The following is a 222,462-nucleotide window of genomic DNA, read 5'->3' as shown; positions in this document are numbered from 1 at the left end:
GCGTCATCGCCGGCACGAAACCGGCGATGACGCCCAGCACCAGCGCGCCGACCCAAGCCAGCGCGGTTTCGCGCACGCTGCGCCGGCGCGCGTTGAGCGTGAGATCGTCGCGCAGCGACGCCGGCAGCATCGGGCCGACCAGCGCCCACAACGCGCTGCCGTCGAACAGTTCCAGCCCGTCGCCTGCCTTGTGGGCGTCGGCATCGATGCGCGCGGGGGTGGCGAGCACGCCGCCCGCAGCGCCGTTGAATCGCACCGCGTCGGCGAGCTCGCGCACGCTGGCGACGCCCAGGCGGGAGCGCGCGCCGGTCAGCTTGCAGGCCAGCAGCCAGGGGCGGCCGTCGCGCTTCAGGCGGATTTCGGCCTGCGGGCCGCGTTCGAGCGTCTGTTCGACGGACTCGGCCTCGAAACCCTGCGTCTGGAGCGCTTCGACCACCAGGCGCGAGAACTCGCGCCACCGCATGCCGGCGAGCGCTTCGAGCCCGGCCATCGTTTCGCCCTGTCGACGGCGCACCAGCCACAGCCATGCCGTCGCGGCGGCGCCCAGCAATACGGTGATCGACAGCGCGATCGTCAGGGAAAAGCCGGCCAGCATGTACAACCCGGAGTCGTCGGAGGCTGGCGACTATACGACAGCGACGCGACGCGCCGCTTGGCATGCATCACGCACCGCGAGGTACCGGACAAGGAAAGCCCGCCAGTCCGAAACCGTAAGGGGAGGGGAGCATACGGAGCAGCGGACTGGCGGGCTTGTCGGGACGCCCGGCGAGCGCCGGGCGATAAAACGGTCTGCTGGGATCAGGAGGACGCGTTCGAGCGCGAGCGGGTCGTCTTGCGCGGCGACTTGCGCGCAGCCGGCGCCTGCTTGCTGGTTGCGGACTTCCGGGCGGTCGCCTTGCGCGGTGCCGGGGCGCCGCCCTGGCGACGCAGTTCGGCGGTGAGCGCATCCACGCGACGGCTCAATTCGTTCAGATCATCGCGGCCGGGCACGCCGAGCTTCACCAGCGAACGCTGCACGCGGTCCTCGAACACCTTTTCCAGGCGATCCCAGGTATCGACCGCACGCTCGCGGGCCTGGCCCACGCGCGAACCGACGACGTCGCGCACCACTTCGGCCTGTCCGCCGGCGAAGCGACGCGCGGTCTGCTCCAGCGTCATGCCTTCCTTGATCAGTGCATCGAACAGCTTCGTGCCTTCGGCCTGCGCGCGCGAGAACGCGCCCACGCCGGCCAGCCAGATCTGCTGCGCCGATTCGCTCAGGCTGCGCGAGAGCTGGTCGGCCTGCTGCTGCGAATCCGCGGTGCCTGCCTTCTTGCGCGGGCGCGCGCCGGAGGTCGTGGTCTTGCCGGCGGCCTTCTTGAACTTCGCCATGCGGGTTCCCTCGATGCGGGTGGCTGGGGTCCGGTCACCATCGCGCCCGGCTCTAGAGCTTTCACACCAAGCCCGCGTGCGAGTTCAGACCCATTCCCGCGAGGGCAGCGTGATGCGTCGCTGCGGGCGACCCACCAGATCCAGGAACCGGTTGAACACCTCGTCCGCGCGCGACTGCATGCCGGCGATGTGCTCGCGCGTGTGGCGGCGGATCGTCTCGACGTCCGCGCGTGCCGGATCGAGCCCGCGCAGTTCCGCCAGTTCCTCGCGGTAGGCGGGATTGGCCAGCCAGCGCTCGATCAGCGCCTCGTCCATTTCCAGGTGGAACTGGAATCCGTACGCGTTCTCGCCGTAGCGGAAGGCCTGCTGGTCGCAGCCGGCGGTGCTCGCCAGATGCGCCGCTTCGCGCGGCACCTCGAAGCGGTAGCGATGCCACTGGAACACCGGCGCGGTGTCGCCCAGCGGCGAGAGCACCGGATCTTCGCGCCCGGCCTGCGTGGTGTTCAGTGGGTACCAGCCGATTTCCGGCGCCTCGTGCCGCCGCACGGGCGCGCCCAGCACGTGCGCCAACAGCTGCGCGCCCAGGCAGATGCCGAGCACCGGCTTGCCCTGTTCGAGCATGGCTTCGATCGCGCGCAGTTCGGTCTTCAGGTGCGGACGCCGTGCCTGGTCCTCGACGTTCATCGGCCCGCCGAGCACGACCAGGCCGCGGTAGCGGTCGACGTTCGGTTCGAGCTCCGGCTGCCGCTCGAAATTGGCGAAGCGGATGCGATGGCCGCGCCGGCGGATGAGGCGGTCGAGCGTGCCGAGCGGCTCTGCGGCGACGTGCTGGAAGACGAGCAGGCGGGACATGGCGGAACGAACCGCGGGACAGGGCGACCGACTATGCCAAATCCGCGTGCGCTACGCGCGCGGCGCGGTCGCGATGACGGCGATGGCGACCAGCGCGAGCACGATCGCCAGCCGGTTCCAGCGGCTGGTCTTCTCGCCGAAGGCGAGCACGCCCACCAGCGTTCCCATCACGACGACGCCGATGTTCATCGCCGCGAAGACCACCGACGGACTGTCCGGCATGGCCTGGTGCGCGCGCACGTAGAAAACGATGTTGCCGAAGTTGACCACGCCCAGCAGCAGCCCGCCGCCGAGGTTGCGCCACGCCATCCGGGTGCGCCCGCGCAACTGGCGCACGAGCTGCGTGCCGAGCATCAGCACGAAGGCGATCGCGAACGCCGCCTGCAGCGCGGCCATCGACGGCGTGCCCGCCAGCGCGATGCGCTTGAGCATCACGTCCACCAGCGCGAAGCCGACCCAGACGGTGAGCAAGAGCAGCCAGCTGCGGCGTTCCTCGCGTGGCGTCGCGGTCTCCGGTCGCGCGACGATGCCGGCGACGGCAATCAGTCCGAGCACGAGTCCGAGCAGCCGTTGTCCGTCGGCGCGTTCGCCGAACAGCGTGAACGCCGCCGCCAGCGAAAGCAGCAACGACAGCCGCTGCGCCACGTCGGTTCGCACGATGCCGGCCGCACGCACCGATGCGCCGAGTACCAGGAACAACGACGGCAGCACGACCGCCAACCCGAGCAGCGCGACCCACGGCGTGTCCGGATGCGTGAGGCTGTCCAGCGGCGGCCGCAGCAGCCACGCGCACAGCGCCGCCGCGGCGAGGTAGTTCCAGGTGACCAGTTGGCCGACGTCGAGCCTTGCGCGGGGCGCGAGCTTGAGCAGCACCGAGACGAGCACGCTGCACAGGGCGCTGAGGAGGATCAGGTGCATCGGGGCTTGGCTTTCCGTGATCGACGGCGGGCGCCGATGATGCCACTGAACATGCCGTCGTCCGGGGCGAAGTGGTAACTGCCGTCATCCCGGCGGAAGCCGGGACCCAGGCCGGTTGGGTATCCGCTGCAGTCCGTCATTCCAGCGAAGGCCGGAATCCATTTCGATGCTGGCGGAGATCAACCAAGTAACGGCGCAGTTGCGTCGCCAGGAACAACAGCGCCGCTTTTCGCTGCAGTGGCGACCGACGGCCACCCCTTCGTTGCCCTCACCCAACCCCTCGCCCGACGGGAGAGGGGCTGAAACACCGCCGGCTTCAGCGTGGCTTCGGCCTGAAGCCGCCCGGCTTGCGGGGGCCGGCGCCCTGCGGACGCGGGCCGCGCGGCGGTCGCCGGTCGTCGTCGAAACTGCCGCGTTCGTGGCGACCGTGCGGACGCTGGCCGCCATGGCCGCCTTCGCCAGGTCGGCTGATGCGCAACTGCTGGCCCGCCACGCGAACGCGCTTGAGGTGGTCCATGACCTCGCGCGGCATGCCTTCGGGCAGGTCGATCAGGCTGTGGTCGTCGCGGATGTCGATGCGGCCGATGTAACGGCTCTCGAGTTCGGCCTCGTTGGCGATCGCGCCGACGATGTTGCCCGGCTTCACACCGTGCTGGTGGCCGACCTCGATGCGGAAGGTTTCCATGCCGACTTCCGGCGCCCGTGCCTCACGCGGCTCGCGCTCGCGCTGCTCATGGCGCGGCGCCGGCGCGTCGTCGTCGAACATCGATTCGGCCGCATTGAACGAACGCTCGTTCTGCGGACGCTCGGCGCGCTGCTCGAACTGCGGCCGCTCGATCGCCGGACGCTCGTAGCGCTCCGTCGGCGCCTCGCTGCGTTGCGGACGCTCGTGACGATCGGCCCGCTCCTGGCGGGGCTCGTGACGCGATTCATGGCGCGCCTCGCGCGGCGCACGCGGCCCGCTGTCGCGTTCGAATCGCGAATCGCGATCGCGCCCGGACTCGCGGTTGAAGCGCGAATCGCGCCCCTGCTCGCGCGGCCCGCGCTGTTCGAAACCGACCTGCGCATGCGGACGCAGCTTCTCGGCGGTGACGTCCAGCAGCAGCGGCATGTCGCCCTGCAGCAGCTTCGCCAGCGCGGCGGCGATCTCCACCGCCGGCACGTTCTGCTCGCGCTCGTAGCGTTCGACCAGGTCGCGGAACTGCGCCAGATCGTCGCTGTCCAGCGCGCCGGTGATGCGGCCGAGGAACCGGTTCACGCGCTGCTCGTTGACCGTTTCGATGGTCGGCAGCGCCATGGGTTCGATCGGCTGGCGCGTCGCGCGTTCGATCGCGCGCAGCATGCCGCGCTCGCGCGGCGTCACGAACAGGATCGCCTCGCCCTTGCGGCCCGCGCGGCCGGTGCGGCCGATGCGGTGCACGTAGCTTTCGGTGTCGTACGGAATGTCGAAATTCAGCACGTGGCTGATGCGTTCGACGTCGAGCCCGCGCGCGGCGACGTCGGTGGCGACCAGCACGTCGATCTTCCCGTCCTTGAGGTTCTGGATGGTCTTCTCGCGCTGCGCCTGCTGCACGTCGCCGTTGATGGCCGCAGCGGCGATCCCGCGCGCGGCCAGCTTGTCGGCCAGTTCCTCGGTCGCCTGCTTGGTGCGCGCGAAGACGATCATCGCGTCGAACGGCTCGGCTTCCAGGATGCGCGTGATCGCGTCGAGCTTGTGCACGCCGCTCACCGCCCAGTAGCGCTGGCGGATGTTGGCGGCGGTGGTGGTCTTGGCCTTGATCGAGATCTCGACCGGGTCCTTCAGGTACGTCTGCGCGATGCGCTTGATCGGCGGCGGCATCGTCGCGGAGAACAACGCGACCTGGCGCGTTTCCGGCGTCTTCTTCAGCACGGCCTCGACATCGTCGATGAAGCCCATGCGCAGCATTTCGTCCGCTTCGTCGAGCACCAGGCAGCGCAGTTCCGACAGATCGAGCGAGCCGCGCTCGAGATGGTCGATCACGCGGCCGGGCGTGCCGACGACGACCTGCACGCCGCGCTTGAGCGCCTGCAGCTGCGGGTAATAGCTCTGGCCGCCGTAGATCGGCAGCACGTGGAAGCCGGGCAGGTGGTGCGCGTACTTCTGGAACGCCTCGGCCACCTGGATGGCCAGTTCACGCGTCGGCGCGAGCACCAGCGCCTGCGGCTTGTGACGATTGGGCTCGATCTGCGCCAGGATCGGCAGCGCGAACGCGGCGGTCTTGCCGGTGCCCGTCTGCGCCTGGCCGAGCACGTCGCGGCCTGCCAGCAGCGGCGGAATCGTCGCGGCCTGGATGGGGGAAGGGGATTCGTAGCCGACGTCGGCCAGTGCCTTGAGCAGGGGCTCGGGCAGGTCGAGATCGGTGAATTTCAGGGACGGGGCATCGTTCGAGCTTTGCGACTCGGCGCTCATGGGGGAGGACTCGGCAGCGCCGGCGAACGCCGGTCGGAAGACTGAACAGTGTAACCGAGGGGCGTGGTGGGGCTGTGTAGCGATGCGCGAGTGCGGGGAAAAATGCGCCCGCGCGCGTGCAAACCGCTCTTGTAGCCCGGGTGCGCTTCGCTTACCCGGGCTACAACAGCCGGGTCACGTTGCGCGGATGCGCGATCGCGCCTGCCCGCTCAATCGGCCGCCCCGAGGCCCGAATCCTTCTCCACGCGACCGTCCTTCATCACGAATTCCACGCGCTTGAGCACCGTCACATCGCTCAGCGGATCGCCGCTCACCGCGATCAGGTCCGCGCGCTTGCCGGCCTCCAGCGAGCCCACCTGGTCGGCCAGCCCCAGCAGGTCCGCCGCGTTCACGGTCGCGGCCTGGATCGCGGTCGCCGGCGTCATGCCGTGCGCGACCATCAGTTCGAATTCGTCCGCATTGCGGCCGTGCAGGCTCACGCCCGCATCGGTGCCGAAGGCGATCTTCACGCCCGCGGGCACCGCGCGTTCCAGCGCCTTGCCGGTGATGCCGATGCGCCACTGGATCTTCTCCAGCACCTCGCCGGTGTATGCCTCGGGATTCTTCGCCAGGCGCTCCTTGTAGCCGTTCACCGTGGACAGCGTGGGGACGTAGTACGCGCCGGTCTGGCGCAGCAGCTTGATGTCCGCATCGTCCATCAGCGTGCCGTGCTCGATCGAATCGGCGCCCGCGCGCAAGGCAAGCGCGATGCCGTCGGCGCCGTGTGCGTGGACGGCCACCTTCTTGCGGTACAGGTGCGCGGTTTCGACGATCGCCTTCGCCTCGTCGTCGAACATCTGCTGGCCCAGGCCTGCGCCGATGCGGCTGTTCACGCCGCCGGTGGTGGCGATCTTGATGACGTCGGCGCCGCGTGCGACTTGGCGCCGCACGGCCTTGCGGCATTCCTCGGCGCCGTCGCAGGTGTTGCCGTGCACGTCGAGCGCGGCGTGGAGTTCGTCGCGGAAGCCGAGCGTCGGATCCATGTGGCCGGCCGTGGCGGAAATCGCCATGCCCGCATCGACGATGCGCGGCCCCGGCAATTTGCCCGCGGCCACCGCGTCGCGCAGCGCGAGCGTCACGCCGTCCTCGTCGCCGAGGTTGCGCACGGTGGTGAAGCCGGCATGCAGCGTCTTTCGCGCATTCACGGCGGCTTCGTAGGCGTGGTCGGCCACGCCCTTCGAAATGCCTTCCAGCTGGCCTTCCACGCCCGCCTTGTCGGAGGTGAGGTGCACGTGGCTGTCGATCAGGCCCGGCAGGACGAAGCGGTCGCGCAGGTCGATCACGCGGGCGCCGGCGGCATTGGCGAAGGCCGAGGCCTCGACGAAGCCGTCGCGCACCGAATCGATGCGGCCGTTGCAGACCAGCAGGGTGCTCGCGCCGCGCGCCGGATGACCGGGGCGATCCAGCAACCGGCCCGCCTGGACGACGCTGCACGACGACGCGACGGCGGGCGCCTGCGCCGCCGCGGGCAGGGCGGACGCCATCAGCATCGCGGCGGCGAGCGCCGGGCTGAACGAGCGTGCGAGGTGGTGGCGGGAGCGCTGCAAAAAGGCCTGGTTGCGGTGGCGCGACATCATCCGGTCGATTCCCCATGCGACGGTGGACCGCCAGCATACGCGGGCCGGTGGAGCCTGACTGTGCACTGGATCGATGTGCCACGCCTGTCCCTTCGCGCCGTGCGACGGGTTCACCGCTTGTAGCCGACCGACGCGGCACCATCTCCTCCGCGGTCCCCGCCGCCGCGCGCTTTCTGCCGAACGCTCCATGCTGAGTCCGCATTTCGACAACCTTTTCATCCGCGATCTCCCCGGCGATCCCGAAACCTCGCCCGGCGTGCGACAGGTGCACGGCGCCGCGTACTCGCGCGTGGAGCCCACGCCGGTGCCGCAGCCGCGCCTGCTCGCGTATTCAGCGGACATGGCACAGCGCCTGGGCTTTAGCGAGGCGGACGTCGCCTCCGACGAATTCGCCCGCGTGTTCGGCGGCAACGCGCTGCTGCCCGGCATGCAGCCGTTCGCGGCGAACTACGGGGGCCATCAGTTCGGCCAATGGGCCGGGCAGCTCGGCGACGGCCGGGCGATCACGCTGGGCGAGATGATCAACGCCGACGGGGAGCGCTGGGAGCTGCAGCTCAAGGGCGCCGGGCCGACGCCGTATTCGCGCAGCGCCGACGGTCGCGCGGTGTTGCGTTCGTCGATCCGTGAATTCCTGTGCAGCGAGGCGATGCACCACCTCGGCGTGCCGACCACGCGCGCGCTGAGCCTGGTCGGCACGGGCGAATGGATCGAACGGGACATGTTCTACGACGGCCATCCGAAGATGGAGCCCGGCGCGGTGGTGTGCCGCGTCGCGCCTTCGTTCATCCGCTTCGGCAACTTCGAACTGCCGGCCTCGCGCAACGACACCGAACTGCTGCGCCAGCTGGCGGATTTCTGCATCCGCCGCGATTTCCCCGAACTGCGCGGCCTGGGACGCGGGCAGACTGCGTATGCGGAATGGTTCGCCCAGATCTGCGAACGCACCGCGGTGCTGATGGCGCACTGGATCCGCGTCGGCTTCGTGCACGGGGTGATGAACACCGACAACATGTCGATCCTCGGGCTCACCATCGATTACGGCCCGTATGGCTGGGTTGACAATTTCGACCCGGGCTGGACGCCCAACACGACCGACCGCTACCAGCGCCGCTACCGCTTCGGCCAGCAGCCGCAGGTGGCGTACTGGAACCTCGGGCGCCTGGCCGGTTCGCTGTCGCTGCTGTTCGACGACACCGAGCCGCTGCAGGCGGGGCTGCGCCGCTTCGTGTCCACCTACCTCGACGCCGATCGCGAGAACACCGCGCGCAAGCTGGGCCTGGCCGACTGCCGCGAGGAAGACACCGCGCTGATGCAGCAGTTGCAGGACCTGCTGACCGAAGGCGAGATCGACATGACGCTGTTCTTCCGCGGGCTGGCGGACATCGACGTCGAGGCGCCGGACCTCTCGCCGATGCAGGACGCCTTCTACGACCCGATGCGGCGCGAGGCGGTCGAACCCGCGCTGCGCGAATGGCTGGGGCGTTACGTCGCGCGCCTGTCGCAACAGGACCTGCCGGCCGACCAGCGCCGCGAGCGCATGAACGCCGCCAACCCGCGCTTCGTGCTGCGCAATTACCTGGCGCAGCAGGCCATCGACCGCGCGACCGAGGGCGACATCGACGGGGTGACCGAACTGCTCGAGGTCATGCGTCGGCCGTACGACGATCAGCCGGGCCGCGAAGCCTACGCGCGCCGGCGGCCGGACTGGGCCCGCGAACGCGCGGGCTGCTCGATGCTGTCCTGCAGTTCCTGACGCCGCCTACACATCGGCCGCGCATCATTCCGCCGCGTGGACATCGCGGAGGGTGCGGCCATGGGCAAAGCAACGAGCGTCTGGATCCACCGCGCCTGGCTGGCGTGCGCTTTGCTCGGCGTACTGTCGCCGGCGCTCGCGCAGGTGCAGGGGCGCACCGTCGGCACGCTGCAGCGGCACGACCCGGCGCAGCACCGGATCGTGCTCAGTCTCGACGCGCGCACCGGCAGCGAGCTGGGGCAGGGGGCGCCGGTCAACCTCTACTACGACGAAGCCAAGGCGGCTCGTGACCGCGCCACGCGGCCGAAACTGCAGCCGGGCGATCGCGTCATGCTTGATACGGTGAAGACGGGTAACCGCGTCGAAGCGACGTCCGTCGTGCGCCTGCCCGACACCACGCCCGGGCAGGGCTGGGGACAATACCTGCACGGCACCGTCGGCGAATTCGTCCCGCGCACGAACGTGCTGATGGTCGACCAGGCCGAAACACGCATCCGCAACCGCATCGGCGTCGATGCGGGCACGCAGGTGTTCGCGCTGGACGGCACGCCCATGCGGCGGGAACAGCTCAAGCCCGGCGACGAGATCGACATGGCGTTCCACCTGAAGGGCCGCGTGCGCACGGCGTCGAAGATCGTGCTGCTGCGTCCGGCCGGCGGCTGAGCGCTAGGGCCAGCGATCGAGGATTGACGGATCGGCGCCGACGCGCCGGCACGCGCGCGGCCCGACGCCATCGTTCAAGGCCGCGCGGAAGACGGGCGACATCGCACGCAGCGTTCGTGACGCGATGGCGGCGCGGGTGCGCTCGAACCGCCCCAGGGCCAGCGTCCTCACGGCCCAGTCGGGCAGCAGCGCCGTGCCCGCGCCGAGGAAGAGATCGCGCGAAAGTCCCGCCATCGGCACGGGCAGGCGGATGCGCGACAGCACGCGCAGCACTTCGCGCGAACGCTCGTCCAGCCGCAACTCGCCCTGCACGCGGGCGAAGAACGCGGCGACTTCGGCTTCCGTCCCCGGCACGTCGCGCGCGCCCAGCGCTTCGGCCACGCGCCGCACTTCGCCGTAATACGCATCGGCCGCGCCGGTCGGCAACGTCAGTGGGGAATAACGACGGAAGCCTTCCAGGAAGCCGTAGCTTTCGGTCACGTGCACCCAGGTCAGCAACGCTGGATCGTCGGCGCGATAGTCGCGGCCGTCGGGCATCGATCCGCGCACCTGTTCGTGGATGCGCGCGACGCGGTCGATGAGTTTGTGCGCCTCGAGGCTGGATGCGTATGTCGTGCCGGCGACGAAATTCGTGGTGCGCCGCAGGCGGCCGACGAGGTCGGTGCGGAAATTCGAGTGATCCCACACCCCGGCGAGCGCCAGCGGATGCAATGTCTGCAGCATCAGCGCGCAGAGCCCGCCGGACAGCATGCCGGGAAAGTCCGAATGGACGCGCCAGGTGAGGCTGTCCGGTCCGAACAGGCCGGGATCGCCGATGGGCTGGTCGTAGTCGATGCCGCTGCGCCCGCGCGGGAAGGCGGACAGCACCCAGTGGCGGATGGCGGCGGCGAGGGAGGCGGACGTCGAGGGCATGGGGTGATGATCCCATGTCCGCTGTAGCCCCTCTCCCACCGGGAGAGGGGTTGGGGTGAGGGGCAACGGAGGGAGGGCTTCGAACAGCCGTTGCAACGAAAAGCCGCGAATTCATGCGCGCCGCGCCTTGATCCCGGCTTCGCCAGGATGTCGGGTTAGGGGGAGGCACGTGTCGGTCGGTAGAATCCCCCCATGCCCCTGATCACCCTGAACAACGTCGACTACGGCGTCGGCGGCCCCTTGCTGCTTTCCGACGTCGTCCTGTCCATCGAACCCGGCGAGCGCATCGCGCTGATCGGCCGCAACGGCGCCGGCAAATCCACGCTGATGAAGCTCATCGCCGGCGACATCCACGCTGACGACGGCGAGGTCCGCCGCGAGGGCGGTGTCCGCATCGCCCGCCTCGAACAGGAAGTCCCGCCCGGCGCCGACGGCGACGTGTGGGACGTGGTTGCCGGCGGCCTCGGCGAGCTCGGCAGCTGGCTCGCGCAGTTCCACCACCTCAGCCACGCCGAGCACGTCGATACCGATGCGCTGGCGAAGGTGCAGCAGAAGATCGAGGACGCCAACGGCTGGTCGCTCGACCAGCGCGTCACCGAGACGCTGCAGCGGCTGGAACTCGACGGCGATGCGGTGTTCGCCCGCCTGTCCGGCGGCATGAAGCGCCGCGTGCTGCTCGCCCGCGCGCTGGTGTCCTCGCCCGACGTGCTGCTGCTGGACGAGCCGACCAACCACCTGGACATCGAGGCCATCGACTGGCTCGAAGGCTTCCTGAAGGCCTGGCAGGGCGCGCTGGTGTTCGTCACCCACGATCGCCGCTTCCTGCGCGCGCTCGCCACGCGCATCGTCGAGATCGACCGCGGCCAGGTCACCAGCTGGCCCGGCGACTGGGACAACTACCTGCGCCGCCGCGAGGAGCGCCTGAACGCCGAAGCGCAGGAAAACGCGCGATTCGACAAGCTGCTGGCGCAGGAGGAAGTGTGGATCCGGCAGGGCATCAAGGCCCGCCGCACGCGCGACGAAGGCCGCGTCACGCGCCTGAAGCAGATGCGCGTGGAGCGCTCGCAGCGACGCGAGTTGCAGGGCAACGTGAAGATGGACTTCGCGCAGTCCGAGTCTTCCGGCAAGAAGGTCGTCGAGGCGAAGGACGTGAACTTCGCCTTCGGCGAGCGCGAGCTGATCCGCGACCTGTCAACGACGATCTTCCGCGGCGACCGCATCGGCCTGATCGGCCCCAACGGCAGCGGCAAGACGACGCTGCTGAAGTTGCTGCTGGGCGAACTGAAGCCGCAATCGGGCGAGGTGAAACTCGGCAGCAACCTGCAGGTCGCGTACTTCGACCAGTACCGCGCCACGCTGCGCGAGGACTGGAACGCGCTGGAGAACGTGGCCGAAGGGCGTGAGTTCGTCGAAGTCGGCGGCAAGTCCAAGCACGTGATCGGCTACCTGCAGGATTTCCTGTTCACGCCCGAACGCGCCCGCGCGCCGATCACGCGGCTCTCCGGCGGCGAACGCAACCGGTTGCTGCTTGCCAAGCTGTTCGCGCAGCCGTCCAATTTGCTGGTGATGGACGAACCGACCAATGACCTGGACGTCGAAACGCTGGAGCTGCTGGAAGAGCTGCTCGGCGACTACCCCGGCACGCTGCTGCTGGTCAGCCACGACCGCGACTTCCTCGACAACGTGGTGACCTCCACGCTGGTGATGGAAGGCGATGGCGTCGTCGGCGAATACGTCGGCGGCTACACCGACTGGCTGCGGCAGCGGCCGGTGAAGTCGGCGCAGGCCGCGCCGTCCGCGAAGGCCGCTGCGGCGGTCGCCGCGCCGGCAAGCGCCACGCCGGCAGCGCCGAAGAAGAAGCTCAGCTACAAGGACGCGCGCGAGCTGGAGCAGTTGCCGCTGCGCATCGAAGCGCTGGAAAACCGCGTCGCCGAACTCACCGCGCAGATGAACGAAGCCGCGTTCTACCAGCGCGACGCCGCGGCGATCACCGCGCACACCGACCTGATGGCGAAGACGCAGGCGGAGCTGGACGCGGCGTACGAGCGGTGGAACGAGCTGGAAGGCTGACGCACGAGTCCCTCGCTTTGAACCACTCTCCCCGCGGGAGAGGGGTTGGGGTGAGGGTCGGCGAAGCGCCAACGCACGCGCTCGCGCCGCTTTGAGCCCCTCTCCCCGCGGGAGAGGGGTTGGGGTGAGGGGCGGCGGAGTAGTAGCGGCTCCGGCGCGTCGAGCCGCTTTCTGCTATTCCGAGATCTAAAACCTGGCGCTGCAGGCGAGCTGCCTTGCAGGCGATACGGCTTCGTTACCCCTCACCCCAACCCCTCTCCCGGCGGGAGAGGGGCTTAAACCCCTCAACCCGATCCCGCTCCGGGCGGGAGAGGGGCTCAAAACCCCGCACCCCAACCCCTCTCCCGGCGGAGAGGGGCTCAAAGCGCGGGCGAAGCTCCACGAACCTATCGGCGAAGTACATCGCACACAGCCAGTCTCACCCCACGAGACGCCCACCCGCCACACTCGCGCGATGCCGCGCGCCAACGCCTCCAGCCCCGATCTCTTCGCGTCCGACCTGTTCGCCGTGCCGCAGGAAAACACCCCGCGCACGCTCGTCGAAGACGCCCAGGGCGGCATCCGCTACATCCCCGGCTTCCTTCCGGATGAGCTCGCCGCGCAATGGTTCGACGAGCTGAAAACCGCCGTCGCCTGGGAGGCCCAGCGTCGCCCGATGTACGACCGCGTCGTCGACGTCCCGCGCCTGGTCGCCTCCTACCGTTTCGAGGACGCGAACGTGCCGGAACCGCTGATCGACGGCGTCCGGCGCGTCCGAGCGCACCTCGACGAACCCTTCAACGCCGTCGGCCTGAACTTCTACCGCGACGGCAACGACAGCGTCGCGCCGCATGGCGACAAGCTGCACATGCTGAAGGAAGGCCACCCGATCGCGCTGGTCTCGCTCGGTTCGCCGCGCCGCATGACCATCCGCGACAACGCGACCCGCAAGGCGCTGAACATCGATCTGGAACCCGGCAGCCTGCTGGTGATGAGCCACGCCAGCCAGCTCACGCACGAGCACGGCGTGCCCAAGACGAAGGCGGCCGTCGGGCCGCGCATCAGCCTCGCGTATCGCGTGCGGCCGCCGCGTACCGCGCGCGGCTGACGGCTACTCCAGCCGCACGCGCAGATCGCGCCCGGCCGTGGCGACGTTGCCGCTGTAATCCCGCGCGGTGATGCGCAGCACGTAGTCGCCGGCCGGCAGTTCGTCCGGGCGCCACTGGCCGGTCGCGAGCACGCCGTCGCGCACGGTGTTGGTCACCAGATACTGGAACCGCGTGATCGCGCTTCCGTGCACGGTGATGCCGCTGGACGGACCGTAGGCGACCTTCACCGCATCCGGATCGGCCGGCATGCGGTTGAACTCGATGGTCATGCGCGGCTGCTCGTAACCCGGCAGCGGCGCGCCGGCCGCATCCAGCCACTGGTACCCCAGCGCATGCAGCCCGAGGCGCCGACGCGGCAGGTTGCGATCCACCTGGTCCCACGCGTCCACCGCGATCTGCACGCCCGGCATCGCGCGCGACAGCACGAGCCGTCCGTCGCGCCGCACCGTCAGCGGCTGGTCCTGCAGGTCGAGCAGTTCGATGCGGTCGATGCGTGGCGCGTAATGGTCGGCGTAGTTCACGAAGCCCAGCGCCACCGCGTTGCGCTCGTAACCCGTGGCGCCGACGCTCAGGTGCACGTGCGCCATGCCGTTGATGGTGCCGAGCACGTCGCCCGCGGCGAAGCGCGTGCCGCGACGCACGCGCACGCGTCCGGGCTTGCCGTCGTCGCCGGGCACGATCACGAAACGCGATGCATCCAGCGGCTCGCCGCGCGGCGTGCGGCCCACGCGCATGTGGATGTAGCTCAACGTGTCGATGCCGAGCCCTTCGCCCAGCTCGCCGAATCCCCACGCCGCGTACGGGCTGCTGACCTTGCCGTCGGCGATGGCGAGCACTTCCTGGCCGACGTCGCCGCGGATATCGAGTCCGCCGTGCAGGTGGTCGCGATTCTCGCGCTGGTAGTTGCCGCGCACTTCGCCGAGCGTGCCGACGACCTCGTGCCAGCCGTCCTGCGGGCGCAGCGGCCAGCGACCGGCGCTGGCAGGCAGCGGCGTGTCGGGCGAGGGGCCGACGATCTGCGGCACATCGCGCGCGTCATCCGCCGGGCGGATGCGATGCACGCGGTAGGCACCGGCGTCGGCCACGCGCAACGTGCCGTCTTCGGCAACCGCCAACCCCGACGCGCGCGAAAACCGCTGCGCCTGCGTCTGGCCGGTGATTTGATGCGGGCTGCCGTCGCGGGCGAACTGCACCAGCCCGCGATACATCTCGCCGACGTACAGCACGCCGTCGTGCGCGAGCGCGAGGCTGAGCGGGCGGTGCACCGGCGGGTGCTCGTCGCCCGGCATCGCGCGGGCGAAAGTCGATACCTCGCCGGTCGGCGTGATGCGGCGGATCGCGTTGTTGCGCAGGTCGGCCACGTAGACGCGGTTCATCGCATCCACCGCGACGGCGGTCGGCGTGTCGAAACGCGCGGTCGCGCCCGGGCCGTCGACGTCGCCCGGACGGTCGCCGCCGGCGAGCGTGGCGACGCTGCCGTCGGGCGCGATCACGCGGATGCGGTCGTTGTAGGTGTCGGCGACGTACACGCGCCCGTCGGTGCCCACCGCGATGCCGGTCGGTCCGTCGAACCGCGCCTGCGCGCCGGAGCCGTCGGCGAACCCCGGCGTGCCGTCGCCGGCCAGCGTCGTCACCGCGCCCTGCGGCGTGATCTTGCGGATCGCATGGTTGCCGGTGTCGGCGACGTAAAGGTTGCCATCGCGATCCAGCGCGAGGCCCGACGGCGTATCGAACGCCGCCGCTGCACCCACGCCATTGGCGAGCCCTTCAACCGAGCCGGCGAACGTCGAGACGGTGCCATCGGGCGCGATGCGACGGATGCGGTTGTTGTCGCCCGCATCGCTCACGAACACCGTCCCGTCCTTCGACACCGCCACGCCGTACGGGTCGGCGAATCGCGCCTGCATCGCCGCGCCGTCGCGCAGCCCGGACACGCCGTCGCCGGCGACGAGATCGATGTGGCCGACCCATCCGATCGCGGTGGGCGCGGGACCGAGCACGGCCCGTACCACCGGCGGCTTGCGTTCGAACATCCAGGTCGCGGCGAGCGCCGCAGCGGTTGCGATTGCCACCAGCACCAGCCATCCGTTGCGGGACATGCGTTTCCTCGTCGAACGTGGACCGCGATTATTGCCCGCCTCGCGCGCCGGGCGCACGCTTGCGTGCAGCGGTCGGCGCGCGCCTAATCGCCCTGGTTTTTCCTGTTCGAAGGAGCGTGCGATGCGTTGGATTCCGGGAGCCGGCGCGCTGGCGCTGGCGTTGATGTGCCACACGGCGGGCGCGACGGTGAAGGATGCGACCGCAAGCGGGTTCACGGTCGAGAACACGGAGGTCGTCCCCGTCGGCGCGGATGTGGCGTGGAAAGCGCTGGTGCACGACGTCGACCGCTGGTGGCCGAAGGACCACAGCTGGTGGGGCACCGAATCGACGCTGTCGATCGACGCGCGCGCCGGCGGCTGCTTCTGCGAGAACGCGGGTGCGCGCCAGGCGCAGCACATGGCGGTGGTGTTCGTCGATCCCGGCAAGACGCTGCGCATGACCGGCGGCCTGGGGCCGCTGCAGGGCATGGGCTTGAGCGGCGCGCTGGAATTCCGGCTCGCGCCTGCCGAAGGCGGCGGAACGCGCATCACGATGTTCTATCGCGCCGGCGGCTACACGCCGGACGATCTGTCGAAGTTCGCGCCGGTGGTCGACAAGGTACAGGCGCAGCAGTTGCGCGGGCTGGCGGATTTCCTCCGCAAGCCGGCGAAGTAGGGCGGACGCACGCGATGGCACAGATGGGTTTCGGATTCGACGATGCGGCGTCCGGCGAAATGCATCGTCTGTTCTTCGCGCTGTGGCCCGACGAGGCGCTGCGTCCGCGCATCGCGCAGGCCGCGGCGTCGATCGTGTCGGAACACGCGCCCGGCGGGCGCGCGCTGAAGCCGGACAAGTACCACGTGACCTTGCAGTTCCTCGGCGATTTCCGCCCGCTGCCGCCGTCGCTGGTCGACTCGGCGAAAGCCGCGGCGGCGGCCGTGCGGTCGCCGGCATTCGAGTTGTCGCTGGACCAGGTCGGAAGCTTCCGCGGCGCGAACGTGTGGTGGCTCGGGTCGCACCGGGCGCCGGATGCGCTGCGGACGCTGTTCGACACGCTTGGCCGATCGCTCGCGCAGCATCGCGTGCCGGTGAAATCGGCGGCGAGTTTCGTCCCGCACCTGACCGTGCAGCGCGACGTGCGCCGGCACATCCCGCCTACGCCGGTGCCGGCCCTGGCGTGGCCGGTGCGCGAGTTCGTGCTGATCGACAGCCAGCCCGGACGCGGCACGCCGTACGAAGTGATCGGACGCTGGCCGCTGTCGGCGGGCGATCAGTGACGCAGCGCGATGTCCGGCCAGCGGTCGATGCTGCCGTCCTCGCGCACGGCGACGAAATCGTGCGCGGTGGCGAACAGCACCGGCAGCGGATGCTCCAGCGGCGTGCGCACGAAGGCCAGCCGCCATCCGCACCGTTCGCAGGCCTGCAGCATGGTGCGCTGCGCGATCGTCAGTCCCATGCGCCGCTGCACGCGGATTCCGGTGGTCGGCGTTCGTCGTTCGACAGTCGCCATGATCGTCCCCGTTTTCGCCCTCATTCCATCCAACGTGTCGCCGCGGCGTAATCGGACGCGACGCACGCTCCAGGAGGTCCGCATGCCCACCGTCGATCCGCGTATCGATGCCTACATCGCGAAGTCGGCGGCGTTCGCGCAGCCGCTGCTCGCGTACGTGCGCGAGGTGGTGCACGGCGCGTGTCCGGAGGTCGAGGAAACCCTGAAATGGGGCATGCCCAGTTTCACCTGGCGCGGAAAGATCCTGTGCGGCATTGCGGCGTTCAAGCAGCACGTCACGCTGTGGTTCTGGGAGGGGCGGGCGGTCGTCGGCGACGAGGCCAGCCGCGAGGCGATGGGCCAGTTCGGGCGCATCACGAAGCAGTCCGAGTTGCCCGGCAAACGCGAGCTCGCCGGTTTCGTGAAGCAGGCGATGGCGCGCGTGGAGGCTGGCGCTGCGCCGCCGGCGAAGAAGAAGCCCGCGCCGAAGCCGGCCTTGGATGTTCCCGACGACCTGTCCGCCGCGCTGCGCCGGAACGCGAAGGCGCGTGCCACGTTCGACGGGTTCGCACCGGGGTATCGGCGCGATTACATCGAGTGGATCGTGGACGCCAAGCGCGAGGACACGCGGCAGCGCCGCATCGCGCAGGCCGTGGAGTGGCTCGCGGAAGGGAAGACGCGAAACTGGAAGTACATGAAGTAGGGGCGCGGTCCTACGTCGCAGGTAGCCCGGGTGCGCTTCGCTTATCCGGGCTACAAGCGCTGTGTTTAGCCCCTCTCCCCCGGGAGAGGGGTTGGGGTGAGGGTCGGGGCGTGCGATGCGTCGGCGACGGCGGTGCTGGTGACCGAGCCACGCCCGGAAGAGCCCCGGGTGCGCTTCGCTTACCCGGGCTACAAGAGCTGCGTTAGCCCCTCTCCCCGGGAGAGGGGTTGGGGTGAGGGGCGGGACGTGCGATGCGTCGACGATGGCCGTACTCGTCCGAGCCACGCCCCGAACGCCCCCGGGTGCGCTTCGCTTACCCGGGCTACACAAGCGGCGCGGGCGCTGCCTTCACACGCTCCGCAACGGCTCCACCACCGCGGCCCAAGCGAGCGCCGCGTCGTGTTCGTCGGGTTCGAACGCGCGGATGTCGGTGTTCGGGAAGAAACGCCCGGCGAACTGCGATACCTCCGCCATCCAGCGCTTGTCGGTGACGATCGCGCCGCGTGCGAAGCGGCCGTACTCGCCGAACTTGGCGACGAGGTAGCGCAGGTCCTTCGCCAGCGCTTCCGGCGTGAGGCCGGTGAAACCGGTCATGTCGCAATAGATCCCGATGCGTTCGTGCAGGCGCAGGCGCGCTTCGATGTCGGCGATGCAGCGGTCGTAATCGGCGCCATCCAGCGTGCCGCTGAAGCGGTACGCGCCGACGTGCGAGGGCGAGGGCAGGATGTCGATCATGGCGTCGTCCGCGGTGAACCTTCCGCCAGCGTGGGTCGCGCGGGGTTCAGGGCGCGTCAAGAGGCGAGGTTCCGGCTCAAGGCTTCCCGGCGAGGAAGGCCCCGCAGCCGTCGTACGTCTTCCCGCCTGCGCGCAGTTGCGCGGTGATGTCGAACGTCGTGCCGGCGTCGTCCTGGCACGCCTTGCGCTCGACGATCAGCTCCACCTGCGTGCCGTTCGCGCTCTTGCCGGTCCAGCCATCGCCCTGCGCGCGCGCCCGCACGCTGGCGATGTCCAGCTTGCGCGAGCCGAAATCGAGCTGCGCGTGCAGCGGCGGGGCGTCGCCCGAACCCACCTCCACCAGCCAGCCCGGTTCGTTGCCGACGGCGCGGAACGCGACGCCGCGCGAGCGTGCGTCGTCCCATGGCGAGGCCAGGTTCGTGCGCGTGCATTCGTGCTTCTCGCCGTCGAGCGTGAGCGTGCCGCTGTCGCCTTTCGTCCAGAACTCGTTCCCGGCGTCGTCGGCGTAGCGCGCACCGGAGCCGGACGTCGCCAGCGGCAGCACGCGGCTGCGCCCGCCGTAGGTGAGCGTCACGTTGTTCGCGACGTTGTCGAACGCCGCGCCGACGCGCAGGTCGCCGCATTGCCAGTTCGTCGGCAGCGGGGACGCGGTCGCTGCATTCCCGGCGCCGACGTGCACCATCGCGATCTCCACCGGCACGTTGGCCGACGGATCCACCGGCACGCGCGTGTCGCTGACGAACATCGGCGCGCCATCCGGCCCCGCGAGCGTCGCGTGCAGCCCGTACTGCCCGTTCGGGCGCAGCTTCGCCGGGTCGAAGGGCAGCGTGAAGGCGATGGGCGGACCGCCCACCTTCGGGATGGTGACGTCGGCGAGGATCGCTTTCGGCGTATCGGCCAACAGGTTGTCGAGCAGCTGCACGCGCAGCGTCGACCCCGGCGGCGGCAGGATCCGCTCGCGGTAGGTCGCGGTGCCGGTGATGGCGTGCGCGCCCTGGGTCATCGACGGCGCGGGCGCCGTCGCGTTGCCCTGCGGCTGGCAGGCGGCGAGCGCCGCCACCGTCATCAGGACCGACGCGATGGCGCCGGGAAGGGAAGTCCGCATCACGGTCATGGCACGTCCTCCGTCATGTGGCGGGAGCGTAGCGGGGCGATCGTTGCAAGCGCGTCAGCGCGGCGCGCGGCTCACGCGCACCACGGGATAGCGGCGGTACTGGGTGTCCCACGACGAATGCCGGCGCGCGAAGAACTCCAGTCGCTGCTGCGGGCTGTCGGCGAAAGCCTGGTCCTCCTTCAGGCGCTGCTCGAAGGCGGCCTTCACCTTCGGGTTCTTCAGCATCTCGCGCGCGACGTCCTCGGCGACGTAGTCCTCCATGTACTCCTTGCGCTCGAAGTAGTTGTTGAATTCGCCCCACGCGACCAGCGCGTCCGGCGCCTGCGGCTCCAGCAGCGCCATCACCAGGCGGGCCTTCGGCTGGGCGATCGGCACGAACAGCGCGCCGGCGCCGATGTCCTGCTTTTCGTCGTTCCACGCGCCTTCCAGCGTGGCGCGCTGGTGGCCTTCGACCGATTGCGCGGTGAGCGTCGCCGTCTCCGCGCGAAACGCCTGCACCGCCGTCTTTCCCATCGGCTTGTCGAGGACGCGATACGTCACGCCGTGCTGGTCGAGCTTCGCGCCGACCCACGCCGCGTGCGCGGCCGGGACGATGTAGCCGGCCTTCGGCGCGTCGACCACGTGCGCCGGCACCAGTTCGTCGCGCATCGGCACCTGCCAGACCTGCGGTCTGGTTTCGTCGTAGCGCGTCATCAGCGCCCCGGATACCTCCGACGGCGTGCGCGTGTATTCGTAGCCGCGGAAGTCGATCGTGCGCACCTTGTCGGTCGCCTTGTAATCCAGCGCGACCGGCTTGCCGCCCAGCAGCTGCGCGCGCACATCGGCGGCGAGCGCGTCCTGGCGCCATTGCGTGCCGTGCTCGGCGATCAGCTCCAGCAGCGAGACGATGGTGTCGTGCGTGACCTTCACCCGGTGCGGGTACTCGCGCCAGGAATGCGTTTCCACCAGCATCGCCAGGCGGTTGCGCAGCTGGAAATACCCGTGCGAGAAGCGCGGCGTGGCGACGCCGTCCTCGAAGCCGGACGAGGGATCGTCGTTCACCACGAACGAGGGATAGAACGGCAGCGGCAACGAACCCTGCTCGGCGAGGTCGGCGATCACGCCATCGCGCAGCGCGGTGCCGGCCTTGCGCAGGTTGTCGTCGCCGCTGTGCACCGGCTCGACCTGGATGGAGACATCGTGCTCGAACTTCGCGCCGTCGGTGACGTGCAGGTCGACATAGGCCAGCGGGTCCCACGCGTTGACCAGGCGCAGCATCGCCTGCATTTCCGGCGTGTCGGCCTTCACGTAGTCGCGGTTGAGGTTGTAGTTCTGCGCGGTGGTGCGCCAGCCCATTTGCTCCGGGCCGCGCTGGTTCGGGCGGTTCCATGCGGCGAAACGCTCGTGGCCGTCGACGTTGAACACCGGCACGAACAGCAGCACCTGCTTTTCCAGCGCGCCGACGGCGGCCTCGCCATCGAGCGCCTGGCGCAGCGCGAGGAAGCCGGCGTCCTTGCCGTCGATCTCGCCGGCGTGGATGCCGCCCTGGATCAGCATCACCGGCAGGCCCTTCGCGCTGGCCTCCTCGGGCGTGAACGCGCCGGCCTTGGACACGATCAGCACCTTCATCGGCCGGCCCTCGGGCGTGGTGCCGAAGTCCTGGCAGCGGACGGCGTCGGGATACCGCGCGGCGAAGGCGTCGCACAGCGCGATCACCTCGTCGTAGCGCCCGGTCTTCGTGAAGCCGCTGCGTTCGGACACGGTGGTCAGCGCGGAGTCGGACGGGGCGGCGACGGCGGGCAGGGCGGTGAGCAGTGCGGCGAGGAGCAGCGTGCGGGTCATCGGGCAGGCGTTCCGGGATCGTGGACGCAGCATGGTACCCAGCCGCGCGGCGAACCCGGGGTGCCATCGGGCAAATTGCTGCCAGCCGCTGTCAGGAGGGCGCCAATGGCCCTGGAGGATCAGGCGAAATTGGCTCCGAGCCGGTTGTGCACGTCGGTCGCCGCGATCGCCGCGTGCCCCGTCGCCACCGAGATCTGGTTGAGCGCGCTGACCACGTCGCCGATGGCGTACAGGCCGTCGACGGAGGTCATCTGGTGCGCGTCGACGATCAACGCGCCGTCCTCGTCGCATTCCGCGCCGGCGCCCACCGCGAGCGACGAGCGCGAGATCAGCCCGAGCATCGGATACACGACGTCGAACGCCCGTGGCGCGCCGTCCAGCGCGAACACGCAGCGTTCGCCATCGAAGACGAGCGAAGTCGGCACCGACGTCAGTTCGATCCCGTCGCGAGCCAGTTGCGCACGCGTGTCGTCGCCGATCTCGTCCGACGACGGCACCAGCGTCACCTTCGCCGAGTACGTGCGCAGGAAGCGCGCGTGCGAGACGTTCTTGTCGGCGGGCCCGTGCACGGCGATGGTGGTGTCGATGGCCTCGTAGGCGTCGCAGATCGGGCACATCCGCACCGCGCCGCACTCGATCGCCTTTTCCATGCCATCGAGCGACGGCGTCACGTCCTCGCAGCCGGTGGCGAGGATGACGTGGCGCGCCAGCAGTTCGGTCTCGCCGTGGCGTATGCGGAAGCCGTCCCCGATGCGGTGCAACGCGGTGACTTCCTCGGGGACGGTCTCCACGTCGAACTTCAGCGCCTGGTCGCGCATGCGCTGCAGCAGTTCCTCGCCGCCGACGCCATGCGGAAAACCCGGGCAGTTGCGGCTCTTCGGAATCCATCCCGCGCGCGTGCAGCCGGTGTCGAACACGCGCACGCTGCGCCGGTAGCGCGCCAGGTACGTGGCGGCCGTCAGCCCGCCCGGGCCGCCGCCGACGACGATGCAGTCCAGCCGTTCGGTCATGCCGTCCTCCGCTTCGGGGTGGGCGCTGCGTCGAGCATCGACTGCAGGCGCAGCGCGTCGGTGACCGCATGGCCGTGCGCGGTGTTGTCGAAGATCGCCCAGCGCGTGCCGCGATGGGTGTCGATCGCGCCGGCGAGCGTGCGCAGGGCATCGTCGTCGTACGCGCTGTAGTACACCCGTGGCCAGCCATGCCAGCGCCAGTACCGCAGGCGCTTGTCGCCACCGGGCTCGCGCGATGCGCCATCGGGAATCGGCGGGTCGGCCGCCACGCGAGCGATCCCGTGCCGCTGCCACAGCGCCTCGGCCGCGGCCGTGAACCAGGACGCATGGCGCGCCTCGCAGGCGATGCCCACGTCGAAGCGGCGCCGCAGCATCGCGAAGAACGTCGACGCGGTGCGCGCTTCGAACGGCAGGCTCGGCGGCAGCTGCACCAGCAGAAGCGCGAGCTTGCGGCCGAGTCCGTCGACCTCGCCTGCGAAACGGTCGAGTTCGCGTGCCGCGCCGCGCAGGCGTGCGTCGTGGGTGATCGTGCGCGGCAGCTTCACGCTGAAGCGGAATCCTGCCGGCACGCTCGCCGCCCAGCGCACGTAGGTATCGCGCCGGTGCGGCTTGTGGAACGAGGAGTTGATCTCCGTCGCGTTGAAGCGCGTGGCGTAGCGCGCCAGCATCGACTCACCCTCGCCGAACTGCGACCGCGTGGCCGAGGGCAGCGACCAGCCGGCGCAGCCGATGTAGACGTTCCTTCGGGGAGCCGGGCGCATGGAGTTCCGTCGCGATGCACATGGCGGGCATCGCACCATCGCGGGCGTCGAGGCGGTGTAACGGGACGGGGGCTTACGTGGCGGGACGGCGTGCGCGGGGCGCGCGGCGCGCCGGCGGGCGTTCGCGTTCGATGTCATCGAGCGCGCGGCGCAGGCGGGCGGTGGCGTCGTTGTCGCGCGGTGGCGGGGCGAGGCCGTCGAGCAGCGAGCGGCCCTCGTCGCTCACCACCTCCATGCGCAGCGCCAGACCATGCGCGCCGAGCACCGGGGCGAGCTCGTCGGCACGGCGGCGCAGGTCGGCCATCGTGTTGCGCCAGGCGATCTCGCAGATGCGCCGGCGCGCCGAGAAACTGAAGGCGTTGGTGAAGAACAGCTCGGCGTCGCCCGCGTTGGGTTCGAAGATGAGCTGGTCGATGTTCGGATACTGCTGCGCGTAGCGCGCCAGCCCGACCTGCATGCGCGATTGCAGCAGCGTGCGGAAGGTCTGCGACAGCACCGCCGGCAGGCCGGCCGCGGCGAGGCTGCGCTCGTGGCTCACCGGCCGGCCGCCATCGTCCTGCGTGAACGGCACCAGCGGATTGAGGCCGATCATCAGGTCGACGTCGCGATCGAGCAGCACCGAGGCGTGCATCGTCCTGCGCAGCGCGCCGTCGACGAAGTGCCGTCCGCCGATTTCCACCGGCGGGTAGAGGCCGGGCAGGGCGGCGCTGGCCTGCACGGCGACGGAGATCGGCACGCCGTCCCAGCCTGGCGTGCCGAACTTGACCGCCTCGCCGCTGTCGAGGTCGACCGCCACCACGCACAGGTTCGCGTCGAGATCGCGGAAGTCGTTGCTGCGGCCCCGGCGCGAGAAGACGTCCTGCAGGAAGCGCTCGACCTGCGAGTTGTCGAACAGCCCGGTCGGCACCAGCGCGCCGAAATGCATCAGCAGGTCCGACCAGCGCGCCTCGTTGCGCGAGAACAGCAGCTCCTGCCACCAGGTCGCCGCGAGCTTCGGAAGCCGCGCGGCGCTGCGCAGGTATTCGAAGATCGCCGGGCGCAGGAAGGTCTCGGGACGGAACTGCACGTCCGCGCTGTCGCCGGTGATGAAGATGCGGCACATCTCGGCGGTATCGATGCGGTTGGCGAGCCCGGCCGCGAGGAACGCGCCGCTGCTCACGCCCACGTAGCCGTCCAGGCGGGTGAGGTCCAAGCCGTCGATGGCCTCATCGAGCGCACGCAGCGCGCCGAGTTCGTACATCCCGCCGATGGGCCCGCCGCCGGCGATCGCCAGCCCGATGCGGGGCGGGCGGCCGGTGGTGCGCGCGCGTTGCCGGGCGGAGTGGAGTGACAGCATGCGGGCACGGGCGGCGAGGTTGGACCGAGTGTAGCCGCCCCGCAGCGGGCCGCGTCGTGACGGGTTGCGGCCCTGGCGCCGGGCCCGGATCATCGGCCGGGATGCCGTCGCGCCCCAACCCCGTCCGCCGCCGTTCGCACGATCGTCCTCTGCGGGAGCGGCTCGACCGGCTCCTGCGCGAGCACCAGGCGCTGCACGATCCGGCCGTCGAGCCGCGCAACCGCCTGCCGTGGCTGCCGGAACTGCGCCGCTGGCAGACGCGGCGCCTGGAGGCGAGCTTCGACCGCTTCCTGCGCGACCCCCGGCGCCGGCCCGCCGCGCAGTTCTTCCTGACCGACGTCTACAACGAACGCGACTTCGCCCAGCGCGATGCCGACATCGCCCGCGTCCTGCCGATGATGCAGCGGCTGTTGCCGGAGCACCTGCTGGCAACGGTGGCCGACGCCATCGAACTGGGTCTGCTGACGCACGCGCTGGACCTGCGCATGGCGCATGTGCTGCAGCGCATCGGCGGGTCGCGCCGGCGGCTGGACGCGGCGCTGTACGCGCGCGCCTATCGCCTTGCCGGCCTGCCGCGGCTGCGCGGCTACCAGATCGACCTGATCGCCCGCGTCGGGCTCGGGCTGGGCCATGCGCTGCGGCTGCCGGGCGTGTCGATGCTGCTGCGGCTGTCGCGCGGGCCGGCGCGCGCGGCCGGGCTGTCGCAGTTGCAGGGGTTCCTCGAGCGCGGCTTCGAGGCGTTCGGCCGGCTTGGCGACGCGCGCCACTTCATCGAGGAGATCGAGCAGGACGAACGCGACATCGCGCACCGCCTGTTCGCAGGCGATCCGGATCCGTTCGACGGACTGATCGAGTAGGACGCGGTGAGCGTCAGGTGAAGCGTTCGTCGAGCACGCGGCGGATCTCCGCCTCGATCGGCCCCTTCATCGCGCTGAGCAGGAAGCCGAGCTTGGCCGTCACCTGCAGTTCGCTCGGCGCCAGGTTGATGTGGCCGTCCACGCCGCTGCGGCTGAAGTTGAGCTTGTTGCCGCTCCAGCCGGTAATCATGCCGAAGCGATCGGCCAGCTTGTCGGCCACGTCCTGCACGGCCTGGCGCGCCTGTTCCGGCGGCAGCGAATGCGCGTGGCGGATATCGATGTGCGACATGAGCAGTCTCCCGAAGTGGCCGGTATTGTGCGCGCCGTGCACGATGCATCCAAGTGCGGCGGGCCTCTCCTAGGAGTGGAGACCTTCTGCTAGATTGCGCGAACGTGACTGTCCTCCGCCTGCGCTTCCAGAACCGCGAACATGCCGACCTGCCCCTGGGGCCGGGCGTGCATGCCATTGGCTATGCGCCGTCCGGCGCGTTGGCGCAGGTGGCGGCCGATGCGGCCGTCGCGCAGTTCTGCGTCGACCGGCGCGGCGTGTGGCTGCAGGTGCGCGAAGGCGCGCCCGGCCTGCACGTCAACGGCCGTCCGGTGAAGCGCATGGCGATGCTGCGCGTGGGCGATGCGATTTTCGTCGACGGCGTGGAGCTGGTGCTGCTGGGCGGCGATCCGTTGCCGGCCCCGGCCGATTACGGTTTCAGCGGCGGCACCGATACGCGCATGCTGCTGCGCGGCATCGGCGGCCCGCACCACGGGCGCAGCTTCACCCTCGACGTGCCGCGCGTCGTCGGCCGAGCCGGCGAAAGCGACATCCGCGTCAACGACCCCAGTTTCTCCGACCGCCACGCGCGCCTGGAGGCGCACGCCGATGGCGTGATCCTGCGCGACATGGGCTCGGTCGAAGGCAGCCTGGTCAATGGCCGTCCCGTGCGCCACGCGCTGTTGCAGGCGGGCGACCAGGTGGTGTTCGGAAGCCAGCACCGCTTCGTGGTCGAGGCGCCGATGCAGCGCACCGTGGCGCCCGACGCACCGGCGCCGAAGGCACGTGTACCGGTGGTCGAGGACACGCGCGCCGCGGCGGCGCCGATCAAGCGTTCGGCGCGCCGCATTCCGTGGCTGCTGCTCGCGGCGATCCTGCTGTCGGCGGCGCTCAGCCTGTTGCTGCTTTACGGCGCGCGCTGAGCTTTCGCTTCTTCAGCGCGTTCCACGCGCGCCAACCCAGCAGCACTGCGAGGATCGCGGCGTACAACGCCGGCTCGCGCACGTCGGACTTCACCAGCCACCAGAAGTGCAGTACCGCCAGCACGGCGATCAGGTAGACCAGCTTGTGCAGCCGCGCCCAGTTGCGCCCGAGCCAGCGGATCGCCGCCTGCGTCGAGGTCAGCGCCAGCGGCAGCAGCAGCAACCACGCGGCGAATCCGACGGTGATGTACGGCCGCTTGGCGATCTCCTCGAAGATCTGCGTCCAGTAGCCGCGCAGATCCAGCACCAGGTACGCGGTGAAGTGCAGCGTCGCGTAGGCGAACGCGTACAACCCGAGCATGCGGCGGAAGCGCATCAGCACCGGCTGCCCGGTGATCTGCCGCAGCGGCGTGATCGCCAGCGTGAGCATGAGGAAGCGCAGCGCCCACAGCCCGAGGCGATGCTCGATCTCCGCGACGGGGTCCGCGCCGAGGCCGCCGCTGCCGGTCAGGAATTCCGCGCGGATCTGCCAGGCGAGGATCGCGGCGGGCGTCAGCGCCAGCGCGTGGACGAGGGTTTTGGCGGCGATGAGCGTGCGGGGGGAAGGGGGCATGCGATCGGTGGATGGGCAGGTGTGGGAGTCGTCGTTCCCGCGGAGGCGGGAATCCAGCCTACGGACGGGTCACGCGCGCCGGAGGGCGGAATGTCGTCTGCGGGTTGGATGCCCGCCTGCGCGGGGATGACGGTGTCAGGTCGGGGAGGACGTCAGAGCCGGGGCTCAGAACCACTTCTTCAGATCCAGCCCCGAATACATCCCGGCGACCTGGTCCGCGTAGCCGTTGAACATCCGCGTGGGGATGCGCTCGGCGAACAGCTTGCTCGCCGTGCCCGCGATGCGGCGTTCGGTCTTCTGGCTCCAGCGCGGGTGGTCGACGTTCGGATTGACGTTGGAGAAGAACCCGTACTCGCTCGGCTGCGCCTGGTGCCAGGCGGTTTCCGGCATCTTCTCGACGAAATCGATCGCGACGATCGACTTGATGCTCTTGAAGCCGTACTTCCACGGCACCACCAGCCGCAGCGGCGCGCCGTTCTGCTGCAGCAGCGGCTTGCCGTACAGGCCCGTCGCCAGCAGCGTCAGCGGGTGCATGGCCTCATCGATGCGCAGGCCTTCCCGGTACGGCCAGTCCAGCGACGGCCAGACCACGCCGGGCGTCTGTTTCGGATCGGCGATGGTGGTGAACGCGACGTACTTGGCCTGCGAGGTCGGCTCGAACCGCTTGAGCACGGCCGCCAGCGGCACGCCGAGCCACGGGATCACCATCGACCAGCCTTCCACGCAGCGCAGCCGATACACCCGCTCTTCGGGCTTGAAGCCCTTGAGCAGGTCTTCCATCGACACCTTGCCGGGTTTGGCGCAATGACCGCCGACGGCCACCGTCCACGGGCTGGTGCGCAGGGTGCGTTTGGCCTTCGACGGATCGGCCTTGCCCGTGCCGAACTCGTAGAAGTTGTTGTAGGTGGTGACGTCCTCCAAGCGCGTCAGCGTCTCGGCGGTGCGGAAGCCCGAACGCGCCTGCTCCGGCGTGATCGCCGCTTTCGGCGGAGCGGGCGGCTCGGCCTGGCTGCAGCCGGCCAGTGCCATGGCCGGCGCGACCGACATGGCGGCGAGCAGCCGGCGGCGTTCGCGGTAGACCGACTCGTCCGTGATTTCGGCCGCGGGGATCTTCAGGACATCGCGCAGTGACATGTCGGTTCCGGTTTTCGCGTTGTGGGATCGCGGGGAGGGCGAATGCGTGCAGTGCGCGCCCCGTCCCACTATAGAGGGCCGACATGTGCAAAAAGTTGCCTTGGAAACCATGAATCCGCAGGCTGCTGCAGTGCGGCATACTGGGCCGCGCACGCGCGCTCACCCTTCCTTCGCCTCGCTGACCGGAGCTTTCATGTCCCGCGCCTTCAACTTTGCCGCCGGCCCCGCCACCCTTCCCGAGGCGGTGCTGCGCCAGGCGCAGGAGGAAATGCTGGAGTGGAACGGCATCGGCGCATCGATCGTGGAGATCAGCCATCGCGGCGTGGAGTTCATGGAAGTCGCGCGGCAGGCCGAAGCCGACCTGCGCACGCTGATGTCGATTCCGGACGACTACGCGGTGTTGTTCCTCGCTGGCGGTGCAACGCTGCAGCAGGCGTTGATCCCGCTGAACTTCGCCGCCCCGGGGCAGGCCGCCGACTACGTCGTGACCGGCCATTGGGGCAAGACGGCGATCAAGCAGGCGCGCACGTACGTTGATGCGCGCGTGGCCGCCGATGGCGAGCCCGGCGGTTTCCACGACCTGCCACCGCGCGGCGACTGGCGCCTCACGCCCGGTGCGGCGTACGTGCATTACACGGCGAACGAGACCATCCATGGCGTCGAGTTCCGCGGGATTCCCGACGTCGGCGATGCACCGCTGGTCGCGGACTTCAGTTCGTCCATCGCGTCCGAACCGCTGGACGTCTCGCGCTTCGGCGTGATCTACGGCGGCGCGCAGAAGAACCTCGGCCCGGTCGGCGTGACGGTGGTGGTCGTGCGCCGCGACCTGCTCGAACGCGCCGGCCAGCCGCGCGCCGACATCTTCAACTACCGCTCGCACGCCGCTGGCGATTCGATGCTCAACACGCCGCCGACCTGGAACTGGTACCTCGCCGGGCTGGTGTTCAAGTGGATGCTGGCCGAAGGCGGCGTCGAGGAGTTCGCGCGGCGCAACGCGCGCAAATCTGCGCTGCTTTACGGCGCGATCGACCAGTCCGGCGGCTTCTATCGCAACGAGGTCGCGCCCGATGCGCGTTCGCGCATGAACGTGCCGTTCTTCCTGCACGATCCGGCGCTGGATGGCGCGTTCCTGAAGGAGTCCAAGGCGGCGGGGCTGCTCGCGCTGAAGGGCCATCGCGTGCTCGGCGGCATGCGCGCGTCGATCTACAACGCGATGCCGGAAGCGGGCGTCCAGGCGCTGGTGGACTTCATGCGCGATTTCCAGACGCGATACGGATGAGGGGCTTGTTGCCCGGGTAAGGCCCAAGGCCGCCCCCGGGTCAGGCGCCAGATCCCGGGCGCACGTCGCTTGCCCGGGCTACAGAAGCAGAACACGGAACTTTCCCCCATGAAGAAGACCGGCAAGGCCGCACCGAAGAAGCAGGCCGCGAAGACCACGACGAAGAAGCCCGCCGCGGCCAAGACGCCCGATGCGGTGCCGCCCAAGACCGACGCCGCGCCGCTCGACCTCGCCACGCTGCGCGAGCGCATCGACGGCATCGATCGCCACATCCAGGAACTGATCGGCGAGCGCGCGCAGTTCGCCAACCAGGTCGGCAAGGCGAAAGGCAAGCTTGCGGCCGCGGTCGACTATTACCGTCCCGAGCGTGAGGCGCAGGTGCTGCGTCGCGTCGTGGATCGCAATGACGGCCCGCTCAACGACGAAGTGCTGGTGCGGTTGTTCCGCGAGATCATGTCGGCATGTCTCGCGCAGCAGGAGCCGCTGAAGATCGGCTACCTCGGGCCGGAAGGCACGCATTCGCAGCAGGCCGTCTACAAGCATTTCGGCCATTCCATCCACGGCCTGCCGCTGGCGAGCATCGAGGAAGTGTTCCAGGAAGTGGAAGCCGGTCATGCCGATTTCGGCGTCGTGCCGGTGGAGAACTCCACGCAGGGCACGATCCAGTCGACGCTCGACATGTTCCTGACTTCGAAGCTGAAGATCTGCGGCGAAGTCGAACTGCGCGTGCACCAGCACCTGTTGTCGCGCAACGGGCAGATCGAAGGCATCGAGCGCGTGTACTCGCATCCGCAATCGTTCGCGCAATGCAAGGCGTGGCTGCGCCAATACCTGCCGAGGGCCGAGAAGATTCCGGTGTCGAGCAACGCCGAAGCCGCGCGTCGCGCCCGCAGTGCGGACGACTCGGCGGCGATCGCCGGCATCAGCGCGGCGAACGTGTATGGCCTCAAATCCGTCGCCGGGCCGATCGAGGACCGTCCGGACAACACCACGCGTTTCCTCGTGATCGGCCGCGAGCTGTTCCCGCCGTCCGGCAACGACCGCACGTCGCTGATGATTTTCATCAAGGACCAGCCCGGCGCGCTGTACCACGTGCTGGAGCCGTTCGCGAAGCATGGCCTCAGCATGAACCGCATCGAATCGCGCCCCGGCCACACCGGCCTTTGGCAGTACGCGTTCTTCATCGACATCGGCGGCCACGTGCACGAAGAGGCGATGCGTCGCGCGCTCGACGAACTGGCCGATTACGCGCAGGAAGTGAAGGTGCTGGGTTCCTACCCGGTCGCCATCGCATGAACGCCATGCGCGAATCGGACGCCGACGCAGCGCAGGTCGCGCGCGACGAAGCGTGGTTCGCCGCGCGCGCATCGCGCGGTGTGCAGGGCCTGAAGGCCTACGACCCAGGGCACGACCTGGTGGCGTTCCGCCGGACATTCAGCGAGTCGCAACTCGTCGAGCTGGGTTCGAACGAGAATCCGTATGGTCCGTCGCCCGATGCGCGTGCCGCGATCCTGGACCAGCTGCATTCGCTGCATCGCTATCCCGATCCACTCGGCGCCGACCTCAAGCGCGCGCTCGCCGCGAAGCATGGCGTCGAGGCGAAGCAGATCCTGCTGGGCAACGGCTCGCACGAACTGCTGATGCAGCTGGCGCAGGCATTCGCGGGCGCGGACGACGACGTCGTGTTCTCGCGCTACGGCTTCGCTGTGTTCGCGCTGGCGACGCAGGCCGCGGGCGCGACGATGCGCATCGTGCCGGCGCTGCCGGACGATCATCCGACGATGCCGCTGGGTCACGACCTCGACGCGATGGCGGCGGCGATCACCGATCGCACGAAGCTCGTGTACCTCGCCAATCCGAACAATCCGACCGGCACGTGGTTCGGTCGCGACGCGTTCGCCGCGTTCATGGCGAAGGTGCCTGCGCATGTCATCGTGGTGATGGACGAGGCCTACGCCGAGCTGGCCGATGCGCAGGCCGATGCCGCCTCCGCGCTGCCGCTGCTGTCTTCCCATTCGAACCTCGCGCTGACACGTACCTTCAGCAAGGCCTACGGCCTCGCGGGCCTGCGCGTGGGGTACCTGATCGGTGCGCCGGGGCTCGTCGCGGTGATGGAGCGCCTGCGCGAGAGCTTCAACGTCAACGGTCCGGCATTGGCCGCATGCGAAGCAGCGCTGGGCGATACCGCACATCTGCAATGGGCGCGCGAACGCAATGCGGAGCAGCGCGTAGCGCTGGCGGAGGCCTTCGAACGTCGCGGCCTGCGTGTCGCGCCGTCGCAGACGAACTTCGTGCTCGTGCAGTTTGGGCCGCAGACCGCGCACATCGAAGCCGAACTGACCAGGCGCGGTGTCGTGCTGAGGCCGATGGGTGGTTACGGACTGCCGGACTATCTGCGCGTCACCGTCGGCACCGTCGACGAGAATCGCCGACTGCTTGCCGCCATCGACGACGTGCTCGGGCAGGTGCGCGCATGAGCGGCCAGGACACGAGCGCGGCGCAGCACTGGATCGCGCGCGCCGGGCAACCCCTGCGCGGCAGCATCCGCGTGCCGGGCGACAAGTCGGTGTCGCATCGCGCGGTGATGCTCGGCGCGCTCGCCGACGGCATCACGCACGTGCGCGGTTTCCTCGAGGGCGAAGACACGCGCGCAACGGCCCGCGTGTTCGAACAGCTCGGCGTGCGCATCGAAACGCCGAGCGCGAGCGAGCGCATCGTGCATGGCGTCGGCCTGCACGGACTGCGCGCCAGCCCTTCGCCGCTGGACTGCGGCAACGCCGGCACCGGCATGCGCCTGCTCGCCGGCGCGCTCGCGGGGCAGGCGTTCGACAGCACGCTCATCGGCGACGCCTCGCTGTCGAAGCGGCCGATGCGCCGCGTGATCGATCCGCTCTCGTTGATGGGCGCGCGCATCGAGGCGGAGGAGGGCGGTCTGCCGCCGTTGCGCATCCATGGCGCGCAGGCGCTGGTCGGTATCGACTACACGCTGCCGGTCGCCAGCGCGCAGGTGAAATCCGCGCTGCTGCTCGCCGGTCTCTACGCGAAGGGCGACACGGTGGTGCGCGAGCCGCATCCCACGCGCGATTACACCGAGCGCATGCTCGCCGCGTTCGGCTGGCCGATCGAGTTCTCGCCCGGTTACGCCAAGCTCGCCGGCGGCGGTCGCCTGCGCGCGACGGACGTCAACGTGCCGGCCGACTTCTCGTCGGCGGCGTTCTTCCTCGTCGCCGCGAGCATCGTGCCGGGCTCGGAGCTGCGCTTGCAGGCCGTGGGCATGAACCCGCGCCGTACCGGCCTGCTCACCGCGCTTCGCCGCATGGGCGCCGACATCCGCGAGGAGAACGCGACCGAGCAGGGCGGCGAGCCGGTCGCCGATCTGGTTGTGCGCCACGCGCCGCTGCACGGCATCGAAGTGGATGGCGAACTCGCGCCGGACATGATCGACGAGTTCCCCGCGCTGTTCGTCGCCGCCGCGTGCGCGCAGGGCACGACGACCATTCGCGATGCGGCGGAGCTGCGGGTCAAGGAGTCCGACCGCATCGCGACAATGGCGCAGGGCCTGCGGGCGTTGGGGATCGAAGTGGACGAGCATCCCGACGGCGCGACCATCGTGCCGGGGGCGTTGCGTGGCGGCGCCGTCGACAGCCATGGCGACCACCGCATCGCGATGAGTTTCGCGGTGGCCGCGCAGCGGGCGTCGGGCGAGGTGCGCATCGACGATGTCGCCAACGTCGCCACCTCGTTCCCGGGCTTCGATTCGCTGGCCCGTGATAGCGGTATCTGGCTGGCCGCGGGCGCGTGACTTAGACTCACCGCCTGCCGTTTCCCCGCGAATTCCACGAACCAGTGCATCCCGCCACCGACCCCGACGCACGCCAGACTTTCGGCGGTCGAACCCCGATCCTCGCCACCCCGGAGGAGCTGGGCGTGTCGAAGCGGCTTGCATGGATCGCGCTGGCCGGCGTCGCCTTCCAGGCGTTCTTCGCCATCAACGACCTCGGGCGGCACGTCCCGAACATGCATCCGGAGTACGGCACGTTCGTGGCGATGATCGCCATGGCGTTCGCCGGCGCGCGGCCCTGGCGCGAGCTGGCGGCGCATCCGGCGGTGCGCCTGCTCGGCGTGCTCGCGGCATTCCTGATCGTGCATGCGGCGTACATCGCCTGGCTGCTGCCGGAGGTGCGCTGGTCCAACCAGCTCACCGTGGTGGCCAAGCTGCTGCGGCTGGGGTTCCAGACCTGCGTCATCGGCTGGTGGATGTCGGTGAACCCGCGCGCGATTCCCAAGCTGCTCGGCGTGCTGGTCCTCGGCCTGCTGGCGGCCGTGCTGTACCACATGCCCTGGAGCGACATGCCGGGCATCTGGGCGGGCGAGATCCGTCCGCGCTTCGGCATCTCGCAGAACCTCAGCGGCATGATCGCCGCCGTCGGCGGATGGCTCACCCTGTGCCTGCTGATCGGCATCTGGCGCGATTACCCCACCGGGCCGCGCCGCACGTGGCTGCTGGTGCTGGCGCTGCTGGCGTTCGCGGGCTGCTTCTGCGTGCTGCTGTTCTCGCAGTCGCGCGGCGCGTGGCTGTCGTTCCTGGTCGCCGTCCCGCTGGCGATCATCGGCTATGCGCTGACGCGGGGACGGCGTCGGCGACCGCTGCCGTGGCAGCCGATCCTGCTGGCGTTGCTGGTCTGCGTGCTGCTGCTGACGGCGGCCCATCGCATCTTCGCGTTGCGCTTCGACGGGGCCGATCAGCTGGTGCCGTCGTGGGTGGAGGCGCTGGTTTCGGACAGAACGGCACCCCGTCCGCACGAGGCACCGGCGACGCTTCCGCCCGCGCCGGCCGCGGCTGACGCCCCGCCGGCCAACGCCGTTGCGCCCACGCCCGCCGCCGATCCACGGGCTCTACCCACTGAGATCGACGGCCTCGACACCGCCATTCCGGGCAACAAGGCGGTCGGCATCCGCATGCTGATCTACCGGATGGGCGTAGAGCGCTTCCAGGAACGGCCGTGGTTCGGCTGGGGGCTGGACACCATTCCGCTCCTGATCGAGCGTGCGCACCTGCCCACCGGCGGCGAGCAGTTCGTGCATCTGCACAACGCCTATCTCGACGCGCTGGTCGGCCTCGGCGTGATCGGCGCGGCGCTGCTGTTCGCCGTGTTCGCCATGCTCATGCGCGAACTCTGGCTGGCCTGGCGCACCGGCATCGTGTCGACCGCCAGCTTCTGGGGGCTCGCCGGGTGCGTGGGCATCGTGCTGATCGCCAACAACTTCGACTCGCTGCTGTGGCGTTTCGAGTACGTCCGTGCGCCGCTCGGCCTGCTGTTCGGCTGCTGCATGGCGTACGGGCTGATCCGCGAACGCCGCGCCCGCGAAGGCTGAGCCTCGTCGCGGGTAACTCGCAGCGCGCCTCAGCGCTGCGCCTGGAACTCGATGGGCACCATCACCGTTCCCGTGGTCGGCTGACCGCCCTGTGTCGCGGGGCGGAAGCGCCAGCGCTTGACCGCGTCCACTGCTGCGCGATCCAGGTAGCGCGAGCCGCTGCCGTTGGCGACCTCGACGCTGCCGGGCACGCCATCCGGGCCGATCTGCGCCCGCACCATGACCGTGCCGCTTTCGCCTCGACGCAGCGACTGGGTCGGATAGCGCGGCGCCGGGGTCTGCCCGGCGATCGGTTCGGGACGCGAAGCGGGCCCGCTCGGCGCCGGCGCGGCGGGCTGCGGCATCGACGGTGGCGGTGCGGCCGGGCGCGTTTCGACCAGCCGCGGGCGTTCTTCCTGGTCCGTCGGCGCCTGCGCCGGCGCCGCGCCCATGCCGCTGGCGTTGTCGCGCCCGGCCGGCAGCGGCGCGGGCAGCGGGTTGTAGGTCGGCGCATCGGCGGTTGGCGGCGTGCCGACGCGGAACAGCGCATCGTCGTCCTTGCGGCCGATCGACAGTACCACCGCGAACAGCACCAGACCGATCACGAAGGCGAGCAGCACCCACAGGAACGAGCGCCCCGCCGGCAGCCAGCGGGCGAAGTCGAAGGCGGGGCGATGCGGCGCGGGAGCGGGTGTCGACATGCGTGAACCGGTAGGGGATCGTTCACCGATTCTGCCCACGCCGGCCCTTCAGGAAGTGAACGTTTCGGCAATCCGTCGCGCTGAACCGCGGTTACACGCGATAATCGCGACTTCGATCACTCGTTCGCCCACGCTCCCATGCTCGATCCCAACCTGCTGCGCCAGAACCCCGCCGAACTCGCCGTCCGCCTGCGCGAGAGCCGGGGCTTCGATCTCGACGCCGCCGCGCTCGAGGCGCTGGAGTCCGAGCGCAAGCAGATCCAGGTGCGTACGCAGGAGCTGCAGAACCTGCGTAACACGCGCTCCAAGGCGATCGGCCAGGCCAAGGCGAGGGGCGAGGACGTCAGCGCGCTGATGGCCGAAGTCGCCGGCTTCGGCGACGAACTCAAGGCGAGCGAGGCGCGGCTGGAGACGATCCGCGGCGAAATCGAAGCCATCGCGCTGACGATGCCGAACCTGCCGCACGAGTCCGTGCCGCAGGGCAATGACGAGAACGACAACGTCGAGCAGCACCGCTGGGGCACGCCGCGCACGTTCGAGTTCCCGGTGAAGGATCACGTCGAACTGGGTGCGCGCAACGGCTGGCTCGACGGCGACACCGCGGCGAAGCTCAGCGGCGCGCGTTTCACCGTGCTGCGCGGACCGCTCGCACGCCTGCATCGCGCGCTTGCGCAGTTCATGCTCGACCTGCACACCGGCGAGCACGGCTACCAGGAAACCAGCGTCCCGCTGCTGGTCAACGCCGACAGCATGCGCGGCACGGGCCAGCTGCCGAAGTTCGAGGACGACCTGTTCGCCACCTCCATCGGCGACGGCGAAACGGCGCACAAGCGTTACCTGATCCCGACCTCGGAAGTGCCGCTGACCAACATCGTGCGCGACGAGATCGTCGAGGCCGACGCGATGCCGATGCGCATGACCGCGCATTCGATGTGCTTCCGCGCCGAGGCCGGCAGCCACGGTCGCGACACGCGCGGCATGATCCGCCAGCACCAGTTCGAGAAGGTCGAACTGGTGACGATCGCCCGGCCGGAAGAGAGCTACGTCGAGCACGAGCGCATGACGCGCTGTGCCGAGGTCGTGCTGGAAAAGCTCGGCCTGCCGTACCGCCGCGTGCTGCTGTGCACCGGCGACATGGGATTCGCGGCGACGAAGACCTTCGACCTGGAAGTCTGGCTGCCGTCGCAGGACACCTATCGCGAGATCTCGTCGTGCTCGAACTGCGAGAGCTTCCAGGCGCGCCGCATGCAGGCGCGCTGGCGCAACCCGGCCACCGGCAAACCGGAGCTGGTGCACACGCTCAATGGTTCGGGCACCGCGGTGGGCCGCGCGTTGATCGCGGTGATGGAGAACTACCAGAACGCCGACGGCTCGATCACGGTGCCGGAGGTGCTGCGGCCGTATATGGGCGGAGTCGAGCGGATCGCCTGACGATGGCTCTTCCCTTCTCCCTTCGGCGACCGAAGGGAGTGCAGAGCTGAGAAGGTGCCCGCAGGGCGGATGAGGGGCAACGAAGCCGTAACGGCGAACCGTCTGTGCCTCACTGCAGTGGTGGTTCGAAGCTACCCCTGCGTTACCCGTCACCCCAACCCCTCTCCCGAGGGGACAGGGGGTCAAAAAAACGGGCCCGCATTGCGGGCCCGTTCGCGTTTACCGGCTCAAGCGGGGAGGGGTGGGCCGGCGCGCGTTGCGCTGGCTGCCGGTCAGGCAGCCTTCGCAAGAGGCGAACGGATGGACGCGTGCGCGGCGGCCAACGCGTCGGCGCGATGCTGCGGCGAGTACGCCACGCCCTCGGCGCGGACGATCTCAAGGTCGGTCACGCCGATGAAACCGAACACCTGGCGCAGGTAGGCCTCCTGGAAGTCCGCCGGGCTCGCATCGCCGTACTGGCCGCCGCGACCGCTGACGATGATCACCTGCTTGCCGCCGGCCAGGCCTTCCGGACCGGCCTCGGTGTAGCGGAACGTGCGACCGGCCACGGCCACGCGGTCGATCCACGCCTTCAGGGTCGACGGGATGCTGAAGTTGTAAAACGGCGCGCCGATCACCACTACATCCGCATCCAGGAACTGCTGGAGCGTGGCTTCGTCCGCCGCGGCCTGGGCCGGATCGGCCTTCGCCAGCGATCGGCCGGTGAGGTGGGGCAGGGGTTCGGCGTCGAGATCGCGGTACTCGACGGTGAGGTCGCCCACGGCGTCCTGCCAGCGCGCCACGACGGCGGCGGTCAGTTCACGGGTGACCGAGTTGGTGCCAAGGGCACTGGTATCCAGGTGCAGGAGCTTCATGATGGGCCTCGAATGGAACAATCGGCGGGATGCCGGTTCGGGGACCAATCTAGGTCGTTGCGGTAATGGAATAAATCTGGTCAACTATCACTAACTGTTCCGGAATTGGAATTATGGCCATGCAGGACCTGAACGACCTCTACTACTTCGCGATGGTCGTGGAGCACGGCGGATTCGCCGCCGCCGAACGCGCCCTCGGCATCCCGAAGTCCCGCCTGAGCCGTCGCATCAGCCAGCTGGAGACGGACCTTGGCGTCCGCCTGCTGCAGCGATCCACGCGCCGCTTCGCCGTTACCGACGTGGGCAACAGCGTCTATCGGCATGCGCAGTCGATGCTGGCCGAGGCGCAGGCCGCGCATGAGGTGGTCGATCGCCTCAGCGCCGAGCCGCGCGGCGTGATCCGCGTCAGCGTGCCGGTCGGGATGGCGCAGCAGCAGATGCCCAAGCTGCTGCCGGAGTTCCTCGCGCGCTTCCCGCAGGTGCGCGTGCAGCTGCTGGTGAGCAACCGCCGCGTCGACATCATCAACGAAGGCATCGACGTCGCCCTGCGCGTGCGTTCCAAGCTCGACGACGACGGCAGCCTGGTGATGCGCAGCTTCGGACAGATCCAGGAGCTGCTGGTCGCCAGCCCCGATTACCTCAAGCGCATGGGCCGCCCGAAGAATCCGGACGAACTGTCCGACCACGTGACCCTCAGCATGAGCGAGGACGACGCCCGTCAGCGCTGGGAGCTTCATGGTCCCGATGGCGACGTGCGCCGCGTGGAGCTCAAGCCGCGCGTGATGGGCTTCGATTTCCCGATGCTGATGCAGCTGGCGCAGCAGGGCGTCGGCATCACGCTGCTGCCGGAAACGATCTGCGCCGAAGCCGTGCGCCGCGGCGAGCTGGAAGTCGTGCTGCCCGACTGGCGCCTGCCGCAGGGCATCTTCCATGCCGTGTTCGCCTCGCGCCGCGGCCTGCTGCCGGCGGTGCGCGTCTTCATCGACTTCATCGCCGAGAAGGCCCCGGGGCTGGTGGAATCCGCGCGCCTGCAGTGCAGCGAGATCAAGGGCAAACCGTGCCCGGAGGACGTGGCGAAGCTTTCTCCCGCCGCGCCGCCCGCACCGGCACCCCGCATCGTGACCGAGGCATGAGAGAATGCGGCCCGCACCACGCGGGCCGCATCGTTTCAGGCGGCCCGCCGATTCCCGTCACGGAATCGCGGTCGCCGCGCAAGGCGGCGTCGAACGCGACAGCCGATACGGAGAGATGGCCGAATTAAGGCATTTGAAATTACCAATTTCATTTAGCGTTCGTTAGCTTGAAGTGCGTCCGCCGATCGGAAGAGTGGCAGAGTGGTCGATTGCAACGGTCTTGAAAACCGTCAGGGAGGAAACTCCCTCGTGGGTTCGAATCCCACCTCTTCCGCCAAATGCGGCCGCGCTACAGTGGCCCGTCGATCATTGTTCGTTTGGTCCGGGCATTGTTCGTTTGGTCCGGGCATTGAGTTCCGCGACTTAAGCATGCCCTAACTGATGCGTCGACGAGGGAGACGGCGATGAGCTTCAGATTCGATTCCCAAGTGTCTGCAGAGGACATCACCGACTGGCAAAGTTAGTCCGTGCCCGGCCGAAGCGGCCGAGGGGTGGGAAAGGTGGATGGAAGCGGGCCTAAGCCGCTAAGACGGCGGCGCGAAGAGGTGCGCTTGCGGGGCGTGATGGCGCGCTTCTGGTTCACGAAGACCGCGATGCGCTCGCCTTCGTCCATGTCCGGCAGCGCCTCGGCGACGAAGGGCAGCGCGCTGGGCGTCAGGATCGCCACCGACTCCGCCAGCACCTTCCACTGGCAGCCGCAGCCGAGCCTGCGGCAGATGAAGTACTGCACACGCACGCACTTCGTGACCGGCGCGGAGGAACGGATGCGGCCCGGCGTATGGCAGGCGGGGCAGGTCATGGTGACGACGCGGGTCATGCCGCCTGCTCCCGCGCCGAGTCTTTCGGGCGTGCGATTGCTGAAAGCTTGCGAAGCGAGGGTGTCCACGATCAGCTTGTGGTGGGAGTTGCTGATCGAATGGTCGAGAACTGGATGATCGCCGATCCCGACGTGTGGCCCGGGCAAACCCTCATGCAATGTGTGGACGGTTGCAATGGCGTATCGGTCGTCAAGAAGTACATGAGAACGTATAACAAGGCAGCTGCAGGTCCTGGTCTCTTGCACAGGTCGCGAGTTAGTGAGATCTGCGCGAGGAGCCCGGCCTTTCGGGCACTCGTAGATAGTCTGGGAGAAGTCGAGTGCTTTTGGCTCACAAGGTAAGGCGTTCCGTGCTGCATCGGAGAGTGTTGCAGGCGGCCGCTTAGCGGCCGCCTGGCAGCGAAGCCCGGTTAGCCGACCTGCCGCCCATACTCGATGTACTTGTTCGCACCCGCAATCGAGGTCAGTAGGATGCGGCGATCGTTCTCCGCAATCGCCAACGCAGCGCGAATAGCGTTCCAGTACGCGACGCGGCCCTGCACCGACTTGTCGCCATTGTCGATGGGGTCCGCTCCCGCGACGCGTTCTGCCAGGTGCGGGTTATTTCTTTCGCGGGCCGTTTCCTTCTCTTCGGAATGCACGCTGTAACCTGTCACACGGTCGCCCTTCGCGGTGTGGAAGGTCGTTAGCTCGATGTCCCAGCCCCCATCTGTCTTCCAGCGCACACGCCCCTTCAAGGTGAAGCCGGCTCTGACTTTTGCGTCTGCGGCGTCCAGCAGGGCAGAGAGTCTCGCGATCTGTGCGTCTGCAACTGCCAGCTGCGCCCCAACCGAGCCCGGTTCGCTCGGATCGATTACGCGTTCGAGGTACGCGATGTAGGTGTTCATCGCCTGCGTGCGGAACGTGATGTGCTGACCCAGCCGCTCGCGGATCCAGTCCTCCATCACCATGGCGAGGCCCACGGTGTGGAAGTGCCCGAACCCGTACGTATCGCTCAGCGTGAACTGGCGGCCGCCGCGCACGAAGGTCGGCAAAATCGCTTCGTATCTGCTCCTCACTTCCTTGTCCAGTTCGGGGTGCTCTACGTCGACGGCATACGTCTCGTAGAAGCTCAGCAGGTCAGCGCTGATGCCGTCCTTCAGGAACGTCGCCAGCTCAGTGCGAACCGCCTGCTGCACGATGACGCCGAGGTTGTTGAGGATCGCCAGGACCTGGTTCAACTGGCTGATGATCTTGGCATTCTGCTTGATGAGAATGCCAAGCATCTTCTTGGTTTCTGCATTGTCGCGTCGCGAGCCGAACAGGCTCTTCAGTTTGATTGCGATATCCAGCGCGCCGTTCGTCACGGCAATAGCTGTCACCGGGTCTACCGCCAGATAGTGCTGGACGAGTTCGGTCTCTTCGATTTCCAACTGGTGCAAGGCTGTCACACATCCCCCTGTGTTCTTCCGCCGTCTGTAAGGCGCATCGCGCGCGGAAGCGGCGCGAATGGGCCGATGCCGCGGGCTTCAAGCCTTCGGCTTCATCCATGAGGTTGTCCCCCAGGGCAACGATAGATGGCCGCACTGCGGTGGGACAAGAGGCTGAGGGCCCGGTTCTCCGACCTGCTGGGAGGCTTTCGGCCAAGAACCGCGCCACGGGGCCGGTGAGCGTTGGACTGCCGCGCTGCGAGCGTGAGATCTGGCCTGCGCCTCGAACCCATGGCGTTGATTTGGTTGGCAGGGTAAGGAGCAGCGACCATGAAGCGTCTAGCGATCTTCTGTGACGGCACGTGGAACCGGGCAGATCAAACGCGTGACGGCCACGCGTGTCCAACGAACGTGCTCCAGCTCGCGATGCGGGTTGCGAAGAATGCCGGCGGGGTCCCCCAGATCACCTACTACGATGAGGGGGTTGGCACGGGAAACCAGCTCGATCGACTCACTGGCGGTGCGTTCGGGAAAGGCCTCGATATGAACCTCTACGAGGCGTATCGGTTCCTGATGTCGAACTACGAAGTAGGCGACGAGATCTTCCTGTTTGGCTTCAGCCGCGGCGCCTACACGGTTCGCAGTCTGGCCGGTCTGATTCGGAAGTGTGGCATTTTGAACCCGCGGTTCCTGAAGCTATATGCCCAGGTCGCCACGATGTACTGCGATGGCGACGGACCGAACGACGAGCGTCCCACCTCCTTCAGGTGCATCCATTCGCTCGCCAAGGCCAATCCGATCCCCGTCCGGATGATCGGCGTCTGGGACACGGTGGGCGCACTCGGCATTCCGGTCCGCGGCATTCGCTGGCTAACGGCTGACAAATACAAATTCCACGACGTCGAGCTGAGTGGAACCGTCGAGTACGCGTGCCAGGCTCTCGCGATCGATGAGCGCCGTGCACCGTTCGAGGCAGCGCGCTGGGCTCCAGTCCCCAAGGCGGGACAGAAGGTGGAACAGGTCTGGTTCGCTGGCGTGCACAGCGACATCGGTGGTGGATATCCGCCGTCCCATAAAACCAAGGGCAGCTTGTCGGACATCTCACTCGGGTGGATGCGCGACAACGCGGTCGCGAACGGACTGCAGATGGATCACGCAGTGGAAGCCGCAAACCCTCTGGAGCCGAATCCGCTGGGCGAAATGCACGATTCGAAGACAGGCCTTTATCGCGTGACTGCGGGTATCGACCGGGCTATAGGCCTTGCCGCATCGAAGACCGAGCAGCCCACCGCTTCGAGCACCACGACGGATCAAACCCAGAAGCTGCATCCATCTGTACGTGCGCGCTGGGACGCCGACCCTTCATACCGACCGCCGAATCTTCAGCGGTACTTTGCGTTGATCAAGGATCCTCGTGCGTACTCGGGCAAGGCGCCGACGGCTCCTCCGGTACGCCCTGGCGCGACCACCTGATCATCCAACGCCAACACGATTGGGATCATCTCGTCGTCGGCCCTTTCCATGTCTGTGTGCGTGGCTCATTTGCGATCCGAACGGTCGGATTTTTCCGTCGGAGGTGTGCCCGCCCCGATATGGGCGAGAAATGCCTCGGGGGATACGTCGCTTCAGGCCTAAACCAAGGTCCGGCGCCGCGAAGCCAGCAAAGAGCGACATGAGGAGGACCCAGGTGACTGCCGTTTGTTACCACCCTCCAGCGTGTCGACCATCAGCAGCCAGACGACACCACCGGCGATTGCAGCTAGTGCAATACGTCCACCGTCAGAGGGACCCATCTCGCTGCAGGCAACTGTTGAGGCTCCCTTGCAGGCAAGTTCCTGAGGTCATCCCGCGTCAACAGCCAGTCCGCCATCGCCCCGAGAACCGCGACGAGCGCGCAGAAAGCCAGCATCGCTCCATCTTGTAGCGCGAAATCGGTGTCATGTCCTTGCCGGACCCACCTCGATCCCTCGTCCCTTCAACATGGTTCGACGACCTTGAAGAACTTGAGTCTGCCGCTGAGCTACTGATTCAGGATAGATCGGCCGTCTCCGACAGTTCTTGGGCAGATCGGACGAGATGACGTGCAGCCCTCACCAGTCCAGGGTGTGGTGCATCAACGCTCCCAAGCTCTGAAGCCGCTCACTGGGATTCCAGATCCAGAGCAGTACCTAGGCCGCTGTCGCCCAGACTGTGCGATGGATGGTGACAGCGGCTGACCGCTTGTAGTCCTGCCGCCGCCGATCGACGCGAACAGCAGGTTCCCGGCCTTGATGGCGAATGCGGCGTCGTGCTGCTTCGCCAGGTGCATGAGCAGGGCGGCAGCGCTTTCGGTATGGTCCAGGTGGTCGACGGCGCACGGCGACGCTCTCGAGCGGGGCGCTCCACCTCCTCGACGTGCCGAAATTGACGTCCCACACGACGGGTTTCCCAACCAGGCTAAGAAGGCTTGACACCACCGGGCCGAGTAAACGTAATCTCGGTGGCATCGGTCAGGGGATTCGGCCGAACCTGGGTCACGCACCAGCGCAATTTTGATCGACTGCCGAAATGATGGGCGGCGTGGTGCGTTGCGATTTCTGGCGAATTCGCCAAGGAGAAGATAAGGGCAAGGACTGCGATTCAATTTCCCACACCTCCGTGAGCACCGGCAACGCCGAGTGTTCAGCACTCGTATGTAATGAGGCGCGCGTAAAACAACCGCGCCTTGGATAGCAAGTCCCGCCGTTGGTGCCGACTTACGCGCACCGCCACTGCAAATAAGGAGATTGTAGCCATGAAGAAGCTTGTCTCGATCGCGCTCCTGCTTACGCTCGGGTTCACTGCAAATGCTGGTGAGACTGGAGGGAGGGTGAATATTGTTTCGCTTCGCCCGTACGTGGGGAAGGTCTATGTGCAAGTCTCTCCAGGAGGGCTCTGTGGTACGGACGTCTTCACTATCGAGCTAGCCAATACCGGCGGAAAAGAGATGTATGCCGCGGCATTGACCGCCCTTTCCGCGGGAAAACAGGTGGAACTCGAGGTCTCCAATGCGACCGGCTGCGCCGGTTGGGGTACGAATCTTCAGTCACTGTTCGTCTACCAATAGCGTCAGCGTTCCAGCCAATCTTAGCGAGGGTACGATGAAAGGATTGATGAGTACGTTGCGCGCAATGAAGGGGCGCGCTTTTAACGCCTTGGTATTAGCTCTTCTCACCTTCTGTGTTGCAGTGCCCGTGAATCAGGCTCGTGCCCAGCTGGCACCGCCGGGATCGATCATTTGCTCATTTTCCGCAGTCCCTTCGGGCTACGTTGTAACCGAGGCGCTGGTCGGCGTGTCGCAATGCACGGGAGGCACTGGATGGAAAGTGCAGCCGCCCTCCGACGGGCTACTCATCTGCGCGAACTCGCCCATGCCATCGCAGCACGTGGTCACTGAGATCGTCGACAACACTTCTGTATGCCGCGGCGTGAAGCGCTGGAAGATTTATGCCGCTCGAACCAACATGTCGATATGCAATGCGACGATCTTTCCGGCGGGATTCGGCGTGACTTCCATCGGGCCAGGATCCGGGTGCGCTGGCATGTATCGCTGGACGATCCGATCGCTAACAGACGGAATCAAGGTCTGCGTCGGTACGCCGCTTGGCCGTGGCTACGCCGCAACTGCGTACACGTCTTCCAGTTCATGCAATGGAGCGGGCGCCTACACACTGCGCATTCCCACGGATAATCAACTGGTGTGCGCTGACACGCTGCCGCCGGAAGGCTTCGTTATCACGGAAACGGTGGGCTCTGTTCCTTGCAACGGCGCTTCCGCTCATCGGATACGGATCCCCCAAAACAACATGGTCATCTGCTCCTACTCGCCTATGCCGGCTGGATGGCAGACACTGGGGCAAGCAGCAACGACGCGATGCGGGACCGCTGCGTACGGATGGCGAATCGGGCCGTTCGGTGCGCCCACCGCAAGCTTCGTGTATGTCGCCGTGGAGCTCTGGGTGAAGTTCCAGGACTTGTCTACAGATAGCGAGGCGATAGTTGCATGGAACTGGACCTTTGGGGATGGCGGTACTTCGACTGCCCAGGATCCGGAACATACTTACGCCAAGTCGGGTTCGTACGACGTCACCTTGCGCGCAACCGATTCATCAGGTCACACGGATCAGACGACCCGCACCGTCGTCGTGACATCTCCGCCCCCTCCTGTGGATATCACTCCGGTCCTTTACCTTCTCCTGAACTAGCGGGCTGTCTAGGTGCAGCACAGAGCAAATATCACACTTCGAGGACTGTGATGAAGACGATCCTTGTGCTCGCCCCTGCTGCTCGCCTCGTTCGGTACAAATGCGACTTCATGTGAGGAAAGCTAATCAACTTGCCCTCTGGTCAAGTGATCTTCGAAACCTCGGCAGCGTGTAACTGGTGTCAGCTTGGCCCGGGATGGTCGGATGCAAAGCGCAACACATACGCAGCGCTCTGACTGATCTGACGAACAAGAAGCCGGTCACGTTCGAGTGGGGCGCCGGCAGTTTCCGGTTGCACGCCCTACAAAGGGCTGAACGAACTTTCGCGGCAGGACGTGATCCTCTAGGAGATTAGCGCAGGCTCTAGTTGCTGGGCGATAGCAATCCCCGGACAAGTGCGGACGGGCTCGGGGTCAGTTCATGTCCCCGAGCCGAGGCTTTAGCAAGATTGTCTCAGAGATTGCGGGAGTCCTTGGGCGTCATGCCAGAGATTCGAGCTCGAGTACGGTCGTGAAACCGCTACCCCGAGCTAGTGAATCACCTTTGACGCCAGCCATGCGTTGCTGCCGGCTGCAAAGCTGAAGCCAAAGAGACTAATCTGCAGTTCCGGGTGCATCGCGGCTCGCCCAAGCGCGATGCTGAGGCTCAGGGTTGCAGCGCCGCGCTGCAACCGCGCCCACTCGGCCTGCGCTGCGTGGCGCGCCTCTGTCTCCGTTGCGAAGGTTTCTGGCAGCCGCTTCGCGTTGCCGCTCTCGCCGCCGCTGCCGATCGGGGCGAACCAGGTGCCCGGCCTTGATGGTGGACACGGCGTCGTGCTGGTTCGCCAGACGCGTGAGGAGGGCGGCGTCGCTCTCGGCCTGGTCAAGGTGGTGGACGGCCGCTCGGTCAGCGCGGGTGAAATGGCTGCGTCAGGCCGTGCTCGCCCGCGAGGGTGGTGAGGATGGCGCCCAGCGTGGTGCTGTCCCAGCCGCGCTCGCGACGGTTGCGCAGCTCGGCGGTGAGGTCGGCGCTGCGCGCGCGGATGGTGATGATGTCGGTAGGGCTGCTCTGCGCGAAAGCACCATGGCATATGGCGTTCAGTTGCAATCGTCGCAGGCGTGCGACTCATTCTGATTGTTCGATGAACAGGCGCCGGCCCAGAGTGAGGTTGAAGAAGGCCTTCTTCAGCTACGAACTCTGACCAACCACAAGGAGCAATCCGATGGACGCAACAGCAAGTAGAAATGGCATGCTCTTAAGAACAGCGTTAACGCTGCTTCTTGTTATTGGAGCAAATGCGGTGCAGGCGCAGGCGCCTACGCCGGCGCCTCCGGCGCAAGTGGTGTATCGGGCGGTGATGGAAGCCCCGGACGTCGTGAAGCAGGATGGCGGGTTTATCCCGCGTGCGCAGCAGGATCTGACGCGCGTACAGGCGGCTGCTGATTACTCGTTGTACAACCACGTGCAAGGGTCTTCGTCCGGCAACAGCAGGCCAAATTCCATATTCGTCAGCACGACATCGAACCTGGGCGTTGCTCAGCGCTGGGTTACCGAGAACTATGGCGGAAACGGGTGGGTCTATGTGATATCGCCTACGCCGAATTTCATCGACGCGGCCGGCACGCTGCGACAGTTCTATAACAGAGGGTCCGAGTATGAGCTTGCTGCGATGGGAAACATCTATTGGCAGCAGATCTATGGTTGGTACCAAATCGATTTCGGTCGCATGGGGCCGCTAATCCTCAATCGCGACTTCGATCGTGCTCGCTATGGGGCCACGCACGACGGCGGCGGTCAGCCACAGCTGGCCGGCTTCCCGCCTGGATTTGCGGCGTGGCGCTTGGATCCTTGGCGTCCTTGGGGAACCTGCGCCGTGTACGATCTTAAGCGTGAGCCATGCCAAGGTCTCGAAAGCCCCGAGCAGGCGGTCCAACGGTATCTATCGGACCAGCTGCCGCGCATGTGAACCAAAGGCGCCAGAAATGGCGCCTTTCTTTTTACTCCGACTCAAGCTTGGCTTGTGAGCGCCGGAACAAGAGGCGTTCAGGAACTCTCCCCTGCTGAGAACGGCGACCCGGCATGCATGTGTCGGCGGAGTGACTCAGCCGACCGCCCTGTCAATCGTCGCTTGGTCCGGCTCGCCATGAACCGAGGACGTCCCGTTGGATGTCCCAGCGCGTGCTTCGTTTGCGTATCGGGTCCGCAGAAATTCATCCGGTGGACGGGTGGTGCGGATCGCCGCCAGTTTGTTGAGAACGTCCGGAACAAAGCGCTCCGCCCACCCGGCGATGAACGCCCAGATCATCAGTTTCGGCGCACGTGCTGGGTCGTCCAGGTTCGCGGGGAACAGCGCGCCCGAGATCACCCCCGCGTTGATCAGGAGCACGAGTACCATTCCGAACACCGCTCCGAGTACCGGGGCTACCCAAAGCGAAGGCTTTCCTTGTTCCAGGCTCATCCATGTCAACAGTGGCTCGTGCCTAGGGTCAACGCGGTACAAGCGGACAGTGGTGCTGACCGCAGCTCCCGACGCGCCTGCTGCCGCTGCCACCAGATAGATGCGCCACTCCCCGGCAAAATTGCTCAGCTGTCGTGGATCGAAGACCTCGAGCAATGCGACGGCTACACAGGCCGTGGCCACAGACAGAAAGATCTTCATTGCGATGTCCGCGCGTAGTGCCTCGACCGAAGGCACCAGGACGTACCGCCGATACATCCGGCTAGCTAATCCCTTTGCTTCGTTCAGAAGATCTGCGCGCTCGTTACTCAGTGACAGGTTCTCGCACAGCGACGTATACGCATCCTTGGTCAGAAGATGCTGGAGAAGTTCACGATAGGCGAGAATACGCAGGCGAAGTTCTTGATCGCTGAGGTATTCCAACATCGCAGCATCGAGCCGATAGAGTTCCCACGCTTCAGCAGTATCCGCGGACAAGTTCTGGAGTTCATGCAGAAGCTCGCGCGGTACACCTTGGCCGTCGACGCCTTTACACGAGCGAAGTTCCTCGAACAGCTGGCGCCAAAGCCGTGGGCATGGCTTTTCGGATGAGTGCAGCATGGATCGCCTCCTTCAAGCTGCGATCGGCTCGAGGTAGCCCGCGTGGCAATAGCCGTCTGCGTAGCCATCGAAGTTGAGGTCGACCGCGACCCATTCGCCGTCGACGCGCATGACCGACACTTGCCGGCCTAATGGCAGGACATCCACCACGTTGAAGTGGACGCCCGGTCCGGACCGTAAGCGCAACCCATGTCTCGCCGCCACGCGGGAATAGGTGCCGGAGGCCCTGTCCGAAGTCCCGTTGCCTGAGTGTGCCTCCGCTGCCTGGATTGCTGGTCGATGCGGAACCTCAGAAGGGACCGGAGGTGCGGCCTGACCGCTACGCTTCCAGCGTTGGATGGACTCTTGCAGATGCTCGGCCCAAGTGGCATCGCCTCCCGACGGATACTCACCTTTCATCAAACCCCGCCAGCTGAGGCCGGGAAATTGAACGTGCGGCGCCTCCCAGCTCAGGCATTCCAGACCCGCTTGTCCGGCTAGCTTGCGTAGGAGCTTCCAGTGAGCGTCCAGCCCCGCGTCGGACGACCATGACCAGACACCGTCGATGAGCAGCACGAAATCCGCCGCGAGGCCGTACTGATGGTATGACTGCCACGCATCAGCATTGGTAACAATTCGGCGACCATCGCCGCGACCTTGGCGGAACAGGTCGCGCTGACGTTCGGGTGAGCGGAACCCCTCGAAGAGTTGGAACGGTGTTTGACTCAGGCCGGAGGCAAGTCGCGACACACGCGCCCTGAAGTCCGGATGCAGATGGGCAATGGAAACGTCCCTGGGCATGTCGCCCTCCTGCGTGCGTGCGTCATCACACATTGAAGGCAACGCCCGTGTCGAACGAGACAGGTCGCCGTTCGTCGGAAACTATGCGCTCCAGTTTTAAGTGCGCACGTGCTGGCCCACAGCAGGCATGACTTCGCTATCTCTTGTTTGTAGCGAGCTCAGCGTTTCAGCCAAGAAACGCGGCCCACGCCTCCATGAGCTCCCGACGTTTTGCGAGCAAATCGCCGCGCCGATATGCCGCTTCCGTTTGTCCTTGATCGTGTGTGCGAGCGCCATTTCGATGACCTCGTTGGGAAAGTGGGTCTTCTCGGCTGCCCAGTCCCTGAAGGTCGAGCGAAAGCCGTGCACAGTGAAGCGATCGACCTTCATCCGGGTCAGCAACTTGTCCATGCCTCCGTTCGACAGGTGTTTGCTGCCGGCGCGGCCACCCGGGAACAGTCCAGCGTCTTCGTTGGGCGGCGCAGGTGTAAGAACGGCTAACGCCGCGTTCGAAAGCGGGACGGTGAACGCCTTTCCGTTCTTCATGCGTTCCGCAGGTACGTACCAGGTCTTGCCCTCAATCTCCCCGCGGGAGGCCTTGGTCACCATGTTTGTGCGAGCCGCGGTCAGGATCAGGAATTCCAACGCTCTCGGAGCGACGCCCACTTCGGCCCGAAGCCGCGTCATGAACGCAGGCGCCTCCACGTATGGCATCGCGGGGAAGTGCTCCACGGAGCGCACCTTCGTCGGCTTGGGCAACAGTTTCGAAAGATGGCCCCGCCAGCGCGCAGGGTTTTCGGCCGAGCGGAGCTTCTTAGCGGCCAATGCATCAAGCCCCGCTTCGATGCGCTGGCGGACGCGAGTCGCCGTTTCGGTCTTGCTGGCCCAGATCGGCCGAAGTACCTGGAGCACATGCTCCGTGTCGATCTGGTCGACAGGGAGTGTGCCGATGTGGGGCTTTGCGTATGCCTGAAGGGTGCTCGTCCACTGCGAGGCATGCTTCGGATTAGCCCAGCCGGGCTTCTGCTCGGCGATGTAGGACGTGGCTGCGTCCCAGAAGGTCGGTACAGCCGCTGTCGCTTCCTGCGCGGCGCGACGCGCCTGTTGCGGATCTCGGCCCGCCATCAGGTCCTGTCGCGCCTCCAGGGCCTTCTGGCGCGCTTGGGCGAGGCCTACGGTGTGAGTTGGACCCAAACCCATGTATCGTTCGATGCCGCCGCGCGTATAGCGGAACGTCCACGACTTGACTCCGGTCTTCGTGACCTGGAGGAACAGGCCGCCGCCGTCGGCATATTTCCCCGGTCGCGCGGCCTGAACCGCCCTCACGGTGAGCCGATTGAGCTGTCTTGCCATCCCCGTCCCGATCCCCGTTTGAGCCCCGGATTGGGGCGAACAGGGGCGGACGCTACCGAACCGCGAAAACCGCTACAAGGCTGAAAAAATAGAGGTTTTCGCTCTCGGACGAACATTGACGAACCGGCGCGGAGGGTGCCTTGACAGACACTCTCTCCGCCACCCACCCGATCTACGCGCCATCCACCAGCGCGGAATTCACGGCGACTTCCACTCGTTGTGGCACAAGTGAAACGAGCAGCGCCATCACGATCACGTCCGCCAGGAGCGACAACGCCATGCCCGACCGCGACAAGGAACTGACCCACGAGCGGATCGCCGCCGACATGGCCGCCTTCAGCAAGGCCGGAGGGCAGGTGGAGATCCTCGGGGTCACGCCATTGCGCCGCAAACCCGAAAAGGCGGTCGCCGCTGCGACGGCCAATCCGGCGAAGAAGGGCGTGCCGGGCGGCTCCAGGACCGGCTGAGCAACGCGCCCGCATCGCCCGTCGACATACTTTCCCCACAAAGCGAGACATCCCTTGGCCAAGCCCAACTACTCATTCGAAAAGCGCCAGCGCGAGATCGCGAAGAAGAAGCAGCAGGACGAAAAGGCCGCGAAGAAGGCCGCTGCACGCGAAGCCAACAAGGCCACGACCAGCGGCCACGACGAGGGCCGCACCCCGCAGGACGGCCAGCAGTAAGCGGCCGCTGCGTTTGCCCGCAGGTGCGCGGCGTCAGCCGCCGATCACATGCACCTGGGGCTTTCCGTCGGTCTGTTCGAAACGGAACCGATACACGAGCGTCACCGCCTGCGGGACGCTCTTGCCGCCATCGCAACTCGCGACGGCGCGCTCCTTGTCCTTCGTGTTGCGGAAGACACAGCGAAGCGCCGGGTCGAACTTCCATGTCCGGGCCGCCGTTTCCGATGCCGCGAGGAATTCCGGCTCGGCGCCCTTCGGGCACATCTCCGACACCGGCGCGCGCGCGACCACCGTGACCGCGCCCTTTTCATCGATACCCACGCGCAGGCACACGATGCGCGGCGGCAGGTTCTGGCCGAGCAGGTGCTGCGGATAGCTGGGATGCGCGTTCTTCGCGTCGTCCAGCGGCATCAGGAACGACTCGTTGTCGGCCAGCACCATGCGGTTGTCCTGCGAGGCGGCCGCGGGTGTCGGCGCCGATGACGCGGTCGCCACGGCCTGCGCGTGCGAGATGCCCGCGATGCCGCATGCCACGGCGGCGGTGCATCCCAGCGTCATCCATCGGGTCATCGGGTTTCTCTCCGGTCGAAAGCGGCCGCGACACGACGGCGCCGCTCCCATGGAGCCGCTACCGGCGTGGGCCGTATACAGCCCAACGCAATGGTCTGTATCCGACCGGCCAGGCAGGTCGCTCGATGGGTTCCGGCGGAGTGGGGGGGGGCACCTCCGAGGCGTAGCCCGGTGCTGAGGTCCGCTTCCGAGCGAGGCACGGCGCGCATGGAGGCGGCTCATGGGAGATCGCCTGTCGCCGTCAGCGCCATTACTCCCGCAGAGCTCGCGGTGCTGAGCCGCGCTGTCGAAGTCGGCTCCATCGTGGGGGCTGAGATTCCGGTTTGTACGACAACCAGGCCGTCACCGGCAGGAACAACGTGGTGGGCCGTTCGGGAGCGCCGCTTCCCGCGGACACCATCCTCAGCGAAGACCCGCGACTTCTCCCGCTGGGCAACAACGGCGGACCGACGCCGGCGCACATGCCGCAGTCCGGCAGCCCGCTGCTCGATCGCGGCAACAACGCGCTGGACCTGCAGTACGACCAGCGCGGACCGGGGTTCCCGCGAACCCATGGTGCATTCGCCGACATCGGCGCGGTCGATCGGCCGAGCCCGAGCCCGTAGCGCCAACCACTGCGTCCGCAGGCGAGCAAGCAACTCGCCGTTTGCGGGCTCCATGTCGCTTCGCCCATTCGTGGCGATGGTTGGCTGCGCGGCGCCACCGGCCGACTCGGTGCAGGCTCGACTCGCCGGACGAGGCGCTTCAGATCGCCGACAGCCAGAACGCTCGACGTTCACGCCACGCCGAAAAGCCTCCAAGCAGCATGCAGGCGTATCCGTTTCCAAAGTGATTCGATGAAGCAGCTTTCGATGAAGCCGGTCCTGCATGCCGCGCTGTTGCTCGCGCTCTCCGCCCCGATCTGCGCATTCGCGCAAGGCCCGCAGAACGATGCCTCGCCGCTGCTGCGCGCCAACGACGCCCAGCCCGCCGGCGATCTGAAGGACGATGCCAACGCCGCCGCGCGGCTGCGCGCACAAGTGCTGCTCGATCGCGCGCATTTCGGGCCCGGCGAGATCGACGGTCGCTGGGGCACGAACACCGAGCGCGCCATTGCGGCGTTCCAGCGCAGCCGCGATCTCGACGCGACCGGCGCCATGGACGAAGCGACGTGGCGCGCGCTGACCGTCGATACCTCGCCCGCATTGGTCGAGTACCGCCTCACCGCGCAGGACGTGGCCGGCCCGTATACCGCGATTCCGGACGACATGATGGCCAAGGCGGCGCTGCCGCAGCTTGGGTTCGCGTCGCTGGCCGAGGCGCTGGGCGAGCGCTTCCACGCCAGTCCCGCGCTGATCGCCGCGCTGAACCCTGGCGCCGACCTCACGCGCGAAGGCACCACGCTGTGGGTGCCAAACGTGCAGGCCAACGCGCTGGCGAAAGCGGCGTCGGTGGTGGTCGACAAGTCCGATTCCTCGCTCCTGCTGCGCGACGCGCAGGATCGCGTGTACGCACGTTTTCCCGCGTCGACCGGAAGCGAACACGACCCGCTGCCGATCGGCCGCTGGACCATCAAGGGCGTCGCCCGCGATCCGCACTTCCAGTACAACCCGAAGCTGTTCTGGGACGCCGATCCGGGGCACGCGAAGGCGAAGATCGCGCCGGGCCCGAACAATCCGGTCGGCGTGGTGTGGGTCGATCTGAGCAAGGATCACTACGGCATCCACGGCACGCCGGAGCCGGGGAAAGTCGGCAAGACCGAATCGCATGGTTGCATCCGCCTGACCAACTGGGATGCCGCCGCGGTGGCGGGCGCCGTCGGCCCCGGCACGCCTGCGGTGCTGCAGCAGTGAGGCGGCGATCGACCCACGCATGATCCACCCCATGCCACGGAGGCGCGCATGAGCAAGGCCGCATTGTCGTTCCTCGCCATCGTGCTGCTGGGCGCCAACGTCGCGCTGTTCCACTTCGGGCGCGAGCGTGGCGCTGCACCGCCGGCCGAAGCAGCGACCGCGTCGCTGATGCAGGTCGCGCCGAGCAGCGCTGCACGCGCTGCGGCGCCGGCGTCGTCGATCGATGCGCCATCGCGAACGGAGGTTGCGACGCCCGCATCGCCCGACGTTCCGGCTGCGCCCTCCGCAGCGCGTTCGACGCCCGCGTCTGCACCGGCAATCGACGGCGCGTTGACGATCCCCGTGCAGGGCGTTACGGCCGCGCAGCTGCACGACACCTTCAGCGATGCGCGCGCCCAGGGCCGCGTGCACGAGGCCATCGACATCATGGCGCCGCGCGGCACGCCGGTGATCGCGGTGGCGGACGGCACCGTCGAGAAGCTGTTCACCAGCGTGCCCGGCGGCCTCACCATCTACCAGTTCGAACCCAGTGGCCGCTACGCGTACTACTACGCGCACCTGGACCGCTACGCCGACGGCCTTCGCGAGAAGCAGCCGATCCGGCGCGGCGACGTGATCGGCTACGTCGGCAGCACGGGCAATGCCGATCCGTCGGCGCCGCACCTGCATTTCGCGATCTTCGAACTCGGACCGGAACGCCAGTGGTGGAAGGGCACGGCGCTCAACCCGTACCCCGTGCTCACGCGCGCGCAATAGACGCTTTGACACACGGCAGGCACGGTGCTCGCTGACGCGCACGCTCGCGCTCACGTCATGCGTCGCTCGAACGCACTGCGCTGCGCGCCGTCGATGGAGACGATGCGGTCCTGCCGGATGACGCGTCCGTCGTCCAGTTGCATGTATTCGATGCCGTCCTTCGCGTAGAGGTCGGCGATGCGCGCGTCGACGGCGCGCGGCCGTCCTTCCTCGTCGAGGTAGTGGACGGTGGCGACTTGCCTGCGGGTCGCGGTGGCTTCCAGCACGTCGTGGAATTCGCAGTCGATCGGGATGTAGTGGCGTGACATGGGCTTCTCGCGAAGCTCGCCGGCCGGGACTCGCCCGGCCTGCGAGCCGATCGCATCAACGCAGTTTCACGCCGGGGAAATCCACCGGCACCGCGAAGGCGACGTTGACGTAGTTGGTGAACAGGTTGAGCGCGACGTGCGCGAGGATCTCGACGATCTCCTCGTCGCCGAAGCCGGCGGCGCGAAGCTGCGCGAGATCGGCGTCGTCGATCTGGCCGCGGCCTTCGACCACGCGCAACGCGAAGCGCAACGCGGCGGCGGTCTTCGGATCCTGCGATTGGCCGCCCTGCGCGGCCGTCATTTCCTGACTGCTCGCGCCGGCCTTGCGGCCCAGCGCCGTGTGGGCGGCGAGGCAGTACTCGCAAGCGTTGCGGTTGGCGATGGCGACGGCGATCTGCTCGCCGAGCTTCGGGGGAATCACGCCGCCGCCCAGGGCGCCGAACGAGCCCCACATGCTCTTCAGCGCCGCGGTGGAGTTGGCGACCGCACGGAACATGTTCGGCGTGGCGCCGAAGGCGGAGTGGATCTGGCCGAGGAGGGCCTGGCGTTCGCCGGTGGCGTCCTGGGCATTGACGAGGGGTACGCGGGACATGGCTTGGTTTCCTGTTTGGACCGTCCGGAGTGGCCGGTTGGCGGTCATACTAGGAACCCGTTCGGGACGATTGGTGGCTATGTGTCGCTGAAAGATGGCATTTCGTCCGAGGTTGCAGCGCCGTCTGCCGATGCGGGCGCAGCGCCGATCGACCGCCTGACGCCGGTGCTCGAACGCTTCCGCGTGCAGGCATCGCTGTTCCACTCCGGGCCGCTGTGCGGCCACCAGGTGTTCGACGCCCGGCCGGGCCGCGGCTTCCTGCACGTGCTGCGTCGCGGCGAGATGGACATGCTGCACGGGCAGGGCCCGCGGCAGGCGCGCACGCATCTGTCCGAGCCGACGCTGCTGCTGTTCCCGCGCGCGGTGCACCACGAGTTCATCAACCCGCCGGTGGACGGTTCGGACTTCACCTGCGCGACGCTGGATTTCGACGGCGGCGCGCGCAATCCGATCGTGCAGTCGCTTCCGGACCTGATCGTGTTGCCGCTGGAAAGGATCGACGGCCTCGGCGCCGCGCTGGACCTGCTGTTCGCCGAATCCGACCAGGTGCGCTGCGGTTCGCGCCTGCTGGTCAATCGCCTGTTCGAAATCGTGCTGATCCAGGTGCTGCGTTGGATCATCGACCACCCCGACGAGGCGCACGTGTCGCAAGGCATGATCATGGGGCTGTGCGATCCGCGGCTCGCCAAGGCGCTCATCGCCGTGCACCAGACGCCCGACGCCGACTGGACGCTCGAACGCATGGCGGCCAGCGCGGGCATGTCGCGCAGCGCGTTCGCGGCCGCGTTCAAGGCGGCGACCGGAACCACGCCAGCGGCGTATTCGCTGGACTGGAAACTCAACGTCGCGGCCTCGTTGCTGCGCACGGGGCGGTCGGTGAAACAGGTCGCACTCGACCTGGGATTCGCCGATGCACCGTCGCTGTCGCGCGCGTTCCGCAGACGGACGGGCTCGTCGCCGCGCGAATGGCTCACGCTGCACCAGGGCGCGGCGGGTTGCCCGATCGAACCGTAGCTCAACCAGGGAGAGGCAGGGATGTTGCGATACCTGATTTCGTTCGACGATGGATGGATGAAGATTTCCGACGAGGAGCTGCCGGCGGTGGACGCGGCCACGCGCGCCGTCGTGCGCGAAGCGAAGGCCGCGGGCGTGTGGGTATTCGGCGGCGGTATCCTCGGCCAGCAGGCCGGCATCGTCGCGCCCGACGGCACGGTCTCGAACGGTCCGTGGCCGGAAACCAAGCCGGTGATCGGCGGCTTCTCGATCATCGAAGTCGCCTCGCGCGACGACGCGATGCAATGGGCGGCGAAATTGGCGTCGTCGTGTCGCTGCGCGCAGGAAGTGCGCGAAATCATGTTCGATCCCGAGTCCTGATCGCGGCCGTTGCGGCGGGGGCCGCAACGTCGATCGCCTGCCGGCATCAGGCCGAAAGTCCCGGCGCCTGCTGCCGATATCTCCGGCAAGTGAGGAGGCAGGGCCATGATCGATACCTTTCCCAGCCGGCGCCAGCTGATCGGGGGCGTCGTCGCGATCGCCTCGTTGGCAGTGCTCGGGTCGCTCGCGGTGCGGACGCTGGCGGTCGATGAATGCCGCTCGGCGGTCTCGCACGCGACCACGCCGTACAAGCTCGAACAGGCGCTGCGCAGCACGACGTGCCGCGAAGCGCGCGAGGACGGATTCGCCGCGCCGTGGGTTCCCAGCCGCTAGGCGTGCGCCATCACGAACACGCGCAGCGGATTGCCCGGGTCGGAGAGCAGTTTCATCGTCAGCAGCAGCGACATCGTCACCAGCAGCGGGCGGATGACGCGGCCGCCGACGCGCATCGCCAGGTGCGCGCCGAGCTGGCCGCCGGCGATGCTCGACACCGCCATCAGCAGGCCGACCGTCCACAGCACGTGGCCGCCGACGATCAGCGTGAGCAGCGCGGCAATGTTGCTGGAGAGGTTGAGGAACTTGGTGTGCGCCGTCGCCGACACCAGCCCGAGGCCGAACAGCGCAACCAGCGCGGTGGTGAGGAACGAGCCCGTGCCCGGGCCGAAGAAACCGTCGTAGAACCCGATCGCCGAGACGATCGCCAGCAGCGCGATCGGCCCCATGCGACCCTGGCGGTCTTCCTCGCTGGCCTTGGGCGCGAGCAGGAAGTACACGACCATCAGGATCAGCAGCATCGGGATCAGGCCCGCCAGGAACGCGGGGTTCAACCGCTGCAGCGTCCACGCGCCCAACGCCGAGCCGACGAACGCGCCGATGGCGGGTTTCAGGAAGCGGCGGAAATCGATGCGCCCCTTGCGCGCGAACGCGACCACCGCGCTCGCGGTGCCGAAGCTGCTTTGCAGCTTGTTGGTGGCGATCGCGTTGACCGGCGGAATGCCGGCCGCCATCAGCGCGGGAATGGTGAGCAGCCCGCCGCCGCCGGCGATCGCGTCGATGAGTCCGGCCACGAAGGCGACCGCCATCAGCAGGGCGATCGTGTCGGTGGCCAGTTCCATCGGGGTGTCCGCGCGCGGGTAGGGGCGGGCATTGTACGGGGCGGGTGGCCGTTCGTTTTGCGATCCGTGCTGCGGTCGTGGCAAGGCGGGAAGCTGGATCACTCCGCAACCGTCATTCCCGCGAAGGCGGGAATCCCGCTGTCGATGCGGAGGCTTTGCGGATTGCGTGATGCGACGGGACGCTGGATCCCCGCCTTCGCGGGGATGACGGTTTCGAAAGAGGGGATGACGGCTTCGAAAAAGAGGATGACGGCTTCGAACGAGGGGATGACGGCTTCGAAAAAGAGGATGACGGCTTCGAACGAGGGGACGACGACCTAGCGTCCGTTATAAGGCCCCTCGCCGAACGCGATGTCCCAGCAGAACACCAGCGCGGCGACCATCAGCGCGGCGTGGAAACCGAACGTCAGCAGCATGCCGAGCGTGAGCCGGCCCAGCGGCATGTCGCTGATGCGCGGGCTGCTCCGAAGGAAGAGCGCATGCCAGGCGAGCAGCGAGAGCCCCGTGCCCAGGGCGATGCGCAGCGTGCGGGTGATGCTGCGCGAGATGCGGTGATGCAGCGCTTCGGTCGGCGTTTCGGCGCGGACGTGGAGCACTTCGCAGCCGGCCTCGCCCAGTTGCGCGCGTGCGATGCGGTCGGCGAGCACGGGATCGACGAAGCGCCCGAACACGCGCGTGATCGTTCGCCCGCTCTGCGGATGCCGGTAGGTGACGAAATAACGGGGTGCTTCCACTGACAGCCTCGGCTGTGAAGGACGCTGGCGCGGTGCGCGGACCTGCATCGTCTTAGACGTGGCGAGCGGGCCCGGCCGGACATCCGGTCCGGTTCAGCGGAAATCCCGCGACGGCGACTGCAGCTCGCCCAGCAGTCCGCTCAGGTCGGTCAGATGCGCGGCGATGAGGTGCTCCACGCCGTCCACGCGTTCCCAGCGGCCGCGCACGGCCAGCAGCGTGGAATCCAGCAGCGGCTTGCGCTGGCGCGCGGCGAGGTCGGGCCAGACGATCACGTTGATCATCCCATGCTCGTCTTCCAGCGTGACGAAGATCGTGCCCTTGGCCGTGGCGGGACGCTGGCGCTGCGTGACCAGGCCGGCGACGTGCACGCCGCGCCCATGGCGCGCCTCGCGCAGGTCGCGCGATCCCTTGATGCGTTGCGCGTCCAGCTGCGGCCGCAGCAGCGCCATCGGATGCGACGACAGGCTCAGGCCGGTGGCGCGGTAGTCGGACAGGATTTCCTCCCCGATGCGCGGGGCGGGCAGGTCGAGCCGGTCCTCGTCCGGGCTGCCGGGCAACAGCGGCCGGCGACGTTCGAGCCCGGCTACCGACCAGCGCGCCTGATGACGATGGCCGACGAGGCTCTTGAGCGCATCGGCTTCGGCCAGCGCCTTGCAGGTTTTCTCGTCCAGGCCGGCGCGCTGCCGCAGATCCTGCAGGTCGGTGAATGCACGACGCGCGCGTGCGGCGACGATGGCGTTCGCCGCCGCTTCCGACAGCCCTTTGACTTCGCGCAACCCCAGCCGGATCGCCGGCTGCGTGCGCGCATCGCCGCCGACCAGTGTGCAATCCCAGTCGCTGTGCATCACGTCGACCGGCAGCACGTCCACGGCTTCGCGCATCGCGCGCGCGCGGGCTTGCTCGTCGGCGAACTCGTCGACGGCGCGCTTCGGGGCGCCGCGCCGCGCGTCCTGCACGATCTGGCTGGGCGAATAGAAGCCCATCGGTTGCGAATTCAGCAGCGCGCACGCGAACGCCGCCGGCTCGTGCCGCTTGAGCCAGCAACTCACGTAGACGAGTTTGGCGAACGACGCCGCGTGGCTCTGCGGGAAACCGTAGGAGCCGAAGCCCTTGATCTGATCGAAGATCTGGTCGATGAACTCGGGCTTGTACTGGTTGGCGAGCATGCGCTGGCGAATGAGCTGGCGATGCGGCTCCATGTCGCCGCTGATGCCCCATGCAGCCATCGAACGCCGCAACTTGTCGGCTTCGCCGGGCGAGTAATTCGCCGCGGCGATGACCAGTTCCATCACCTGTTCCTGGAACAGCGGAACGCCCAGCGTGGGCTTGAGGATTTCCTCCAGTTCCGGCGAGGGATACTCCACCGGTTCCTGCTTCATGCGACGCTTGAGGTACGGATGCACCATGCCGCCCTGGATCGGACCGGGCCGTACGATCGCCACTTCGATGACGAGGTCGTAGAACTTCTCGGGTTTCAGGCGCGGCAGCATCGTCATCTGCGCGCGCGATTCGATCTGGAACACGCCCACCGTGTCGGCGCGCTGGATCATCGCGTAGGTGGGCTTGTCGTCGGCGGGGATCGTGGCGATGTCGAGCTTGCGGCCGCGATGTTTCTCCACCAGCGCGATCGCCTTGCGGATGCAGGTCAGCATGCCCAGCGCGAGGCAATCGACCTTCAGCAACTTCATCGTCTCCAGGTCGTCCTTGTCCCACTGGATGATGGTGCGGTCGTCCATCGCCGCGTTTTCCACCGGCACCACGGTGGACAGCGGTGCCTGCGATATCACGAAACCGCCGACATGCTGCGACAGGTGGCGCGGATGGTTCTCCAGCTGCGCGGTGATGGCCAGCACGCGCAGGATCAGCGGGTTGTTGGGGTCGAAGCCGGTTTCGGTGAGGCGCTGTTCCATCTCCGTTCCCGCGTTGCCCCAACCGTAGCAACCGGCGAGCAGTGCGATCTGATCCGGCGGAAGACCGAACGCTTTTGCGACGTCGCGAACGGCGCTCTTGCCGCGATAGCGGATCACCGTCGCGGCCAGCGCCGCACGTTCGCGTCCGTACTTGTTGTAGACGTACTGGAGCACTTCCTCGCGGCGTTCGTGCTCGAAATCCACGTCGATGTCGGGCGGCTCGTCGCGTTCTTCGGAAATGAAGCGCGCCATCAGCAGGCGGCTTTCGTCGGGGTTGACCGCGGTGATCCCCAGCGCGTAACACACCGCCGAATTGGCCGACGAACCGCGACCCTGGCACAGGATCCCGCGTTCGCGCGCATGGCGCACGATGTCCTCGACGGTGAGGAAGAAGGCTTCGTACTGCTTCTTCGCGATCAGCGCCAGTTCGTTCTCGATCTGGTTCTTCACCTTTTCCGATGCGCCCTCGGGCCATCGCTTGCGCATGCCGGCCATCGTCAGCGCGCGCAGGTGCGAGGCCGGCGTTTCGCCTTCGGGGACCAGCTCTTTCGGGTATTGATAGGGCAGTTTTTCGCCGAGATCGAATGCGCAGCGAGCGGCAAGTTTCACCGCGGCGTCGAGCAATGCGTGCGGATGGATGTTGGCGATCGTGCGTCGCGCGCGCAGGTGGCGCTCGCCGTTGCGGAACAGGTGCGCGCCGCACTCGTCCAGCGGCAGGTTATGCCGGATGGCGGTCATCGTGTCCTGCAGCATGCGCTGCCGGCGCGTGGCCATGTGCACGTCGCCGGTTGCGATCGGCGTGATCTGAAGCGATTGCGAGAGCGCGAGCAGCATGCGCAGACGCGCGTCGTCGTCGTCCTCGCGGTGCAGTTCGACGGCCAGGTGAGTGCGGTCGCCGAACAGGGTACGTAGCCACCGACCGGCGTGTTCGTCCGGGTTTTTCCCGGGCGCGTGGTCGGGCAGCCACAGCGCGAACACGCCGGGGTCGCGGCATGCGAACACCGCCTCCACGTCGGCGCGCGCGAGCTTGTAGGTGCCTTTCCCCGCCGCGCGGCGGCCGCGCGTGATGAGTTCGCACAGGCGCGTGTAACCGGCGGGGTTCTCGACCAGCAGGACGAAGCGCGTGCCGTCGGTGAGGCGGAATTCACTGCCGACGATCAGCCGCACGCCGGTCGCGCGGGACGCTTCCAGTCCGCGCACGATGCCGGCGAGCGAGCATTCGTCGGTGATCGCCAATGCCTGGTAGCCGCATTGCCGTGCGCGTTCGAACAGCTGCTCCGCGCTCGCCGCGCCGCGCAGAAAGCTGAAATCGGACAGGCAATGCAGTTCGGCGTACGGCGGCGCGTCGTCGTCGATGTCGTCGTTGGCCGCATGGCGAAGCCGCAGGCCGACCTGCAACGCGCGCGGGATGTGATCGCCCGGCGTTTCGCGATCCACGCCGTCGATGGCGTCGTCCCAGCTCATGCGAACCAGCCGTGCAGCATCCATTCGCCGCGTTTTCCGGGATCGGCGAAAGCCCAGGCGCGCTGGCCCTGCGGGGTTTCCAGCACGTAGTAATCGCGGCGCGCGTCGTCGTCGTCCCACCAGCCGCTTTCCAGGCGTTCCGGGCCGGACACGATGCGCAGGCCGGATTGCCTCAGCGGTACCGGATGCTTGAGCAGCCACGTGGGGCGGGGCGGGCGCACGGGCGCGGGCGTGACGCATGCGGCGTCCTCCTCGGCGCCGGCGGTGCGCCATGCGCGTTCCGGGCGCGGATCGCCGGTGGGCGCGATGCGGTACACCGCATCGTCGCCGAGCCGCGCGCGCAGGCGTTCGCGCAACTGTGGCCACGGCATCGCCTGCGACGGCCGCGTGTCGAACAGGTCGCGCGCGGCCGGTACGAACGGCGGCAACTCGCGCGCGAGAAGGCGCAGCCCGACGACGGGCTTGTCGATCGACGCCTGCTCCAGGCGGTTGCGCGCGATGTCCATCAGCAGCGCGGCGTCGCGTTCGGCGGCAAGCAGGCCCACCTGCACGTCGGTGTGGCTTTTCTCGCGCACGCCGGCCTCGCGCCTGAGCACCTCATGTTCGAGACGGATCACGAAACGCTGCACGCCGCCGTCGCGCGCCGACAGGTACACGGCCAGGTCGTTCACCAGACGCCGCAGCGGGAACAGCAGCGCCTGGTGGCTTTCGACCTCGTAACCCAGCTCGACGCGCGCATCGAAATGATCGGGCGGCTGGTAGCAGTCCAACGGATCGTCGGCGGTGCCGTAGAGGCGATCCAGGTGCTCCAGCAGCGGCAGGCCGAAGCGCCGCCGGATGCCATCGCGGGGCAACTGGCGCAGTTCCTTCAGCGAACGGATGCCCATGCGGTACAGGCGCGTGCCGGCGTCGTCGGGCAACGCGGCGCGGCGAATCGGCACGCGGTCGAGCGTGGGCCCGAGCGCATCGCGATCGGGCAGCGCATAGCCATCGCGCAACCCCGCGAACACCTGCGCGGCGCGCGGCGTCGGCGCCAACGCGATGCGATGCTGGAAACCCAGTGCGTCCAGTTCGCGGCGCAGTTTGGCTTCCAGCTTCGGCCACGGCCCGAACAGGCGGAAGCTCGCGCTGGCTTCCAGCGCGATCGCGCCCCGCCATTGCGCGCTCACCAGCGAACTGTGGCGGTATGCCCACGCGGCGAGGAAACGGTGCGCGCGTGCATCGCGATCGGCATCGTGATCGTGCAGCGCGGCCTGCGCGCACAAGGCGTTGGCGGCGGTCAGGCGCATGCCGGGACGAAGCCCGGCTTCGGCTGCCGGCGCATTCACCGCGTGCAACGTGCGCAACTGCGCGGGACCGGTGACCAGGGCGAGCGGACGCGCGGGATCGTCGACGTCGCGAAGGACGGCGTCGAGCGCCAGATGCGGCAGGCGGATGCAGGCCCAGAGCACGGTGCGGCCTCAGCCCGGCGAAACGGCGTGCGACGGTGGCGCGAATCCTTGCGAGGGAACCTGGCCGCCGCGGCATTTGCGGATGCGCCAGTCGTTTTCGACGCGCTCGATGCGCAGCGCGGCGGGGGAGGGGTTGTCGGCGTGTTTGCTGTCGCGCACGGCGAAGCCGAGGCATTCGCCGGTGTCCGCGGCCACCTGCAGGCGGCGCAGCGCCGGACCGTCGGCATTCGAAGGCCAGCCCAGCACGGCCGAAAACGCCGCGCTGCGCAGGCATTGTTCGAACGCCCATAGCGCGCCCTTCGTGCCGGCCTGCGCGTTCGTGTCGACGATCTCCAGGTAACGCAGATCCACGCCCGCGCGCTGCCACGCCGGCGCGTAGGGACAGAACGGCGGCGCGATCAACGCGACCAGCCGCCCGGCCTGCGTCATGCGCGCGAGGGTCGGCATGAGCAGCGTCAGTTCGCCCACGCCTTCGGCCGGAATCAGCAGCTCGCTCAACGCGCCCTGCGGCCAGCCGCCGTGCGGCAGCAGCGCATCGAGCGTGGCGAAACCGGTGGATTCGCCCAGCGGCGCAGGCGCGGCCTGACGTCCCGCGCGCCAGACGGTACGCGCGGACAGCAACGATTCGAGCGGGACGACCTGGGCGGCCATCAGTCGGTACGCACCAGGCCGCAATACAGCCCTTCGATGGCGAAATCGCAACCCGGCGCGATCTCGATCGGCGGATAGTCGGGATTGCGCGGCAACAACCGGAGGCCGTGCGCGTTGCGCTCCAGCCGCTTGATGGTGATTTCCTCGTCGATGCGCGCGATGACGATCTGCCCGTCGCGCGCATCGCTCGCGCGTTTCACCGCGACCAGATCGCCATCGAAGATGCCTTCCTCGCGCATCGAATCGCCCTGCACGCGCAGCAGGTAATCCGGCACGGTGGCGAACAGCGCGCGGTCGATGCGCAGCTCGCGCTCGATCCCCGCATCGGCGCCGATCGGCGCGCCCGCGGCGACACGACCGAGTACGGCGAGGGTGAGGCGGTCGTCCTCGCGCTGCGGCGTCGACGTCCGCGAGGCGAGACGGATTCCGCGCGCCTGGTTCGGCCGCACCTGCAGATGCCCGGCCTGTTCCAGCCGCCGGACGTGCTTGTGCGCCGCGCAGGCCTGGCGGAAGCCGAATGCATCGGCGATCTGCTGCAGCGTCGGAGGCAGGCCTTCGGCGTCGGTGTGATCCTGGATGAAGGCGAGGATCTGCGCCTGGCGAGCGGTGAGGTCGGACATCGATACGGGCCTGGCTGAGGTAAAAATCTATTTACCTTCGCGGCCGCGGGCAAGCCCGGGCTTGGGCCGATCTAAGCGCGGCGGTGTATCACCGGCTGCGACACTCAGGAATCAAGAGGTTGCGCGACTTTGTTCGAACGCAATCGAGCTGCGAAGTCGGGACGATCACGCCCTTCGACACGGCGATCCTGGCCGGTTGCGTCTCATCGATCGCAGAACAGCGCGTTGACCGCCCCATACGCCATGCGCTCGCCAGGTGCGGCGCGACCGTCCTGCAGGAAGGCGCCGGCGAGGGCGCCCACGTGCGCGAACACGGCTTCGGCGAGGTCCGAGCCCGCGCTGAGGCGGCGCACGCCGAGCGCCTCCAGTTCCTCCAGCGCGGGCAGGCCGGGGCGCAGCATCACGTTGAGCGGCAGGCCGGCGCCGGATGCGATCTCGCGGATCGCACCGGCATCGGTCAGGCCCGGAACAAAGAGGCCGTCGGCGCCGGCGTCGCGGTAACGCGCGGCGCGTTCGAGCACCGCGGCGATGCGCTCGTCCGGTGGCGCGAGGCCGCGCAGGTACACGTCGGTGCGCGCGTTGACGTAGACGTCCAGCCCGCGCGCGGCGAGCGCTTCGCGGATGCGCGACAACTTGGCGCACAGCGCATCCGGCGAACCGCCGCCGTCCTCGAGGTTGATGCCGACCGCGCCGGCGTCCGCCGCGCGCACGACGTTCGTCGCGACGGCGGCCGGATCGTCCGAATAGCCGCCCTCCATGTCGACCGACAGCGGTACGCGGATGACGCGCGCGATGTCTTTCGCCGTATCGAGCAGGCGCTCGATCGGCAGCACATCGCCGTCCACGTAACCGCGTGCCCACGCCACGCCCGCGCTGGTGGTGGCGATGGCCGGCGCGCCGAGACTTTCGATCAGGCGCGCGCTTCCGGCATCCCATGCGTTGGCAAGGCGCAAGACGCCGCGCGTGTGCAGCGTGCGGAAACGTTCGGCGTGTTCGGCATTGCGGGCGTGCATGGTGGGCCTCGATGGTCGGGACGACGCGACGGATGTTCGCAGCGTTCCGGCGGCTTTACCGGCCGCTTTCGGACGTCGTGGTGGACGAAGCGGCCGACATCGCATCCCACTCGCGAAGCGCGCGTTCGACCGCGTCGACACCGCGCACCGCGGCTTGCGCGTCGATCTGGCCGAGCACGTCCTGGTCGGTGTGGATCACGCGCATCACCTTCGCAGGCGTGCGCGGCTTCTTGCCGGCGTAAGCCTCCAGCACCTGCGCGACTTCATCGGCGCCCACCAGCGAGTACGACACCGCCGGCCAGTCGGCGCGCAGGAAGGGCAGGTGATCGGTCGGCGGATACTGCTCGCCCGGCGAGAAACCCAGCCGCAGCGCCTGCGTCGCGGCGCGGCTGCTGTCGACCAGCGCCGTCTGCTTCTGCGCCGGCGCCATCATCCACAGCGTGTCGCCCCAGCCGAACACGTCGAAGTTCACGTACAGCGCCGGCCTGGTGGAACCGTCGGCGACGAACGCCTTGGAACCGAGCAGGCCTTCTTCTTCCAGATCCCAGAAGGCGATGGCGACGCGGTGGTGCTTCAGCGGCTGGCGCTGGAAGCGCTCGGCCAGCGCGAGCACGGCCGCGCTGCCGGAGGCGTTGTCGGTCGCGCCGTGGCCGACCGCGACGCGGTCCGAATGCGCGCCGATCAGCAGCAGCGGCGCATCCGTCGGGCCGGCAACGTTCGCGATGAGGTTCTCGCCGGTCTTGCCGTTGGCTTCGAACGGCGCCTTGCGCCAGTCGAGGTCGAGCGCGTCCAGGCGTGCACCGATGGCGGCGCGGCGCTGTGCGTTTTCACCCGCGTCGCTGATTGCGCGCACGTCGGACAACCATTGCGCGGAAGCGGGCTGCGCGGCTTGCGCACTGGCCGGCGTCGACGGCGCGGCGGCATCGGGCGTGGCGCAGGCAGTGAGAAAAAGGATCGGAAGGGTCGCAACTAACAGTCGGTGCATCGGTGGGGTCCCCCGTTAGAATCCGGTTCAGTGTGCCCCAGCCCCGGGGACTTGGGATGGGCCGAAAGGCCCTCGACGGGCAACGGGCACACGCCATCAAACGGGAGCAGGAATGGAAATCCGGGTTTTCATCATCGACGACCACGCGCTCGTGCGGACGGGGCTGAACCTGATCCTGTCGGGCGAGAACGACATCGACGTGGTCGGCGACGCGGAAAGCGGCGAGGAAGCGTTGCCGCTGATCCGCAAGCTCAAGCCGGACGTGGTGCTGTGCGACCTGCACCTGCCGGGGCTGAGCGGCCTGGAAGTGACCGAGCGCATCATCAAGGGCGAGCAGGGTTCCAAGGTGATCATCGTGTCGGTACTGCAGGACGGACCGATGCCCAAACGCCTGCTGGAAGCCGGTGCGTCCGGTTACGTCGGCAAGGGCGGCGACGCGGCGGAGCTGCTGCGCGCGATCCGCGAAGTCGCGCGCGGCAAGCGTTTCCTCGCCAGCGGCATCGCGCAGAACCTCGCGCTGGCCGGCATCGACGGCGGTGCATCGCCGTTCGACAGCCTGTCGCCGCGCGAGATGGAAATCGCCCTGATGCTGATCCAGGGCCTGCGGCAGGACGTCATCGCCAAGCGCCTGAGCCTGAGCGCGAAGACGGTCAACACGCACAAGGCGCGTCTGTTCGAGAAGCTCGATATCGGCGACAGCATCGCGCTGGCGCGCTTGGCGAGCCGTTACGGGATCATGGATCCGACGCGGGCGATCTGACCGGTCGCTTCGTGACGGGTTGCTGCCAGTCATGCTTCGCGCCGTCGAGCGCGCAGCATTCATCGCGTTGATCGGGCGTCCGTCGACGCCATCCGTGTGCGTTGTCTTGTGACGTCATTCCCGCGCAGGCGGGACTCCATGGTTGCGACGTCACCGCTTTCGTCCATGCGATGCCGGAACGTTGAAACCCGCTGCGCGGCGATCTCGGTTGTTCGTCTTGTTCGTTTCGCCGCCGTCATGCGCTGAGCGGAAAGCATCCCGCAGCGTGTCGACGTCGATATCGCCTTCGCCATAGGCCCAAAACAGAACCGGCCGCCCGAAGGCAGCCGGTTTCGTAGTCTCAGCGATGAAGACCGGGCATCAGACGTGCCCGGATTCCTGCTTGCGATCGCCTTCGTTCTGCGTCGCCTCGTGGACGTGCTCGGCGGCGGCTTCGGCGGGCGAAGGCTCGGTCCCTTCGATGGCGCTCGCGACGTCGTTCGGTGCAGCAGCTTCGTCCGCCTGCGCCTCACCGGCGACCGACGCGTCCACCGGCGCCCCAACCGGCGCGGTCTCGGCGACGGGCGAGCGCGTGTCGTGCGGCAGCGAATCGAACAGGCCGGCGGTACGCGGGACGTCACCGTTGGTGAGCGTCGCGGCCGAGGGCGTCGGCGCCTGCGGGCGCGAGTCGGTCACTTCCGCCTCGGCCTGCTTCGGCGGATGCGCGTCTTCGGCCGGAGCGACGGGCGCCGGATCGATCACCGCCGGTTCCTCGACCTTTTCCGGGGCCGGGACGGGTTCGGGCACCACCACCGGCTGCTCGACGACGACCGTGGGCTCGGCCGGTGCGTCCTTGGACGTGTCCGGTTCCGGGCTCGTGGCGACCGCAGCCGATGGCTCGGTCTTCGGCGCGTCGAACTTCTCGACGACGGCCGTCGTGGCGGCGGCCACCGTCGCCACCGCGGCTTGTGCCGGCGTCGCCACCGGAGCGGGCGCGGCCGGGGCCTGCGTCACGTTCGACGGCGTGGACGGCATGGACGCAGCCGGTTCGTCGTCGAAATCGAACTCCGGCTGCGAACGCTGCGCCGCCGGGGTCGGGGCGGCACCTTCGGCGGCGTGCGTTTCCGGCGCGTCGTCCTCATCGTCGAGGGACGCGTCGTCGTGCTCGTCGTGCAACTGGGCCTCGTCGCTGCCGGCAGCGGCTTCGCCACCACCACGACGACGACGACGGCCGCCGCGACGACCGCGACGACGACGGCTGCCGCCTTCGCCCGCGCCTTCGCCCTGAGCCGCCTCGGCATTGGCGACGGTTTCGCCCGTCTGCACGGAGGCCGGCGTTGCGGCTTCGCTGGCGTCCGAAACGGTAGCCGCGGCCGCGATGACGGCCGGCGCGGCGATTGCGACATCCGCGGCGGTGGTCGCCGGCGTCTCGGTCTTTACGACGTCCTGCTTCGCTTCGGCCTTGACCGGCGCCGGCTTGGGCTCGTTACGCGGCGCACGGGCCTCGGCGGCCAGCGGCTGGGCCTGGCTGCGCTCTTCGGCCTGCGCCTGCTGCTGGGCCTGCTGCTGCTTCGGTTGCTTGGGTTGCTGCTGCTTGCCCTGCTGCGGCTGTTGCTGCTTCTGCTGCTTCTGCTGGGCCTGCTGCTGCGGCTGCTTCTCGCGACGCGGCTCATCGCGACGCGGCTCGTCACGGCGCTGCTCCTCGCGACGCGGCTGCTGCTCGTCGCGACGGCCATCGCGACCCTGCTTGCCGTTGCGGCCGTCGCGGCGCTTGTCGTTGCGATCGCCGCGCTCGTTGCGTCCGCCGCGGTTTTCCTGCGGACGGGCAGCCGGCGTCGGTTCCACCGCGATCGGCGTGCTCGTGCCGCGGAAGAAACGCAGGATGCGCTCGACGACACCGATCGAATGCGTCGGCGTGGCGACCGGAGCGGGCGCGGGGGCGGGCGCCGGGGCGGCGACCTGCTGCTCGCGCGGCTCGCGCAGCGGAGCGGGCTGGGCCGGCTTGACGTTGGTCACCGCCGGGGCGGCCGGGATGTTCAGGTGGGCCTTGGTCAGCGAATGCGTCGGGAGCTTGCGCGGGGTGCCGCGCTGGTAGCTGGGCTTGTTGGATTCCTCGCCCAGTTCGTTCTCGCGGATGCGCGTGACTTCGTAATGCGGGGTGTGCAGCTGCTCGTCGGCGACGATGACGATCGGCGCGTCGTGGCGCTTTTCGATCTCGCTCAGCGCGCGGCGCTTCTCGTTCAGCAGGTAATTGGCGATTTCCGTCGGCGCCTGCACCAGCACCTGGCCGGTGTTTTCCTTCATGGCGTGTTCTTCGGCCAGGCGCAGGATCGACAGCGACAGCGACTCGACGCTGCGCATGCGGCCATGGCCTTCGCAGCGCGGGCAAACCAGCTGGCTGGATTCACCCAGGCTCGGGCGCAGGCGCTGGCGGCTCAGTTCGAGCAGGCCGAAGCGCGAGATGCGGCCGATCTGCACGCGCGCGCGGTCCTGCTTGAGCGCGTGCGCCAGGCGGTTCTCGACCTCGCGCTGGTGCTTGTTGGACGACATGTCGATGAAGTCGATCACCACCAGGCCGCCCAGGTCGCGCAGGCGCATCTGGCGCGCGACTTCCTCGGCCGCCTCCAGGTTGGTGTTGAACGCGGTTTCCTCGATGTCGCCGCCCTTGGTGGCCCGCGCCGAGTTCACGTCGATGGCCGTCAGCGCCTCGGTCTGGTCGATGACCAGCGCGCCGCCGGAGGGCAGGCGGACTTCACGCTCGTAGGCATTCTCGATCTGCGATTCGATCTGGAAGCGGTTGAACAGCGGCGTGTCGTCGGTGTAGTGCTTGAGCTTGCGCAGGTTGTGCGGCATCACCTGTTCGACGAAATCGCGCGCCTCGCCGTACATCTCGGGCGTATCGACGAGGATCTCGCCGATGTCCGGGCGCATGTAGTCGCGCAGGGCGCGGATGATCAGGCGCGATTCCTGGTAGATCAGGAACGGGCCGGGCTTGCTCAGCGCGGCCTCGGCGACGGACTTCCACACCTGCAGCAGGTAGTCGAGGTCCCACTGGAGTTCTTCGGCATCGCGGCCGACGCCGGCGGTGCGGATGATCACGCCCATGTCGTCGGGGATGTTCAGCGCGTCCATGGCGCGCTTGAGCTCGGCGCGATCCTCGCCCTCGATGCGACGCGACACGCCGCCGGCCGTGGGCGAATTGGGCATCAGCACCATGTAGCGGCCGGCGAGCGAGATGAACGTCGTCAGCGCCGCACCCTTGTTGCCGCGTTCTTCCTTGTCGACCTGGACGACGATTTCCTGGCCTTCGCGCAGAAGTTCGCGCAGGCCCGCCTTGTTGTGGTCGACGCCGGCCTGGAAGTAATCGCGGGAGATTTCCTTCAGCGGCAGGAAGCCGTGGCGCTCGGCGCCGTATTCGACGAAGGCAGCTTCCAGGGAGGGTTCGAGCCGGGTGATGCGGCCCTTGTAGATGTTGGACTTCTTCTGTTCCTTGGCCGGCTGTTCGATGTCGATGTCGTACAGGGTCTGGCCGTCGACGATGGCAACGCGCAGTTCTTCCGCCTGCGTCGCGTTGATCAGCATTCGCTTCATTGTTGCGTTCCTCGCGCGCTCCTGCGCGTGGTCGGCGCAGGACGCATGCGTCCTGCAGCCGCGGAACGCCGTGGGGCGTTTCGCCTCTGGATACCGCAAGCCGCGCGCCGGTCGCATTTGGGTGCGGGGCCTGGCGCTGCGGCCTCAAGTTTTCCAGCGCTACGACACCACGGCACGCCGCGGGAGCGCTTAATTGTTTCTTCCGGACAACTAGGGACCGGCGGCACGAGGGCCGCACGGGACGTGTTCATCACGGGCGGTTTGACCCGCTCCGGCAAGGTGGGGTTCCGCCGGGCCATCGCTGCTAACATGGCTGCCCCGGGGGCAGTGGCTAGGCGCGGACCGGAATCGCAGGAAAGGGCTTTCGGCCTCTTGGAGTGCAACTTCCTGCGAAATCAAAACCTTATCTCGCGTCGCGAGTGTAACAGATAACCCCGCAGGATGACCCATTCAGACCCCCACAACCGGCCGGGGAAGACCGGCCCGGCGCCGCGTCCGGCAAACGACGCCGCCCAGGTCCGCACCGTCCGCGTGCCCGACGATCGCGCCGGGCAGCGCCTGGACAACTTCCTGCTGGGCCAGCTGAAGGGCGCCCCGCGCTCGCTGGTCTACAAGATCGTCCGCTCCGGGCAGGTCCGGGTGAACGGCGGGCGCGCCAAGGCCGAGCGCAAGCTCGAGGGGGGCGACGAGGTGCGTATCCCGCCGGTCCGGCTGGGCGAAACCGGGGAGCGGGCGCCGCCGCCGAAGGGTCTGCTGGATGCGCTGGAAGCGGCGATCGTCTTCGAGGACGCCCGCCTGCTCGCGCTCAACAAGCCGTCAGGCCTGGCGAGCCACGGTGGCAGCGGCATCAGCCACGGCGCCATCGAATCGCTGCGTGCGCTGCGACCCGGACAGACGCTGGAGCTCGTGCATCGCCTCGATCGCGACACCTCCGGCCTGCTCGTCGTCGCCAAGAAGCGTTCGGCGCTGACCGAACTGCAGGCGCTGATGCGCGAGGAGGGCGGTATTTCGAAGCGCTACCTCGCGCTGCTGAGCGGCCGGATGCCCGACGGCGTGATGACGGTCGACGCCCCCCTGCACATCGGCCTGCGGCAGGGCGGCGAGCGGCACGTCCAGGTGAATCTGGCCGGCAAGCCCTCGCTGAGCCACTTCAAGGTGCTCGAACGCCGCGGTGGGCAGTCGTATTGCGAAGTGCGCATCGAAACCGGCCGTACTCACCAGATCCGCGTGCACGCCCAGCACATCGGCCACCCGGTGGCGGGCGACGACAAGTACGGCGAGGCCGAGGCCAACAAGCGCCTGCGTGACCAGGCCGGCCTCAAGCGCCTGTTCCTGCACGCCTCGACGCTGGAATTCGCGCTGGATGACGGCCGGACGCCGTACCTCCTCAACGCTCCGCTGGCGCCGGAGCTGATCGACGTGCTCGACCGGCTGGCGTAAGCCGTCAGAACCGCCGGCTGAGAAATGCTCCCGCTTGGCGTATGCTAACGTCAGGCGTTAGCGTTTGCCGCATGGCGATCCAGTCGTTCCGCTGCGAAGACACGCAGGCGCTCTTCGAGGGGCGTCGCGTGCCGCGCTTCGTCCGGATCGAACGGTGGCGCTGCGCAAGCTCGCCATGCTGAACGCCGCCGGCAACCTCGACGACCTCCGAGTGCCGCCCGGGAACCGCTTGGAAGTGCTGCAAGGCGACCGGATCGGTCAATGCAGCATGCGAATCAACGACCGGTTCCGACTCTGCTTCGCATGGACGCCGCGGGGCCCGGCCGATGCGGAAATCGTCGATTACCACTGACACCGCCACTGTCTCGCTCCACCAACGAGGAACGCCATGCGTACGGTTCCCTATCCCCACCCGGGCGAAATACTGAGGGAGGAATTTCTGGAGCCCCTGGAGATCACCGCCTACCGGCTCGCGCGCGATATCGGCGTGCCGCAGACGCGCATCGGCGAGATCCTGGCGGGACGGCGCGGCATTTCGGTCGATACCGCGTTGCGGCTTTCGCGTTACTTCGGGCAATCCGATGCGTTCTGGATCAACCTGCAGCGCGATTACGAGATCGCGGTCGAGCGCGACCTGCACGGTGCGGAAATCGCGAAGATCAAACCCTGGTCGAACCAGGCGGCCTGACGCTCACCCGCCGCGGCGGCGCTTCTCGTCGAGCGCGAAGCACGATTGCGGGCGCTCCACCGGCGGGTTGAAGTTCACCGGCACCTGCAGGCGTGAGGTCTGCGGCTGCCCGCCGCGGGTGGCGGGCTTGAACGTCCAGGTGCGCACGCCTTCCTTCGCGGCCTGGTCCAGTGCGGCCACGCCACTGCTGCGGAAGACGTCGACCGAGCTGGGCTTGCCGTCCACGCCGATGGTCATCGCCAGAATTACCTGGCCGCCGACGTTGTCGCAGGCGAGTTCTTCCGGGTAGCCCGGCGGCGGAGTGTCGACGGCGAGCAGGTCGGTCGTCGGGACCGGCGGAGGCGGCGGCTGCTGTGGCTGGCACGCGGCGATGGCGACCACGAAACCGGCGACAAGCGCGATGCGGATGCGGGGGAAGTCCATGCGGGCGGCCTCGTGCAGGCGTCAGGCGGCGAGGGATTGGGCCTTGGCGGCGCAGATGAAGTCGTTTTCGCTCAGGCCGCCGACGTCATGGGTCGAATACCGCACGACGCAGCGGTCGTAGTGCACGCCGAGGTCCGGGTGGTGGTCCTCGCGATGCGCCACGAACGCCAGCGCGTTAACGAAGGCCATGGTTTCGTAGTAATTGCCGAAGCGGAACGTCCGGGCGATGGCGTGCCCGTCCTCGACCACTTCCCAGCCCGGGATCTGCGGCATCAGCTCGCGCACGCGCGCTTCGCTCAGGCGGTGCTCGGTGCCGCGGCGGGGAATGCAATGGGCCTGGGCGAGGGGAATGAGGTCGTTCACGTAGTGGAGCTCCTTGCGGGAGGGCGACCGACGGACAGGCCGACTGAATGGAACGCATCGTCGGCCATCGCGGGTGACGGCCGCGCCATCTGAATGCGTGGACCCCGCTAGAATAGCGCCATGATCAATATTTCCGAATCCGCCCAGCGTCACTTCCGCAAGCTGATCGAGCGCGAGTCCCTGCCGGGACTTGGCGTCCGCCTTGCCGCGGTGCATGCCGGCACGCCGCGCGCCGACGTGCGGCTGGAGTTCGCCGAACCCGGCGACCTGCAGGGCGACGAATGGGCCGTGGATTGCGAAGGCTTCACCGTGTGGCTCGACGCGGCCAGCGTCAAATACCTCGACGGCGCGCAGATCGACTACGAAACCCAGACCACCGGCGGCCAGCTGCAGATCCGCGCGCCGAAGATCAAGGGCGAGGCGCCGGCCGATTCGGCCTCGCTGGTCGAACGGGTGCACTGGATCGTCGAGCAGGAGATCAACCCGCAGCTCGCCTCGCACCGCGGCCATGTGTCGGTGCAGGAAGTGACCGCCGAAGGCGTGGTCGTGTTGCGCTTCGGTGGCGGTTGCCACGGTTGCGGCATGGCCGACGTGACGCTGAAGCAGGGCATCGAGAAGACCCTGCTGAGCAAGGTGCCCGGCGTGACGGCGGTACGCGATGCCACCGACCACGACACCGGCGACGCACCTTACATCCGCCGCGACTCCGCGGCCTGATCCGGTCGCGGCGACGTAGATGTTCTCCGCCGCCGATCTCATCCACGCACTGCAACGAAGGTTGCAGCTCGTCGCGCCGCACCTGCGTCGCAAGCCGGGTGAGTTCCCGCCCGGCTGGCAGGCGTGGTTCGACGGAATGGCGCAACGCGCCGGCGCGGTGCGTGGCGCGACCGTCGACGCGATCATCGCCGTCTTCCTGCAGCGCCCACTGACCGAGCGCCCGTGCCGATTGCGCGACCTGACGCGCTGGCAGGCGTTCACCACGTTGATGCGCCAGGACTGGTCGCGCGATGCCGACCGCTGGGACAAGTACGACCGCCGTACGCACTGGTTCGCGGCAAGCTTCACGATCTTCTGGCACGTCTTCTTCGGCGCGCTGCTGCTGTACCTGATGTACCTGCGCTTCATGGCCGTCAGCAACGCGCCGCCGCAGGGCGAAGACGTGACGATGATCGAGTACATCGGCACGGGCACGCCGAAGGAACCCGGCGGCGGTGCGGCCGAACCGACACAGCAGCCCGAAGCCACGCAGGCGCCTGCGCAGCCGGCCGCCGCGCAACCCGCGGCGGCCGCGCAGCCCGCGCCGCAACAGGCGCCTTCGGTGCCCGCGCCGCCGTTGCCGACGCCCACGCTCGACGCGCCGCTGCCCGACGTGGCGCAACGCGACGTGCCCGAACCGCAGCTTCCGCCGCCCACGCCGCCGCCGGTGGAGCAGGCCGTGACCGTGAGCGAACCGGTGCCGAACGCGCCGGAAGTGTTCGTGCTGCCGCCAACGCGACGCCAGCCGCCGCAGCCTTCGCTTGCCGTGCCGGAATTGCGCACGCCCGTGCCGCAGGTGCGCGCGACCGACGTCGCCGAGCCCGTGCAGCCGGTTCGACCGGAGATCGCGCCACGCGAACTCGTCGTCCCGTCGATCGAACAACGCACGCGCGAGATCACGGTGCGCGAGATCGCAGCGCCAGTCACGCGCGCGCCAACGCCCACGCTGCCCGAACCCAGCGTACCGACGCCGCAGGTTCGCGCGGCCGAACAGACCGTGCGCACGCGCGATGTACCGACACCGCCCACGCCTGCGCCGTCTGCTTCGTCGCCTACGCCGTCCGCCGCCACCAGCACGGCAACGTCCACCGCACCGTCGGCATCGTCGGCCGCGTCGAATGCAGCGTCGACCGCGCCGTCGAAAGCGCCTGCATCGGCGGCTCCGTCGGCACCAGGTGCCGCTGCACCGTCCGGCACGGCGCCTGCCGCAGCCGGTCGCGGCTCGCAGCCTGCGACGGCGGGGGCGGGGCCGAGTCCGACGCCGTCTCCGGGCACGTGGTCCACGCCGCGCCGCGGCGACGACTGGGGCGAGAGCACGCGCAATGCGCCGGGCGGACAGCGTGGTCTCACGCCGGGCCTTTACAACAGCGACGGCAGCCTGCGCGTGCCCGAACCGACGGGCTCGGCGTCGCCGAACCAGCCCCCGGGCGCGATCACGCAGGAGATCCGCGACCTCGACCGCTCCGGCACGTGGCTCAAGCGCAAGCCGACGGATTTCGAACCGACCTCGTTCGACAAGTACTGGGTGCCCGACGAAACGCTGCTCGCCGAATGGGTGCGCAAGGGCATCCAGAAGGTGACCATCCCGATCCCAGGCACCAACAAGCGCATCGAGTGCGTGGTGTCGATGCTCGGCCTCGGCGGCGGTTGCGGATTGAGCGATCCGAACCTCAACGACCAGCCGGCAGAAGCACGTCCGCCGCCGGACATTCCGTTCAAGCCCGCGCTGCAGGAAGACAACGGCAGTGTGAAGCCGTAAACGACGCACGACGTTGGCGCGCGTTCAGCGCGCCGGCGTGTCGACGTCTCACGCGTTCGTCACGAACCGCGCTGGCGACGCAACGCGCGCAACGCGCAAACCACGACAGAAACAATTTCGCTGGCGGAAAGTTTTCCGCGCGGCGATTCGCGTTGGCGCATCGCTGACGCGTTCGCGCGATGGCACGCGTCTTGCGGCATGTTTTCCACTATCCGTTCGCGAATGCGCGCGTGTGCGCAGACGAAGCACACGCCGCACACGCCATCACTGCATGCATCACCGGCTTGTTACGTCGTGGCTGAACGATGTCGGCATTGTCTTTACATACGACGCGGCACAGTCCGCCTGCGAGCGCTTGCCGCCACGGCGCGCGAGACCTGCAATGCATGCATCGCCCCGCGATGCCGCATACACCCCTACGTCGCATGCATCCACACAGGAGGGTAGTCCAGTGACCGACGAGCGATCGGGAACCGGTGAATTGAAGGCCGTTGCGCAAGACGCGATGCGGCTGGGCGCGCGCGCCCTGGAAACGGGACGTGCTTGGTTGAGTGGAAGGAGAGAAACGATGAACGAACGTGATGCTTCCAGGCGGTACGAAGAGCGTCTGCGCCAGCAACGCCAGGAATCGGGCATGTCGGGCCGGTCCGAATACGGACAGGGCGCGCGTCGCTGGGGTGCGGGCGAGGACTGGGACGACAGCAGCTCCAGCCGCACGCAGGGCCACTACGCGGGCGATTACGAGTCCGGCGGCCGCATGGGACGCCAGCAGTACGGCAGCGGCATGGGCCGCGACGAACAGGACTGGTCGCAGGGGCGCCGCGAATCGCAGCGCTGGGGCGAGCAGGGCACCTACGGTGCGCAGGGCAGCAATGAATACGGCAGCGAGTACGGCCGTGAGCGCGAGTTCAGCGGCCAGTACGGCGACCGCGGCCATGGCGACTACGGCAGCAATCGCGGCTACGGAAGCCAGGGCAGCAGCCAGGGCTACGGCGGCCAGAGCAACCAGGGCTATGGAAGCCAGGGTTACGGTAGCCAGGGCTACCGCTCGCAGCAGCAGGGCGAGGACTACGGCAACCAGGGCCGCAACCGCGCCTATGGCAGCGAGTTCGGCAGCCAGCGTCGCGGCAGCGAGGGCCAGCAGGATTACAGCAACCAGCGCGGCTACGGCACGCAGGCGTACGGGCAGGGCGAACACAGCTCCGGCTCGCACGGCTACGGCAGCGGTCGCGAGTATCGCGGCTACGAAGGTGGCGAGTCCGGCCGTCGTTCGGGCGGGCGCAACTGGGAACGCGGCTACGGCGAAGGCTACGGCCTCTCGTCCGGCTACGCCGACGAACAGGCCTATGGCAGCCAGTACGGCGGCTCCGGCCAGCAGGGTTCGGGTAGCGGCTACATGAGCGGCTACGCCAGCGATACCCAGGGCGCGCAGTCCTTCGGCGCCGGCAATCGCCAGCGCGGCATGTCGGGCAGCCAGTCCAGCCGCAATTACCGCGGCATGGGCCCGCGCTCCTACACGCGTTCCGACGAACGCCTGCTGGAGGACATCAACGAGCGCCTCACCGAGGACGATTACCTCGACGCCACCGAGATCACCGTGCGTTGCGTCAACGGTGTGATCACGCTGGAAGGCACGGTCGCCGAGCGCTGGATGAAGCATCGCGCCGAAGATCTCGCCGATGCGAGCAGCGGCGTGAAGCAGGTCGACAACCGCATCCAGGTGCAGTCGCAATCGCAGTCCCAGTCGCAGCAGTCGCAGCGGTCGGGCGAGTCGACGATGTCGCAGGGACGTTCGTCGTCCTCCTCGCGCCAGGGCGCCAGCGGCACGACGGCCAGCGGCTCGACGTCGGCCAGCAGCGGCACGACGGGCAGCGGTTCCTCGTCCGCGGGGCGCACCGGTAGCGGCGGCGACAACCAGGGAAGCTCGTCGGCGCACTGACGCGGTCGATCACTCCCATCAAAGCAACAGGGCCCGCAGCGATGCGGGCCCTTTCTTTGGTCGATATCGCAAACCAAGCGAGCGCAAGCGCCAAAACCTCACTCGTCGGCGGCATCGCGCGGATCCATCACAAGGTTGCGACAACGACGGCAACCGGCTTCCGCGCGCTTGAGGTGCTCACGCACGCGCTCGGGTTCGGCGCCGTGTTCCAGCATCGCCAGCGCGGTGGAGACCGCCATCGTGATCACGTTGAGCTCGTTGCGAAGCGAATGGCGCCAATGACGATCGGCATCCTCGTCCAGAGGCCCATTCACGCTTCCGCATCCCGCGTGCGCAGACGCGCCAGCTGGTTATGGATCGTGCGCACGCTCACGCCCAACGCGCGCGCCGTGCGGGTGCGGTCGTTGTCGAAGTAGGCGAGCGTGCGGCTCAGCATTTCGTGCTCGATCTCGGCGTAGGTCATGCCCACGGTGAACATCACCGACCCCGGGTCGGCATCGTTGGCGCGCACGCGGCGCGCATTGGGGCGCAGGCGTACGACGCCGTCGTCGCTGCTCAGGAACGCACGCTGCACCGCGCTACGCAATTCGCGCACGTTGCCCGGCCAGGCATGGCGGCGCAACGTGCGATCGGTGCCGTCGGCGAAGCGTTTGCTGGCGCCGTGGCGCACGTTGAGCAGGTCGAGGAAATGCTGCGCAAGCAGCTGCACGTCCTCGCCACGCTCGCGCAGGCTCGGCATCGCGATGGTGAAATCGGCCAGGCGGTAATACAGGTCTTCGCGCAGCGTGCCGGCGTCGACCGCCGCGAACGGATCGCGGTTGGTCGCCGCGACGATGCGCACGTCGACGGGGATGTTCTCCGTGCCGCCCACGCGCGTGACGGTGCCGGTTTCCAGCACGCGCAGCAGGTAAACCTGCAACGCGAGCGGCATCTCCGTGATCTCGTCGAGGAACAGCGTGCCGCCGTGCGCCTGTTCGAAATAGCCGGCGTGGCGCGCATTGGCGCCGGTGAAACTACCGCGCTCGTGGCCGAAGAGGTGGCTGGCGAGCAGTTCGGGCGAGATCGCGCCGGCGTTGACCGCGATGAACGCGCCCTGGCGACCGCTGCGCTGGTGCACGGCGCGCGCGACGAGTTCCTTGCCCGTGCCGCTTTCACCGGTGATCAACACGGAGGCCTCGGAAGGCGCGACGCGCTCGATGTCTTCCATCACCTGGCGCATCGATTCGCAGCCGCCCACCATGCCGAAGCGCACCGGCATGTTGTGCGCGCGGGCATAGGCCGCGGCTGCCTGCGAGAGCAGCGCGTCGAATTGTTCCGGGCACAGCGGCTTGAGCAGGTAGTCGTAGACGGGCCGGGAAACCGCCTGGATCGCCGATTCAACGGAAGGTTGGCCGGTGACGATTACCGCGTGGTCGTGTTCGGGCAGCGCGGGATCGTCCAGCAGGTCCATGCCGTTGCCATCGGGCAACTCCAGGTCGAGCAGCAACAGATCCAGCGGCGGCAGGTGGCTGAACTGCCGGGACTGCTCGATGGAATGCGCCACGTACGGCTGGAACCCGCGCAGGCGCGCGAAGTCGGCCGCGGACGCAGTGAAGTCGCGATCGTCGTCGACGATCAACAAGGATGCCGGCACTGGTTATCTCCCTCTTGAGGCCGTCAGCCTAGACGCCGGCAAGTTAAGAGGCTTTGAAGAATATTCAACGAAGCGGGAAACATCTTCCTTCCGCAACCGCTTTCTTCACGCCCCGCATGCGTCGCGAAGTCGCCTGCGGTGGGCCAACGGTCATGTTCGGGAACATTTTTCACGTTGCCTTCGCGTGGGTACGGCATCGGCTTGCACATGGCACGTAAGTTGCTCCTGCTTGTCTTTGCCAGCGCCGGTGAGGTCGGTTCTGGCGCACCGCGGTTACGACAAAGACAACTGCACGGAGAGAGAGATGATGAACGCCAAGCTGTATTACGGGGAGCATTCGACGGTCGTGGAAGCGGTGGATATCGAGGAGGAAGTGGCCTACTGGATGCGGCATTACCGCAACTACGTTCCGAGGTTCCGCAGCGAGGATTACCTGCCGGCGCTGAAGCTCGGACTGGACGCCTACCTGCGCGGCCACGGCCAGGACTTCGACGACATGGCCGACAACCTCCAGCTTTGTTACGTGCGGGTGCGCGGCAATTCGCGCCTGGACTGGAACGAAGCGCTGCCCGTCGCGATGGCGGCGTGGACCCGGCTTTCGGAGCGCCACGCGCCGCGCACGTTCGAACAGGAGCCGCGCTTCGGGTTCGCGACGATCCGCTGAGGGGAGCGATGCGCCGCACACGGAGGTGCGGCGTGGCAAAGGCCGGCCGCGGGAGCGGAGGGGAAGAATCAGCGCGGTTGGGACGCCTCGAGCAACGCGCGGCCGCGTTCCAGATGCATCGCCATGTGGTCGCGCGTGTTGTTGAGGAAGTTGCGCAGCGGTTCGTCCTGCGCCGCCGGGATCAGGCGCGAATCCAGCATCGACAGCGCCTCGGCGTGACCGTCCACCATCGCCTGGAGCCATGCGCGTTCGTACTGTGCGTGCGGCGTCCCGGCCAGCGCTTCCAGCGTCGCCTTGCCCTTGCCGACGAGCGCGTGCACCTCGGTCGTGGTTTCCGGCTGGATCAGATGGCCCGCCGACGACAGTGCGCGCGCTGCGGCCAGGTTTTCGCTGTGTTCGCGATGGAGCATCTGCGCGTACTCGCGTACCGGCGGGCTGAACTTGCGTCCCTGCGTTTGCTCGACCGCGGCGATCTCGTGCTCGTCGACGGCGGTGACCAGCGCAAGCGACACGCCTGGCGAAGGCGGCGCCGCGGGAGCGGGCGAGGGCGGCGCGGTGTCGGCGCTGGTATGCGTGTCCGAGGCGATCGTGCCCGCGCCGGTGGCGTCGCCGGGCGAGGTCGAAGCGGGCGGCGGGTTTTGCGCCGGGGCGGCGGCGTCGTCGCGCCGACAGCCTGCGGCGGCCATCACCGCGACGACCAGGAGGGTGGGAAGGACGCGCATCGTCAGTGAGGCGTCGCGACGCCGCGCACCAGTTCCTCGGTCGCGCCGTTGTCGGCGCCGTGCGCGAAATCGGCCAGCGACACGAAGCCCACGAGCCGCTTGTCGCGATTGATCACCGGCAGACGGCGAACCTGCAGGTCGGCCATGTTGCGCGCGACATCGTCCACGTCCTGGTCGTCGAAGCAGTAGCGGATTTCCTGCGTCATCACGTCGCGCACGGGTGTGTCGGCGTCGAGGCCGCGCGCCACCGCGCGGATGGCGATGTCGCGATCGGTCACCATGCCGATCAGGCGGTCGCCATCGCCGACGGGCAGGCTGCCCACGTCCATGCGCTGCATGGTTTCGGCGGCCTCGCGGATGCTGCGGTTCGGGGCGGTCAGGAAGACGTCGGTGTTCATGATCTGGGCAACTTTCATGGCTCTGCTCCTGATGGTTGGATCCGGCGGATGCCTTGCGGTCGAAACCCGAACCTTCGCACCGGCGCGATTTCGCTCGCGTGAAGCGCGTGGCGCATCGCGTGAACGCATCTCTACCGGGAGCGCGCCGCCGACGGGCGGGGCGCGCTTGAGTCCGCGCGTGGCCGCATGACAGCATCGCGCCCGTGAACGCACCCGACGCCGACGCCGTCCACCTTCGCGACCTCGCGCGCCTGCGCCGCGTGCGCGACCGCATCGACCGCGAATACGCCAAGCCGCTGGACGTGGAAGCGCTCGCGCAAGGCGTGCACATGTCGGCCGGGCACCTCAGCCGCGAGTTCAAGCGGGCCTACGGCGAATCGCCCTACAGCTACCTGATGACCCGGCGCATCGAGCGCGCCATGGCGCTCCTGCGCCGCGGCGACATGAGCGTGACGCAGGTGTGCTTCGACGTCGGCTGCGCGTCGCTGGGCACGTTCACCACGCGCTTCACCGAACTGGTCGGCATGCCGCCCGGCGCGTACCGGCGCGAGCACGGCGCGGCGGCCGAGGGCATTCCCCCGTGCGTCGCCAAGCAGGTGACGCGGCCGGTCCGGGCCAAATCGATCAGGAATGAAGAAGCGCCGGCCGACGCGACGCCGCAGACTGAACGCGCTGGCTGACACCACGCCCTTCACCCCATCAGGAGACGCACCGCATGGACCTCACCATCCACTCCACCTTCCTGCCGCACAACGATCCCGACGCCGCGCTGGGCTTCTATCGCGACACCCTGGGCTTCGAGGTGCGCAACGACGTCGATTACGGCGGACTGCGCTGGATCACCGTCGGCCCGCCGGGCCAGCCGGAAACCAACATCGTGCTGACGCCGCCGGCGATCACGCCCGGCATCACCGAGGACGAGCGCCGCACGCTCGTGGAGATGATGGCCAAGGGCACCTACGCGATGATCATCCTCGCCAGCCGCGACCTCGATCGCACCTTCGAGAAACTGCAGGCCAGCGGCGCGGAAGTGATCCAGGAACCGACGCACCAGCCGTACGGCGTACGCGACTGCGCGTTCCGCGATCCGGCGGGCAACCACGTGCGCATCAACGAGGTGCGTTGAACGACGTGACGTTCCGACGCGGGCCGCCTAGGTGCGCGGCCCGCGTTCCTCGCGCGGCTTGGCCTTGCGGTCGCGCAGCAACGCGCTGACGACGAGCGCCAGTCCCAGCGCGGTGGCGACCAGGAACAGCACCAGCGCGAGCCACTCGTAGCGGTTCGTCGTACCGGGGCCGCTGCCGCGCAGCAGCATCGCCGATGCGAGGATCAGGGCGGCGACGACGACGCCGGCCGCGATGCGGTTGGCGATCTTCTGCAGATTCTCCATCAACCGCGATTCCTGCAGCCCGGTGATGCGCACCTGCAGGCGGTTTTCGGCCAGCAGCGACAGCACAGACGACAGCTTGCGCGGCGCGTCCTGCACCAAGCCCTGCAGTTCGACGGCCTCCACCGCCAGCGCCGGCATCGACAGCGACCGCTTGATCTGCGCGGTGATCATCTTCGGCATGTGGCTTTCGATGACCTTCTGCACGTTGAGCTGCGGCGCCAGCAGGCGGCACACGCCTTCCAGGTGCAGCAACGTGCGGCCGAGCAGGCTCAGCTCCGGCGGCGTGCGCAGCCCGCACATCGCCCCGATGCGCGTGAGGTCGAGCATCAGCCGGCCTTCGGAATGGTCCTTCAGCCCGGCGTGCGCGGCGTAACGCGCGATGAGCTGTCCTGACTCGCGCAGGTACCGTTCCTCGTCGAAGGTTTCCAGCCGGGTGCCCAGTGCGATGACCTCGTCGGCCGCGTCGTCGCCTCGGCCTTCCACGGCGGAGAACATCAGCTTCAGCAGCCGCGTGCGTTGCCGCGGCGGCACGTGCACGACCATGCCCAGGTCGATGACCGCGAGCCGGCCGTCGTCGGTCAGCAGCAGGTTGCCCGGATGCGGATCGGCATGGATCTCGCCATGCACGAACATCTGGTCGAGGTAGCCGCGCATCAGCGATTCGCACAGGCGTTCCAGCGCATCTGGACGCACGCGCGCCAGCACGTTCGCATCGAGCGGATCGCCGTTGACCAGGTCCATCACCAGCACGCGCGTGCGCGTGAGCGGCCACACGGGACGCGGGATCAACAGGTCCGGATACGCGGCCAGGTGCTCGGAGAAGCGTTCGAGGTTGGCCGCTTCCAGCGTGTAGTCGAGTTCGCCGACGAGCGCCTTGCGGAACTCGTGCACCCAGTCGGAGAAGCGCACGCGCTGGCCGAGGCCCGTCGTGTGATCCACGCCGGTGGCGATCGAATCGAGCACCGCGAGGTCCTGCCGCACTTCCTCGGCGACGCCCGGACGCTGCACCTTCACCGCGACGGGGCGGCCGTCGAGCAGGCGCGCACGATGCACCTGCGCGAGCGAGGCCGAGCCTAGCGGCGCCGGGTCGAACCACGCGAAGACTTCCTCGATCGGACGCTCCAGCGCGCATTCGACCTGCGTGCGGATCGCGTCGAATTCCACCGGCGTGACCTGGCTCTGCATGCGCGTGAGCGCGGCCACATACGGCGCGGGCACCAGGTCGGTTCGCGTGGAAAGCGCTTGCCCCAGCTTGATGAAAGTAGGACCGAGCGCTTCGAGGTCCTTCACGAACTGCTCGGGGCGCTGGTCGCCCACGTCGACCTCGCCGGCGATCTGTGCCGACGAGCGGAGGTCCAGCCCGGTGAACACACCGGTGCCGCGATAGCGCATGAGGAAGCGCAGGATGCGACCCGTGCGCGCCAGGCCGTTGGGCTGCGCGCTCGTGGCGTCGGCGCGCGCGGGGCGCGGGATGGGCGACAGCGAGGGCGCGGGCAGGGCATCGCGCATTCGTTCGGGCTCCGTCGTGCGAGTGGAATGCATGGTGTGTCGGGCAGTGTCGTCCGCGTGTCGACGTCCGTGCTCACGCGTTGCGGGGCGACCGGACTCCAGCATAGGTCGGCATCGCTAAGAATCCGTGAGGTCTTCGCGCGCGTCGCTTCACGCGATGCGCGCGATCGCGCCGCATCAGTCCGCCGTGTCGGCCTTGTTCTTCGCGGTCTTGTCTTCGGGAATACGCCGCTCCACCCAGTTGATCACCGTCAGGATCACCAGCGTCAACGCAGTGGCGAGCGTGGCGAGCAGGTGGTAGCGGAAGCCGCACATCACGCCGATCACCGCGACCATCAGGATCGTGGCCGCCGTGGTGATGCCCACCACGACCTGCGATCCGCGCCGGGCGAAGATCGTGCCGGCGCCGATGAAGGACACGCCGGCGATCACGGCCTCGACCAGTCGCAACGGGTCGATGGTGAGGCGAAGCTCGCTGTCGAGGCGGTGGTCGATGATCACCAGCTGACCGAGCCCGACCAGCAGCGCCGCGGCGCCGCCCACGAGCATGTGCGTACGGAAGCCGGCCGGTCGGTTCTTCAATTCCCGTTCGAAGCCGATCACGCCGCCCAGCAGCATGGCCACGGCGGCGTCGCGCAGTACGAACAACTGGAGCGTCCAATCCATGGCGGCACGGTGGTGTCGAAGATGTGTAGGCGCCGTCACGACCCCGGTGGGCGCCACACACGCGCCGATCACGACCGCGTTCCTACCATCCGGCGCACCTTAGGACGGAGAGAGGAGGAGACACGCAATGGGCATCATCATCTGGTTGATCGTGGGTGGCATCGTCGGCTGGCTCGCCAGCCTCATCATGCGTCGCGATGCGCAGCAGGGCATCATCCTCAACATCGTCGTGGGCATCATCGGCGCGTTTATCGGCGGATGGCTCGGCGGCATGCTGGGTATCGGCGGCGGCGACATCAACGACGGCAATTTCAGCATCGCCGGCCTGTTGCTTTCGCTGCTCGGCGCCGTGGTGCTGCTTGCGATCGTGAATCTGTTCACGCGCGGTCGCGCACGGTAAGCGCCACGCACGGTCCGTTCCCGACGCATGAAGCACGAGCGATTCCGCTTCGGCACGGGATTCCGCGTCGCCTTCGATGTACGCAAGGTGCAGGCAGCCGAAATGGTCATCGCACCCGGCGACAGCGAAGGCGGCCCGGACAACCGGCATCGCGGCGCGGACCAGTGGTTGTATGTGGTATCCGGAACGGGGCTGGCGATCGTCGAAGGACGTCGCCAGCCCCTGAAGGCGGGCAGCCTGCTGGTCGTGGAACGCGGCGAACGCCATGAAATCCGCAACACCGGGCGCACGCGCCTGAAGACCGTGAACTTCTACTACCCGCCAGCGTACGACTCGGAAGAAGAGCCGCTGTCGGCTGGTCGCAAATAGCGCGACACGCGCATCACCGTTGTCGATACCACTGCGCGAGCGCGTCGGGCAGGTGGTCGCTCACGGTCACGCCAAGTGCGCGATGGGCATCCAGCACATCCAGTACCTGCTGCCGCAGTGCGTGCAGCATGGGCAACCGGTCCAGGTGATCGGGTTCGCCCTCGACGCGCTCGAGCACGCTTAACCCCCACGAGAACAGCGCCGGCGCGCGTGCCTGCATCTGCATCTCCAGCCATGCGCGCAGTGGAGCGTGCACGGTGTGGCCGTTCGCAGCCAGACGTTCGACGGCCTGCGAAAGCAGCGGGTACGCACCGCGGTACCACTCCGTGTGGCCGGCCGCCTGCAAACGCACGGTGAGCGGCGCTGGCGCGCTGTACTCGGCCAGGGCGTGGCCGAGTTCGAGTTCGAGCCGGCGCGCGTCGCGCACGGTTTCGGTGTCCACCAGCAGGGCGCGGTCGAGGTCGAAGAACTCGAAGAAGCGCGGGTGCAGCGCCTGCATGCGCTCCAGCGGCTGTCGCGAGAAACCGAGCTTCAGCAGGTCCTCGTACGCGCATGGCAGCACGTACAGGTGGCACGCGCCTTCGCTGGTGCCGCGCGTGCGTTCAGGCTCGCTGGTGCGGAGGAAAGCCATGCGGCCATCATCGCCGATCGCGCGTGAGCCGCGGTCGTGGCGCGGCATCGCGACGCAATCTTGATGCGGTCCTTCGGATGCTGATCGCATGGCACGCGCGCGCAAGGCTCCACCCATCGCAAAAGGCAATGGCGTTCCCCGGGACGAGGCGTGCGTGGCCGCGGCCAGCGACGGCGGCCTCGTCTATGTGAGCGACAACGAACCAGGCCTGCGCCGCATGCGCTCGGGCAAGGGCTTCCGTTACATAGACCCGGAGGGCCGCACCGTGCGCGATGCCGACACGCTGGCGCGCATCCGCAAGCTGGCGATTCCGCCGGCGTATCGCGAAGTGTGGATCTGCCGGCGTGCGAACGGCCATCTGCAGGCATGCGGGCGCGATGCCCGCGGCCGCAAGCAATACCGCTACCACCCGCGCTGGCAGGAGGTGCGCGATTCACGCAAGTTCGATCGCATCGTCGCGTTCGCCGCCTCGCTGCCGCGTCTTCGCCGTGCGTTGCGGCGCGACCTGGCGCGCGAGGGGCTCGGGCGCGAGAAGGTGCTGGCGATCGTCGTGTCCGTGCTCGCCGACACGCTGGTGCGCATCGGCAACGCCGAGTACGCGCGCGGCAATCGCTCCTACGGGTTGACGACGCTACGCAACCGGCACGTGGAGTTCCTCGGCGGCGGTCGTGCGCACCTGCACTTCCGAGGCAAGAGCGGGCTGGAGCACGACATCGTGTTGACCGACGCGCGACTGACCAGGCTGATGCGGCGCTGCCAGCAGCTGCCGGGACAGATGCTGTTCCAGTACCTCGACGACGACGGGCAGCAGCAGCCCGTCGATTCGGGCATGGTCAACGACTACCTGCGCGAGGCGATGGGCGCGGATTTCACCGCGAAGGATTTCCGCACCTGGGGCGGCACGCTCGTCGCGATCCGCCTGCTGGCCGAACGCGAGGTGCCGCGGCGCGAGGACGGCGAGATCAAGGTCACGGCGGTCCCGGCGCTGCGCAACGAAGTGATCAAGGACGTCGCGCAGCGACTGGGCAACACGCCGGCAGTCTGTCGCAAGTCGTACATCGACCCGACGGTGTTCGAATGCTGGGAAGACGGCCGCCTGCAGAAGGCGGTGGCCGGCGCCCGCGGCGAGCGCCAGTGGGAGCTCGCCGCGTTGCGACTGCTGCGGCGCAGCCGCCGCGCGATCAAGCCGTAACAGGCCTCAACCGCCTGCGGTATCCGGCGCCGATGCGGCATCGGGCATCGCGATGGAGCTCAGGTCATGGCCGGTCAGGCGGGCGATCAGCTCGATACCTTTCTGCGTCGGCTCCCAGCGCTCGCCTTCGAACAACGCCAGGCCTTTGCCGGCGAGGCGCTGCATCGTCGCCGTTTCCATCAGCGCGCGTTCCCAGCGGAACAGCTGTGTCCTGTTTCGCAGCGCCAGCAAGGCGAAGCGTTCGGTCTGGGTCAGTTCGGTGCCGGTGAGTCGACTGGCCTGGCGCATGGGCGTCCCGGAGGCGAAGTGGTCCCCAGCATCCGCAACCCCCGTTTGCGGGCCCATCAGACGAGTCCGAATTGGGCGGGCAGGGCGCCCGGAGCGTGCACGGGTTCACGGATCGGCGTTTGGCCGGGCACCGGAACCCGGCGAATCGCGGCCACAAAAAAGCCCGCCGAAGCGGGCTTTTCTGCAGTAGATGGTGGAGGTGGGGGGAATTGAACCCCCGTCCGAAGGCACTCCATCCCCGGCACTACATGCTTAGCTCACCGTTGGATCTCGTCCTCCGACAGCACGATGTGCGAAGCGCATCGGCGGACCAGCCTGTTTTGGGTTAACCGGGTGCTGACAGGCAACCACTCCCGGCGATTCCGTGATGATGACCCTACGCTGCGAGCACGGACACAAGCAGTTTCGGGGCTTAGGCCTTAAGCGGCCAGAGCGTAGTTGTCGTCGTTGGCAACTAGAAGTTTGCAGCTGGATTTACGAGGAAAGCTACCCCCTCGGCATGCGCCAAGCGATTTCGCAACCCCCGTCGAAGCCAGTGCACCCCCGGGGACAGCTCGCGCTGACCCGACCAGTATAGGGGCGAAGTCCGCAGCCACAAGGGCCGGCGGAGCAGGGGTTTGCCACCGTTCAAGCGCCGCAGCGTGGACGCTCAGCTTTCCTCGAGCAGTTGGATCAGCGCGCGTTGCTTCTTGCGCGGCAGCTTGCGGACCAGGCCGACCAGCCGGACCTCTTCGGCGTTGTCGTACTTGGTGGGCGTTTCGCGCACCAGGTTCTTGCCTTCCATCGTGCCGCGGCCGGTCGACAGCCATTCGTAGCTGACCTGCATCTGCACGGCCATCGCGCGAAGGCGCTCGTTGGCCGGGATCGAAAGACCGAGCGCCCACTTTCGCGCGGATTCGCGACTGACCTCGTAGTGGTCGGCGACGTGCGTGGTGCGATGGCGACCTTGCGGGAAGCCGGCGTAATCCCACGCCTGGTGCAGGCGTTTTGCGAATTCCTTGTGCGGTGCTTGAGGCATTTCCCTACGCTCGAATGAGAGAGATCCGAAACGCACATGAGGAGTGCGCGTCGTTCCAACTTATTGTTGCGCAGGCTTCGCGAAAAGCACGCATGCGTAGGTTGTTGTATCTGGCAACCCGCGGTGGTATCCATTTGCGCCATGACTACCGATATGGACGTCGCGGCCAATCCGGTCGAGCGATACGTAGAATGTTTCCACTCCTGTGGCGCGGCCGCGCAGGCGGCCGGAATCAGCACCGAAATGCTGCGCCGCATGCGCAAGCGCGGCTACGTCACCACGCGAAAACGCGCATTGATCATGGCCCGCGCGTGCAGCTTCCGGGTCGATGCGATCGAGCTGCTCGCGCTGTCGGGCGTGCGCCGTTCGCCTCGCGGACCCCGCACGTGATCCCGCATCGGGGTGACGGTCGTCGCGGAACCGGCCCACCGAGCTGAACGCGACAAAGTCTCTGGCCTGTATGCTTGGGGCATGAGCCCCGAGGCCGTTCGCGAAGACCGCACGCCCGACCTGTCCGAGCTTTCGCCGCGACGCGGCTACCTGCTCGCGCTCATCGTGCTCGCCGGCTCGCTGCTGCTGGTCTTCACCGCATGGCGCGCCGCGCGCGACCGCGAGCTGCGGGCGGCCGAAGCCGAGTTCGTCAGCAAGACGGCCGAGGTCACCGAACTCCTGCGGCAGGGCATGACCAAGTACGAGCTGGTCGCCCGCGGCGGCGTGTCGATGTTCGCCTCGGTCACGCGCCCGCGTCCGTCGCCGGCGCAGTGGCAGGCGTACGTCGACGGCATGGACCTGCAGCGGCGCTTTCCCGGCATGGTGGGCCTGGGCTTCGCCGAGTTCGTGCCCGCGACGCGGCTGACCGACCTGCAACTGGAATGGCGCGAAGCCGGCCACGGGCTCCTGGAGATCTGGCCGCGGGGGCAACGTCGCGACTATGGGCCCATCCTGTATCTGGAGCCGAAGACGCCGGCGAACGTCGGGGCGGTCGGCTTCGACATGTACTCCGAGCCCGTGCGTCGCGCCGCGATGCTGCAGGCGATGGAAACCGGCAATGCGACGCTGTCCGGCCCGGTGCACCTGATCCAGGACGGTTCGCTGCGCAGCACCGGCATCCTGCTGTACCTGCCGGTGTACCGCGGCGGCGGGCGTCCGGCCACGCTCACGAATCGTCGCGCCGACATGCAGGGCTGGGTGTACGTGCCGGTGCGCATGGAAGGGTTCGTGCGCAACGCGCTGGGCGCGCTGCGCAACGACAACCAGTTCCGCGTCGTCGACGTCTCCGCCGGCGACCGCCTGCTGTATGCGACGTACGCGCCGAGCGATCGACCGGCGCCGGCGTTCCGCCACAGCAGCACGTTCGAGCTGTATGGCCGCCATTGGCGCGTGGAATTCGAATCGCCGCCGCTCGCGCAGGCGGCGCCGCGCTTGCAGGGCCTTCAGAACCTGCTTGCGCTGGGCCTGTTCTCGTCGCTGCTGCTGTATGCGATCGCGTGGATGCTGGCGCGCACCGAAGCGCAGGCGTACCGCATCGCGGTGCGCATGACCGAGGATTACCGCCGCAGCGAACAGCGCTTCCGCAGCGCGATGCGCTATTCGGCGATCGGCAAGGCGCTGCTCGACAGCGAGGGCCACATCGTCGAGGCGAACCCCGCGCTGGGGAACATCGTCGGGCTCGCGCCGGAGGCGCTGGTGGGCCGGCGTTTCGATGCGCTGTTCGAGAGCGACGAGCCGGAAATGATCGCCTACGGACACGGCACCACCGACGCGCAGGGCGTGCATCGCGCGACGCGCCGCCTGCATCGCGAGGGCGGCGACCCGCGCCAGGCGCAACTGACCTACGCGCCGGTGCCGGGCAACATTGGCCAGGACATCGCCGGGCTGGTGCAGGTGGAGGACGTCACCGAGCGCCTGCGTGCCGAAGCGCGCGTCCACGCCCTGAACCGGACGCTGGAGGCGCGGGTGGCGCTGCGCACCCGCGAATTGAGCCAGGCCAACCAGGAGTTGGAGGCCTTCGCATACTCCGTCTCACACGATCTGCGCGCGCCATTGCGCGCGATCGATGGCTTCAGCCGCATCCTGATCGAACGCCACTCGGCCGGCATGGACGAAGGCGGCCGTGCTTACCTGGTGCGCGTGCGACGCGCCGCGGGGCGCATGGGCGAGCTGATCGACGCGCTGCTCAAGATGTCGCGCGTGAGCCGCGGCGAACTGCGGCTGGAGCGCGTGGACCTGAGCCGCCTCGCCGGCGAGATCGTCGAGGAACTGCGCGTGAGCGACGCGCGGCGCCAGGTCGAGGTGAACATCCAGCCGGAGCTGTTCGTGATCGGCGACGCGCCGCTGCTGCGCAACCTGCTCGGCAACCTGCTGGGCAACGCGTGGAAGTTCACCCGAGACCGGCTCGATCCGCGCATCGAATTCGGCGCGGTGATGACCGAGCAGGGGCTGGAGTACTTCGTGCGCGACAACGGCGCGGGGTTCTCGCAGGCCTATGTCGACAAGCTGTTCCGCCCGTTCCAGCGACTGCACCACAACGACGACTTCGCCGGCCACGGCATCGGCCTGGCGTCGGTGAAGCGCATCGTCGAACGCCACGGCGGCACCATCCGCGCCGAAGGCGAAGTGGGGAAGGGCGCGACGTTCTGGTTCACGCTCCCGCGGGAGAAGCTGGCGGAGTGACGAACGGCCCGCCTCTTCGAATGGCGATTTCCTGTCTACGAAGCCGCCCAGCCCCCGAGTGGGGGGCGATTCGCGCCGAAGGCGCGAATGGGGAATGGATGTGCACGGTTCGCGGCCCGCGGTTTGCGAAGCGAATCGCGGGTTTTCGGGCGTAGCCCGGAAACGACCAGGCGCTGCGTGGTTCAAGCGTCCTTGTTGTGCCGCCGCATCACGCGCTGTTTCTCGCGCTGCCAGTCGCGTTCCTTGCTCGCCTCGCGCTTGTCGTGCGCCTGCTTGCCCTTGGCGAGCGCGATCTCGGCCTTCACCTTGTTGCCCTTCCAGTACAACGCCGTGGGCACCAGGGTGTAGCCATCGCGCTGCACCCGGCCGATCAGGTTGTCGATCTCGGCGCGGTGCAGCAGCAGCTTGCGCGAGCGGCGGTCGTCGGCGACCACGTGCGTGGAGGCGGAGATCAGCGGCGTGATCTGCGCGCCGATGAGGAAGATCTCGCTGTGCAGCACCACGGCGTAGGCGTCGCCGATGTTGGCGCGGCCGGCGCGGATCGCCTTCAGCTCCCAGCCTTGCAGGGACAGGCCGGCCTCGAACTTCTCCTCGAGGCTGTATTCGTGGCGGGCGCGCTTGTTCAGCGCGATGGTGCCGCCGCCGGCGCCCTTTCCCTTATCCTTGCCGGTCTTCTTGTTGGAATTCTTGGACATCGCGCCATTGTCCCCGAAAGCGGGGCCCGCGCGCGACTTCCGCGCTTCGGGAACCGCCGCCGCATGCAGACCATCCGCCGTTCCGCCCTCGTCGAGCACTCCGCCGCGCGCATGTTCGCGCTGGTGAACGATGTGGGCGCCTACTCGCGCCGCTTCGGCTGGTGCGATGCCTCGCAGGTGCTGGAGGAGGGCGTCCAGACGGACGGCACCGGGCGCATGGTCGCGCGGCTGGACATCGGCCTGGGCGCGCTGCGCACCTGGTTCGTCACGGAAAACACCACCTGCGCGCCGCATCACATCGACCTGAAGCTGGTCGACGGGCCGTTCCAGAGCCTGGGGGGACGCTGGGAATTCCACGCGCTGGACGAGTCCGCCTGCAAGGTGACGCTCACGCTCAACTTCGAGCCGAAGGTGAAGCTGCTCGGCCCGGCGATGGCGGTGGGCTTCCAGAGCCTGGCCGATCGCATGGTGGACGACTTCGTCCGCGTGGCCGATCGCGGTGACGAGGCGTGAGGATCGAGGTCGTCCGCGCGTGGCCGCGGCGCTTCGAGTCGGTGTGGCTCGACCTGCCGCCGGGCGCGTCCGTCGCGCAGGCGCTGGCGGCGACGGGCTGGCAGGACGACCCGGAGATCGTGGCCTGTGCGGTGTTCGGCGTGCGCGCTACCGCCGATACCGAACTGCGCGAAGGCGATCGCCTGGAATTGCTACGCCCGCTGGTGGCCGACCCCAAGGACGCGCGTCGCCGTCGCGCCGAATCGACCAAAACAAAACCCCGGCCGTGAGCCGGGGTTTTTCGTTCGAGGGGAAGCAGCGGCGCCGATCAGCGGCCCTTCTTGCCCTTTTCCTTCGGCAGGTTGCGGCCGAACTGCTTGACCGTCTGGCGCGCCAGCTGCTCGTCCTGCTCGGGGAAGTAGTCGCCTTCCCACTTCACCACGGCGTCGTTCTCGAACCAAACCGTCAGGTTCTTCTTCTCGGTGGAGCCGCGGCGGTTGGTGCGCTGGGTGGAGGTGTAGTCCCAGCGGTCGTGGTGGAACGGATCCTCCACCGACGGCGTACCCAGCAGCAGCGTGACCTGCTGCTTGCTCATGCCGGTCTGCAGCTGGTCCACGTTGGCCTTTTCCAGCAGGTTGCCCTGGTAGATCGGCTGCTTGTAGAGGATGCCGCAGCCGCTGGTGACCAAGGCAATGGAGAGGACCAGCAGGAGCTTGTGCGTGTGCTTCGGCATCGGTGTCTGCGACAGGCGGATAACGCCGCGATGATACACTGCCGGGCGCATCCACCAAGCGCGGAGTCGGGCCGTCCACCTTCGGGGTCGGCCATGTTCATCCGCCGTTCCGGCGCCACCGGTCGCGCCGCATCGTTGAGGGACCACCATGGAATCGCAAGAACTCCGCAAGGCCGGACTCAAGGTCACCCATCCGCGCCTGCGGATCCTGGAACTGCTCGAGCAGGCCAAGCCCCGGCACATGACCGCCGAGGACATCTACCGCCACCTGCTCGAACACGGCGAGGACATCGGCCTGGCCACCGTGTACCGCGTGCTCACGCAGTTCGAGGCGGCCGGGCTCGTGCTCAAGCACAACTTCGAAGCCGGCCAGTCGGTGTACGAACTCGATCGCGGCCATCACCACGACCACATGGTCGACATCGACACCGGCAAGATCATCGAGTTCGAAAGCGCCGAGATCGAGGAACTGCAGCGCAAGGTCGCGGCCAAGCACGGCTACGAGATCGAAGAGCACTCGCTGGTGCTTTACGTGCGCAGGAAGAAGGGCGTTTGACGTTCGCTTCGAACGGCTGATGCGCCATGACGAAGAAAGCCCGCCAATGGCGGGCTTTTCGTTTTTCGACCGTCACCCCGCGAAGGCGGGGACCCCACTGTCAGGTATCGCACGCTTTCAGGATGGGTGATGGCGCGCAAAGGCGGCTTCCCGCCTTCGCGGGGATGACGGTCGCAAAACGCGGCAGGTCCGAAATCGCCTAGACCACGTCCGCCAGCAATCGCTTCGCCGCAGCCCGTGCCTCGCGCGTGAGTTCGACGCCGCCCAGCATGCGCGCGAGTTCCTCCTCGCGCTCCTTCGCCTTGAGCAGTTGCACCGCGCTCTGCGTGACGCCTTCGCTCTTGGCCTTGCTCACGCGGTAATGCGCATGCCCCTGCGCCGCGACCTGCGGCAGGTGGGTCACGCACAGCACCTGGCGGCTTGCGCCCAGGGCGCGCAGCTTCTGGCCGACGATCTCCGCCACGGCGCCGCCGATGCCGGTGTCGACCTCGTCGAAGACCATCGTCGCGACGGCATCCAGTCCCAGCGCCGCGACCTCGATCGCCAGCGAAATACGCGACAGTTCGCCGCCCGACGCCACCTTGCGCAGCGGGCGCGCCGGCTGGCCGGGGTTGGCGGCGACCATGAATTCCACACGCTCGGCGCCCTGCGGATCGGGGCGATCGGCGTCCAGCGGTTCCAGTTCGACGTCGAAACGGCCGCCGCCCATGCCCAGTTCGCCGATCAGCGCGCTGGTGCTCGACGACAGGTGCGCGGCGGCCTCGCGACGACGGGCGCTCAACACCTGCGCGACGTCGCGCCACGCGGTGCGTGCCGCTTCGATCTCGCCATCCAGCTTCGCCAGGCGCACGCCGGCGCCGCGAAGGACGTCGAGTTCGGCGGCGATCGAATCGCGGTGCGCAGCGAGCTGTTCGGGCGTGACGCGATGCTTGCGCGCGAGTTCGTGCAGCCGACCGAGGCGATGTTCGAGCGTGTCGAACGCGGACGGGTCCAGGTCGAGGTCGCTGCGCACGCGATCGAGCAGCGCCAGCGCCTCATCGATCTGGATGGTCGCCGCGTCGAGCATGCCGTCGACTTCCGACAACCGCGGCTCGTGTTCGGCGACGCGCGCCAGGTCCGATCGCACGTGCTGCAGGGTGCGCGAAAGCGACGGGCCGTCCTCGCCGCCGAGCTGCGCGAAGGCGCCATCGCATGCGGCGATCAGCCCGGCGGCGTGCGCGTGACGGCGGTGGTCCGATTGCAGTCGCGCGATGGCCTCGGGCGCCAGTTCCTCGCGATCGAGTTCGGCGTGCTGGTGCTCCAGCCAGTCGATGCGATCGGACACGTCGCCCTGCGCGAGCAGCGTTTCGCGCTCGGCGAGCAGCGCGCTCCAGCGAGCGGCGGCGGCTTCGACCGCGCGGCGTTCGGCGTCGGTGCGGCCGAACGCGTCCAGCAACGCAAGCTGGCTGGGACGGGAGAGCAACGCCTGGTGTTCGTGCTGGCCGTGGATCTCCACCAGCAGCGCGGCCAGTTCACCGAGCTGGCCCAGCGTGACCGGACGCCCGTTGACCCATGCGCGCGAGCCTCCATCGGCACGGATCACGCGGCGGATCTGGCAGGCGTCGTCCTCGTCCAGCTCGTGCTCGCGCAGCCAGCCCGCGGCGGCAGGCACGTCGTCGAGCGCGAATTCGGCGACCAGTTCGGCGCGATCGGCGCCGTGGCGCACCACGCCGCTGTCGGCGCGCAGGCCGGAAATCAGCCCGAGGGCATCGACCAGCAGCGACTTGCCCGCGCCGGTTTCGCCGGAGATGACGGTCAGGCCGGGGCCGAAGGCCAGTTCGGCTTCGGTGACGACGGCGAATTGCTTGAGGGACAGGTGGACGAGCATCGGAGCGCGATTGTGCCCTGTGTGGGTTGCGGCTTGATAGCGGTGGGCCGTCGCAGCGTTCGAGATTCGGGATCCGGATTCGCAAATCCGGGCGAACGGCTACGCCGGCCGGGTGAATTCCCGATGGCCGATTCCGGGTATCCCGACTTGCGCCCCGTACCAAGCCGTCATATATCGCCGGGATGAGCCGCAAACCCGCCGATCCCAGCCTCGACCCGCGCGCGCGCCAGTTGCTGCGCACCCTGATCGGCCGCTACATCCGCAGCGGCGAGCCGGTCGGGTCGCAGACGCTGGCGCGCCACGCGGGGCTGGACGTGAGTCCGGCGACGATCCGCAACATCCTGGCCGATCTGGAGGACGCGGGCCTGCTGAGCGCGCCGCATGCGTCCGCCGGGCGCGTGCCGACGCCGCAGGGCTACCGGCTGTTCGTCGATTCGCTGCTGCAGGTGCGCCCATTGCCGGAGACCGACGTCGCCCGGTTGCGGGGCGAGCTTCCCGCCGGTTCGGGTACGCAGGCGCTGCTGGGCAGCGCGTCCGAACTGTTGTCGGCGATGACCCACTTCGTCGGCGTGGTCAGCGTGCCGCGCCGCGAGCAGTTCGCGTTCCGGCGCATCGACTTCGTTCCGCTGGACGGCTCGCGCGTGCTGGCGATCCTGGTGTTCGCCGACAACGAGGTGCAGAACCGCATCGTCCTCACGCGGCGGCCGTTCGATGCGGGCGAGCTGGAGCGCGTGGCGAACTACCTCAACGCGCACTTCGCCGGGCGCACCGTGGCCGATATCCGGGCCACGCTGCTGCGCGAGCTGCGCAGCGCGCAGGACGAGATGCAGCTGCTGCTCGCCCAGTCCGTCGAACTGGCCGAGCAGGCGCTCGCGCCCGGCGGCGACGACATGGTGCTGGCCGGCCAGACCCGCCTGATGGGCGTGCAGGAACTGGCGGACCTGGATCGCCTGCGCGAACTGTTCGAAGCCTTCTCGCGCAAGCGGGAGATCCTCCAGCTGCTCGAACGCACGGTACAGGCGCCGGGCGTGCGCATCTTCATCGGCGAGGAAACCGGCCTGGCGCCGCTGGAAGGCATGTCGCTGGTAACCGCGCCCTACGTGGCGGCGGGCACCGTGCTGGGCGTGCTGGGCGTCATCGGGCCCACGCGCATGGCCTACGACCGGGTGATCCCCGTCGTGCAGGCGGCCGCCGATGCGCTGGGCGCGGCGCTGAATCCGGACACCTGATCCGCAGCCCGGATCGGGACCGCCGGCCTCGCTGGCCGGCATCGGCCGCCGCGCTCGTGTTGAACCTTGCTGCCTTGAATACGGGAAGGGCGGGCCCCATTGCAGCCCTGACGCGCCCCGGGCGCGGCTGCAAGACATTGAATTCCAGCATGTTTGAGCGCCCCTGGCGCAGGGATGGAGCACCGCATGACCGCTAGTACGCCTTCCGGCGAACCCAACCAGACCCCCGAATCGACCCCCAACACCGAGGCCGTCGACGCCGGCGCGACGCTCGCCGCACAGATCGAGGCCCTCCAGGCCGAGCTGACCCAGCTTCGCGAGGACACGCTGCGCGAGCGTGCCGAACTGGAGAACCAGCGCAAGCGCATGGCGCGCGAGGTCGACATGGCCCGCAAGTTCGCCAACGAGCGCCTGCTGGCCGAGCTGCTGCCGGTCATCGACAGCCTCGAAGCCGGCCTGGCCGTGCAGGGCGACACCGCGGCCCATCTGCGCGAAGGCATGGAGCTCACGCTGCGCCAGTTGCTGAAGGTCGCGTCCGACAACGGCCTGGTGATGGTCGATCCGGTCGGCCAGCCGTTCGATCCGGAACGCCACCAGGCCATGAGCATGGTCGATGCCGCCGGCCATGCGCCGGGCGACGTGGTCCAGGTCTACCAGAAGGGCTGGGTGCTGAACGAACGCCTCCTGCGCCCGGCGCTGGTGGTCGTGGCCAAGCACGACTGACGCCTTGAAGCGGGGCCGCGAGCCCCCCAGATAACGCACATCGGCGGATCGCTCCGCCATACACCTTCAAGCAGGCGGCCCGCGCCGCCGCACAGTCAAAGATCGAGAGAGGGAGCTACACCATGGGCAAGATCATCGGTATCGACCTGGGCACCACGAATTCGTGCGTGGCCATCATGGAAGGCGGCAAGGCCCGCGTCATCGAAAACTCGGAAGGCGATCGCACCACGCCGTCCATCGTCGCCTTCACCAAGGACGGCGAAGTCCTCGTCGGCGCCAGCGCCAAGCGCCAGGCCGTGACCAATCCGAAGAACACCTTCTTCGCCGTCAAGCGCCTCATCGGCCGCAAGTTCACCGACGCCGAAGTGCAGAAGGACATCGGCCTGGTGCCGTACAAGATCACCCAGCACGAGAACGGCGACGCCTGGGTCGAGACGTCCGACGGCAAGAAGATGGCGCCGCAGCAGATCTCGGCCGAAGTGCTGGCCAAGATGAAGAAGACCGCCGAAGCCTACCTGGGCGAGACCGTCACCGAAGCGGTGATCACGGTGCCGGCGTACTTCAACGACAGCCAGCGCCAGGCGACCAAGGACGCGGGCAAGATCGCGGGCCTGGACGTCAAGCGCATCATCAACGAGCCGACCGCGGCCGCGCTGGCCTACGGCATGGACAAGAAGGGCGGCGACCGCAAGGTCGCGGTCTATGACCTGGGTGGCGGCACGTTCGACGTGTCGATCATCGAGATCGCATCGGTCGACGGCGAAATGCAGGTGGAAGTGCTGTCGACCAACGGCGACACGTTCCTGGGCGGCGAGGACTTCGACAAGCGCGTCATCGACTATCTGGTCGAAGAGTTCCAGAAGGACCAGGGCATCGATCTGCGCAAGGATCCGCTGGCCCTGCAGCGCCTGAAGGACGCCGCCGAACGCGCGAAGATCGAACTGTCCAGCGCGCAGCAGACCGAAGTGAACCTGCCGTACGTGACGGCCGACGCGTCGGGCCCGAAGCACCTGAACATCAAGCTGACCCGCGCCAAGCTCGAGGCGCTGGTGGACGACCTGGTGAAGCGCACGATCGAACCGTGCCGCATCGCGCTGAACGACGCCGGCCTGCGCGCCAGCGAGATCAGCGAGGTGATCCTGGTCGGCGGCCAGACCCGCATGCCGAAGGTGCAGTCGGCGGTGGCCGAGTTCTTCGGCAAGGAACCGCGCAAGGACGTCAACCCGGACGAAGCCGTGGCGCTGGGCGCCGCGATCCAGGGCGGCGTGCTGGCCGGCGACGTCAAGGACGTGCTGCTGCTCGACGTCACCCCGCTGTCGCTGGGCATCGAAACCCTGGGCGGCGTGTTCACCAAGATCATCGAGAAGAACACCACCATCCCCACCAAGGCCTCGCAGGTGTTCTCCACCGCCGAGGACAACCAGTCGGCCGTGACCGTGCACGTGCTGCAGGGTGAGCGCGAACAGGCCCGCTACAACAAGTCGCTGGCCCGCTTCGATCTGACCGGCATCGAGCCGGCGCCGCGCGGCATGCCGCAGGTGGAGGTGTCCTTCGACATCGACGCGAACGGCATCCTGCACGTGTCGGCCAAGGACAAGAAGACCAACAAGGAACAGAAGGTCGAGATCAAGGCCGGTTCGGGCCTGTCGGAAGAAGAGATCGCCAAGATGGTCTCCGACGCCGAAGCCCACCGCGAGGAAGACCAGAAGTTCCATGAGCTGGTGCAGGCCCGCAACCACGCCGACGCGCTGATCCACACCGCGCGCAGCGCGATCAAGGACAACGGCGACAAGGTGGCCGGCGACGTCATCGGTCGTACGGAAGGCGCGATCGCCGAACTCGAAACCGCCATGCGCGGCGACGACAAGGCTCAGATCGAAGCCAAGTCCAAGGCGCTGGAAGAAGCCGCTCAGTCGCTGTTCGCGGCTGCTTCGGCCGCCGGCCAGCCGGGTGGCCCGGAGGCCGGTGCCGGCCCGTCGGGTGGCGCCAAGTCCGACGACGTGGTCGACGCCGAGTTCACCGAAGTCAAGGACGACAAGAAGTAAGACGGGAATAGGGAACCGGGAATTGGGAATCGTGAGGCCTCGACGCTTTCACTCTCCCAATTCCCGTTCTTGTGTCCGTAGGTTGCAACGCCATCGTTTCGAACGATTCTCCATTCCCAATTCCCGATCTCCGGCTCCATGAGCAAACGCGACTACTACGAAGTGCTGGGCGTGGCCCGCGACGCCAGCGACGAAGACCTCAAGAAGGCCTATCGCCGTTGTGCGATGAAGTTCCATCCGGACCGCAACCCCGGCGATGCCGCGGCGGAAGCCTCGTTCAAGGAGTGCAAGGAAGCCTACGAAGTCCTGTCCGACGGCAACCGCCGTCGTGCCTACGACCAGCATGGCCATGCCGCGTTCGAGCACGGCATGGGCGGCGGTGGCGGACCGGGCTACGCCGACATGGGCGACATCTTCGGCGACATCTTCGGCAACATCTTCGGCGGCGGTGCGCAACGCGGTCCGCGTCGCGGCGCCGACATCGGTTACGTGATGGAGCTGTCGCTCGAGGAAGCCGTCTTCGGCACCGAGAAGACCATCGAGATCCCGACGCTGGACGAATGCGAGACCTGCGACGGCTCGGGGTCGGCCGACGGCAAGACCGAAACCTGCGCGACCTGCCATGGCCGCGGCCAGGTGCGTTTCCAGCGCGGCATCTTCTCGATGCAGCAGGCGTGCCCGCACTGCGCCGGTCGCGGCAAGACGATTCCCAACCCCTGTGCCGACTGCAACGGACAAGGTCGCGTCGAGCGCACCAAGACGCTGCAGGTCAAGATTCCGGCCGGCGTCGACAACGGCGACCGCATCCGTCTGGCAGGCGAGGGTGAGGCCGGCCCGGCCGGTTCGCCGCCAGGCGACCTGTACGTGGACGTGCGCGTGCGCGAGCACGAGATCTTCCAGCGCGACGGCGACGACCTGCATTGCGAAGTGCCGGTCCGCATCGGGCAGGCCGCCCTCGGCGACACGATCCGCGTGCCGACGCTGGAAGGCGAGGTCGAGCTGCGCATTCCGGCCGAGACGCAGACCGGCAAGCTGTTCCGCCTGCGCGACCGCGGCGTGAAGTCCGTGCGCAGCCGCAAGCCGGGCGATCTGTACTGCCGCGCCGTGGTGGAAACGCCGGTCAACCTGACGGCCGAGCAGCGCGAGCTGCTCGAGAAGTTCGAAGCGACCTTCGCAGGCGACGGCGCGCGGCGGCACTCGCCCCGCGCGTCGACGTTCATCGACGGCGTGAAGGGATTCTGGGACCGGATGACGTCCTGACGCCGCCGCCATCGTCCATCGAAGAAGCCGCGGCACGACCGCGGCTTTTTTGTGCGGGCCGACACCGCGATCGCACCGCTTCCGTCCACGCACGGCTTGTAGCAGCGCAGGCCCGCCGGCAGACTGCCGGCATGAGCGATCACAAGACTCCGCAGACCCGAATCCTCGTCCATGGCGCCTCTGGCCGCATGGGGCAGGCGCTGCTCCGTCTGGCAAGTGAACGCGACGATGTCGTCGTCGTCGCCGCCGTGCAGCGTTCGCAGCCGGCACAGCGCGTGGTGGATGGCGTGGCGCACTTCGCCGCGTCCGAACTCCACGGCGCGCCGCCGTTCGACGTCGCGATCGACTTCAGCCTGCCGCAGGGCTTCGATCCGGTCCTCGCGCTGTGCGAGGAGCGCGGCGCGGCGCTGGTGTCGGGCACGACGGGACTGGAAGCGCCGCAGCTCGCCGCGGTGGACGCCGCATCGCAGCGAATCCCCTTGCTGTGGGCGGCCAATTTCAGCCTCGGCGTGGCGATCCTGAGCGAGCTCGTCGAACGGGCCGCGCAGGCGTTGCCGGGCTGGGATTGCGACATCGTGGAATCGCACCACGTGCACAAGAAGGACGCCCCGTCCGGCACGGCGCTGGCGCTGGGCGCGAGCGCGGAGCACGGGGGCGCCACGCCGCGCTATGCCTCGCTGCGGGCTGGCGACATCGTCGGCGAACACCTGGTGCAGTTCGCCGCGCCGGGCGAGCGGATCGAGCTGGTCCATCGCGCCACCAATCGCGACATCTTTGCCCGCGGCGCCCTCCATGCGGCCGCCAAACTCGCCGGGCGTGCTCCGGGGCGTTACCGCCTGCGCGATCTGCTCGCCTGAACAAGGCGCGTCGAATCGCCGCCCGGATCGCGGATCCGCGCACATGACGCTGGCGTTACCGGCCCCGGCCCGCTAGAATTCCGGCTCGCCTGAACCCCTTCCGTCGGACCGGTCCCGCACCGCGTCCGCGCTTTGCTGCAGCCCGGTTTTTCTTGGCGTCTGCGCGACGGGAAGGGTCAGCACCCCCCGGCAGCCAAGGCGATCCCCGTGACCCAACCCGCAATCCTCGCGCTCGAAGACGGCACCCTCTTCGAGGGCGTTTCCGTAGGCGCGCCCGGCCTTTCCGTCGGCGAAGTCGTCTTCAACACGGCCATCACCGGCTACCAGGAAATCGTCACCGACCCGTCGTACGCGCGTCAGCTGGTGACCCTGACCTATCCGCACATCGGCAACACCGGCTGCACCGACCAGGACGACGAGGCCGCGCGCTGCTTCGCTTCGGGCCTGATCGTGCGCAACGTGCCGCGCCGCCCGAGCAACTGGCGCAGCCAGGTGTCGCTGCCGGAGTGGCTCAACGCCCGCGGCATCGTCGCCATCTCCGACATCGACACCCGCAAGCTCACGCGCATCCTGCGCGAGAAGGGCGCGCAGAACGGCGCCCTGATGGCGGGCGAGATCGACGTCGACAAGGCCTTCGAGGCCGCACGCAAGTTCCCCGGCCTGAAAGGCATGGACCTGGCGAAGGAAGTCAGCGTGCGCGAGGCGTACGAGTGGACCGACGGCCAGCTCGACCTCGACAGCAACGCATTCGTCCGCGCAGAGCCGAAGTTCCACGTCGTCGCCTACGACTACGGCGTGAAGTTCAACATCCTGCGCATGCTCGCCGAACGCGGCTGCAAGCTCATCGTCGTCCCGGCGCAGACGCCGGCGTCGGAGGTTTTCAAGCTGAAGCCTGATGGCGTGTTCCTCTCCAACGGCCCGGGCGATCCGGCGCCGTGCGATTACGCGGTCGCGGCCATCAAGGAATTCATCGCCGCGAAGATCCCGACCTTCGGCATCTGCCTGGGCCACCAGCTGCTGGCGCTCGCCGCCGGCGCGCAGACGGTGAAGATGGGCCACGGCCACCACGGCGCGAACCATCCGGTGCAGGACCTCGACACCGGCCGCGTCATGATCACCTCGCAGAACCACGGCTTCGCGGTCGATGAAGCCACGCTTCCGGCCAACGTGCGCGTGATCCACCGTTCGCTGTTCGATGGCACCAACCAAGGCATCGAGCTGACCGACGCGCCGGCGTTCTCCTTCCAGGGCCACCCGGAAGCGAGCCCCGGCCCGCACGACGTCGCGCCGCTGTTCGACCGCTTCGTCGCCTCGATGCAGCAGGCGAAGTGATCCGGCCGGCCGCCAAGCCCGCCCGCAAGCGCCACTGGCGCAGGTTCTTCGTTATTGCGGTCGTGCTGGGCGCCTATCCGGCCTTCGTGATGGTGGCGACGTACTCGCAGTTCTTCGCCGCCGGATTGCCCGGCGGTCGCAACGGCCCGGCCGATGCGTACCGCCACTCGCTCGCCAGCGCGATCGTCGCCTACACCTTGTCCCCGCGCTGCGTGGACCTCGTGACCCAGGTGATGGAGCGCGACGGGCAGGGCAACGCATCACGTGCGATGGATGCGCACAACAACCGGCTCGGCGCGCGCATCGGCGCGGCCGCCGACAGCTGGAACGCCATGCAGCAGGCGGTGCTTGCTGCCGTGAACCATGGCGCGATCGACGCCCGATCGCCCGACCAGATCACCTGGCTCGCGCCCGACGCGTGGCAGGAACGACTTTACTGAGGACCCCCATGCCCAAGCGCACCGACATCAAAACCGTCCTGATCATCGGCGCCGGCCCGATCGTGATCGGCCAGGCCTGCGAGTTCGACTACTCCGGCGCGCAGGCGTGCAAGGCGCTGCGCGACGAGGGGTATCGCGTGGTGCTGGTCAACAGCAACCCGGCCACGATCATGACCGACCCGAACATGGCCGACGCCGTGTACATCGAGCCGATCAACTGGCAGACGGTCGAGAAGATCATCGCCAAGGAAAAGCCCGATGCGCTGCTGCCGACGATGGGCGGCCAAACCGCGCTGAACTGCGCGCTGGATCTTGCCGACAACGGCGTGCTGGAGAAGTACGGCGTCGAGCTGATCGGCGCCTCGCGCGACGCCATCCGCATGGCCGAGGATCGCGAGCTGTTCCGCGTCGCGATGGCGGACATCGGCCTGGAATGCCCGAAGGCCGAAGTCGCGCGCACGTTCGAACAGGCCGTCGAAATCCAGGCGAAGGTCGGTTACCCGACCATCATCCGCCCGTCGTTCACGCTCGGTGGCACCGGCGGCGGCATCGCCTACAACCGGGAAGAGTTCGAGGAGATCGCCAAGCGCGGCCTGGAACTCTCGCCCGTGCACGAGATCCTCGTCGAGGAATCGGTGCTGGGCTGGAAGGAATTCGAGATGGAGGTGGTCCGCGATACGAAGGACAACTGCATCATCGTCTGCTCGATCGAGAACTTCGACGCGATGGGCGTGCACACCGGCGACTCGATCACCGTCGCCCCGGCGCAGACGCTCACCGACAAGGAATACCAGCGCCTGCGCGATGCCTCCATCGCCGTGCTGCGCAAGATCGGCGTGGACACCGGCGGCTCGAACGTGCAGTTCGGCATCAACGCCAAGGACGGCCGCGTGGTCGTCATCGAGATGAATCCGCGCGTGTCGCGTTCCTCGGCGCTGGCGTCGAAGGCGACCGGCTTCCCGATCGCCAAGGTCGCCGCGAAGCTCGCCGTGGGCTACACGCTGGACGAACTCAAGAACGAGATCACCGGCGGCCTCACGCCGGCGTCGTTCGAGCCGAGCATCGACTACGTCGTCACCAAGATCCCGCGCTTCGCCTTCGAGAAGTTCCCGCAGGCCGACGCGCGCCTGACCACGCAGATGAAGTCCGTGGGCGAAGTGATGGCGATGGGCCGCACTTTCCAGGAATCGCTGCAGAAGGCGCTGCGCGGACTGGAGACCGGCAAGGTCGGCCTCGATCCCACCGGCCTGGATCTGTCCAGCGAAGACGACCTGGCGAAGCTGCGTCGCGAGCTGAAGGAGCCGGGTCCGGAGCGCATGTTCCACATCGGCGACGCGTTCCGCGCGGGCATGAGCGTGGAAGACGTGCACGCGCTGTCGTTCGTGGATCCGTGGTTCCTCGACCAGATCGAGGAAATCATCGCCGCCGAGAAGTCCGTCGCCGACGCCGGCCTGTCCTCGCTCGACAAGACGCGCATGCGCGAACTCAAGCGCATGGGCTTCTCCGACGCGCGCATCGCGCAGCTGACCGGCACCGACGAAACCGCCGTGCGCACGCTGCGTCGCGCCTTCGGCGTGCGTCCGGTGTACAAGCGCGTGGACTCGTGCGCGGCCGAATTCGCCACGACCACCGCGTACATGTACTCGACGTACGAAGACGAGTGCGAGGCCGAGCCGACCGACCGCAACAAGATCATCGTGCTCGGCGGCGGCCCGAACCGCATCGGGCAGGGCATCGAGTTCGACTACTGCTGCGTGCACGCGGCCCTGGCGCTGCGCGAGGACGGGTACGAGACCATCATGGTCAACTGCAACCCGGAAACGGTCTCGACCGACTACGACACCTCCGATCGCCTGTACTTCGAGCCGCTGACGCTGGAAGACGTGCTGGAAATCTGCGACCTCGAGAAGCCCAAGGGCGTGATCGTGCAGTACGGCGGCCAGACGCCGCTGAAGCTGGCGCGCGCGCTGGAGGCCAACGGCGTGCCGATCATCGGCACCTCGCCGGACAGCATCGACCTGGCCGAGGACCGCGAGCGCTTCCAGAAGCTGGTGCAGGACCTGGGCCTGGCGCAGCCGCTCAACCGCACCGCGCGCAATCCGGAAGAAGCGATCGTGCTGGCCTCGCAGATCGGCTACCCGCTGGTCGTGCGTCCGAGCTACGTGCTGGGCGGCCGCGCGATGGAAATCGTGCACGCCGACGCCGACCTGCATCGTTACATGCGCGACGCGGTGAAGGTGTCCAACGATTCGCCGGTGCTGCTGGACCGCTTCCTCGACAACGCCGTGGAAGTCGACGTCGACGTCATCGCCGACAAGGACGGCAACGTGCTGGTCGGCGGCGTGATGGAGCACATCGAGGAAGCCGGCGTGCATTCGGGCGATTCCTCGTGCTCGCTGCCGCCGTACTCGCTGAGCGCGGCCGTGCAGGACAAGCTGCGCGAGCAGGTCGTCGCGCTGGCGAAGTCGCTGAAGGTCGTCGGCCTGATGAACACGCAGTTCGCGATCACCTTCGACGACGAAGGCCGCGAGACGATCTACCTGATCGAAGTGAACCCGCGTGCCTCGCGCACCGTACCGTTCGTGTCGAAGGCCACCGGCATGGCGCTGGCGAAGATCGCCGCGCGCTGCATGGTCGGCAAGACGCTGGCCGAGCAGGGCGCGACGGAAGAAATCGTGCCGGAGTACTACTCGGTCAAGGAAGCGATCTTCCCGTTCGCGAAGTTCCAGGGCGTCGATCCGATCCTCGGGCCGGAAATGCGTTCGACCGGCGAAGTGATGGGCGTGGGCCGCAACTTCGGCGCCGCGATGGCACGCGCGCAGGAAGCCGGTGGCATCAAGGCGCTGCCGGAAGGCGGCAAGGTGTTCGTATCGGTGCGCGATCCCGACAAGAAGCGCGTGCTGCCCGTCGCGCAGGACTTGGTCAAGCGCGGCTACACGCTGGTCGCCACCGAAGGCACGCACAGGTTCCTGACGGATAACGGCCTCGCGTGCGAGCGCATCAACAAGGTGACCGAAGGCAGGCCGCACGTGGTCGACCTCATCAAGAACGGCGAGATCGTCTACATCGTCAACACGACCGAGGGCCGCCAGGCCATCAACGACTCGTTCTCGATCCGCCGCGAGGCGCTGCAGCACCGCGTGACGTACTCCACCACCGTGTCGGGCGCGCGTGCGCTGGTGAACTCGCTGGAATACCGCGGCACCGGCCCGGTCTGGTCGCTGCAGGAGCTGCACGCGGAAGTGCAGGGGGCGTAAGGACTCAAGACCGTCATCCCCGCGCAGGCGGGGATCCACGCTGGCGGGTATCACGCCCGACGGAGGGCGTGACGCTGCGGACCGTTGGATTCCCGCCTTCGCGGGAATGACGACTTGGAGGCGCTCCGGGCCAGACGGGTTCACCCCGGCGCCCATCTGATACAGAATCCGCATATCGCCACCGCCGGGCTTCCGCGCCCGGCGCACAGGAAGAACAAGCAATGCGAGCACCCATTACCCTTCAGGGCGCGCAGCGTCTGCGCGCCGAGCTGGAAGAATTGAAGTCGGTCAAGCGCCCGGCGGTGATCAACGCGATCGCCGAAGCGCGCGCGCACGGCGACCTCAAGGAAAACGCCGAATACCACGCGGCCCGCGAACAGCAGGGCTTCATCGAAGGCCGCATCAAGCAGCTCGAATCCGAGCTGTCGCACGCGCAGGTCATCGACGTGGCCTCGCTCAACGCCGGGTCGCGCGTCGTCTTCGGCGCCACGGTCGAACTGGCCGACACCGAAACCGACGAAGAACGCCGCTACCAGATCGTGGGCGACCTGGAAGCCGACATCAAACTCGGCCTGATCGCCATTTCCTCGCCGGTCGCGCGCGCGCTCATCGGCAAGCACGAGGGCGACACGATCACCATCGACGCGCCGGGCGGCACCCGCGAGTACGAGATCGTCGGCGTCAGTTACGCCGGCTGATCCCGTCGATGATCACGCTGCTGCTGCCGCCGCGCGCACGCTTCGGCGGCCAGCGCCTGTCCGTCGACACCGGACGCGCCCTGGCGCGCGCCGATCGCAGCGAGCGCGTCGGCGATGCATTGTCGAACCTTCTCGACGTCCTGCCGCGCGGCTGGCCGGTGGCAGCGGCCTCGCGCCAGCGCGATGCAGGCGATGCGGCGGGTGCGGCGTGGCTTCGCGCCGATCCCGCCTACGTGCGGCCCGACATCAATGGCGCGCGTCTGCTGTCCTACGGCGAAGCGCTGGGCTTGAACGCGCAGGACGCCGCCGCGCTGCTCAAACCGCTCAAGCCGCTGTTCGGCGATGCGGGTTTCCCGATCGATGCCCCCGCGCCGTCGCGCTGGTACCTGCGCCTGCCGACCGGCGCAAAGTGGCCGGAATTCACCGCGCCGGAGCAGGCGCTTGGCGCCGATCTGTTCGACGAATTACCGCAAGGCCCGGACGGCCGCCGCTGGCGTGCATTGCTGAGCGAGGCGCAGGTCGTGCTGCACAACCATCCGTTGAACGCGCAACGCGCCGCCGCCGGGCTCGCGCCGGTCAATTCGCTGTGGTTCTGGGGCGCGGGCACGCTGCCCGACCGCGTGCAGTCCGCTTACACGCGTATCGCGAGCGACGACGAAAGCGTGACGGCGCTCGCCGCGATCGGTGGCGTGGACGTGGCGGCCAAGCCGGCCTCGTGGAACGGCCGCGCCGACGCAGGCAATACCTTGTACGACCTGCGCGATGCGCGCGATCTCGCGCTGCTCGAACGCGGCTGGTTCGCGCCGCTGCTCCAGGCTGTCGGGGGCGGAGAACTGAAGCAGTTGCGGGTCGAATTCGACGACGGCGCGCGCTACGACCTCGCGCGTTCGCAGCGCTGGCGTTTCTGGCGCCGCCCGCTCGCCTCGTTCATCGCCGCGACGGCCGACACGCCCGGGAACGCTCACGAATGAAACCGGTCGCGCGTCTGCGTCGTCGCGATTGCGTCGATCCGGGTCTTTGGCCGGATTCCATGCCGGAGCTGTTGCGTCGCCTGTACGCATCGCGCGGGGCGACGACGATGGAACTCGCGCAGCCGCGACTGGCGCACCTGCATCCGCCGGAACTGCTCGGCGGCCTCGACGCGGCAACCGCGCTGCTCGCCACCGCCATTGCGGAAGACCGCCACATCGTCGTTGTCGGCGATTTCGATTGCGACGGCGCCACCGCCTGCGCGGTCGGCGTGCGCGGCCTGCGCATGCTCGGCGCGAAGCGCGTGTCGCACGCCGTGCCCAACCGCATCGTGCACGGTTACGGCCTTTCGCCTGCGCTGGTGGACGAACTCGCCGCGCTGCAGCCGGATCTGCTGGTCACGGTCGATCACGGCATCGCGTGCCACGCCGGCATCACGGCGGCGAAGGCGCGCGGCTGGCAAGTGCTGGTCACCGACCATCACCTGCCGGGCGAACACCTCCCGCCCGCCGACGCGATCGTCGATCCGAACCTGCGCGGCGATGCGTTCCCGAGCAAGTGCCTCGCCGGCGTCGGCGTGATGTTCTACGTGCTGCTCGCGTTGCGCCGCCGCCTGCGCGAGCAGGGGGCGTTCGTCGGAAAAGAGCCGGACCTGCAGGTGCTGCTCGACCTCGTTGCCGTCGGCACCGTGGCCGACGTCGTGCCGCTGGACGCGAACAACCGCGCGCTTGTCGCCGCCGGCCTGCGCCGCTTGCGCGCGGGGCAGGGCAGTGCCGGGCTTCGTGCGCTGATCGAAGTCTCGCAGCGCGATCCGGCGCGACTTACCGCGACCGACATCGGCTACGCGGTCGGGCCGCGTCTCAACGCAGCGGGCCGGCTGGAGGACATGTCGCTGGGCATCGAGTGCCTGCTCACCAACGACCTCTCGCGCGCGCGCGACATCGCCGCGACGCTCAACGAGATCAACAGCGAGCGCCGCGCGGTGCAGCAGCAGATGACCGACGACGCCGAACGCGCGCTCGATCGCGTTGCGATCGGCGAAGGCGCGGCGCCCGCGGCGATCTGCCTGTTCGACGCGGAATGGCATCCGGGCGTGGTCGGCCTGGTCGCGTCGAAGATGAAGGAGCGATTGCACCGGCCGGTCATCGCGTTCGCGCCGGCGGAGCCGGGAAGCGATTCGCTGCGCGGCTCGGCGCGTTCGATCCCCGGCTTCCACATCCGTGACGCGCTCGCCGACGTGCACGCGCGCCATCCGCAGCTGATCGAACGCTTCGGCGGCCATGCCATGGCGGCGGGGCTATCGTTGCGCGCCGACGCCTTCGCGGCCTTCGCCGACGCGTTCCGCGATTGCGCCACCTCGCTGCTCACGCCCGAGTTGCTGCAGGCGGAGCTGCTCAGCGACGGCGAGCTGGCCGCCGACGACTTCTGCCGCGCCAGTGCCGAAGCGCTGCGCGATGGCGGCCCGTGGGGACAAGGTTTCGCCGAGCCGCAGTTCGACGGCGAGTTCGACGTGCTCGGCTGGCGCGTTGTTGGCGAGCGGCACCTGAAGCTCGAACTCGGCCTGTCGGGCCGACGCCTCAATGCGATCGAATTCGGTGGATGGGCTGGGCTGGCGCCGCCGCCGCGCGTGCGCATCGCCTATCGCCTGGAAACCGACGACTACCGCGGCGGCGACGCCGTGCAGCTGGTCGTCGTGCATCGCGAAACCGTCGCCTGACGGTGACACGCGTCGAGGTCTAGTCGACGCCCGCCTTGCTCTTCGTCACGAACTCGCCGAGTTCGAACAGCGTGCCGTCGACGCGGCGCAGCAGGCGTGCGATTTCGTCCGACGGCACGAGCGTGCCGGCTTCGGCGATGCGTGTCGCGGTGCGCAGGTCGGCGGCGAGGTTGCGATAGCCGAACGTCCCCAGCGCGCCGGTGATGCGATGCAGCGCACGGCCCATGCGCTCCGCGTCGTGCTCATCGTGCGAGCGCCGCAGATCGTCGAGATCGCTGGGCAGGTTGGCGAGCAGGTCTTCGGCGACGAGGCAGACCGTTTCGCGCGACCCGAAGCTGCGCGTGAGCATCGCCAGATCGAGCGGCTCCAGTGGCGCTTCGAGCGGGGGCGGCGGTTGTTGCAGCGGCGCCGATGCCGTCGCGTCGCCCGCTTCGTCCCGCGCTTCGTGGGGTAGCCAGCGTTCCAGTTGTCGCATGAGTTCATCCAGCCCGATGGGTTTGCGCAGGTGGCCGTTCATGCCGGCGTCCCGGCAGCGCACTTCGTCCTCTGACATCACGCCCGCGCTGAGCGCAAGGATGGGCAATGCAGTCCGGCCTTCGGCGGCTTCGCCGGCACGGATCGCGCGCGCGAGCTCGAAACCACTCATGCCGGGCATCTGCAGGTCGGTGATGAGCAGGTCGAAATGGTCCGTCGCCAACGCCGCCAGCGCCTGTTCGCCGGTGGACACCACGCGGCAGCGCAGGCCCAGTTCGGCAAGCTGGCGCTTCATCAGCAGCTGGTTGGTCGAATGGTCTTCCGCCACGAGGATGTGGCCGGCGCGCATCGTGATGGGCGCGCTTGCATGTTCGCGGGTCGACGCGTCGTCGAGCGCCAGGACGCAGGCACGGCGCACATGCGTGGGAAGCAGCGGCTCGATGACGATGGCATGACGCGGCGCGTCCGGACTGTCGGGCACGAGCGGCACCCAGTGCGCGCCCTCGCCCGCGGGCGAGGGCGCGTCGGCGAGCAGCAGTTGCGCCTGCGAAGGCTCGACGATCTGCGCGCCGAATGCGATGACGATCTCCTGCAGCCCGTCGGCAACGTCCTCGTCGCCAGCACGAATCGCGATCGTGCGGCCGTCGAGCGACGGGTCGCGCGCGTCGAGCCGGACGACGGGCGTGGTGAGTGTGAGCGACACGCGCGTGCCGGCGCCGCGCGCGCTTTCCAGTTCCAGTCGCGCCTGCATCAGTTCGGACAACCGCCGGCAGATCGCGAGTCCCAATCCGCTGCCGCCGTAGGTGCGCGACGTGCTCGCTTCGGCCTGCGTGAACGCGTGGAACAGCTTGCCCTGTTCTTCCGATGCGATGCCGATGCCCGTGTCCGCGACGGCAAGGCACCACGTCTGCGACCCGTCGCCGCTGTCGAGCACCTGCAGCGACACGGCGACGTACCCCGCGCTGGTGAACTTGATCGCATTGCTCAGCAGGTTCAGCAGGATCTGCCGCAAGCGCGTCGGATCCGCCAGCACCATGCCGGCGAGCGACGGATCGATGTGGCACAGGCAACGCAGGTTCTTGCGCCGGCACAGATCCAGCACCAGCTCGATCGAGTTGCACACCAGGACGCGCAGGTCCGTCTCGACCGGTTCCAGGTCGAGCCGTCCGGCCTCGATGCGCGACAGGTCCAGCACGTCGTCGAGGATCGTCCGCAGCGCCTGCGCGTAATCCTGCACGAGGCCCAGCAGGTACTGCTGGTCGTCGTTGACGTCGCTGCGCGAGAGGATCTCGATGATGCCGGCGATGCCGGCCATCGGGGTGCGGATCTCGTGGCTCATCGCCGCGAGGAAGTTGGCGCGCCCGGCCGCGGCGTTCTCCGCCGATTGCCGCGCGGCGTCGAGCGCTTCGGACTGGCGATGCGACGCGCTCACGTCGACCCAGTACCCGCTCCAGTGCACCAGGTTGTCGTCGAGGCGACGCGCCACCGCGCTCACGCGTATCCAGCGATCCGGCGCGGGCGCAACCGTGCGGAAATCCATCTCGATCGGCGCGAGGTCCATGGTCGATTGGTCGAAGGTCGCGCGCAGTCGTTCGCGATCGCGATCGTCGATGCGGCCCGCCAATCCGGGTTGCTCGCCGGAGATGAGTTCATCGTGCTCCAGCCCGAACAGCTCGCGCGTGTTGCCGGCGACGAAGGGCAGGGCGTAGTTGCCCTGCGGATCGCGCGTGATCTTGAAGATCACGCCGGGCAGGTTGCGCGTGAGATCGCGCATCAGGCTGTCGGTCTTCTCCCGGCGGCGGATCTCCTTGCGCGTGCGCACGTAGGCGAACGCGAGGACCGAGACCAGCAGAGCGGCGAATGCAGCGCCGATCGCGACGGTGCGCCACTCCACGCCGCTGGAGACCTGCACTTCGAGCCACCCGGAACGAATGCGCTGACGCTCTTCGGCACTCAACGCGCCGAGCATGCGGTTGATCAGCGGGATCAACGGCTGGTACTGCCCTCGTACGCCGAACACCAGGTCTTCGTCGAAGCCGGCCGGCGCGGCGAGACGGAGCGTCGGGTACTGGCCGCTTCGAAGCGGCCGGTCCGCCGACATCATGTCGCCGACATAGGCGTCCGCGTCTCCGCGTTCCACTGCGCGCAGTCCCGCCGGAATGCCGTCCACCCGCACGACCACGGCGTTGGGCAACTCCGCCTTGACCCGTGCGGCACGCGCGGGGCCCACGATGGTGATGCGCTTTCCATCCAGGTCGTCCAGCCCGCTGATCGCGTGCGAACTGGCGCGCATGACGATCACGAGGCTGACGCGCGTGAAGGCCGACGTGAGCGCCCACTCCGGACCGACCGGTGCGCTCGCGGGCATCGGCACGAGATCGACTTCGCCACGACGCATCTTGCCGCGCAGGTCCTCGATGTTGCCCGAGGATTCCGGCCCCAGCTTCAAGCCGAGTCGCGTGTGCATCATCTGCAGGTACTCGGCGGCGACCCCGCTCATGCGTCCGTCGTCGCCGGTAAAGCTGATCGGCTCCCAGTCGCGTGCGTAGCCGACGCGCGGCGGCGCGATGCGTTCGAGCCAGAGTTCCTCGTCGCGCGTGAGCGGCACGCGTCCCGCGCGCGCGACGACCGTGGACGACGTACCAAGCCACCGGGTTTCGTACGCCAGGCGCTGCTGCGGCGTGATGCGAGCGAGTGCCTTGTCGATCGCACTGGCAAGCGGCTTGCGATCGTCCGGCACGGCGAAGTGCAACGTGTCGGGCGGCAGGTCGATCGGCGCGAGCACCGCGAGCTTGGGCCAGGCGCCGGTCGCCAGCGTCGTGCGGGCGACGTAGGGATTGCCGATGAAGACATCGGCCTGCGCGTTCTGCAGGGCGTCCAGCGCCTGTCGCGTGTCGGTGATTGCGGTGATCCGCGCGCCCGGAAACCTCGCGCGCGCAGAGCGTTCGATCGATGCACCGCGATCGACGAGGATGCGCGCCGATGCCAGTCGATCGGGTGCGAGCAGATCGCTGCGGCTCGCCAGGCCGACCGACACGGGTGCGCTTTCGAAATAGGCCGAGGTGAACACCAGGCACGGCGTGCGCTCGGGTACGAGCGAGACATTCATCAGCACGTCGACCTCGCGTCGGCACGCCGCCGCGAAGGCTTCTTCCCACGTCGGGTAGCGACGAACGGCGACGCGCACGCCGAGCTGGCGCGCAACCTCGTGCAGGTAGGCCGGCCCGAGTCCACTCAATGTTTCGCCGTCGAAACGTTCGAACGGCGGCCAGCCGCCTTCGTAGGTCGCTACCGTGATCGTCGGATGCGTGCGCACCCATTGGCGTTCGTCGTCGGCGAGCCCGATCGAGGCCGCATGCGCGAGGTTCGCGACGAAAAGAAGCAGCAGCCATGCGACACGACGGAACATCGTCATCGGTGCGCGCGCGACCGCAGGGGGATATCCTATCGGCCCGGAGCTTCCTCCTCCGGCGGGCACGCCTTCATGAACCTGCGAGTATTTCTGGCCGACGATCATCCGGTGGTTCTTCGCGGTGCGAGGGCGATCCTGGAAGCGAGCGGAATCGCCGTGGTGGGAGAAGCGCGCTCCAGCGACGAACTGTTGGCGGCGCTCGAGAACAACGAAGCCTGCGACGTCGTCGTCACCGATTTCGCGATGCCCAACAGCGCATCGCCCGACGGCACGGAAATGATCAAGGAGCTGCGCGAGCGTCATCCGCTGCTGCCCATCGTGGTGATGACCATGATCGGAAACGTGGGAATCCTCGACTCGCTGTTGCGCGCCGCCGTACTGGGCATCGTCGAAAAGACCGAGGACATGGAAATCCTCCCGATCGCCGTGAAGTCGGCGGCCAACCGTCGCGTCTTCATCTCGCCGGGCCTGCGGCGGCAACTCGACGCGATGGGAAAGCGCCGTGGGCGCGGCACGTTAAGTGCGCGTGAAGCCGAAATCATCCGCCTGCTGGCGTCCGGCCTGACGGTAACAGAGATCGCGCAGCAGTTGGATCGCAGCTTGAAGACCATCAGTCGGCAGAAGATCGACGCCATGCGCAAGCTGGGCCTGGAGAACGAGGCCGAGCTGTACGCATACGCGCGCGAGAACGGCCTGGCCTGAGGGCCGGGCCCGCCGAAGCGCCGGCCCGGCGAGATCCGGACCATTCCGATGGTGCGGGCTGGGTCCGGGGCGCACACTTCGCGGGCCACCGTAGAGCGACGGAGCCATGTCCAAACGTATCGTGATCGCGGACGACCACCTTCCGGTGCTCGCCTCCGTTGGCGCTGCCGTCGCCGCGACGGGCGCGACGGTTGTCGCGCGTGCGCGGTCGCCGGACGAGGTGTTCGCCGCACTGCGTGAACTGCCATGCGATCTCCTCGTCTGCGATTACGCGATGCCGGTCGACGCGCAGGTCGATGGCATCGAGATGGTTCATCGCGTGCGGACGCAGTGGCCGGATTTGCCCGTAATCATGCTGACGACCATGTCCAACGGCGTCCTGCTTCGCGCATTGCTCGCACAGGGCGTGCGCGGGTTGATCGACAAGGCCGCGCCTGCGCTGGAATTGAACGCCGCCATCCGTGCGGTGGACCAGGGCGAGATCGTCGTCAGCCCGAGCTTCGCCGACGCCATCGACGAGTGGGCCGGCCACATGGACGACCTCGTGCTGCGACGCGAGATCGCGCAGATGTTCGAACGGGGACGATCCGCCGACGAGATCGCGTCGATGCTTACGCTTCCGTCCTCCTGCATCGAGCGGCACGCGCGCGCGTTCGACGTCGCCGGGGCCGGCGCGCAAGGCAGTTCCGATCCGAAGCGCGCCTCGCGTTCCTGACGCACTGCACCCGGCCAGCCACGGCCCGGCGTGCCGGAGCGGATCTTCGGGAACCGGACGGGGGAGACGAGGACGGTCATGGCGAGAGCGCGTCGTGCGGGCGGGGGCAGGTGCACAAGGCTATCGGGCAGGCGCGGGCCTGCCGACCAGAGGAATCTGAGGAAACGCGCGGTCGGCCGAGTGGTTAAGCGACCGCCGCCGGGATCGTCGGTCCAAGAGCAAGCTTGACGCCGCCGCAACATTCTCGCACCTAGGCTGAACAGCCTTCCCCCCGGACTGGGAGTTTCCGCCATGCCGCTGACGATCAACATCGATCTTTCCGACGAGGACCTGCAGCACTTTGCCGGTGTGGTCGAGTCGGCCCGAAAGGAAGCGTCGGACAAGAGCAACGCCGAAGTGGTCGAAGCCGCCACGCAACTGGCCACCAAGGCGAGCCAGAGCAATCCGCCGCAGTTCGTGAAGGACCGCCTGCTGATGCTCGATTCGCTCATCGCGATGCTGCGCGACGAGGGCTGGGGCCTGTCGGAGGCGGATGCGGCGAACGTGCGCTCGGCGCTGGCGTATTTCGTGTCGGCCGGCGATGCGATCCCGGACAACGTCCCGGTACTCGGCTTCATCGACGACGCGATCATGATCGAGCTTTGCGCGCGCGAACTGCGGCACGAGATCGAGGCCTACGACGACTTCTGCGACTTCCGCCAGCGCGAGGCGGAGCGGCGCAAGCTCGATCCCGCCGGCGTCGGCCGTGCGGACTGGCTCGAGGGGCGTCGCGACGAGCTCCAGGACCGCATGCACCGTCGCCGCAGCCGCGACTTCCGCGGCGGCTTCGGCAGCGGCTTCGGCACCGGGTTCGGCGGCAGCAGCAGCTACGGACCGGTGCGGCGGTATTCCGACAGCGGCTGGCGCCCGGGACCGTTCCGCTTCCGCTGATTCGGGCCGGTCATCCCGCCGCCAGCCAACCAGCGGCGGGCGATCGTTTGTTAGAATCGCCGGTTCACCACCGCGATTCGAATTGGACATGATCGAGCTCAATCCCGTCCGCCAGCGCATCGCCGACCTCACCGGTCGGCTGGATGCGCTCAGGGGGTATCTTTGACTACGACCGCAAGGTCGAACGTCTGGAAGAAGTAAACCGCGAACTGGAAAGCCCGGACGTCTGGAACGACGCCGAGCGCGCCCAGTCGCTCGGCCGCGAGCGCTCCTCGCTCGACAAGGTGGTCGGCGGCATCCGCGACCTCACCGATGGCCTCGTTGGCGCGGGCGAACTGCTCGAACTGGCCGAGATGGAGAACGACGAAGGCACCGCGCAGGCCGTGGTGGACGACGTCGAGCGCTTCGCCAAGGACGTGGAGAAGCTGGAGTTCCAGCGCATGTTCTCCGGCAAGATGGACGGCACGAACGCGTTCGTCGACATCCAGGCCGGCGCCGGTGGCACCGAGGCGCAGGACTGGGCCGAAATCCTGCTGCGCATGTACCTGCGCTGGGCCGAATCGCGCGGCTGGAAGGCCGAGCTGATGGAAGTCAGCGGCGGCGACGTGGCCGGCATCAAGTCGGCGACGTTCCGCGTCGAAGGCGATTTCGCGTACGGCTGGCTGAAGACCGAAACCGGCGTGCACCGCCTCGTGCGCAAGTCGCCGTTCGACTCGGACAACCGTCGCCACACGAGCTTCACGTCCGTGTTCGTATCGCCGGAAGTCGACGACAAGATCGACATCGAGATCAATCCGGCGGACCTGAAGACCGACGTGTACCGGTCTTCCGGCGCGGGCGGCCAGCACGTCAACAAGACCGAGTCCGCCGTGCGCATCACGCACGTGCCGAGCGGGATAGTGGTGGCGTGCCAGACCGAACGCAGCCAGCACGCCAACCGCGACCGCGCGATGAAGATGCTCGCGGCCAAGTTGTACGAGCTGGAAATCCAGAAGCGCAACGCCGAGCGCGACGCGGTGGAAGCCACCAAGTCCGACATCGGCTGGGGCAGCCAGATCCGCAACTACGTGCTCGACCAGAGCCGCATCAAGGACCTGCGCACCGGCATCGAGCGCAGCGACACGCAGAAGGTGCTCGACGGCGATCTCGACGAGTTCGTCGAAGCCAGCCTGAAGTCCGGCCTGGAGGCCGGTTCCAAACGCGCCGACGCGGTTTGATGCGCGAGCGGGTGGGGCGGGGCGGGAAGTGAGAGGATTGACCTCTCCGGCACGCCTCCTCCGGCTCGCCAGTCCCACTTCCTCTTCTCGAAACCCATACCTGCTCCAGCCCATGACCGACCAGACCCCGACCGCCCAGACGCCCGCCGACGAGAACTTCCTGATCGCCGAGCGTCGCGCCAAACTCGCGGCGTTGCGCGGCGAGGGCATCGCGTTCCCCAACGACTTCCGTCGCAACGACTACGCCGGCGACCTGCAGGCGCAATTCGCCGACGTCGAGACGTGGACCGCAGAGGCGCTGGAAGCCAAGGGCCAGCGTGTCGCGATCGCCGGCCGCATCCTGCTCAAGCGCGTGATGGGCAAGGCCAGCTTCGTGCAGATCCAGGACGAGTCCGGACGCATCCAGCTGTTCCTCCAGTCGAACGTGCTCGGCGACACCTACGAGGCCTTCAAGGGCTGGGATGTCGGCGACATCGTCGGCGCTAAAGGCGTGCTCACGCGGACCAAGACCGGCGAGCTGTCGGTGAAGGCCGACGTGCTTCGCCTGCTCACCAAGTCGCTGCGCCCGCTGCCGGACAAGTTCCACGGCCTGGCCGACGTCGAACAGCGTTACCGCCAGCGCTACGTCGACCTGATCGTCTCGCCGGAGGCGCGCGATGTCTTCGTCAAGCGCAGCAAGATCATCCGCGCCATGCGCGCATGGCTGGACGGCCGCCGCTTCCTGGAAGTGGAAACGCCGATGATGCATTACATCCCCGGCGGCGCCGCGGCGAAGCCGTTCGTGACGCACCACAACGCGCTGGACCTCGAGTTGTTCCTGCGCGTGGCGCCGGAGCTGTACCTCAAGCGCCTGGTCGTCGGCGGACTGGAACGCGTCTACGAGATCAACCGCAACTTCCGCAACGAAGGCGTGTCCACGCGCCACAACCCGGAATTCACCATGCTGGAGTTGTACGAGGCCTATGCCACGTACAACGAGATCATGGACCTGACCGAAGGGCTGATCCGCGACGTCGCGCTGCAGGTGCTCGGCACCACGCAGACGCATTGGGACGGCGCCGATATCGACCTGGGCCCGGCGTTCCGCCGCTGGCGCCTGGACGAGGCGGTGCGTCACTACAATCCGGAAATCTCCGCCGCCGACTGCACCGACCGCGCCGCGCTGGTGCGCCATTGCGAACGCCTGAAGGTGCCGGTGAAGGCCGGCTACGGCTGGGGCAAGCTGCTGCTGGAGATCTTCGAGAAAACCGCCGAGCACCAGCTGGTGCAGCCGACCTTCATCACGCATTACCCGGTCGAGGTCTCGCCGCTCGCGCGCGAGAGCGACAACGAGAAGGGCATCACCGATCGCTTCGAGCTGTTCGTCAACGGCAAGGAGCTGGCCAACGGATTCTCCGAACTGAACGACCCCGAGGACCAAGCCGAACGCTTCCGCGCGCAGGTCGAGGCCAAGGAGGGCGGCGACGATGAGGCGATGCACTTCGACGCCGACTACATCCGCGCCCTGGAAGTCGGCCTGCCGCCCACGGGCGGCCTGGGCATCGGCATCGACCGCCTGGTGATGCTGATGACCGGCTCGGCCTCGATCCGCGACGTGCTGCTGTTCCCGTACATGCGGCCGGAAGCCGGCTGACCTGTCGCCCGGTGGAACGCCACCGCCGGCAAAGCCGTCGAACAAACGGATGGCGTCATGCCAGCGAAAGCTGGCACCGGGCCGGCTGCCGATCCGGCTCGTCGTCACATATCCGCCGGGTGGGGACGCACACCGGCTCCGCCCTGCCGTGAAGGTCAGCTAAAGCCCACGCATACGTCAGCCGATTCCCATATCAGGCCAGGGCGGTTTCTGGCTGCGGGCGCCGCCGGCCCGGGGTATGCTCCCTTCATCGGCCACCACAGGGGGTGGCGGCTCTACGGAACCCCGATGTGAACGTCGTCATCGTCGATGACCAAACCTCAGCGCGCACGATGCTGCGCCACATCATCGAGGACATCTCGTCCGAGCTGCATGTGTCCGATTTCGGCGACCCCGAGGCCGCGCTGGGCTGGTGCGAGTCCAACCAGCCCGACCTGCTCCTGCTCGACTACCGCATGCCGGCCCTCGACGGGCTGGAGTTCGCCCGGCGCTTCCGTCGCCTGCCGCTGCATCGGGACATCCCGATCATCCTGGTGACCGTGGTCGGCGATGAGCCGATCCGGCAGGCGGCGCTCGAAGCGGGCGTCATCGACTTCCTCGTCAAGCCGGTGCGACCGCGCGAACTGCGCGCCCGCTGCCGCAACCTGTTGCAGCTGCGACAGCAGTCGGAGAACGTGAAGCAGCGTGCGCTGTCGCTTGAGCAACGCCTGCTCTCGAGCATGCACGAGGTCGAAGAGCGCGAGCGCGAAACGCTTTCGCGATTGGCGCGCGCCATCGAATACCGCGACGCGGGCACCAGCGCGTACCTCGAACGCATGGCGCATATCGCGGGCCTCATCGCCGAGCAGCTCGGCATGTTCGAAGACGAAGTCCGCGTCATCGAAATGGCCGCGCCGCTGCACGACATCGGCAAGATCGCCATTCCCGATGCGGTGCTGATGAAGGCCGGCCCGCTGTCGGAGGACGAGACCGCGGTGATGCGTCGTCACCCGCGCATCGGCTACGAACTGCTCAGCGGCAGCCAGAACCGTTTCATCCAGGCCGGCGCGCTCATCGCGCTGCGCCATCACGAACGCTACGACGGCAGCGGTTATCCCGATGGCCTGCGCGGCGAGGAAATCCCGTTGGAAGCCAGGATCGTCGCGGTTGCCGACGTATTCGACGCGCTGATCTCTCCCCGCCCGTACAAGAAGGCGTGGGACGTGGATGCGGCGCTGGGTTATCTCTATGCGCAGCGCGGTCGATTGTTCGACCCGCGTTGCGTCGACGCGCTGATCCGCAGCCGAGAACGGCTGGAGGACATCTGCAACCGGTTCTCTACGGTGTCAGCGCGCCCCGGCCTGGAGTGAGCCGCGATGTTGAACGTGCTGCGCCATCTGAAAAAGGAACTTTCGCGGCGCCCCGACAGTGAGCATGGCCAGGCGTTCGTGCGCCTGGCGGTGCTGTCCGTGGTGCTGGTGTACATGCTCGTGCGCGGCGCCACCGGCGCACTGCCTTCGAAGGAATACGTCAACGTCCTGAAGATGGTGGAAACCGGCTTCGTCGTCGGCGCCTTCCTGATCGCGTGGATCCTCTGGCGCCCACAGAAGTCGCACCTGCGCCGCATCATCGGGATGATCTCCGACTACGGCCTGATGGCCGCGGCGATGATCCATATCGGCGAGCCGCTCGCGTGGGTGTACGTGATCCTGATGTGGGTCACGATCGGCAACGGCCTGCGCTTCGGCAACGGCTATCTCTACGGTGCCGTGGCGATGTCGTTCGCCAGTTTCGGCGCGGTGGTTTCCTTCAACGAGTACTGGCTGTCCAACCGCGTGCTGGGCGTCGGCCTGCTGCTTGGCCTGGTCGCCATTCCGCTGTATCTCTCCGGCCTGCTGCGCGCACTGACCACCGCGACGGACGAGGCCCGCCGCGCGAACGAGGCCAAGAGCCGTTTCCTGGCGAACATGAGCCACGAGTTCCGCACGCCGCTCAACGGTCTGGCGGGCATGTCCGAGCTGCTCGCGACGACGAAGCTCGACAACGAGCAGCGCGAGTGCCTGAGCACGATCCAGGCGTCCACGCGCAGCCTGTTGTCGCTGGTCGAGGACGTGCTGGACATTTCGGCGATCGAGGCCGGCAAGCTCAAGCTCGATCGTGTCGATTTCACCCCGCGCGAGCTGATGGACGCCATCAGCCTGATCCTGCAGCCACAAGTCCGCGCCAAGCAGCTGCAGTACGAAGTCGTCATCTCGCGAGACGTGCCCGAAGTGCTGCGCGGCGACGTCGGCCACCTGCGCCAGATCCTGATCAACCTCGCCGGCAACGCAGTGAAGTTCACCGACCAGGGCGCCGTGCGTATCGACGTGGGCGTCATCGATACCACCGCCGAACGCGTGCGCCTGCGGTTCGTGGTGACGGACACCGGCATCGGCGTGCCGGCGGCGATGCGCCAGCGCCTGTTCAAGCCGTTCGAGCAGGCCGACGTGAGCCTGGCGCGTCGTTACGGCGGCACGGGCCTGGGCACGACCATCGCCAAGGGACTGGCGGAGGGAATGGGCGGCAGCATCGGCTACGAGCCCGTGGAAGGCGGAGGCAGCCGGTTCTGGGTCGAGCTTCCGTTCGAACGCGCGCAGCTCGCGCCGCAGACAGTGGAAGGCGTCGCGCCCGAGATGGGGCAGGCGGAGACGGCGCCGAACGTCATCGCGTTCTCCGATCCGTTCCTGCGCCATCGCGCCCGCGTGCGCAGCCTGTCGATCATCGTCGCCGACGACCACATCGCCAACCGGATGGTCCTGCAGCGCCTGTTGCAGAAGGCCGGCCATCGCGTGGTCTGCGTCGAGGGCGGCGAAGAGGTGCTCAACGCACTGACGACGTCCGACTACGACGCGGTGATCACCGACCTGCACATGCCGGACGTCAGCGGACTGGATCTGTTACGCCAGCTGCGCGTGATGGAGGCGGGCAGTGGCCGACGCACACCGGTGCTGATCCTCAGCGCCGACGTCACCACCGAGTCGATCCAGGCGTGCGAACAGGCCGGCGCACGCGCCTTCCTCTCCAAGCCGGTGTCCACGACGCGCCTGTTGGACACGCTGGCGGAGATCGCCGCGAACCAGCGGGTTTCCACGACTGTGGTCGCTCCCGCGCGGGATGCCGCCGCATCGACCGACAGTCACTTCGACCCGTCGGTGCTCGACGAGCTGGGTGCGCTGGGCATGGGGGCCGGTTTCGAGCGCGAATTCATCGCGCAGTGCCTGATCGATGCGGAGAAGTGCCTCCAGCAGATCGAGGCCTGTGCGCAGCGGGTCGATTGGGAGCGCACTCGCGATCAGGCGCACGCCCTCAAGGGCGTGGCGAGCAACCTCGGGCTGATCAAGCTGGCCGCCATCAGTGGCGAACTGATGCGCCTTCCGGACTGGCAGCTGGCACGCGACTGGTCGTCCCACGTGGTCCGCCTGCGTGAGCGTCTGGCGCAGGGCAGGGCGGCGCTCGAAGCCCGCGAACGGCAGCGTGCCGCGCGCGGCGAAGGCGAGCGCTCCCCCTGATCCCGGGCCGGAGGTTCGGCCCGTTCGTCCCCGTGGTGCCGATGTCGCGGTTGTTGCGGCTCGCCCGGGCGTACCCGGTCGGCCCGGCCACCGTCAGGCGGCCGCTTCCGTTCCCGAACGGCGCTCCTGCGCGCGCACGATGCGCTCCATCGTCTTCAGCGCGCGGTCGCCCAGCGCCAGCGCGGTGTCGACCCACACCTCGGTGATGCCCATCAGCTCGTCGTAGCCCACCGGCTGGCCGATGCCCCGCACGGCGTTCATCGCCAGGTGTGCATGCGGAGCGCGCTGCTGCCGGCGGATCACGTCGTTGACCGCCGCGTCGCCTTCACCCTTCGGCACGAGGATGTCGACCACGCCCATGCGATGCCATTCCTCGCTCGGCGCGATGGTGCCTTCCAGGATCAGGCGTTCGGCGAGCTGCGGCGACACGCGCTTGCACAGGAACGAGTACGCGCCCATGCCCGGGAACAAACCGAACAGCACTTCCGGCAAGCCCATCTCGGCGCCTTCCTCGGCGACGATGGTGTGGCACGACAGCGCGAGCTCCAGGCCGCCGCCCAGTGCATCGCCCTGCACGAGCGCGATGGTGCGCACGTCGCCGCCCAGGCCCGTGTGGAAGTGGTGCACGCCTTCGACGCAGCGGCGCGCGTAGGCGAGCAGGTGTTCGCGATCGTTCGCGCGGATCAGTTGCGAGAACAGCGCGAGATCGCCGCCCAGGTTGAACGCGTGCGGAGCGGACGACGCGAGCACGACGTGGCGAAGACGACCGCTCTGGCGCTGGTTCTCACGCAGCGTGATCGAGTTGAGGAAGCTCCACATGTCGTCCATGAGTTCCGTGCGGAAGCACGGACGCGCGCCCTGGGTGTGGTCGTTGTGCATGTACATCCAGTGCGTGTCGCCCGCGGGGTCGGATTCGACGCGCAGGGTCGGGTAGGCGCGCGTGCGGTGCAGTTTCTCGATCATGCTCATGTTGCGGTCCTCGGCATCGCCGCCCGCAGGCAGGGTGTGGGCAGCGAGCGGCAAGGGGAGTTTGCCCACCGGGCGATGCTACACCGCGAAATCTGCCCAAAAGAGAAAGCCCCTCCGCGAGGGGAGGGGCTTTCATGAAGCGTCCGACAAACGGGCAGGCAGGGTTCAGTGTGTTGCCGGAGCGTCCCGCAATTCGCGACGCAGGATCTTGCCCACGTTCGTCTTCGGCAGTTCGGTGCGGAACTCGACGTAGCGCGGATGCTTGTAACCGGTGAGGTTCTCGCGCGCGTGCGCCTTGACCTGCTCGGCGGTGAGCGACGGATCCTTCTTGACGATGACGACCTTGACCGCCTCGCCGGACTTGTCGTCCGGCACGCCCACGGCAGCCACTTCGAGCACGCCGGGCATCATCGCGATCACGTCCTCGACCTCGTTCGGGTACACGTTGAAGCCCGAGACCAGGATCATGTCCTTCTTGCGGTCGACGATGTAGAAGAAGCCCTTCTCGTCCATGCGCGCCATGTCGCCGGTGTGCAGCCAGCCGTCGGCATCGATCGCCGCCGCGGTTTCCTCCGGGCGCTTCCAGTAGCCCTTCATGATCTGCGGACCGCGCAGGCACAGCTCGCCCACTTCGCCCTGTGGCATCGCGTTGCCGTTCTCGTCCTTGACGCAGGCGTCCGTGGACGGGATCGGCAGGCCGATGGCGCCGTTGTAGTCGACCAGGTCCATCGGGTTGATGCACGCGGCCGGCGCCGATTCGGTCAAGCCATAGGCTTCCACCAGCGTCGAGCCGGTGACCTGCTTCCAGCGCTCGGCCACCGAACGCTGCACGGCCATGCCGCCGCCGAGCGTCAGGTGCAGGCCGGAGAAATCCACCTCGTCGAAGCCCGGCGTGTTGAGCAGGCCGTTGAACAGCGTGTTGACGCCGGTGATGGCGGTGAACCGCACGCTCTTGAGCTCCTTGACGAAGGCCTTCATGTCGCGCGGGTTGGTGATCATGTGGTTCAGGCCACCGAACTTCATGAAGACCAGTCCGTTCGCCGTCAACGCGAAGATGTGGTACAGCGGCAGCGCGGTGATGATCACCTCTTCGCCCATGCGCACGTTGGTGCCCACCCACGCCGCGGCCTGCTGCATGTTGGCGACCATGTTGCGGTGCGTGAGCATCGCGCCCTTCGCCACGCCCGTGGTGCCGCCGGTGTACTGCAGGAAGGCGATGTCGTTGGGTTCGATGTCGACCGTCGGCAGCGTGTGGCGCTGGCCCAGCGCGAGCGCGTCGCGGAAGCGGATCGCGCCCGGCAGGTCGTACTCGGGCACCATCTTCTTGATGTACTTCAGCACGAAGTTGACGATCGAGCCCTTCGGGAAGCCGAGCATGTCGCCAAGGCCGGTGGTGATCACCTGCTTGACCTGCGTGTCGCCGATCACTTCCTGCACGGTGTGCGCGAAGTTGTCGAGCACGAAGATCACGCTCGCGCCCGAATCCACCAGCTGGTGCCGCAGCTCGCGCGCGGTGTACATCGGATTGGTGTTGACCACCGTCAGGCCCGCACGCAGCACGCCGAAGGTGGCGATCGGATACTGCAGGCAGTTGGGCATCATGATCGCGACGCGATCGCCCTTCTTGAGCTTCAGCTCACCCAGCAGGTACGCGGCGAACTGCGCACTGAGCTGGTCGATTTCGGCGTAGGTGAGGGTCTTGCCGAGATTGGCGAACGCGGGGCGGTCGCGGTAATTCTCGATGGCGCTTTCCAGCACGGCGACGACGGACGGAAACTCGTCCACGTCGATCTGCGCCGGAACCCGCTCGGGGTACTGCGCCAGCCACGGTCGTTCGAAACTCATCGCGATCCCCTCTCCATCGCAGTTGATCAGGCCCGTCGGTCGCATTCCATGGATGCTCCACCGTACGGTTTCGATGGATTGGAGCATGGGGCGAGAGGACTGGCAAGGCGCGGTGCGGCGCGGTTTCGCGCCGGTGGTCCGTGGCAGGATGGGGCGCTCGCGCGATACGAAGGGGAACGATTGGAATGTGGATGGGGAAGGTGTCCGCCCGCCTCGCGATGGCGGTGTGCCTGGCGTTCGTGCTGGCGGCTTGCGGGCGCGGCGCGCGGGAGCAACGGCTGCGCGACACGATGGGGGAATTGCAGTCGGCGATCGAAAGGAAGGACGTTGCGGCGCTTGAGGACGTGCTGGCGGAGGATTTCGTTGGCCCGAACGGGCTCGATCGCACCGGCGCGCGCCGCATGGCGCAGCTGATGTTCCTGCGGCACGGCGCGATCGGCGCGAACGTAGGACCGATCAGCATCGACCTGCAGTCGGGACACGCGACGGCGCGGTTCAACGTCGCGCTGACCGGCAGTTCCGGCCAGCTGTTGCCGGACGCCGCGCGGCTTTACGACGTCACCACCGGTTGGCGTGAGGTCGACGGCGAGTGGCGGATGACCAGCGTGGAGTGGACGGGGCGGTTGTAGTTCGGGGTCTTGCAGGCGATCCGCTTCCGGCACGTCTCGGTTGCCCGTCCTCGCCCCGACCCCTCTCCCGACGGGAGAGGGGCTCGTTGGAAGACCGCCAGGCTGTGATTACAGCGACTTGCGCGCCGCCAACTGGCGCAGCACGTAATGCAGGATGCCGCCGTGGCGGAAGTACTCGACTTCCTTCGGCGTCAGCAGCATCACCTTCACTTCGAACGATACCGTGCTGCCGTCCTTGCGCGTGGCGGTGACCGTGGCGCGCTTGGATGCGCCGTCCGCAAGGCCGGTGACGCTGAAGGTTTCCGAGCCGTCCAGCCCCAGCGACTGCACGCTGTCGCCTTCCTTGAACAGCAGCGGCAGCACGCCCATGCCGACCAGGTTGGAGCGGTGGATGCGCTCGAAGCTCTCGGCGATCACCGCCTTCACGCCCAGCAGGTTGGTGCCCTTGGCCGCCCAGTCGCGCGAGGAACCGGTGCCGTACTCCTTGCCGGCCAGCACCACCAGCGGCACGCCGTCGGCCTTGTACTTCATCGCGGCATCGTAGATCGACAGCTTTTCCGGCGCCGCGCCATCCTGGCCGAAGTACAGCGTGTTGCCGCCTTCCTCTCCGCCGAACATCAGGTTCTTGATGCGGATGTTGGCGAAGGTGCCGCGCACCATCACGTCGTCGTTGCCGCGGCGGCTGCCGTAACTGTTGAAGTCCGCGGGCTGCACGCCGCGTTCGATCAGGAACCGTCCGGCCGGCGAATCCTTCTTGATGTTGCCCGCCGGCGAGATGTGGTCGGTGGTGATCGAATCGCCGAACAGGCCCAGCACGCGTGCGCCGTGGATGTCGTCGATCGTGCCGACCTGCATGCTCATGCCCTCGAAGTAGGGCGGATTCTTGATGTAGGTCGATGCCTCGTCCCACGCGAACGACTCGCCTTCCGGCGAGGCGATCGTGTTCCAGCGCGTGTCGCCCTTGAACACGTCGGCGTAGTTCTGCGCGAACAGCTCCGGCCCGACGGTCGCGGCGATGACGTCGCCGATCTCCTTGTTGCTCGGCCAGATGTCGCGCAGGAAAACGTCCTGCCCATCGGCGCCCTTGCCGAGTGGTTCGCGGCTGAGGTCGATGTCGACCGTACCGGCAATCGCGTACGCCACCACCAGCGGCGGCGAGGCGAGGTAGTTCATCTTCACTTCGGGATGCACGCGGCCTTCGAAGTTGCGGTTGCCCGACAGCACGGAGGCGACGACGAGGTCACCCGCCGCGATGCCGGCACTGACTTCCGTCGGCAGCGGGCCGGAGTTGCCGATGCACGTGGTGCAGCCGTAACCGACGACGTAGAAGCCAAGCTTCTCCAGGTCGTCCAGCACGCCGGCCTTGCGCAGGTAATCGGTGACCACGAGCGAACCCGGCCCGAGCGAGGTCTTCACCCACGGCTTCGCCTTCAGCCCGAGCTTGGCCGCGTTGCGCGCGAGCAGGCCCGCGCCGAGCATCACCGCCGGGTTGGACGTGTTGGTGCACGAGGTGATCGCCGCGATCACCACCGCGCCGTCCTTCAGGCGCACGTTCTCGTCCTTGATGCGGATGTCGGCCATGCCCTTGTGCAGCGATTCGTTGCCGACCGCCGCGCCGCCGCCTTCGGCGACGAAGTTGGAGACGTCGTTGGACCGCTTGTCGCGACCAGCCGTCAGCGGGCCGAGGTTGTCGCGGTAATTCTGCTTCACGTCGACCAGCAGCACGCGATCCTGCGGGCGCTTCGGCCCGGCAAGCGAGGGCTTCACGTCGCCCAGGTCGAGTTCGAGCGTCGTCGAATACGCCGCTTCCGGCGCGCCCGGCTCGTGCCACAGGCCCTGCGCCTTCGCATACGCCTCGACGAGCGCGATGTGCGCGTCGCTGCGGCCGGACAGGCGCAGGTAATTCAGCGATTCGGCATCGATCGGGAAGATGCCGCAGGTCGCGCCGTACTCGGGCGCCATGTTGGCGATCGTCGCGCGGTCGGCCAGCGGCAGGTGCTGCAGGCCGTCGCCGAAGAATTCGACGAACTTGCCCACCACGCCCAGCTTGCGCAGCATCTGCGTGACGGTGAGCACCAGGTCCGTCGCGGTCGTGCCTTCGGGCAGCGCGCCGGTGAGCTTGAAGCCCACCACCTGCGGGATCAGCATCGAGGACGGCTGGCCCAGCATCGCGGCCTCGGCCTCGATGCCGCCGACGCCCCAGCCCAGCACGCCGATGCCGTTGATCATCGTGGTATGGCTGTCGGTGCCGAAAACGGTGTCCGGGAAGGCGAGCTGCTCGCCGTCGACGTCGCGCTCGACGACCACGCGCGCCAGGTTCTCCAGGTTCACCTGGTGGACGATGCCGGTGTTCGGCGGCACGACCTTGAAGTTGTCGAACGCCTTCTGGCCCCAGCGCAGGAAGCTGTAGCGCTCCATGTTGCGCTGGAATTCGATCTTGCCGTTGAGATCCAGCGCGTCTGGCGTGCCGAACACATCCACCTGCACCGAATGGTCGATGACCAGTTCGGACGGGATCAGCGGGTTGATCTGCGATGGGTTGCCGCCGAGCTTCGTCACCGCATCGCGCATCGCGGCCAGGTCGACCACGCACGGCACGCCGGTGAAGTCCTGCAGCACCACGCGCGCGGGCATGAAGGCGATCTCGGTGTCGGGCTCGGCCTTGCAGTCCCACTTGGCCACCGCCTCGATGTGCTCCGGCCCGACCGTCGCGCCGCCGTCTTCATGGCGCAACAGGTTCTCCAGCAGGATCTTCATGGAATAGGGCAGGCGGCCGATATCGAACCGTTCGCCCAGGGCCGGCAGGCTGAAATACGTGAGCGAGCGGCCACCGACGGACAACTGGCGGCGGGTCGAGAAGGAGTCTTGGGACACGGGGGCCTCCTGGCGGCTGGGCTGAATGGCGAGTCTGGCTCGGAGAGACGGATCAGGAATCCGGTCGATTATCCGCGGCCGGCGTTAAGTCGCCGACCGGACGATGGTCTTAGACCCTGAACAGGGACACCATTGTGCCGCTTGCCACGCCATGCGCAATTGAGTATGGGCGGGAAGGTATGTATCATTCATGCATACCGAATCCGCAGGCCGAGGAGGTCCGCCATGGAAGCCATCGTTGCCGAACGCGGCCAGATCACGCTCCCGAAAGCCGTCCGCGACGCGCTGGGGCTGACCAAGGGCACCCACCTGAAGGTGGAGCTGGAAGGCGGTCGCATCATCCTGCGCAAGAACGTCGACGACGCCATCTCGCGCGCTCGCGGCCGCTTCAAGCTGCCCGAAGGCGTGACGACCGATGACGTCATGCGCGAGCTGCGTGGACGCGCCCCGGGCGATCCGGTGGACGTCTGAGACGATGACCACGCCGAACACCATCGCCATCGACACCTCGGTGCTGATCGACCTGCTCGGCGAGGACGCCGGCATGGCCGACGCCGCCGAGCAGTGCGTTCGCGACGCGCTGGCGCAAGGGCCGGTGGTGCTGTGCGACGTGGTGGTCAGCGAGATCACCGCGGGCCTTGGCCACGGCACCGACATCATGGACGTGGTCGAGGAAATGGGGATGCGTTACCTGCCGGTGGAGCGCCGTTCGGCGATCCGCGCCGGCGAGATGCAGCGCCGCTTCAACCAGCGCCGCCGCGCGGCCGGGCAGGGCGGCCAGACCTCCCCGCGCACCGTGCCGGATTTCATCGTCGGGGCCCATGCGCTGCTGCAGTGCGCGGGCCTCATCACCCGGGATGCCGGGTTTTTCCGCGACTACTTCAAGGGCCTGAAGATCATCGTGCCCAAGACGATCGCCTGAGTGCAGCACGTCAAAACGCCTGAGTTTTTCCTGGAGAAAACCATGTTGGAAGCCTATCGCCACCACGTTGCCGAGCGCGCCGCGCTGGGCATCCCGCCGCTGCCGCTCACCGCGCAGCAGACCGCCGACGTCATCGAACTGCTGAAGGCGCCGCCGGCCGGCGAGGAAAGCTTCCTGCTCGACCTCATCACCCACCGCGTCCCGGCGGGCGTCGACGATGCCGCCAAGGTGAAGGCGTCCTACCTCGCCGCCGTTGCCTTCGGCACCGAGAAGAACGCGCTGATCTCCCGCGCGCGCGCCACCGAACTGCTCGGCACGATGCTCGGCGGCTACAACATCCATCCGCTGGTGGAGTTGCTGGACGACGCGGAAGTCGGCACCGTCGCCGCGACTGCGCTCAAGCACACGCTGCTGATGTTCGACGCCTTCCACGACGTGCAGGAAAAGGCGGAGAAGGGCAACGAGAACGCCAGGTCCGTGCTGCAGAGCTGGGCCGATGCCGAGTGGTTCACCAGCCGCCCGGAAGTCCCGCAGTCCATGACCATCACCGTGTTCAAGGTGACGGGCGAAACCAATACCGACGACCTGTCGCCCGCGCCCGACGCCACCACGCGCCCGGACATCCCGCTGCATGCGCTGGCGATGTTGAAGAACAAGCGCGACGGCATCGAGCCGGAAGAAGACGGTAAGCGCGGCCCGGTCGCCTTCATCGAATCGCTCAAGGCCAAGGGCCACCTGGTCGCATACGTCGGCGACGTCGTCGGCACCGGTTCCAGCCGCAAGTCCGCCACCAACTCGGTGCTGTGGTTCACCGGCGAGGACATCCCGTACATCCCGAACAAGCGGTTCGGCGGCGTGTGCCTGGGCTCGAAGATCGCGCCGATCTTCTACAACACGATGGAAGACGCCGGCGCCTTGCCGATCGAACTCGACGTGTCGCAGATGAACATGGGCGACGTGGTCGAACTGCGTCCGTACGAAGGCCGTGCATTGAAGAACGGCGAAGTGATCGCCGAGTTCTCGGTGAAGTCCGACGTGCTGTTCGACGAAGTCCGCGCCGGCGGCCGCATCCCGCTGATCGTCGGCCGCGGCCTCACCGCCAAGGCGCGTGAAGCGCTGGGCCTCGCCCCGTCGACGCTGTTCCGCCTGCCGCAGAATCCGGCCGACACCGGCAAGGGCTACTCGCTGGCGCAGAAGATGGTCGGTCGCGCGTGCGGCCTGCCCGAAGGTAAGGGTATCCGCCCCGGCACGTACTGCGAGCCGAAGATGACGTCGGTGGGTTCGCAGGACACCACCGGCCCGATGACCCGCGACGAGCTGAAGGACCTGGCATGCCTGGGCTTCTCGGCCGACCTGGTCATGCAGTCGTTCTGCCACACCGCCGCGTACCCGAAGCCGGTGGACGTGAAGACGCACCACGAGCTGCCGGCCTTCATCAGCAACCGTGGCGGCATCGCGCTGCGCCCGGGCGACGGCGTGATCCACAGCTGGCTCAACCGCATGCTGCTGCCGGACACCGTCGGCACCGGCGGCGACTCGCACACGCGCTTCCCGGTGGGCATCTCGTTCCCGGCGGGCTCGGGCCTGGTCGCCTTTGCGGCGGCCACCGGCGTCATGCCGCTGGACATGCCCGAATCGGTGCTGGTGCGCTTCAAGGGTGAGATGCAGCCGGGCGTCACGCTGCGCGACCTCGTCAACGCGATCCCGCTCGCCGCGATCAAGCAGGGCCTGCTGACGGTGGCGAAGCAGGGCAAGAAGAACATCTTCTCCGGCCGCATCCTCGAGATCGAAGGCCTGCCGCACCTGAAGGTCGAACAGGCGTTCGAGCTGTCCGACGCCTCTGCCGAGCGCTCCGCCGCCGGCTGCACGGTCAAGCTCGACAAGGAGCCGATCGTCGAATACCTCACCAGCAACATCACGCTGCTGAAGTGGATGATCGCCGAGGGTTACGCCGACCCGCGCTCGCTCGCGCGCCGCATCAAGGCGATGGAAGCATGGCTCGCCAACCCGCAACTGCTGGAAGGCGACGCCGATGCCGAGTACGCCGCGGTCATCGAGATCGACCTGAACCAGATCGTCGAGCCGATCCTCGCCTGCCCGAACGACCCGGACGACGTGAAGACGCTGTCCGACGTCGCCGGCGCGAAGATCGACGAGGTGTTCATCGGTTCGTGCATGACCAACATCGGCCACTTCCGCGCCGCCGCGAAGCTGCTGGAAGGCAAGCGCGACATCCCGACCCGCCTGTGGGTCGCGCCGCCGACCAAGATGGACGCGTCCGAGCTGACCAAGGAAGGCCACTACGGCACCTTCGGTACCGCTGGCGCGCGCATGGAAATGCCCGGCTGCTCGCTGTGCATGGGCAACCAGGCGCAGGCGCGCGAGGGCGCGACGGTGTTCTCCACCTCGACCCGCAACTTCCCGAACCGCCTGGGCCGCAACACCAACGTGTACCTGGGTTCGGCGGAACTGGCGGCGATCTGCTCGCGCCTGGGCCGCATCCCGACCCGCGAGGAATACATGGCCGACATCGGCGTGATCAACGCCAAGGGCGCAGAGATCTACCGCTACATGAACTTCGACCAGATCGAAGACTACCGCCAGGTGGCGGAGACGGTCGCGGCCTGATCGGCGCTGTCGTCACGGGTTAAATGAAAACCCCGGCTCCGGCCGGGGTTTTTGTTTGGGCGGCGCTTGAGCCTTGGCCTGATGGTGCCCGTGCTTGGTGTTGAACGTTCGCTGGTGCGCTTGCGCGCCGCAATCCTTTCCTCTCGTCCCGGCAATCGTCACCGTCATCCCGGCGAAGGCCCGGACTCAGTCCGACAACGCCCGGGCACTCCCGACCAAGTCGAACCACCTCGCCGTCATCCCGGCGAAGGCCGGGACCCAAGCCGACAACGCCCGGGCACTCCTGACCAAGTCGAACCACCTCACCGTCATCCCGAAGGCCGGGACCCAGGCCGACAACGCCTGGGCACCCCCAACCAAGTCGAACCACCTGACCGTCATCCCGGCGAACGCCGGGACCCAGGCCGACAACGTCTGGGCACTCCCGACCAAGTCGAACCACCTCACCGTCATCCCGGCGAAGGCCGGGACCCAGCCGACAACGCCTGGGCACTCCGACCCAGTCGAACCACCTCACCGTCATTCCAGCGAACGCTGGAACCCATTTTGACGTTGGCTTTGAGGCGCATCGCCAGAACGAAGAGCAAGCGGGATTCCAGCTTTGGCTGGAATGGGGGAAGCCGTTCGCAGAAGCGGGGCGTGCCCGAGCGCAAACAGCCTGGGTCCCGGCCTTCGCCGGGATGACGGCCACGGAGTCGAACGTATCGCGAAGCACGACGAGGGCGCCAAGGGAAGGCTGCACGCATGAACGCAGCGCCGGCCGAAGAAGACAGCGCGCACCGAACGCAGCCCACCAATTGCGCCCTCCATCGCAATCCTCGAACAAACCGCGACTTCTGGCCGCCCGCGCCGATCCACTGCGTGACAACAGTCAAGGACTTGCGTCCTGTGCCGCTATCTCATAGGCGGCACGCAGGGGGATGCGACATGAAGACGGACAAGCCAGCCCGGTCGGACCGGGTGGAGCAGGCAATGCGCTGGACGATACTCGCGGCATTGGGGGCCGCGGTCTGGTGGGCGGTGGCGATGGGATCGGTCGCGGGCTGACCGCGACCGCGGGACCAAGCGAAAGCTCAGCCTTCCAGATGCTCGCGCACGGCGGCCAGCAGGTCGCGTCGGCGCAGCAGGAAGTCCCAGAGGCTGCCGCCGCACTGGCGCCACAGCACGGCCGAACGCACGGCCGCGAGCAGGATCGCGCGCACTTCCGACACCACCGTCGCCTGCCCGAGGTAGTGCGGGTTGCCCTGCACGAGCACGCGCGGGCGCAGGTGGCTCAGCGTTTCGGCATACAGCGAACCCAGCGCGGCCATGACGTCCGGATGCGTGGGCCCCATCCGCTCGGCGTTCCCGGCCTGCGCGCGGATGCCCGCCTGCACGCGTTGGCCCATGTCGTCGTCGCGCACGAAGCGTCGTTCCAGCTGCATCACGGCGAGCACCAGCCGGGGCAGCTGCTCGTCGCGCTGCGAGCTGCCGAAGTAGTCGCGCAGCAGCGTCAGGCCCGGGCGCAACGCCTCCACGTCGCCGTAGACGGCGGTCGGCGAGGGGGCATCGATGCGGAACACCGATTCCATCGCGGTGGCAAGGATGGCCGCGTTGGCCTGACCGGTGTCCGCCACGCGCCGAACCTGGGCCAGGGCCTGCACGAGGCCGGCGAGGGCGAGGACGCGCGTGGACATCGACGTGTTCTGGGTCATGCAGCTCGAGCCTTCAATCGTTGTTCGAGGGGCGCGTCCGTGGCGGCGATCACCGCGCCGCCCAGGCAGACCTCGCCGTCGTATAGCACCAGGGACTGTCCCGGCGTGACCGCCCGCTGCGCGCGCGCGAATCGCACCGCCAGCGTACCGTCGTCGCGGACCTCGACCTCGCAGGCCTCGTCGGCCTGGCGGTAACGCGTCTGCGCGGTGCATTCCAAGCGCGATGCCGGCGGGCTCCCGGCGATCCAGTGCGCCACTTCCGACCACAGCCTGTGCGACTGCAGCCACAGGCTGTCGGCGCCCTGGTCGACGTACAGCACGTTCTGTGCGACGTCCTTGCCGACGACGTACCACGGCGCGGCTTCGAAACCGCGCACGCCGCCGATGTTCAGGCCTTCGCGCTGCCCCAGCGTGAAATAGAACACCCCCGGATGGCGGCCGATCACGTGGCCGTCGGGCGTGCGCATCTCGCCCTCGCGCGCGGGCAGGTAGCGGCCGAGGAACTCGCGGAAATCGCGTTCGCCGATGAAGCAGATGCCGGTGGAGTCCTTCTTCGCCGCGGTCGGCAACCCGGCGTCCAGCGCCATCTGCCGCACGTCGCGTTTGAGCAGTTCGCCGAGCGGGAACTTCGTCGCCGCCAGTTGCGCCTGTCCGAGCTGGTGCAGGAAATAGCTCTGGTCCTTGCTGCGATCCACCGCTCGCAGCAGCAGGTGGCGATCGCCGCGTCGTTCGACACGCGCGTAATGGCCGGTGGCGATGAACTCCGCGCCCAGCGCGCGTGCCGCGTCGAGGAAGTATTTGAACTTGATCTCGCGATTGCACAGCACGTCGGGGTTCGGCGTGCGGCCGGCGGCGTATTCGGCGAGGAAGTGCTCGAACACGCCCTTCCAGTATTCGCCGGAGAAATCGCGGAAGTGGATCGGAATGCCGAGGCGCCCGCTGACGGCCACCGCATCGCGGCGATCGTCCTCGGCGCGGCAATCGCCCGTCCCGGCCGCTTTCGGCCTCCTGCCTTCAGCGGCACTCGCGCTGTCCTGCGCATCGTCATCGGCCCAGTTCTGCATGAACAACCCGGCGACCGGCTCGCCCTCATCGCGCAGGCGCAGCGCGGCGACGGAGGAATCGACGCCTCCGGACATGCCGACGATGGTGCGCGGTGTGGTGTTCATGCGGCTCGTATCGGGTGGTGTCTGCTCATGCCAGGTGCTGGGTGATTTCCAGCGGATGGCGCTGGCCGCCGAGGAAGTCGGCCGCCACGCGCCACACCAGCGGGCTGCGATGGCGCGAGTGCGCGGCCTGCAGTTCGCTGGGCGTCATCCACAGCGCGCGGACGATGCCTTCATCGAGCGTGCGCGTGGGGTCATGCGCAACCGGTTCGGCCGCGAAGGCGAAGCGCAGGTAATGCCGGCCGCCGCTGCCGTCGGGATTGACCGGCGCCTTCCACTGGTACGCGCCGACGAACGCGGTCAGGCGCACGTCCCAGCCGGTTTCCTCGCGCGTTTCGCGCAGGGCGGCTTCGATCAGCGTCTCGTCCGGTTCCAGGTGACCCGCAGGCTGGTTGAGAACGAGCTGCCCGCCGACGGTTTCCTCGACCATCAGCAAGCGGCCGCCATCGACCACCACGGTGGCGACGGTCACGTCGGGTTGCCAGAAGCGGCCCTGACGGTAGGTCATCAGAACTCGTCCTTGCCGGTCAGTTCCAGCTCCATCTGGTCGGCGGTGCGCAGCACGAAGTCGAGCGCGTCGTCGAGCTGGCGCGGGGTGGCATCGGCGGCCAGCTTCACCACGAACACCGCCATGTCGCCCTGCTTGACCCAGGCGCCGAGCTTGCTCGAATGGCTGTCCTCCAGCAGGCGGTTGGCGACCTGGGCGGGGAACTCGCCGCCCGTGGCGCGATACGCCGGCGCCCAGACCTCGCGTACTTTCATTTCGCCGAAACTTTCCACGGCGGAGATCACGAACGCCAGTTGCGAGCGCCCCTCGTCCATGTCGAAGGCGAGCTTGTAGTCGCCGTCGTCGTCGACCTCGTACTGGTACTTCAGGCTGTCGAGCTGCCGCGCGATGGCAGGATCGGCGGAACGGTCCGTTTCACGCGTGGACGCCGTATCGGCGGCGAGCCCCGGAAGCGGCACGCAAAGCGACACCAGGACGACGGCGAGAGCGTGAAGTCGCATGCAACCTTCCTTGAAGAGAACACGAGGGTAATGGGATGAAGTCCCGCGTTTTGCCGCGTTCTTCATCCCGAATCCGGGCATTGTGCCGGCCGGCGGGCTCGGGCGTCCACGCAGCGCGGCGATCCGCCATCGCCCCCGGCCTATAATCCCGCCATGGCCAAACAGACCGAACACGAGCATCAGCATGGCGTCCTGGTGGAGACGGGGAAGCCGGAAATCGCCCGCCCGCCGCTGTATTCCGTCCTGCTGCTGAACGACGACTACACGCCCATGGACTTCGTCGTCGAGGTTCTCATGCGTTTTTTCGCGATGAACGCCGAAAAGGCGACCCAGATCATGCTCCACGTGCATACCCGTGGCCGTGGCGTCTGCGGCGTTTTCACCCGCGAGGTCGCAGAATCGAAAGTGGCGCAGGTGAACGAATTTTCAAGACTCAACCAACATCCCTTGCTGTGCACGATGGAAAAGGCCTAAAAGTCCTCCTCAGTACGTCCTGAGCGATAAGGGCGGAACCCCGGTCCCGCCGCCGGGTCCCAAGGTCTAGCGAGCATGGAATTCCCCATGCGCGTCCCCATCTAGGACGGCAGTAGCTTTCCGGAGGCTTACGCCACCATGTTCAGCAAGGATCTCGAATACAGCATCGGCCAGTGCTACAAGCGCGCCCGCGAGGCGCGTCACGAGTACATGACGGTCGAACACCTGCTGCTGGCACTGCTCGACAACCCATCGGCCGAAAGCGTGCTCAAGGCGTGCGGCGTGGATTTCCAGCGCCTGCGCACCGACCTGGAGCAGGCCATCGCCACCTCGGTGTCGGTGCTGCCCGAAGACGTCGATCGCGACACGCAGCCGACGCTGGGCTTCCAGCGCGTGTTGCAGCGCGCGGTCTACCACGTGCAGTCCAGCGGCAAGAAGGAAGTGACCGGCGCCAACGTGCTGGTGGCGATCTTCGGCGAAAAGGACAGCCACGCGGTCTACTTCCTCAACCAGCAGGACGTCGCGCGCCTGGACGTCGTCAACTACATCTCGCACGGCATCGCCAAGCACGGCGGCGGCCAGGAGCCGACCCGTTCGCAGGAAGACGGCGAATCGCCGGGCGGCGAAGGCGGCGAGGGCGAAGGCAAGGGCGACGCCCTGGCCGAGTTCGCGGTGAACCTCAACCAGCTCGCGCGCGACGGCAAGATCGACCCGCTGGTCGGCCGCGCGGACGAAGTCGAGCGCACCATCCAGGTGCTCTGCCGCCGTCGCAAGAACAATCCGCTCTACGTCGGCGAAGCCGGCGTGGGCAAGACCGCGATCGCCGAAGGCCTCGCCAAGCGCATCGTCGACGGCGACGTGCCCGACGTGCTCATGGACGCGACCATCTATTCGCTCGACCTCGGGGCGCTGGTCGCCGGCACCAAGTATCGCGGCGACTTCGAGAAGCGCCTGAAGGCCGTGCTGACGCAGCTGAAGAAGCTGCCCGAAGCCGTGCTCTTCATCGACGAGATCCACACCATCATCGGTGCGGGTTCGGCGAGCGGCGGCACGATGGATGCGTCCAACCTGATCAAGCCCGCGCTCGCGTCGGGTGAGCTGCGCTGCATCGGCTCGACCACGTTCCAGGAATACCGCGGCATCTTCGAGAAGGATCGTGCGCTGGCGCGTCGCTTCCAGAAGATCGACATCGTCGAGCCGACGGTGGGCGAAGCGTATGAAATCCTGCAGGGCCTCAAGCCCAAGTACGAAGCGCACCACGGCGTGACCTACGCCGACGACGCGCTGCAGGCGGCCGTGGACCTGTCGGTCAAGCATATCGGCGACCGCCTGCTGCCCGACAAGGCCATCGACGTGATCGACGAGGCCGGCGCCCGCCAGCGCCTGCTCGCCGACGACGTGCGCAAGACGCTGATCGATGTGGAAGAGATCGAGACGATCGTCGCCAAGATGGCGCGCATCCCGACCAAGCAGGTGTCCGCGTCGGACAAGGACGTGCTCAAGAACCTCGAGCGCAACCTGAAGATGGTGATCTTCGGGCAGGACCCGGCGATCGACACGCTGACCTCGGCGATCAAGCTCGCCCGCTCGGGCCTGGGCAATCCGGACAAGCCGATCGGCAACTTCCTGTTCGCCGGCCCGACCGGCGTGGGCAAGACCGAGGTGACCAAGCAGCTCGCACTGCAGTTGGGCATCGAACTGGTCCGCTTCGACATGTCCGAGTACATGGAGCCGCATTCGGTGAGCCGCCTGATCGGCGCGCCTCCGGGTTACGTCGGCTTCGACCAGGGCGGCCTGCTGACGGAGAAGATCGTCAAGACGCCGCACTGCGTGCTGCTGCTGGACGAGGTGGAGAAGGCGCATCCGGACATCTTCAACATCCTGTTGCAGGTCATGGATCGCGGCATCCTCACCGACACCAACGGTCGCGAGGCGAACTTCAAGAACGTGATCCTGGTGATGACGACCAACGCCGGTGCCGCGCAGGCATCGCGCCGTACCATCGGTTTCACCCGTCAGGACCACTCGACCGATGCGATGGAAGTGATCCGCCGCAGCTTCACGCCGGAATTCCGCAACCGCCTGGACGCGGTCGTGCAGTTCCAGCCGCTGGGCTTTGACCACATCCTGCGCGTGGTGGACAAGTTCCTGATCGAGCTGGAAACCCAGCTGCACGAGAAGGACGTCTCGCTGTCGGCGACGCCGACCGCGCGCGACTGGCTGGCATCGCACGGCTTCGATCCGCTGATGGGTGCGCGCCCGATGTCGCGCGTCATCCAGGACAAGATCAAGCGCCCGCTGGCCGACGAGCTGCTGTTCGGCAAGCTGGTCAACGGCGGCAAGGTCAGCATCGACGTCAAGGACGACGAGCTGGTCGTCACCGCGCAGGCCGAGCCGGAGAAGCTCCTGCCCGCGACGGTCTGATCGCCGAATCGTGATCTTAGAAACGCCGGGCGGCGCAAATCGCCCGGCGTTCTCGTTTTCCGGCTCACCCCTTCGCCACCTCGCGAAGGGCGGCCAATGCCTGGTCGACCTGGTCGGGCGTGTTCATGAGTCCGCCCGAAAGCCGCGCATAGCTCACCGCATACGGACTGCTGCTCGCCAGCACCTTGCGGGCCAGCAGGCCGGCGACGATCTGGTCGGGGGTCTTTCCCTTGAGTTCGAAACAGCAGATTCCCGCCGAGAGTGCGGGATCGCGTGGCGTGTGCAGCGTGAGGCCGGGGATGCCGGCCAATCCGTCCTTGATCCGGCCGTTGAGTTCGGCGATCCGGCCGGCAACGCGCGGCCGCTGCAGTTGCCGCTGCAGCTCGAACGCGCTCGCCAGCGCCCAGTGGTGTTCGTAGGCGTGGAAGCCGCCGGGCGTGACGCGCGCTGCGTTGTTTGGTCCGCGCGGCGGGCGGCCGTCCTTCCACGCTTCATAGAGTTCCAGGTCCGAGAAGGACGGGATGGTCGGGCGCAGTCGTGCCCAGTTCTCCGCCGATGCCCACACCAGCCCGGTGCCGCGCGGGCCGAGGATCCACTTGTGCGTGCCGGCGCAGAAGTAATCGGCGCCGAGTTCCGCCGCCGCCGCATCCACGCTGCCGAAGCCATGCACGCCGTCGAGCACGATCCGCACCCGCTGGTCCTCGCTGCGCGTGGCGTTGATCTCCGCCACCGCATCGGCGATCGCCCGGACCGGTGCGCGCAGCCCCGTGCTGGATTGCACCCAGGTGATGCCGAGGATGCGCGTCTTCGGCCCGATGCCGCTGCGTACTGCCGCAACGATGCCGTCGACCGTCGCGTCGGACGATCGCTCGAACAGGCGGATCTTCCGCACGCTCGCGCCATTGCGCTGCGCCGACAGCCGGATCGCCTCGTGGTGGACGACGTGGTCGTGCACGGTGGTGAGGATCTCGTCGCCCGGCTGCAGCTGCAGGCCGTGGTAGACCAGTGCCAGGCCCATCGTGGTGCTGCCGGTCAGCGCGATGTCTTCGGCGCGCCCGCCCAGGTAAGGCGCGGCCGCCTCGCGGACCTTCCCCTCCAGGCTCTGCTCGTCGGTGCCGAACATCCCGTGCTCGACGGTGAGCAGCGGATTGGCGTCGAGGGCGACCCGGAACGCCTCGATCGCCTGGCGGACCGGTTCGGGATGCGAGGCGATATAGAAGCCGGAGAAGTGCAGCCAGGCCGGGTCGAGGCGGAACAGCGCGCGCACCAATTCCCAGTCGTCCAGTCGGGGCATCGGGGGCGTGTTGGCCGCGAGCGCGGCAAGCAGTCCGGTGGGCGCGGCCGCAGTGGCGAACAGCACGCCCTGCGCGGCGAGGAAGGCACGTCGGCTCGGCATGGCGGCACCCTGCGGCGACCGGTAGCCGGTCCTTCGGGACAACGCGATCACGGGCGGCGCGCGGTCACCCGGAAACGAAGAAAGCGGCCAGAGGCCGCTTTCTGTTCAAGCACTTGCCGGGTTTACCTGAAGCGAATTCGCAAGAACGTCACTTCATGCGGTAGGTGATGCGACCCTTGGTCAGGTCGTACGGGGTCATTTCGACCTTCACCTTGTCGCCGGTCAGGATGCGGATGTAGTTCTTCCGCATGCGGCCGGAGATGTGGGCAATGATCTCGTGCCCGTTTTCGAGGCGCACCCGGAACATGGTGTTCGGAAGGGTTTCCGCCACCGTGCCCTCGAATTCGATCACGTCGTCTTTTGCCATGTGCTTCCTGGAATGTGTGTCGTGGCGCCGGTCCGGGAGCGGAGCGGCAACGAAGCCCCGCATTTTGCCATGCCGGTGGCGTTCGTGCAAAAAATCGGTTAAGGATCGGGCGAAGCGGCCTCGTCAGGGGCGATTTACGTCCGCCAGCGCGGTCGCCGGCCAGTCGCCGATGCGATCCGTCCAGGCCCCCACGATACCGGGCTGCGCGGTCAGTTCGGCGACAGCGGCCAGGAATCGCGGCCGCGGCCACAGCTTCGCACCCAGGCTGAGGAGGTGGTCGTTCTCGACCTGCGCATCGATCAGCGGGAAGCCCCATCGCCGCAGATGGAAGGCCAGCGCCGCCAGGGCGACCTTCGACCCGCCCGAGACCGCGCTGAACATGCTCTCGCCGAAGAACATCCGGCCGGCCGCCATGCCGTAGATGCCGCCGACCAGCCGGTCGCCTTCGAACACCTCGAACGAATGCGCATGGCCGAGTTCATGCATGCGCTCGTAGGCGGCGCGCATCTCGGGGGTGATCCAAGTGCCGCGCTGGCCGGGACGGGGGATCTCGGCGCAGGCGCGAATGACCTGCGCGAATGCGGTGTCGGCACGCACGGTCCATGTCGAGCGACGCAGGCCCCGGCGGAACTTCGACCCGAGGCGCACGCCGTCGGTGGCGAACATCGTGCGCGGATCGGGGCTCCACCACAGGATCGGCTGCCCCTGCGAGTACCACGGAAAGATGCCGTGCCGATACGCATTGAGAAGCCGCGCCGGCGTGAGATCGCCGCCGACCGCGAGCAGTCCGTCCGGCTGGCGCAGCGCCCGATCGACGGGCGGGAACGGCGCGTCGGGGTCGGGCGACAGCAGGGCGGGCAGGGTGCTCACGGCGGCGATGATGGCGCATCGTGGCCGGCGTCGGTCGCCTTGAAGGGCGAGTGCGCGCAGAGCGTGCGAGCGTAGGCGCGGATGGATTCGGCTTCCTGCGAGCACCACTCGCGCAGCGCGTCGCGGAACTGCGGGTGCGCGATCCAGTGCCGGCTGCGCACGATCGTCGGCAGGAAACCCCGCGCCAGTTTGTGTTCGCCCTGCGCGCCGGGTTCGAAACGGGTGAGGCCTTCGCGCAGGCAGTACTCGATGCCCTGGTAGTAGCAGGTCTCGAAGTGCAGGCCGGGCACGGTTTCCATCGCGCCCCAGTAGCGGCCGTACAGCGTGTCCCCGCCGCGCAGGCACAGGGCGCCGGCGATCGGCGCCCGGTCGCGCATCGCCAGCATGATGACCAGCGACGTCGGCATCTCGCGCGCGAGGTGCTGCAGGAACTCCAGCGTGATCGCCGGATGGTTGCCGTATTCGGCGAAGGTCTGCAGGTAGAAGTCGTGCATCGCGGAGAGGTCGTCCGCGGTCGCCTGCGTGCCGTCGACGACGCGGAATGCCACGCCCGCACGCGCGACCTTCGCGCGTTCCTGCCGGATGTTCTTCCGGTGCTTGTGGTCGAACGCGGCTAGATAGTCGTCGAACGCGCGCCAGCCGCGGTCATTGCGCCAGTGGTACTGCACGTCGACGCGCGGTAACCAGTCGTCCGGGAAGTCGGCGTCTTCCGCGTCCGTGTGGAAGTTGACGTGCACGGACGACAACTCGTTTCCGGCACACAACGCGGTCATGGTGTCCACTAGCTTGCGGCGACGTTCCGGTGTTTTCGCCAGTAGCCGGGGCCCGGTGACGGGCGAATAGGGCACTGCGCAGAGCCACTTCGGAAAGTAGTCGAGGCCGGCACGTGCGTAAGCGTGCGCCCAGGCGTGGTCGAACACGAACTCGCCGTGCGAGTTGTCCTTCAGGTACGCCGGCGCCGCCGCGATGAGTTCATCGCCCTCCCACAGCGTGAGGTGCTGGGGCCGCCAGCCCCAGCGCTCGCGCAGGCAGCCGTGCGCTTCGAGCCCCAGCAGGAAGGCACGCGCCACGAAGGGGTTGCGTCCGTCGTGCAGCCCGTCCCACTGCGAGGCCGGAACCTGCGCGAGCGAGTCGAGGATGCGGGCGGTCGACATCGGGCTTCGTGACGCGGGCGACGCGGCAAGCCGCGTCACCCTGATGCGTTCCTCAGATTTCCTTGTCGAGGAACTTCTCGGCGTCCAGCGCCGCCATGCAGCCGAAGCCGGCCGAGGTGATCGCCTGGCGATACACCTGGTCGGCGACGTCGCCCGCGGCGAACACGCCCGGCACCGACGTCTGAGTCGCATTGCCGTCCAGTCCCGTCTTGATGACCAGGTAGCCGTTCTTCATTTCCAGCTGGCCTTCGAACAGCGAGGTGTTCGGCGTGTGGCCGATGGCGACGAACAGGCCGTGGATCGCGATGTCGCGCGTGCTGCCGTCCTGCACGGACTTCACGCGAACGCCGGTCACGCCCGCATCGTTGCCGAGCACTTCATCGACCTGGTGGTGCCACACCGGCTCGATCTTGCCGGCCTGGATCTTCGCGAACAGCTTGTCCTGCATGATCTTCTCGGCGCGCAGCGTGTCGCGGCGGTGCACGAGGTAGACCTTGCGCGCGATGTTCGACAGGTACAGCGCTTCCTCCACCGCGGTGTTGCCGCCGCCGATGACCGCGACGTCCTGTTCCTTGTAGAAGAAGCCGTCGCAGGTCGCACAGGCGGACACGCCGCGGCCCTTGAACAGTTCCTCAGACGGCAGGCCGAGGTACTTCGCGGTGGCGCCGGTGGCGATGATCAGCGCATCGCAGGTGTATTCGCCGCTATCGCCGACCAGGCGGAACGGACGCGAGGAGGTGTCCACGGTGTGGACGTGGTCGAACACGACCTCGGTGTCGAAGCGTTCGGCATGCGCCTGCATGCGCGCCATCAGGTCCGGGCCCATCAGGCCGTGCGCGTCGCCCGGCCAGTTGTCGACTTCGGTCGTCGTCATCAGCTGCCCGCCCATCTGCAGGCCGGTGATCACCAGCGGCTTCAGGTTCGCGCGCGCCGCATACACGGCGGCCGTCCAGCCGGCCGGGCCGGAGCCGAGGATGATGACTTTGGAGTGCTTCGATGGGCTCATGGGTATAATTGCGTGCTGTGTGAAGTGCGCTGCGCGCGGTGGGTTCCGCCATACGCAGGCGTGTGCAACGGAACGTAGGAGTCATAGCTTGGCGGCGCGGTCCCCCTAACACAAGGCGCTGAACCGGCCCGGCCGCGTGACGCAATGTTGCACTGCGCCGTGAGGCAGGCGAGGCGACAGACGACAATAGGCACGCGCGCCGCCGATGCGGCGTTTTTTTCGTCACCCCATCCCCCCACGAGCCGCGCACACCGCGCGGCTTTTCAACGATCGAAGGTAAGAGACATGCGGATCGGCGTTCCCAAGGAAACCAAGACCCTCGAAGGGCGCGTCGCGCTCGTTCCGGCCGCGGCCGGCGACCTGGTCAAGCGCGGCCACGAGGTCTGGATCGAAAAGGATGCCGGCATCAAGTCGGGCTTCAAGGACGAGCAGTACACGCAGCTCGGCGTGAAGATCGCGCCCGACGCGGCCGCGCTGTACGAGAAGGGCGAGCTGATCGTGAAGGTGAAGGAGCCGATCGCCGGCGACCTGTCGCACCTGCGCCGCGATCACCTGCTGTTCTGCTACCTGCACCTGGCAGCCGAGCCCAAGCTGACGCGCGAACTGCTCGACATCGGCCTGACCGGCGTCGCGTTCGAGACCGTCGAGCTGCCCAACGGCGACCTGCCGCTGCTGGCGCCGATGTCGGTCATCGCCGGCAAGATCGCCGTGCAGGTCGGCACGCACCTGCTGCACCAGCCGCAGGGCGGCAAGGGCAAGCTGCTGGGCGGCCTGCCGTCGACCGAGCGCGGCAAGGTCGTCGTGTTCGGCGCGGGCAAGGCGGGCAGCGCGTCGGCGCAGCTGGCGGCGGCCGGTGGCTCGAACGTCGTCGTGTTCGAAATGCGCCAGGACCGCATGGACGAAATGATGCGCCTGGGCAACAACGTCACCGCGCTGTACCCGTACGCGGACGTCGTCGCGCGTGAAGTCGCGTCCGCCGACCTCGTCGTCGGCGCGGTGCTGGTCACCGGCGCCAAGGCGCCGCACGTGCTGAACCGCGAAATGCTCAAGGGCATGGAAGCGGGCAGCGTGCTGGTCGACATCTCCATCGACCAGGGCGGCTGCTTCGAGACCTCGCGTCCGACCACCTGGAAGGAGCCGACCTACGCGGAAGAGGGCGTCACCCACTTCTGCGTGACCAACATGCCGGGCGCCGTGCCGCAGACCAGCTCGCAGGCGATCTGCGCGGCGATCCTGCCGTGGGTCAACAAGCTGGCCTCGGGCAGCGAATGGCGCAGCAACCAGGCACTGGTGCGCGGCATCAACGTCGAGGGCGGCAAGATCGTCCATCCGGCGCTGCAGGACATGAAGGTCTAAAGGCCGGGAACCGGGAATCGGGAATCGTCGAGCAACGCTCGGCCAACCGGTTCGCCGCCGACCTACAATCGATAGCCCGGGGCGCTCAGTCGCCCCGGGCTATTATCGTTTTGGGGAAGAGGCATTCGGGACGGGATGGTGGGAGGGACAGCCAAAGCCTGAATGGCCGAGGCCTCGCCGATTCCCGATTCCCCAATCGCGATTCGCGGCTTTTCGCGTATATTCAATAACTAACGATCTCCTGTTGAGGCAGTACATCACGGTGGCGCAAGCGTCCGCAGCCAGTCGAAAGAAGCTCAAGGCCGAAAAGTTGCCGCCGTCGCCGCGACGGCAGCGGCTGGTGCGCGACATCGCGCTGATCCTGATCGCGCCGCTGCTGCTGTACCTGCTGGCGAGCCTGGTGACGTTCTCTCCGCAGGACCCGGGCTGGTCGCACTCCGGCAGCGTGACCGCGCCGCTGCACAACGTCGGCGGCCGCGTCGGCGCATGGACCGCGGACGTGCTGCTGTACCTGTGCGGCTACGTCGCGTTCCTGCTTCCGATCATGCTTGGCGCGATCGCATGGATCGCGCTGTTCGGCATGGACAGCGACGGCGATGGCGACGCGGACTTCGGCCCGGCGTTGCGACTGGTCGGCATCGTCGGTTTCCTCGTGGCGGCCACGGGCCTGCTCGAACTGCGCGTCGGCCACGCCGAAGCGTTTTCCGCCCGCGCGGGCGGCATCCTCGGCCAGCTTGTCGGCAAATCGCTCTACAGCGGCTTCGGCCCGGTGGGCGGCAATCTGTTCCTGCTCGCGTTGTTGCTGGTGTCGGTGACGCTGGCGACGGGGCTGTCGTGGTTCGCGGTGATGGACAAGATCGGCCAGTGGGTGCTGGCCTTCGGTCCGACCGCGAGCACCCTGTTCCGCAAGGGCGAGAAACAGGCCACCGAGTGGCAGCAGACGCGCGCGCTGCGCGAGGAGCGCGAGGAAGCGCGCAAGGTCGATACCGAACTGCGCGCCAAGCGTGCGCCGGTCAAGATCGAACCGCCGCCGCCGGCCGCCGCGGTCGTGGAGAAGAGCGAACGCGCCAAGCGCGAGACGCAGATCCCGTTGTTCCACACCGGCGACGGCTCGGGCATTCCGCCGCTGGCGCTGCTCGACGATCCCAAGCCGCAGCCGAAGGGTTACGACGAGCAGACGCTGGAAACCCTCTCGCGCCAGATCGAATTCAAGCTCAAGGACTTCCGCATCGACGCGCAGGTCGTCGGCGCGTACCCGGGCCCGGTCATTACGCGGTTCGAGATCGAGCCCGCGCCAGGCGTGAAGGTCAGCCAGATTTCCTCGCTCGACAAGGACATCGCGCGCGGCCTGTCGGTGAAGTCGGTGCGCGTGGTGGACGTGATTCCCGGCAAGTCGGTGATCGGCCTGGAAACGCCGAACACCTCGCGCGAGATGATCTTCCTGTCCGAGCTGCTGCGCTCGAAGGAATACGACAAGTCGACCAGCCCGCTCACGCTCGCGCTGGGCAAGGACATCGCGGGCCGCCCGACCGTCGCCGACCTGGCGCGCATGCCGCACCTGCTGGTCGCCGGTACGACCGGTTCGGGCAAGTCCGTCGCGGTCAACGCGATGGTGCTGTCGCTGCTGTACAAGGCGTCCGCGAAGGACCTGCGGATGCTGATGATCGACCCGAAGATGCTGGAGCTCTCGGTCTACCAGGGCATCCCGCACCTGCTGGCGCCGGTCGTCACCGACATGAAGGAAGCGGCCAACGGCCTGCGCTGGTGCGTGGCCGAGATGGAGCGCCGCTACAAGCTGATGTCGGCCGTCGGCGTGCGAAACCTCGCCGGCTTCAACAAGAAGGTGAGGGACGCCATCGAGGCCGGCCAGCCGATGATGGATCCGCTGTTCAAGCCGAACGCCGAACTCGGCGAGACGCCGCGCCCGCTGGAAACGCTGCCGTTCATCGTCATCTTCATCGACGAATTCGCCGACATGATGATGATCGTCGGCAAGAAGGTCGAAGAGCTCATCGCGCGCCTCGCGCAGAAGGCGCGCGCCGCCGGCATCCACCTGATCCTCGCCACGCAGCGACCGTCGGTGGACGTCATCACCGGCCTGATCAAGGCGAACATCCCGACGCGCATCGCGTTCCAGGTGTCGAGCAAGATCGACTCGCGCACCATCCTCGACCAGTCCGGTGCGGAAACGCTGCTCGGCCACGGCGACATGCTGTACCTGCCGCCCGGCACCGCCATGCCGGAGCGCGTGCACGGTGCGTTCGTGTCGGACGACGAAGTGCATCGCGTCGTCGAGCACCTCAAGCAGGTCGGCGGCGGCCCGGATTACATCGAAGGCGTGCTGGACGAAGTGCAGACGATGGGCGACGGCGTGGTCGTCGGCGCAACGGGCCTGCCGGAGACCGGCGGCGGTGGCGGCGACGAGTCCGATCCGCTGTACGACGAAGCCGTCCGCATCGTCACCGAGACCCGCCGCGCGTCGATCTCCGGCGTGCAGCGTCGCCTGAAGATCGGCTACAACCGCGCCGCGCGCCTGATCGAGGCGATGGAAGCCGCTGGCGTCGTGACCCCGCCGGAGCACAACGGCGACCGTTCGGTGCTGGCGCCGCCGCCGCCGAAATGAACCCCGCCGCGGCGACGTGCCGCGGCGTGCAGGCCTGTTCAGACAACCGCCGGCACACTCGCCGGCAACACGTGGATATCCGGAGTTTTCGCATGCGTGCAGTACGTTTCCTGGGTGCCGTGCTGGCGCTCGCGCTGGCCTCGTCGCCGGCCCTGGCCGGCGCGCGCGACGACCTCAACACGTTCACCAAGGGCATGAAGGGCCTGAGCGGCGAGTTCAGCCAGCAGGTCTTCGACCCGCAGGGCAAGTTGAAGGAAACCTCGACCGGCACGCTCGCGCTGTCGGCGCCGCGCCTGTTCCGCTGGCAGTACGTGAAGCCGTATCCGCAGCTCATCGTCGCCGACGGCAAGAAGGTGTGGGTGTTCGATCCGGACCTGCAGCAGGCCACCGTTCGCCCGCAGGGCGTCGAGGAGCAGAACAGCCCGCTCGCCGCGCTGATCGACCCGGCCAAGCTGGACGCGCAGTTCGTGGTGAAGGAACTGGGCATGGACAAGGGTCTGGAATGGCTGTCGCTCGCGCCCCGACGCGAGGCCGACGCGGCCTTCCGCAGCGCCCGACTGGGCTTCGGCGGCAGCGGCCTGGTGAAAATGCAGGTGGTCGACAACCTCGGCCAGCGGACCGAGATCGAATTCACCAATTGGAAGCGCAATCCCGCTTTCGGCGCGGACACCTTCCGCTACACGCCGCCCAAGGGCGTGGACGTGATCGGCGGCGAGTAAGCGCGCGCTGGCGGCATCGCAACCAAGGCCTGCTTCGGCAGGCCTTTGCGTTTCTGGTGAAGGCAGGGCCGGATCCGCCGGCCGCCGGAGCGCCACGTGGTCCGTCGTCTTTCGCTGCTGCTGATCGGCCTGTGCGTGTGGTCCGCGCCGGCCCTGTCGAACGAGCCCGTCGCGACCATCCCCGCGACCACGCGCGCGCTGCCGCCCGCGTCCGCGTCGCGCGCGATGGATCGCGCCGCATTGGAGAAGGCGATCGCCGGCACCGTCGTGGCGGCGCTCTCGGAACGCTTCGGCGGGCGTGCGGTGGAGGCGAAGTTCGACGATCTGCACGCGCAGCCGCTGGATGCGCAGCAGCGGCTCATCCGCGGTGAGGGCGGCATGCGCTTCGCCGGCGAGACGGGGTGGATCGGGTTTCGCTTCGCGAGCCGCTACGACGATTTTCTCGGCCAGGCGGGCTGGCCAGAGCTGGAGGTCGGCATCGGTGGCGACGGCCGGCTCATTCCCAACGACAGCCTGGCGCTCACCCAGCTGGAAGACCGCATGGCCGACACCTTGCAGCGCGAACTCGGTATGACGTCGGTGCGCATGCAGCTCGACCGCGTCGAGACCGTCGAGATGGCCAGCCATTACCTCGGCATGGAAGCGCGGGGGCTCGCGGATTTCGGACGCGATGGCAGCAGCGAAGTGCGCGTCCATGCGCTGTACGACCGACGCGATGGCGCGTGGTTGCAGATGGAGTATCAGTTGGGGCCGGAAGCGGCGCAGACGGCGTCGCTTGCTCCGTCTCCATAAGCGGGCTTTCAAGCCCCTCTCCCCACGGGAGAGGGGTTGGGGTGAGGGGCAACGAAGCGGCACGACAAGAATGGCAGTGCATGACCGCACTGCGAAGACGAATCGTGCGCCTGCGTTGCCCCTCATCCGCCCTTCGGGCACCTTCTCCCGAAGGGAGAAGGGAAGAACGCACCGGCAACGCACCGTTTTCATCTGCCTTGGTATCGTGTGCGTGAACCCCCGCGAGACCGCACGTGGCCCGCCGCACGACTTCCTCATCATCGCTCACCGACGACCTGCTCCACGTCGACAACCGCGGCATGCAGCCGCTCGCCGAGCGCATGCGTCCGCGTACGCTCGACGAGATGGTCGGGCAGAAGCGCCTGCTGTCGCCGCGCTCGGCGCTGCGCCGCGCGATCGAATCCGGCCGCGTGCATTCGATGATCCTGTGGGGCCCGCCGGGCTGCGGCAAGACCACGCTCGCGCTGCTGCTGGCCAAATACGCCGACGCCGATTTCCGCGCGATTTCCGCCGTGCTGTCGGGCCTGCCCGAAGTGCGGCAGGTGCTCGCCGAAGCCGCGCAACGTTTCGCCGAAGGCCATCGCACCGTGCTGTTCGTCGACGAGGTGCACCGCTTCAACAAGGCGCAGCAGGACGCGTTCCTGCCGCACATCGAACGCGGCACCATCCTGTTCGTCGGCGCGACCACCGAGAACCCGTCGTTCGAACTCAACTCCGCATTGCTCTCGCGCTGTCGCGTGCACGTGATGGAAGCGGTATCGGCCGACGACATCCGCATCGCGCTGCGACAGGCACTGGACGATGAAGAGCGCGGACTCGGCGGGCGCGGCCTGAAGGTGGACGACGCGTTGCTGGGCGAGATCGCGCAGGCCGCCGACGGCGACGTCCGCCGCGCGCTCACGCTGCTGGAGATCGCCGCGGAACTGGCCGAAGGCGAAGAGGGCGAGATCACCGCGGCGACGCTCGCGCAGGTGCTCGCCGACCGCACGCGCCGTTTCGACAAGGGCGGCGAACAGTTCTACGACCAGATCTCGGCGCTGCACAAATCCGTGCGCAGCTCCAATCCCGATGCCGCGCTGTACTGGTTCGCGCGCATGCTCGACGGCGGCTGCGATCGCGCGTACCTCGCGCGACGCCTCACGCGCATGGCGGTGGAGGACATTGGCCTGGCCGATCCGCGCGCGATGCCGATGGCGCTGGAAGCGTGGGACACGTTCGAACGACTCGGCAGCCCGGAAGGCGAACTCGCGCTCGCGCAGGTCGTGGTGTACCTGGCGACCACCGCCAAATCCAACGCGGTGTACGCCGCGTACAACGCCGCGCGCGCCGACGTGCAGCAATACGGCACGCAGGACGTCCCGCTGCACCTGCGCAACGCGCCGACGAAGCTGATGAAGCAGCTCGGCTATTCGAAGGGCTACCAGTACGACCACGACGTCGCGGGTGGCATCGCGCTCGACCAGACGGGATTCCCCGATGCGATGGGCGAGCGCGTGTATTACCGGCCGGTGGAGCGCGGGCTGGAGATCAAGCTCAAGGAGAAGCTCGACGGCCTTCGCGCCAGACGCGACGCCGCGCGGCGTGACGGCAATGTGAGCGGTGAGGAAGACGGAACCTGAGCGTTTTCCGGGCGTTGCCGGCCCGCAACGCCGAACGCCGATGAGGTTGTGCGCGTAAGTGATTGACCGCAAATGCGCGGCGTGATGTTGAAGTGTCGCGGTAATGTCCCGCGTTTCTCGCATGAAACCGCGGGCTGAATCGCACCCTCGACGCGAGATGTGCCGTCGCATCAAGGCCTTGCGTCATGCAGCGCGCCCGGCGCCACGTTGTTTCGTCGAAGCGCCATTTCAGTTTTGCAACGAGTGGGCCCGGTTCGGGCCGCTGCGCAGCGCGGGCGCGCACAGCGTCGGCGCCGTTCAGGACCATTAACCCCCGCGATCAAGGCGTTGGCCCGCCTGAACGACAGTTGGCACCGGCCATGCGTGTAGTTCCTTGCGTCGTTTACCGGTGCCTCCCCCGGGCGCCAGCCGACGTCACGTAAAGGAGAACAACAATGCGCATTCGTACCAGCTTGATGGCAACAGCAGTGCTCATTGGCCTGGGGCTCGGCGGCCAGGCCATGGCACAACAGACCAACGGCAACGGCGGCGAGGGTGACGACACCTTTACCGCAGCCGACAACTCCGACAACAGCACCACCGATTCGTCCAACAACAGCACGGGCGACAACCGCAACAACGACGGTTGGGCCGGCGCCGACAACGGTGCAGCGGCCGCCAACAACGGCGGTACCGCGACCAGCACGTACACCGATTCGTCGACCTTCAGCTCGACCTCCAGCACGATCGTCGCATCGACCGTGCTCGAAGGCGCCGTGTACGACGTTCGCACGTACGGCATCGGCAATGTCGCCACCAATGGCGGCAATGCCAATGGCGGAGCGGGCGGCGCCGGTGGCGATGGCTACGGCGGCGACGGCTACGGCGGCGACGGCGGCGGTGGCGACGGCTACGGCGGCAATGGCGGCAACGGCGGCGACGGCGGTTCGGGCGGCGATGGCGGCTCCGGCGGTTATGCCGAGAACGGCAGCGCGACCTCGGGCGACGCGAGCGTCGGCGACGCGACGATCGGCGATTCGACCGCCGGCCGTGGCGGCCGCGGCGGCGACACCTGGGACAACTACAGCGGTCGTGGCGGCGATACCGACAACGACAGCGGCGATGCGGGCGGCGCAAGCCTGGCCGGCTCGGCTGCGGGCGCCGAAGGTAGCGCAGGCGGCGGCGGTGGCGGTGGCGGCGGCAACTCCGGTGGCGACGGCGGTGGCGGCAACGATGCCGGCAACGACGGCACCGGCGGCGGCGGTGGTGCGGGCGGTACGGGCACCGGCGGCGCAGGCGGCGCGGGCGGCACGTCGACCGCGACCTCGACCGGCACGTCCGGTGCGGGCACCGGCACGTCCGGCGCGACCGCGGGCGATGGCGGTGCCAGCGGCACCGTGACCGCCAGTGCGGGCGGCGGCGGCGCAGGCGGCGCGGCGAGCAATGGCGACGCGAGCAACGGCAGTGCCGATGCCAGCGCGACCAACGGCTCGGCGACCGCAGGCGACGGCGCGGTGGCAGCGGCCGGCGCGACCGGCGGCGACGGCGGCGCGGGCGGCACCGGCAACGGTGCGGGCGGCACGGGCGGCACGGGCAACGGCGGCGTCGGCAACGGCGCGACCGGTGGCGCGGGCGGCGCGGGCGGCAGCAACATGGTCGATGCCGGCTCCTTCGACATGTCCTCCACGATGACCGGCACCGCCAGCGGCGCAGCGGGCATCACGGTGGCAGCGCAGAACAGCGGCTTCTCCTCGCTGATCCAGCAGGGCATCACCGTCCAGGCCAACCTGACCGTCGGTCCGTAAGGCGTTCCGCGATGCATGGCCGTCCACCCGACGTCCATGCGTCTGGATACGTTCGAGCACTCCCGCCGGCGGCAACGCCGGCGGGAATCGTGCGAGACCAACGCGGAAAGCCATCGGCAAGGAGCATGACGATGCAACGCAATCGTTCCATCGCATTGGGCGGTCTGGTCGGGGTGGCGATGTGGTGCGTGGCGGGCCTTGCCTGCGCGCAGCAGGCGCCCGACGCCGATCTTTCGTCCATCGCGTCACAGCCCGTCGTCGTAACGCCTGCTTTCGTCGAACCGGTTCCGGTCGATGCGACAGCGGCGCCCGATGCCGCGTTCGGCACGGCCGTCGATCCCGGCGCGCTGTCCGACCTGCGCGGCGGCGACGCGCAAGTGGTCGACAACGACATCCTCGTCAACGGCCGCGTCGAGGACGCGATCGCCGACGACGTACTCACCGGCAGCAACGCGGTCACGTCCGGTTCGTTCGCCAATGCCAGCGGGATTTCCACGGTGATCCAGAACACCGGTGCGAACGTGCTGATCCAGAACGCGATGATCGTGAACGTGAAGTTCGCGGACGCGGGCCCATGAGGCTGCGCACATTCCGGTGCCGCGCGATCCTGGCGGCCTCGGCGTGGATTCTGGTTTCCGGCCTCGCGCAGGCCGGTACGGTGGACGTGCGCGCACCGCCGAACGGCGCGTATTCGCTGAAGGTGACCAGCCTGAAGGAAGCGCGCTTCAAGACCACCGTGCGACAGCAGTACGACTTCAGTTGCGGCTCGGCGGCGACCGCGACGCTTTTGACCTACCAGTACGGCCATCCGGTCACCGAGGCCGAAGTGTTCATGCAGATGTACCAGACCGGCGACCAGGCGAAGATCCGCCAACGCGGCTTCTCGCTGCTGGACATGCGCCGCTACCTGCGGTCGCTGGGCTTCGAGGCCGACGGCTTCGAGCAGCCGCTGGACAAGCTCGTCGCCGAGGGACTGCCGGCGATCGTGCTGCTCAACGATCGCGGCTATCGCCACTTCGTGGTGGTGAAAGGATTCCGCAACGAGCGCGTGCTGCTCGGCGATCCCGCGCGCGGGACACGCGCGATGCCGCGTTCGCGCTTCGAGAAACTGTGGGACAACCGCATCCTGTTCGTGGTGCACAACCGCCGCGAACGCGCGCAGTTCAACATGCCGCAGGACTGGCGCACCGCGCCGCCGGCGCCGCTGGACGCGGGCATCGCGCGCGACAGCCTGTACAACATCGTGACGCCCCGGCGCGGTCCGGGCGACATCTGACGGAGGGTTCGACCATGGACTCGCCTTCGTTCAAACATGGCGTTTTCCGCTGCATCGCGCTCGCGGCGCTCGCATGCTGCGCACCCGCGCTCGCCGCGCCGCCCGCAAGCGTGCTCGGTGCCGAATGGGTCGCCATCGATCCCGCGCTGCTGGACGACATGCGCGGCGGTTTCCTCACCTCCGGCGGCACGGCGCTGTCGTTCGGCATCGAGCGCGCGGTGTTCGTCAACGGCGAACTGCTGGCGACCACCCGCGTGCAGATTCCCGACGTCGCGCGCATGACCGCCGACCAGGCGCAGGAGCTGCAGCGCTTCAACCAGGGCGTGGTCGTGCAGATCGGCGGCGGCAACACGTTCGAGCCGTCCGGCGCGCCCGGCGGCATCGTGATCCAGAACACCCGGGACGGGCAGGACATCCGTGCGCTCACCACGGTGAACGTCGGGGTCGATACGTTGCAGGCGTTCCAGGACCTCAATACGCAATCGACGCTGCACAACGCGATGGTCACCGCCACCGCACCCTGAACGGGCGCGCCGGCCGCGCGCCCGCATTCGTCGCCGGACTGCGTTCTCATCGGATGGACCTCCCGGCACGGCCGTACCAGAAGGACGACGCATGAGAAGGACGCCGCAGTTGCCCCGCCGCCTGATGCTCGCCCCGTGCCTGTGGCTCGCCGCCGCCGCGGCCGCCCAGGCGCAGGACCAGTGGCAGGGACTGGAGCCGGCCCGTCCGGCTGCGCAGCCCCAGGCCGGCGGGGCACTTTCTGCGACACCGCCCGCACCCGCGTCGAAGGAGCGCTCGCTGGACGAGCTACAGCGCGAGATCAACGCGCAGACGCAGCGGCTGGAAGCATTGCGCGATTCGCTCGCGCAGCAGGAACAGGCGGTCGCGAACCTGCAACGCGCGCTCGACGAGGAACGCCTGGACGCCGAACGCGGCGCCGGCGTCGCGCCGGGCACGGTGTTGCCGACGCTCGCGCAGCAGGCGCCCGCCGCCGCGCAGGCGCCGCCGCAGCCGCGCCAGGCGCAGGCCGCGCAGCCGCAACAACAACAACCGCAGAAGCAGAAGCCCGTCGGCCAGGCGCCCGACTCGGTGACGCGTCCGCCGGAAGTCGCGCAGATCTTCGACCAGCCCGGCGTGCTCACGCCGTCGGGCAAGTTCATCCTCGAACCCTCGCTGCAGTACGGCTATTCGGCGAACGATCGCGTGGCGCTGGTCGGCTACACGGTGATCCCCGCGATCCTCATCGGCCTGATCGACGTGCGCCAGGTGAAGACGACCTCCGGCATCGGCACGATCACCGGCCGCATGGGCATCGGCGGGCGCGCCGAAGTCGAAGTGAAGGTGCCGTACGTCTACCTCAACGGCGACACGGTCAGCCGCGAGATCTTCACCGGCAGCGCGCAGGACCGCGTGTTCAACGCGAGCGGCCACGGCATGGGCGACGTCGAGGCGACCGCGCGTTACCAGCTCAACCGCGGCGGCCCGGACAAGGCGTTCTACATCGGTTGGCTGCGCTACAAGAGCCGCACCGGCAAGGACCTGTTCGAAGTCACCACCGACTGCGTGCAGCGCTGCATCCAGAACGCGACCGGCACCGGCCTGCCCCTGGAGCTGCCGACCGGTACGGGCTTCGAGGCGATCCAGCCGGGCGTGACGTGGCTGTATCCGTCCGATCCGGTCGTGTTCTTCGGCACCTTCAGCTACCTCTACAACTTCGAACGCAGCAACGTCTCGCGCACCGTGCTCGGGCGCGAAGAGGAATTCCTCGGCGACGTGCAGGCGGGCGACATCTGGGGCTTCAACCTCGGCATGGGCCTGGCGCTCAACGAGAAGGCATCTATCAGCCTGGGCTACGACACGAGCCTGATCGGCAAGACCAAGCAGAACGGACGCGAATCGCCGGGCTCCGTGCGGTTGACGCTGGGCACGCTGCTGCTGGGCGGCACGTACCGCTTCAGCGATCGCTGGTCGCTCAACGTCGCCCTCGGCGTCGGCGTGACGCGCGATACGCCGGACATGACGTTGACGGCGCGCGTGCCGATTTCGTTCTGACCGTTGCAACGCAGAAGGTTTGAGCCCCTCTCCCCGCGGGAGAGGGGTTGGGGTGAGGGTCGGCGAAGTGTCTTGCGACCCGATCGCGCGGAACTGCCTTCTATCATTCCATCGGCCTGGGTCCCGGCCTGCGCCGGGATGACGGTGCCGGGGCGTCCGGCATCGGCTGCCTTCACACCTGTTTCACCCGCGCAGGTTCTATCTCGCGATCACGCGCGCGCCGCGCGACAGCGTGCGCCGGCAGTTCGCATCGGGTTTCCCTCTCGCCCCAAAAACACGGAGAAGGCACATGAAACGACTCGTCCTCGGCGCGGCACTGGTGCTCGCGCTGGCCGGCTGCGCCAGCACGCCGACGGTGCACACCGACTACGACCCCGCCGCGCAGTTCAACGCGTACCGCACCTACACGTGGCTGAAAAAACCGGAAGGCCGCTCGCCGCTGGTCGAGCAGCGCGTGGTCGCCGCGATCGACGCCAAGCTCGCGGCGAAGGGCTGGCGGCAGACCGCCGACACCAATGCCGATGTCGGCATCGTCGCCAACGTCGCGACGCAGCAACAGCAGACGCTGGACACGTTCTACAGCGGTCCCGCGTGGGGCGGTTACGGTTGGGGACGCTGGGGCGGCGCGGGCATGGGCTCGGCCACCACCACGGTGCGCAACTACGAAGTCGGCACGCTCGTCGTCGACATGTTCGACATGAAGACCAAGCAGGCGATCTGGCGCGGCACCGCGTCCGGCACGGTTCCGGATTCGCCGGAAGACATCAACGCCAAGGCGCAGGCCGGCGTCGAGAAGATGTTCGCGACCTTCCCGCCGGGAAGCGCGCCGGCGGCGAAGTGATGCCAGCAAGTTGGGCCTGATGACGGCGTCGCAGATCAGGATTCACCGTCATCCCGGCGAACACCGGGACCCAGGCCCGTGACGCAGAAGGCCGGCGAAAGCCGGCCTTCTTCGTTCGTCGCGACACGCGCAAACTCAAACCCGCTTGAAGTAGAACCCCGCGTAATGATCCAGCGTGCAGTCCGGTTCGAATGGCACGCGCAGGTGACGCTCCTTCGACTGCCACTGGTCCTCCAGCGAATACCCCAGCGCCTGCATCTGCGCCACGAACTCCGGCTTCGCCATCACGCGGTACGGCAGCACGGCCTTGCCGATGTTCTGCAACGTCACGTAGCCGCGTCGCGGATGCACGGGCGTCAGGTTCACCAGCACATGCGTGGGCGGCGAGGGCAGGCGGCCGAGCAGTTCGGGCAGCGTGTAGTCCAGGTACTGCAGCGCGCCGCAGGTGATCAGCACGTCGTGGTCGCTGGCGGCTTCGGGCGCGTCGGCGAAGTGCAGCAGCCCCTTCGGATCGTTCTCGCGCGCCCAGTCGCGGCCCGCGTCCATCACCGCCGGCACGTCGTGCACGCGCCATTCCATCGTGTCGGGATAATCGACGTAACGGCGGAAGCCGTAGTACGTCACGCCGATGTGGCCGCCGAGATCAAAAATGCGGTGGCGTCCCTGCGCGAGCAGGCGTGAAATCCAGTGGACCATCGGGTAGTCGCTCACGCGGATGCTGCGGTGACGGTCCATGTACATGCCGGTCGTCGACGGCTGGTCGTAGCTGGTCGGCAGCGACGGCGCCGCCGCCAGCGCCTGGTCGCGCGAGGCGTAGGCACCGTAGTACGCGTTGCCGCCGTGGTACGGGCGATTGAACAGGCGCCGGTACAGCGGCCGCGCGATCAGGCGCACGCCGGGCAGTTCGGCGGTTTCGATGGCGATGCGCACCAGGTGGCGTTTGGCCATCAGCGTCTCGTGTTGCACGGGCGTCCCCCTCCATTCGTCCTGGACTAAGCAAACGCGTTATCCGCAAAAAAGGGGACGCGACCGGCGGTCAGCGGGCGCGTAGGGCGTCGAGGCGTTCGCTGTACGCCGCCCGGGTGTCGCCGTTGCTGAGCGCCTGTGCGCGGGCCAGCGAGCGGATCGCGAGCGAGGTCTTTCCCGCCTTCAGGTAGGCGTTCGCGAGGGCCGAATGGAACCGGTGCTCCTGCGGCTGCAGTTCGATGGCGCGGCGGTAGAAGCGCGTCGCACGCGCCAGGTCGCCGGCGTTTTCCGCGTTCACCGCCTGCACGAAGGCGTGGAAGGGATCGTTGCGCTGGATGCGCGCGAGCCGCTTGCGGTACTGCGCCTCCAGCGGGCGATCGCCCATGCGCGCGGCGAGGCCGGCGAGGTTAAACAGGGCGTTGGTGTTGTCCGGTTCCAGCTCGAGCGCGTGGCGATAATCGCGCTCGCCGCCGCGCGGATCGCCATTGCGCGTGCGCACGACGCCGGCGTTGCTCCAGTACCCCGCGTAACCGGGATCCAGTACGAGCGCGCGCTCCAGCAGTGCCAGCGCCGCGGGGTAGTCGGCGGCGGCGAGGCGATCGACGGCGAGGTTGTTGTAGTAGTGCGCGATGAGGCGTTCGATGGTGATCGGTTGCGGCGGATCGCGCGGGATGATCTGGTCGCCGGCGACATCCACCGTGTAGCGACGCACGCCCATGCGCACGATCGCGTTGACGTGGTTGCTCAGGTACAGCGTGCCGTCGGCCTGGCGGAAACCGAGGATCTGCTCGATCTCCTGCGGGGCCGCGTCCAGTCCGGTTTCCTTCGCCAGCGCGAGGAACAGCATCGTGAAGCTGAGGCAGTTCGCGCTGCGCGCCTCGTACGCCTGCGCGACGGTGAGGTTCGCCGTTTCCACGTACGTCATGCCCAGACCGTCGGGCGAGAACAGGAAGACGCCCAGCCGTTCCAGGCGCTCGTGCGGGCCGGGATTGTCGTGGAGGATCTCGCGCTGCACGCGCTCGCGCAGCGACGCGGGCAGGGCCATGACTTCGCTGGCCGGTGCGATTTCGTAATCGTCGCCTGCGACCGGAACACTCCCGACCGTCGCCGGCTGGGCCAAGCCCGCTTGGCATGCGAATGCGAGGAACAGCGCGACAACCATGCTGCGCATCGACGAACGCCTTGCGGTCCCGTGGGCCGCCTGAACGCCTTTGCGCCAGTCTATTCCTGCGTGCGGAAAGCGCGTGTGGACGCGTGCGCGGGGAGTTCAGGCCCCCGGCGCTATCCTTCGGGACGAGTCACGCAGGAGGATCGAACATGGCCACCGGTTGGGCAGGCGATGGCGCCGTACAGGACCAGATCGACGCGACCGTGAAGGACGGCATCCAGCGCGCCCGCAGCAAGCTGCCGCAGGGCCCCGGACTGACGCATTGCGAGGAATGCGGCGTCGAGATCCCGCAGGCCCGCCGCGACGCCGTTCCTGGCGTGCGCCTGTGCATCGCCTGCCAGGAAGCGCACGACGCGGAAGAGGCCGCCTTCAGCGGCTACAACCGTCGCGGGAGCAAGGATTCGCAACTGCGCTGAGGCTTGGCGAGGCTTCGCGCGCGCTCAGATTCCCAGCAGCGGCGTGGCCTGTTCCAGCCGCACACGCAGCTGTTCGGCAAGGCGCAGGCTCAGCGCGATGATGGTGAAGGTCGGGAATGCCCAGCTTCCCGTCGGGAACACCGAACTGCCGGCGATGTGCAGGTTGTCCACGCCGTGCACCTGGCAGTGCCGGTCGACGACGCCGTCGCGGGCGCTGTCGGCCATGCGCGTGGTGCCCATGTGGTGCGAGGTGCCGAACACCTGCGGTATGCCGCCGTTTTCCTCCAGCCACGGTTCGGCCTGGAAGCGCCCGTTGCACGCGCGCGCCAGTTCGCCGCCGAACAGCGTCGCCGCCGTGCGATAGGTATGGCGATCCAGCTCCGTCAGGCGCCAGTCGACGTTCACCTTGCGTAGCCCCATCGCGTCGCGCTCGTCGCCGAGCGTGATGCGGCTGTCGTGGTTGGGCACCTGTTCGAAATAGCCGATGAGGTCGACGCGCTCGGTGCGCACCGTCGGCTTGCGGGTGAGCTTGCGACCGACGGCCTTCGCGATGTCGCCCGCATTGAGCCCGGCACGCAGCGTGAGCGAACGGATGTCCTCGGTCGGCATCGACTTGGCGATGTAATCGGGCTCGCCGTTGCGACGTCCGCACACGCGCGCCTTGATCGCCCAGTTCTCGTTGCCGCGACGCGCGCGGATCGCCGCGCGCAGGTCGCGCAGCGCCTGCAAACCTTCGGGCACCGGTTCCTCGAATGCGAACGGCCGCACGCGACCGCTGAGGATGCGGTGCCGGCGCTGCGCTTCGTCGGACAGGCAGATCTCCGGATGCGCCTGCGGCCGGCCCTTGGGCACGTTGCGATCGTAAGGACGCGTCAGCATGCGCGGGTCGTCGGCGAACAGCGTGCCGAGCTTGCCGCTGGGATGGTCCATGAAATAGCGGCCCACCAGATCGTGCGCATTGCCCAGGCCCTGCGCGATGGTGGAATTGGAGGACAGCAGCAGGCGCGCGTTCTCGATCCCGCCGCACGCGAGCACGTAGTGGCGCGCGCGCACGGTGCCGCGTCGGCCGTCGAGCGTGCCGATGCGCGCATGCCGCACGGCCTGCGCCGATTCGACCGCATCGAGTTCGATCAGGTTGGCGTGCAGCAGCACGGTGATGTTTTCCGCGCGCTCGAACACGTCGTGGTAGGCGTGGCCGAAGATCATCGGGCTCGACGCGAAGGTCTTGTGCACCAGCGCATCGCCTTCGAATTCCAGCGGCGCGCGCGAGAAGGGTGTGAGGAAGGTGTCCTCGCCGAAGTCGTGCTGGTCCAGCCCGCAGAACGTGCGCGCCTTGCGGTAGTGCGGTTCCAGGTCGTCGAATCCGATCGGCCAGCCGCTGTGCGGCACCCAGTCGCGCGGCGCGAGGTTGGCCAGCGGAATGCAGCCGCGGCCCCAATAGTTGCACGTACCGCCGAACGCGCGCAGCCGCGACGCACCCGGATCGAACGGCGGCTCGCCGACGGAATGGCCTTCCAGCAGCGCCTGGTAACGCTCGTCGGCGGTGAGCCCGCCGCTCTCGATCACGCACACCGACGCCTGCGTGCCGAGGAACGCCCAGGCGATCGCGAGCCCCGCGGCGCCGGCGCCGATGATGCAGATGTCCGCGTCGATGTCGGCCGGCGAGGACGCATTCCGGTAATCGAAGATCAAATGTGCAGCCCCTGGGAAACGTTTCATGCGCCGGCGTGCGAAGCGCGCACCGGGCCACCGTTCGAAAGAAACGCAGCCAGGGCCCGAAAGGGGACAGGTGGGAAGGTTGAGGCAGGCCGCTTACGCGGCACTGCCGCGTGGCCTGGCGAAAGCCCGGCCATGGAGGGCCGGGCAGGGCGCTCCGAAGCGGCGACGTTTCGCCATGGAGGGCGGCGCTTCGTCAAAGGAAGGCGGTGCAAAGCGGCACTGCCGCGTGGCCTGCCGAAAGCCCGGTCATGGATGGCCGGTCAGGGCTAAAGCGGCGGCCTGCGCATGTGCCACATCACCCGTCATCCCCGCGAAGGCGGGGATCCAGGCCGTCACGGCATCCGCATCATCACCGTCATTCCAGCGAAAGCTGGAACCCATCTCTTCGCGAACAAGCGGGAGCGATCAGGCGCATCACCGCACAGCATGTCCCGCCCCTCACCCCAACCCCTCTCCCGGCGGGAGAGGGGCTCGATCCCAGGCCGTCACGACATCGACTACATCACCGTCATTCCAGCGAAAGCTGGAACCTATCTTGATCTTCGCGCGAACAAGCGGGAGGCATCACACGCATCACCGCACCGCACGACCCGACCCTCACCCCAACCCCTCTCCCGGCGGGAGAGGGGCTAACGCGGCCGCCTCTGCTTGCACCGCGTCAGGATCGGCTACGGCAGCAAACTACTGCGCCGACAACGGCATCGGCCGCGCCAATCCCCGCGCGATCGCGCTGTCGAGCAACGCGTGCGTCTTGCGTTCGGCTTCGTCGATGATCTTTTCCTGCTGCTTACCCAGCGCATCCATCTGACGGCCCAAGGCGTCCATCGGCTTGCCGGCCTCGTCCATCTGGCGGCTCAGCGCTTCCATCGGCGCCTGGTTCGCGGCAAGCGCCGCGCTGCGCTGCTCGATCACGCGGCTCTGCGCATCCATCTGCTTGCCGAGTTCGTCCATCTGCCGACCCAGGTCGTCCATCGTGGCTTCGAGGCGATCGCGACCGGCCCCGTCCGCGCTCGCCATCTGCGAGGCGATCTCCGCCTGCCGCTCGGCCAGCGCGCTCTGCTGGTCGGCCAGCCGTTCCATGCGACGCGACGCGGCATTCATCGCGGCATCGTCATCGGCCTGCTCGGACAGCTTTTCCATCTGCGCACCCAGGGCTTCCATGCGGTCGCCATGGACTTCCATCTGGTCGCCAAGCGTCTTCATCTGCGCGCCGATCCGATCGCTGTCGCGCCATGCGTCGCGCACCTTCGCCATCGTCTCGGCGTCGGACACCACGTACGCCTTGCCGCCGCGACGGAACCAGACGAAGTCCTGGTTGGTCAGGCTGCGGCGGGCGCTCTCGATCTCGGGAAGGTCATCGGTGGAACCCGACATGCGGATACCGTCGCGGTCCTTGCTGACGAGCGCGTAGGCATCGCGATCGTCGCGCGTGAGGCGCATCGTGCGCACCTGCGTCTTCGCCGGCGCGGCCTTCGGCGCGGGCTGCGACTGCGCGATCGGCTTCGCCCGGCTGGCTGCGTCGGCGGTGGCCTGCGCCGCGGTGGCGGCCGTGGGCTTGCCGTCCTGGCCGATCTGCGCGTGCGCGTAGAACGCCAGGCACGCGATGGCGACGCCGACCAGCGGCAGGGCGACGCCGCCGCGCACGGGGCGCGCGCCGGGACGGACGAGTTGTTCGATGCGGGACATCAGATGGCCTCCATGGGCGGCTTGCGCGAGGGCGGGCGTGAAAGGAGCGGCGGCGTGGCTGCACGACCACTCCGCCAGTTCGGACAGCGCCAGCGCGAGCCGACGCGGCTGTCCGGTGATATCGGCGGCGAGGCGGTCGGCGATGTGCTCGCGCTCGTCGCGGATGCGACGCGACAGCCACCACGTCACCGGGTGGTAGAAGAGCAGCGCCTCGGCGAGGTTCTGCAGCAGGTTCACGAGGTAGTCGTGGCGACGCACGTGCGCCAGTTCGTGCGCGAGCAGCGCTTCGATCAGATCCGCCGGCATCCGCGTGAGCAGCCCCGCCGGCACCAGCACGACCGGACGCCACCAGCCGGCGGACACCGGGGAGGACAGCGATTCCACGATCCGCAGCGCGACGGCGCGACGCAGCCCGAACCGCTGCGCCAGCGCATCCAGGCGCGTTTGCCACTGCCGATGCGCCGACGATTGCGGCGTCGCGCGCAGCCGCTGGATCCACAGCCAACCCGCCGCCATGCGCAGCGACAGCGCGCCGGCGCCCGCGGCCCACAACAGGACGATCGTCGGCAGCGCGGCGTCCAGGCGCGAGGACGCGTCGGCCGCGATGCTGCTGGTGACGATCGCAACGCCGGTGATGCGCACGACATCCGCCGTCGCCGCTGCGGCATCGGCCGACGCCGGCGTCCACAGTTGCGCGATCACATAGGCGCCCGGCACCAGCGCGCACAGCAGCAGTGCCGAGCACGCGACCGCGTAACGTGCCTGCGGTCGCGCGTCGCGCAGCAGGTGCAGCGCGATCGCCGCAAGCAGCCCGATGAGCGCGCCTTGCCAGAGGAAGTGGAGCAGGGCGCGGCCGAGCGCCGGAACCAGCAGGGCCAGAAAGTCAGTCATCGCGATGCTCCGTGCCGCGTGCGTCGTTGGAGGATTCGTCCTTGAGGAGCTGGCGGATTTCCTCGCGCTCCTTTTCGCTCACGTGCTCGTTCAACGCCGCCATGACCAGCGCCTTGCCCGAACCGGAAAACGCCTTCTGGATCAGGTCGCGCAGCAGGTTGGTCTGCAACGCGTCCTGCGCGTGCGCGGCGGCGTAGACGTGCGAGCGCTGGCTTTCGTCGCGCGTGAGCAGCCCCTTGGCGTGCATCACCTGCATCAGGCGAAGCACCGTGGCGTAGGTGGCGTCCGGGCGTTCGGCGAGCCGCGCCTGGTGCACGTCCTTCACGGTCGAGGGGCCCAGGCGCCAGATCGCCCGGAGCAGGTCCAGTTCGGCGGCGGTGGGCTTGGGCGGCTTGGCGGACTTGCGGGTCATGGCGGGCTTGAAGGAGAGCGTGTGGGGATGCTGATCCATCTAGAACACTTTGTCTAGACTGTTTTGTCTATGACGAAAGTCATGGGCGCCGCGGCCCGCGGATCTCTAGGATGGGCCCGCCGCGCCACCGGGAGCCTCGCGATGTCCTCCGTCCGTCCGTTCGCACCGCGCATCGTCTGGATCCCCGTCGTGATCGGCGGCCTGCTGGTCGCCCTGGGCGACTTCATCTTCGCCACGACCCTATGGTTCTCGTGGGACGCGGAAGGTTTAAGGCGCTGCTTCCAGACCATCGCGGTCGGCGTGCTGGGGCAGGCGAGCTACACGGGCGGCACGCAATCGGCCGCGCTCGGCGCCGTGTTGCATGTGCTGATGGCGACGGCCTTCGTGGCGATCTACACGCTCGTCGCTCGGCGCCATCCGTCGCTGCTCTCGCGGCCGGTGGTGCTCGGCGTGCTGTACGGCGTGGTGCTGTACATCGTGATGAATTTCGTGGTGATGCCGTTGTCGCGCGTCGGGCGTTCGCCGTCGTTCGCGCACCCTGACTGGATCGCGTACTCGGTGCTCGCGCACATGCTCTTCGGGGTGGTCTGCGTGCTGTTCGCGCGGCGCGCACTGCGTCATCGCTGAGCGGGCGCGACCCGCCTGTCGGCTGGCCGCTGCGGCCCCTTGACGCACGCATCGGGCGGCCGATAAACGAGCGCAATCCACCGCAGGGAGCGCCGTCATGCTCAGGAAGATCGCCTTCACGATGTACCCCGTGATCGACGTGGATCGCGCCCTGGCCTTCTACGAGGGAACGCTCGGGCTCACGCGCGGTTCGCACGGCCATCAGGACGGGCAATGGTGGGTCGAGTACGACCTCCCCGGCGGCGGTTGTTTCGCGCTGACCAACGCCACGCCGTCCAAGCCGAGCGAAGCCGCGGGCGGCACGGTGGGCTTCGAAGTGGAGGATCTGGACGCGCTCGTCACCGACCTGAAAGGCAAGGGCGTGACGTTCCGCAGCGACATCATCGTGACGCCGGTGTGCCGCATGGCCGTGTGCGTGGACAGCGAAGGCAACTCGCTGCTGTTGCATCAGTTGAAAACGGGGGCAAGAGGCTGATGTCCGCGCGCATTTCCCCAGCCAGCCCGTCGTCCGAGGCATCGATCGACGCACGCACGACACAGGCGCTGGCATGGCTGCGCGCGCACGCCTCCGACGCCGCGCGCGATGGCATGGCGCGTTTCGCGATTCCTTCCGACCACGCGCTGGGCGTGTCGATGAAGGACATCCAGGCGCTGGCGAAGCAGCTCGGTCGCGATCACGCGCTCGCCGATGCGCTATGGGACACCGGCGTGTACGAAGCGCGCATGCTCGCCGCCTACGTCGCCGAACCCGCGCGCGTCACGCCCGCGCAGATGGACCGCTGGTGTCGCGACTTCGACAACTGGGCCGTGTGCGACACGCTGTGCTTCACGCTGTTCGATCGCACGCCGCATGCCTTCGCCAAGGTCGTGCAGTGGTCGTCGCGTCGCGACGAATTCCAGAAGCGCGCGGCCTTCGCGCTGCTCGCCAGCCTTGCGCTGCACGGGCGGCTCGAAGACGAAGCGTTGTACGCCGATGGCCTGGCGTTGATCGAGCGCGAAGCCGCCGACGAGCGCAACTTCGTGAAGAAGGGCGTGAACTGGGCGCTGCGCGCGATCGGCCGCCGTGCGGACTGGCGTGCCGAAGCGACCGCCGTGGCGAAACGGCTGGCGGCATCGGATGCGGCGAGTGCCCGGTGGATCGGCAAGGACGCGCTGCGGGAGTTCGCGAAGCAGCCGCCCAAACCGGCGAAGAAGGCGCAGAAGAAACGTCCCGAACAACACGCGACGACTTCCGCATCGAAGAAGGCATTGCCGAAAACGGCGGCACGCACGCGCCGCAACGCGGATTGATCCGGATCAAGGGCGTGCAGGCGCGCGCTTCCTAGACTTCTCCCAAGGCGCATTCCGCGCATGTCCTAAGGGGGACGATCATGAAAACCGCTCTGCTGCTCGCCGGCCTCGCGCTTGCCGGCTTCTCCTCGCACGCCTTCGCCGCCGACAACTGCACCGTCAAGATCAGCGGCAACGATGCGATGCAGTACGACATCAAGAGCGCGACGGTGTCCGCCTCGTGCCCGACCATCACCATCGAACTGACCCACACCGGCAAGATGCCGGTAACGGCGATGGGCCATAACGTCGTCGTCTCGCAGACCGTGCTGTACGACGCCATCGCGCGCGACGGCCTGAAAGCCGGTGCCGCCGCGGGCTATGTGCCGAAGAACGATCCGCGCGTGATCGCCGCCACCGCGATGATCGGCGGCGGCCAGAGCGCGAAGGCGACGTTCCCCGGCTCGCGCCTGAAGGCGGGCGGCGACTACGCCTTCTATTGCAGCTTCCCGGGCCACGCCACGCTGATGCGCGGCAAGCTGATCGTGGTGAAGTGATCGATTGAATCGATCGCCATGCGCGTTGCGATGCGTAGTGCTGCATCGCAACGCGCCGGTTGCACGACGATCTTCACACCGCGCGGCGCTCTCGTTCATTCCGCCGTCACGACCTTTTCACCGCGTCGACACGATGATCCGGTGGCCTGCCGCCGGGGACGCCACATGCGTGGCGAGTTCTGGATGACGGCGGGCGACTGCGAGCGAAGCCGTCCGGTGCGTCACGCCGGAGCCGCGCTTTTCCCGCCGCGTTCGGAAGTCGAGCTGTCCGTAGTGCCGGTTGTTCCCATGCAGTCATGCAGAAGGAGCGGGGCTTGGAAGCGTTCGTGCACGACGTGGTGCGTTTCTACGACGACCTGATCGGCCGCACGCAGGGCCCGATGTCGTTCCGGTTCTTCCTGCAACCGGGCATGGCCTTGCTGATGGCGCTGCGCGACGGCGTGAAGGACGCGAAGACCGGACGGCCGCCTTACTTCTGGAACATCGTCAACGACCCCGCCGCGCGTCGCGATTCGCTGCGCGAAGGCGTGAAGGCCACGGCGCGCATCCTGCTGCTGGGCCTGGTGATGGAAATCATCTACCAGTACAAGGTGCTCGGCACGTTCCACGTGCTGGAGGCGATCAACGTCATCGTCGCCCTGTGCTTCCTTCCGTACCTGCTGCTCCGCGGGCCGATCAACCGGCTCGTGCGCTGGTGGCACGCGCGTGCGCATCGCACGGCCTGAGTGGAGAGACGCGTGAGCTCGACGAACGACGAAGCGCCGATCCGCCCCGAACGCGTCACCGAAGCGCCACTGCCGGCGATCCCGGAAGTGTCGCAGCTCGATCCCGACATCGCGTCGGTCACGCTTTCGCAGCATCGGACGAAGCTGTCCACGCACCGCACGGGGCTGTCGGAGCATCGCACCGATCTGTCCGAATACCGCACGGACCTGTCGACCAGTCGCACCGAAATGTCGATGCGGCGCACCGGCATGTCGTTCCAGCGCACGCGCATGAGCGCCGAACGCACGCTGATGTCGGTGATCCGCACGGCGCTGTCGCTGATCGGCTTCGGCTTCACCATCTTCCAGGTCTTCAGCAAGGGGCGCGATTCGGGCCTGCTGAAGATCGGCACCGCGGCGCCGAGCAATTTCGGCATGGCCCTGGTGATGCTCGGCGTGCTGCTGCTCGTCGTCGGCATCGTCTACCACGTCAATTTCATGCGCACGCTGCGTGCGCAGCGCAACGCCATGGTCCAGCACGGGCTGGTGCATGGCGAGAGCGCCTATCCGGTTTCGTACACGTTACTCACGGCCTGCGCGCTGCTGCTGATCGGGTTGTACGCCATCGTCACGATGGTGTTCGACGTGGCGCGCGGCTGAGGTCGACATCGCTGTTGCTTCCCCCACACCACAAGGAGACGCGTCATGGCACAGGCGAAGAAGGCCGCCCGTCCGGCTAAGGTGGCCAAGTCCGCACCGCCGTCGCAACGCAGCGGAGCGGCACCGGAAAAGGAAACACGCGGCGCAGCGGCATCCCGCCGATCGGGCGAGCGCCCGCCGAACATCCTGGTGATCTGGGGCGACGACATCGGCATCTCGAACCTGAGCTGCTATTCGCACGGCCTGATGGGCTACCAGACGCCCAACATCGATCGCATCGCGCGCGAAGGCATGATGTTCACCGACTCCTACGGCGAGCAGAGCTGCACCGCGGGGCGTTCGTCGTTCATCACCGGACAGAGCGTGTACCGCACCGGGTTGTCGAAGGTCGGCATTCCCGCCGCGCCCATCGGCATGAACGAGAAGATCGTGACCATCGCGGCGCTGCTGAAGGAACAGGGGTACGCGACCGGACAGTTCGGTAAAAACCACCTGGGCGACCTGAATCACATGTTGCCCACCAACCACGGTTTCGATGAGTTCTTCGGCAACCTCTATCACCTCAATGCCGAGGAAGAGCCGGAGATGGCGAACTACCCGAAGGATCCGAAGTTCCGCGAGCACTTCGGTCCGCGTGGCGTGCTGCATTGCTGGGCGACCGACAAGGACGACACGACGGTGCAGGAGCGCTGGGGCAAGGTCGGCAAGCAGAAGATCGAAGACACCGGGCCGCTGACCAAGAAGCGCATGGAAACCTGCGACGACGAGTTCGTCGCCGCCGCCATCGACTTCATCAAACGCCAGGAAAAGGCCGGCAAGCCGTGGTTCGTCTGGCTCAACACCACCCACATGCACCTGTTCACGCACACCAAGAAGGAAAGCCTCGGGCAGGCGGGGCGCTGGCAGTCGCCGTACCACGACACGATGATCGACCACGACAGGAACGTCGGGCAGATGCTCGACTTCCTCGACGAGGCCGGTCTGGCCGAAAACACCTTCGTCCAGTATTCCACCGACAACGGGCCGCACCGCAACACGTGGCCCGACGGCGGCATGACCCCGTTCCGCAGCGAGAAGAACACCAACTGGGAAGGCGCGTTCCGCATCCCGATGATGGTGCGCTGGCCGGGCCATGTTCCGGCGGGTTCGATCGCCAACGGCATCGTGCAACACCACGACTGGCTGCCGACGTTCCTGGAGATGGCGGGCGCGCCCGACGTCGTGGAGAAGCTGAAGAAGGGCTACAAGGCGATCGGCCGTACCTACAAGAACCACATCGACGGATTCAGCCTGTTGCCGTACATCACCGGGCAGACGAAGGAGAGCCCACGCAACTTCTTCTTCTACATCAGCGACGACGGCGACATTCTCGGCATGCGATACGACAACTGGAAGATCGTGTTCATGGAACAGCGCTGCCAGGGCACCTTGCAGGTGTGGGCGGAGCCGTTCACGCGATTGCGCCTGCCCAAGATATTCAACCTGCGCACCGATCCCTACGAATTCGCGGACATCACGTCGAACACGTACTACGACTGGATCCTGCACAACGATTACTTCATCTTCGCCGCGCAGTTGGGCGCGGCGAAGTTCGCGGAAACCTTCAAGGATTTCCCGCCGGTGCAGCGACCCAACTCGTTCACCATCGACGACGCGCTGGCGAAGATGCGCGACGCCAACGCCGGAGCCAGCTGAGCGATAACGGCGCCGGGCGACCCGAATCGCCCGGCGCATCGCATCACGGCGCGCCACGTTCTCCGCGACGCGCGAACCGACATCCAGAAGGAGCGAGTCGTGGCCAAGGCGAACGGAAAGTCGAACGACAAACCGAACATCCTTTTCATCATGGGCGACGACATCGGCTGGTACAACGTCAGCGCCTACAACCTGGGCGTCATGGGCTACAAGACGCCCAACATCGATCGCATCGCGAAGGAAGGCGCGCTGTTCACCGACTGGTACGGGCAGCAGAGTTGCACGGCCGGGCGCGCGGCGTTCATTACCGGGCAATCGCCGATACGCACGGGGCTGACAAAAGTCGGTCTGCCCGGCGCGGAACTCGGCCTCGGGCCGGACGATCCCTCCATCGCGCAGGTGCTGAAGTCGTTCGGCTACGCCACGGGGCAATTCGGGAAAAACCATCTAGGCGATCGCGACGAGCATCTGCCGACGATGCACGGATTCGACGAATTCTTCGGAAATCTTTACCACCTCAACGCCGAAGAAGAGCCGGAGAACGAGGACTACCCGAAGGATCCCAAGTTCAAGGAAAAGTTCGGCCCGCGTGGCGTGCTCAAGTGCAAGTCCGACGGCAAAGGCGGGCAGAGCATCGAGAACACCGGTGCGATGACGCGCAAGCGGATGGAAACCATCGACGAGGAATTCCTCGAAGCCGCCAAGGATTTCATCAAGCGCGGCCACGAGGCGGGCGGCCCATGGTTCTGCTATTTCAACTCCACGCGCATGCACGTGTTCACGCACCTGAAAGCCGAGTCGCAGGGGAAGACGGGGCTTGGGCTATACCCGGACGGTATGGTCGAACATGACGGACACGTCGGCGAGTTGCTCGCGCTGCTGGACGAACTCGGCGTTACGGAGAACACCGTCGTCGTCTACACCACCGACAACGGTGCCGAAAAGTTCACCTGGCCGGATGGTGGAACGAGCCCCTTCCGCGGCGAAAAGGCGACCAACTGGGAAGGCGGGTTCCGCGTTCCGTGCGTGATGCGCTGGCCCGGCGTCATCCAGCCGGGACGTGTCATCAACGATATCTGCGCCCACGAGGATTTCATTCCCACCTTCGCCGCCGCGTGCGGCGAGCCCGATCTCGTCGGCAAGGTGAAGAAGGGGCATGAACTCAACGGGAAGAAGTTCAAGGTGCATCTGGATGGCGACAACCTGCTGCCCTTCCTCAAGGGCGAGGTGGACAAATCGCCGCGCGAGGGGTTCATGTACTGGAGCGACGATGGCGATCTGCTCGCCGTTCGCGTGCGACAGTGGAAGGTCGCCTTCATGGAGCAGGTTGGCGAAGTGGAGCCCAAGAACCCGATGGGTGTCTGGCAGAGCCCCTTCACCGTGCGGCGTGCGCCGTCGATGTACAACCTGCGCGCCGATCCGTTCGAGAACGGTCCAAACACCATCTACTACGCCGACTGGATCGCGCATCGCATGTTCCTGATGGTGCCGGCGCAGGCGATCGTGGCGAAGATCCTGGAGACGTTCAAGGAATTCCCGCCACGCGCCAAGGCCGCAAGCTTCACCGTAAGCGACGCGATGGAAAAAATCATGACGGCGAGTCCCTCGCAGAACTGAGGACCGGGCATGGGCGACGCATTGCCTTCATGGAACGATGGCGCGACGAAGTCGGCGATCCTCGACTTCGTCGCGCGCACCACGCGCGAGGGTGGGGCGGATTTCATCGCGCCCGCCGAGCGCATCGCCGTGTTCGACAACGACGGCACGCTGTGGTGCGAGTTCCCGCTGCAGGTGCAGGTGTTCTTCGCATTGGCCGAGGTGAAACGGCTCACGCAGCAGGATCCGTCGTTGCTGCAGAAGCCCGCGTTCAAGGCGATGATCGACGGCGACGTGAAGACGTTGATGTCGTTGCCGAAGCAGCAGGTCTTCGAGCCCGCGTTCGCGACGCATGCCGGCATGACGGTGGAGGAATTCCACGCCAATGCATGGCGATGGCTGCGGCAGGCCGAACACCCCAAGCTGCGCCGACCGTTCATGCACAACACCTTCGTGCCGCAGCATGAGCTGCTCGAACACCTGCGCGCGAACGGCTTCAAGACGTACATCGTGACCGGCGGCGGCGTGGAGTTCGTGCGGGTGGTCGCGCAACAGCTGTACGGCATCCCGCCGGAGCAGGTGGTCGGTTCCAGCACGAAGATGAAGCTGGAGGAGGCCGACGGCGGCATCGTGCTGCGCAAGCTGCCAGAACTGGGCAGCTTCGACGACAGGGAAGAGAAAGTGGTCAACATCGCCCTGCACATCGGTCGTCGGCCGGTGTTCGCGTTCGGCAATTCCGATGGCGACCTGGCGATGATCCGGTATACGCTAGGTGGCGACGGGCCGCGGATGGCATGGCTCCTTCACCACGACGACGCCACGCGCGAGTTCGCCTACGACCGCGATTTCAAGCTGAGCGCGTTGCGCGAAGGACTCGACCGCGCGGGTGAACTGGGCATCGGCGTGGTCAGCATGCAGCGCGACTGGAACCGCGTGTTCCCCGAAGGCAACGACGATCCGACCGGAGGCATCGCTTGAGCAATCTGCAGCACGACAGGATTCGCGACCTGCGCGCGCATGAGGACATGGTGCGCATCGAAGGCGGCGCGTTCATCATGGGCTCGGACCACCACTATCCCGAGGAGCGCCCGGCGCACAAGGTGCGCGTGGATGCGTTCTGGATCGACCGGCATGCGGTGACCAATCGCGACTTCGCGCGTTTCGTCGAGGCGACCGGGCACGTCACGCAGGCGGAAAAGCCGGCCGATCCGGCGGATTACCCCGATGCGGATCCGGCGATGCTGGTGCCGGCGTCGGTGGTCTTCGTGCCGCCGCCGGGGCGCGTGGACCTTCGCAATCATTTCCAATGGTGGCAGTACATCCCCGGTGCCGACTGGCGGCATCCGCGCGGGCCGGAGAGCTCGCTCGACGGGCTGGAAGACCATCCCGTCGTGCACGTCGCCTACGCCGACGCGCTGGCGTACGCGCAGTGGATCGGCAAGGAACTGCCGACGGAAGCCGAATGGGAATTCGCCGCGAAGGGCGGGCGCGAGGGCGCCGAATTCGCCTGGGGCGACGACCTGGTGCCGGACGGCAAGCACATGGCGAACACCTGGCAGGGCGAGTTCCCGTGGGAGCTCAAGCCCGAGGACGGCTTCGCGTGGACCGCGCCGGTGGGTTCGTTCGAACCGAACGGCTACGGTTTGTACGACATGATCGGCAACGTGTGGGAATGGACCGCCGACTGGTACCAGGACCACGGGCGCATCCAGCAGCACGCGTGCTGCACGCTGGAAAACCCGCGCGGCGCCGAGCGCGACGCGAGCCTGGACCCGCGCGATCCCGCGCGCGTACCGCGCCGCGTGATGAAGGGCGGCTCGCACCTGTGCGCGCCGAATTACTGCCGCCGCTATCGCCCGGCCGCGCGCATGGCGCAGCCGGTGGACACCTCGACGTGCCACGTCGGTTTCCGGCTGGTGGTGCGCGACTGATCCGATCCCCGCGGGAGGGCGCATGGAGCACTGGCTGATCGCCGTATCCGAACCGACCATCCTGGCGATCGATTTCCTCGCGCTGGCGGTGATCGTCGTCGGCACGCTCATCGCGATCAAGGACGGCATCGTGCTGCTGATGACGCAGCACGAAATCGAGCGCCACGCGCGGCGCCGCCTGTGGATGCGCTATTCGCACTGGCTCGTCGCCGGGCTCACGTTCCAGCTGGCGGCCGACATCATCGAATCCTCGATCACGCCCGACTGGGACGGCATCGGCCGCCTCGCCGCGGTGGCGGTGATCCGGACCTTCCTCAACTATTTCCTCGAACGCGACGTCGCCGAAATCCGCGAGCTGGAGCGCGCGAGGGAAACGGAGAAACCTGCGCCTTGACCCGTGCGCGGCCGCGAATCGCCGGTCCGGTCGCGTAAAATACGCGCCCCCTTGCTGGAGCCGTGCCATGCCCGTTTCGCCCGCCTGTCCGCAGTGCACCCTGACCAACACCTACGTGGACGGCGCGAATTTCGTCTGCGCCGACTGCGGCTTCGAATGGCGGGTGGAGGGCGAGGGCGAGGGCGCGGCGGCGTCGGGCGTGGTCGTGCGCGACAGCAACGGCAACGTGCTCGTCGAGGGCGACACGGTGGTGGTGATCAAGGACCTCAAGGTGAAAGGCTCCTCGATCCCGCTCAAGCAGGGCACGGTCATCCGCAACATCCGCCTGGTCGAGGACGATGCCGAACACATCGAAGGCAATTCGGACAAGATCAAGGGCCTGGTGCTGAAGACGGTCTTCCTGCGCAAGGCCTGACCGGGCCGCTTCGCGCCATCACCGCGCGTTATCGCGCATCGCGGGACAGTGGGCGCTTCCCCCGTCACGGAAGCGTCCCATGAGCCAGTACCGCATCGCGCTGCTCGTCGGCAGCCTGCGCCGCGAGTCGATCAACCGCCAGCTCGCCAATGCGCTGATGAAGATGGCGCCCTCGTCGTTCACCTTCCACGAGTGCCGCATCGACGACCTCCCGCTGTACAACCAAGATGACGACAGCCACCAGGCCGCGCCGGTGAAGCGGCTCAAGCAGGAAATCCGCGACGCCGACGGCCTGCTGTTCGTCACGCCGGAGTACAACCGCTCGGTGCCGGGCGTGCTGAAGAACGCGATCGACCACGCGTCGCGCCCGTACGGCGACAGCGCCTGGCAGGGCAAACCGGCGGGCGTCATCGGCGGTTCGATCGGCGCGGCGGGCACGGCGATGTCGCAGCAGCATCTGCGCAACATCCTCGCGTACCTCGACGTGCCGACGATGGGCCAGCCGGAGGCGTACATCCACGTCAAGGAAGGGTTCTTCGACGATGCCGGCGGCGTGGCGTCGGAAGGCAGCCGCAAGTTCCTGCAGGACTGGATGGACCGGTACGCGCAGTGGGTGAGGCTGCATGTGGATGCGGGGCGGAAGTGAGGGTTTGATGCTTGCGATCTTTCCGTAAGTAGCTGTTACCTGCGGCGCGCCAACCGTTTTGCAGACGAAAGGCAAAAAATGGGTTCCAGCTTTCGCTGGAATGACGGTGAGGCGCGGGTCGTCGGTGCGGAGTGCCGTGGTGCGCTACGGGCCTGGGTCCCGGCTTTCGCCGGGATGACGTTGAGTGTGGGGATGACGGTGAGGTGGGTGACGGTGAGGTGGGTGACGGTGAGGTGGGTGACGGTGAGGTGTGGGGGGGGCGGTGAGGTGTGGGGATGACGGTTGAACGCGTGTGACGCCGCCGCCCGGGCCCAATGACGCCGACACCAGAATGCGAATGACGCCGCCCGCTTCCGGCGCGACAATGCGCTCGACCTCGCCCTCGGCCTGCGCATGACCCTCCCGCTTCCCTTCGATCTTCCCGACGCCCAGCGCAGCGCGCTCGAAGGCGCGTACGCCACGCCGCCGCGCGCGTACCACAACTTCGACCACGTGCGCGAAGTGCTGCGCCACTACGTCGAGGCCTCGCACGGGCCCGGCTGGACGCAACCGTCGGAGGTCGCGCTCGCCGTGCTCTATCACGACGCGATCTACGAAGCCGGCCGCAAGGACAACGAAACGCGTTCGGCCCAGCTCGCCGAAGAACACATCGGGCGCTTCATGCCCGATCGCCACATCGACGTGCCGCGCGTGACGCAGCTGATCGAACTCACCGCGCGGCACGGTGTGCTGGAACCCAACGACGTCGACGAGGAAGCCGCGCTGTTCCTGGACTGCGACATAGCGATCCTCGGCGCCGAGCCGACGGTGTTCGATGCCTACGATCGCGGCATCGCCGCCGAATACCGCGCCGTCGTGCCGGGCTGGTTGTTCCGCATCAACCGCAAGCGCTTCTTGAAATCGCTGCTCGGGCGCGAGCGCATCTACCTCACGCCGTTCTTCCACCAGCGCCTGGACGCCGCGGCGCGCAACAACCTGCGACGTGCCGTCACGTCCAAGCGCTAGCCCTTGACGGCACGCATGCGCGCGATGCCGAACAATCGCGCCGACGACGTGAATCGTGCGAGGAACCGCGCATGGCCTTCCAGATCAGTTCGCCTGCGTTCGAACACAACGCGGGCATCCCGTCGCGCTTCACCTGCGAAGGCGAGGACATCTCGCCCGAACTGCGCTGGTCCGGCGTGCCCGACGGCACGCGCAGCCTGGCGTTGATCGTCGAAGACCCCGACGCGCCGGATCCGGCCGCACCCAGGCGCGTGTTCGTGCACTGGGTGCTGTACAACCTGCCGGCCACGTCGACCGGACTGTCGGAAAACCTGCGCAGCGACCAGCTTCCGTACGGCACGAAAGCCGGCCAGAACGGCTGGCAGCGCGCCGGCTACGGTGGCCCGTGTCCGCCGATCGGCCGGCATCGCTATTTCTTCCGGCTGTATGCGCTCGACATCGAACTGCCGGACCTCGGCGATGTCGACAAGCTCCGCCTGCTCGACGCCATGGAAGGCCATGTGCTCGCGCAGGCGGAGATGATCGGGACGTACCAGAAAGGCGACTGACCTCAGTACGCCTGTGCCGTCGGACGCACCACCAGCTCGTTGACGTCGACGTCCGCCGGCTGGCCGATCGCGAACGCGATCGCCCGGGCGATGGCATCGGCGGGCAGCATGTCCTTGCGGAACACCTCGTCGACTTCGCGCTTCATCGCCGGGTCGGAAATCGTGCTGGTGAGCTCCGATTCCACCGCGCCCGGCGCGATTGTCGTCACGCGCAGGAACGGCGATTCCTGGCGCAGGCCTTCCGACAGCGCGTGCACGGCGAACTTCGTCGCGCAGTACACCGCGGCCGTCGCGAAGACCTGACGCCCGGCGACGGACGACACGTTGACGATCTGCCCGGCGCCGCGTTCGTTCATCGACGGCAGCACCGCGCCGATGCCGTACAGCACGCCCTTCACGTTGACGTCGACCATGCGGTCCCATTCGTCGACCTTGAGGTCGGCCAGGCGCGAGAGCGGCATCACGCCGGCGTTGTTGACCAGCACGTCGACGCGGCCGAAGCGCGCGATCGTCGCCTGGATGAACGCCTCGACCTGGTCGCGCCGGGTGACGTCGAGCGCGTGCACGAGCACCTCGCCGCCGTTGTCGCGGATCTGCGCGGCGATCGCCTCGAGCCGGTCGGTGCGACGCGCGCCAAGCGCCAGGATCGCGCCGTGCTGCGCGAGCCGCAGCGCCGTGGCTTCGCCGATGCCGCTGCTGGCGCCGGTGATGGCGACGACCTTGCCGGCGATGTCGAGGGTAAGGAAATCCTGCTTTGACATGGGGTTTCTCCGATTTCGGGGTGCAGGCGCCCGTCGACGGCCGGCGTGCCGGCCGCGCGGGGCAGGTGGAAAGGTGCGTGGCGCGTGGGCGCGAATGAAGAGCGCGATTGAGGAGCGCGAGCGCACTCCTCATTCGGGAAACCTCACGCGTGAATCAGGCGTTGACCGACGACATGCCCGCCGCCGGATACCGCGTGCCGGCCACTTCGTGCGTGGCGAGCACTTCGTCGAGCCGGCGCTGCTCGGCCATCGTCAGGTCGATGCGGGCCGCGCCGGCGTTTTCGTCCAGTCGCGAGATGCGCCGCGTCCCGGGGATCGGCACGATGTCCGGGCCGCGATGCAGCAGCCACGCCAAGGCGAGCTGCGCCGGCGTGCACTCGCGTTCGCGCGCGAGTTCGGTCACGGCCTGGACCAGGCGCTGGTTCTGGTCGATGTTGCCGTCCTGGAAGCGCGGGTTCTGGCGGCGCCAGTCGCTGTCGGACAGCTCGCTCGTGTTCTGGATTGCGCCGGTGAGGAAGCCGCGACCCAGCGGGCTGTAGGCGACGAAACCGATGCCCAGTTCACGGCACGCGAGCAGCGCATCGCTCTCGACCTCGCGCGTCCACAGCGAATACTCGCTCTGCAACGCGGCGATGGGGTGCACCGCGGCGGCGCGGCGCACGGTCGCGCCGGAAGCTTCCGACAGACCGAGGTGACGGACCTTGCCGGCTTCGACCAGGCGCGCCATCGCGCCGACGGTCTCCTCGATCGGCACCTTCGGATCGACGCGGTGCTGGTAGTACAGGTCGATGTGCTCGACGCCCAGGCGCTTGAGGCTGGCATCGCACGCGGCGGCGACGTACTCGGGCGATCCGTCGATGCCGAGGAAATCGCCGTTGGGCGCGCGCACGTTGCCGAACTTCGTCGCGAGCACGACCTCGTCGCGACGCGTGCGCAGCACCTTGGCGAGCAGTTCCTCGTTGCGGCCGACGCCGTACATGTCGGCGGTGTCGAGGAAGTTCACGCCGATGTCGAGCGCGTGGTTGAGGACGGCAAGGTTGTCGGCCTCGTCGCTGGGGCCGTAGAAATCCGACATGCCCATGCAGCCCAGGCCGACGGCGGATACGACCAGGCCCTGACGACCGAGGGTGCGACGGGGGAAGGGAACGTTCATGCGAGGTCTCCTGCGAAGGGGGGAGGGAACGTGGACACATGCTGCGCCCGGCCCGCGAGGCGGCGTTAGCCCATTGCTCTGCGATCCTTGCCCGATCCTCCGGGCGTGTGCGCCGCGTCCTTGGCGGGCCGACCGGGCGGCGCATAATCGGCCCGTGCCATAGAAGGCCCCACGCCATGAATACGAACGCCTCCAACGTCATCGCCGCGCCGCACGGAATGGAAGCCCAGCAGGCCGAGCTCGCCGACCGGATTGCCCGAAACGTCCCCGGCGACGGCCTGCACGATTCGCGCGTGCCCGGCCTGTCGCTGATCCAGGCCAGCGAGCCCTCGTTGCCGTTGCCCACCGTCTACCACCCGAGCCTGTGCGTGGTCGTGCAGGGCAGCAAGCGGGCCTTGCTGGGCGAGGAGGTCTTCCACTACGACCCGCTCAACTACCTGGTGGTGTCGATGTCGCTGCCGATCACCGGACAGATCCTCGATGCGACAACGCAGTCGCCGTACCTGTGCCTGCGCATCGACATCGACACCGCGCTGGTCAACGAACTGCTGGCGCAGGTGCCTGCCGAGCGCGCGGCACGTCGCGGCGGTCGCGCGGTGTTCGTCGGCCGCACGAGCGCGACGCTGCTCGACGCCGTGCTTCGCCTGGTCCGCCTGCTGGATACGCCGGAAGAGGCGGCGGTGCTCGCGCCGCTGGCCACGCGCGAGATCCATTACCGCGTGCTCACCGGCGAACTCGGCGAACGCCTGCGCGAGCTGTGCGACGTGGAAGGACCGTCGCAACGCGTCGCACGCGCCATCGACCTGATCAAGCAGCGTTACCACGAACCGCTGCGCATCGAGCAGCTCGCCGCCGCCGCGCACATGAGCGCGTCCTCCCTGCACGAACGCTTCAAGGCCGCCACCGCGATGACGCCGCTGCAGTACCAGAAACAGCTGCGCCTGCAGGAAGCGCGGCGGCTGATGCTGGTGGACGGGATCGAGGCCGCCGCGGCGAGTCATCGCGTCGGTTACGAAAGCCCGTCGCAGTTCAGTCGCGAATACCGCCGGCTGTTCGGCGCGCCGCCGCGTCGCGAGGTCATGGCGATGCGCGGCCCGCCGGCCTGACCGGCGCCGGCGCCGGCCGGTCGCGCAAATAGGATTGCTCCGATGGAGCAAAGTGGGCGCGTCGGGAACCATGCCCGGCATGAACATTTCCCACGATGCGGTTCCCCACGTCGCGGCCCTGATCCGGGCCGCGTTCCGTCTGCTTGAAGAGATCGACAACGGGCGGATGCTCGACATCTGGGAGCGCGCGTCCGAGAGCGCGCGCCGGATGGTCCCGCCGCAGGAAGTCGCCACCGCCATCGTCCCGTTCCGCGAAAGCCAGGGCGCGCTGGTGTCGCGCGACTGGGTGGGCGCGCGCCGCGATCCGGCGGAGCCGCAGTACCTGCGCCTGACCTTCCAGTCGCGATTCGCCGGATGGGTTGGCGAGGAAATGGTCACCCTGGAGCAGGAGGCCGACGGCATCTGGCGCCTGGCCGGCTACGGCGTGCTGCCCGCGGATGCGCTTGACGCCTGATCCTCGCGACGACGCGCCGGCCGCACGCCGCCGGCGCGGCTAGTCTGTCGGCGGGGAAGGTCGGCGCCGCGCATGCGGCAGGGATGCGGCGAGGTCGTTGATCGTGGATGTGCTGGAGTTCGTGGTGGATTTCGTCAGCGACTGGCGCATGGCCGTCGCGCTGGCGGCCACCGCATTGATCGTCTGGCTGATCGCCGAGTACGGCCCGCAGAACACGGCGGGCACCGTGCTCGCCGTGGCCGTGGCCATCACGGGGTTCGTCATCGGCTGGCGCTGGTCGAACGCGGCGCAGCAACGCTAGCCCGCAGGTCGCACCCGCGACGCGAGCACCGCGCCGAGCAGCGCGAGCGCGGCGGAGATCCCGAAGCCGACGAGGTAGGCCATCGACGGCGCGCGCGTCATCAGCGCGGCGAACACCGAGCCGCCCACCGCGAGCACCGTCGCGGTGAACAGCGCATCGCACAGGTGCAGCGCGGAGGAGTTCACGCCCTGGCGATGCGGCGGCGAGAGTTCCAGGATTAGCACCGACAGCGTCGGGAACAGCAGGCCCATGCCGAAGCCGGCGGCGATCCAGCCGACGATGCCGACACCCACCGGGAGGGAAGGCGACACCGCGCAGGCGACGCCCGCGATGCCGATCACGATCAGCGCCATGCCGTAACGCAGCAGCTGCGACGGCGTGAACGGCTGTGACGGCCGGCTGCGGCACCACGATCCCAGCGACCAGCCCAGCGCGCCTAGCGTGAGCGCAGCGCCGGCCATCGTTGGCGAGAGGCCGCGTTCGCGCGAGAGCATCAACGGTATGAAGACTTCGGTGCCGAAAAACGCGCCGGAAGCGATGCCGCGCATCATCACCACTGTCGGCAGGCCGCGCGCCGCCCGAAGCGTGCCGCGCGGCAGCAGGTGCCACGCGCAGACCAGCAGCGCGATGGCCGACGCCGCCAGCATCACCGCGCCGCCAGCGTGCCGCAGCTGCCCTGCGTAGTGAAGTGCGAGCGCGCTTGCCGCCGCGCCCACGGCCCATGCGAGCCGATGCGGCGAAAGGCCTGCGCCGTCCGCATGCTCCGTCGCGCTGCCGAGTCCGCGCAGCGCCGGCAGCACGCACGCGGCCGCGGTCATCGCGAGCAGCGGAACCGACAGGAAGACCCAGCGCCAGCCGAGGTATTGCACGAGCGCGCCGGCGATCGTCGGCCCGATCACCGCCGGCACGACCCATGCGGCGGCGAACGAGGCGAAGATGCGCGGGTGCATCGCCGGCGGGTACACGCGGCCGACCGCGACGTACAACGCCACCGACATCAGTCCGCCGCCGAATCCCTGCACGATGCGGCCCAGCAGCAGGACTTCCATCGACGGCGCGAACCCCGCGATCAGCAGGCCGATCGAGAACCACACGATGCCGTGCCGCAACGGCGGCGCCGGTCCGCGCCGGTCGGCCCACGGGCCGCACGCGACCATGCCGATGACCGAGGACGCCAGCGTGCCGCCGAAGGCGAGCGCGTACAGCGGCAGGCCGTCCAGCGCCTGCGCGACGGTCGGCATCGCGGTCGCGACGGCGAGCGCTTCGAACGCGTACAGCGCGACGAGCACGACCGCGCCGATCGTCGTGCCGCGATAGCGCCGGTCGAACAGACTGGCGCGGTTCCCCTCGTCGCGGGATGGCACGGAAGGCGACGCGATCTCGCCCGTATCCTGCGTTGTCGCGGCGGTATCGCCGTCCCGACGTCCGTCCATCACAGCGCGAACCCCCGTTGCTCGTACACCATGAGCACCACCTTGCCACGTCCGTGGCCGTTCTCCACGTCGCGATGCGCCACGGCCGCGTAGGCGAGCGGATAGATGTCGCGCACGTGCACGCGCAGGCGGCCGGCGTCGTGCAGATCGACCAGTGCCTGGAGCCGCTCGCGGCTGCGCTGGCTGCGGATCGCCTGCACGCCCAGGCGCTGGACGTCCTCGAAGTCGACCAGCGTGCCGATGCGCGAGGGCTCGATCCCCAGTTCGATCGACGCATCCAGCGCGCCACGCCCGCTGCCGTCGAGCGCCGCGTGCACGCCGTGCGGCGCGATGGCGCGCACGCGTTCGGCCAGGCCCGGGCCGTACAACACGGGTTCGGCGCCGAGCGCGCGCAGGTAGTCGTGGTTTTCGCGACTCGCGGTGCCGATGACGTGCGCACCGCGCAACCGCGCGAGCTGCACCGCCATCGTGCCCACGCCGCCGGCCGCGCCGTGCACGAGCACGGTGTCCCCGCGACGGATGTCGAGCGCTTCCACCGCCGTGTGCGCGGTCTGTCCCGACGCCGACAACGCGCCGGCGACGGCCCACGACATCATCACCGGCTTGAGGACGACCTGTTCGATCGGCACGACGACGGCTTCGGCGTAGGCGTTCGCGCTCGTCCAGCCGAGCACTTCGTCGCCGACGATCAGCGATTCGACGCCGTCGCCGACCGCATCGACCACGCCCGCGAACTCGTTGCCGAGCTGTCTTGGAAACGGTGCCATCCCGATGCCGCGTTGCGCGAACCAGCCGTTGCGCGTGGCGCAATCCGCCGGCTGCACGCCGGCGGCGCGCACGCGCACGCGGATCTGGCCGCGGGCCGGCGAGGGCAGGGGAACCTCGCCCAGGCGCAGGACGTCGGGCGGCCCGTAGGCGTCGAACACGATCGCCTGCATCGTCGGCGCAGGCGCGGACCCTGCGAGGTAACCGTCGCGTGCGGTGCGGGTATCCATGGGGGATTTGACTCGAAACGATGACGGGCGCGAGGATAGAACCTCAACTTAAGTTGAGGTCAAGCCGATGGGCGTGGAGGAACTCAGCGTCGGCGAAGTCGCCCGGCGCAGCGGGGTGTCGGTGTCGGCACTGCATTTCTACGAGGCCAAGGGCCTGATCCAAAGCCAGCGCAGCGGCGGGAACCAGCGACGCTACGCCCGTGACACGCTGCGCCGCATCGCGATCATCCGCGCGGCGCAACGCGTCGGCATGCCGCTGGCGACGATCCGCGACGCGCTGGGGAGCCTGCCCGAAGCCCGCACGCCGACGCGGCGCGACTGGTCGCGTCTTTCCAGAGCATGGCGCGAGGAACTGGACGCGCGCATCGGCGAGCTGATCCGCATGCGCGACATGCTGGACGACTGCATCGGCTGCGGCTGCCTGTCGCTGGACCGCTGCAAACTCGCTAATCCGCGCGACGTGCTGGGCGAGCAGGGCGCGGGAGCGCGGCGCTGGGAAGACGAGGAGGGAACCTAGCAACGCGAATCGAGCGAACGCCTTGCGTGCGCTCGTTCCCCGTTCGGCCCCATCCGTTCCTCGCCCTGTGACGTTCCTGTCACAAATCTCCGCTGCAATCGTGCAAACCGGCGGCCGGCGCCGGACGGACGCACGCGATGAACCTGCTGATGCTGTCGGACGTGTACTTCCCGCGCGTGAACGGGGTGTCCACCTCGATCCGCACCTTCGCCCGATCGCTCGCGCGCATGGGCCACGCGGTGACCATCGTCGCGCCGGACTACGGCGACGACAGCGGCCAGGAACAGCACGACGGGCACGGCGAATTCGAGGTCCTGCGCGTTCCCGCTCGCGTGATCTTCTTCGATCCCGAAGACCGCCTGATGCGTGCCGACGCCGCGCGCGCGATGCGCGACGCGCTGGGCCTGCGCGAGTGGGACGTGATCCACATCCACACGCCGTTCCGCGCGCATGCGATGGGCGTGCAGCTCGCGCGCGAGATGGGCGTGCCGACGGTGGAGACCTATCACACCTACTTCGAGGAATACGTCGGCCATTACCTGCCGTGGCTGCCGACCGCGCTGGGGCGTTTCGTCGCGCGCGCGGCATCGCGCCGTCTGTGCCACGGCGTGGATCACCTCATCGTGCCCAGCGCGCAGATGGTCGAGGTGCTGCAGCGCTACGGCATCGACACGCCGCACACGGTGCTGCCCACCGGCATCGACCTGGCCGAGTTCCAGGGCGGCGACGGCGCACGGTTCCGCGAGCGGCACGGCATCGCCGGCGATGTCCCGACGCTGGTCACCGTGAGCCGCCTGTCGCTGGAGAAGAACATCGGGTTCCTGCTGCGCATCGTGCAGCGGCTCGTGGGCGAGTTCCCCGACCTGCTGTTTCTGATCGCGGGCGAAGGCCCGGACGAAGCACGCCTGCGCCGGCTCGCGGGCGAACTGCGCATCGAGGCGAACGTGCGGTTCTTCGGCAACCTCGATCGGCGAACCACGCTGCTGGACGCGTACAAGGCCGGCGACGCGTTCGTGTTCGCCTCGCCCACGGAAACGCAGGGGCTGGTGCTGATCGAAGCGATGGCGCTGGGCGTGCCGATCGTCTCGACCGCGGTGATGGGCACGGCGACGGTGCTGCGCGATACGCACAGCGCGGTGATCGCGCAGGAAGACGTCGAGGCCTTCGCCGCGCAGGTCGCGCAGGTGCTGCGTTCGCCGGAGTTGCGCGCGCGCCTGTCCGCCGCCGGCCCGAACGACGCGCGACGCTGGAGTTCGGACACGCTGATGCGCCAGGTCGAATCGCTCTACGGTTCGCTGGCGCAACAACGCGCGGAACTGGCGACGACCTGATCCGCCTCCGGGCGGCGCGGGAAGGCGCGGCCGCCGTGTACCATCGCCGCATCCCACCTTCTGGAGATCGGCATGTCCCTTTCCCTGCACGACGCAAGCGTGCCCGTATTCCGCCACATGCTCGGCGCGCTCGACGGCCTGCTCGCCAAGGGCGAGGCCCACGCGAAGGCGCAGGGCTACGACCCCGACGTGCTGCTGCACACGCGGCTGTTCCCCGACATGTTCCCGCTGTCGCGCCAGGTGCAGATCGCCTGCGATTTCGCCAAGAGCGTGAGCGCGCGCCTGGCCGACGTCGAAGTGCCGGCGATGGCGGACGAGGAGCGCTCGTTCGAGGAACTGCGCCAGCGCATCGCGAAGACCCTGGCGTTCGTCGAAGGGCTGGATGCGCTGCTGTTCGAAGGCGCAGCCGAGCGCGAGATCGTGCTGCGTCCGGGCACGCCGAAGGAGCGCCGCTTCGATGGCCGCGGCTACCTGCTGCAATACGGCCTGCCGCAGTTCTTCTTCCACGTGACCACCGCTTACGCGCTGCTGCGCCACAACGGCGTGCCGGTCGGCAAGCTGGACTACATGGGAGGACGCTGATGTCCGACGTCCCGGTCGTCGCGCAGGCAAGGGCCAACGCCGCGCGTACGCGCACGATCGGGACGTGGGCGCTGGTCGGCGTCGCGGTGTTCGCGGCGGTCGCCATCGCGATGCAGTTCCTGCGCGCGGACCTCGACTTCGTCCGCGCGACGCTGAGCTTCTACCTGCTGGGTCCGCTCGGCGTCTGGCTGCAGCTGGCCTACCTCGGGCTCGCGTTGAGCCTGGCGCTGATCGGCGCCGGCTACTACGGCGCGGCCACGCGCGAGGGCCGGAGTCGGCTGGCGCTGTGCCTGTTCCTGATCGGCGCGATCGGCGTGGCCGTCACCGCGTGGGCCGAAACCGACCGGGGCGGGGCGGCGGTCTTGACGACGGCGGCGAAGATCCACGCGATCTCGGCGCCGCTGGCGTTCCTGGGCACGACGCTTGGCATGCTGCTGCAGAGCTGGGTGCTTCGTCGCGATCCGCGCTGGCGGCAGCACTTCGCGCTGGCCTTCGGGCTCGCGGCGTTCTGCTTCGTCGCGCTCTGGCTCCATGCGCTGTGGCGGGAGTTGCCGCGCGGGCTCAGCCAGAAGGCGGTGATCGCGGCCATCGTGGTCTGGTTGATGCTGGCTGCGAGCTGGTTGCGACGCACCTCGGATGCGCCATAGAAATCAGAGACTTGCGGCTGCAAGTTAACGCGATGCATGCAGGTTAAAATAGGCGGATGCTCAATATCGCCGCCTATCACTTCGTTCCCATCGCGCAGCCCGACGGGCTTGCGCAGCGCCTGCACGAGCGGGCCGACGCCGCCGGACTGCGCGGCACGATCCTCGTCGCCGGCGAGGGCATCAACCTGTTCCTGGCCGGCGAGGACGACGCGATCCACGGCTTCTTGGGCGCCCTGCGCGAGGACGAACGCTTCGCCGAGCTGCTGGTGAAGTTCAGCCACAGCCGCGGCCAGCCGTTCGGCCGGCTCAAGACGAAGGTGAAGCCGGAGATCATCAGCTTCCGGCGCGACAACGCGTCGCCGTTGTCGGACGGTCGCGCACCGACCGTCGAACCGCACACGCTGGCGCGCTGGCTCGACCATGGCGTCGACGATGCGGGCAAGCCGGTGGTGATGCTCGATACGCGCAACCGCGAGGAATTCGGCTACGGAACCTTCACGGGCGCATTGACCTTGCCCATCGACAATTTCACCGACCTGCCCGAAGCGCTCGCACCGCACCGCGAGGCGCTGCGCGACGCCACCGTCGTGAGCTTCTGCACCGGCGGTATCCGTTGCGAGAAGGCCGCGTTGTGGATGCAGGCCGACGGAATGCAAAACGTGTTGCAGCTCGACGGCGGCATCCTGGGGTACTTTGAGCAGGTCGGCGGCCGCCATTACGATGGCCGCTGTTTCGTGTTCGACGGGCGCGTCGCCCTCGACCCGCAATTGCAACCGCTCGTGGACGACGCCGCCTGAGGCGGCACGGACTTCCCCCGCCGCGTCCACGACCCGCAAGGAGCCCCGATCCGTGAGCAAGGCGATGATGAAACCTGGTGTGATGTCGATGGCCCCGCGCGTGGCGGCGGTGATGCTGGTGGCGGGCCTGGCAGCCTGCGAACCGCAGGCGCCGGTGAACACCGCGCCGCCGGAAGCGATCACCGCGCCGGCGCCCTCCGCCAACCCGCAACCGGACGTCAACGCCAAGCCGGTCGAACGCGCCGCGCCGCCGATGATCAAGCCGGTCGCGCTCGGAGAGTTCGACCCGGGCAACCCGGTGGCCACCTCGGTGACCGGCAAGCTGTCGGTGGAAGACACGCTGATCAAGGGCGAGAACGGTGCGAGCTTCACCACCGAACGCGTCGCGCTGGTGTCCGGCGGCGACCAGTACTCGGCCGGCGCGACCTACGCGCAGGCGATGATCGTCGACGCCTCGCAGCCGATCGAGCTGCGCCGCGTGCTTGAGGAAACCCCGCCGACGCAGTCGCCCGCCAACGCCCTGTGCGGCGGCAACCGCACCGGCTTCATCGCGCTGGCGAAAGTCGAGGACACCACCGGCGAGACGCTCAAGCTCATCGGCCTGAAGGGCACCGACCTGCCTGCCGCGAGCGCCATCGGCGTGGAGCTGTGCGCGAGCACGCAGTATTTCCCGATCGCCGGCGGCGGCGATGCGGAAGGGAAGAAGGTCGCGAAGCGTTGAGGGCGCGATGCTTTCGACGTAGGTGCTTTGCGAGCACGGCAAGCAGCTGGTTTGCCATCGCGCGACATGACGCCGCTTACAGCCCCTCTCCCCCCGGGAGAGGGGTTGGGGTGAGGGGCAACGAAGCCGAAGCGCTCGGCAGCCGCTGCATCACCGCGCCGCGGTGTCGCTTCGCGCCCTTGCGGAACAAGGCATGGCTATCCCAGCTCTTGTAGCCCGGGTAAGCGAAGCGCACCCGGGATCCCTCACGTCCTCCCCGGTTCCCTTCGCGGGCTACACACGCCCGCTTTTCTGCACACTCAACGGCGAGCTTCCAGCCACGCGACCGCGCCACGTGCCGCGCGTAATCCACTCGCATAACACGCCGTCAGCAGATACCCGCCCGTCGGCGCTTCCCAGTCGAGCATTTCGCCCGCGCAGAACACGCCCGGGATCGCGCGCAACATCAGCGTCTGCGGGTCGAGCGCTTCCAGTCGAACGCCGCCCGCGCTGCTGATCGCCTCCGCGATCGGCCGCGCGCGCAGCAGCTTCAGCGGCAGTCGCTTGATCGTGCGCGAGAGCCGCTGCGTGTCCTGCATCGCGTCCTTGCCAAGCACTTCGTACAGCAGCGCGGTCTTGACGCCTTCGATGCCGACCTGCCGGCGCAGGTGTTCGGTGAGGCTGCGGCCGCCGCGCGGTCTGTCGAGATCCGCACGCAACCGATGCAGCTCGCGGCCGGGCGCCAGATCGAGTTCGAGCGTGACCTCGCCATGCTTCGCGATCGCATCGCGCAGCATCGCCGACAGCGCATAGACCAGGCTGCCTTCGATGCCGGTTTGCGTGACGACGCATTCGCCCTGCAATTCGTGCGGCTGGCCCGATGCATCGTGCCAATGCGCCACGACGGGTTTGAGCGGCGCCCCCGCGTGGCGACTGGCGAAGTGTTCGCTCCAGCCGATGTCGAAGCCGCAGTTCGATGGAACCAGCGGCGCGACATCGACGTCGCGCGATTGCAGCGCCTGCACCCATGCGCCGTCCGATCCGAGTTCCGGCCAGCTTCCGCCGCCGAGCGCGAGCACCGTCGCGTCCGCGTGCACGTGGAGTTCGCCGTCCTGCGTCGCCAAACGCAGTGCGCCGTCGTCGGTCCAGCCGGTCCAGCGATGCTGCACGTGGAAGCGCACGCCGTCCTCGCGCAGCCGGCGCACCCAGCCGCGCAGCAGCGGCGCGGCCTTGCGGTCGGTCGGAAACACGCGGCCCGACGTGCCCACGTAGGTCTCCACGCCGAAGCCGCGCGCCCATTCACGCAACGCATCCGCGTCGAAATCGTCGAGCCACGCGGCGAGCTCGCGCGCACGTTCGCCGTAGCGCGCATCGAACGCGGGCCGCGGTTCGCCGTGCGTGAGGTTGAGGCCGCCCTTGCCGGCGATCAGGAACTTGCGGCCCACCGAGCCCTTGGCCTCGAACAGGTCCACCTCCACGCCCGCTGCGCGCGCGACCTCGGCCGCCATCAGGCCGGCGGGGCCGCCGCCGACGATGGCGAGGCGGACGTGCAACTGCGACGGAGTGGGCATGAGGCGCGGGGCGTAAGGGGCAGGCAATTATGCCTGCGTGGCCGCGGCCTTCCGGCGTACGGCCAACTTCCGTGCAGTCCGGCGCAGGCGCAAAGCAGGTATCTTCGGGCGCTCACACCACCGGAGTCGCTTCGCCCATGCATCGCCGCACGATTTCCGCCGCCCTGGCGCTCCTCCTCGCGACGGGCGTCGCGCATGCCGACGACCCCGCGTTGCCGCCGCAGCTGCAGGATTTCGATGCCTACGTCGAAGGCGTGCGCAAGCAGTTCGACGTGCCGGGCATCGCGGTGGCGGTGGTGAAGGACGGGCAGGTGGTGCTGGAGCGCGGTTTCGGCGTGCGCGAAATGGGCAAGCCGGCGCCGGTCGATGCGAAGACGCTCTTCGCGATCGCCTCCAACACGAAGGCCTTTACCGCGGCGTCGCTGTCGATCCTCGCCGACGAAGGCAAGCTGAGCCTGGACGATCGCGTGGTCGACCACCTGCCGTGGTTCCGCATGTCCGACGCCTACGTCACGCAGGAAATGCGCGTGCGCGACCTGCTCGCGCATCGCAGTGGACTGGGGCTCGGCGCGGGCGACCTGCTGTACTGGCCCGGCACGGACTACACGACCGAAGACGTCGCGCGCCGGCTGAAGGACGTGCCGCTGACCGGCAGCTTCCGCGGGCAGTACGCCTACGACAACATCCTCTACGGCGTCGCGCAGCTGGTGATCGAGCAGGCCAGCGGCCAGAGTTACGCGCAGTTCCTGCAGCAGCGCATCTTCGCGCCGCTGGGCATGCGCGACACGCGCTTCAACTCCGACGCGTTGCGTCCTCGCGACAACGTCGCCACCGGCCACGCGAAGGCCGATTTCAAGGACCTGCAACCGGCGCCGCGCATGACCTGGCACAACGTGTCCGGTGCGGGCGGCGTCTATTCGAGCGTGCACGACATGGGCCGCTGGATGAACATGCAGCTGGCCGGCGGCACCTACACCGACGCGAAGGGAACGCAGCAGCGCCTGTTCTCCGAAGAGCGCCAGCAGGAGATGTGGTCGGTGATCACGCCAATCAAAATCCCCAAGCCGCTGGTGCCGGAACTCGAAGCCGCCAGACCGAACTTCCTGGGCTACGGCGAAGGCTGGCAGCTGTCGGATTACCGCGGCCGCAAGCTGGTGTCGCACACCGGCGGCTGGCCGGGCATGGTGTCGCGCGTGACGCTGGTGCCGCAGCAGAAGCTCGGCGTGATCGTGCTGACCAACGCCGAAGTCGGCGGTGCGTTCAATGCGGTGACGATGCGCGTGCTCGACGCGTTCCTCGATGCGCCGCGCACCGACTGGACGGCCGCCTACGCCGCCGCGCTCGCCAAGTCGAAGGACAAGGCCGACGAGGACTGGCGCAAGCACGTGCAGGCGCGCGCGGCCGACGCCCCGCCGTCGCGCCCGCTGTCGGCGTATGCGCGTACGTATCGCGATCCGTGGTACGGCGACATCGTCGTCGAGCAGGGCAAGGACGGGCTGGTGATGCGTTTCTCGCGCACGCCGGACCTCGTCGGCCGCATGGAGCCGTGGCAGCACGACACCTTCATCGTGCGCTGGAACGAGCGCTGGCTCAACGCGGACGCGTTCGTGACGTTCTCGCTCGACGCCGACGGCGAAGTGCGCGAGGGACGCATGGAAGCGATCTCGCCGCTGACGGACTTCAGCTTCGATTTCCAGGACCTGCGCCTGACGCCGGTCGAGGAAAAGAAGGCCGGGTCCTGACCGCTGCGCCGGCTACAGCGACAACACCACCGACGCCCCCACGCACCACGCCACCACCCACAACGCGCCCGCGCGCAAACGCAGCAGCAGCGCGAAGGCGACGATCACGACGAGGACATCGCGCCACGATGCGATCCCCTGCGTCCACACCGGATCGTAGAACGCCGCCGCCAGCAGGCCGACGACCGCGGCGTTGACGCCGGCGAGCATCGGCCCGGCGCCGCGCATCGCCTGCACGCGCTGCCAGAACGGCAGCGTCGCCGCGAGCAGCAGGAAGCCGGGCGCGAAGACCGCCAGCACGGCCACGCATGCGAACGCCGCCGACGGCCAACCTGTCGGCACCACGGCGCCGAGGTAGGCGGCGATCGAGAACATCGGCCCGGGCACGGCCTGCGCAGCGCCGTAGCCGGCGAGGAACGTCGCCGACGGGATCCAGCCGGATTCGACCAGCGCCTCCTGCAGCAACGGCAGCACGACGTGTCCGCCGCCGAACACCAGCGCGCCGGCGCGATAGAACGCGGCCGCCATCGCCCCCGCCGTCGGCGCCTGCGACGGCCAGGCCAGCGCCGCGACCAGCCCGCAGGCGAACACCGCCAGCAACGCCAGCGCGACGCTGCGCCCGTAGCGCACCGGCAGCGTCGACGGCGACGCCCGCAGCGCGACGCGACCGCACAGCAGGCCGCCGAGCACCGCGCCCATCGCGATCGCGATCAGTTGCGCCCACGCCGTGCCGAACCACAGCACGCAGGCGCAGGCGAGCACGGCGATGGCGAGGCGCCGCGCATCCGGCGTCATCTGCCGTGCCATGCCGAGCAGACCGTGCGCGACCACCGCCACCGCGACCAGCTTCAACCCGTGGACGACGGCCGCGCCGAGGCCGCGGTCCAGCCGGGCCGACACCGACGCGAAGCCGAACATCAGCAGCGCCGAGGGCAGGGTGAAGCCGACGAACGCCGCCAGCGCGCCGCGCCATCCCGCGCGCAGCAGGCCGATCGCGAAACCCATCTGGCTGCTCGCCGGGCCGGGCAGGAACTGGCAGATCGCCAGCAGCTGCGCGTACCGTTCGTCGTCCAGCCAGCGCCGGCGCACGACGAATTCCTCGCGGAAATAGCCCAGATGCGCGATCGGCCCGCCGAAGGAGACCAGCCCCAGGCGAAGGAACGCACGGAACACGTCGAGGGCGGAGGTCGTTTCGATGGCGTCGGCCCGTGGCGAAAATCGTGCCGAGTATGCCGCGTGGCCCTTCCACTTCCGTTGACACCGTGCGCAGCATGATGGGCGTCCACGCACAGGAGCGAGCCATGCAGCAAGCGACGAACCCGCAGTGGTGGCAGGACACGCAGGACATCCCGACGATCGTGCGGGCGATCTACGAATGCATCTCCGGGCCGGCCGGCGCGCCGCGCGACTGGGCGCGTTTCCGCTACCTGCAACACCCGCAGGCACGCAGCCTGCGTACGGTGGTGGAGGCCGACGGCAGCACGCGCGCGGCGGTGTTCGATGTCGAGTCCTACATCGACGACGTCGCCCCGTTCTTTGCGCAAAATGGCTTTTTCGAGGTGGAAATCGACCAGCGCGTGGAGCGCTTCGGCCAGGTCGCGCACGTGTGGAGCCGGTACGAGGCGCGCGAATCGCTGGAGTCCCCGGTCATCCGGCGCGGCGCCAACAGCATCCAGCTGTGCTTCGAACACGGGCGCTGGTGGGTCTTCAGCACCGTGTGGGACAACGAGCGCGAGGGCGTGACGTTCGACCTGTGGTGACGCCTTTACGCGGCGATGCCGCCGGGCGTGCAATGCTGGGTGCGCCTGGATGGAACGCCGCGACGCTGGTTTTGTCGCGCCTCGCCCCCAGTACGAAGGCTCGCCGCCAAGGAGCGCCTGCATGATCCCCATTTCCGTCCTCGACCTCGCCCCGATCACCGAGGGCAGCGATGCCGCGCAGGCGTTCGCGAACACCCTCGACCTGGCGCGACACGCCGAGCGCCTGGGCTTCCATCGCTACTGGCTGGCCGAGCACCACAACATGCCCGGCATCGCCAGCGCGGCGACGGCGGTATTGATCGGCCATGTCGCGTGCGGAACGCGCACGATCCGCGTCGGCGCGGGCGGCATCATGCTGCCCAACCACGCGCCGCTGCAGGTGGCCGAACAGTTCGGCACGCTCGCGTCGTTGTATCCGGGGCGCATCGACCTGGGCCTGGGCCGTGCGCCGGGCACCGATCACGCCACCGCCCACGCCTTGCGCCGCTACTTCGAAGCGGCCGACATGTTCGCGCAGGACGTGGTGGAACTGCTGCATTACTTCGAACCCGTGCAGCCCGGCCAAGCCGTGCGCGCCGTGCCCGGCGCGGGCGTCGACGTGCCGGTGTGGCTGTTGGGGTCCAGCCTGTTTTCGGCGCGCCTCGCCGCGCAACTCGGGCTGCCGTTCGCGTTCGCCTCGCACTTCGCGCCCGACGCGATGGAGCACGCGCTCACGATGTACCGCCGTGAATTCAAGCCGTCCAAGCGCCTGCAGCAACCGCACACGATGCTGGCGCTCAATGTGGTCGGCGCGCAGACCAATGCCGAAGCCCGCCGGTTGTTCACCAGCCTGCAGCAGTCCTTCGTCAACCTGCGACGCGGTCATCCGGGGCTGATCCCCGCGCCGATCGACGACATCGAAAGCTACTGGAATCCGCTGGAAAAGAGCGGCGTGTCGCAGGCGTTGTCGTGTTCGGTCGTCGGCGACGAGCAGACCGTGCGCGAGGGCATCGCGGCGTTCATCGAACGCCACAAACCGGACGAGCTGCTGGTGACGGCCAACGTGTTCGACCACGCCGCGCGCGTGCGCTCGTTCGAGATCGCCGCGGACGCGTGCCGGCAGCTGGCCTGACGCGCGCTTCCTGCGCGCTCAGTGCGCGCGGACGTCGAGCAGTTCGACCTCGAACACGAGCGAGCCGTTGGGCGGAATGACGCCGCCCGCGCCCTTGCGGCCGTAGCCGTATTCGGCGGGGATCCGCAACACGCGCTTGCCACCCACACGCATGCCGGCGACGCCTTCGTCCCAACCGCGGATCACGCGGCCGGCACCGAGCAGGAAGGTGAAGGGCTCGTTGCGATCGCGCGAGCTGTCGAACTTCTCGCCGCGCCCGTCGGGCTTGGCCTTGTCGTAGTTCCAGCCGGTGTAGTGGACGGTGACGTCCATGCCGGCCTTGGCTTCCGCGCCGGTGCCGACCTGCTGGTCGACGACCTCGAACTTCGGAATCACGCCCCCCGGCGGCGGCCCGGGATCGGCGCAAGCGGCGAGCAGGGCAAGGGTGGCGAACGCGGCGAGCGTGGTGCTGAGGCGCTGGGAAATATTCATGCGCGCAGGGTAGGGGAGATGCAGGCGCGCGTCATGTGTTTTGGTTCGGGGGCAGGGGCGGTGTAGTCCCGAGTGCGGGTGCCGCGAGGAATGCGGCACCGTCATCCCAGACGTCATCCCCGGACGTCATCCTAGACGTCATCCCGGCGAAGGCCGGGACCCAGGCTCATAACGTAAGGGAACTCCCGTAACGGGAAGCACCGCACCGTCGGAAAACCACTGACGTCATTCCAGCGAAAGCTGGAACCCATCTTGATCGTCGGCGAAAGCATCGATGCATCGCGAGCATCACCGGACCGCACGCCCCGACCCTCACCCCAACCCCTCTCCCAGTAGGAGAGGGGCTAAACACCAGCGCGTCGGATCTCACGCATCAAGGCGTTCAAAACACCAACGCCCAACACCTCAAGCCGGGATGCGCTTCTCGTACTCCGCGTTGATCGGCGCGAGCGTCGCCCAGAAACCTGCCGGCGTACGTCCCGCGAGGCGGTCCGCCAGGATGCCCAGGTGCGTGTGCCAACCGCCGGACACGCTGACCATGCCGTCGCGGCTGGCCAGGCGGCTATGCGTCACGGTGAGGTGCACGTCGCCGCCCCTGGGCGCCAATTCCATGCGCACCTGCGAGTCGCTGCCATCGGATTCGTCCCAGGTAAATACCAGCAGACGCGGCGGATCGCATTCGATCACGTGGCCGTGCGAATGCAGCTCGCCGCCGTATTTCTCGTACTTCGGCGGCGGCGCGACGTCGTTGTCGGTGAGGCGGTTGTTGTGGAAGACCAGCTCCACCGCGCCGCCCGGCCGCAGGTCCATGTCGCCGCGCGCGAGCCACGTGCCGCGCTTTTCCGATTCGGTGAGATAGGCCCAGACCCGTTCGATCGGGCCGGGAAGAATGCGTTCGATGCGCACGGTGTCGGGCGCGGTGACGGTGCCGAAGTCGTTCATCGGTGATGCTCCTTCACGTGGGGGAAGCGGTGTGCAGATGCCGGTCGAGCGATGCGAGGATCGTCGTCCAGCCGTGTCCGGTGCGGTCGGCGTACTGCGCGTTTTCGGCCGCCATTTCATGAGTGAGCGTGAGCATGCAGCCCTCGCCGTCGGGCGCGATGTCCACGGTGATGCGATCGCCCGGCGCGTCCGGCTCCAGTGCGAGCGTCAGCACCAGGCGCCGCGGGCGGTCGATTTCGAGGTAACGCCCGTAATGCGCTGCGTCGCCACCGGGGCGGCGTTCGACGATCGTGTAGCCGCCGCCGACGCGCGGATCGACCTCCACGCGCAGCATGTGCCCGTCCTTCGTCGCGTACAGCCAACGGCCGACGGTGGCCGGATCGAGCCAGGCATCGAAGATGCGTTCGGGGCGTGCATCGAAGCGTCGGCTGACGCGTACGGTCACGGGATTCATCGTTTGCTCCGGTTGGATCGCATCGGCTTGATCGCGGCAGGCTTACGCGCGGGCGCCTTGCGCGCGGCATGCTCGCGGTCCTCTTCGCGCAGCAGCGTTTCCAGCGCATCCAGCCGCTGGTTCCAGAACTGTTCGTAGTGGCGCATCCATTCCATGCCTGCGTGCAGCGGCCGCGCGTCGAGGCGGCACACGTGCGTGCGGCCCTGCACGTCGCGCTGCACCAGGCCGGCACCTTCGAGCACCTTGATGTGCTTGGACGCCGCGGCCAGCGAGATCTCGAACGGTTCGGCCAGCTCGCCCACGCTGCGCGGCTGGCGCGAAAGGCTGCGGACCATGGCGCGCCGCGTGGGGTCGGCGAGGGCGCGGAACACCGCGTCGAGACGATCGGAAGTAGATTCAACCATGTGGTTGAATATCCGCGCCCGTACTTTGATTGTCAACCATCCGGTTGAATGTTCCCGACAGGCGGCGCGCGTGGCCTGCGGCGCCCGCCATTCACGTTCCAAAGGACACAGGGGAGCCATGCCCAGGGAACCGGACGATGCCGCATACGAGCAAGCCCGCGCCGCAGCGCCATTTCGGCAAACACCGCGGCGTGGTGGTCGACAACATCGATCCGCTGCAACTGGGGCGCGTCCTCGTGCAGGTGCCCAAGGTGTTCAATGGCGAGGCGCGCTGGGCGATGCCGTGCGTGCCCGTCGCCGGCCACCAGAGCGGCCTGTTCCTGCTGCCGCCGGTGGGCGCGCCGGTGTGGGTGGAGTTCGAACAGGGCGATGCGGAGCTGCCCATCTGGGTGGGCGGTTACTGGGTCGATGCGGCGGAATTGCCGTCCTTTGCGCAGACCGGGCAATCGGTCGCGTCCGCGCTGGTATTGCAGACGCCGGGCCGCAACGCGCTGACCGTATCGGACGTACCGGGCCCGGAAGGCGGCGTGCTGCTGCGGTCGCAGACCGGCGCGTCGATCGCGGTGAACGAGGCGGGCATCACCATCAGCAACGGACGTGGCGCGAGCATCGTGCTGGCCGGTTCGATGGTGACGATCAACGACGGCGCGCTGACGGTGGTCTGACGTGGGCGGCCTGATCCTGCACCTGGGCGCGAGCGTGACGTGTTCGCACGGCGGCCCGGCCGTGCCGACGATCCCGTATTCGCGCGTCACGCTGTCGGGGCATCCGGTGGTGACGGTGGCGGCGCCGTACGAGATCGCGCACTGCAACCTCCCCGCGCCTGCGGAAGCGCTGCGCTGCACGGGCGGCCAGTGGCTCCAGGGAAGCACGCGCGTGTTCGCGGGCGGCCGGGCGCTGGTGCTCGACAGCAGCCCGTCGATGTGCGTTCCCAACGGCGCGGTGATGCTCGTGCTGGAGTGCCAGACGCGCGTCAACGCGGTCTAGCGTCAGGGGAATCCCTCTTCCACGACGCGGCTAAGTCCGACGCGAATTTCAGCGACGCGTTCGTGCGAAGCGGCGGGTTTTCGTACGCGTCCCGTGTTGGTCCGCGCTTAGCCTTTCGTCGTCGAATGAAAGGCGGACGAGATGCGTCGCAAATGGGGATGGAGCCTTGGATGGACCTGGCTGCTTGCGCTGACGTGCACGCACGCGCCTGCGCAGAGCGTGCACAAGTGCGTGACGAAGGGCGGCGTCGTGAGCTACCAGAGCATGCCGTGCGCGCAGGACGCCCGCGAAGCGGCGCAGTGGGACGCGCCGCCCGATCCGCCGCCAAGGGCGGAACGGCAGCGTACGGCGAACGTCGAACACGAACGCGCGACGCAGCCACGCGCCGTGCGAACCGGCAGTTCGCACGTCGTCCGCAATACGACCCGACCTTCGGCATGCGAGGCCGCGAAGGCCGACCGCGAACGCACGCTCGAACGCGTCGGTCTGAAGCGGACCTTCGACCTGCTCAGCCGCCTGGACGAGCAGGTCCGCAACGCCTGCCGATGAGACTAGAACTGCAGCTGCAGGCGCATCAGGAGCAGGCGCGGATCGTCGTCCACGCCGCGGCGGCGGCTGTCGGCCACGACGTAGTTCGCCATCACGCGCGCGTAGCGGTTCACATACCACGTCGCGCCGAAGTTCCAGTCCGCCTGCACGCCGCCCTGCGATGCGCCGGAGTCCAGGTCGAGCGTGCTGTAGCGCACGACCAGTTCCCAGGCCATCTCGTCGCCGATCGTCGGCGAGGACACGGTCCCGGCCTTGTAGTTGCGACGGTGGCCGGTCGGCGACCAGCTGGCGAGCGCATAGCCGCCGGTGCCGCGAAGGTCCGCCGCATCGTCGCGATGCGAGCTGACGGCCGCGGCTTCGGCCTGCACCGACCACGCGCCGGCGATCCACAACGCTTCCAGTCCCGCGCGGCTCGTGCGCTGCACGTCGCCCAGCGTGCCAGTGTCGACCAGGCTCGAGGTGGCCAAGGCGGATTCGGGCTTGCTGGAGAAGCGCGCGGTGTCGCTGTCGGGCGAATCCACCGATGCCCCGAGGCCCAGGTGCAGGAGGTCGTCGCCGAAGTGCAGGGCACGCGACGCACGGATGGCCGCGCCCAGCCCTTCGTTCTTGCCGTCCAGGCGCTTGCCGTAGACGGCGGTGTTCACCGCGTGGTTCGCGTCGGACCACGCGTAGCCCAATCCGATCCGCCGGCCGAGTGCGAACGAGCCCAGCAGCGAGGCTTCCATCAGCGGCGTTTGCCGGGCGCTGGTCGCATCTTCCATCAGGAACGGTTGCTTGAACTGGCCCAGGCGCAGCACGTGCCCCTTGGCCGGGGTGAACTGCAGGAAGGCGTCCGGCGTGGAGCGATCGGTGAACTCGTGCTCGACGTTGAGCTGCCAGCGCTCGCCGGCCTTGGCGACGAACCCGAGCCGCGCCGAGCGGACCTTGTCGACGTCGTCGAACGGCTTGACGTCGGGATGTGCATCGACGCCGTCGTAGTAGATGACGCCGGTGGGTTTGAAGGAGAGGCCATCTGCGTGCGCGCAGAAGGGGAGAGCGACCGCGGCCAGCGCGAACGCGATGTTGCGGAGGTGTGCGTGCGACATCGGAGAACCGGAAGAGTAGGCGTCGCAGTCGCGACGCCCGGGGATGAGGGAGGTGCGACGCCCGCCGGAAGCGGGCGTGCACGGAGCTGCGGACGCGTCAGCGTGCCGGGCGGATCAGAATTCCTGCCAGTCCGAATCCGTCGCCGCTGCGGCGCTGCCACGGACGACCTTCCGCGGCGCGACCGCCGGACGCGACGCGGCAGGCTTCACCGGGGACTTCGCCTTGGCGCGCGGTGCGGTCGGAAGGTCGACGATCGCCGTGCGCGTGTGGGTTCCGGCATGCGCGGCGTTCGCGACGCGGAACACCGCCACCGTCTGCACGAGCTGCTCGGACTGCTGCTCCAGGCTGCGCGCGGCGGCGGACGCTTCCTCCACCAGCGCGGCGTTCTGCTGCGTGCCTTCGTCCATCTGCGTGATGGCCTGGTTGATCTGCTCGATGCCTGCCGACTGCTCCTGCGAGGCGGCGCTGATGTCGGCGATGATGCCCGTCACCTTGCGCACGCTGCTGACGATGTCCTCCATCGTCTTGCCGGCCTGGTCGACCAGCTGACTGCCTTCCTCGACCTTCACGACCGAATCGGTGATCAGCTGCTTGATCTCCTTGGCCGCGTTGGCCGAGCGCTGCGCGAGCGAGCGCACTTCCGCCGCGACCACCGCGAATCCGCGGCCCTGTTCGCCCGCACGGGCGGCTTCCACGGCGGCATTGAGCGCGAGGATGTTGGTCTGGAAGGCGATGCCGTCGATCACGCCGATGATGTCGGCGATCTTCTTGGACGACTGGTTGATCGCGTTCATCGTCTCGACGACTTCGCCGACGACCGTTCCGCCCTGGCCGGCGACTTCGGCCGCGCTCTGCGCCAGCTGGTTGGCCTGGCGGGCATTGTCGGCGTTCTGGCGCACCGTGCTGGTGAGCTCTTCCATCGACGACGCGGTTTCTTCCAGCGATGCCGCCTGCGACTCGGTGCGCTGCGACAGATCGTTGTTGCCGGCCGCGATCTCCGCCGCGGCCGAGCTGATGGCGTCGGAGCCCTGGCGGATCTGGCCGACGATCTCGGACAGCTTGTCGACCGTGCGGTTCGCGTCGCTGGCCAGGCGGCCGAAGTGGCCGGGCAGCTCCACGTCGACGCGGCGGTTGAGGTCGCCATCGGCCACGGCGGACAGCAGCGAACCCACTTCATTCAGGCCGTTGTCGGCGGTCGACATCAGCTGGTTGAGCGAGTTGACCACGTCGCGGTACACGAACTGGAAGCGGGCGGCGTCGCCACGGCGGGTGAAATCGCCCGCGACGGCGGCATCGACCAGCGTCTTGATCTCGGCGTTGATCGCGTTCATGCCGCTCTTGACCGAGTCCACGGCGTCGGTGATGCGCGCCTTCTGGGCAGGCAGTCGATCCATGTCCTGCGACAGGTCGCCGCGCGCATACGCGGCCACGATGCCGATGGCGCGCGCGTTGAGCTGGATGTGCGAGTCCACCAGCGCATTGATCTCGCCGGCCATCTGCCCGTATGCGCCGGGCAGGTCGCGGTTGTCGATACGGAAGTCGATCTCGCCCGCGTCGTGGCGACGGGCGATGTCACCCTGCGCATGCGCGAAGCGCTGCAGCGTCACCTGCATCTGGCTCATGCTGCGCAGCAGCTGGCCGGCCTCGTCCTCGCTGTCGACGACGATCCGCTCGTCGATGCGGCCGGCGGCGATGCCCTGCGCGACGGCGGTGGCGCGCTGCAGCGGGCGCGAGATCAGGCGCGCGAGCACGAAGCCCAGGCCGGCGCCGAGCAGCACCAGCGCGGCGATGCCCAGCGAGATCTTGACCACCGTGCTGCGATAGGCCGCTTCCGACGAGGCCACCATCTTGTCCAGGCCCTTGGCGTTGTACTCGGTCAGCGCGGTCAGGGACTCGAACAGCTTGCGGCGCAGCGGGCGCGATTCGTCGGCGGAGACGCGCGTGGCTTCGGTGAAGTCGTTCGCGTTGACGGCAGCCATCAGCTTGTCGTGCGCGGTGAAGTAGGCCTTCAGGTTGCCGGCGACGACGTTGAAGCGCTTGCGCTCCTCGTCGCTGGAGATCAGCTTCGTGTAGGCGTCGAGCGCGGCGTCCATCTTGCCCTTCGACTCCTCCATGCGCGAGCGGTAGTTCTCCAGCTGGGCGGCGTCGCCCTGGAACTGCAGTTGCGAGATCTCGAAGGTGCGGTACTCGCCCAGTTCGGCACGCATGCCCAGCAGGTGGCGGACGGACGGCACCCAGTTGCGGTTGATGTCGGTGATCTGCACGTTGCGCTCGCGCAACTGCAGGATCGAGTAACCGCCGAGCATTGCAGCGAGGGCGATCACGACGGCGAAGGCCACGGCCAATTTCTTGGCGATGGAGAGGTTCTTGAATCCACTCATGGGAAACGACTCGAAGGAGGGGGGCGGACGACGACGATGTGCATCGGTGCTTTCGGTGCTTCGATCGGGTTAACGGCATCGCGCGTGCGGGCTAAAGCAAATGAAACTGAACGGTCATGTTCGTGATGTACGCACGCGTTGGCGTGCAAACGTCGTGCCGCTGCGCAACGTTGAGAAAAGCGGCAAAAAACAGGCGTTTTTTCGGAATGCGTGCGTGCTCATTGGACTTTCGTCGATGTCATCACTTGCGTTCGCTTCACGCAGTGTTCCGTGTCGGAATGAGTCCGACATGCCTGAACCATTCAGGCTGGCGTCTGCCTTGATGAAGTTCGATGCACCCGGCGCGATGCAGGCAAGTCGCCTTGCGATCGTTGGAAGGTTGATGCGAGTACGCGTCCGTATGCACGCGTCGGACGCTGTTGCCTCAGTCCGTGAAGTCGGCCGCGTGCGAGGCGGAAGGAGGCCGTAGCGACGCGACCGCAGACGGCCTCGGAACCGGTCGACCTTCGACCCGAGCCGCAGCGCAGGCACGTTGTCGAATCCCGTCCCCTGCGTTCGTCAGACATAGGAAGCCCAAGGAGATCTCCGCATGAATGGCACCGTCGCCGCGTATCCGCCGGATCGAAACTGGCCCCTGGTCGCCGCCGGCGCCGTCCTCGGCTGCGTCGGGGTGGGCGTGATCTTCGCGCTGGCCGTCCTGCTGGGGCCGATGAGCGCGGCGACCGGCTGGTCGCGCGGGGCCTTGTCCAGCGCGATGACGCTGGCGTTCCTGAGCATGGGCGTGGGCGGCTTCGCCTGGGGCGCGCTGAGCGACCGTGTGGGGCCGCGCAAGGTCGTGCTCGTCGGCGCGCTGCTGCTGGGGCTGGCCTGCGTGTTGGCCAGTCGCTCGGCGAACCTGTGGCAGTTCCGCCTGACCTACGGGGTGCTGATGGGCATCGCGGTGTCGAGCTTCTTCGCGCCCGTCATCGCCGCCACCGCCTCGTCCTTCGAGAAGCGACGCAACATCGCGATATCGCTGGTATCGGCGGGCGTTGGCGTCGCGCCGATGACGATGTCCCCGCTGGTGGCTTGGCTGGTCAGTCATTACGACTGGCGCCAGACCTTGCTGATCGTCGGGCTGGTCGCGTGGGCGCTGACCTTGCCGGCGGTGTGGTTCGTGCGTGCCTCGCCGATCGCTGAACCGGCGTCGGCCGACGGCGCCGCCGACAGTACGGTGGCGAATGCAGGGCAGGCGCTGCGATCACGCGCGTTCATCGTGCTGGCGGTCACGTACTTCGCCTGTTGCGCCGCGCACTCCGGGCCGATCTTCCACACGGTCAGTTACGCCGTCGGGTGCGGCCTTGCGGTGACCACAGCGGTGACGATCTACAGCATGGAAGGCGCGGCGGGGTTGGGTGGACGCATCCTGTTCGGCCTGCTGGCCGACCGTCTGGGCGCGAAACCGGTGCTCGTCGCGGGCCTGCTGATCCAAGCCGTCGCCGCCGCGTCCTACCTCGGCGTGAACCAGTTGGACGGCTTCTACGCAGTCGCGATCGTGTTCGGCATGGCGTACGGCGGCACGATGCCGCTGTATGCCTCGCTGGCGCGCGAGGCGTTCAGTCCGCAGATCCTCGGTCTCGTGCTCGGCGCGGCGGGGATGCTGTCGGCATTGGGAATGGCGCTGGGCCCGCTGCTGGGCGGCTGGCTGTACGACCGCTACGGCAGCTACACGTGGATGTATGTCGGCTCGATGGCCGTGGGGCTGGGGGCCGCGGCCATTGCCGTGTGGTTCCCCTCGAAGCGGAAGCCGCGCCGGCCGGAGGCATTGCGACCCGTGTTGCAGCAATAGCGTGGCGCGCCGTGGGAATAGGGCGATCGCTGCGCCCCATCGCTCACCCGCGCGGCAGCCGAACCTCCGCCACCAGGCCGCCGCCGTCGCGATTGCGCAGCGTGAGCGTCGCGCCGATCGAGTCGGCCAGCTGCTGCGCGATCGCCAGCCCCAGGCCGGTGCCGCCGGTGTCGCGGTTGCGCGAGGCTTCCAGCCGGTAGAACGGCTCCATCACGCGCGCCAGTTCCGCCTCGGGAATGCCGGGCCCGCGATCGCCCACGCGGATCACGACCGCACCGCAGTCGTCGTTGAGTTCGACATCCGCCGTGCCCGCGTATTTGAGCGCGTTGTCGATGAGATTGGCGACCATGCGACGCAAGGCATGCGGGCGCGTGACGACCGGCGCGCCGATCCGGCCCGCCAGACTCACCGGCCGCCCGGTGTCGACGTAATCGCAGACCAGGCTGTCGAGGAAGGCGTCGAGGTCCACGCGCACCGGGGCCTCGGTGCTGCCGTGCGCGCTGCGCGCATAGGCGATGCCTTCGCGCACGAGGTGCTGCATCTGGTCGAGATCGTCCAGCATCTTCGCGCGTTCGGGCACTTCGTCCATCGATTCGGCGCGCAGCTTCATGCGCGTGATCGGCGTCTGCAGGTCGTGCGAGATCGACGCGAGGATCTGCAGCCGCTCCTTCATGTAGCGCGCGATGCGGTCCTGCATCGCGTTGAACGCGCCCACCGCCTGGGCGACCTCAGTCGGGCCGGTGGCCGGAAGCCGTTCGCCGTCGCCGTCCGGGCGTACGTTTTCGGCGGCTTGCGCCAGCCGCGCGAGCGGCCGCGTCGCCAGCCGCACGGCGGCCCAGGCGCACAGCAGCAGCACCGCCAGCTGCAACACGAGCACGTACGGCAGCCACTTCGCCAGTGGCATCACCGACGGCTGCACGTCGATCACGACCGGGCTGCCGTCATGCAGACGCACCTCGACCTGGAAGCGCTCGGGGTCGCGCGACACCTGCCGCGCACGCGTCGAATAGCGCGGACCTAGTGCGCTTTCGATCGTCCCGGCCATCTCGCGCGACGTCGCGCCGCTCAGCGGCGCCGGCGCACCGTCCGCCGCGAAGACCTCATCGCCCAGGGCATAACGGAACGTGCGTCGCTGCAGCATCGGCAGCCACTCGGCGCGCTCTTCCGGCGGCAGGCGGTCGAGCAGGTTCACCGCGACGACCACGTCCTGTTCGAGGTTGGTCATCAGCATCGACGACGCCGCCTCGTAGCGCTCGTAGAACAGCAGCCCGAACGACAGCCCGTGCGCGAGCAGCAGTCCGCCGGCCAGCAGCGCATACAGCCGCGAGGCCATCGTGCGCGGCCGCCACCACCAGCGGCGCGTCGCAGCGCTCATTCGCCGTCGCCGACGATCGTCACCGCCGCGCTGAAAACATAGCCTTCGCTGCGCACGGTCTTGATGTAGCTCTGCTCGCGCGCGTCGTCCTGCAGGCGCTGGCGCAGCCGGCTGACGAGCAGGTCGATGGAGCGGTCGAACAGCTCCGCATCGCGGCCCTGCGTCAGGTTGAGCAGCTGGTCGCGGTTGAGCACGCGGTTGGGATGGTCCAGGAACACGCGCAGCAGGCGGAATTCGGCGCCGCTGAGCGCCACCACGGTGCCCTCCGGATCGAGCAGGTGACGCGCGGTGGTGTCCAGGCGCCAGCGGCCGAATGCGAGCATCTGCGCGGCTTCGGTGACCTGTAGATTCGGCGGCAGCATCCGCGTGCGGCGGATCACCGCCTTGATGCGCGCCAGCAGTTCGCGCGCGGCGAAGGGTTTGGTGACGTAATCGTCGGCGCCCATTTCCAGGCCGATGATGCGGTCGGTCTGGTCCTCGCGCGCGGTCAGCATCACCACCGGGATGGCGCGATGCTTGCCGGCGCGCAGGTTGCGGGTCAGCGTCAGGCCGTCTTCGCCGGGCATCATCACGTCCATCACGATCAGGTCGATCGCGTGCGTGTCGAGCACGGCGCGCATCTCGCGGCCATCGGCGGCCTCGCTCGCGCGCAGGCCGTTCTTGCGCAGGTAGTCGGCGACCATCTGGCGGATCTCGCGGTCGTCGTCCACGACGAGGATGTGGTCTGCGTGTTCCATGCGGCACTCGTGGCGGAGGGGCGATGGCGCGATTGTGCCATCGCCCGTGAACGTCAGCGTTTGGCGGCGAGCAGGTCGCGGATGCGTTGCTCCATGCCGTCGTAATCGCCTTCGCCGTAATGTCGATGGACGATGCGGCCGTCCTTGTCGACCAGGTACATCGCCGGCCAGAAGCGGTTGCCGTAGGCGTGCCACGTGGCGTAGTCGTTGTCCTGCGCGACGGGGTAGTCGATGCCGAAGCGCTCGATCGCGCGGCGCACGTTGGCGGTGCTGCGCTCCTCGTCGTACTCGGGCGTGTGCACGCCGACCACCACCAGGCCCTGGTCGCGATAGCGGTCGTACCACTGCTTTACATGCGGCTGCACGTGGATGCAGTTGATGCAGGAGTAGGTCCAGAACTCCACCAGCACGACCTTGCCCTTGAGCCCCGCGATGGTCTGCGGCGGCGCGTTGAGCCACTTGGTGATGCCGGTGAATTCCGGTGCGGGCGCCGGGCGCGAAGGCTCGGCCTGCACGCCCGGCGCGCAGCCGGCGAGCAGGCAGAGCGACAGCGCGAGGCCCGCGAAAATCGACTTGGACATGGGCAACCTCTCTGGTTTCGAGGGCCGCCGGCGCGGCGATGGCGCGCGCCGGAACGGCAGGAGGATCGGGGCGGGGCGGCTCCGCCTCAGGTGACGATCTCGACGTCGACATCGCCGCGCGTCATGCGCGAGTACGGGCAGGTGCGATGCGCCATCTCGACCAGCTGCTGGCGCGTCGCGTCGTCCAGGCCCGGCAGCTTGACGTCGAGCTTCACCGCGAGCTGGTACTCGCCGTTGGCGGTCTTGCCCAGGTTGACCTCGGCGTCGACGGCGGTGTCGGCCGGCAGCTTCACCTTCAGCTCCTGCGCGGCGAAGCCGAGCGCGCCGATGAAGCACGCCGACCAGCCGATGCCGAACAGCTGTTCCGGGTTGGTGCCGGGCTTGTTGGAGCCGGGCTTGTTGGAGCCGGGCGTGCTGAGCGCGACGTCGATGGCGCCGTCGCTGGAGCGGCCGGTGCCGCTGCGGCCGCCCGTGACGTGGGTGTGCGCGGTGTAGACGACGGTCTGGAGGGAGTGGGACATGACGGTGTTCCTCGGAGGGGTGGGCCGGTGGTTTCCGGTGGCGCCATTCCGAGGCCGCGCGGTATCGCGCACGTGTCGCGCCGTGCGGGGATTTGTCGGGGAGTGTGGCGGGCGAGCGGGCGGATACGTTGGGATACAAAGCCGCCGCCAGCTTTTGTAGCCCGGGTAAGCGAAGCGCACCCGGGGCCCGGCAACGTTCAACGCGTCGAGGCGCATCGCCCCGGGTGCTGCCTACGGCCTTACCCGGGCTACAAACGCGCGGGAGTCGGTCAGCGCAACAGCCCCAACAACGCCTCCGCCGTCGCTTCCGACGACGCCGGGTTCTGCCCGGTCACCAGCCGTCCGTCGACGATGGCGAAGCTCTGCCAATCGCCGGCCTTCTCGTAGCGCCCGCCCAGCCGCTTGAGTTCGTCCTCCACCAGGAACGGCACCACGTTCGTGAGCTTCACCGCGTCCTCTTCGGAGTTGGTGAAACCGGTGACGCGCCGGCCCTTCACCAGCGGCTCGTCCCCGTGCTTCGCGTGGCGCAGCACGCCGGGTCCGTGGCACACGGCCGCGACGGGTTTCCCCGATTCGTAGAACGTTTCGATCAACCGGATCGACGCCGGATCCTCCGCCAGGTCCCACAACGGCCCGTGGCCCCCGGGGTAGAAGATCGCGTCGAATTCGTCGGCCGACAGCGAATCGAGCCGATGCGTCTTCGCCAGCACGGCCTGCGCGTCCGGATCGGACTTGAACCGGTCCTGCGACGGCGTCTGGTTGGCGGGATCGTCGCTCTTGGGATCGATCGGCGGCTGCCCGCCCTTGGGCGAGGCGACCGTGACCTGCGCGCCGGCATCGGTGAACACGTAGTACGGCGCGGCGAATTCCTCCAGCCAGAAGCCGGTCTTTTCGCCCGTGTCGCCCAGGCGGTCGTGCGAGGTGAGCACCATCAGGATCTTCATGCGGCGTCTTCGTGCGGTAAGCGGACCCGCAGTCTGGCGCGTGACGGGTTAGGCGGCGGTGAGGCGTCAGGCGAGCGCGTCGGAGCCAATCGCGTGCACGCCGGGCATCGCCTGCACGGCCGCGTCGATCATGCTGCGTGCGATGCGGTCGGCCGGATTGATCCGCCACCGGCGCGGCAGCAGCGGATGCAGCACGCGCAGCGCGACGGTCGCCGCGCGTTCGCCGGCGCGGTATTCCTCGCGTTCGCCGCCGATCAGCCCGGGCCGCACGACCGTCAGCGACGCGAAGCCGAGCGTGGCGAGGTCGCGTTCCACTTCGCCCTTCACGCGGCTGTAGAAAATGCGCGAGGTCGCGTCGGCGCCCATGGCGGAATTCAGCACGAAGGTGGATGCGCCGTGTTCCCGCGCATGTCGCGCGACGGCGAGCGGGTAATCGTGGTCGACGCGACGGAACGCCTCCTGCGAGCCCGCCACGCGGATCGTCGTGCCGAGCGCGCAGACGACCGCATCGACGTTCCACCACGGCGCATCCGCGGGCAGCGCATCGAAATCGACGACCGGCGCGAGCAACTTCGGGTGGTCGGCCATGGCGCGGCGCACGGGCGCGATCACGCGCTCGATGGCGGGATGGGCGAGCGCGATCTGCAAGGCATGGCGGCCGACCAGGCCGGTGGCGCCGACGATCATGAGCTTCATGTGCGGCCTCGTCCGTGCGGGTGCGGCGAGTGTAACCAGCCCGCGATGCTGGTCGCATGTTCCCATTCGTCATCCCCGCGTCAGGCTCGCCGAAGGACGCAATGCACACGGGCGTCGATCCAGCCTGCGGGGGATCACCGGTTCGCCACTGCGCTAAAGTGCGGCCGATCAGGACGAAACGAGCCACGCAATGCGCATCCGAAGCTCGCTCACCGTGGAAGCCGCGCATGGCACCTTCGGCAGCCGTCGGTGGATGGACCTGCTGGCGGCGATCGGCACCGAAGCCTCCATCGCGGCGGCGGCGCGCAGCGTCGGGCTGACCTACAAGGCCGCGTGGGACGCCGTGGACGCGATGAACAACCTCGCCGACGCGCCCCTGGTCGAACGCGTCGTCGGCGGCAAGGGCGGCGGCGGCACGCGGCTTACGCCCGACGGCGAGCGCCTGGTCGCCACGTGGCGCGAAGTCGAGACGCAGAACGCGCGTTTCGTCGAACTGCTCAACGAACGTATCGCGCACGCCGGGCGCGAGCTGGACATCATCGGACGCTTCGCCATGCTCACCAGCGCACGCAACCATCTCGCCGGCCGCATCGTGCGCATCGCGGCCGGCGCGGTGAACGACGAGGTGGAACTCGAACTTACCGGCGGTGGGCGCATCGTCGCCATCGTCACGCACGAATCCACGCAGCACATGGGGCTGGCCGTCGGCACGCAGGCGATCGCGCTGGTGAAGGCCTCCAGCGTCATCGTCGGCACGGACCTGGAAGGCGTGCGCCTGTCCACGCGCAACCAGCTGCCCGGCACCGTCGTGCGCATCGCGCGCGGCGCGGTGAACACCGAAGTCGTGATCGAAGTGGAAGGCGGCAACGCCATCGCCGCCATCGTCACGAACGCCTCCGCCGAACGCCTGCAGCTCGTGGAAGGCGTGCCCGCCACGGCGCTGTTCAAGGCCTCCAGCGTGATCCTCGCCGTCAGTCCGTGACGGCGGGCTGCAGGCGTCCGCCTTCCATGCGCAGGACGCGATCGGCGAGGTAATCCAGCTCGCCGTGCGCGTGCGTGACGTACAGCATCGGCAGGCGCGTCTCGTCCTTGATGCGCTTGAGGAACGGCAGGATCTGCCGTTTCAGTCGATCGTCGAGCGAGGACAGCGGTTCGTCGAGCAGCAACAGTTGCGGCGAATAGAGCAGGGCGCGTCCGAGCGCGACACGCTGGCGCTCGCCGCCGGAGAGCAGCGTCGGGCGACGATCCAGCAGTGGGGTGATCTCCAGCAGTTCGGCGACGCCGGCCAGATCGAAGCGGCGCGTCGCGGCGGGAATGCGCGCGTGGCCGAACAACAGGTTCTGCCGCACCGTGAGATGCGGGAACAGCTGGCCGTCCTGGAACACCAGGCCGACGTGGCGATCCCACGCGGGCACGAAGCGGCGCGCATCGGTTTCGACCAGCACGCGTTCGGCCAGGCGCACGCGGCCGCGCGAAGGCGACAGCAAGCCGGCGAGCAGCGCCAGCAACGTGCTCTTGCCCGAGCCCGACGGGCCGTACACGCCGGTCACGCCGTCGCCGACGTCCGCCTTCGCATCGAGCGCGAAATCGCCGCGCGCCAGGTGCAGGTCAAAGCTCAGCATGCGGCCCCCGATCGAGGTAGCCGAGCCGGCGCTCGGCGCGCAGGCCGATCCAGCGGCTGACCAGCAGCGCGATCACCGCGAGCGCGATCGACAGCAGCGACAGCCGCAGCGCGGCGGCCTCGCCGTCGGGCACGTGCGTGAGGCTGTAGATCGCCAGCGGCAGCGTGCGCGTTTCGCCGGGGATGTTGCCGACGAAGGCCATCGTCGCGCCGAACTCGCCCAGGCTACGCGAGAAACACAGGATGCAGCCGGCGACCAGGCCGGGCACCGACAGCGGCAGGGTCACGCTGAAGAACGTGTCCCACGGTTTCGCGCCGAGCGTCGCCGCGGCCTTTTCCAGGCGCGGATCGATCAGGCGGATCGCCAGGCGGATCGGCTGCACCATCAGCGGAAACGCCATCACGGCCGACGCGATCACCGCGCCTTTCCAGGTGAACGCCACGACCACGCCGAAGGTATCGAGCAACCATCGGCCCAGCGGCCCCTGCGTGCCCAGCAGCAACAGCAGCAGGTAGCCGGGCACGACCGGCGGCAGCACCATCGGCAACTGCACGAGCGTGTCGATCCACACCTTGCCGGGGAATTCGCGGCGCTCCAGCAGCCAGCTCAGGGCGATGCCGAACGGCAGGCACGCCGCGGTCGCGCACAACGCGACTTTCGCCGACAGCGCCAGCGCGTTCCATTCCTCGGGCGACAGCCACATCGTCATGGGCGCGTGCTCAACGCGTGCCGACGGTGAAACCGTAGCGGGCGAAGATCGTCGCGGCGGTCTTCGAGGTCTTCAGGTACTGCAGGAACGCGGCGGTTTCCGGACGCGCCCCGCGCACGGCGGCGACGGGATACACGATGGGTTTGTGCGTGTCGGCGGGGAAGGTCGCGAGCACCTCGACCTTGCGGCTGATCTTCGCGTCAGTCGCGTAGACGATGCCGAGCGGGCATTCGCCGCGTTCGACGAACGCCAGCGCGGTGCGTACGTCGTCGGTGCCGACGACGCGGCCCTGCAGCGCATACCACCAGCCCAGCTTCTGCAGCGCCTCGCGCGCGTAGATGCCGACCGGGACGACGCCGGGGTCGCCGGTGCAGAGCTTGCCATCGAACGCGCCGGCGAGGTCGAAACCGCGTTGCACGCGCACCGGGATGCGCCGGCCCGCCGGCACGATCAACACCAGCGAATTGCCGGCGAGGTTCGCGCGCGTGCCGGGCTGGAGCTTGCCGCGCTTGTCGAGGTAATCCATCCACGTGAGATCGGCGGCGGCGAACACATCGGCGGGCGCGCCGGCTTCGATCTGCTTGGCCAGCGCGGACGATGCGGCGAACGCGAGGCTCGGTTTCGCGTGCCCGGCCTTCTCCCATTCGACGGCGATGTCGTTGAGCGCATTGGTCAGGCTGGCGGCGGCGAAGACGCGGACCGGCTGCCCGGCGGAGGCGGGGGCGGCGAGCGCGAATGCGAGCACGCACAGCGCGGCGCGGCGGATCCAGACGGGCATGGGGGCTCCGGAGGGCGGCGGGATATAGGGCGCTATATAGCGCATCTTCCGTCGCGACGCCCGCCTTTCCGGCGTCCACGCTTGCCCCCCGTAGCCGGGCTTTTGTAGCCCGGGTAAGCGCCGCGCACCCGGGTTAGTGACCCGGGCTACCGAGCGCGGCGCCTAGAACGGATCGCGCGACCAGCTCTCGTGCGCGATGGCCTCCACGTGGCCCCAGTCCAGGTCGTTCGACAGCACGCTGGAATACCAGCCCAGCCGCAGGTGCGGCTCCACTTCGTCCCAGTCCAGGTGCGCGAGATGGGCGCGGGCGGTGCGCCCCAGGTCCTCGAGGAACGAGCGCTGGCTATCGGTCACGGACAACTCGTACATGACGCACTCCCGGTTCGACGGGGATCTTGCACGCTACGCCCTTTTTGTGACGACATGGCTGAACGCAGGTGACGGCGCAGCCTTGCCCGCGTTGGAACGTTCGCGACGTGCGCCGACGCGATCGCCGGCGCACGTGCGTCATCGCATCAGCTGCGGATCCACGCGAGCAGGTCGGGATTGATCGTGTCGGCGTGCGTGGTGCACATGCCGTGCGGCAGGCCGGGATACACCTTCAGCGTCGCGTTGCGCAGCAGCTTGGCCGACAGTCGCGCGGAGTCGTCGATCGGCACGATCTGGTCGTCGTCGCCATGCATCACCAGCGTCGGCACCTCGATACTCTTGAGGTCTTCGGTGAAGTCGGTTTCGGAGAACGCCGCGATGCAGTCGTACTGCGGCTTCGCGCCGCCCATCATGCCCTGGCGCCACCAGTTGTGGCGCACCGCTTCCGACAGCTTGGCGCCGTCGCGGTTGTAGCCGTAGAACGGCACCGGGAAATCCCAGTAATACCCGGCGCGATCGGCGAACACGTGCGCGCGGATGTCGTCGAACACCGACTTGTCCAGACCGCCTGGATTGCTCGCCGACTTCACCATCACCGGCGGCACCGCGCCGATCAGCACCAGCTTCGCCACGCGGCCCTTGCCGTGTTGGGCGACATAACGCGTGGCTTCGCCGCCGCCGGTGGAATGCCCGATGTGGATCGCATCGCGCAGGTCCAGTTCCTGGACGAGCGCCGCGACGTCGGCGGCGTAGGTGTCCATCTCGTTGCCGGTTGCCGTCTGCGTCGAACGCCCGTGGCCGCGGCGATCGTGCGCGATCACGCGATAGCCCTGCGCGAGGAAGAACTGCATCTGCGTGTCCCAGTCGTCGCCGCACAGCGGCCAGCCGTGATGGAAGACGATGGGCTGTCCGGTGCCCCAGTCCTTGTAGAAGATCTTCGTGCCGTCCTGCGTGGTGATGGTGCTCATTGCGGTGGTCCTCGGTTGGGGGAGGGTCGGGAGCGTCGAGCGGAGCGCGATGGGCGATGGCGGCAGCGGCGCGGCGGATCGCCGCGAAAGACGTCGCGGCCGTGAAGGCGCGGTCTGGCGAACGGAAGGGCGGGCTGCGTCTTCCTCCGCGTTCTGTAACGGGCGGGAAGGTCGAGTGTGGCACAGCACCGCAGCGCCCGGATGACAGGTCGTCGGGTTTGCGTGACGGGCGGCGTGCGGGTGCGATTAGACTGCGCGACCCGTGCCATTGGAGTGCGCCACATGCTCCACCACCTCTCCATCGGTGTCCGCGATCTCGCGTTGTCCGGACGCTTCTACGACGCGGCGCTCGGCGCGCTCGGTTATCGACGCGTGTTCGAGGACGACACCGCGATCGGCTACGGCCTCCACGATGGCGAAGACCTGCTGTGCCTGAAGCTGCGCAACGATGCGACGCCGCCGGGGCCGGGATTCCGCATCGCGTTCTGCGCGCCGTCGCGCGACGCGGTGCATGCGTTCCATGCATCGGCGCTGCAGGTCGGCGGCGAGGACAACGGCGCGCCCGGCCTGCGTCCGGACTATGGGGATCACTACTACGCCGCGTTCCTGGTCGATCCCGACGGGCACCGGATCGAAGCGACGATCAACGCGCCGGTCGCGGCGTGAACAGACAAACGCCCCGGCGAGCCGGGGCGTTCGTTGGATGCGACGCGAGGCGGGCGATCAGGTGCCCGTGAGCAGCGTCAGGTTGTAGTTCTGCAGGATCGGAAGCAGCGGCTGGTAGAAGCTGCGCGTGCGGTTGTTGGGCGTCTTGCCCTTGCAGCTGCCGCTGCCGCCCGACAGCACGCCCTGCGCCTGGCCCGGGCCGGTGATGAACGAGCCGCCCGAGTCGCCGCCTTCCGAGCACGCGGTGGTGCGCGTGAGGTTGAGGATCGTCTCGCCCGTGCTGTAGCTCACCGTCTGGTTCTTCGCTTCGATCGTGCCGCAGCGCCAGCCGGACGTGCGGCCCGAGCGGCAGATCGCCGCGCCGACCGCCGCTTCGGTGCTGCCGCGAACGGTCACGTCGCCGTTGCCGTAGCCGTCGACGACCGGTGCGAGCGTGTGGCCGGCATCGACCTTCACCCACGCGAAGTCGTTGCCTGTCTGGCCGGCGTTCGGGAAGCTCGACGCGACGAACGAACCGATCTTCGGCCCGAGCGTCCACTGCGACGGTTCGAAATAGACCACTTCGCCGGCGTCGCCGCAGTGGCCGGCGGTGACGTAGCCGCCTTGCGTGACGGGGAAGCCGATCGAGCACGCATAGAGGTAGCCGTCGCCCGGATTGCGCAGGTAGCCCAGGCCGCCTTCGAGCGCGACGCGCAGGCTCGGCTGTTCTTCCGCGGTTTCGATGCGCACGGCGCGCGCATCGGCGCCGCTGGCCGCGACGAAATCGATGCCGGCCTGCTCATGGCCCTTGCCGACGCTCACCACCAGGCTGTTGCTCGGCAAATCGACGTACCAGCCGTACACGCCGGCGGGCGCCTTGCCGGCGCGCGCGAGCACGCCGTCCAGCTGGCCCTTGGCGCTTTCCAGCGAGGCCAGGCTGTGGCGCGCGTTGCGGATTTCGACATCGGCCAGGCCCTTCGCCGGACGCAGCGAGGTCGTCGCCACCACCAGGTGGAACTGCCCATTGGCCTTGCGCTCGATCCAGCTTCCCGCGAAATCGCGGCCCTGCGCCTTCGCCAGCTGTTTCTCCTGCACGTTCGCCAGTCGCTCGACCTTCAGGTACTGCGCGAGCTGGCTGGCGTCAAGGTTGAGATCGCGCTGCATCGCCGCGCGCACGGAGGACTGGAGTTCGTCGGACGGGCCGGCGGCGTACGCCGTCATCGCGGCGAACAGCGGAAGTGGCGAAAGAAGAATCAGGCCGCGCTTGGCCCAGGAAGCAAACTTGCGCATCGGCATTACCCCGGAAGATGAAGGTCGGAATGCGGGACCTGTGTCGAGGGTTGCGGCGGATCCATTGTCGCAACGGGCGAAGCTGGCCCGGCCGGCGGATCGTGCTCGCGCGTTTGCAAGGAAAATGTGAAGTCGTCGGCGCTCTTCGACGAACGGCGCGATGCGTGTCGTTTTGTGTGATTGTCTTTGCCGTTCGGCCGGTGTTTTGTCGGAGCGAAGTTAAGAAGAACGCGTGCGGGAAGCTGCATTCACTTGCGCCGGTGCGATGGCCGAGCCCGCTTGTGAAGGTGCGTCGGAATGCACGCGATTAGGATGCGAGCAATGCCCCGAAGAGGTGAGCCATGACGCGTGCCGCCGTGCTGTCGCTGGTGTTGGGCTCCCTCGTGCTGCTGTCGGCCATGCCGGCCGACGCCGCGATTCCCGCGTTCAACGCGACGTGTCCCGGCGGACGCAGCGTGCACGCCGACGAAGGCGGGCCGGTGTTCGTCGACGGGCGCGCGATGCAGCTCAAGCGGTTCAACGACGATTATTACGAAGCGCGCGACGGGCAGAGCGGCGCGACGGTGTCGATCTCGCGCAGCCCGGACGGCGGCGTGCAGCTTTCCTGGACGGGGAAGGGCGGGGCGAACGGCGTGTGCACGCTCGGCGATGCGGCTGTCGCTGCGCCGGCGCAGGCCGCGCCGCGCGAGCTTCCGCGCGAAGTCACCTGCGAATCGCGCGACCACCGCCAGACCGAATGCGACATGGACACGCGCGGCGACGTGCGGATGGTGCGGCAACTCAGCGATACGCGTTGCGAGCAGGGCCGCAACTGGGGCCTCAACCGCCACTCGATCTGGGTGTCGGACGGCTGCCGCGCGGTGTTCCGCAACGTCGGCAATGCGAAGGCGCCCGCCGCACCGGCCGGCGACACGCTGCTGGGCGCGTGCAACGCGCGTGCCGGAAAGCAGGGCGCGCTGGTCACGCTCGTGCCGGTCAACGATGAGGTCACCGAATTGATCGTCGATTACGACGACGGACGCTACCTGTGCATGGTGCGTAACGACGGGCGGGTGGAATCGCTGGGGCCGATCCGCAAGCGTTAGACCGCCTCGTCCGCCATAATCGCCGGATGGATTACCAGCTGATCATCAAGTTCTGGCGAAAATCGCTCGCCGACGAAACCTTCCTTGCCACGATCGAGGCCGAACTGAAGCAGGCGCTCGGCGACAAGGTGGAACTGGAGGGTTACGACGTCCACCGCGACGAGATCAACCTGTTCATGCTCACCGCCGATCCGCGCCAGTCGTTCCGCAAGGCGCGCGACGTGCTGGAGCGCATGGGCGTGGTGCAGGGCGTGTCCAGCGCGTACCGGCTCGTCGGCGGCGCGAAGTTCACCTCGCTGTGGCCGCTGCGCACCACGCGCAAGTTCACGCTGCCCTAGCGGCATGACGCGCCACGCTACGGCCATGAGGCCCGATAGCCGTCATGCGGAAGGCAAGGCGCACTGCTCGCGCTGCGATGCGGTGTGCTGCCGCCTCACCGTCGTGCTGCAGCCCGAAGACCGCATCCCGGCGCACCTGACGGCGCGCACCGACGCCAACCTGCTGGTGATGGCGCACGACGAGGACGGCTGGTGCGTCGCGCTCGACGGCGCGCGCATGAACTGCGGCATCTACGAGAGCCGGCCCGAGGTGTGCCGGCGTTTCGTGATGGGCGGACCGTACTGCCATGCCGTCCGCGAGGAATACGCGGACGACCAGCGCCGCCTGATCGAGGTCGCGCTGCTCAGCTGACCGCCGGCAGGTGCTCCAGCAGCTTGTCGAGCGTGATGGGGTACTTGCGCACGCGAAAACCCGTCGCGTTGTGGATCGCGTTCGCCACCGCCGCGCCGACGCCGCAGATGCCCAGTTCGCCCACGCCCTTGGCCTTCATCGGCGAGGACATCGGATCGGTCTCGTCGAGGAAGATCACTTCCTGGTGCGGGATGTCGGCGTGCACCGGCACCTCGTAGCTCGCCAGGTCGTGGTTGACGAAGAAGCCCATGCGCTGGTCGATCGCCAGCTCCTCCATCAGCGCCGCGCCCACGCCCATCGTCATCGCACCGATCACCTGGCTGCGCGCGGACTTGGGGTTGAGGATGCGACCGGCCGCGCACACCGCGAGCATGCGGCGCACGCGCACCTCGCCCGTGTCGGCGTGCACGGCGACTTCGCAAAAATGCGCGCCGAAGGTGGACTGCTGGTACTTCTTGTCCAGGTCGCCGTATTCGATGGTGTCCTCTGCGACGATCTCGCCGTCCTTCGCGGCGTCCGTCAGCGCGACGCGGCGTGCGCCGGACTGCACGCGGCCATCGACGAACTCCGCGGTCGACGCGTCGAAGCCCAGTTTCTGCGCGACCGCTTCGCGCAGTTTCGTGCACGCCGCGAACACGCCGGCGGTGGCGTTGTTGCCGCCCCATTGGCCGCCCGAGCCGCACGAGACGGGGAAGCTGGAATCGCCCAGCTTCACCACCACGTTGTCCAGCGGCACGCCCATCATTTCCGCGGCGGTCTGCGCGATGATCGTGTACGAACCCGTGCCGATGTCGGTCATGTCGGTTTCGACGGTGACGATGCCGCGGCCATCGAGCCGTGCGCGCGCCGCCGACTTCATCAGCAGGTTGTTGCGGAACGCGCTGGCCATGCCCATGCCGACCAGCCAGCGTCCGTCGCGCACGCTGCCGGGCCGGGCGACGCGCTTGTTCCAGCCGAAGCGTTCGGCGCCGGTGCGCAGGCATTGGACGAACTGGCGCTTGGAGAACGGGCGCGACGGGTTTTCCGGATCGACCTGCGTGTCGTTGAGGATGCGGAACTCCACCGGATCGATGCCGAGCTTCTCCGCCATCTCGTCCATCGCGACTTCCAGCACCATCATGCCGGGCGCCTCGCCGGGCGCGCGCATGGCGTTGCCTTCGGGCAGGTCGAGCGTCGCCAGGCGCATGCGCGTCATGCGGTTCTCGCCGGCGTAGAGCAGGCGCGTCTGCTGCACGGCGACTTCCAGCCCGCCGCCGGGCAGGTCGCCGTTCCAGCTTTCGTGGCCGATCGCGGTGAGCTTGCCGTCCTTCGTCGCGCCCAGGCGCACGCGCTGGATCGTCGCCGGACGGTGCGTGGTGTTGTTGATCATCAGCGGCCGTTGCAGCGCGACTTTCACCGGACGCTTCGCCGCACGCGCGCCGAGCGCGGCCATCAGCGCGTCGGCGCGCAGGAAGAGCTTTCCGCCGAAGCCGCCGCCGATGTAGGGCGACACCAGGCGCACGTTCTCCTTCGGGATGCCGAGCGTCTTGGCGAGGTCGCCGACGCCCCAGTTGATCATCTGGTTCGCCGTCCACACCGTGAGCTTGTCGCCCTCCCACGCGGCGATGGACGCATGCGGCTCCATCATCGCGTGCGATTCGTCGGGCGTGGTGTAGGTCGCGTCGAACTGCACCGGCGCGTTGGCGAACGCCGTATCGAAATCGCCGGCGCCGCTGTCGGGCTTCTCGCCCTTCGGTGCGATCGCGCCGGGCTTGGCTTTTTCCAGGTCGTACGCGCCCTGGGTGCGTTCGTAATCGACGCGGATCGTCTGCGCGGCGGCGCGCGCCTGCTCGAAGGTTTCGGCGACGACGATCGCGATGGCCTGGTGGTAGTGCTGGATCTCCGGCCCGCCGAGGAGCTTGGCCGTATTGAACCGGCCCAGCCCGAGCGTGCCGGCGTTCTTCGCCGACACCACGGCGAGCACGCCGGGCGCCTTGCGCGCGGCGCTGTCGTCCAGGTGCGTGATGCGGCCCTTGGCGATGCCGGCGCCGACCACGTAACCGTAGGCCTGGTTCGGCACGACGTCGTGGCGCTCGTAGGCGTAGGGCGCGGTGCCGGTGGTTTTCAGCGGGCCATCGATGCGGTCGGTGGCGCGGCCGACGACCTTGCCCTGGTCGATCGGATTGGTGGTCGCGGGCGTGTCGAACTTCATGCGGTCCTCCCGGCCTCGACCAGCACGGCGGCGATGGCGCGTTCGGCCAGCGGCTTCTTGAACGCGTTGTCGTGCGTGGTGCGCGCGCCCTCCAGCAGCGCGGACGCGACGGCGCGCGCGCCTTGCGGCATCGCGGCGTCCGCGGCCTCGACGCGCCACGGCTTGTGCGCGACACCGCCCATGGCGACGCGCCCGGTGCCATCGCGCTGGATGATCGCCGCAACGGAGACCAGCGCGAACGCGTACGACGCGCGATCGCGCACCTTGCGATAGATCTGCGTGCCGCCAGCGGGTTTGGGGAGCGTCACGGCGGTGATCATCTCGCCGGGCTTCAAGGTGTGCTCGATGTGCGGCGTGTCGCCGGGCAGGCGATGCAGCTCGGCGATGGGGATCGCGCGCGTCTGGCCCTGCGGGTCGACGGTCTCGACCACCGCGTCGAGCACGCGCATGGCCACGGCCATGTCGCTGGGATGCGTGGCGATGCATGCATCGCTCACGCCGACAATGGCGTTGTGCCGCGAGAATCCGCCCAGCGCCGAACACCCGCTGCCCGGCAGGCGTTTGTTGCACGCCTGGTCGGTGTCGTAGAAGTACGGGCAGCGCGTGCGCTGCAGCAGGTTGCCGGCGGTGGTCGCGCGGTTGCGCAGCTGGCCCGACGCGCCCGACAGCAGCGCGCGCGACAGCACGGGGTAATCGCGACGCACCGTGCGGTCCGCGGCGAGGTCGGTGTTGCGCACCAGCGCGCCGATGCGCAGGCCGCCGCCGTCGGCCCTGGTGATCTCGTCGAGCCCGACGCCGTTCACGTCGACCAGGTGCGTCGGCGTTTCGATGTCCAGCTTCATCAGGTCGAGCAGGTTGGTGCCGCCGGCGATGAATTTCGCGCCGGGCTGCCGCGCGACCGCCGCCGCGGCTTCGGCCGGCGTGCGCGCGCGTTCGTAGGCGAAGGCCTTCATGCGAGGCCTCCGGCCACGTCGTCGATGGCATCCAGGATGTTGGAGTACGCGCCGCAACGGCAGAGGTTGCCGCTCATGCGCTCGCGGACTTCCTCGGCGCTGAGCTTCGAGCGCGCGGTGAGGTCGGCCGTCACGTGGCTCGGGATGCCGGCCTTCACCTCGTCCAGCATCGCCACCGCCGAGCAGATCTGCCCCGGCGTGCAGTAGCCGCACTGGTAGCCGTCGTGCTTCACGAACGCGGCCTGCATCGGATGCAGCTGCTGCGGCGTGCCGAGGCCTTCGATGGTGGTGATGTGCGCGCCTTCGTTCATCACCGCCAATGTCAGGCACGAATTGATGCGCCGCCCATCGACGATGACCGTGCACGCGCCGCACTGGCCGTGGTCGCAGCCCTTCTTGGTGCCGGTGAGGCGCAGGTGCTCGCGCAGCGCGTCGAGCAGGGTGGTGCGCGTATCGACTTCGAGCGAACGCGGCTTGCCGTTCACTTCGAACGTCACCTTGGACATGACCACCGGTCGGGCCTCGGTCGGAGCGGTCGCCTCGTTCGCCCATGTGGCGACCGCGGGCAGGGCGCCGGCCGCCGCCGAGACGGTGCCGGCGATGAGCACGTTGCGCCGGCTCACGCGCGTGTCGAGCGGGCCGCCGTCGGCGGGCGCGCGTGCATGGGGCGAAGGATCCTTGTCCATTGGCTGCGTTTCCCCGAAGAGGACTGGCTGATGGGCATTGCGGGCGGTGGTGCGGTGACGCTTGCAACCGGGCCTGACCGTGGGTGGTATCACGCCGGCCGGTAGGGTTGCGTGATCGGCGCGGCGTCGCGTTCGAACGCGTGGAGTCGGCAAAGCGGTGCGGCGCGGCGGCGAACCTGACTTCCGGCGCTACCTCGGCCGCGGCGTCTGTCGCACGATACGGCATCGGGCGAGATGGCGCCCATCCGGGGAAACCACATGCGCAAGACCGTTCCAACCCTGTGCGCCGTCGCCAGCGCGCTGCTGCTGTCCATCGCGATGCCCGCCATGGCGCAGGACCTCGCCATCGTCGGCGCCCGCGTGTTTCCCGCGCCGGACGCCGCGCCCATCGACGACGCGACGGTGCTGATCCGCGACGGCCGCATCACCGCCGTCGGTCCGCGCAAGCGCGTCGACGTGCCGCGCGGGACGCAGGTCGTCGACGGACGCGGAACGAGCGTGACGGCCGGCTTCTGGAACAGCCACGTCCACCTGATCGCGCCGCCGTTCCATCAACCGGGCGACCAGCCCGCGGCCGTGTTGAGCGATGCGCTGCGCGAGCGCTTCACGCAGTGGGGCTTCACCACGCTGTTCGACATCGCCTCGCTGCCCGGCGACGTGCGCGCCCTGCGCGGCCGCATCGAGCGCGGCGATGTCGTCGGCCCGCAGTTGCTGACCGTCGACATGCCGTTCTATCCCGAACACGGCACGCCGATCTACGTGCGCGAGCTGTGGGAGAAGACCAAGGCGCCCAGCGCCGAGATCGCCAGCGCGGAGCAGGGGCGTTCGCGCGCCGCGTCGCAGATACAGGCGGGCGCCGACGGCGTGAAGCTGTTCACCGGCGCCATCGTCGGCGGGCCGCGCGGCGTGTTGCCGATGTCCGCCGACATCGCGCGTGCGATCGTCGAGGAAGCCCACGCGCACGGAAAGCCCGCCTTCGCCCATCCGACGGACCAGGCCGGCCTGGACGTCGCCATCGACAGCGGCGTGGACGTGCTCGCGCACACCGCGCCGGACGCGGGCGAGTGGTCGCCGGCGTTCGTCGCGCGGCTGAAGGCCGACGACATGGCGCTGGTGCCCACGCTGACGCTGTTCGATTCCGAACTGCGCCGCGAGAACGTGCCGGAGGAGGTCCTGCAGCGCTTCGTTGGCGCCGCGACGCAGCAGGTGCGGGCGATGGCGCAGGGCGGCGGGCAGATCCTGTTCGGCACCGACGCCGGCTACATCGAGGTCTACGACACGCACCTCGAATACAGGTTGATGAGTGCGGCCGGGATGGACTGGCGCCAGATCCTGACGAGCCTGACCACGGCGCCGGCGCAGCGTTTCGGGCAGGGCGCGCAGCGCGGGCGCATCGCGCAAGGCTACGCGGGCGACCTCGTGCTGCTGCGCGGCGATCCGCGCAAGAGCAACGAAGCCTTCGCCGACGTTCGCATGACCGTGCGCGACGGGCGCGTCATTCACGATGCGGACGCTGCAACGACATCGTCGAAGGACAAGTAGTCGAACGCACCCCGCGCGACGGATGCATCGCCGGCTGCGCGCGGCGGCGCATCCGTTTCGCCATTCACGCTTGTCGTTGACCGAAAGCGCGCACGGAATGCGTCCTATCGAAGTGGACTGAAAGTCCGCGTCACGCGGCCCCGTTCCGCCGCGCCGTCGAGGCAGAGGGTGACGGATCTCCCCCACGACAACGTGACACGCAAAATTGCCATCGTCGGACGCCTCGGCGTGTATCCGATGATGCGATTGTCGCTGCCCGGCCGGCGACTGCTCGCGTACCTGGCATTGCAGCGGCAGCCCGTCGCGCGTGCGCTGGCGTCGGCGCACCTGTGGCCGAATGCGGGCGAGGAGGCCGGTCGCGCCAACCTGCGCCGCGCGCTCTGGCACGTGCCGCGTGGCTGGATCCGTGCACTCGGCGATGAGCTCGCCCTGGACGCGCAATGCGATCTGGAACATGCCCATCGCGTCGCCGCACAGGCGCTGGCAGGCGAGGCGCTCACGCTGGACGACATCGCGCTGCTCTCGGGCGACCTGCTGCCCGGCTGGCACGAGGAATGGGTGCT

Annotated in this window: 218 protein-coding genes, 1 tRNA gene and 1 other RNA gene (2 of these 220 running past the window's edge); 122 read left to right on the top strand and 98 right to left on the bottom strand. The window is 68.1% G+C overall.

Going from position 1 to position 222,462, the window contains the following annotated elements:
• The 6 genes from LA521A_RS10895 to LA521A_RS10870 form a co-directional block, all read right to left on the bottom strand.
• Positions 1–595: the 5' portion of a restriction endonuclease gene (locus LA521A_RS10895; protein WP_281778929.1), read on the bottom strand. Its footprint begins 386 nt before the window's first position; the window shows 595 of its 981 coding nt (coding positions 1–595); it begins with the start codon at positions 593–595; its stop codon lies beyond the left edge, outside the window.
• A gap of 203 nt (positions 596–798) precedes the next feature.
• Entirely contained in the window at positions 799–1,371 is a 573-nt protein-coding gene (locus tag LA521A_RS10890; protein ID WP_281778928.1) for a phasin family protein, read from the bottom strand.
• 84 nt (positions 1,372–1,455) lie between these two features.
• On the bottom strand, positions 1,456–2,223 hold the full coding sequence (locus tag LA521A_RS10885) for a type 1 glutamine amidotransferase (protein WP_281778927.1): 768 nt from the start codon (positions 2,221–2,223) through the stop codon (positions 1,456–1,458).
• A gap of 51 nt (positions 2,224–2,274) precedes the next feature.
• Positions 2,275–3,141, bottom strand: a complete 867-nt coding sequence (locus tag LA521A_RS10880) for an EamA family transporter (RefSeq protein ID WP_281778926.1) — start codon at positions 3,139–3,141, stop codon at positions 2,275–2,277.
• Between the two features lie 316 nt (positions 3,142–3,457).
• Entirely contained in the window at positions 3,458–5,572 is a 2,115-nt protein-coding gene (locus LA521A_RS10875) for a DEAD/DEAH box helicase (RefSeq protein WP_343226691.1), read from the bottom strand.
• Between the two features lie 209 nt (positions 5,573–5,781).
• Positions 5,782–7,188, bottom strand: a complete 1,407-nt coding sequence (locus LA521A_RS10870) for a metal-dependent hydrolase family protein (protein WP_281778925.1) — start codon at positions 7,186–7,188, stop codon at positions 5,782–5,784.
• A 187-nt stretch (positions 7,189–7,375) separates the two neighbouring features.
• Between LA521A_RS10870 and LA521A_RS10865 the strand changes: the two genes are divergently transcribed.
• Positions 7,376–8,941, top strand: coding sequence for a protein adenylyltransferase SelO (locus LA521A_RS10865; RefSeq protein ID WP_281778924.1), 1,566 nt, complete (start codon positions 7,376–7,378; stop codon positions 8,939–8,941).
• Positions 8,942–9,001: 60 nt separating this feature from the next.
• A complete protein-coding gene (locus tag LA521A_RS10860) occupies positions 9,002–9,604 on the top strand; it encodes a hypothetical protein (RefSeq protein ID WP_281778923.1) in 603 nt (200 codons plus the stop codon).
• A gap of 3 nt (positions 9,605–9,607) precedes the next feature.
• Here LA521A_RS10860 and LA521A_RS10855 read toward each other — a convergent pair whose 3' ends face one another.
• Entirely contained in the window at positions 9,608–10,516 is a 909-nt protein-coding gene (locus tag LA521A_RS10855; RefSeq protein ID WP_281778922.1) for an oxygenase MpaB family protein, read from the bottom strand.
• Between the two features lie 192 nt (positions 10,517–10,708).
• Between LA521A_RS10855 and LA521A_RS10850 the strand changes: the two genes are divergently transcribed.
• Together LA521A_RS10850 and LA521A_RS10845 are read left to right on the top strand one after the other, a co-directional pair.
• On the top strand, positions 10,709–12,586 hold the full coding sequence (locus LA521A_RS10850) for an ATP-binding cassette domain-containing protein (RefSeq protein ID WP_281778921.1): 1,878 nt from the start codon (positions 10,709–10,711) through the stop codon (positions 12,584–12,586).
• Positions 12,587–13,040: 454 nt separating this feature from the next.
• Positions 13,041–13,673, top strand: coding sequence for an alpha-ketoglutarate-dependent dioxygenase AlkB family protein (locus tag LA521A_RS10845; RefSeq protein ID WP_281778920.1), 633 nt, complete (start codon positions 13,041–13,043; stop codon positions 13,671–13,673).
• A gap of 3 nt (positions 13,674–13,676) precedes the next feature.
• Here LA521A_RS10845 and LA521A_RS10840 read toward each other — a convergent pair whose 3' ends face one another.
• On the bottom strand, positions 13,677–15,773 hold the full coding sequence (locus LA521A_RS10840) for an NHL repeat-containing protein (protein ID WP_281778919.1): 2,097 nt from the start codon (positions 15,771–15,773) through the stop codon (positions 13,677–13,679).
• Between the two features lie 121 nt (positions 15,774–15,894).
• On the opposite strand from LA521A_RS10840, the gene LA521A_RS10835 reads away from it, so the two are divergent.
• The gene (locus LA521A_RS10835; RefSeq protein ID WP_281778918.1) at positions 15,895–16,428 is read left to right on the top strand and encodes an SRPBCC family protein; all 534 of its coding nucleotides are present in this window, start codon (positions 15,895–15,897) and stop codon (positions 16,426–16,428) included.
• 14 nt (positions 16,429–16,442) lie between these two features.
• Positions 16,443–17,030, top strand: coding sequence for an RNA 2',3'-cyclic phosphodiesterase (thpR, locus tag LA521A_RS10830; protein ID WP_281778917.1), 588 nt, complete (start codon positions 16,443–16,445; stop codon positions 17,028–17,030).
• Here thpR and LA521A_RS10825 read toward each other — a convergent pair.
• Complete coding sequence (locus tag LA521A_RS10825) at positions 17,024–17,263, bottom strand: hypothetical protein (protein WP_281778916.1); 240 nt, start codon at positions 17,261–17,263, stop codon at positions 17,024–17,026. The genes thpR and LA521A_RS10825 overlap by 7 nt on opposite strands.
• Before the next feature lie 82 nt (positions 17,264–17,345).
• Between LA521A_RS10825 and LA521A_RS10820 the strand changes: the two genes are divergently transcribed.
• Positions 17,346–17,945 (top strand): YdeI/OmpD-associated family protein, encoded by a 600-nt coding sequence (locus LA521A_RS10820; protein ID WP_281778915.1) that lies wholly within the window; start codon positions 17,346–17,348, stop codon positions 17,943–17,945.
• 348 nt (positions 17,946–18,293) lie between these two features.
• On the opposite strand, the gene LA521A_RS10815 is transcribed toward LA521A_RS10820, so the two are convergent.
• The 6 genes from LA521A_RS10815 to LA521A_RS10790 form a co-directional block, all read right to left on the bottom strand.
• On the bottom strand, positions 18,294–18,680 hold the full coding sequence (locus LA521A_RS10815) for a SpoIIAA family protein (RefSeq protein ID WP_281778914.1): 387 nt from the start codon (positions 18,678–18,680) through the stop codon (positions 18,294–18,296).
• Between the two features lie 76 nt (positions 18,681–18,756).
• Entirely contained in the window at positions 18,757–19,794 is a 1,038-nt protein-coding gene (locus LA521A_RS10810; protein ID WP_281778913.1) for a YbaY family lipoprotein, read from the bottom strand.
• A 54-nt stretch (positions 19,795–19,848) separates the two neighbouring features.
• Positions 19,849–21,615: a M14 family metallopeptidase gene (locus LA521A_RS10805; protein ID WP_281778912.1), complete on the bottom strand. Its 1,767-nt coding sequence runs from the start codon at positions 21,613–21,615 to the stop codon at positions 19,849–19,851.
• A gap of 119 nt (positions 21,616–21,734) precedes the next feature.
• A complete protein-coding gene (locus LA521A_RS10800; RefSeq protein ID WP_281778911.1) occupies positions 21,735–22,625 on the bottom strand; it encodes an NAD(P)/FAD-dependent oxidoreductase in 891 nt (296 codons plus the stop codon).
• Complete coding sequence (locus LA521A_RS10795) at positions 22,622–23,386, bottom strand: DUF72 domain-containing protein (protein WP_281778910.1); 765 nt, start codon at positions 23,384–23,386, stop codon at positions 22,622–22,624. The genes LA521A_RS10800 and LA521A_RS10795 overlap by 4 nt, the downstream gene beginning before the upstream one ends.
• Positions 23,387–23,459: 73 nt before the next feature.
• Positions 23,460–24,722, bottom strand: coding sequence for a patatin-like phospholipase family protein (locus LA521A_RS10790; protein WP_281778909.1), 1,263 nt, complete (start codon positions 24,720–24,722; stop codon positions 23,460–23,462).
• Positions 24,723–24,823: 101 nt separating this feature from the next.
• On the opposite strand from LA521A_RS10790, the gene LA521A_RS10785 reads away from it, so the two are divergent.
• Positions 24,824–25,579 carry a DUF8198 family protein gene (locus LA521A_RS10785; protein ID WP_281778908.1) on the top strand — a complete coding sequence of 252 codons (756 nt, stop codon included), beginning with the start codon at positions 24,824–24,826 and terminating at the stop codon, positions 25,577–25,579.
• Positions 25,580–25,592: 13 nt separating this feature from the next.
• Here the strand turns inward: LA521A_RS10785 and LA521A_RS10780 are convergent, their stop codons facing one another.
• On the bottom strand, positions 25,593–25,868 hold the full coding sequence (locus tag LA521A_RS10780) for a polyhydroxyalkanoic acid system family protein (protein WP_281778907.1): 276 nt from the start codon (positions 25,866–25,868) through the stop codon (positions 25,593–25,595).
• A 104-nt stretch (positions 25,869–25,972) separates the two neighbouring features.
• Here LA521A_RS10780 and LA521A_RS10775 point away from each other — a divergent pair, with 104 nt between their 5' ends.
• Positions 25,973–26,770, top strand: a complete 798-nt coding sequence (locus LA521A_RS10775) for an FHA domain-containing protein (protein WP_281778906.1) — start codon at positions 25,973–25,975, stop codon at positions 26,768–26,770.
• Here LA521A_RS10775 and msrQ read toward each other — a convergent pair.
• Positions 26,739–27,383, bottom strand: coding sequence for a protein-methionine-sulfoxide reductase heme-binding subunit MsrQ (msrQ, locus tag LA521A_RS10770; RefSeq protein ID WP_281778905.1), 645 nt, complete (start codon positions 27,381–27,383; stop codon positions 26,739–26,741). The two genes, LA521A_RS10775 and msrQ, sit on opposite strands and share 32 nt — an antisense overlap.
• Before the next feature lie 165 nt (positions 27,384–27,548).
• Positions 27,549–28,517, bottom strand: a complete 969-nt coding sequence (msrP, locus tag LA521A_RS10765) for a protein-methionine-sulfoxide reductase catalytic subunit MsrP (protein ID WP_281778904.1) — start codon at positions 28,515–28,517, stop codon at positions 27,549–27,551.
• Between the two features lie 193 nt (positions 28,518–28,710).
• On the opposite strand from msrP, the gene serC reads away from it, so the two are divergent.
• The 5 genes from serC to LA521A_RS10740 all read left to right on the top strand — a co-directional run bounded on the left by serC (position 28,711) and on the right by LA521A_RS10740 (position 35,172).
• The gene (serC, locus tag LA521A_RS10760) at positions 28,711–29,796 is read left to right on the top strand and encodes a 3-phosphoserine/phosphohydroxythreonine transaminase (RefSeq protein WP_281778903.1); all 1,086 of its coding nucleotides are present in this window, start codon (positions 28,711–28,713) and stop codon (positions 29,794–29,796) included.
• A gap of 108 nt (positions 29,797–29,904) precedes the next feature.
• Positions 29,905–31,092 carry a prephenate dehydratase gene (gene pheA, locus LA521A_RS10755; protein ID WP_281778902.1) on the top strand — a complete coding sequence of 396 codons (1,188 nt, stop codon included), beginning with the start codon at positions 29,905–29,907 and terminating at the stop codon, positions 31,090–31,092.
• On the top strand, positions 31,089–32,273 hold the full coding sequence (gene hisC / locus LA521A_RS10750) for a histidinol-phosphate transaminase (RefSeq protein WP_281778901.1): 1,185 nt from the start codon (positions 31,089–31,091) through the stop codon (positions 32,271–32,273). Before pheA ends, hisC begins: the two co-directional genes overlap by 4 nt.
• Positions 32,270–33,598, top strand: coding sequence for a 3-phosphoshikimate 1-carboxyvinyltransferase (aroA, locus tag LA521A_RS10745; RefSeq protein ID WP_281778900.1), 1,329 nt, complete (start codon positions 32,270–32,272; stop codon positions 33,596–33,598). The genes hisC and aroA overlap by 4 nt, the downstream gene beginning before the upstream one ends.
• A gap of 44 nt (positions 33,599–33,642) precedes the next feature.
• Positions 33,643–35,172: an O-antigen ligase family protein gene (locus tag LA521A_RS10740; protein ID WP_281778899.1), complete on the top strand. Its 1,530-nt coding sequence runs from the start codon at positions 33,643–33,645 to the stop codon at positions 35,170–35,172.
• A 29-nt stretch (positions 35,173–35,201) separates the two neighbouring features.
• Here the strand turns inward: LA521A_RS10740 and LA521A_RS10735 are convergent, their stop codons facing one another.
• Positions 35,202–35,852, bottom strand: a complete 651-nt coding sequence (locus tag LA521A_RS10735) for an energy transducer TonB (protein ID WP_281778898.1) — start codon at positions 35,850–35,852, stop codon at positions 35,202–35,204.
• A 138-nt stretch (positions 35,853–35,990) separates the two neighbouring features.
• Between LA521A_RS10735 and serS the strand changes: the two genes are divergently transcribed.
• The gene (gene serS, locus LA521A_RS10730; protein WP_281778897.1) at positions 35,991–37,283 is read left to right on the top strand and encodes a serine--tRNA ligase; all 1,293 of its coding nucleotides are present in this window, start codon (positions 35,991–35,993) and stop codon (positions 37,281–37,283) included.
• Positions 37,284–37,555: 272 nt separating this feature from the next.
• On the opposite strand, the gene LA521A_RS10725 is transcribed toward serS, so the two are convergent.
• Positions 37,556–38,137 carry an FMN-dependent NADH-azoreductase gene (locus tag LA521A_RS10725; RefSeq protein ID WP_281778896.1) on the bottom strand — a complete coding sequence of 194 codons (582 nt, stop codon included), beginning with the start codon at positions 38,135–38,137 and terminating at the stop codon, positions 37,556–37,558.
• Between the two features lie 104 nt (positions 38,138–38,241).
• Here LA521A_RS10725 and LA521A_RS10720 point away from each other — a divergent pair, with 104 nt between their 5' ends.
• Positions 38,242–39,270, top strand: coding sequence for a LysR family transcriptional regulator (locus LA521A_RS10720; RefSeq protein WP_281782077.1), 1,029 nt, complete (start codon positions 38,242–38,244; stop codon positions 39,268–39,270).
• Between the two features lie 187 nt (positions 39,271–39,457).
• A tRNA-Ser gene (locus LA521A_RS10715) sits at positions 39,458–39,547 on the top strand.
• A 183-nt stretch (positions 39,548–39,730) separates the two neighbouring features.
• On the opposite strand, the gene LA521A_RS10710 is transcribed toward LA521A_RS10715, so the two are convergent.
• Complete coding sequence (locus LA521A_RS10710; RefSeq protein ID WP_281778895.1) at positions 39,731–40,087, bottom strand: ogr/Delta-like zinc finger family protein; 357 nt, start codon at positions 40,085–40,087, stop codon at positions 39,731–39,733.
• Between the two features lie 410 nt (positions 40,088–40,497).
• Positions 40,498–41,508 carry a hypothetical protein gene (locus LA521A_RS10705; protein ID WP_281778894.1) on the bottom strand — a complete coding sequence of 337 codons (1,011 nt, stop codon included), beginning with the start codon at positions 41,506–41,508 and terminating at the stop codon, positions 40,498–40,500.
• 318 nt (positions 41,509–41,826) lie between these two features.
• Between LA521A_RS10705 and LA521A_RS10700 the strand changes: the two genes are divergently transcribed.
• The 3 genes from LA521A_RS10700 to LA521A_RS10690 all read left to right on the top strand — a co-directional run bounded on the left by LA521A_RS10700 (position 41,827) and on the right by LA521A_RS10690 (position 45,719).
• On the top strand, positions 41,827–42,969 hold the full coding sequence (locus LA521A_RS10700; protein WP_281778893.1) for a T6SS phospholipase effector Tle1-like catalytic domain-containing protein: 1,143 nt from the start codon (positions 41,827–41,829) through the stop codon (positions 42,967–42,969).
• A 1,300-nt stretch (positions 42,970–44,269) separates the two neighbouring features.
• Positions 44,270–44,581, top strand: a complete 312-nt coding sequence (locus tag LA521A_RS10695; RefSeq protein ID WP_281778892.1) for a hypothetical protein — start codon at positions 44,270–44,272, stop codon at positions 44,579–44,581.
• 34 nt (positions 44,582–44,615) lie between these two features.
• Positions 44,616–45,719: a PKD domain-containing protein gene (locus LA521A_RS10690; RefSeq protein ID WP_281778891.1), complete on the top strand. Its 1,104-nt coding sequence runs from the start codon at positions 44,616–44,618 to the stop codon at positions 45,717–45,719.
• 885 nt (positions 45,720–46,604) lie between these two features.
• On the opposite strand, the gene LA521A_RS10685 is transcribed toward LA521A_RS10690, so the two are convergent.
• A complete protein-coding gene (locus LA521A_RS10685) occupies positions 46,605–46,805 on the bottom strand; it encodes a hypothetical protein (RefSeq protein WP_281778890.1) in 201 nt (66 codons plus the stop codon).
• Positions 46,806–46,920: 115 nt separating this feature from the next.
• Between LA521A_RS10685 and LA521A_RS10680 the strand changes: the two genes are divergently transcribed.
• Positions 46,921–47,664 (top strand): enterotoxin A family protein, encoded by a 744-nt coding sequence (locus tag LA521A_RS10680; protein ID WP_281778889.1) that lies wholly within the window; start codon positions 46,921–46,923, stop codon positions 47,662–47,664.
• Positions 47,665–47,799: 135 nt separating this feature from the next.
• Here LA521A_RS10680 and LA521A_RS10675 read toward each other — a convergent pair whose 3' ends face one another.
• The 3 genes from LA521A_RS10675 to LA521A_RS10665 form a co-directional block, all read right to left on the bottom strand.
• Entirely contained in the window at positions 47,800–48,756 is a 957-nt protein-coding gene (locus LA521A_RS10675; RefSeq protein WP_281778888.1) for a hypothetical protein, read from the bottom strand.
• Between the two features lie 12 nt (positions 48,757–48,768).
• On the bottom strand, positions 48,769–49,536 hold the full coding sequence (locus LA521A_RS10670) for an SH3 domain-containing protein (RefSeq protein ID WP_281778887.1): 768 nt from the start codon (positions 49,534–49,536) through the stop codon (positions 48,769–48,771).
• Between the two features lie 96 nt (positions 49,537–49,632).
• Entirely contained in the window at positions 49,633–50,868 is a 1,236-nt protein-coding gene (locus LA521A_RS10665; protein WP_281778886.1) for a tyrosine-type recombinase/integrase, read from the bottom strand.
• A gap of 278 nt (positions 50,869–51,146) precedes the next feature.
• Here LA521A_RS10665 and LA521A_RS10660 point away from each other — a divergent pair, with 278 nt between their 5' ends.
• Both LA521A_RS10660 and LA521A_RS10655 read left to right on the top strand, forming a co-directional pair.
• Entirely contained in the window at positions 51,147–51,335 is a 189-nt protein-coding gene (locus LA521A_RS10660; RefSeq protein ID WP_281778885.1) for a hypothetical protein, read from the top strand.
• Between the two features lie 54 nt (positions 51,336–51,389).
• On the top strand, positions 51,390–51,551 hold the full coding sequence (locus LA521A_RS10655; protein WP_281778884.1) for a hypothetical protein: 162 nt from the start codon (positions 51,390–51,392) through the stop codon (positions 51,549–51,551).
• Positions 51,552–51,584: 33 nt separating this feature from the next.
• Here LA521A_RS10655 and LA521A_RS10650 read toward each other — a convergent pair whose 3' ends face one another.
• Positions 51,585–52,121, bottom strand: a complete 537-nt coding sequence (locus tag LA521A_RS10650; protein WP_281778883.1) for a hypothetical protein — start codon at positions 52,119–52,121, stop codon at positions 51,585–51,587.
• A gap of 362 nt (positions 52,122–52,483) precedes the next feature.
• Between LA521A_RS10650 and LA521A_RS10645 the strand changes: the two genes are divergently transcribed.
• The 3 genes from LA521A_RS10645 (at position 52,484) to LA521A_RS10635 (ending at position 54,709) form a co-directional block, all read left to right on the top strand.
• Entirely contained in the window at positions 52,484–52,726 is a 243-nt protein-coding gene (locus tag LA521A_RS10645) for a choice-of-anchor Q domain-containing protein (protein WP_281778882.1), read from the top strand.
• A 231-nt stretch (positions 52,727–52,957) separates the two neighbouring features.
• A complete protein-coding gene (locus LA521A_RS10640) occupies positions 52,958–53,953 on the top strand; it encodes a L,D-transpeptidase family protein (RefSeq protein ID WP_281778881.1) in 996 nt (331 codons plus the stop codon).
• Between the two features lie 48 nt (positions 53,954–54,001).
• A complete protein-coding gene (locus LA521A_RS10635) occupies positions 54,002–54,709 on the top strand; it encodes a M23 family metallopeptidase (protein WP_281778880.1) in 708 nt (235 codons plus the stop codon).
• A 50-nt stretch (positions 54,710–54,759) separates the two neighbouring features.
• Here the strand turns inward: LA521A_RS10635 and LA521A_RS10630 are convergent, their stop codons facing one another.
• Both LA521A_RS10630 and LA521A_RS10625 read right to left on the bottom strand, forming a co-directional pair.
• Positions 54,760–55,017 carry a hypothetical protein gene (locus LA521A_RS10630; RefSeq protein ID WP_281778879.1) on the bottom strand — a complete coding sequence of 86 codons (258 nt, stop codon included), beginning with the start codon at positions 55,015–55,017 and terminating at the stop codon, positions 54,760–54,762.
• 55 nt (positions 55,018–55,072) lie between these two features.
• The gene (locus LA521A_RS10625) at positions 55,073–55,609 is read right to left on the bottom strand and encodes a carboxymuconolactone decarboxylase family protein (RefSeq protein WP_281778878.1); all 537 of its coding nucleotides are present in this window, start codon (positions 55,607–55,609) and stop codon (positions 55,073–55,075) included.
• 183 nt (positions 55,610–55,792) lie between these two features.
• Here LA521A_RS10625 and LA521A_RS10620 point away from each other — a divergent pair, with 183 nt between their 5' ends.
• The 3 genes from LA521A_RS10620 (at position 55,793) to LA521A_RS10610 (ending at position 57,316) form a co-directional block, all read left to right on the top strand.
• Complete coding sequence (locus LA521A_RS10620; protein ID WP_281782076.1) at positions 55,793–56,623, top strand: AraC family transcriptional regulator; 831 nt, start codon at positions 55,793–55,795, stop codon at positions 56,621–56,623.
• Between the two features lie 57 nt (positions 56,624–56,680).
• Positions 56,681–56,983 carry a YciI family protein gene (locus LA521A_RS10615; RefSeq protein WP_281778877.1) on the top strand — a complete coding sequence of 101 codons (303 nt, stop codon included), beginning with the start codon at positions 56,681–56,683 and terminating at the stop codon, positions 56,981–56,983.
• 105 nt (positions 56,984–57,088) lie between these two features.
• On the top strand, positions 57,089–57,316 hold the full coding sequence (locus LA521A_RS10610; RefSeq protein WP_281778876.1) for a hypothetical protein: 228 nt from the start codon (positions 57,089–57,091) through the stop codon (positions 57,314–57,316).
• Here LA521A_RS10610 and LA521A_RS10605 read toward each other — a convergent pair.
• The 8 genes from LA521A_RS10605 to LA521A_RS10570 all read right to left on the bottom strand — a co-directional run bounded on the left by LA521A_RS10605 (position 57,313) and on the right by LA521A_RS10570 (position 66,795).
• A complete protein-coding gene (locus LA521A_RS10605; protein WP_281778875.1) occupies positions 57,313–58,098 on the bottom strand; it encodes a TSUP family transporter in 786 nt (261 codons plus the stop codon). The two genes, LA521A_RS10610 and LA521A_RS10605, sit on opposite strands and share 4 nt — an antisense overlap.
• A 317-nt stretch (positions 58,099–58,415) precedes the next feature.
• Positions 58,416–58,832, bottom strand: coding sequence for a hypothetical protein (locus tag LA521A_RS10600; RefSeq protein WP_281778874.1), 417 nt, complete (start codon positions 58,830–58,832; stop codon positions 58,416–58,418).
• Positions 58,833–58,925: 93 nt separating this feature from the next.
• On the bottom strand, positions 58,926–62,207 hold the full coding sequence (locus tag LA521A_RS10595) for an error-prone DNA polymerase (RefSeq protein WP_281778873.1): 3,282 nt from the start codon (positions 62,205–62,207) through the stop codon (positions 58,926–58,928).
• On the bottom strand, positions 62,204–63,658 hold the full coding sequence (locus LA521A_RS10590) for a Y-family DNA polymerase (RefSeq protein WP_281778872.1): 1,455 nt from the start codon (positions 63,656–63,658) through the stop codon (positions 62,204–62,206). Before LA521A_RS10590 ends, LA521A_RS10595 begins: the two co-directional genes overlap by 4 nt.
• Before the next feature lie 9 nt (positions 63,659–63,667).
• Positions 63,668–64,309: a translesion DNA synthesis-associated protein ImuA gene (gene imuA / locus LA521A_RS10585; RefSeq protein ID WP_281778871.1), complete on the bottom strand. Its 642-nt coding sequence runs from the start codon at positions 64,307–64,309 to the stop codon at positions 63,668–63,670.
• A complete protein-coding gene (gene lexA, locus LA521A_RS10580; protein ID WP_281778870.1) occupies positions 64,309–64,929 on the bottom strand; it encodes a transcriptional repressor LexA in 621 nt (206 codons plus the stop codon). The genes imuA and lexA overlap by 1 nt, the downstream gene beginning before the upstream one ends.
• Before the next feature lie 203 nt (positions 64,930–65,132).
• Positions 65,133–65,942, bottom strand: coding sequence for an isocitrate lyase/PEP mutase family protein (locus LA521A_RS10575; RefSeq protein ID WP_281778869.1), 810 nt, complete (start codon positions 65,940–65,942; stop codon positions 65,133–65,135).
• A gap of 55 nt (positions 65,943–65,997) precedes the next feature.
• On the bottom strand, positions 65,998–66,795 hold the full coding sequence (locus tag LA521A_RS10570; protein WP_281778868.1) for a M28 family metallopeptidase: 798 nt from the start codon (positions 66,793–66,795) through the stop codon (positions 65,998–66,000).
• Between the two features lie 244 nt (positions 66,796–67,039).
• Here LA521A_RS10570 and LA521A_RS10565 point away from each other — a divergent pair, with 244 nt between their 5' ends.
• Positions 67,040–67,687 carry a response regulator gene (locus LA521A_RS10565; protein ID WP_281778867.1) on the top strand — a complete coding sequence of 216 codons (648 nt, stop codon included), beginning with the start codon at positions 67,040–67,042 and terminating at the stop codon, positions 67,685–67,687.
• Between the two features lie 360 nt (positions 67,688–68,047).
• On the opposite strand, the gene rne is transcribed toward LA521A_RS10565, so the two are convergent.
• Positions 68,048–71,257 (bottom strand): ribonuclease E, encoded by a 3,210-nt coding sequence (rne, locus tag LA521A_RS10560; RefSeq protein ID WP_281778866.1) that lies wholly within the window; start codon positions 71,255–71,257, stop codon positions 68,048–68,050.
• A 441-nt stretch (positions 71,258–71,698) separates the two neighbouring features.
• On the opposite strand from rne, the gene LA521A_RS10555 reads away from it, so the two are divergent.
• The 3 genes from LA521A_RS10555 to LA521A_RS10545 all read left to right on the top strand — a co-directional run bounded on the left by LA521A_RS10555 (position 71,699) and on the right by LA521A_RS10545 (position 73,385).
• On the top strand, positions 71,699–72,697 hold the full coding sequence (locus tag LA521A_RS10555; RefSeq protein ID WP_281778865.1) for an RluA family pseudouridine synthase: 999 nt from the start codon (positions 71,699–71,701) through the stop codon (positions 72,695–72,697).
• Between the two features lie 154 nt (positions 72,698–72,851).
• Positions 72,852–73,049, top strand: a complete 198-nt coding sequence (locus tag LA521A_RS10550) for a type II toxin-antitoxin system RelE/ParE family toxin (protein WP_425494507.1) — start codon at positions 72,852–72,854, stop codon at positions 73,047–73,049.
• 36 nt (positions 73,050–73,085) lie between these two features.
• Positions 73,086–73,385, top strand: a complete 300-nt coding sequence (locus LA521A_RS10545) for a HigA family addiction module antitoxin (protein WP_281778864.1) — start codon at positions 73,086–73,088, stop codon at positions 73,383–73,385.
• Positions 73,386–73,388: 3 nt separating this feature from the next.
• Here the strand turns inward: LA521A_RS10545 and LA521A_RS10540 are convergent, their stop codons facing one another.
• Together LA521A_RS10540 and LA521A_RS10535 are read right to left on the bottom strand one after the other, a co-directional pair.
• Complete coding sequence (locus tag LA521A_RS10540) at positions 73,389–73,808, bottom strand: energy transducer TonB (RefSeq protein WP_281778863.1); 420 nt, start codon at positions 73,806–73,808, stop codon at positions 73,389–73,391.
• 21 nt (positions 73,809–73,829) lie between these two features.
• On the bottom strand, positions 73,830–74,171 hold the full coding sequence (locus LA521A_RS10535; RefSeq protein ID WP_281778862.1) for a 4a-hydroxytetrahydrobiopterin dehydratase: 342 nt from the start codon (positions 74,169–74,171) through the stop codon (positions 73,830–73,832).
• 120 nt (positions 74,172–74,291) lie between these two features.
• On the opposite strand from LA521A_RS10535, the gene LA521A_RS10530 reads away from it, so the two are divergent.
• From LA521A_RS10530 to LA521A_RS10520, 3 genes are all read left to right on the top strand, one after another.
• Positions 74,292–74,888, top strand: a complete 597-nt coding sequence (locus tag LA521A_RS10530) for an NfuA family Fe-S biogenesis protein (RefSeq protein WP_281778861.1) — start codon at positions 74,292–74,294, stop codon at positions 74,886–74,888.
• A gap of 19 nt (positions 74,889–74,907) precedes the next feature.
• Positions 74,908–76,686 carry a hypothetical protein gene (locus LA521A_RS10525; protein WP_281778860.1) on the top strand — a complete coding sequence of 593 codons (1,779 nt, stop codon included), beginning with the start codon at positions 74,908–74,910 and terminating at the stop codon, positions 76,684–76,686.
• A 568-nt stretch (positions 76,687–77,254) separates the two neighbouring features.
• Entirely contained in the window at positions 77,255–78,625 is a 1,371-nt protein-coding gene (locus LA521A_RS10520; RefSeq protein ID WP_281778859.1) for a BON domain-containing protein, read from the top strand.
• A gap of 98 nt (positions 78,626–78,723) precedes the next feature.
• Here the strand turns inward: LA521A_RS10520 and LA521A_RS10515 are convergent, their stop codons facing one another.
• Entirely contained in the window at positions 78,724–78,939 is a 216-nt protein-coding gene (locus LA521A_RS10515) for a hypothetical protein (protein ID WP_281778858.1), read from the bottom strand.
• Positions 78,936–80,258 carry a sigma-54-dependent transcriptional regulator gene (locus LA521A_RS10510; RefSeq protein WP_281778857.1) on the bottom strand — a complete coding sequence of 441 codons (1,323 nt, stop codon included), beginning with the start codon at positions 80,256–80,258 and terminating at the stop codon, positions 78,936–78,938. Before LA521A_RS10510 ends, LA521A_RS10515 begins: the two co-directional genes overlap by 4 nt.
• A gap of 304 nt (positions 80,259–80,562) precedes the next feature.
• On the opposite strand from LA521A_RS10510, the gene LA521A_RS10505 reads away from it, so the two are divergent.
• Positions 80,563–80,922, top strand: coding sequence for a hypothetical protein (locus LA521A_RS10505; RefSeq protein WP_281778856.1), 360 nt, complete (start codon positions 80,563–80,565; stop codon positions 80,920–80,922).
• A gap of 68 nt (positions 80,923–80,990) precedes the next feature.
• Here the strand turns inward: LA521A_RS10505 and LA521A_RS10500 are convergent, their stop codons facing one another.
• Both LA521A_RS10500 and LA521A_RS10495 read right to left on the bottom strand, forming a co-directional pair.
• Positions 80,991–81,644 carry a DUF4142 domain-containing protein gene (locus tag LA521A_RS10500; protein WP_281778855.1) on the bottom strand — a complete coding sequence of 218 codons (654 nt, stop codon included), beginning with the start codon at positions 81,642–81,644 and terminating at the stop codon, positions 80,991–80,993.
• Positions 81,645–81,646: 2 nt separating this feature from the next.
• Positions 81,647–82,060: a CBS domain-containing protein gene (locus LA521A_RS10495; protein ID WP_281778854.1), complete on the bottom strand. Its 414-nt coding sequence runs from the start codon at positions 82,058–82,060 to the stop codon at positions 81,647–81,649.
• Positions 82,061–82,245: 185 nt separating this feature from the next.
• On the opposite strand from LA521A_RS10495, the gene LA521A_RS10490 reads away from it, so the two are divergent.
• The gene (locus LA521A_RS10490; RefSeq protein ID WP_281778853.1) at positions 82,246–82,722 is read left to right on the top strand and encodes a helix-turn-helix transcriptional regulator; all 477 of its coding nucleotides are present in this window, start codon (positions 82,246–82,248) and stop codon (positions 82,720–82,722) included.
• A 35-nt stretch (positions 82,723–82,757) separates the two neighbouring features.
• Entirely contained in the window at positions 82,758–83,168 is a 411-nt protein-coding gene (locus LA521A_RS10485; RefSeq protein ID WP_281778852.1) for a VOC family protein, read from the top strand.
• Between the two features lie 27 nt (positions 83,169–83,195).
• Here the strand turns inward: LA521A_RS10485 and LA521A_RS10480 are convergent, their stop codons facing one another.
• On the bottom strand, positions 83,196–84,941 hold the full coding sequence (locus tag LA521A_RS10480) for an ABC1 kinase family protein (protein WP_281778851.1): 1,746 nt from the start codon (positions 84,939–84,941) through the stop codon (positions 83,196–83,198).
• 177 nt (positions 84,942–85,118) lie between these two features.
• Complete coding sequence (locus tag LA521A_RS10475; RefSeq protein WP_281778850.1) at positions 85,119–85,607, bottom strand: MgtC/SapB family protein; 489 nt, start codon at positions 85,605–85,607, stop codon at positions 85,119–85,121.
• A gap of 127 nt (positions 85,608–85,734) precedes the next feature.
• On the opposite strand from LA521A_RS10475, the gene LA521A_RS10470 reads away from it, so the two are divergent.
• Both LA521A_RS10470 and LA521A_RS10465 read left to right on the top strand, forming a co-directional pair.
• Entirely contained in the window at positions 85,735–86,007 is a 273-nt protein-coding gene (locus LA521A_RS10470; protein ID WP_281778849.1) for a GlsB/YeaQ/YmgE family stress response membrane protein, read from the top strand.
• A 27-nt stretch (positions 86,008–86,034) separates the two neighbouring features.
• Complete coding sequence (locus tag LA521A_RS10465) at positions 86,035–86,376, top strand: cupin domain-containing protein (RefSeq protein WP_281778848.1); 342 nt, start codon at positions 86,035–86,037, stop codon at positions 86,374–86,376.
• Positions 86,377–86,389: 13 nt separating this feature from the next.
• Here LA521A_RS10465 and LA521A_RS10460 read toward each other — a convergent pair whose 3' ends face one another.
• Complete coding sequence (locus LA521A_RS10460) at positions 86,390–87,007, bottom strand: GIY-YIG nuclease family protein (RefSeq protein WP_281778847.1); 618 nt, start codon at positions 87,005–87,007, stop codon at positions 86,390–86,392.
• Positions 87,008–87,161: 154 nt separating this feature from the next.
• Between LA521A_RS10460 and LA521A_RS10455 the strand changes: the two genes are divergently transcribed.
• On the top strand, positions 87,162–88,199 hold the full coding sequence (locus LA521A_RS10455; protein ID WP_281778846.1) for a DNA topoisomerase IB: 1,038 nt from the start codon (positions 87,162–87,164) through the stop codon (positions 88,197–88,199).
• Positions 88,200–88,205: 6 nt separating this feature from the next.
• Here LA521A_RS10455 and LA521A_RS10450 read toward each other — a convergent pair whose 3' ends face one another.
• The 3 genes from LA521A_RS10450 to LA521A_RS10440 all read right to left on the bottom strand — a co-directional run bounded on the left by LA521A_RS10450 (position 88,206) and on the right by LA521A_RS10440 (position 89,505).
• Complete coding sequence (locus LA521A_RS10450; RefSeq protein ID WP_281778845.1) at positions 88,206–88,487, bottom strand: hypothetical protein; 282 nt, start codon at positions 88,485–88,487, stop codon at positions 88,206–88,208.
• A gap of 191 nt (positions 88,488–88,678) precedes the next feature.
• Positions 88,679–89,032, bottom strand: a transfer-messenger RNA (tmRNA) gene (gene ssrA, locus LA521A_RS10445).
• Between the two features lie 104 nt (positions 89,033–89,136).
• The gene (locus LA521A_RS10440) at positions 89,137–89,505 is read right to left on the bottom strand and encodes a DNA-binding protein (protein ID WP_281778844.1); all 369 of its coding nucleotides are present in this window, start codon (positions 89,503–89,505) and stop codon (positions 89,137–89,139) included.
• Positions 89,506–89,658: 153 nt separating this feature from the next.
• Here LA521A_RS10440 and LA521A_RS10435 point away from each other — a divergent pair, with 153 nt between their 5' ends.
• Positions 89,659–89,895 (top strand): hypothetical protein, encoded by a 237-nt coding sequence (locus tag LA521A_RS10435; protein ID WP_281778843.1) that lies wholly within the window; start codon positions 89,659–89,661, stop codon positions 89,893–89,895.
• Between the two features lie 81 nt (positions 89,896–89,976).
• Complete coding sequence (locus tag LA521A_RS10430) at positions 89,977–92,178, top strand: CHASE domain-containing protein (protein ID WP_281778842.1); 2,202 nt, start codon at positions 89,977–89,979, stop codon at positions 92,176–92,178.
• 182 nt (positions 92,179–92,360) lie between these two features.
• Here LA521A_RS10430 and smpB read toward each other — a convergent pair whose 3' ends face one another.
• Positions 92,361–92,873 carry an SsrA-binding protein SmpB gene (gene smpB, locus LA521A_RS10425; protein ID WP_115841547.1) on the bottom strand — a complete coding sequence of 171 codons (513 nt, stop codon included), beginning with the start codon at positions 92,871–92,873 and terminating at the stop codon, positions 92,361–92,363.
• Positions 92,874–92,936: 63 nt separating this feature from the next.
• Between smpB and LA521A_RS10420 the strand changes: the two genes are divergently transcribed.
• Together LA521A_RS10420 and LA521A_RS10415 are read left to right on the top strand one after the other, a co-directional pair.
• Complete coding sequence (locus LA521A_RS10420; protein WP_281778841.1) at positions 92,937–93,386, top strand: type II toxin-antitoxin system RatA family toxin; 450 nt, start codon at positions 92,937–92,939, stop codon at positions 93,384–93,386.
• A complete protein-coding gene (locus LA521A_RS10415; RefSeq protein WP_281778840.1) occupies positions 93,383–93,655 on the top strand; it encodes an RnfH family protein in 273 nt (90 codons plus the stop codon). The genes LA521A_RS10420 and LA521A_RS10415 overlap by 4 nt, the downstream gene beginning before the upstream one ends.
• A gap of 38 nt (positions 93,656–93,693) precedes the next feature.
• Here LA521A_RS10415 and LA521A_RS10410 read toward each other — a convergent pair whose 3' ends face one another.
• Positions 93,694–94,098, bottom strand: coding sequence for an outer membrane protein assembly factor BamE (locus LA521A_RS10410; RefSeq protein ID WP_281778839.1), 405 nt, complete (start codon positions 94,096–94,098; stop codon positions 93,694–93,696).
• A 148-nt stretch (positions 94,099–94,246) separates the two neighbouring features.
• Here LA521A_RS10410 and fur point away from each other — a divergent pair, with 148 nt between their 5' ends.
• On the top strand, positions 94,247–94,654 hold the full coding sequence (gene fur / locus LA521A_RS10405) for a ferric iron uptake transcriptional regulator (RefSeq protein WP_281778838.1): 408 nt from the start codon (positions 94,247–94,249) through the stop codon (positions 94,652–94,654).
• A 199-nt stretch (positions 94,655–94,853) separates the two neighbouring features.
• Here the strand turns inward: fur and recN are convergent, their stop codons facing one another.
• Positions 94,854–96,521: a DNA repair protein RecN gene (recN, locus tag LA521A_RS10400; RefSeq protein WP_281778837.1), complete on the bottom strand. Its 1,668-nt coding sequence runs from the start codon at positions 96,519–96,521 to the stop codon at positions 94,854–94,856.
• A 182-nt stretch (positions 96,522–96,703) separates the two neighbouring features.
• Between recN and hrcA the strand changes: the two genes are divergently transcribed.
• The 11 genes from hrcA to recJ all read left to right on the top strand — a co-directional run bounded on the left by hrcA (position 96,704) and on the right by recJ (position 111,048).
• Positions 96,704–97,750, top strand: coding sequence for a heat-inducible transcriptional repressor HrcA (gene hrcA / locus LA521A_RS10395; protein WP_281778836.1), 1,047 nt, complete (start codon positions 96,704–96,706; stop codon positions 97,748–97,750).
• Positions 97,751–97,936: 186 nt separating this feature from the next.
• Positions 97,937–98,473, top strand: a complete 537-nt coding sequence (gene grpE, locus LA521A_RS10390; protein ID WP_425494506.1) for a nucleotide exchange factor GrpE — start codon at positions 97,937–97,939, stop codon at positions 98,471–98,473.
• A gap of 122 nt (positions 98,474–98,595) precedes the next feature.
• Complete coding sequence (gene dnaK, locus LA521A_RS10385) at positions 98,596–100,518, top strand: molecular chaperone DnaK (protein WP_281778835.1); 1,923 nt, start codon at positions 98,596–98,598, stop codon at positions 100,516–100,518.
• Positions 100,519–100,656: 138 nt separating this feature from the next.
• A complete protein-coding gene (gene dnaJ / locus LA521A_RS10380) occupies positions 100,657–101,778 on the top strand; it encodes a molecular chaperone DnaJ (protein ID WP_281778834.1) in 1,122 nt (373 codons plus the stop codon).
• Between the two features lie 188 nt (positions 101,779–101,966).
• Positions 101,967–102,635 carry a 4-hydroxy-tetrahydrodipicolinate reductase gene (locus tag LA521A_RS10375; RefSeq protein ID WP_281782075.1) on the top strand — a complete coding sequence of 223 codons (669 nt, stop codon included), beginning with the start codon at positions 101,967–101,969 and terminating at the stop codon, positions 102,633–102,635.
• Between the two features lie 207 nt (positions 102,636–102,842).
• The gene (gene carA, locus LA521A_RS10370) at positions 102,843–103,967 is read left to right on the top strand and encodes a glutamine-hydrolyzing carbamoyl-phosphate synthase small subunit (protein ID WP_281778833.1); all 1,125 of its coding nucleotides are present in this window, start codon (positions 102,843–102,845) and stop codon (positions 103,965–103,967) included.
• Positions 103,964–104,407, top strand: coding sequence for a DUF6973 domain-containing protein (locus LA521A_RS10365; RefSeq protein WP_425494505.1), 444 nt, complete (start codon positions 103,964–103,966; stop codon positions 104,405–104,407). The genes carA and LA521A_RS10365 overlap by 4 nt, the downstream gene beginning before the upstream one ends.
• An 8-nt stretch (positions 104,408–104,415) precedes the next feature.
• The gene (gene carB / locus LA521A_RS10360; protein WP_281778832.1) at positions 104,416–107,664 is read left to right on the top strand and encodes a carbamoyl-phosphate synthase large subunit; all 3,249 of its coding nucleotides are present in this window, start codon (positions 104,416–104,418) and stop codon (positions 107,662–107,664) included.
• A 221-nt stretch (positions 107,665–107,885) separates the two neighbouring features.
• Complete coding sequence (gene greA / locus LA521A_RS10355) at positions 107,886–108,362, top strand: transcription elongation factor GreA (RefSeq protein ID WP_115841535.1); 477 nt, start codon at positions 107,886–107,888, stop codon at positions 108,360–108,362.
• An 8-nt stretch (positions 108,363–108,370) separates the two neighbouring features.
• Positions 108,371–109,333 (top strand): phosphoglycerate mutase, encoded by a 963-nt coding sequence (locus LA521A_RS10350; RefSeq protein ID WP_281778831.1) that lies wholly within the window; start codon positions 108,371–108,373, stop codon positions 109,331–109,333.
• Positions 109,330–111,048 carry a single-stranded-DNA-specific exonuclease RecJ gene (gene recJ / locus LA521A_RS10345; protein WP_281778830.1) on the top strand — a complete coding sequence of 573 codons (1,719 nt, stop codon included), beginning with the start codon at positions 109,330–109,332 and terminating at the stop codon, positions 111,046–111,048. Before LA521A_RS10350 ends, recJ begins: the two co-directional genes overlap by 4 nt.
• A gap of 19 nt (positions 111,049–111,067) precedes the next feature.
• Here recJ and LA521A_RS10340 read toward each other — a convergent pair whose 3' ends face one another.
• Positions 111,068–115,039, bottom strand: coding sequence for an ATP-binding protein (locus LA521A_RS10340; RefSeq protein ID WP_281778829.1), 3,972 nt, complete (start codon positions 115,037–115,039; stop codon positions 111,068–111,070).
• Between the two features lie 3 nt (positions 115,040–115,042).
• Between LA521A_RS10340 and LA521A_RS10335 the strand changes: the two genes are divergently transcribed.
• From LA521A_RS10335 to LA521A_RS10305, 7 genes are all read left to right on the top strand, one after another.
• A complete protein-coding gene (locus tag LA521A_RS10335; RefSeq protein WP_281778828.1) occupies positions 115,043–115,636 on the top strand; it encodes a response regulator in 594 nt (197 codons plus the stop codon).
• 106 nt (positions 115,637–115,742) lie between these two features.
• Complete coding sequence (locus LA521A_RS10330) at positions 115,743–116,351, top strand: response regulator (RefSeq protein ID WP_281778827.1); 609 nt, start codon at positions 115,743–115,745, stop codon at positions 116,349–116,351.
• Between the two features lie 291 nt (positions 116,352–116,642).
• Positions 116,643–117,281, top strand: coding sequence for a YkvA family protein (locus LA521A_RS10325; protein WP_281778826.1), 639 nt, complete (start codon positions 116,643–116,645; stop codon positions 117,279–117,281).
• An 88-nt stretch (positions 117,282–117,369) separates the two neighbouring features.
• Positions 117,370–118,498 (top strand): peptide chain release factor 2 gene (prfB, locus tag LA521A_RS10320; protein ID WP_281778825.1). Its coding sequence is split into 2 segments (ribosomal slippage): positions 117,370–117,444 and positions 117,446–118,498, totalling 1,128 coding nucleotides; the frame shifts between segments, so codons are not numbered across the junction.
• Positions 118,499–118,610: 112 nt separating this feature from the next.
• Positions 118,611–120,131 carry a lysine--tRNA ligase gene (gene lysS, locus LA521A_RS10315; RefSeq protein ID WP_281778824.1) on the top strand — a complete coding sequence of 507 codons (1,521 nt, stop codon included), beginning with the start codon at positions 118,611–118,613 and terminating at the stop codon, positions 120,129–120,131.
• A gap of 332 nt (positions 120,132–120,463) precedes the next feature.
• The gene (locus LA521A_RS10310; RefSeq protein ID WP_232338601.1) at positions 120,464–121,480 is read left to right on the top strand and encodes a response regulator; all 1,017 of its coding nucleotides are present in this window, start codon (positions 120,464–120,466) and stop codon (positions 121,478–121,480) included.
• 6 nt (positions 121,481–121,486) lie between these two features.
• Complete coding sequence (locus LA521A_RS10305) at positions 121,487–123,658, top strand: ATP-binding protein (RefSeq protein WP_281778823.1); 2,172 nt, start codon at positions 121,487–121,489, stop codon at positions 123,656–123,658.
• A gap of 93 nt (positions 123,659–123,751) precedes the next feature.
• Here LA521A_RS10305 and LA521A_RS10300 read toward each other — a convergent pair whose 3' ends face one another.
• Together LA521A_RS10300 and LA521A_RS10295 are read right to left on the bottom strand one after the other, a co-directional pair.
• Positions 123,752–124,627 (bottom strand): crotonase/enoyl-CoA hydratase family protein, encoded by an 876-nt coding sequence (locus tag LA521A_RS10300; protein ID WP_281782073.1) that lies wholly within the window; start codon positions 124,625–124,627, stop codon positions 123,752–123,754.
• Positions 124,628–124,792: 165 nt separating this feature from the next.
• A complete protein-coding gene (locus LA521A_RS10295) occupies positions 124,793–126,472 on the bottom strand; it encodes a long-chain fatty acid--CoA ligase (protein WP_281778822.1) in 1,680 nt (559 codons plus the stop codon).
• Between the two features lie 200 nt (positions 126,473–126,672).
• On the opposite strand from LA521A_RS10295, the gene LA521A_RS10290 reads away from it, so the two are divergent.
• A complete protein-coding gene (locus tag LA521A_RS10290; protein WP_281778821.1) occupies positions 126,673–127,101 on the top strand; it encodes a DUF4440 domain-containing protein in 429 nt (142 codons plus the stop codon).
• 108 nt (positions 127,102–127,209) lie between these two features.
• On the opposite strand, the gene acnA is transcribed toward LA521A_RS10290, so the two are convergent.
• Positions 127,210–129,975 (bottom strand): aconitate hydratase AcnA, encoded by a 2,766-nt coding sequence (acnA, locus tag LA521A_RS10285; protein ID WP_281778820.1) that lies wholly within the window; start codon positions 129,973–129,975, stop codon positions 127,210–127,212.
• A gap of 225 nt (positions 129,976–130,200) precedes the next feature.
• Here acnA and LA521A_RS10280 point away from each other — a divergent pair, with 225 nt between their 5' ends.
• The 4 genes from LA521A_RS10280 (at position 130,201) to LA521A_RS10265 (ending at position 134,075) form a co-directional block, all read left to right on the top strand.
• Positions 130,201–130,446 carry an AbrB/MazE/SpoVT family DNA-binding domain-containing protein gene (locus LA521A_RS10280; protein ID WP_115841523.1) on the top strand — a complete coding sequence of 82 codons (246 nt, stop codon included), beginning with the start codon at positions 130,201–130,203 and terminating at the stop codon, positions 130,444–130,446.
• A gap of 4 nt (positions 130,447–130,450) precedes the next feature.
• Positions 130,451–130,897 carry a type II toxin-antitoxin system VapC family toxin gene (locus tag LA521A_RS10275; RefSeq protein ID WP_281778819.1) on the top strand — a complete coding sequence of 149 codons (447 nt, stop codon included), beginning with the start codon at positions 130,451–130,453 and terminating at the stop codon, positions 130,895–130,897.
• A gap of 42 nt (positions 130,898–130,939) precedes the next feature.
• Positions 130,940–133,525, top strand: a complete 2,586-nt coding sequence (gene acnB / locus LA521A_RS10270; RefSeq protein WP_281778818.1) for a bifunctional aconitate hydratase 2/2-methylisocitrate dehydratase — start codon at positions 130,940–130,942, stop codon at positions 133,523–133,525.
• 94 nt (positions 133,526–133,619) lie between these two features.
• Positions 133,620–134,075, top strand: coding sequence for a hypothetical protein (locus LA521A_RS10265; protein ID WP_281778817.1), 456 nt, complete (start codon positions 133,620–133,622; stop codon positions 134,073–134,075).
• Positions 134,076–134,598: 523 nt separating this feature from the next.
• Here the strand turns inward: LA521A_RS10265 and hflD are convergent.
• Genes hflD through LA521A_RS10245 form a run of 4 tightly spaced genes read right to left on the bottom strand, consistent with a single transcriptional unit; the run spans position 134,599 to position 137,393 of the window.
• Positions 134,599–135,201 (bottom strand): high frequency lysogenization protein HflD, encoded by a 603-nt coding sequence (gene hflD / locus LA521A_RS10260; RefSeq protein WP_281782072.1) that lies wholly within the window; start codon positions 135,199–135,201, stop codon positions 134,599–134,601.
• 14 nt (positions 135,202–135,215) lie between these two features.
• Positions 135,216–136,388, bottom strand: coding sequence for a tRNA 2-thiouridine(34) synthase MnmA (gene mnmA, locus LA521A_RS10255; protein WP_281778816.1), 1,173 nt, complete (start codon positions 136,386–136,388; stop codon positions 135,216–135,218).
• A gap of 25 nt (positions 136,389–136,413) precedes the next feature.
• Complete coding sequence (locus LA521A_RS10250) at positions 136,414–136,893, bottom strand: NUDIX hydrolase (protein WP_281778815.1); 480 nt, start codon at positions 136,891–136,893, stop codon at positions 136,414–136,416.
• On the bottom strand, positions 136,893–137,393 hold the full coding sequence (locus LA521A_RS10245; RefSeq protein ID WP_281778814.1) for a YbjN domain-containing protein: 501 nt from the start codon (positions 137,391–137,393) through the stop codon (positions 136,893–136,895). The genes LA521A_RS10250 and LA521A_RS10245 overlap by 1 nt, the downstream gene beginning before the upstream one ends.
• Positions 137,394–137,546: 153 nt before the next feature.
• Here LA521A_RS10245 and clpS point away from each other — a divergent pair, with 153 nt between their 5' ends.
• Both clpS and clpA read left to right on the top strand, forming a co-directional pair.
• Positions 137,547–137,867, top strand: coding sequence for an ATP-dependent Clp protease adapter ClpS (gene clpS, locus LA521A_RS10240; RefSeq protein WP_115841517.1), 321 nt, complete (start codon positions 137,547–137,549; stop codon positions 137,865–137,867).
• A gap of 138 nt (positions 137,868–138,005) precedes the next feature.
• Complete coding sequence (gene clpA, locus LA521A_RS10235; RefSeq protein WP_281778813.1) at positions 138,006–140,291, top strand: ATP-dependent Clp protease ATP-binding subunit ClpA; 2,286 nt, start codon at positions 138,006–138,008, stop codon at positions 140,289–140,291.
• 64 nt (positions 140,292–140,355) lie between these two features.
• Here clpA and LA521A_RS10230 read toward each other — a convergent pair whose 3' ends face one another.
• From LA521A_RS10230 to trxB, 5 genes are all read right to left on the bottom strand, one after another.
• Positions 140,356–141,687 (bottom strand): aminotransferase class V-fold PLP-dependent enzyme, encoded by a 1,332-nt coding sequence (locus LA521A_RS10230; protein WP_281778812.1) that lies wholly within the window; start codon positions 141,685–141,687, stop codon positions 140,356–140,358.
• 148 nt (positions 141,688–141,835) lie between these two features.
• Complete coding sequence (gene infA / locus LA521A_RS10225) at positions 141,836–142,054, bottom strand: translation initiation factor IF-1 (protein ID WP_031372296.1); 219 nt, start codon at positions 142,052–142,054, stop codon at positions 141,836–141,838.
• Positions 142,055–142,177: 123 nt separating this feature from the next.
• The gene (gene aat, locus LA521A_RS10220) at positions 142,178–142,924 is read right to left on the bottom strand and encodes a leucyl/phenylalanyl-tRNA--protein transferase (RefSeq protein WP_281778811.1); all 747 of its coding nucleotides are present in this window, start codon (positions 142,922–142,924) and stop codon (positions 142,178–142,180) included.
• A complete protein-coding gene (locus tag LA521A_RS10215) occupies positions 142,921–144,078 on the bottom strand; it encodes a GNAT family N-acetyltransferase (protein WP_281778810.1) in 1,158 nt (385 codons plus the stop codon). Before LA521A_RS10215 ends, aat begins: the two co-directional genes overlap by 4 nt.
• Positions 144,079–144,130: 52 nt before the next feature.
• Positions 144,131–145,084, bottom strand: a complete 954-nt coding sequence (gene trxB / locus LA521A_RS10210; RefSeq protein ID WP_281778809.1) for a thioredoxin-disulfide reductase — start codon at positions 145,082–145,084, stop codon at positions 144,131–144,133.
• A 285-nt stretch (positions 145,085–145,369) separates the two neighbouring features.
• Between trxB and LA521A_RS10205 the strand changes: the two genes are divergently transcribed.
• The 11 genes from LA521A_RS10205 to LA521A_RS10155 all read left to right on the top strand — a co-directional run bounded on the left by LA521A_RS10205 (position 145,370) and on the right by LA521A_RS10155 (position 158,149).
• Positions 145,370–146,440, top strand: coding sequence for an alanine dehydrogenase (locus tag LA521A_RS10205; protein WP_281778808.1), 1,071 nt, complete (start codon positions 145,370–145,372; stop codon positions 146,438–146,440).
• Between the two features lie 262 nt (positions 146,441–146,702).
• Positions 146,703–149,063 (top strand): DNA translocase FtsK, encoded by a 2,361-nt coding sequence (locus LA521A_RS10200; protein ID WP_281782071.1) that lies wholly within the window; start codon positions 146,703–146,705, stop codon positions 149,061–149,063.
• Between the two features lie 92 nt (positions 149,064–149,155).
• A complete protein-coding gene (lolA, locus tag LA521A_RS10195; protein ID WP_281778807.1) occupies positions 149,156–149,782 on the top strand; it encodes an outer membrane lipoprotein periplasmic chaperone LolA in 627 nt (208 codons plus the stop codon).
• A gap of 96 nt (positions 149,783–149,878) precedes the next feature.
• Complete coding sequence (locus LA521A_RS10190; RefSeq protein WP_281778806.1) at positions 149,879–150,574, top strand: hypothetical protein; 696 nt, start codon at positions 149,879–149,881, stop codon at positions 150,572–150,574.
• A 299-nt stretch (positions 150,575–150,873) separates the two neighbouring features.
• Positions 150,874–152,193 carry a replication-associated recombination protein A gene (locus tag LA521A_RS10185; protein ID WP_281782070.1) on the top strand — a complete coding sequence of 440 codons (1,320 nt, stop codon included), beginning with the start codon at positions 150,874–150,876 and terminating at the stop codon, positions 152,191–152,193.
• A 434-nt stretch (positions 152,194–152,627) separates the two neighbouring features.
• Positions 152,628–153,977 carry a hypothetical protein gene (locus LA521A_RS10180; RefSeq protein ID WP_281778805.1) on the top strand — a complete coding sequence of 450 codons (1,350 nt, stop codon included), beginning with the start codon at positions 152,628–152,630 and terminating at the stop codon, positions 153,975–153,977.
• 131 nt (positions 153,978–154,108) lie between these two features.
• Entirely contained in the window at positions 154,109–154,555 is a 447-nt protein-coding gene (locus tag LA521A_RS10175) for a hypothetical protein (protein WP_281778804.1), read from the top strand.
• Positions 154,552–155,253: a C39 family peptidase gene (locus LA521A_RS10170; protein WP_281778803.1), complete on the top strand. Its 702-nt coding sequence runs from the start codon at positions 154,552–154,554 to the stop codon at positions 155,251–155,253. The genes LA521A_RS10175 and LA521A_RS10170 overlap by 4 nt, the downstream gene beginning before the upstream one ends.
• 14 nt (positions 155,254–155,267) lie before the next feature.
• Positions 155,268–155,777: a hypothetical protein gene (locus tag LA521A_RS10165; protein WP_281778802.1), complete on the top strand. Its 510-nt coding sequence runs from the start codon at positions 155,268–155,270 to the stop codon at positions 155,775–155,777.
• A gap of 91 nt (positions 155,778–155,868) precedes the next feature.
• Positions 155,869–157,308, top strand: a complete 1,440-nt coding sequence (locus tag LA521A_RS10160; protein ID WP_281778801.1) for a transporter — start codon at positions 155,869–155,871, stop codon at positions 157,306–157,308.
• 289 nt (positions 157,309–157,597) lie between these two features.
• The gene (locus LA521A_RS10155) at positions 157,598–158,149 is read left to right on the top strand and encodes a DUF4136 domain-containing protein (protein ID WP_281778800.1); all 552 of its coding nucleotides are present in this window, start codon (positions 157,598–157,600) and stop codon (positions 158,147–158,149) included.
• Between the two features lie 135 nt (positions 158,150–158,284).
• On the opposite strand, the gene LA521A_RS10150 is transcribed toward LA521A_RS10155, so the two are convergent.
• Together LA521A_RS10150 and LA521A_RS10145 are read right to left on the bottom strand one after the other, a co-directional pair.
• Positions 158,285–159,097: a TIGR04325 family methyltransferase gene (locus tag LA521A_RS10150; RefSeq protein ID WP_281778799.1), complete on the bottom strand. Its 813-nt coding sequence runs from the start codon at positions 159,095–159,097 to the stop codon at positions 158,285–158,287.
• Between the two features lie 88 nt (positions 159,098–159,185).
• Complete coding sequence (locus LA521A_RS10145; RefSeq protein WP_281778798.1) at positions 159,186–160,286, bottom strand: tetratricopeptide repeat protein; 1,101 nt, start codon at positions 160,284–160,286, stop codon at positions 159,186–159,188.
• A gap of 146 nt (positions 160,287–160,432) precedes the next feature.
• On the opposite strand from LA521A_RS10145, the gene LA521A_RS10140 reads away from it, so the two are divergent.
• Entirely contained in the window at positions 160,433–160,699 is a 267-nt protein-coding gene (locus tag LA521A_RS10140; protein WP_281778797.1) for a DksA/TraR family C4-type zinc finger protein, read from the top strand.
• A 24-nt stretch (positions 160,700–160,723) separates the two neighbouring features.
• On the opposite strand, the gene LA521A_RS10135 is transcribed toward LA521A_RS10140, so the two are convergent.
• The 3 genes from LA521A_RS10135 to LA521A_RS10125 form a co-directional block, all read right to left on the bottom strand.
• Positions 160,724–162,418: an FAD-dependent oxidoreductase gene (locus LA521A_RS10135; protein ID WP_281778796.1), complete on the bottom strand. Its 1,695-nt coding sequence runs from the start codon at positions 162,416–162,418 to the stop codon at positions 160,724–160,726.
• Positions 162,419–163,099: 681 nt separating this feature from the next.
• Positions 163,100–164,995, bottom strand: a complete 1,896-nt coding sequence (locus LA521A_RS10130) for a M56 family metallopeptidase (RefSeq protein ID WP_281778795.1) — start codon at positions 164,993–164,995, stop codon at positions 163,100–163,102.
• Positions 164,988–165,407 (bottom strand): BlaI/MecI/CopY family transcriptional regulator, encoded by a 420-nt coding sequence (locus LA521A_RS10125; RefSeq protein ID WP_281778794.1) that lies wholly within the window; start codon positions 165,405–165,407, stop codon positions 164,988–164,990. The genes LA521A_RS10130 and LA521A_RS10125 overlap by 8 nt, the downstream gene beginning before the upstream one ends.
• Before the next feature lie 141 nt (positions 165,408–165,548).
• Between LA521A_RS10125 and LA521A_RS10120 the strand changes: the two genes are divergently transcribed.
• From LA521A_RS10120 to LA521A_RS10050, 15 genes are all read left to right on the top strand, one after another.
• A complete protein-coding gene (locus tag LA521A_RS10120; RefSeq protein WP_281778793.1) occupies positions 165,549–166,034 on the top strand; it encodes a hypothetical protein in 486 nt (161 codons plus the stop codon).
• A gap of 97 nt (positions 166,035–166,131) precedes the next feature.
• The gene (locus tag LA521A_RS10115) at positions 166,132–166,509 is read left to right on the top strand and encodes a VOC family protein (protein ID WP_281778792.1); all 378 of its coding nucleotides are present in this window, start codon (positions 166,132–166,134) and stop codon (positions 166,507–166,509) included.
• On the top strand, positions 166,509–167,324 hold the full coding sequence (locus LA521A_RS10110) for a DNA alkylation repair protein (RefSeq protein ID WP_281778791.1): 816 nt from the start codon (positions 166,509–166,511) through the stop codon (positions 167,322–167,324). The genes LA521A_RS10115 and LA521A_RS10110 overlap by 1 nt, the downstream gene beginning before the upstream one ends.
• Before the next feature lie 80 nt (positions 167,325–167,404).
• Entirely contained in the window at positions 167,405–167,860 is a 456-nt protein-coding gene (gene azu, locus LA521A_RS10105; protein WP_281778790.1) for an azurin, read from the top strand.
• A gap of 314 nt (positions 167,861–168,174) precedes the next feature.
• Positions 168,175–168,585, top strand: a complete 411-nt coding sequence (locus LA521A_RS10100; RefSeq protein WP_281778789.1) for a hypothetical protein — start codon at positions 168,175–168,177, stop codon at positions 168,583–168,585.
• Positions 168,586–168,597: 12 nt separating this feature from the next.
• A complete protein-coding gene (locus tag LA521A_RS10095) occupies positions 168,598–169,224 on the top strand; it encodes a YidH family protein (RefSeq protein WP_281778788.1) in 627 nt (208 codons plus the stop codon).
• Between the two features lie 45 nt (positions 169,225–169,269).
• The gene (locus tag LA521A_RS10090) at positions 169,270–170,919 is read left to right on the top strand and encodes an arylsulfatase (RefSeq protein WP_281778787.1); all 1,650 of its coding nucleotides are present in this window, start codon (positions 169,270–169,272) and stop codon (positions 170,917–170,919) included.
• Between the two features lie 99 nt (positions 170,920–171,018).
• Positions 171,019–172,536: an arylsulfatase gene (locus LA521A_RS10085; RefSeq protein WP_281778786.1), complete on the top strand. Its 1,518-nt coding sequence runs from the start codon at positions 171,019–171,021 to the stop codon at positions 172,534–172,536.
• A gap of 9 nt (positions 172,537–172,545) precedes the next feature.
• Positions 172,546–173,493: an HAD family hydrolase gene (locus LA521A_RS10080; protein WP_281778785.1), complete on the top strand. Its 948-nt coding sequence runs from the start codon at positions 172,546–172,548 to the stop codon at positions 173,491–173,493.
• Positions 173,490–174,446: a formylglycine-generating enzyme family protein gene (locus LA521A_RS10075; RefSeq protein WP_281778784.1), complete on the top strand. Its 957-nt coding sequence runs from the start codon at positions 173,490–173,492 to the stop codon at positions 174,444–174,446. The genes LA521A_RS10080 and LA521A_RS10075 overlap by 4 nt, the downstream gene beginning before the upstream one ends.
• A 22-nt stretch (positions 174,447–174,468) precedes the next feature.
• The gene (locus LA521A_RS10070) at positions 174,469–174,840 is read left to right on the top strand and encodes a DUF1622 domain-containing protein (RefSeq protein WP_281778783.1); all 372 of its coding nucleotides are present in this window, start codon (positions 174,469–174,471) and stop codon (positions 174,838–174,840) included.
• A 67-nt stretch (positions 174,841–174,907) separates the two neighbouring features.
• A complete protein-coding gene (locus tag LA521A_RS10065; protein WP_281778782.1) occupies positions 174,908–175,255 on the top strand; it encodes a zinc ribbon domain-containing protein YjdM in 348 nt (115 codons plus the stop codon).
• Positions 175,256–175,334: 79 nt separating this feature from the next.
• Entirely contained in the window at positions 175,335–175,901 is a 567-nt protein-coding gene (locus LA521A_RS10060) for an NADPH-dependent FMN reductase (RefSeq protein ID WP_281778781.1), read from the top strand.
• Positions 175,902–176,294: 393 nt separating this feature from the next.
• Positions 176,295–176,906 (top strand): HD domain-containing protein, encoded by a 612-nt coding sequence (locus LA521A_RS10055; protein ID WP_281778780.1) that lies wholly within the window; start codon positions 176,295–176,297, stop codon positions 176,904–176,906.
• Between the two features lie 71 nt (positions 176,907–176,977).
• The gene (locus LA521A_RS10050; protein WP_281778779.1) at positions 176,978–177,454 is read left to right on the top strand and encodes a YbhB/YbcL family Raf kinase inhibitor-like protein; all 477 of its coding nucleotides are present in this window, start codon (positions 176,978–176,980) and stop codon (positions 177,452–177,454) included.
• Between the two features lie 2 nt (positions 177,455–177,456).
• Here the strand turns inward: LA521A_RS10050 and LA521A_RS10045 are convergent, their stop codons facing one another.
• Complete coding sequence (locus LA521A_RS10045) at positions 177,457–178,215, bottom strand: SDR family oxidoreductase (RefSeq protein ID WP_281778778.1); 759 nt, start codon at positions 178,213–178,215, stop codon at positions 177,457–177,459.
• 154 nt (positions 178,216–178,369) lie between these two features.
• The gene (locus tag LA521A_RS10040; protein WP_281778777.1) at positions 178,370–179,368 is read right to left on the bottom strand and encodes an aldo/keto reductase; all 999 of its coding nucleotides are present in this window, start codon (positions 179,366–179,368) and stop codon (positions 178,370–178,372) included.
• 176 nt (positions 179,369–179,544) lie between these two features.
• On the opposite strand from LA521A_RS10040, the gene LA521A_RS10035 reads away from it, so the two are divergent.
• The 3 genes from LA521A_RS10035 (at position 179,545) to LA521A_RS10025 (ending at position 181,229) form a co-directional block, all read left to right on the top strand.
• Complete coding sequence (locus LA521A_RS10035; protein WP_281778776.1) at positions 179,545–180,474, top strand: AraC family transcriptional regulator; 930 nt, start codon at positions 179,545–179,547, stop codon at positions 180,472–180,474.
• Positions 180,475–180,544: 70 nt separating this feature from the next.
• Positions 180,545–180,928, top strand: coding sequence for a DUF4019 domain-containing protein (locus tag LA521A_RS10030; protein ID WP_281778775.1), 384 nt, complete (start codon positions 180,545–180,547; stop codon positions 180,926–180,928).
• A 103-nt stretch (positions 180,929–181,031) separates the two neighbouring features.
• Positions 181,032–181,229, top strand: coding sequence for a hypothetical protein (locus LA521A_RS10025; RefSeq protein ID WP_281778774.1), 198 nt, complete (start codon positions 181,032–181,034; stop codon positions 181,227–181,229).
• Here the strand turns inward: LA521A_RS10025 and LA521A_RS10020 are convergent.
• Positions 181,226–182,662, bottom strand: coding sequence for an MFS transporter (locus LA521A_RS10020; RefSeq protein ID WP_281778773.1), 1,437 nt, complete (start codon positions 182,660–182,662; stop codon positions 181,226–181,228). The two genes, LA521A_RS10025 and LA521A_RS10020, sit on opposite strands and share 4 nt — an antisense overlap.
• Complete coding sequence (locus tag LA521A_RS10015; protein WP_281778772.1) at positions 182,662–183,657, bottom strand: NADP-dependent oxidoreductase; 996 nt, start codon at positions 183,655–183,657, stop codon at positions 182,662–182,664. Before LA521A_RS10015 ends, LA521A_RS10020 begins: the two co-directional genes overlap by 1 nt.
• A 67-nt stretch (positions 183,658–183,724) precedes the next feature.
• Between LA521A_RS10015 and soxR the strand changes: the two genes are divergently transcribed.
• The 6 genes from soxR to LA521A_RS09985 all read left to right on the top strand — a co-directional run bounded on the left by soxR (position 183,725) and on the right by LA521A_RS09985 (position 188,252).
• Entirely contained in the window at positions 183,725–184,174 is a 450-nt protein-coding gene (gene soxR / locus LA521A_RS10010) for a redox-sensitive transcriptional activator SoxR (protein ID WP_281778771.1), read from the top strand.
• 137 nt (positions 184,175–184,311) lie between these two features.
• Entirely contained in the window at positions 184,312–185,505 is a 1,194-nt protein-coding gene (locus tag LA521A_RS10005; RefSeq protein ID WP_281778770.1) for a glycosyltransferase, read from the top strand.
• Positions 185,506–185,577: 72 nt separating this feature from the next.
• Complete coding sequence (locus LA521A_RS10000) at positions 185,578–186,087, top strand: DUF1993 domain-containing protein (RefSeq protein WP_281778769.1); 510 nt, start codon at positions 185,578–185,580, stop codon at positions 186,085–186,087.
• Complete coding sequence (locus tag LA521A_RS09995) at positions 186,087–186,734, top strand: DUF998 domain-containing protein (protein ID WP_281778768.1); 648 nt, start codon at positions 186,087–186,089, stop codon at positions 186,732–186,734. Before LA521A_RS10000 ends, LA521A_RS09995 begins: the two co-directional genes overlap by 1 nt.
• 56 nt (positions 186,735–186,790) lie before the next feature.
• On the top strand, positions 186,791–187,531 hold the full coding sequence (locus LA521A_RS09990; RefSeq protein ID WP_281778767.1) for a sulfurtransferase: 741 nt from the start codon (positions 186,791–186,793) through the stop codon (positions 187,529–187,531).
• Positions 187,532–187,613: 82 nt separating this feature from the next.
• Positions 187,614–188,252 (top strand): hypothetical protein, encoded by a 639-nt coding sequence (locus LA521A_RS09985; protein WP_281778766.1) that lies wholly within the window; start codon positions 187,614–187,616, stop codon positions 188,250–188,252.
• 299 nt (positions 188,253–188,551) lie between these two features.
• On the opposite strand, the gene LA521A_RS09980 is transcribed toward LA521A_RS09985, so the two are convergent.
• The gene (locus LA521A_RS09980; RefSeq protein WP_281778765.1) at positions 188,552–189,802 is read right to left on the bottom strand and encodes a TIGR03862 family flavoprotein; all 1,251 of its coding nucleotides are present in this window, start codon (positions 189,800–189,802) and stop codon (positions 188,552–188,554) included.
• A 137-nt stretch (positions 189,803–189,939) separates the two neighbouring features.
• Between LA521A_RS09980 and LA521A_RS09975 the strand changes: the two genes are divergently transcribed.
• On the top strand, positions 189,940–191,544 hold the full coding sequence (locus LA521A_RS09975) for a serine hydrolase (RefSeq protein WP_281778764.1): 1,605 nt from the start codon (positions 189,940–189,942) through the stop codon (positions 191,542–191,544).
• A gap of 12 nt (positions 191,545–191,556) precedes the next feature.
• Here the strand turns inward: LA521A_RS09975 and chrA are convergent, their stop codons facing one another.
• Positions 191,557–192,717 (bottom strand): chromate efflux transporter, encoded by a 1,161-nt coding sequence (gene chrA, locus LA521A_RS09970; protein WP_281778763.1) that lies wholly within the window; start codon positions 192,715–192,717, stop codon positions 191,557–191,559.
• Between the two features lie 128 nt (positions 192,718–192,845).
• Between chrA and LA521A_RS09965 the strand changes: the two genes are divergently transcribed.
• Together LA521A_RS09965 and LA521A_RS09960 are read left to right on the top strand one after the other, a co-directional pair.
• Positions 192,846–193,304 carry a hypothetical protein gene (locus LA521A_RS09965; protein WP_281778762.1) on the top strand — a complete coding sequence of 153 codons (459 nt, stop codon included), beginning with the start codon at positions 192,846–192,848 and terminating at the stop codon, positions 193,302–193,304.
• Between the two features lie 121 nt (positions 193,305–193,425).
• Complete coding sequence (locus tag LA521A_RS09960) at positions 193,426–194,415, top strand: LLM class flavin-dependent oxidoreductase (RefSeq protein ID WP_281778761.1); 990 nt, start codon at positions 193,426–193,428, stop codon at positions 194,413–194,415.
• Positions 194,416–194,433: 18 nt separating this feature from the next.
• On the opposite strand, the gene LA521A_RS09955 is transcribed toward LA521A_RS09960, so the two are convergent.
• The 4 genes from LA521A_RS09955 to LA521A_RS09940 form a co-directional block, all read right to left on the bottom strand.
• Positions 194,434–194,886, bottom strand: coding sequence for an FKBP-type peptidyl-prolyl cis-trans isomerase (locus LA521A_RS09955; RefSeq protein WP_281778760.1), 453 nt, complete (start codon positions 194,884–194,886; stop codon positions 194,434–194,436).
• A gap of 405 nt (positions 194,887–195,291) precedes the next feature.
• Entirely contained in the window at positions 195,292–195,828 is a 537-nt protein-coding gene (locus LA521A_RS09950; RefSeq protein ID WP_281778759.1) for an SRPBCC family protein, read from the bottom strand.
• A 13-nt stretch (positions 195,829–195,841) separates the two neighbouring features.
• Positions 195,842–196,282: an SRPBCC family protein gene (locus LA521A_RS09945; protein WP_281778758.1), complete on the bottom strand. Its 441-nt coding sequence runs from the start codon at positions 196,280–196,282 to the stop codon at positions 195,842–195,844.
• Positions 196,279–196,806, bottom strand: coding sequence for an ArsR/SmtB family transcription factor (locus tag LA521A_RS09940; RefSeq protein WP_281778757.1), 528 nt, complete (start codon positions 196,804–196,806; stop codon positions 196,279–196,281). Before LA521A_RS09940 ends, LA521A_RS09945 begins: the two co-directional genes overlap by 4 nt.
• Positions 196,807–196,823: 17 nt before the next feature.
• On the opposite strand from LA521A_RS09940, the gene LA521A_RS09935 reads away from it, so the two are divergent.
• The 3 genes from LA521A_RS09935 (at position 196,824) to LA521A_RS09925 (ending at position 198,222) form a co-directional block, all read left to right on the top strand.
• Entirely contained in the window at positions 196,824–197,351 is a 528-nt protein-coding gene (locus LA521A_RS09935) for a phage baseplate assembly protein V (RefSeq protein ID WP_281778756.1), read from the top strand.
• Position 197,352: 1 nt separating this feature from the next.
• Positions 197,353–197,673, top strand: a complete 321-nt coding sequence (locus tag LA521A_RS09930; protein WP_281778755.1) for a hypothetical protein — start codon at positions 197,353–197,355, stop codon at positions 197,671–197,673.
• Positions 197,674–197,814: 141 nt separating this feature from the next.
• Positions 197,815–198,222 carry a DUF4124 domain-containing protein gene (locus tag LA521A_RS09925; RefSeq protein ID WP_281778754.1) on the top strand — a complete coding sequence of 136 codons (408 nt, stop codon included), beginning with the start codon at positions 197,815–197,817 and terminating at the stop codon, positions 198,220–198,222.
• A 2-nt stretch (positions 198,223–198,224) separates the two neighbouring features.
• On the opposite strand, the gene LA521A_RS09920 is transcribed toward LA521A_RS09925, so the two are convergent.
• Both LA521A_RS09920 and LA521A_RS09915 read right to left on the bottom strand, forming a co-directional pair.
• Positions 198,225–199,307, bottom strand: coding sequence for an OprO/OprP family phosphate-selective porin (locus tag LA521A_RS09920; protein ID WP_281778753.1), 1,083 nt, complete (start codon positions 199,305–199,307; stop codon positions 198,225–198,227).
• 114 nt (positions 199,308–199,421) lie between these two features.
• Positions 199,422–201,689 (bottom strand): methyl-accepting chemotaxis protein, encoded by a 2,268-nt coding sequence (locus LA521A_RS09915; protein ID WP_281778752.1) that lies wholly within the window; start codon positions 201,687–201,689, stop codon positions 199,422–199,424.
• A 589-nt stretch (positions 201,690–202,278) separates the two neighbouring features.
• On the opposite strand from LA521A_RS09915, the gene LA521A_RS09910 reads away from it, so the two are divergent.
• Positions 202,279–203,517: an MFS transporter gene (locus LA521A_RS09910; protein WP_281778751.1), complete on the top strand. Its 1,239-nt coding sequence runs from the start codon at positions 202,279–202,281 to the stop codon at positions 203,515–203,517.
• Between the two features lie 43 nt (positions 203,518–203,560).
• On the opposite strand, the gene LA521A_RS09905 is transcribed toward LA521A_RS09910, so the two are convergent.
• From LA521A_RS09905 to LA521A_RS09880, 6 genes are all read right to left on the bottom strand, one after another.
• Positions 203,561–204,892, bottom strand: a complete 1,332-nt coding sequence (locus LA521A_RS09905) for a sensor histidine kinase (protein WP_281778750.1) — start codon at positions 204,890–204,892, stop codon at positions 203,561–203,563.
• Positions 204,889–205,629: a response regulator gene (locus tag LA521A_RS09900; RefSeq protein WP_281778749.1), complete on the bottom strand. Its 741-nt coding sequence runs from the start codon at positions 205,627–205,629 to the stop codon at positions 204,889–204,891. Before LA521A_RS09900 ends, LA521A_RS09905 begins: the two co-directional genes overlap by 4 nt.
• 53 nt (positions 205,630–205,682) lie before the next feature.
• Entirely contained in the window at positions 205,683–206,210 is a 528-nt protein-coding gene (locus LA521A_RS09895; RefSeq protein ID WP_281778748.1) for a thioredoxin family protein, read from the bottom strand.
• A gap of 86 nt (positions 206,211–206,296) precedes the next feature.
• Complete coding sequence (locus tag LA521A_RS09890; RefSeq protein ID WP_281778747.1) at positions 206,297–206,731, bottom strand: organic hydroperoxide resistance protein; 435 nt, start codon at positions 206,729–206,731, stop codon at positions 206,297–206,299.
• A gap of 269 nt (positions 206,732–207,000) precedes the next feature.
• Entirely contained in the window at positions 207,001–207,675 is a 675-nt protein-coding gene (locus tag LA521A_RS09885) for a type 1 glutamine amidotransferase domain-containing protein (protein ID WP_281778746.1), read from the bottom strand.
• A 66-nt stretch (positions 207,676–207,741) separates the two neighbouring features.
• Positions 207,742–208,371, bottom strand: coding sequence for an NAD(P)H-binding protein (locus LA521A_RS09880; protein WP_281778745.1), 630 nt, complete (start codon positions 208,369–208,371; stop codon positions 207,742–207,744).
• Positions 208,372–208,561: 190 nt separating this feature from the next.
• Between LA521A_RS09880 and LA521A_RS09875 the strand changes: the two genes are divergently transcribed.
• Positions 208,562–209,353 (top strand): molybdenum-dependent transcriptional regulator ModE, encoded by a 792-nt coding sequence (locus LA521A_RS09875; RefSeq protein ID WP_281778744.1) that lies wholly within the window; start codon positions 208,562–208,564, stop codon positions 209,351–209,353.
• On the opposite strand, the gene LA521A_RS09870 is transcribed toward LA521A_RS09875, so the two are convergent.
• The 5 genes from LA521A_RS09870 to LA521A_RS09850 form a co-directional block, all read right to left on the bottom strand.
• Positions 209,343–209,993 carry an ATP-binding cassette domain-containing protein gene (locus tag LA521A_RS09870; protein WP_281778743.1) on the bottom strand — a complete coding sequence of 217 codons (651 nt, stop codon included), beginning with the start codon at positions 209,991–209,993 and terminating at the stop codon, positions 209,343–209,345. The genes LA521A_RS09875 and LA521A_RS09870 overlap by 11 nt on opposite strands.
• The gene (gene modB, locus LA521A_RS09865; RefSeq protein ID WP_425494593.1) at positions 209,980–210,696 is read right to left on the bottom strand and encodes a molybdate ABC transporter permease subunit; all 717 of its coding nucleotides are present in this window, start codon (positions 210,694–210,696) and stop codon (positions 209,980–209,982) included. Before modB ends, LA521A_RS09870 begins: the two co-directional genes overlap by 14 nt.
• Positions 210,697–210,712: 16 nt before the next feature.
• On the bottom strand, positions 210,713–211,480 hold the full coding sequence (gene modA / locus LA521A_RS09860) for a molybdate ABC transporter substrate-binding protein (protein WP_281778741.1): 768 nt from the start codon (positions 211,478–211,480) through the stop codon (positions 210,713–210,715).
• A gap of 162 nt (positions 211,481–211,642) precedes the next feature.
• The gene (locus tag LA521A_RS09855) at positions 211,643–211,849 is read right to left on the bottom strand and encodes a hypothetical protein (protein ID WP_281778740.1); all 207 of its coding nucleotides are present in this window, start codon (positions 211,847–211,849) and stop codon (positions 211,643–211,645) included.
• A gap of 146 nt (positions 211,850–211,995) precedes the next feature.
• The gene (locus LA521A_RS09850) at positions 211,996–212,817 is read right to left on the bottom strand and encodes an alpha/beta fold hydrolase (RefSeq protein WP_281778739.1); all 822 of its coding nucleotides are present in this window, start codon (positions 212,815–212,817) and stop codon (positions 211,996–211,998) included.
• Positions 212,818–213,099: 282 nt separating this feature from the next.
• On the opposite strand from LA521A_RS09850, the gene LA521A_RS09845 reads away from it, so the two are divergent.
• Positions 213,100–213,483: a VOC family protein gene (locus LA521A_RS09845; protein WP_281778738.1), complete on the top strand. Its 384-nt coding sequence runs from the start codon at positions 213,100–213,102 to the stop codon at positions 213,481–213,483.
• Positions 213,484–213,540: 57 nt separating this feature from the next.
• Here the strand turns inward: LA521A_RS09845 and LA521A_RS09840 are convergent, their stop codons facing one another.
• Positions 213,541–214,752, bottom strand: coding sequence for a S1 family peptidase (locus LA521A_RS09840; RefSeq protein ID WP_281778737.1), 1,212 nt, complete (start codon positions 214,750–214,752; stop codon positions 213,541–213,543).
• Positions 214,753–215,093: 341 nt separating this feature from the next.
• Here LA521A_RS09840 and LA521A_RS09835 point away from each other — a divergent pair, with 341 nt between their 5' ends.
• The 3 genes from LA521A_RS09835 to LA521A_RS09825 are packed head-to-tail and all read left to right on the top strand — an operon-like array spanning position 215,094 to position 216,527.
• Positions 215,094–215,837 (top strand): DUF3011 domain-containing protein, encoded by a 744-nt coding sequence (locus tag LA521A_RS09835; RefSeq protein WP_281778736.1) that lies wholly within the window; start codon positions 215,094–215,096, stop codon positions 215,835–215,837.
• 26 nt (positions 215,838–215,863) lie between these two features.
• Positions 215,864–216,175: a hypothetical protein gene (locus LA521A_RS09830; protein WP_281778735.1), complete on the top strand. Its 312-nt coding sequence runs from the start codon at positions 215,864–215,866 to the stop codon at positions 216,173–216,175.
• Positions 216,176–216,200: 25 nt separating this feature from the next.
• Positions 216,201–216,527: a YkgJ family cysteine cluster protein gene (locus LA521A_RS09825; protein WP_281778734.1), complete on the top strand. Its 327-nt coding sequence runs from the start codon at positions 216,201–216,203 to the stop codon at positions 216,525–216,527.
• Here LA521A_RS09825 and paoC read toward each other — a convergent pair.
• Genes paoC through paoA form a run of 3 tightly spaced genes read right to left on the bottom strand, consistent with a single transcriptional unit; the run spans position 216,520 to position 220,357 of the window.
• Positions 216,520–218,718: an aldehyde oxidoreductase molybdenum-binding subunit PaoC gene (gene paoC / locus LA521A_RS09820; RefSeq protein ID WP_281778733.1), complete on the bottom strand. Its 2,199-nt coding sequence runs from the start codon at positions 218,716–218,718 to the stop codon at positions 216,520–216,522. The two genes, LA521A_RS09825 and paoC, sit on opposite strands and share 8 nt — an antisense overlap.
• Entirely contained in the window at positions 218,715–219,671 is a 957-nt protein-coding gene (locus tag LA521A_RS09815) for an FAD binding domain-containing protein (RefSeq protein ID WP_281778732.1), read from the bottom strand. The genes paoC and LA521A_RS09815 overlap by 4 nt, the downstream gene beginning before the upstream one ends.
• Positions 219,668–220,357 (bottom strand): aldehyde dehydrogenase iron-sulfur subunit PaoA, encoded by a 690-nt coding sequence (gene paoA, locus LA521A_RS09810; protein WP_281778731.1) that lies wholly within the window; start codon positions 220,355–220,357, stop codon positions 219,668–219,670. Before paoA ends, LA521A_RS09815 begins: the two co-directional genes overlap by 4 nt.
• Before the next feature lie 258 nt (positions 220,358–220,615).
• On the opposite strand from paoA, the gene LA521A_RS09805 reads away from it, so the two are divergent.
• The gene (locus tag LA521A_RS09805; protein WP_281778730.1) at positions 220,616–221,899 is read left to right on the top strand and encodes an amidohydrolase family protein; all 1,284 of its coding nucleotides are present in this window, start codon (positions 220,616–220,618) and stop codon (positions 221,897–221,899) included.
• A 192-nt stretch (positions 221,900–222,091) separates the two neighbouring features.
• Positions 222,092–222,462, top strand: partial view of an AfsR/SARP family transcriptional regulator gene (locus LA521A_RS09800; RefSeq protein ID WP_281778729.1) — the 5' portion only. 310 nt of this gene lie beyond the right edge of the window; only the first 371 of its 681 coding nucleotides appear in the window; the start codon lies at positions 222,092–222,094; its stop codon lies off the right edge, out of view.

The organism is Lysobacter auxotrophicus (assembly GCF_027924565.1).
GTDB lineage: Bacteria > Pseudomonadota > Gammaproteobacteria > Xanthomonadales > Xanthomonadaceae > Lysobacter_J > Lysobacter_J auxotrophicus.
Note: the sequence above shows the minus strand (reverse complement) of the source record. Positions and strands in the feature narration are given on the sequence as shown.

What these genes read in the sequence shown, in the direction of transcription:
- LA521A_RS10615 (WP_281778877.1), top strand. Translation starts at nt 56,681, where the DNA reads ATGAAGATTTCCGACGAGGAGCTGCCGGCGGTGGACGCGGCCACGCGC.
- LA521A_RS10205 (WP_281778808.1), top strand. Translation starts at nt 145,370, where the DNA reads ATGCGGATCGGCGTTCCCAAGGAAACCAAGACCCTCGAAGGGCGCGTC.
- LA521A_RS10295 (WP_281778822.1), bottom strand. Translation starts at nt 126,472, where the DNA reads ATGAGTTTCGAACGACCGTGGCTGGCGCAGTACCCCGAGCGGGTTCCG.
- LA521A_RS10605 (WP_281778875.1), bottom strand. Translation starts at nt 58,098, where the DNA reads ATGGAACTGGCCACCGACACGATCGCCCTGCTGATGGCGGTCGCCTTC.
- LA521A_RS10110 (WP_281778791.1), top strand. Translation starts at nt 166,509, where the DNA reads ATGTCCGCGCGCATTTCCCCAGCCAGCCCGTCGTCCGAGGCATCGATC.
- LA521A_RS10145 (WP_281778798.1), bottom strand. Translation starts at nt 160,286, where the DNA reads ATGCGCAGCATGGTTGTCGCGCTGTTCCTCGCATTCGCATGCCAAGCG.
- paoA (WP_281778731.1), bottom strand. Translation starts at nt 220,357, where the DNA reads ATGGACAAGGATCCTTCGCCCCATGCACGCGCGCCCGCCGACGGCGGC.
- LA521A_RS10460 (WP_281778847.1), bottom strand. Translation starts at nt 87,007, where the DNA reads ATGGCTTTCCTCCGCACCAGCGAGCCTGAACGCACGCGCGGCACCAGC.
- LA521A_RS09985 (WP_281778766.1), top strand. Translation starts at nt 187,614, where the DNA reads ATGTCGATGGCCCCGCGCGTGGCGGCGGTGATGCTGGTGGCGGGCCTG.
- LA521A_RS10165 (WP_281778802.1), top strand. Translation starts at nt 155,268, where the DNA reads ATGGACTCGCCTTCGTTCAAACATGGCGTTTTCCGCTGCATCGCGCTC.
- LA521A_RS09835 (WP_281778736.1), top strand. Translation starts at nt 215,094, where the DNA reads ATGACGCGTGCCGCCGTGCTGTCGCTGGTGTTGGGCTCCCTCGTGCTG.
- rne (WP_281778866.1), bottom strand. Translation starts at nt 71,257, where the DNA reads ATGAAGCGAATGCTGATCAACGCGACGCAGGCGGAAGAACTGCGCGTT.
- LA521A_RS10185 (WP_281782070.1), top strand. Translation starts at nt 150,874, where the DNA reads ATGCAGCCGCTCGCCGAGCGCATGCGTCCGCGTACGCTCGACGAGATG.
- LA521A_RS10710 (WP_281778895.1), bottom strand. Translation starts at nt 40,087, where the DNA reads ATGACCCGCGTCGTCACCATGACCTGCCCCGCCTGCCATACGCCGGGC.
- LA521A_RS09880 (WP_281778745.1), bottom strand. Translation starts at nt 208,371, where the DNA reads ATGAAGCTCATGATCGTCGGCGCCACCGGCCTGGTCGGCCGCCATGCC.
- LA521A_RS10690 (WP_281778891.1), top strand. Translation starts at nt 44,616, where the DNA reads ATGAAAGGATTGATGAGTACGTTGCGCGCAATGAAGGGGCGCGCTTTT.
- LA521A_RS09815 (WP_281778732.1), bottom strand. Translation starts at nt 219,671, where the DNA reads ATGAAGGCCTTCGCCTACGAACGCGCGCGCACGCCGGCCGAAGCCGCG.
- LA521A_RS10305 (WP_281778823.1), top strand. Translation starts at nt 121,487, where the DNA reads ATGTTGAACGTGCTGCGCCATCTGAAAAAGGAACTTTCGCGGCGCCCC.
- serS (WP_281778897.1), top strand. Translation starts at nt 35,991, where the DNA reads ATGCTCGATCCCAACCTGCTGCGCCAGAACCCCGCCGAACTCGCCGTC.
- mnmA (WP_281778816.1), bottom strand. Translation starts at nt 136,388, where the DNA reads ATGAACACCACACCGCGCACCATCGTCGGCATGTCCGGAGGCGTCGAT.
- LA521A_RS10465 (WP_281778848.1), top strand. Translation starts at nt 86,035, where the DNA reads ATGAAGCACGAGCGATTCCGCTTCGGCACGGGATTCCGCGTCGCCTTC.
- LA521A_RS10450 (WP_281778845.1), bottom strand. Translation starts at nt 88,487, where the DNA reads ATGCGCCAGGCCAGTCGACTCACCGGCACCGAACTGACCCAGACCGAA.
- pheA (WP_281778902.1), top strand. Translation starts at nt 29,905, where the DNA reads ATGAAGAAGACCGGCAAGGCCGCACCGAAGAAGCAGGCCGCGAAGACC.
- LA521A_RS10440 (WP_281778844.1), bottom strand. Translation starts at nt 89,505, where the DNA reads ATGCCTCAAGCACCGCACAAGGAATTCGCAAAACGCCTGCACCAGGCG.
- LA521A_RS09915 (WP_281778752.1), bottom strand. Translation starts at nt 201,689, where the DNA reads ATGAGTGGATTCAAGAACCTCTCCATCGCCAAGAAATTGGCCGTGGCC.
- LA521A_RS10875 (WP_343226691.1), bottom strand. Translation starts at nt 5,572, where the DNA reads ATGAGCGCCGAGTCGCAAAGCTCGAACGATGCCCCGTCCCTGAAATTC.
- LA521A_RS10890 (WP_281778928.1), bottom strand. Translation starts at nt 1,371, where the DNA reads ATGGCGAAGTTCAAGAAGGCCGCCGGCAAGACCACGACCTCCGGCGCG.
- LA521A_RS10410 (WP_281778839.1), bottom strand. Translation starts at nt 94,098, where the DNA reads ATGCCGAAGCACACGCACAAGCTCCTGCTGGTCCTCTCCATTGCCTTG.
- fur (WP_281778838.1), top strand. Translation starts at nt 94,247, where the DNA reads ATGGAATCGCAAGAACTCCGCAAGGCCGGACTCAAGGTCACCCATCCG.
- LA521A_RS09940 (WP_281778757.1), bottom strand. Translation starts at nt 196,806, where the DNA reads ATGGCTCCCCTGTGTCCTTTGGAACGTGAATGGCGGGCGCCGCAGGCC.
- hrcA (WP_281778836.1), top strand. Translation starts at nt 96,704, where the DNA reads ATGAGCCGCAAACCCGCCGATCCCAGCCTCGACCCGCGCGCGCGCCAG.
- LA521A_RS10135 (WP_281778796.1), bottom strand. Translation starts at nt 162,418, where the DNA reads ATGAAACGTTTCCCAGGGGCTGCACATTTGATCTTCGATTACCGGAAT.
- LA521A_RS10015 (WP_281778772.1), bottom strand. Translation starts at nt 183,657, where the DNA reads ATGGATACCCGCACCGCACGCGACGGTTACCTCGCAGGGTCCGCGCCT.
- infA (WP_031372296.1), bottom strand. Translation starts at nt 142,054, where the DNA reads ATGGCAAAAGACGACGTGATCGAATTCGAGGGCACGGTGGCGGAAACC.
- LA521A_RS09845 (WP_281778738.1), top strand. Translation starts at nt 213,100, where the DNA reads ATGCTCCACCACCTCTCCATCGGTGTCCGCGATCTCGCGTTGTCCGGA.
- LA521A_RS10215 (WP_281778810.1), bottom strand. Translation starts at nt 144,078, where the DNA reads ATGTCGACCGCCCGCATCCTCGACTCGCTCGCGCAGGTTCCGGCCTCG.
- LA521A_RS10020 (WP_281778773.1), bottom strand. Translation starts at nt 182,662, where the DNA reads ATGGACGGACGTCGGGACGGCGATACCGCCGCGACAACGCAGGATACG.
- LA521A_RS10310 (WP_232338601.1), top strand. Translation starts at nt 120,464, where the DNA reads ATGCTGCGCCACATCATCGAGGACATCTCGTCCGAGCTGCATGTGTCC.
- LA521A_RS10660 (WP_281778885.1), top strand. Translation starts at nt 51,147, where the DNA reads ATGCCCGACCGCGACAAGGAACTGACCCACGAGCGGATCGCCGCCGAC.
- LA521A_RS10835 (WP_281778918.1), top strand. Translation starts at nt 15,895, where the DNA reads ATGCGTTGGATTCCGGGAGCCGGCGCGCTGGCGCTGGCGTTGATGTGC.
- LA521A_RS10280 (WP_115841523.1), top strand. Translation starts at nt 130,201, where the DNA reads ATGGAAGCCATCGTTGCCGAACGCGGCCAGATCACGCTCCCGAAAGCC.
- recJ (WP_281778830.1), top strand. Translation starts at nt 109,330, where the DNA reads ATGAAACCGGTCGCGCGTCTGCGTCGTCGCGATTGCGTCGATCCGGGT.
- LA521A_RS09955 (WP_281778760.1), bottom strand. Translation starts at nt 194,886, where the DNA reads ATGAATATTTCCCAGCGCCTCAGCACCACGCTCGCCGCGTTCGCCACC.
- LA521A_RS10860 (WP_281778923.1), top strand. Translation starts at nt 9,002, where the DNA reads ATGGGCAAAGCAACGAGCGTCTGGATCCACCGCGCCTGGCTGGCGTGC.
- LA521A_RS10845 (WP_281778920.1), top strand. Translation starts at nt 13,041, where the DNA reads ATGCCGCGCGCCAACGCCTCCAGCCCCGATCTCTTCGCGTCCGACCTG.
- LA521A_RS10485 (WP_281778852.1), top strand. Translation starts at nt 82,758, where the DNA reads ATGGACCTCACCATCCACTCCACCTTCCTGCCGCACAACGATCCCGAC.
- LA521A_RS10325 (WP_281778826.1), top strand. Translation starts at nt 116,643, where the DNA reads ATGCCGCTGACGATCAACATCGATCTTTCCGACGAGGACCTGCAGCAC.
- LA521A_RS10790 (WP_281778909.1), bottom strand. Translation starts at nt 24,722, where the DNA reads ATGCTGTCACTCCACTCCGCCCGGCAACGCGCGCGCACCACCGGCCGC.
- LA521A_RS10300 (WP_281782073.1), bottom strand. Translation starts at nt 124,627, where the DNA reads ATGAGCATGATCGAGAAACTGCACCGCACGCGCGCCTACCCGACCCTG.
- LA521A_RS09945 (WP_281778758.1), bottom strand. Translation starts at nt 196,282, where the DNA reads ATGAATCCCGTGACCGTACGCGTCAGCCGACGCTTCGATGCACGCCCC.
- LA521A_RS10640 (WP_281778881.1), top strand. Translation starts at nt 52,958, where the DNA reads ATGAAGCAGCTTTCGATGAAGCCGGTCCTGCATGCCGCGCTGTTGCTC.
- LA521A_RS09965 (WP_281778762.1), top strand. Translation starts at nt 192,846, where the DNA reads ATGCAGCAAGCGACGAACCCGCAGTGGTGGCAGGACACGCAGGACATC.
- LA521A_RS09840 (WP_281778737.1), bottom strand. Translation starts at nt 214,752, where the DNA reads ATGCGCAAGTTTGCTTCCTGGGCCAAGCGCGGCCTGATTCTTCTTTCG.
- LA521A_RS10625 (WP_281778878.1), bottom strand. Translation starts at nt 55,609, where the DNA reads ATGTCCCGCGTACCCCTCGTCAATGCCCAGGACGCCACCGGCGAACGC.
- LA521A_RS10480 (WP_281778851.1), bottom strand. Translation starts at nt 84,941, where the DNA reads ATGCGCGATGCCCTGCCCGCGCCCTCGCTGTCGCCCATCCCGCGCCCC.
- LA521A_RS10060 (WP_281778781.1), top strand. Translation starts at nt 175,335, where the DNA reads ATGAGCCAGTACCGCATCGCGCTGCTCGTCGGCAGCCTGCGCCGCGAG.
- LA521A_RS09935 (WP_281778756.1), top strand. Translation starts at nt 196,824, where the DNA reads ATGCCGCATACGAGCAAGCCCGCGCCGCAGCGCCATTTCGGCAAACAC.
- LA521A_RS10170 (WP_281778803.1), top strand. Translation starts at nt 154,552, where the DNA reads ATGAGGCTGCGCACATTCCGGTGCCGCGCGATCCTGGCGGCCTCGGCG.
- LA521A_RS10245 (WP_281778814.1), bottom strand. Translation starts at nt 137,393, where the DNA reads ATGCGACTTCACGCTCTCGCCGTCGTCCTGGTGTCGCTTTGCGTGCCG.
- LA521A_RS10795 (WP_281778910.1), bottom strand. Translation starts at nt 23,386, where the DNA reads ATGCGCCCGGCTCCCCGAAGGAACGTCTACATCGGCTGCGCCGGCTGG.
- LA521A_RS09995 (WP_281778768.1), top strand. Translation starts at nt 186,087, where the DNA reads ATGTCCGACGTCCCGGTCGTCGCGCAGGCAAGGGCCAACGCCGCGCGT.
- LA521A_RS10420 (WP_281778841.1), top strand. Translation starts at nt 92,937, where the DNA reads ATGCAGACCATCCGCCGTTCCGCCCTCGTCGAGCACTCCGCCGCGCGC.
- LA521A_RS09925 (WP_281778754.1), top strand. Translation starts at nt 197,815, where the DNA reads ATGCGTCGCAAATGGGGATGGAGCCTTGGATGGACCTGGCTGCTTGCG.
- hflD (WP_281782072.1), bottom strand. Translation starts at nt 135,201, where the DNA reads ATGTCCACGCGCGTCCTCGCCCTCGCCGGCCTCGTGCAGGCCCTGGCC.
- LA521A_RS09830 (WP_281778735.1), top strand. Translation starts at nt 215,864, where the DNA reads ATGGATTACCAGCTGATCATCAAGTTCTGGCGAAAATCGCTCGCCGAC.
- LA521A_RS10115 (WP_281778792.1), top strand. Translation starts at nt 166,132, where the DNA reads ATGCTCAGGAAGATCGCCTTCACGATGTACCCCGTGATCGACGTGGAT.
- LA521A_RS09905 (WP_281778750.1), bottom strand. Translation starts at nt 204,892, where the DNA reads ATGAGCGCTGCGACGCGCCGCTGGTGGTGGCGGCCGCGCACGATGGCC.
- LA521A_RS09900 (WP_281778749.1), bottom strand. Translation starts at nt 205,629, where the DNA reads ATGGAACACGCAGACCACATCCTCGTCGTGGACGACGACCGCGAGATC.
- acnB (WP_281778818.1), top strand. Translation starts at nt 130,940, where the DNA reads ATGTTGGAAGCCTATCGCCACCACGTTGCCGAGCGCGCCGCGCTGGGC.
- LA521A_RS09980 (WP_281778765.1), bottom strand. Translation starts at nt 189,802, where the DNA reads ATGCCCACTCCGTCGCAGTTGCACGTCCGCCTCGCCATCGTCGGCGGC.
- imuA (WP_281778871.1), bottom strand. Translation starts at nt 64,309, where the DNA reads ATGGCCGCCCAGGTCGTCCCGCTCGAATCGTTGCTGTCCGCGCGTACC.
- LA521A_RS10150 (WP_281778799.1), bottom strand. Translation starts at nt 159,097, where the DNA reads ATGGCCAAACGCCACCTGGTGCGCATCGCCATCGAAACCGCCGAACTG.
- LA521A_RS10870 (WP_281778925.1), bottom strand. Translation starts at nt 7,188, where the DNA reads ATGATGTCGCGCCACCGCAACCAGGCCTTTTTGCAGCGCTCCCGCCAC.
- msrQ (WP_281778905.1), bottom strand. Translation starts at nt 27,383, where the DNA reads ATGCCCCCTTCCCCCCGCACGCTCATCGCCGCCAAAACCCTCGTCCAC.
- LA521A_RS10855 (WP_281778922.1), bottom strand. Translation starts at nt 10,516, where the DNA reads ATGCCCTCGACGTCCGCCTCCCTCGCCGCCGCCATCCGCCACTGGGTG.
- LA521A_RS10865 (WP_281778924.1), top strand. Translation starts at nt 7,376, where the DNA reads ATGCTGAGTCCGCATTTCGACAACCTTTTCATCCGCGATCTCCCCGGC.
- LA521A_RS10650 (WP_281778883.1), bottom strand. Translation starts at nt 52,121, where the DNA reads ATGACCCGATGGATGACGCTGGGATGCACCGCCGCCGTGGCATGCGGC.
- paoC (WP_281778733.1), bottom strand. Translation starts at nt 218,718, where the DNA reads ATGAAGTTCGACACGCCCGCGACCACCAATCCGATCGACCAGGGCAAG.
- LA521A_RS10030 (WP_281778775.1), top strand. Translation starts at nt 180,545, where the DNA reads ATGCCCGGCATGAACATTTCCCACGATGCGGTTCCCCACGTCGCGGCC.
- LA521A_RS10005 (WP_281778770.1), top strand. Translation starts at nt 184,312, where the DNA reads ATGAACCTGCTGATGCTGTCGGACGTGTACTTCCCGCGCGTGAACGGG.
- LA521A_RS10475 (WP_281778850.1), bottom strand. Translation starts at nt 85,607, where the DNA reads ATGGATTGGACGCTCCAGTTGTTCGTACTGCGCGACGCCGCCGTGGCC.
- LA521A_RS09950 (WP_281778759.1), bottom strand. Translation starts at nt 195,828, where the DNA reads ATGAACGACTTCGGCACCGTCACCGCGCCCGACACCGTGCGCATCGAA.
- LA521A_RS10435 (WP_281778843.1), top strand. Translation starts at nt 89,659, where the DNA reads ATGGACGTCGCGGCCAATCCGGTCGAGCGATACGTAGAATGTTTCCAC.
- LA521A_RS10470 (WP_281778849.1), top strand. Translation starts at nt 85,735, where the DNA reads ATGGGCATCATCATCTGGTTGATCGTGGGTGGCATCGTCGGCTGGCTC.
- LA521A_RS10175 (WP_281778804.1), top strand. Translation starts at nt 154,109, where the DNA reads ATGCAACGCAATCGTTCCATCGCATTGGGCGGTCTGGTCGGGGTGGCG.
- LA521A_RS10350 (WP_281778831.1), top strand. Translation starts at nt 108,371, where the DNA reads ATGATCACGCTGCTGCTGCCGCCGCGCGCACGCTTCGGCGGCCAGCGC.
- modA (WP_281778741.1), bottom strand. Translation starts at nt 211,480, where the DNA reads ATGCCCGTCTGGATCCGCCGCGCCGCGCTGTGCGTGCTCGCATTCGCG.
- LA521A_RS10820 (WP_281778915.1), top strand. Translation starts at nt 17,346, where the DNA reads ATGCCCACCGTCGATCCGCGTATCGATGCCTACATCGCGAAGTCGGCG.
- LA521A_RS09990 (WP_281778767.1), top strand. Translation starts at nt 186,791, where the DNA reads ATGCTCAATATCGCCGCCTATCACTTCGTTCCCATCGCGCAGCCCGAC.
- aroA (WP_281778900.1), top strand. Translation starts at nt 32,270, where the DNA reads ATGAGCGGCCAGGACACGAGCGCGGCGCAGCACTGGATCGCGCGCGCC.
- LA521A_RS10090 (WP_281778787.1), top strand. Translation starts at nt 169,270, where the DNA reads ATGGCACAGGCGAAGAAGGCCGCCCGTCCGGCTAAGGTGGCCAAGTCC.
- LA521A_RS10665 (WP_281778886.1), bottom strand. Translation starts at nt 50,868, where the DNA reads ATGGCAAGACAGCTCAATCGGCTCACCGTGAGGGCGGTTCAGGCCGCG.
- LA521A_RS10630 (WP_281778879.1), bottom strand. Translation starts at nt 55,017, where the DNA reads ATGTCACGCCACTACATCCCGATCGACTGCGAATTCCACGACGTGCTG.
- LA521A_RS10880 (WP_281778926.1), bottom strand. Translation starts at nt 3,141, where the DNA reads ATGCACCTGATCCTCCTCAGCGCCCTGTGCAGCGTGCTCGTCTCGGTG.
- LA521A_RS10885 (WP_281778927.1), bottom strand. Translation starts at nt 2,223, where the DNA reads ATGTCCCGCCTGCTCGTCTTCCAGCACGTCGCCGCAGAGCCGCTCGGC.
- LA521A_RS10555 (WP_281778865.1), top strand. Translation starts at nt 71,699, where the DNA reads ATGACCCATTCAGACCCCCACAACCGGCCGGGGAAGACCGGCCCGGCG.
- LA521A_RS10500 (WP_281778855.1), bottom strand. Translation starts at nt 81,644, where the DNA reads ATGCGCGTCCTTCCCACCCTCCTGGTCGTCGCGGTGATGGCCGCCGCA.
- lexA (WP_281778870.1), bottom strand. Translation starts at nt 64,929, where the DNA reads ATGTCCGACCTCACCGCTCGCCAGGCGCAGATCCTCGCCTTCATCCAG.
- LA521A_RS10430 (WP_281778842.1), top strand. Translation starts at nt 89,977, where the DNA reads ATGAGCCCCGAGGCCGTTCGCGAAGACCGCACGCCCGACCTGTCCGAG.
- LA521A_RS09975 (WP_281778764.1), top strand. Translation starts at nt 189,940, where the DNA reads ATGCATCGCCGCACGATTTCCGCCGCCCTGGCGCTCCTCCTCGCGACG.
- LA521A_RS10785 (WP_281778908.1), top strand. Translation starts at nt 24,824, where the DNA reads ATGCCGTCGCGCCCCAACCCCGTCCGCCGCCGTTCGCACGATCGTCCT.
- soxR (WP_281778771.1), top strand. Translation starts at nt 183,725, where the DNA reads ATGGGCGTGGAGGAACTCAGCGTCGGCGAAGTCGCCCGGCGCAGCGGG.
- LA521A_RS10670 (WP_281778887.1), bottom strand. Translation starts at nt 49,536, where the DNA reads ATGCCCAGGGACGTTTCCATTGCCCATCTGCATCCGGACTTCAGGGCG.
- LA521A_RS10810 (WP_281778913.1), bottom strand. Translation starts at nt 19,794, where the DNA reads ATGACCGTGATGCGGACTTCCCTTCCCGGCGCCATCGCGTCGGTCCTG.
- LA521A_RS10815 (WP_281778914.1), bottom strand. Translation starts at nt 18,680, where the DNA reads ATGATCGACATCCTGCCCTCGCCCTCGCACGTCGGCGCGTACCGCTTC.
- LA521A_RS10050 (WP_281778779.1), top strand. Translation starts at nt 176,978, where the DNA reads ATGGCCTTCCAGATCAGTTCGCCTGCGTTCGAACACAACGCGGGCATC.
- clpA (WP_281778813.1), top strand. Translation starts at nt 138,006, where the DNA reads ATGTTCAGCAAGGATCTCGAATACAGCATCGGCCAGTGCTACAAGCGC.
- trxB (WP_281778809.1), bottom strand. Translation starts at nt 145,084, where the DNA reads ATGAGCCCATCGAAGCACTCCAAAGTCATCATCCTCGGCTCCGGCCCG.
- LA521A_RS10035 (WP_281778776.1), top strand. Translation starts at nt 179,545, where the DNA reads ATGAATACGAACGCCTCCAACGTCATCGCCGCGCCGCACGGAATGGAA.
- LA521A_RS10780 (WP_281778907.1), bottom strand. Translation starts at nt 25,868, where the DNA reads ATGTCGCACATCGATATCCGCCACGCGCATTCGCTGCCGCCGGAACAG.
- LA521A_RS10045 (WP_281778778.1), bottom strand. Translation starts at nt 178,215, where the DNA reads ATGTCAAAGCAGGATTTCCTTACCCTCGACATCGCCGGCAAGGTCGTC.
- LA521A_RS10805 (WP_281778912.1), bottom strand. Translation starts at nt 21,615, where the DNA reads ATGACCCGCACGCTGCTCCTCGCCGCACTGCTCACCGCCCTGCCCGCC.
- LA521A_RS10040 (WP_281778777.1), bottom strand. Translation starts at nt 179,368, where the DNA reads ATGAACGTTCCCTTCCCCCGTCGCACCCTCGGTCGTCAGGGCCTGGTC.
- msrP (WP_281778904.1), bottom strand. Translation starts at nt 28,517, where the DNA reads ATGTCACTGCGCGATGTCCTGAAGATCCCCGCGGCCGAAATCACGGAC.
- LA521A_RS10595 (WP_281778873.1), bottom strand. Translation starts at nt 62,207, where the DNA reads ATGAGCTGGGACGACGCCATCGACGGCGTGGATCGCGAAACGCCGGGC.
- LA521A_RS10565 (WP_281778867.1), top strand. Translation starts at nt 67,040, where the DNA reads ATGGAAATCCGGGTTTTCATCATCGACGACCACGCGCTCGTGCGGACG.
- LA521A_RS10230 (WP_281778812.1), bottom strand. Translation starts at nt 141,687, where the DNA reads ATGCCGAGCCGACGTGCCTTCCTCGCCGCGCAGGGCGTGCTGTTCGCC.
- LA521A_RS10695 (WP_281778892.1), top strand. Translation starts at nt 44,270, where the DNA reads ATGAAGAAGCTTGTCTCGATCGCGCTCCTGCTTACGCTCGGGTTCACT.
- LA521A_RS10725 (WP_281778896.1), bottom strand. Translation starts at nt 38,137, where the DNA reads ATGAAGCTCCTGCACCTGGATACCAGTGCCCTTGGCACCAACTCGGTC.
- LA521A_RS09870 (WP_281778743.1), bottom strand. Translation starts at nt 209,993, where the DNA reads ATGCTGAGCTTTGACCTGCACCTGGCGCGCGGCGATTTCGCGCTCGAT.
- LA521A_RS10275 (WP_281778819.1), top strand. Translation starts at nt 130,451, where the DNA reads ATGACCACGCCGAACACCATCGCCATCGACACCTCGGTGCTGATCGAC.
- LA521A_RS09910 (WP_281778751.1), top strand. Translation starts at nt 202,279, where the DNA reads ATGAATGGCACCGTCGCCGCGTATCCGCCGGATCGAAACTGGCCCCTG.
- LA521A_RS10800 (WP_281778911.1), bottom strand. Translation starts at nt 22,625, where the DNA reads ATGACCGAACGGCTGGACTGCATCGTCGTCGGCGGCGGCCCGGGCGGG.
- LA521A_RS10055 (WP_281778780.1), top strand. Translation starts at nt 176,295, where the DNA reads ATGACCCTCCCGCTTCCCTTCGATCTTCCCGACGCCCAGCGCAGCGCG.
- carB (WP_281778832.1), top strand. Translation starts at nt 104,416, where the DNA reads ATGCCCAAGCGCACCGACATCAAAACCGTCCTGATCATCGGCGCCGGC.
- LA521A_RS10575 (WP_281778869.1), bottom strand. Translation starts at nt 65,942, where the DNA reads ATGCACGCCCGCAATGCCGAACACGCCGAACGTTTCCGCACGCTGCAC.
- LA521A_RS10155 (WP_281778800.1), top strand. Translation starts at nt 157,598, where the DNA reads ATGAAACGACTCGTCCTCGGCGCGGCACTGGTGCTCGCGCTGGCCGGC.
- LA521A_RS09885 (WP_281778746.1), bottom strand. Translation starts at nt 207,675, where the DNA reads ATGAAGATCCTGATGGTGCTCACCTCGCACGACCGCCTGGGCGACACG.
- LA521A_RS09825 (WP_281778734.1), top strand. Translation starts at nt 216,201, where the DNA reads ATGAGGCCCGATAGCCGTCATGCGGAAGGCAAGGCGCACTGCTCGCGC.
- LA521A_RS09875 (WP_281778744.1), top strand. Translation starts at nt 208,562, where the DNA reads ATGCGCATCCGAAGCTCGCTCACCGTGGAAGCCGCGCATGGCACCTTC.
- LA521A_RS10250 (WP_281778815.1), bottom strand. Translation starts at nt 136,893, where the DNA reads ATGACCTACCGTCAGGGCCGCTTCTGGCAACCCGACGTGACCGTCGCC.
- dnaK (WP_281778835.1), top strand. Translation starts at nt 98,596, where the DNA reads ATGGGCAAGATCATCGGTATCGACCTGGGCACCACGAATTCGTGCGTG.
- LA521A_RS10545 (WP_281778864.1), top strand. Translation starts at nt 73,086, where the DNA reads ATGCGTACGGTTCCCTATCCCCACCCGGGCGAAATACTGAGGGAGGAA.
- recN (WP_281778837.1), bottom strand. Translation starts at nt 96,521, where the DNA reads ATGCTCGTCCACCTGTCCCTCAAGCAATTCGCCGTCGTCACCGAAGCC.
- LA521A_RS10160 (WP_281778801.1), top strand. Translation starts at nt 155,869, where the DNA reads ATGAGAAGGACGCCGCAGTTGCCCCGCCGCCTGATGCTCGCCCCGTGC.
- LA521A_RS10495 (WP_281778854.1), bottom strand. Translation starts at nt 82,060, where the DNA reads ATGAAAGTTGCCCAGATCATGAACACCGACGTCTTCCTGACCGCCCCG.
- LA521A_RS10735 (WP_281778898.1), bottom strand. Translation starts at nt 35,852, where the DNA reads ATGTCGACACCCGCTCCCGCGCCGCATCGCCCCGCCTTCGACTTCGCC.
- azu (WP_281778790.1), top strand. Translation starts at nt 167,405, where the DNA reads ATGAAAACCGCTCTGCTGCTCGCCGGCCTCGCGCTTGCCGGCTTCTCC.
- LA521A_RS09805 (WP_281778730.1), top strand. Translation starts at nt 220,616, where the DNA reads ATGCGCAAGACCGTTCCAACCCTGTGCGCCGTCGCCAGCGCGCTGCTG.
- lysS (WP_281778824.1), top strand. Translation starts at nt 118,611, where the DNA reads ATGACCGACCAGACCCCGACCGCCCAGACGCCCGCCGACGAGAACTTC.
- serC (WP_281778903.1), top strand. Translation starts at nt 28,711, where the DNA reads ATGTCCCGCGCCTTCAACTTTGCCGCCGGCCCCGCCACCCTTCCCGAG.
- dnaJ (WP_281778834.1), top strand. Translation starts at nt 100,657, where the DNA reads ATGAGCAAACGCGACTACTACGAAGTGCTGGGCGTGGCCCGCGACGCC.
- LA521A_RS10375 (WP_281782075.1), top strand. Translation starts at nt 101,967, where the DNA reads ATGGGGCAGGCGCTGCTCCGTCTGGCAAGTGAACGCGACGATGTCGTC.
- LA521A_RS10180 (WP_281778805.1), top strand. Translation starts at nt 152,628, where the DNA reads ATGCGCATTCGTACCAGCTTGATGGCAACAGCAGTGCTCATTGGCCTG.
- LA521A_RS10525 (WP_281778860.1), top strand. Translation starts at nt 74,908, where the DNA reads ATGTTCTCCGCCGCCGATCTCATCCACGCACTGCAACGAAGGTTGCAG.
- thpR (WP_281778917.1), top strand. Translation starts at nt 16,443, where the DNA reads ATGGCACAGATGGGTTTCGGATTCGACGATGCGGCGTCCGGCGAAATG.
- LA521A_RS10540 (WP_281778863.1), bottom strand. Translation starts at nt 73,808, where the DNA reads ATGGACTTCCCCCGCATCCGCATCGCGCTTGTCGCCGGTTTCGTGGTC.
- LA521A_RS10635 (WP_281778880.1), top strand. Translation starts at nt 54,002, where the DNA reads ATGAGCAAGGCCGCATTGTCGTTCCTCGCCATCGTGCTGCTGGGCGCC.
- LA521A_RS09920 (WP_281778753.1), bottom strand. Translation starts at nt 199,307, where the DNA reads ATGTCGCACGCACACCTCCGCAACATCGCGTTCGCGCTGGCCGCGGTC.
- LA521A_RS10505 (WP_281778856.1), top strand. Translation starts at nt 80,563, where the DNA reads ATGATGAACGCCAAGCTGTATTACGGGGAGCATTCGACGGTCGTGGAA.
- LA521A_RS10680 (WP_281778889.1), top strand. Translation starts at nt 46,921, where the DNA reads ATGGACGCAACAGCAAGTAGAAATGGCATGCTCTTAAGAACAGCGTTA.
- LA521A_RS10065 (WP_281778782.1), top strand. Translation starts at nt 174,908, where the DNA reads ATGCCCGTTTCGCCCGCCTGTCCGCAGTGCACCCTGACCAACACCTAC.
- hisC (WP_281778901.1), top strand. Translation starts at nt 31,089, where the DNA reads ATGAACGCCATGCGCGAATCGGACGCCGACGCAGCGCAGGTCGCGCGC.
- modB (WP_425494593.1), bottom strand. Translation starts at nt 210,696, where the DNA reads ATGTGGCTGTCGCCCGAGGAATGGAACGCGCTGGCGCTGTCGGCGAAA.
- clpS (WP_115841517.1), top strand. Translation starts at nt 137,547, where the DNA reads ATGGCCAAACAGACCGAACACGAGCATCAGCATGGCGTCCTGGTGGAG.
- LA521A_RS10700 (WP_281778893.1), top strand. Translation starts at nt 41,827, where the DNA reads ATGAAGCGTCTAGCGATCTTCTGTGACGGCACGTGGAACCGGGCAGAT.
- LA521A_RS09960 (WP_281778761.1), top strand. Translation starts at nt 193,426, where the DNA reads ATGATCCCCATTTCCGTCCTCGACCTCGCCCCGATCACCGAGGGCAGC.
- LA521A_RS10675 (WP_281778888.1), bottom strand. Translation starts at nt 48,756, where the DNA reads ATGCTGCACTCATCCGAAAAGCCATGCCCACGGCTTTGGCGCCAGCTG.
- LA521A_RS10000 (WP_281778769.1), top strand. Translation starts at nt 185,578, where the DNA reads ATGTCCCTTTCCCTGCACGACGCAAGCGTGCCCGTATTCCGCCACATG.
- LA521A_RS10120 (WP_281778793.1), top strand. Translation starts at nt 165,549, where the DNA reads ATGTCCTCCGTCCGTCCGTTCGCACCGCGCATCGTCTGGATCCCCGTC.
- LA521A_RS10530 (WP_281778861.1), top strand. Translation starts at nt 74,292, where the DNA reads ATGATCAATATTTCCGAATCCGCCCAGCGTCACTTCCGCAAGCTGATC.
- LA521A_RS10070 (WP_281778783.1), top strand. Translation starts at nt 174,469, where the DNA reads ATGGAGCACTGGCTGATCGCCGTATCCGAACCGACCATCCTGGCGATC.
- LA521A_RS10330 (WP_281778827.1), top strand. Translation starts at nt 115,743, where the DNA reads ATGTCCAAACGTATCGTGATCGCGGACGACCACCTTCCGGTGCTCGCC.
- greA (WP_115841535.1), top strand. Translation starts at nt 107,886, where the DNA reads ATGCGAGCACCCATTACCCTTCAGGGCGCGCAGCGTCTGCGCGCCGAG.
- LA521A_RS10610 (WP_281778876.1), top strand. Translation starts at nt 57,089, where the DNA reads ATGATCGATACCTTTCCCAGCCGGCGCCAGCTGATCGGGGGCGTCGTC.
- LA521A_RS09895 (WP_281778748.1), bottom strand. Translation starts at nt 206,210, where the DNA reads ATGTCCAAGTCGATTTTCGCGGGCCTCGCGCTGTCGCTCTGCCTGCTC.
- lolA (WP_281778807.1), top strand. Translation starts at nt 149,156, where the DNA reads ATGCGTGCAGTACGTTTCCTGGGTGCCGTGCTGGCGCTCGCGCTGGCC.
- LA521A_RS10340 (WP_281778829.1), bottom strand. Translation starts at nt 115,039, where the DNA reads ATGATCGTCGGCCAGAAATACTCGCAGGTTCATGAAGGCGTGCCCGCC.
- LA521A_RS09850 (WP_281778739.1), bottom strand. Translation starts at nt 212,817, where the DNA reads ATGAGCACCATCACCACGCAGGACGGCACGAAGATCTTCTACAAGGAC.
- LA521A_RS10825 (WP_281778916.1), bottom strand. Translation starts at nt 17,263, where the DNA reads ATGGCGACTGTCGAACGACGAACGCCGACCACCGGAATCCGCGTGCAG.
- LA521A_RS10125 (WP_281778794.1), bottom strand. Translation starts at nt 165,407, where the DNA reads ATGACCCGCAAGTCCGCCAAGCCGCCCAAGCCCACCGCCGCCGAACTG.
- LA521A_RS09890 (WP_281778747.1), bottom strand. Translation starts at nt 206,731, where the DNA reads ATGTCCCACTCCCTCCAGACCGTCGTCTACACCGCGCACACCCACGTC.
- grpE (WP_425494506.1), top strand. Translation starts at nt 97,937, where the DNA reads ATGACCGCTAGTACGCCTTCCGGCGAACCCAACCAGACCCCCGAATCG.
- LA521A_RS10130 (WP_281778795.1), bottom strand. Translation starts at nt 164,995, where the DNA reads ATGACTGACTTTCTGGCCCTGCTGGTTCCGGCGCTCGGCCGCGCCCTG.
- LA521A_RS10520 (WP_281778859.1), top strand. Translation starts at nt 77,255, where the DNA reads ATGAACGAACGTGATGCTTCCAGGCGGTACGAAGAGCGTCTGCGCCAG.
- LA521A_RS10080 (WP_281778785.1), top strand. Translation starts at nt 172,546, where the DNA reads ATGGGCGACGCATTGCCTTCATGGAACGATGGCGCGACGAAGTCGGCG.
- smpB (WP_115841547.1), bottom strand. Translation starts at nt 92,873, where the DNA reads ATGTCCAAGAATTCCAACAAGAAGACCGGCAAGGATAAGGGAAAGGGC.
- LA521A_RS10840 (WP_281778919.1), bottom strand. Translation starts at nt 15,773, where the DNA reads ATGTCCCGCAACGGATGGCTGGTGCTGGTGGCAATCGCAACCGCTGCG.
- LA521A_RS10140 (WP_281778797.1), top strand. Translation starts at nt 160,433, where the DNA reads ATGGCCACCGGTTGGGCAGGCGATGGCGCCGTACAGGACCAGATCGAC.
- LA521A_RS10850 (WP_281778921.1), top strand. Translation starts at nt 10,709, where the DNA reads ATGCCCCTGATCACCCTGAACAACGTCGACTACGGCGTCGGCGGCCCC.
- LA521A_RS09855 (WP_281778740.1), bottom strand. Translation starts at nt 211,849, where the DNA reads ATGTACGAGTTGTCCGTGACCGATAGCCAGCGCTCGTTCCTCGAGGAC.